Here is a 219,736-nt window from a genome sequence, read left to right as displayed (position 1 = left end):
TAAAGAGTGGGGAACGACCTTTTGATTCTTGATTTTTTGTTTTCATAAGTTCACTTCCTTTCAAAATCGGGTAAAAAAATAGACACCTCATTTTTTGAAGTGTCTACCTATTAAATATTCAAATTTTATTGGAAGTATCTTTATATCTTCACTTTTCAAGGATAAATCGTCGTATCAAAGCTCATTCATAAGTAGTAAATTAGTAGTAAATTGAGTGGTTTTGACCTTGATAAAGTGTGATAAGTCCAGTTTTTATGCGGATAACTAGATTTTTATGCTATTTTTATAATAAGAAAAATTGTTGGAATTAATAGAAAGAATAGAAAGCTTCAGCTAGCTAATGACTGTCATGCTCCTGAGTCTGTTTCATAGTTAAAAAGGATATTTTTACATCTTCATGCTTTTAATTTTCTCTTCATCTGGTGTGACGCGCAGGGTTTTCTGGCCTGTATAGGTGACAAATCCTGGCTTGCCACCAGTTGGTTTATTGAGTTTTCTAGTCTCAATCATATCTACTTGGACCAGATTGGAGAGTCTGGCCTTGGAGAAGTAGGCCGCTAGCTCGGCAGCGTCTGTCCTGACCTCATCGCTAGGCTGAAGATTGCCGATGATGACCACATGACTGCCTGGAATATCCTTGGCGTGAAACCAGAGCTCGTCCTTCTTGGCGATCTTAAACGTCAGCTCGTCATTTTGTAGATTGTTGCGGCCAACTAGGATAATGGTTTGTCCATCTGTTGCCAGATATTTCTCCGGTTTCTGTCTTTTCTGGATTTTCTCTCTCTGGCGTCGGCGGATAAAGCCAGTCTGGATTAGTTCCTCCCGAATTTCCGCAATTTCAGTCAGGCTGGCCTGAGCAAGGGCTGTTTCTACGCTCTCTAGGTAGAGAATCGTAGCCCGAGTCTCTTCAATCAAGCTCGTCAGGTGTTTGACGGCTTCCTTGAGCTTCTGGTAACGTTTGAAATAGCGCTGGGCATTTTGGTTGGGAGTCAGGGCCTTGTCAAGCGAGATGATAATCTTCTCACCTGTATAGTAATTGTCCAATTCCACCTGTTCCTGGTCGTTGGGCACCTGATGGAGAAAGGTGGTCAAGAGTTCCCCTTTTTGGCGGAATTCTTCTGCATTCTCCGTTGCTAGGAGCTCTTCCTCTTGCTTGACCAGTTTTTTTCGGTTCTTTTCCAACTCATTTTCTACTCGGCGGATGAGCTCGCTGGCCTGCTGGTTGACCCGATCGCGCTCCGCCTTATCCTTATAGAAAGTGTCTAAAAGCTCGGATAGCGTGGACATTTGGGTCTTGCTGTCAGAAAATAGCAGAGCAGAGAAGGATTTTTCGGTCAGGCTAGGCTGGGTCGGACTGGAAAAAAATGCACGGAAAGTTTTGAGCTTGTCAGCTGTCAAACGGCCACTGAGCTCAGTAGCCGTATCTCGGCCCAATCCCTGAAAAATTTGCTGCAGGCGTTTGGGCTCTATGTCTTCAGTATGTAAGATTTCAAAGAGCTTTTCATCACCCACAGTGAAAGGATTGAGACTGCCAGTCTGAGGTGGTGCGACATAAGTTGAGCCCGGCAGGATAGTTCGGTAGCTATTTTGCGAAAATCCAACATGTTTGATGGCTTCAATAATCTTACCGCTAGCTTTGTCCAAGAGAATGATATTGCTGTGCTTGCCCATGATTTCGATGACCAAAGTCACTGCCACGCTGTCGCCGATTTCATTCTTATTCGAAACACTGATTTCCAAAATCCGGTCATTCTCTACTTGCTGGATCGATTCAATAACGGCGCCCTGCAAGTATTTGCGCATCACCATGATAAAGGTATTGGGAACAGCTGGATTTTCAAACGTGGTATCTGTCAGCTGGACGCGCCCAAAGACCGAGTGGGCTGATAGGAGTAGCTTGTGGCTTTGGCGGTTGCTGCGAATCTGTAAAACCAGCTCCTGTTCAAAGGGCTGATTAATCTTCTGAATGCGGCCGCCCAGCAATTCGCGACGAAGCTCCTCTGTCATGTGGTGTAAAAAAAATCCGTCGAAAGACATGTTTTTCTCCTTGAAAGTTGCTACAGAAAATTATAACAAAAAACCAAGCTAAAAGCTTCTAAAGTCTCGCCAAAAAGCAATTTAATTTTTGCCTATAACTGCCTCTATAAACCAAATCCGAACATTTTATAAAAATTTTCAAAAAGGTCTTGACATCCTTTCAGGAAAAACTTAAAATATAGGAAATTAGAAAAGTAGTAGATGAATTTGTTTTTAGCGAGCTTGTGGTTGGTGGAAATGAGCAGCAAATCTTTACGAAATTGGGCTAATTGATAGAAATGAATTTGAAACAATAAGAATTCGGTTGGCACACCTTACAGTGCAGCTTGTTTGATGACAAGACAGAGATATGGAGAATACTAGCTATTTTTCCATAATTGAGGTGGCACCGCGATTTACGCCCTCACACAGAATACCTGTGTGAGGATTTTTTGTTGCTTATTATAAAAAACAAGGAGAATTGCCTATGTTTAAACGATGGCGTCCCTAGGGATTAAACAGAAAAATTATAAAATATAGAAATGGAGAAAGAACATGAAAAATAAACGATTAATGACTATCTTAGGCCTTCTGGCCGTTTTGGCAATCGGTGGGATTGTCTATTCCAGCTTGAACAGCAAAGGTAATACCACAAAGACTAGCAGCGACAGTCAGACGGTCAAGGTTGGCGTGCTGCAGTATGTCAGCCATCCTTCGCTGGATTTGATTTACAAGGGGATTCAGGATGGTTTGGCTGAGGAAGGCTATAAGGGAGACAAGATTAAGATTGACTTTATGAATGCTGAGGGCGATCAGAGTAAGGTCTCTACTATGAGCAAACAGCTAGTCTCCAATGACAACGATGTGCTGATTGGTATTGCAACTCCGTCTGCCCAAGGACTGGCTGCAGCTACTAAGGACAAGCCTATTGTCATGGGAGCTATCACAGATCCAGTCGGAGCAAACCTAGTGAAAAATCTGGACAAGCCAGGTGGCAATATCACTGGTGTCTCTGACCGCAATCCAGCCAAGCAACAGCTAGAGCTGATTAAAAAATTGACCCCAGATGTCAAGACTATCGGTGCGCTCTACTCTAGCAGCGAAGACAACTCTAAAACTCAAGTGGAAGAGTTCAAAAAATTAGCTGAAGAGGCAGGCTACAAGGTAGAGGAATACTCTGTTCCTTCAACCAATGAAATTGCTTCAACCATGAATGTCATGACTGGCAAGGTTGATGCTATATGGATTCCAATTGACAATACCATTGCTTCAGCTTTTGCGACAGTTGTGTCCAGCAATAAAGAAGCTAAGAAACCAATTTATCCAAGTGCGACAGCCATGGTAGAAGAAGGAGGCCTTGCCTCTGTTGTTGTAGACCAGTATGACCTAGGTGTTGCGACTGGTAAAATGGCGGCTAAAGTTCTTAAAGGTGCCAAACCTGCTGATACTGCAGTAGATATTTTTGACACAGGTAAATCTGTTATCAATACCAAAAATGCGAAAGAACTTGACATTACTGTGCCAGGAGATGTTCTGAAAGAAGCAGGACAAGTGATTAAATAGAAAAAAAGGGAGTCTGTTGTTTCACAGGCTTCTTTTTCTCGATAGTCTCTTCTTGTAAATTCTTTAACTTAGCTTGCGAAATGTTTAGAAATCTGTTAGAATGAAATATAATTAAATAGCAATCCGCAAGACCAGTAACCTAGGGGAAGTTTAACAGGGAGGGGAGCCAGCGACTGAAAGCTCTCTAGATGAAAGCTAGGCGAATTCACTTGCTCTAGGATTGATAAGTAAGGTCTGGCTTGCCAGATAAAAAACGGATGGTACCGCGTGTCAACGCTCCGCTTATGGAGATTGGCGCGCTTTTTTATTTTGGAGGGAAAATGACGAAAACGATTGAAGAACAACTAAAAAGCCTGCGTGAAGAGACTCTAGCTTCTCTCAAGCAGCTCAAGGCTGAGAATCAAAAGGAACTGCAGGACTTGCGTGTAGCAGTCTTGGGTAAGAAGGGGTCGCTGACTGAAGTCCTGAAAGGGATGAAGGATATTTCAGCTGAAATGCGGCCGATTATCGGTAAGCATGTCAATGAAGCGCGTGATATTCTGACAGCAGCCTTTGAAAAGACTGCTCAAGAGATGGAAGAGCAATTAGTAGCTCTGAAACTGGCTGAGGAATCCTTGGATGTGACCCTGCCAGGCCGTCAAATTCCGGTTGGGAACCGTCATATTCTTAGCCAGACTAGTGAAGAAATTGAAGATATCTTCATCGGGATGGGCTATCAGGTCGTGGACGGCTTTGAAGTGGAGAAGGACTATTACAACTTTGAGCGGATGAATCTGCCTAAGGACCACCCAGCACGGGATATGCAGGACACTTTCTACATTACAGAGGAGATTCTGCTCAGAACCCACACCAGTCCGGTGCAGGCGCGAGCTATGGATGCTCATGACTTTTCTAAAGGGCCACTCAAGATGATCTCACCAGGGCGCGTTTTCCGCCGGGATACCGATGATGCGACTCACTCACACCAGTTCCATCAGATTGAAGGCTTGGTGGTTGGAGAAAATATTTCCATGGCAAACCTGCAAGGAACGCTGCAGCTAATTGTCCAGAAGATGTTCGGTGAAGACCGCAGTATCCGTCTGCGTCCATCTTACTTTCCATTCACTGAACCATCTGTTGAAGTGGATGTTTCCTGCTTTAAGTGTGGCGGCGCCGGCTGTAATGTCTGCAAGAAGACCGGCTGGATTGAGATTATGGGAGCTGGTATGGTGCATCCGCGCGTGTTGGAAATGAGCGGCATTGATGCAGAGAAATACTCTGGATTTGCCTTTGGTCTTGGCCAAGAGCGGGTAGCTATGCTCCGCTACGGTATCAACGACATTCGTGGCTTCTACCAAGGAGATATTCGTTTTTCTCAGCAGTTTAAGTAGAAACCTGTATTCATAGATGCAGCTTTTCTGAGAAAGGAGTGCAGTATGCTAGTCAGAGTCAAGAAAGAAGAAGCGAACATCCTGCGAGAGTTGGAAGTCGCAACCTATCAAGAAACCTTTGGCCCATTTATCAAGGAAGCTGATATGGCTCATTATTTTGACAATGAGCTGTCGCTTGCAACTATCGAAAAGGAACTGGCAGACCCTGAGTCAGAGACTTATTTTGTTGTCAAAGGCGGTGAAATTGCTGGTTTTCTCAAGGTAAACTGGGGACAGGCTCAAACAGAGCAAGAACTGCCACAGGCCTTTGAGGTTCAGCGAATTTACGTTTTGAAAGCCTATCATGGTCAGGGATTAGGCAAGGAAATGTTTGAATTTGCCTTGGAAGAAGCCAAAAAACGAGGTTTTGACTGGGTCTGGCTGGGCGTCTGGGAGAAGAATTTTAGAGCTCAAGATTTTTACTTCAAATACGGCTTTGAAAAATTCAGCCAGCACGACTATATCACTGGTGAGACAGTAGACACAGACTGGCTGCTGCGCAAGAAATTGAAATAAACAAGAAAATTTAAAGAGAGGAAATGATACGACCTAAAAGCTTTAAATTTAGATGATTTGTTTCTGAAATCAGGATTTCATACAAATCTCTAAAATTTGGTCGGTCAAGTTCCTTAGCGATAGAATAGAGAAAGGAATTGAACCCGGGCTAAAAACTCGAAAAAAGATAGATTTGCGATCATTCGTCGAATGTTTAGCAAATCTCCTGTTTTTCAGTCGTTTTTGACGCCCTTGGTATTTTAAATATGCTAATAAGTTATAAGTGGTTAAAAGAGTTAGTAGACATTGATGTGGCGAGCGCTGAGCTGGCTGAGAAAATGTCAACGACAGGAATTGAAGTAGAAGGTGTGACTTCACCAGCTGCTGGCCTGTCAAAAATTGTCGTTGGCGAGGTGGTATCGTGTGAGGATGTTCCTGATACCCACCTGCATGTTTGTCAAGTCAATGTCGGAGAAGAGGAGAACCGTCAGATTGTCTGTGGTGCTCCGAATGTCTGTGAAGGCATCAAGGTCATGGTAGCTTTGCCAGGTGCTCGCATTGCGGACAATTATAAGATTAAAAAAGGAAAAATCCGTGGCTTGGAGTCACTGGGCATGATCTGCTCTCTGGGGGAGCTGGGCATTTCTGATTCTGTTGTGCCAAAGGAATTTGCGGATGGCATTCAAATCCTGCCTGAAGAAGCAGTGCCAGGTGAGGAAGTCTTCTCTTATCTGGACTTGGACGATGAGATTATCGAGCTTTCTATCACACCAAACCGAGCTGATGCTCTGTCTATGCGTGGGGTGGCTCATGAAGTGGCTGCCATATATGACAAGTCAGTACATTTCAAAGATTTTCCGCTAGTGGAAAATGAAAAGCAGGCAGCGGACAGTCTTTCAGTTGCCCTTGAGACCGAGAAAGCCCCTTACTATGCGGCTCGTATCTTGGAAAATGTCACTATTGCCCCAAGTCCTCAGTGGCTGCAAAATCTCCTCATGAACGAAGGAATCCGTCCGATTAACAATGTAGTGGACGTGACCAACTACATCCTGCTCTACTTTGGTCAGCCTATGCATGCCTTTGATCTGGATACGTTTGAGGGCGACCAGATTGTCGTCCGGGAAGCGCGTGCTGGTGAAAAACTGGTGACATTGGATGGCGAAGAGCGAGAGCTGGAAGTGAGCGACCTAGTCATCACTGTGGCAGATAAGCCAGTGGCTTTGGCTGGTGTCATGGGCGGAGCAGCGACGGAAATCTCTGGCCAGTCCACTCGTGTTGTTCTGGAAGCAGCTGTCTTTGATGGTAAATCAATTCGCAAGACCAGCGGTCGCCTTAACCTGCGCTCGGAATCATCTTCCCGCTTTGAAAAAGGGATCAACGTGGCAACTGTTAATGAAGCTTTGGATGCGGCAGCAAGTATGATTGCGGACTTGGCAGGAGCGACTGTTCAGGCTGGGATTGTATCCACTGGCAGCTTGGATACTAGCGATGTAGAAGTGGTGTCCAGTCTTGCGGATGTCAACCGAGTTTTGGGAACAGACTTGCTTTATACAGATATTGTGGATGTCTTTCGCAGACTTGGCTTTGGCTTGTCAGGAAATGCAGAACAGTTCACTGTCAGCGTGCCTCGCCGTCGCTGGGATATTTCAATCGAAGCGGACCTTTATGAAGAAATTGCTCGCATTTATGGCTATGACAAATTGCCAGCTAGCCTGCCAAAAGATGACGGGACTGCTGGTGAATTGACTGCAACGCAGCAACTGCGCCGACAAGTACGGACCTTGGCAGAAGGAGCTGGGCTGACAGAAATCATCACCTATGCTTTGACGACGCCAGAAAAGGCGATTGAGTTCACTCTCAATCCTAGTAACTTGACTGAGCTCATGTGGCCGATGACAGTGGAGCGCTCTGTTCTTCGTCAGAACATGGTTTCTGGCATTTTGGACTCCCTAGCCTACAATGTAGCTCGTAAAAATAAGAATCTAGCCCTCTATGAGATTGGAAAGGTCTTTGAGCAGACTGACAATCCTAAGGAAGAACTGCCAAATGAAATCAATAGCTTTGCCTTTGCTTTGACAGGTCTGGTTAATGAAAAAGACTTCCAGACCAAACCAGTAGCAGTTGATTTCTTCTATGCCAAAGGAGTGGTAGAAGCACTCTTTGATAAGTTGGGCTTGACAGCTGAATACGCGGCTAGCAGCCAGATTAAGAGTTTGCATCCCGGTCGGACTGCTTTAATCTCTATCAATGGCCAGCCTGTCGGCTTTGTCGGCCAAGTCCATCCTGCGACATCCAAGGCTTACGATATTCCTGAAACTTATGTAGCTGAGCTCAACCTGTCTGCTATCGAAGAGCAGCTCCAGCCAGCCCAGCCATTTACGGAAATCACTAAATTCCCAGCTGTCAGCCGTGATGTGGCCCTCTTGCTCAAGGCTGAAATCACTCACCAAGAGGTCCTTGATGCAATCCAAGCAGCTGGTGTGAAGCGCTTGACTGATATTAAGCTCTTTGATATCTTCTCTGGAGACAAGCTGGGTGTCGGACTCAAATCCATGGCCTACAGCCTGACTTTCCAAAATCCAGAAGCTAGCCTGACTGACGAAGAAGTGGCTAAATACATGGAAAAAATCGAAAAATCTCTGACCGAAAAACTCGGCGCAGAGGTGCGTTAATGAACGATTCCCCAGTCATGTGATTGGGGATTTTGATTAATACTCTTCGAAAACCTATTCAAATCTTATTTAATTTGCTTTCTATCTTACTAGGATGCGAGCAATGATGTAGACGAAACGAGAAGAATTCGAAATTGAAAATCAGTAGGAAAAGTAATCATGGAAAATTCAAACCAAATATCCCAATGTCAGACTCTTTGGGCTAGAAATAAATATCTGGTTCTCAGTCACTCCAGTAAGATCTATCTGGAAATCCGCCAATATCTAAAAAGCGACTCGGTAGAAGTAGCACATGTTCAAGACTTGATTGATCAGGCGATAGCCCTGCCTGAAAATCGTGGTCAGGTCAGCAATGCCTTTCAGCATGTTTGGGGCTATTTTAAGAAAAAAGCCAGTACAACTGAAAAAGAAGATTTTATGCATCTTTTGCTTCGTTACCAATCCGGTCAAGCTGAGCAGAAAGACTTGGTAACAGCTGTAAGTAACCTGCTAGTCAAGTATCCCAATCCTTATTTGCAGAAATCCACTTTGTTATTTGGTGATGAGGCATGAAGCTCTGAAATCAAGGAGAAAGAATAAGCTTGTTTGTCTAGTAGCTTTGAGGGGTGTAGATGATAAGAATAATTTGTTAGGCTCATAAATAATATTATTTTGACTGGTTTCGATAAAGGATCCACCTCGAGCAAAACGCGTCTTTAAGGTATGATTGGAGAAATAATGTTTTTTACTTATCAGGGAAATAAATTATATTATAAAGTGATTGGTCAAGGAAAGCCAGTCTTGGCAATTCATGGTTTGGGCTGTTCATCTGAATTGATGGAAGGATGTTTGGAACCTATTTTTGAGAAACATGCTGGCTATAAAAGAATTTATTTAGATTTGCCTGGCATGGGTAGGTCTGATGCCAATCCTGCTTTTGCAAGTGCAGATGCGATTTTAGAGATGCTCCTGAACTTTATAGAAACTGTAATCGGCGGACACAGCTTTCTCTTAGCTGGAGAGTCTTATGGTGGTTATCTTGCTCGAGGAATTTTGGCTAAGAAAAGTTCGGAGATTGATGGTTTGCTGCTTATTTGTCCAGTAGTTGTACCCAATCCGAAAGAAAGAATTTTGCCTAAAGATACTCTGGTAATTAGAGACGTTGGGTTTGATTTAGCAGGCAAAAGCAAAGATTTCGTCGATTTAGCGGTTTTACAGACTAAAGAAACTTATCAACGGTTTGCAAAAGAAATCCTAGCAGGGCTTCAGATGATGAATGCTCCCTTTGTCCAAAAGCTGCAAGAAAACTATTCTTTTTCGTTTGAAGTGGATCAAGGGATACAGGAAAAGGGCTATGACAAGCCCAGCCTTTTTATAGCAGGAAAGCAAGACCAAGTCGTGGGCTTCCAGCAGTTAGCCCAGCTGTCTCACTATTATCCAAGAGCAACTCATGCTGTAATGGATCTTGCTGGCCATAATGCACAGATAGATCAAGAGGCTCTCTTTACGGCCTTGGTCGAAAATTGGCTCAAGCGAATTGAAATTTCTTGATACTACAAGATTTAATATGTTGAACAGATGCAGATGAAACTGGAGTTCATCAAAGAAATCTAATTCAGCCCAAAATTGATTTTAAAAGCATAGAAAAAAGCGGTCACACCGCTTTTTTTGCTCATTATCCCCAGAATTTCTGGGCGATTTCTTGGCCTTGTTTGATTTTGGCCCATTGTTGCTCAATAGTGAGTTCGTTTCCAGAGTCACAAGAGGCGAAGCCACATTGGTGGGAGAGCAGGAGTCGCTCTTTTGGTAAAACGGTTGCTGCTTTCTCGAGGAGGTCTAGGACACGTTTTTCGTCATCCAAGCCTGTCGTCTTACTGGAAAGCAGTCCTAAAACGACTTCCGCATTCTTGTCCTTCAAAGCTGCTAGGGCTGATACATCACCAGCTACATCGCTATCCCACTCTAGGAAGTAGCGATCATAGTGTTGGTCGCGCAGGAATTTTTCCGCGATAGCTTCGTAGGTACCTTCAGCAGCAGAGCGGCTTTCGTAGTTACCACGGCAGTTGTGGGTCCAGACAGTCAGTCCAAGCTCATGAGCGTAGTCTACGACTTCGTTATTAATAGCGACAAACTCGTCTGCCAGGTCAGCCAGACTAGCATTGCCCTCCGCAAAGAAGCTAGCAGGATTGGATTCGTCAAAGAGTTCCCATAGACAGTCGTCAAACTGGATAATCTGTCCGCCAGCAGCCTTATAGTCGTACAAAAATTCCTTATAGGCCTGTATCAAACCTTTTTTCAAATCTTCATTGGTCTCATAAACTTGTCCTGGTCCAGCCAAGCGGTCAAAGACAGCTAACTCAGTATAAGCATGGGCTGGCCCCCAGACAGTCAGCTTAGTATCTTCACCAGCAGCCTCTTCCTTGACTAGCTTATAAATCTCGATAAAGTGATGATTTTTTCCAGAGAGTGGTGCTGTGATGCGGATACCAATATCCTTGCGGGTCTCATATTGCCCGCCGTCGTGGTCCTTAAAGGTATAGCCGTGGTCGGCAATGTAGCGCTCGATTCCCTTAAGTCCCCAGACAAAGTCCAGATGCCACATGGATTTAGAGTATTCTCCATCCGTCAGGATGTCAATTCCCTTAGACTTTTGCTCAGCGATAATCTCCTTGATGTCAGCTGTCTCCGTCTCATGGTAGCCTGGGAAGCTGTCGTAGAAGGGGTATTGAATGTCGTCGCGGTGCTCAATTTCTGTTTTATACTGGCGGAGATTTTCTGGGCGCAGAAGAGACCCAACCAGTTGAAATTTTGATTTTGTCATAAGATTTCACACTTTCATTAGGGATTATGGTCTATTGTATCGAAAATTCCTCGGCAAATAAAATAGTTAATTATACTGGTAGAGTATAGCCGAAAACTATTGCTAGCGTTTAAGGTGTATTTTCCTTTTAATAAAAACTGCTTTTTCTTGACAAATGAAACAGACAAGTGTAGAATATAAGTATAAACTACAAATGTAGAAAAAGGAGAAAGCGATATGACTATTACAAAAAAAGCCTTTATCGGAATTCTATCTCTGACAGCAGCAGTCCTATTAGCTGCCTGCTCAGGCAATACCAACCAAGGAGGGAATACTAGTTCATCACAAAATACACAAGGCCAAACATCACAATCTGCGCAAAATCAGACTTCGCAGTCATCAGCTGCATCTTCCTCTAATCAACCTTCGTCATCATCAAATACAGGGCAGGCTACAAATCTAGATGGGCGCTACCAAGCAACCGACCATGATGGTGACCAGCATGTCCTAGAAATCAATAGTACGACTGGTACTTGGACTGAGACCGAGGTCGATGGCAGTAAGGAAATCAAGCAAGTACAAGTAGATGCCTCTAACCAAAGACTGATAGTTGGTGATGATGCTAAAAGCTATCGCCAAAATGGCAATCAGCTGATTGTGGACGAATTGGATGATGATCCAGACACTATGACCTTTACTAAGCAGTAAAGCGCTTCTCATTCTGCTCAGGACAACAGGAAGAGCAGTAAGGAAATCAAACTAGGAAACTCTGAGAAAGGAGTTTCCTTTTTTATAAGATTTTTATCTTAAATGATGTCAAAAATTTGACTTATGGGGTTCCCTAAGTTGTATAATAGTTACTATAAAGATATCAAAGGAGAAGAAACGATGAAATCAGCAGTTTATACAAAAGCAGGCCAAGTTGGGCTCGCTGACATTGAGCGTCCGCAAATCATTGAGGCAGATGATGCCATTATTCGGATTGTTCGGACCTGTGTCTGTGGCTCTGACCTATGGCGCTACCGCAGTCCAGATATTGAAGCAGGCCATCAAAATAGCGGGCACGAAGCCATTGGAATTGTCGAAGAAATCGGAGATGCAGTAACGACTGTTAAACCTGGTGACTTCGTTATCGCACCTTTCACTCATGGATGCGGGCAATGTGATGCCTGCCGAGCAGGATTTGATGGCACCTGTGATTCTCATATTGGGAATAACTGGTCAAATGGGGTGCAGGCAGAATATATGCGCTTCGAATTTGCTAACTGGGCTCTAATCAAAATTCCGGGCCAGCCCTCTGATTATACAGAAGGTATGCTCAAATCACTCTTGACACTGGCAGATGTCATGCCGACAGGTTACCATGCCGCGCGTGTGGCAGACGTCAAGCCTGGTGATAAGGTGGTCGTGATTGGTGACGGAGCTGTTGGACAATGCGCTGTTATTGCTGCTAAAATGCGTGGTGCTTCCCAAATCGTTCTCATGAGTCGTCACGAAGATCGACAAAAAATGGCCTTAGAGTCAGGTGCGACAGCTGTTGTTGCAGAACGTGGCGAAGAGGGAATTGCCAAGGTTCGTGAGATTCTAGGTGGCGGGGCAGATGCAGCTCTGGAATGTGTCGGAACAGAAGCTGCTGTTGATCAAGCTCTGGGAGTCCTTCACAACGGTGGTCGCTTAGGCTTTGTCGGTGTGCCTCACTATAATAACCGAGCGCTCGGTTCTACCTTTGCTCAAAATATTACAGTGGCAGGCGGTGCGGCCTCTGTCACAACTTACGACAAGCAAATCTTGCTCAAGGCAGTTCTTGATGGTGATATTAATCCGGGCAAGGTCTTTACTAGTGAGTACAGACTGGATGAGATCGATCAAGCTTATAAGGATATGGATGAACGCAAGACCATTAAGTCCATGATTGTCTTTGATTAGGTAAAGAAGAAAACAGCCTTGCTGCGGTCTCTTTAAGATGGCAGTAGGCTGTTTTTGCATGGCTTGGTAGTTCTTTTCATGAAAGGAAATTCATTCTTTATGCTCTTTGCACCAAGTTATCCACTTTGACCATTCGGCAGCCAGGTGGAGCTGGTGTTCTTTGATAAGGCTGTCTGGACAAAGGCTGGGGAATTCAACACAGAATCGGGCTTCTAGGCCTTTTTCTGTGTCGCGAAACTGATGGCGAATACCACCGATATTGCAACCATTCGCTAGACTGGCGGCACCGACAGTTTGGAAGGTATAAGACGCATCACGAGGCTCCTCTATCTCAGCTTCACCACCAAGTTTAAGAAAAAACTGTGTCGGCAGCGGGCTGTTTCCTGCAGTTTCAATGACTTCCAGTTTGCTGTCGTGCGGCTGCAAGGCATAATGGTCTGGACAGGCACCAAGATTGACTCGTTTATGAACATTTGTCTTTTCTAACATCAACTTTTCTAGCATTTTACTGAAAGAAGCAGCAGTCAGTCCACTTGCAAAAATCGTGATGATAGCTCTTTTTCGTGGTTTCTTGGACCATTTGGCCGCCCATTTCATCAAAAATTGACTCCATTTGAGTTTGGTTCCGATTTGCTGGATTAGCTCTTCGTATGTCAGCTTCATTTTTGCTTCCAGTAGGGCTTGGTCTAAAATCTCCGTGTTGTCAGTATTAGGTAGCTGTAGATTAAGTATCTTAGCTGCTTTATGGATTCTCTTCTTCCGCCATTGCTCAATTCTTTCTTGACTGACTTCCTTTTGATTGATCATAATCTTCATTTTTTAATCCTCTTGTTCTTGTCTTCTGCTTATATTTATTATATAGTGGAAGCTGGATGGCATACAAGCATCAATTTTAGAGAGACTGTTGCATTTTGAGGTGAATGACATGTATGAGAAAAAAAGAAGAAAGACAGAAAAGCAGATAGAGGATAGCTTGCTGCAGCTGATGAAAGAGCAGACTTTTGAGACTATCAGTATTCGCCAATTGATTGATTTGGCAGAGGTGAATCGCAGTACCATTTATCGGCATTATCTGGATAAATATGATTTGCTGGAGAAGATAGAAGATCGCTTGCTAGATGATTTGAAGTCCTATTATCAAGAGGCTCTAGAATCTGCCTGCTTGTTCAAGTTAGAAAAGGATTTTAAAGTGGAAGACTATATCCATGAGAAACAAAATCTTTTTTATTTTTTTGAGCCTTACTTGGAAGAGTTGGCCATTCTTTTGGGTCCAAATGGCAGTCCAACTAGTTCGAGGCGCTTGCAGGAAGCTCTGATGGAGATTTTCTCGCAGAGTATTTCCTTGGCTGATCCACATTTAGAGGAGGTTGAGGTGGATTTGCTCCTGAATCATCAAGCCGCGTCCTTTATGGGAACCCTGACTTACTGGCTGGCTCATCCTCGCTATAAGGCTCAGCAAATGAGTGATTTTCATGCTAGGGTGACCTCTGTCGGTCTGGCGGGCTTTGTCAGAGAGCATATGGAGGGGGATTGACAGGATAGTTTTTCCAGCTTGCTTCTTTATGGTATAATAGTCTGGAATATCTCAAAGGAGGACAGCTTTGTTTTTAGCTTTTAAAGAGATTGTCTACAGTCGCGGGCGTTATCGTTTAGTGGTTGCTGTGGTCTTTCTCATTACCTATATGGTTTTCTTTTTATCTAGTCTTTCCGTCGGTTTGGCTAGGCTCAATCGCTTGGCTTTGGACCAATGGCAGGCTGAGTCGATCGTTTTGTCGGAGTACGCCAATAAGAATCTAATAGCTTCGACTCTCAAGGAAGAGGAATATAGCCGCCTGCTTCAAGGGGACTCAATCGCTGCTTTGGGACAAACGTCAGCAGTGGCCAATTATGAAGATGGGACTGATAAACTCAATGCTCAGGTTTTTGGTCTCTCTTGGGATAGTTTTCTGGCGCCTGACATTATTGAGGGACGTCCTGCTGAGACTGCTTATGAAGTTATTGCGGATAAGCGTCTCCAGCAAAAAGGTGTGAAACTAGGCGACCAACTCCAGCTCAATGGCAGTGAGCGCCTCTATCAGGTTGTTGGTTTCACAGAGGATAATAGCTTCTTTACGCAACCTGTAATTTTTATGGCTCTAGATGATTTCAGGGAATTAAAGTACGGCTCTAGTCAGGTTAAGAATATCAGCGCACTTGTGGTCAAGGATGGTCAGAAGATTGAAGAAGCAGGACTTAGTCAGCTCTCTATGAGTGATTTTATAGAAAATATCCCTGGCTATCAGCCTCAGGTACTGACTTTTTCCTTTATGATTGGGGCCATGGTTCTGATTACATTTTTGGTATTGGGAATTTTTATGTACATCATTACCATCCAAAAGACACATCTTTATGGTATTATGCGCGCCCAAGGAATTGCCAGTGGGAAGATTATTGCTTCTATTTTTTGGCAGATTTTCATCCTGTCCACTCTGGGAATCAGCTTGGCAGTCTTGGCTCTTTTGGGAACCCAGCTAGTCTTGCCGGCTTCTATGCCTTTTTACAGTGACTGGCGAGCTTATGCTGGATTGATTGTCCTGATTGTTTTCATGTCACTGGCTGGCGGACTTTTGTCCATTCACCGGGTTCTGAAAATTGACCCTATCACAGCGATCGGAGGTGAGTAAATGTCAATCATAGAACTAAAAGGGGTTACAAAAGAATACGGCCAGGGACATACGCTGGTTCAAGCCCTGAAACCAACTGATTTCCAACTGGAAGCGGGGCAGTTTGTAGCTATTATTGGGCCGTCAGGCTCGGGTAAAACAACCCTTCTGACCTTGCTGGGGCATTTACAAACACCCTCAAAAGGGCAGATTCTCTTGCATGGGAAAGATACTTCCCAGCTCAAGGAAAAGGAACGGGCAGCCCTGCGTTTCAATGATTTCGGCTTCATTTTGCAAGCCTCCAATCTCATTCCCTTTCTGAAAATCGAAGACCAGTTCCAGCTGATTGACCGCTTATCTAAAAAGGAAAGGACGGATCTAGACAGTCTGATTGAGTTGCTGGATCTACAAGGAACACTCAAGCAGTATCCGAAAGAATTGTCCGGCGGAGAACGGCAGCGAGCTGCTATCGCTAGAGCACTTTACAATAGCCCAGATATTATCTTGGCTGATGAGCCGACAGCTAGTCTGGATACAGAGCGGGCCAAGCGCGTTGTCCATCTGCTGAAAGAAGTGACCCAGAAATTTCATAAGAGTGTGGTCATGATTACTCATGATACCCGCTTGCTGGACGAGGTTGACAAGGTCTATGAGATGCAAGACGGAGTGCTGACTCAAGTTCGATAAAGTTTTAGAAGGTTTCGGAAATCAAACAGAGAAAAAACAAGGAGAGGACTATGATTCATTATAAAACAAATCCGCAGCTAGATTTTGCGGCAGTGCTAGACCTCTATGATTCGGTTAGTTGGATCAATTACACCAATCGTCCTCAGCAGTTAGAGCAGGCATTCCATCAGTCCTTGTTTGTGATGGCGGCCTATGACGAAGACAAGTTGGTTGGTTTGATCCGAGCGGTCGGGGATGGGCTTACCATTGTCTTCATTCAGGATTTATTGGTGTATCCACACTACCAGCGTCAGGGGATTGGCCGAAGCCTTCTTCAGGAGACGCTGGAAAGATTTAAGGATGTTTACCAAATCCAGCTGGCAACGGAGCAGTCAGATAAAAATCTAGCTTTTTATCGAGAGCTCGGCTTTCGCCGACAGGAAGATTTCGACTGTACTGGTATGATTTATGCACCTAATAAAAAGTAAAATTCTAGAGGAACTTGTTCGCAAGCTCCTTTCATTATGTTTACAAGAAGAAAAGGAATAGAACTAGACCGATGCAAATATTTCTCGGTCTCTTTTGTTTTTTCTTGACAGTTAAATTGTCAGAATTTATAATAAAAGAAGAAAGGCGATAACGGTGTTATCGAATTGAAAGCATGAAAAAAGAAACAGATGAGTTAAACGAAAAAATCTTGGAAAGCGCGAGGAGTGAGTTCTTAGCTTATGGCTATCAGGATGCTTCACTGCGGAGAATTTGTCGCGCTGCTGGCTTGACGACTGGGGCTCTTTATAAGCGATATGAGAGTAAGGACAGTCTCTTTGCTGCCCTGCTTGAGCCTACTCTGATAGCCTTAGACCAGTATGGACAAGAGCAGAAGCGACGTGACTATGCTTTCCTAGAAGAGGGACACCTGTCTGACATGTGGGCCCATCGCTTGGAAGATCTCCAGTCCCTGATGAGGATTCTCTATGAGCATAAGGATATTATGCAGCTTTTGCTCTTTAAATCTCAGGGCTCTTCGCAAGCGGACTTCAGGATGCGTCTGCCTCATTTGGCAGCAGACGAGACTTATCGCTATTTGGAGCTGGCTTACAAAGAGGGGAAGATCAATCATCTGGTCAAACACGAGTTTCTGCGATCGTGCATGACAGCTTATTACACAGCTGTATTTGAGCCCTTGGCTCAAGACTGGCCCCAAGAGCAGGCGCTGGAATTTTGCCATTCCATCATGAACTTGTTTGACTGGGGAGGTTTGCTAGGTTTTTGATAGAAAGAAGGAAATTCTATGAAGAAAAAATCTGTCCTTGCTTGGATCTGGGACTTTGTTTCCCTTCATAAGATATATTTTGTGCTCAGTCTGATCTTTGCCTTTGCCTCTGTGATTTCAGGATTTCTGCCTTATTTCTTTATTGGTGGAATGATTAATCAGCTCTTGGCTGGCAATAAAAACTGGGATTTTTACCTGCAGCAGTCAGCGTGGGCAGGTCTGGCCTGGATTGGCTACTGGGGATTTCACGGTATTTCCACCATGCTGTCGCATACGGCTACTTTTAAGATTCTAGCGGAAATGCGGCGTCGCCTGACAGAAAAGCTAGCTAGGCTGCCTCTAGGTACAGTGCTTAGTCAGTCATCAGGCAGTTATAAAAACATTATCGTTGAGCGGGTAGATGCGACCGAAACGACCTTGGCTCACCTAATTCCAGAGTTTACTGCTGGGGTTTTTGGTCCGATTATTGTTCTCATTGCTATGCTGGTTATTGATTGGCGGCTGACCTTGCTGTCTCTCCTGACTATTCCCATCGTTGTGCTGGCCTATGTTCGGATGGCTATCAATAGCGAAGCAGACTATCAAAATACTCTGGTCAAGACCAAAAAACTCAATGATACAGCGGTGGAATACATCAATGGGATTGAAGTCATCAAGGTCTTTGGCAAGGAAAAATTTTCATACGATAAGTTTGTGACGGCTGCTAGAGAAGGAGCAGACTGCTTTATTGAGTGGATGCGCAAGTTCAATCTAGAGATGGGTATTGTGACTGCTTTTCTGCCATCAGGCTTGCTCTTTCTGCTGCCGGCTGGCTGTTATTTCTATCTGCAAGGAAGCTTGACTGCCAGCAATTTCATTCTAATGATTATTCTTTCGCTCAGTTTGCTGACTCCTCTGATTTTAGTGGCTAGCTATATGGACGATTTACGGAAAATCGGGACTATTTTTGGCCAAGTCATTGATATTTTGGAAAAGCCTGATTTGAAAAGGCCTCAGGAGCTGAGAGAACTTCCAAAAGGAAGGGATCTGGTCATGACGGATGTCAGCTTTGGCTATACAGATGAAGAGGAAGTACTGCACGACATTTCGCTAGATATTAAGGCTGGCAGCATCAATGCTTTAGTTGGGCCATCAGGCTCAGGTAAGTCTACAATTGCCAAGCTTCTAGCTTCTTTCTGGGATGTCGGTTCTGGTCAGATTACCTATGGTGGCTTGGACATTCGTCAGCTTCCGCTAGACTATTATAGTCGGCAGATTGCTTACGTGACCCAGGACAACTATCTCTTTGATGAGACTATTATGGAAAATATTCGGATGGGAAATCCAGCGGTTTCTGACGAAGAGGTCATCGAAATTGCCCGTCGCTGTGGCTGTTATGACTTTATCATGAACTTAGAAAACGGCTTTGAGACGCAGGTCGGATCTGGCGGCGGGCATCTATCTGGTGGTGAGCGCCAGCGGATTGCCATCGCCCGTGCCATGCTTAAGGATGCGCCGATTCTTATCTTGGATGAAGCGACTGCTTATACAGATCCGGAAAATGAAGCACGGATCCAGTCCAGTCTAGCTCGTCTGATTGAGGGACGGACCTTGATAGTCATTGCCCACAGGCTGTCTACGATTATGAGTGCAGACCAGATAGTCTTGGTCAATGACGGTCGGATTGAAGCTAGAGGCCGGCATGAAGAATTGCTGGCAGCCAGTCCGCTTTATGCTTCTATGTGGCAGGCCCATATTGCAACCAGGGATAGTGGTGAGACGGAAGGAGGGCTGACGCATGCTTAATATACTGAAGAAATTCTTTGATTTCTGTACGCCAGAGGACCGTAGGAAATTTTATCAATCCATTTATCTGGGCGTCATCAAGTCCTTTATCATCGCTCTGCGTATCCCAGCAATCGGCCTAGTCGTTATGGGACTGATTGAGAAGAATCTCTCTATGCAGACTTTCTGGCTGGCTCTGGGCATCATGCTGGTATCCACTGTTCTAAACGTCTGGATTACCCTGAAAATAACCATGCTTCAGACGGAAGCGGGCTATCATACCTGTGCTCAGAAGCGGATTGAAATTGCCGAACACATGCGCTATCTGCCCATGGGTTACTTTAATCAAAATAGCTTGGGCAAGATTACCAGTGTTACGACCAATACGCTGGAAGGGTTGTCTGATGTAGCTACCAGAGTGGTTATGATGACTGTGCAGGGCTTTCTGACGACTGGTCTCATCACCGTTTTAGTCTTTCTCTATGACTGGCGGGTTGGTCTGGTTCTCTTGGTGGGTCTCGTCCTCTTTCTCCTGCCCAATACCCTCATGCGTTGGCAAGTTGGCAAGGTTTCTGATGACAAGTATCAGGCGGATATGAACCTGGTAGCCGTTGTTTTGGAGTACAGCCAAGGAATTGCTGAAGTAAAGAACTACAATCTGGTCAACCGTTCTGCCAAGAATCTGTCCAAGGCTATTGAAGGCAAGAGTCAGCTAGATACCAAAATGACACTTGTGACCTCACCTTACATTGCCCTCCAGGGTATGGTGACCAAGCTGACCGGTCTCTTTATGGGTCTTTTCTCTATCTATTTTTATCTCAATGGCAGTATGGAGCTGCTGGTAACCATTATGATGATTGTCAGTGGTTTTATGATTTATGAAAATCTAGACGGCGTTGGCTCTTTCTCTTCTCTCCTGCGCATTGTTGATCTGTCGGTTGATATGGTCAATCAAGTCTTGGCTATCCAGTCGATGGACATCAGTGGTCAGGATATTGAGCCTAAGAGTAGCCGGATTGAGCTGAGAGATGTTAGCTTCTCTTATGGAAATAAGAAAATTATTGACCGGGTTTCCCTCACCATTCCTGAAAAAACAACAACTGCTCTGGTCGGACCTTCTGGCTCTGGCAAAACAACGCTCTGCAATCTCATTGCCCGCTTCTGGGATGTGGACCAGGGAAGTATCAGTTTGGACGGTCATGATGTCAAGGAGTACAGCTATGACAGCCTGATTCGCAATTTCAGCTTTGTCTTCCAAAGTGTCTATCTCTTTGAGGATACCATTGCCAATAACATTCGTTTTGGCAAGCCGGAGGCCAGTCAGGAAGAAGTAATAGAGGCAGCCAAGAAAGCGTCCTGTCATGACTTTATCCTCTCACTGCCTGATGGCTATGACACCAAGATTGGTGAAGGAGGTGCCAGTCTTTCTGGAGGTGAGCGCCAGCGCATTTCTATCGCTCGGGCTATTATCAAGGATGCGCCTATTATCATTCTGGATGAAGCAACAGCCAATGTTGACCCAGAAAACGAAGAAGCCCTCATGCAGGCTATTCAGGCACTGACTCGCGATAAGACCATTATCATGATTGCCCACCGACTCAAGACGGTTGAGCATGCAGATCAGATTTTGGTGCTGGATCAAGGCCGCATTGTCGAACAAGGCAAACACCAAGACTTACTGGCCAAACAAGGTATCTACAGCAAATTTATCCAAGAAAGAAAAACAGCCGCCAGCTGGCGGATTGAGATGGAGGAGTGATAACTTGAAACAGCAGGCTATTTGGCTTGCTGTTTTTTATCTGATCAAAGAATGGTATAATAATCATAAAGATTAACGAGCAGAAGTAGGAGAAAGATGGAAAGAGCAGAGAAGCGACCTCCTGGCCGGGCCTTTAGTTTGCATGATTTGAGCACTCGGAAGATTTGGCTGGAAAGCAATCATTTGCATGTTCAGTTTGATTATATGATTGATTATAGTCAGGAGGGCGAAAAGTATTATGAAGCTGGCATTTGCTTTGAAAATGTTGAGCTTGATTATTGTCAAATCTACATTTTGGACAGTCAAGAAAATCCGGCATTCACTGGTGTTTACTATCCATTAGAACATTTTCTAAAAGAATATCCGCAATTTATTATTACAATTATTCACGAATATTACAGTGATAAAAAGTGTCTTTGGCAGGGAGAATTATCAATGGGAAATAAGATTTTTCCTTGTCAGCTCCAAATAATGTATGAAGGCTGCATGAACTGTCGTGTTGGAAAAGAAAAAGAATAAAGAGTTTAACTACAGAGAAAGAGGTACGCCATGAACGAAATCAAATGCCCCAACTGCGGGGAGGTTTTTACTGTTAATGAGAGCCAGTACAGTGAGCTTTTGTCGCAGGTTCGGACAGCAGAGTTTGACAAGGAGATTCATGCTCGAATTGAGCAGGAACTAGCTTTGGCGGAGCAAAAATCCCAGAATGCCCAACAAGCTCTGCTATCGCAGAAAGAGCAGGAAATTAGCAATCTTCAAAGTCAGATTGCTCAGTTTGAGACCCAGCAGGAGTTGGCTAAGAAAGAGGCAGAGCAGGCAGCCAGTCTTCAATTGCAGGAGAAGGATAAGGAAGTCCAGCAATTGGAAAGTCAGCTGACAACTCTGCGCTTGGAGCATGAAAATCAACTGCAAAAGACCTTGTCTGCGCTGGAAAAAGAGCGAGACGAGGTTAAGAACCAGCTAGTCTTGCAAGAAAAGGAAGCAGCGCTGGCTCAGACCTCGCTCAAAGAGCGCTATGAGGTAGAGCTGCGGCAGAAAGATGAGACTATAGAGTTCTACAAGGATTTCAAGGCCAAGCAGTCTACTAAGATGATTGGCGAGAGTTTGGAACAGCACTGTGAGTACGAGTTTAACAAGAACCGTATGGGCATGTTCCCGCGAGCGGAGTTTGGCAAGGACAATGATGCCAGAACAGGCAGCAAGGGCGACTACATTTACCGTGAGGTGGATGAAAATGGTGTAGAAATCCTCTCCATCATGTTTGAGATGAAAAATGAAGGCGATGAGACAGCGACCAAGAAGAAAAACGAGCATTTCTTCAAAGAGCTGGATAAGGACCGGCGGGAGAAGGGTTGCGAGTATGCCATTCTGGTGACACTTCTTGAGGCTGACAGCGAGCTCTACAATTCGGGTATTGTCGATGTGTCCTATGCCTATGAGAAGATGTATGTTATCCGCCCTCAGTTCTTCTTGCCCATGATTACCCTCCTGCGTAATGCTGCGCTCAACTCGCTCCAGTACAAGCAGGAACTGGCCTTGGTGAGGGAGCAGAATATTGATATTACGCATTTTGAGGAAGATTTGGATGCCTTTAAAGTTGCTTTTGCCAAGAACTATCAGTCTGCTTCGACCAACTTTGGCAAGGCCATCGAGGAGATTGACAAGGCCATCCGCCGGATGGAAGAAATCAAGAAGTTCCTGACAACCTCTGAAAACCAGCTGCGCTTGGCAAACAACAAACTGGACGATGTCTCTGTCAAAAAATTGACGCGCAAAAATCCTACCATGAAAGCTAAGTTTGAAGCTTTGAAGGGTGACTAGGAGGATCCTATGCAGATACGAAAAGCAACCATGAAAGATGCTGAAGCCTTACTGTCTTTATACGAAGACTTGGGCTATCCAACGACCGCTTCTAAGCTGGCTCGACGTTTAGAAACGATTCTTTCTCAGCCGCATTATGGCTGTCTTTTAGCTGAAAGAAACGGAGAAATTTTAGGTTTCTTAGGTTATGCAAAGCTCTTCTTTTTTGAAGCAGATGGATCTTACTATCGTATTTTAGCTTTGTCAGTTGCAAAAGAAGCAAGACGACAAGGAATTGCTAGTAGGCTAATCGATGAATTGAAAAAACAAGCGGTAAAAGAAGGAGTTAAGGCACTGACTCTAAATAGTGGATTAACTTCTGAACGAAATGCTGCACATCAGTTTTATCAGGCGGTTGGATTTGAAAAAGTGACTGCCGGCTTTGCTCTGCATTTAAAAAGTCAACATGAATAAACATGATAAAATAGTAAGGGAAACGAAGTAATGTCTTCAACAAAAGGGAAAACCTTATATTTTAACGAAAAAAGCATGGATTATGCGACCTTTGGAAAAGGGAAGAAGCCGCTGCTCATCATTCCAGGTCTAGGAGATGGTTTGGCGACTGTTAAGAGAATGGCGCAAATGCTTGCCCTAGCTTATAGGGACTTCGCAACAGCTTACCAGGTCTATGTTTTTAGCAGAATCAATGAGTTGCCAGAAAATTATTCAACACGAGATATGGCGACTGATATAGCTGAAGCAATGGATGTTTTAGGTTTGAAAACGGTAGCTATCCTAGGAATTTCTCAAGGTGGTATGATTGCCCAATGGTTGGCAGCAGATTTCTCAGAAAGAGTTGAAAAATTGATTTTGACAGTTACTACTGCGAAACTGAATAATCTTGGTAGGGAGCGGATTACTCGCTGGCTTGAGTTGAGTCAGACTGGATCCTATAAGGAACTAATGTTGGATATTGCAAGTCACTCTTATACACCTAAATCCTTTGGAAAGTTTAAATACCTTTATCGAATAATGGGAATCTTTGGTCGTATTAAAGATAAACAGCGGATTGCTATTCAGACCATATCTTGCTTAAGACATGATAGTTTAGCAGTTCTGGAAAAGATCAACTGTCCTACGCTAGTCATCGGAGCAGAAGAAGATGACGTTCTAGGTGTAGAAGCTTCGCTCGAATTGCATCACCATATCAAAGATAGCCAGTTCACTATTTTGCCAGACTGTGGCCACGCACTCTATGAACAGCATAAGGATTTCCAAAAGAGAGTTTTACTATTTTTAGAAAGTTAACCAATGAACGGAATTATCAACCTAAGAAAAGAAGCGGGCATGACCTCGCATGATGCGGTATTTAAGCTGCGAAAGATTTTAAAAACCAAGAAAATCGGTCATGGGGGAACCTTGGATCCAGATGTAGTAGGGGTGCTTCCGATTGCTGTGGGCAAGGCGACGCGCTTGGTCGAGTTTATGCAGGAGGAAGGCAAGGTCTACGAGGGGGAGATTACTCTAGGCTGCTCAACGACGACAGAGGATGCTAGCGGAGACATCTTAGAGCGGACGCCAGTGACAGAGCTTTTAGAAGAAGCCCTTATCGATGAAGCGATGGAGTCCATGACTGGTGAGATTCGCCAGATTCCGCCCATGTACTCTGCAGTCAAGGTCAATGGCCGCAAGCTTTATGAGTATGCTAGAGCGGGTCAAGAAGTGGAGCGGCCAGAGCGGCAGGTGACCATCTATAGTTTCGAGCGCACCAGTCCGATTTCCTATGAAGATGAGCAAGCCCGCTTTCGTTTTCGAGTCAAGTGCAGCAAGGGGACCTATGTCCGAACCCTGTCTGTTGATTTGGGAGCTAAGCTTGGCTTTGCCAGTCACATGTCCCAGCTGACACGGACTTCCTCGGCAGGTATGAGCTTAGATGATGCCTTGACTCTGGATGAAATAGCAGAGCGAGTAGCAGTAGATGATTTCTCCTTCCTCCAACCACTCGAATTAGGAATCGGAGATTTAGTGAAGGTTGAGCTTTCTGACGAGCAAGTTGAGGATGTGAGAAATGGCCGTTTTATCAGCTTGGTGTCAGAAGAAGCGGAGCTAGCTGGCTTTTATAAGGAGAAGTTAGTAGCCATTTTGGAAAAGCGGGAAACCGCCTACAAGCCCCGCAAAGTCTTCCTTTAATATCCGCAGTAGAATTGTCAAAAGATTGTTACTCTTTTGTAATATGAAATGTGCGCTTGCATGTTATAATAATTTCATTAAACCTCACAAAAGGACAGCAACTGCACAACTGCTGTCCTTTTGTTTTGCTTTTTTCAGATTTTGACCAACGCCCTGACTAAGGCAGTAAAATCTTTTTGAATATTTTGCAGTTTCGCGCGGAACGGATATTGTAAAAATAGCAAATGCGTAGTAAAATAGAGGAATGATGATAACCAAGAGAATTATAGATGAAAAAGGGATTGATCAGACAGAAGATACAGTCCTTGTTCTAGGCTATTTCGATGGACTGCATAAGGGGCATCAGGCACTCTTTGAGAAAGCGAGAGAGATTGCAACGGAGCAAGGTCTCAAGATTGCAGTGATGACCTTCCCAGAGTCTCCTAAGCTGGCCTTTGTCCGCTACCAGCCTGATCTCATGCTGCATCTGGCTAGTCCTGAGGACCGGATGGCGCAGCTGGAAAGTTTAGGTGTTGACTATCTTTACCTGATTGATTTTACTAGCCATTTTGCGGGCAATACAGCTCGGGACTTTTTTGAGAAGTATGTATCTCGTCTGCGTGCCAAAGCTGTGGTAGCTGGCTTTGACTATCATTTTGGCTCAGACCGCAAAGAGTCACATGAGCTGAGAGATTATTTTAACGGTAAGATTGTTATCGTTCCTTCGGTTAATCTGGATAATCGGAAGATTTCTTCCACACGGATTCGGGAGACGATTGCTGTCGGTGATATGCTGAAAACCCAGGAATTGTTGGGCTATCCTCTGTCCACTCGCGGGATCGTGGTTCATGGCAATGCCAGAGGACGGACGATTGGCTATCCAACAGCCAATCTAGCTCCCTTGGATCGAGTCCGTCTCCCAGGAGATGGCGTCTATGTCGCGGATGTTGAGCACAATGGTCAGCGCTATCGCGGTATGGCTAGTGTTGGGAAAAATGTAACTTTTGACGGTGATGAACTCCGTTTTGAGGTTAATATCTTTGATTTTTCTCAGGATATTTATGGAGATACCATTCGGATTTTCTGGCTGGATAAGATTCGCGAGATGGTTAAGTTTGAAGGTATTGACAGTTTGGTTGCTCAGCTGCAGAGCGATGAACGGATCGCTAGAAGTTGGACTGGTTATCGAAATAGTTGAAAAATTTATATTTTCATGACATTCGGCAGTAATTTTCAAAAAAATATAGTCAAGCCAAATAAAATTTAGTATAATAGAGGTAGTTATTATACAGAATTAGAAGAGAGACGCATGATTACATTATTTTTATCGCCGAGTTGTACTTCTTGCCGTAAGGCGCGTGCTTGGCTGCTAAATCATGAAGTGCCCTTTCAGGAACATAATATCATGACGAGCCCTCTGTCAGCTCCCGAATTGCAACACATTCTTTCTCTGACAGAGAACGGTACAGACGACATTATTTCAACTCGCTCAAAAATTTTTCAGAAATTAGATTTGGATGTGGAGGATTTGTCCATTTCAACCTTGATTCAGTTGATTGAGGAAAATCCCAGTCTTTTGCGACGCCCAATTATTTTAGACGGCAAACGGATGCAAATCGGCTTTAACGAGGATGAAATTCGTGCTTTCCTGCCTCGTAGTTATCGTAAGGAAGAGTTAAGATCCGCAACCATGCGGGCAGATATTCAGTAAAGATGAACAAAAATTATAGTTACCCACTAGATTTATCGTGGAGCACTGAAGAGCTTGCTTCGGTGCTCTCTTTTTTTAATGATGTAGAAGCAGCTTATGAGCAGAAAGTCCAAGCGGAAAAGCTCTTGAAGTCCTATGCGGCTTTCAAGCAAGTTGTTCCTAGCAAGGGCCAAGAGAAGCGAATCGGCCGTGAGTTTGAAAACGTCAGCGGTTATTCGCTTTATCATGCTGTTCAAGAGGCAAAAAGTAAAGGTAAAGGAAGCATTTCTCTTGGAAAATAAATTTCATTTTGCTAAAGAAATCATCTACCAAGCTGGTGCTTTTTTGAGAGAACATCTCTATGATGATTTGGATGTGAGACAAAAGACCAGTGCCACTGACTTGGTCACCCAGATGGACCGAAGGGTTCAGGATGATTTGGTGGCTAAGATTCTAGCCCGCTATCCGCAGGATGCTATTTTAGCGGAGGAAAATGGACTCCGACATAATATTGCTGATGGCAATGTTTGGGTGATAGATCCAATCGACGGGACCACCAACTTTATCACTCAGAAAGCTGATTTTGCTGTTATGATTGCCTATTTTGAAAAGGGCATTGGTCGTTTTGGCTTGATCTATGATGTGACTAGAGACCAGCTCTATCATGGTGGCGGTGACTTTGACGTCTACTGTAACGACTGGAAACTTCCTGCTTTTGAGGACCGGCCTTTTCAAGATTTTCTCATGGCTTCTAATGCCGGTATGCTGCAAGCCAATGATTGGGGCTTGGCAGACTTGGCTCGGGAGTGTTTAGGCGTTCGGGTTTATGGCAGTGCTGGGATTAGTTTTAGCAAGGTACTATCTGGTGGCCTCTTGGCTTATTTTTCCTACAACTGGCCTTGGGATTATGCGGCGGCTTCGATTATGGCGGAGAAGCTAGGCTTTATCGTCCAGACCTTGGATGGCAGTCAGCTAAATTTCCAGACTCGGCAGCCTGTCATGATGGCGCCTAAGTGCAAACTATCGGCTCTGACGCCTTATTTAGAAAAGGGGAAGCAGTAGATGGACTTTCCTAAAGGTTTTAAAGAAAAATATGAGCAGATTTTAGGCGTGGAAGCGGCGGACTTTTTTGCGACTTTTGACGAGGAGCCGATTTCGGCCTTTCGCAGCAATCCTCTGAAAGAAGGCCAGCAGAATTTCTCAGATGCCATTCCTCAGACAGACTGGGGCTTTTATGGCAAGGTGCCTGGCAAGTCTGCTGAGCATGTGACTGGTCTGGTATATTCGCAGGAGCCAGCAGCTCAGATGGTGGCTCAGATAGCAGCACCATCTAAGGGGATGAAGGTCCTAGATTTGGCAGCAGCACCAGGTGGCAAGTCTACCCATCTCTTGTCTTTTTTGGACAATACAGGCCTACTGGTCTCCAACGAAATCAATAGCAAACGCTCAAAAATCTTAGTGGAGAACATTGAGCGCTTTGGTGCTAGAAATGTGCTTGTTACCAATGAATCAGCTGAGCGGTTGGCTCAGGTCTTTGAAGGTTATTTCGATTTGATTGTGCTGGATGCTCCTTGCTCGGGCGAGGGCATGTTTCGTAAGCAGCCGGATGCTACCCAGTATTGGACGCCGGATTATCCAGCTCAATGCGCCCAGCTCCAGCGAGAGATTTTAACAGCCGCTATGAGCATGCTTGCCAAGGACGGTCGTCTGGTTTATTCGACCTGTACTTGGGCTCCTGAAGAAAATGAAGACGTCGTTGCTTGGTTACTGGAAGAATTTCCACTTGAACTGATTGATATTCCTAAGATAAACGGGATGACTGAAGGAATTGGCTTTCCGGAGACAGCTCGGATGTATCCGCATCGCTTCAAAGGTGAAGGTCAGTTTGCAGCTCACTTTCGCTTTACTGGTGAGAATAGCTGCAAGAAGATTAAATCAAGTAAGAATCGTTTGACGAGCGAGCAAAGAAAGCTATGGCAGGACTTTGAGAGCAAGCATCTAAAAACAGTCTTGACTGGTGACCTGCAGACCTTTGGGGACAATCTTTATTTGTTGCCAGCTGGCCTGCCAGACCTGTCCAAGCTCAAAATTGCTCGTAACGGTTTGCATCTAGGAACGTTTAAGAAGAATCGCTTTGAGCCTAGCTTTGCCCTAGGTTTGGCTATGAAGCCCAGTGAGGTTCTGAATCAAGTTGAAATCAATAATCAGGACTTCAAGAAATATGCAGCAGGAGAGACGATTGAACTGGCAGAAGCGCAGCCAAACGGCTGGTACCAACTAGTCCTTGGCGGGAACGGCCTGGGCTTTGCAAAAGTCACTGGAAAAACCCTGAAAAATTATTTTCCAAAAGGCCTGAGATTTAGATAAAATATTAGGAAAAGCTGGTATTATATGATATAGTTGAAGATGTGAATGTATTGAAAAAAGCTTCTTTCTGCTAAGTAAGAAATACTAAAGATACTTCCCATCCTCTTGATTTTATTAAAGGAGAAATCTTTTGAACAAATTGAAAAAATTTGCTTTAGCGCTGACAGCTCTGGGCTTAGGACTCACCTTATCAGCTTGTTCATCATGGATTGACCGTGGTGAATCTATGACAGCAGTAGGGTCAACTGCTTTGCAGCCTTTAGTTGAAGCGGCAGCTGATGACTTTGGCTCTAACAACATCGGTAAAACAGTCAATGTACAAGGGGGGGGATCTGGTACAGGTCTATCTCAAGTGCAGTCAGGAGCTGTTGAAATCGGGAACTCTGATGTTTTCGCTGAAGAGAAGGAAGGGATCAAAGCGTCTGATTTGGTAGATCATAAGGTCGCCGTGGCTGGGATTGCTGTGATTGTCAATAAAGAAGTTGACGTGGATAACCTGACGTCCGAGCAGCTGCAGAAAATTTTCACTGGTGAAATCACCAACTGGAAAGAGCTGGGCGGTAAGGACTTGGAGATTTCAATTATCAATCGTGCGGCTAGCTCTGGTTCCCGAGCAACCTTTGACAGTGTCATTATGGATGGGAAATCAGCTGTGCAGAGTCAGGAGCAGGATTCCAACGGTATGGTCAAAAATATCGTTTCGCAAACTCCTGGTGCGATTTCTTACCTGGCCTTTGCCTATGTTGACGAGTCTGTTAAAACCTTGAAACTCAATAACTACGAACCAACAGCAGAAAATGTTGCTACCAATAACTGGTCGCTCTGGTCTTATGAGCATATGTATACACTGGGCAAGCCGACTGGTCTGGCTGCTGAGTTTTTGGACTATATGCTGTCAGATGATGTTCAAAAAGGCGTTGTTACCAGCATGGGCTATATCTCAATCAACGATATGAAAGTCAGCAAGGACGCTGATGGGAATGTCACAGCAATAGAAGGAGATTCAAAATGAAAAATGAGGAATTAACCAAAAAGTTGTTATCGCCTTCTAAAAATTCTCGCTTGGAGAAGTTTGGTCGCTATCTGACTTTTGCCTGTCTGTCACTGATTGTGGTGATTGTGGCTATGATTCTAATCTTCGTTGCTCAGAAAGGTCTATCTACTTTCTTTGTCAACGGCGTTAATGTTTTTGATTTTCTTTTTGGTGGTGTCTGGAATCCTTCTGGTAAGGAATTCGGTGCCTTGCCAATGATTTTAGGCTCCTTTATCGTTACCATTCTGTCTGCTCTGATAGCAACTCCCTTTGCGATTGGTGCAGCAGTCTTTATGACAGAGGTTTCTCCAAAAGGAGCAAAGATACTGCAACCTGCGATTGAGCTTTTAGTTGGTATTCCGTCTGTTGTTTATGGATTTATCGGTCTGCAAATCGTGGTTCCTTTTGTCCGTACAGTCTCTGGCGGTACTGGTTTTGGGATTTTGTCTGGTATTTTTGTGCTCTTTGTCATGATTTTGCCGACAGTAACCTTTATGACGACAGACAGTCTGCGTGCTGTGCCGCGCCACTACCGTGAAGCAAGTCTGGCTATGGGAGCTACGCGCTGGCAGACCATTTGGCGGGTAACACTCAAGGCTGCTCGCTCAGGTATCTTTACAGCTGTGGTCTTTGGAATGGCGCGTGCCTTTGGTGAAGCTCTAGCTATCCAGATGGTCGTGGGTAACTCTGCGGTGATTCCAACTTCTCTGACAACACCAGCAGCTACACTGACCTCTGTCCTGACTATGGGAATCGGAAATACCGTTATGGGAACAGTGGATAATAACGTTCTCTGGTCTCTGGCTCTGGTGCTCTTGATGATGAGCTTAGCCTTTAACAGTGTGATTAAACTAATTACAAAAGAAAGAGGTAAGAAAAACTATGCACGCTAAGAAATTAGATAAATTGGCGACTGGTGTTCTCTATACAATAGCGAGTATCATTGTTGCCATCCTTGCCTCTCTTATCCTCTATATATTAGTTAGAGGCTTGCCGCATGTTTCCTGGTCTTTCTTGACAGGGAAATCCTCTTCTTACCAAGCTGGCGGTGGTATTGGGATTCAGCTATATAATTCCTTCTTCCTGCTGGTGATTACTCTGATTATCTCTGTGCCTCTTTCTATGGGGGCTGGGGTTTATCTGTCAGAGTATGCTAAGAAAGGCCCAGTGACCAACTTTGTCCGTACCTGTATTGAAATTCTATCTTCACTGCCTTCGGTAGTAGTCGGGCTTTTTGGTTATTTGATTTTTGTTGTACAGTTTGAGTATGGCTTCTCAATCATTTCTGGTGCCTTGGCCTTGACCGTCTTTAATCTGCCTCAGATGACGCGGAACGTCGAAGATAGCCTGCGCCATGTCCATCATACACAACGTGAAGCTGGTTTGGCCTTGGGAATTTCCCGCTGGGAAACGGTCCTGCATGTGGTCATCCCAGAAGCTTTGCCTAGTATTGTGACAGGTATTGTACTAGCTTCTGGTCGTATCTTTGGTGAGGCAGCAGCCTTGATTTATACAGCAGGTCAGTCAGCGCCGGCTCTTGACTGGTCCAACTGGAATATTTTCAGTGTCACCAGTCCTATCTCAATCTTCCGTCAGGCTGAAACCTTGGCCGTCCATATCTGGAAGGTCAACAGTGAGGGAACAATTCCTGATGGAACAGCTGTTTCTGCTGGTTCAGCAGCAGTTCTCCTGATTTTTATTTTGATTTTCAATCTGGGAGCCCGCAAACTGGGCAGCTATCTGCATAAGAAATTAACCTCTGCTTAAAGGAGAAGAAATGACAGAATATAATTGGAATGAAAAACATATCATTACTTTTCCTGAAGAAAAGGTAGCCCTGTCGACCAAGGATTTGCATGTTTACTACGGTAAAAAGGAATCCATCAAGGGCATTGATATGCAGTTTGAAAAAAACAAAATCACTGCTTTGATTGGCCCGTCTGGATCAGGGAAATCAACCTATCTTCGCAGCCTTAACCGCATGAACGATACCATTGATATTGCCAATGTGACTGGAGAGATTCTCTATGAGGGGATTGATGTCAATCGCCCTGAAATCAATGTTTATGAAATGCGCAAGCATATCGGCATGGTTTTCCAACGGCCAAATCCTTTTGCCAAGTCCATCTATCGAAATATCACCTTTGCTCATGAACGGGCTGGTGTCAGAGATAGAAAGGTTTTGGATGAGATTGTGGAGACCTCGCTTAAGCAAGCAGCTCTTTGGGATCAGGTCAAAGATGACTTGCACAAGTCAGCCCTGACCCTCTCTGGGGGTCAGCAGCAGCGGCTCTGTATTGCCCGTGCTATCTCAGTCAAACCAAACATTCTGCTCATGGATGAGCCAGCGTCAGCCTTGGATCCGATTGCGACCATGCAGCTGGAAGAAACCATGTTTGAACTTAAGAATAACTATACCATTATCATTGTGACCCACAATATGCAGCAGGCTGCCCGTGCTAGTGACTACACTGGATTCTTCTATCTGGGCGACTTGATTGAGTACGATAAGACGGCCAATATTTTCCAAAATGCCAAGCTTCAGTCCACTAATGACTATGTTTCAGGTCATTTTGGTTAAGCAGCTGTCCGTATTCATCACGATTCAACAAGCTTAGTCTTTGGTTGAATGTAAAATAAAATGAAGGAAAAACGTATGACAGAACCTATTTTGCAAGTCAAGGACTTGTCGGTTTATTATAATAAAAAGAAAGCCCTTAATAGCGTTTCACTTGATTTCATGCCAAATGAGATTACGGCTTTGATTGGACCGTCAGGCTCAGGTAAGTCAACCTTGCTTAAGGCCATCAACCGAATGGGCGACCTGAATCCGGAAGTAACAACTACAGGAACGGTCATTTATAACAGTCACAATATCTATGGTCCGAGGACAGATACGGTAGAGCTTCGCAAGGAAATCGGCATGGTTTTCCAGCAGCCCAATCCTTTCCCTATGACCATCTATGAAAATGTGGTCTATGGACTTCGGATTAATGGTGTCAAGGACAAGGCAGTTTTGGACGAAGCAGTAGAGCGCTCCCTTATTGGTGCTTCTATCTGGGACGAGGTCAAGGACCGTCTGCATGATTCCGCTATCGGTCTTTCCGGTGGTCAGCAGCAACGGGTTTGTGTGGCTCGCGTGCTAGCTACTAGTCCTAAGATCATTCTCTTGGACGAGCCAACATCAGCCTTGGATCCAATCTCAGCTGGGAAAATCGAGGAAACCCTCTACAGTCTAAAAGACAAATATACCATGCTTTTGGTCACTCGCTCCATGCAGCAGGCGTCTCGGATTTCTGAAAAAACAGGCTTCTTCCTTGGTGGAGACTTGATTGAATTTAATGAAACCAAGAAGATGTTCCTCAATCCAGCCCATAAAGAGACAGAAGATTACATTACTGGTAAATTCGGATAAGAGAAAGGAATTTTATGCTTAGAGTACAATTTGAAGAAGATTTAGAAAAACTTCATAATCAATTCTACGCGATGGGAAACGAAGTCCTATCGCAGATTAACCGGACGGTTCGTGCCTTTGTTACGCATGACCGTGAACTGGCTCGTCAGGTCATTGAAGACGACGCTGAAGTCAATGAATACGAGGTGAAACTGGAGAAAAAATCTCTGGAAATCATCGCCCTGCAGCAACCTGTGTCTCAGGATTTGCGAACCGTTATCACCGTGCTGAAAGCCAGCAGTGATTTGGAACGCATGGGTGACCACGCTGTATCTATCGCCAAAGCTACTGTTCGGATGAAGGGAGAAGTTCGCATTGAGTCCGTAGAAGATGCCATCAGCAAGATGGGGCGCGATGTTAAGAATTTCGTCGAAGAAACACTGAATGTCTACCTCAATGGAAATGTAGACCAAGCCTATGCAGTAGCAGCTCTAGATGAGAAAATCAATCAATACTTTGATGATATTCGCGATCTTGCTACTGAGGAAATCAAACAAAATCCAGAGCTGATTGTGACTGGCCGTGACTACTTCCAAGTTATCTCTTATCTGGAACGAATCGGCGACTATGCCAAGAATATCTGTGAATGGGTTGTTTACTTTGAAACAGGTAAAATTATTGAGTTGTAATCATCAAAAGATACGATTTGTTTCGTGTCTTTTTTGTATATTCATGACTATACTGAAGTATCCTGTTTTTCATTGGAACTTGAGTCCGACTATGTTACACTATAAGAATATAAAAAATGTAATGTATTTTCATAATGAAGAATTTAGGAGAAAATGATGAAGAAAAAAATTTTTACGACACTTGCTCTTATTCTTGTTTTGGTATCAGGCGGCATCTATATATACAACAAAGTAACCAAACCTAACTTAAGTCCCAAAACAGCTAAACTCTATCAGCATGGCTTTCGACTTCTGGAAGAGCAACTAGGAACTTATATAAAAGAGCATTACTCAGGTGTTGAAAAGATTGAGTTTTCCCCAATCTACGTTACTGAGGAAGGGTCAACTTTCTCAAATGTCTATATCCGTCCAACTATTTATGATAAATATGGGAATAAAGCAACATTAGGAACAACAATAGAGAACTACACACCTAATAGCTATGGTTTAGTTACTCATATATTTCTTGATTTTGATGGTTCAGGAAATAATGTTATAGAATTAATGGACTCAGAAGGTAATGACATTGATGTTTCAAATGCAAAACATTTGCCAGACGAAGCAAAGCTCACGAAGGCTAGAAGTACAGATGAAAATATTTCTTTATTGGTTGAAGACAGTCAGTTAAAGGATGTTGTTAAGGATGAAAAAGGTAGCCCAGAAGCTGAAATCATTTACAATGTTAAACTAAGTAAAGAGGAAGGATGATGTGGCGTGAACTAAGCGACAAAGACAACTATTTTCTTAGGTAGTTGAGGATAGAAGTTTGCCAAAAATAATGAAAAATATTTTATATGACAATACTAAGGTATTATGCTATTCTATTAGAAAAGAACTATGAAAACGCGTTATAATGGAGGTATATTAGTGAAAAAGAAGTTTATTTTTGTTTTAACAATTCTATTCATTGTAATGTCAGGCGGAATCTATATATACAACAAACTAACAAACCCTAACCTAAGCCCCAAAACAACCAAGCTCTATCAGAGAGGCTTTCGACTCTTAGAAGAACAATATGGAATCTATTTCAAAGAACACTATAAAGGTATTGAGAAGATTGAATTTTCTCCGATTTATATTACAGGAGATAATGGTGGTTCTATGCTAAATGCCTATGTACGTCCGACAATTTATGATAAATATGGAAATAAAGCAACATTAGGAACAAAAATAAAGAAATACATACCTAATAGCTATGGTTTAGTTACTCATATATTTCTTGATTTTGATGGGTCAGGAAATGATGTTATAGAATTGATGGACTCAGAAGGTAATGAGATTGATGTTTCAAATGCAAAACATTTGCCAGACGAAGCAAAGCTCACGAAGGCTAGAAGTACAGATGAAAATATTTCTTTATTGGTTGAAGACAGTCAGTTAAAGGATGTTGTTAAGGATGAAAAAGGAAGCCCAGAAGCTGAAATCATTTACAATATTAAGCTAAGCAAAGAGGAAGGATGATATCACATTAACTCATTAAGGAATGAAACTTTTATCGATGTAACAGAGTATTTTTAGCGGAAGTGATAAAAAATTTTATATGACAATGGCGAGACACTATGATATACTATTAGAAAAACATGTGAGCATTTTTACGAATCGGTGTAAGGAGGTATATTAGTGAAAAAAAAGATTATTATTGCTTTAACAATTCTGTTCATTATAATTTCAGGAGGCATCTATATGTATAACAAATTGACAAAACCTAACCTTAGCCCCAAAACAGCCAAACTCTATCAGCATGGCTTTCGACTTCTGGAAGAGCAACTAGGAACTTATATAAAAGAGCATTACTCAGGGGTTGAAAAGATTGAGTTTTCCCCAATCTACATTACTGAGGAAGGGTCAACTTTCTCAAATGCCTATGTACGTCCGACGATTTATGATAAATATGGGAATAAAGCAACATTAGGAACAACAATAAAGAACTACACACCTAGTAGCTATGGTTTGGTTACTCATATATTTCTTGATTTTGATGGTTCAGGAAATAATGTTATAGAATTAATGGACTCAGAAGGTAATGACATTGATGTTTCAAATGCAAAACATTTGCCAGACGAAGCAAAGCTCACGAAGGCTAGAAGTACAGATGAAAATATTTCTTTATTGGTTGAAGACAGTCAGTTAAAGGATGTTGTTAAGGATGAAAAAGGAAGCCCAGAAGCTGAAATCATTTACAATGTTAAGCTAAGCAAAGGAGAAGAATGATATGACTTTGTCTGATCAAGAAGTTCGAAGATTACAGTTAGGTCTTAAGGGGAATGTTAAAAAAAGTGAGGGAGCAGTTATAAATGCCGGAACATATGATAACCCTGAGTATTATCAAATCGTTTATCGACAAGATAGTACAACTCAAGCAATGGCAGTTGTACCTGTTGATAGTAAAGATGGAGCAAATCCAAACTACCAAGAAACAACCATAGTTGTTGCTGGTACTCAGATGCCCTTTGAAAATTCAAAAGAATTTGGGAATCAACCATATTTTTGGAAAAAGAATCGGAATATTGTTGATTCATCTGAAAGAGCATTCTTTGCTAGTGGTGCATTTGGCATATTTCCAGGAATGCTGACTCCCCAATCAGATGATATTGATATGTTTTATCAAATTACTGAAGAAAAGATAAAATCTCATAATGGTATCATTTCTAATATGTCTGGGCACAGTCAAGCAGGACCTGGGGTAGCTTATACAGCTTCGAAGTATGGTCTTAAACAGAACCGTACAATCAAAGTGACAAATTTTATGGATTTTGCGGCTAAAAAAGCTGTTGACACAGGTGGTATTTCAAAAGAACAAGTAGCCTATCTTAACAAAAATGCTACTATCTATAGAGATAGTCGAGGCGATGTTGTTTTCTTAGACGGAAATAGTGGTTATGTTCCCTATGGAAAAACAATGAAATTTGAGGTAGTTGAAGGGGAAGATGGACATTCACCAAGAACTCCTAAAATGAAGGGGAATGGATTAGATGTTGAATGGTATTATAAAAAAAATCGATTCGCTACTGGTATGACAGAAAAACAGGTCCGAAAGATTGCTGAATATAAAGCAAAAACGTACAAAGTAAATGTAGCAATCGCAAATTATGGATTAGAGGATGACAAGCAAAATCCTGAGTATTATGTTAGTGAGTATTTAAAGGAATATGGAGACTTTGCTCCTGAGCCTTCTAAACAGGATTTAATCGCCATAAATAGACAACACATTGATGAACTTCATGCTTCTTTAAGAACCAGCTCTGGCAACAAAAAAATTAGTTTAAGAGAGGAACTTGTTCGTACAAGTGCGCAAACAGCTCAGCTTCAGGCTGAAGTATATGAGCAAGAAATTAAAGATAAGATAAAAAGTGCTAAATCTAGTGTTGAAAATCATATCAAAGAACTGAGAGATGCAGCTTATACTCTAGCCCACAATCTTTCTGCTGATGAGATAGAAGGATTACTATCTGAGTTGAGCATATCAACTGCTTGGAATGACGGAACAGAAGCATCTACTCTTGCGTCAGCAAACTCTTATATGACTACAATGACTGGCATTGCTGGAAGTTTAAACAAGGCTGCTGATAAGATTGTGGAGATTGATCAAAAAGGCGCCCAGATTTTCACAAAAAAATAGGAGAGAATGTATGATTGAACCAAATACAGAAGATCGAGTTGAAGCGGAACGTATAAAAAAAGAATATTTAAAGATTCAGGAACGCATAGCTATTCGTGGCTTGATTTCAGCTAAAAGAGCTGTTCTTTTAGCTGAAAGTCAAGCTTTGCAAAGCTGGCTGAATAATCAAGCCGAGACTATGAAATCTTTTGCGTCTTCTCAAGTGCCTGCGGATTTATCTGGGGCTTTCTCTGGTGGGGCGGCAGATTCAGTCAAAGAGGTTTTAGGTGCTGTTCCAAAGCCTGAATTAGCCAGCCCTATCCTATAGGAGGTAGTATGGATATTCAGAAAAAAATTCAGCGCCTTGATGACGAGCATATAGCTTTTCGAAAGAAAGTCAGCGAGTATGAATGGGATTATCAGAATATGAGACGAGAGGCTAAAAATGTTTCAGAGCAAATGAGCGAATGGCTATTATCTTTTTGTCGCAATAGTCCTGATACCGTGCCCTCATATGAATTAAGCCAAATAGAAGAAAATAGAGAAATTTTTGAGAGAAAAATTCATCGTTATGAAGAACGGCTAAACAAAACTTATCACGAAGAAAATCGAATCTATAACAAAAAATTAGAGGAACTTGAGAAAGAAAAGAAGAACTCTTGACCTTTCTTCTATTATCATAAACCAAACGGACAGGTTTTCCTGTCTTTTTGTTTGCATTTATTCTGCAACGAAATCTTCTAAATATGATACAATAATAACAGATTATAAACGGACAAGGGCGGCAGAGTAATCTTGCCATGTTGTTCGCTAGATGAGGAGAAGCTGATGCAAGCAGTTAAACATTTTATTGAAACTTTTGTTCCTGAGCACTATGATCTCTTTTTGGATCTGAATCGTGCCGACAAGTCTTTTTCAGGCAAGGTGACCATTACTGGGGAAGCTAAGACGAGTAAGATTTCCCTACATCAAAAAGATTTGACAGTTGAAGCTGTAGAGGTGGCTGGCCAAGCTCGTCCTTTCACTCTTGATAAGGACGATGAAGCTCTTTATATTGAGCTGGAAGCAACTGGGTCTGTAGTGGTGACCATAAATTATACTGGTAAGATTACGGACAATATGACAGGGATTTACCCATCTTACTACACGGTTGATGGTGTGAAAAAAGAGATCATTTCTACGCAGTTTGAGAGCCATTTTGCTCGTGAAGCTTTTCCGAGTGTGGATGAGCCAGAGGCTAAGGCAACTTTTGATTTGGCTTTGAAATTTGACCAAGCAGAGGGCGAGTTAGCTCTGTCTAATATGCCGGAAATTGATGTTGAAAACCGCAAAGCAACTGGTGTTTGGAAGTTTGAAACGACTCCACGTATGTCTTCCTATCTCTTGGCTTTTGCTGCAGGTGATATGCAAGGAATTACTGCTAAAACCAAGAATGGAACCATGGTTGGAGTTTATGCGACCAAGGCCCACCCAGAGAGCAATCTAGAGTTTGCTTTGGACATTGCGGTTCGCTGTATTGAATTTTACGAAGAATATTATGGAGTCAAGTATCCTATTCCTCAGTCACTTCATGTGGCTCTGCCAGACTTTTCTGCTGGTGCTATGGAAAACTGGGGCTTGGTGACCTATCGGGAAATCTATTTGCTGGTGGATGAAAATTCAACAGCTCTGAGCCGTCAGACAGTTGCCTTGGTTGTTGCACACGAACTAGCCCACCAATGGTTCGGAAATCTAGTTACCATGAAGTGGTGGGATGACCTCTGGCTCAATGAAAGCTTTGCCAATATGATGGAGTATGTCTCAGTTGATGCAATTGAGCCTAGCTGGAAGATTTTTGAAGATTTCCAGACCAGTGGAGCTCCATATGCCCTCAAGCGTGACGCGACAGATGGCGTTCAGTCGGTCCATGTAGAGGTCAAGCACCCTGATGAAATTAATACTCTTTTTGATGGGGCGATTGTCTATGCTAAGGGCAGCCGTCTCATGCACATGCTGCGCCGTTGGCTGGGAGATGATGCTTTCCGTAAGGGGCTAGGTGCCTACTTTGAGAAGCACCAGTATGGAAATACCATCGGTCGTGACCTCTGGGACGCTCTTTCTCAAGCTTCTGGTCGTGATGTAGCTGCCTTTATGGATGCTTGGCTGGAGCAGCCGGGTTATCCAGTTGTTACTGCCAAGGTCGAAAATGATACCTTGATTTTGACGCAGAAGCAGTTCTTCATTGGGGAGCACGAAGACAAAGGTCGCCTCTGGCCAGTACCGCTCAATAGCAATTGGCAAGGACTTCCTGATACTCTGACGACAGAAAGACTGGAAATTCCGAATTATGCAGCCTTGGCAGCGCAAAATGAAGGAGCCCTGCGTCTTAATACAGAAAACACGGCCCACTATATTACAGATTATCAAGGTGAGTTGCTAGAAGCTCTTCTGAATAATCTCAGCTCTTTGGACAATATCAGCAAACTGCAAATCGTGCAGGAGCGCCGACTTCTGGCAGAGTCTGGTAAGATTTCCTATGCGGACCTGCTGCCAGTCATCAGTAAGCTGGTAAACGAAACTTCTTATATGGTAGTTTCAGCTGTTTCCCAAGTTCTGGAAGGATTGAATCGCTTTGTGGATGAAGGCAGTCAGACAGAAGAAGATTACAAAGCCTTGCTGAAAGTTCTAAGTCAAAGTAATTTCGACCGTCTTGGTTTTGAAAAACAGGAAGGTGAAAGCGATGAGGATGAGATGGTTCGTCAGCTAATTGTGGGCAATATGATTAAGGCTGACGACGAGACAGCTAAAGCTCAAGCAAGCCAGATTTTTGATAGTTATCGTGATAATTTGGAAAAACTCCCTGCCGCTATTCGTTTGCAGGTATTGGTCAACCAAATCAAGCATCATGAAAGCAAAGAGCTGACTAAGCTTTATCTGGACCTATATGTCGCTTCAAATGACGGAAGCTTCAAAAATGCGCTTTCTACAGCCCTTTCTTATACGAAGAACAAGGAAACCCTGGATGAACTGTTAGCGACTTGGAAGGATAAATTTACTGTAAAACCGCAGGATTTGTCAGCTTGGTATGCCCGTTTCCTCAGCCGTGATTTTACTCAAGAAGCAGTATGGACTTGGGCGCGTGAGAATTGGGACTGGATCAAGGCAGCGCTAGGTGGCGATATGAGCTTTGATAGCTTTGTCATTAGCCCAGCAGTAATCTTCAAGACAGAAGAGAGATTGGCAGAGTACAAAGCCTTCTTTGAGCCACAGTTGGATGATATGGCGATTAGCCGAAACATCAGCATGGGAATCAAAGAAATTGCTGCGCGTGTTGAATTGGTGAAACGTGAGAAAGAAGCAGTGGAAAAAGCGATTCGAGCTGCGATCTGATAGTTTTAATTAAATTGACAAGAAAGTCTGAGATATTATCTATCTCAGGCTTTTTCTTTATCATTTTGAGTATTTAAACATTGCTTATTTGCTTTTGCTCTGATAAAATAGAACAATATGGACAATAAACAGGTAACTGTTTAAAGGAGAAATGGAGATTATAATGGAAAAGAAAATAGTCTATGGCTTCCGCAAGAGCCGCCTTTCTAAGGGCTTGTGCGGAGCTGTTTTGGGTGCGGCTTTGTTGGTAGCTGCCGGATCAGTTCAAGCAGAGGAAAAGGTATCTTCAGCAGCCGATCAGTCTGCCCTTTCTGAAGCTGCACTTTCACCAACCGAAGCACCCCAGCCAACTGCTGCCCCTGCTCAGTCAGAGCCTGTAAGTCAAGGCAAGCTTCCCTTAGAGGTTTCCCATGCGGAAATGGACCAAGCTATGGCAGAGGCTGAGAAAGCGGGTATCCAGCTAAAGCAGGAGCCTGCTGTTAATTTAGGAACAGCTAGAAATCCAGAAGAAGCTGCTAGTAAACGGGAGACAGCCCAAGCCGATTACGCAACTCAAGTCAAGGAAATACGTGAAACCACAGCAGCTTATCAAGAGCAACTGAAGACTTATGAGAAAGAACTCAGCCAGAAAGAGTCTGCCAATCAAGCCTTGAAAGACCAATATGACAAGGCTCTGGCTTCCTATGCACAAGAGTCCAGTCGTATTCAAGCTGAAAATGCTCAGCTAGAGGCGGAATATGAACAGAAGCGGACGGCTTATCAAGCAGAATTAAACCGTATAGTAAAAATCAATCAAGAGAAAGAAGCCTCCTATCAAGCAGCTTTAGCAGCCTATCAAGAGGAGCGTTCACGAATTTTACAAGAAAATGCTCAAGCGAAAGCAGACTACAAAACTGCTTTGGAGAGCTATGCTACAGAGCTGAAAGCTACTCAGGAGAAGAATGCTCAAGCAAAGCGTCGCTATGATGAAAAGCTTGCTCAGGTCTCAGCTCACAACAAAGCTGCCCAAGCTGAAAATGCAGCCATAACAGAACGAAATCAGGCAGCTGAAAAGGTCTATCAGGAAGCAGTCAAGCAGTATGAAGCTGAAGTATCCAGACTAACTCAGGTTAAGGCAGAAAAAGAAGCTGTTTATCAAGCAGCCTTGGCTGACTATGAGAAAGAATTGGCTCGAGTTCAGAAAGACAATGCCGAGCTAGAGCAGCAGTATCAGTCAGAATTGGCGACTTACCAACAGGAAGTAGAACGCATTCAAACAGCCAATCAAGCAGCCCAACAATCTTATGAGACAGCCTTGGCTAAAATCCAAGAACAGAATAAAGAGATTGAAGCGCAAAATCTAGCTGTTCAGAAGAAAAATGCAGCCTTAAAGGAGCAGTATCAGGCTGATTTAGCTGCTTATCAAGAGCGATTGGCTGAGATTCGACAAAAAAATCAAGCGGCAGAGAAAGACTATAAGAGCAAATTAGTTGCTTATCAAAAGAATCGCTCTGAAATCGAGGCATCCAATGAGGCCAAAGAAAGAGATTATCAAGCGTCTTTGACTGCCTATCAAGCTGAACTTGAGCGTATTCAAGGTGAAAATAAGAAGCAGCAAACTGCCTATGAGTCAGAAAAAGCAGGAGTAACAGCCCGTAATGCAGCCATTGAAGCTGAAAATGCCCAGATTCGTCAGCAAAATCAGGAAAAACAAGAGCTTTATAAAAGGCAATTAGCTCAATATGAGCAGGATGTGGCTCGAATCACCGAGAGCAATCAGAAAAGTCGAGAAGCATATGAGAAAGCCTTACTTACCTATCAGGAGGCGACTGCTCGGATTGAGACAGAAAACAAGAATAAATTAGCTGCTTATCAGGCAGCCTTAGCGACCTACCAAGCAAATCTTGCAAGGATTGAAGCAGAAAATCAAAGACTAAAAGAAGACTATGAGGCAAACCTTGCTTCTATTTCAGCACAGAACGCAGTGATTGAGCAGGAAAATGCAAGCATTAAGGAAAAAAATGCCCGCTTGAAAGCTGACTATGATAAGCTCTTGGAAGTATATAAGAAGGCAAAAGCTGCCTATGATACTGCCAAAACTAAGTATGATGCAGCTCTTGTAACTTTTGAAAGAGAGTTGCAGGAAGCTGAAGCTAAGAAAAATGAAGAAGGCTATCTCAGTAAGGTTGAAAGCCAGCCTTTTGTATTCAAATCTGAGCCCCAGGCTGTCTTGACGCTTGATCCCTCTATTAGAACCTATACCAATGATGAGCTGACTGATGAGGTTCGTTCTTGGGGAATGGATCAATCAGGAATGACTGCCTTGACCAGTGTTTTAAAAGGGAAAGAGCATCAGACTAAAGTCATTTTACAGAAAGATGTGCCTCTGGTAGCTACTTATACCAATATCAAAAATTCCAGTATTCAAGGCAAGAAAATCGCTAAAGTTGTCTACACTTATACTCTGAAAGAATCAACGAAGAGTCAGGATAAGCTTCCAGTTTTCTTAGTTAAGGATCCGACCTTGACTGTCTGGACCTTGGATTTTCGCGGCCATTCTCGAGTCAATGTCCAAGCGGAGTTTTTCGATGAAGCTGGAGAAAGGCTTGATATGACAGGTTCGCTTGTTAGCTTCTCATCTTTAAATACGAATAAAGCTGCGATTGAGTACATCAAGAATTTTAATGGTGAATATATTCCTATCACAGGATCTGCTATTAACATTCACCCAGATACCGGTGTTCATGCCGATATTTCTATTAACCATGAGAAGGAAGGCTCTCGCTTTGAGTATAATAAGTGGGATACGCCAACTAGTCCCTATAACTGGTATGGCGCTATTGTAGGTAAAGCCCAGGGAGATGTCATTTCTTTTGATATCGGTTCGCGAAATCGAGGTTCTGCTTGGTTTGTCTTTAACTCAGATATTAAAGCCAAAGGTGTTCCAATCAAGCCTGTTGCTCCGACAGAAGTTGCTCAACCTCAGGAACCGACTTATGAGGAAGTCAAGGCCTTGCATCCTCTTCCGAGTCAGCCAGTCTATCAAACTTTGCCAGAAGAGCCAGCTCAGCCAGCCTATCAAGAACTTCCTAGCCAGCCGACAGAAACTCAGTCTCTTGCTCTTCCAAGTCGGCCTGAGGAGCCAGTAGCTCTACCGGAAAGAGATTTGGCAATTCTTCCGCAAGAGCCAACTTATCTGCCTGAGCCGCTTCAACCGCAGGCGCCAGCTTATCAGGAGTTGCCAGACGAACCTAGCGCCCCTTCTTTATTGAAAGAGCCGGATACAGTTGAAGAGCCGACCTATGAGAAGGAGCAGCCCTTGCTGAGCCTTCCGCAAGCTCCGGTCGAAAATCCACTGCCACAGGAACCACAACGACCATCTTATTTGAAGGAACCAGAAAAACCTCAAAAAGATCCTGAAGCAAGCGGCGGAGAGGCTCCGAAACCACCAGTTTATGAAGAAGAGATTGCTTTACAGGCAGTACCTCAAGAACCAAGCTATCTGCAGGAACCTCAGCGCCCTCAAGAACCTGTTCTTCAGCCTGAGCCTCAGTCACCTGTCAGAGAAAGTGACCTGCCTTTGATGGAGGAACCCGACAAGCCGAACTATAAAGAGGTTCCTCAAAAGCCGGCTGAACCTAGCTATCAAGCTTTGCCAAGCCGTCCGCAAGCGCCGACTCAAACTTATCACTTTAACCAGCTCTTTATCCAGTTAAAAGTCAGAGAAGAGGTGGAGGATGAGTCCAAGAAGAACATTCATCAACAAGAGGTTAGCTCGGGAAGTTTTGCTGTTCTTAATCTGGTAACAGATGCTTTGCCTGCTTATCGTCTTCCAATTCATTCTTTCGTATTGGAAGATCGTCTGCCGGAAGGTTTTGAATTGGATCTAGAAGTGACTAGAGCGAAAAGTCCTGGTTATGAGGTTTCTTATGACCCGAGCACCAGAGTTTTGACTTTTGTTGCTGCACCAGGTCTGCTTGAACGCTACAATACTGACTTGAATACTGCGACTGAGACGCTAGCTCCAGCAGCAGTCGGCCGACTCTTGTATCCAGGCAGAACCTATACCAATCATTTCAGCTTGCTGATTAATAATCAATATCGGATAGCATCCAATCAGGTTAGTGTTTCAACACCTCCTGCAGAAATCACTGTTCAAACAGCACAGAAATTTGAGCCTCTTTCAAACCAGGATTGGCAGCATCAAAGATCTGCAAGTAAGCAACCAAGCAACATGCAGCTATCTGTCAGCTACCAAACCACTCAAGGGCAATTGCCTAAAACTGGAAGCAATACGAGTGCACTTCTCACTTATCTTGGTTTTGCGGCCTTGCTAGCTTCAGCTGGCTTCCGCCCTTCTAAGAAAGAGTCGTAAAAAGATAAGTAGCTCCTGCATCAAGAGCTTTTGAACATGATAAATTTAGACTGAGACAATTTTGTCCCAGTCTTTTTTACTGAGGATTTTTGGGGCAAATGGTTGATAGATGTATCAAGTGTTTTAGATAGGCAAGTATTTTAAGATTAACGTAAATCGTGTTATAATAGCCATGTCAAAGAATTTTTACATACAATAATCACTAATGTTAAAGAATTTCATCTAGCCAAACAACTAAAAAATAAGTATGATGAGGAGGAAAAGATAATGTTAGGAAAACAATTGAAGTTTATACGGGAGCAAAAAGGCTATAGTCAAGCTCAGATTGCAGAATCACTAGGAACGACTCGGCAGACCATCTCGAACTGGGAAAATAATAAGACGATTCTAGATAGTGCAAGTCTTATTCGTCTAGCCGATTTTTACCAGATTTCATTAGATGAGCTATGTGGTCGAAAAGCTTTATCTATCTCCAAAGATTCGAGCATAAAATCAATGATTTTGACAAATGCCTGTACACTTTGGACTTGCTTTGTTTCATCTCTCGGATAGTTCTATTGATTTTCCTGCTAACTTTTTAGTTATTTAGAATATTAGGAGGAAAACAATGTTTTACTATTTTTATTTATCTCTCGCAATTCTATTTGAAATTGCCGCCACAAGTCTTTTAAAACTATCTCAAGGTTTTTCGAAACTATTTTTCGGTTGCCTTGCTTTGATGTTTTATGGCTTGTGCTTTTTCTTTTTATCTCTATCTTTAAAGGGCATTCAGTTAAATCTAGCTTACGCTATTTGGTCTGGAATAGGTCTAGTAGGGACAACGATATTATCTATTCTGCTTTGGCACGAAAAAGTAACAGCTGTAAGTCTTTTAGGGATAAGTCTAGTTATTGTCGGACTTGTTTTATTGAATTTATCACAAAAGACTCACTAGAGAATGGAGAATTATATGTTTGATAATTATTTTAAAAATAAAAAGGTTGTAATCATTGGTGCAAGTGGTAGTTTGGGAAGAGTCTATACACGAGCTTTTCATCAAGCAGGTGCTAGGTTATATCTCTTAGGAAGAGATATAGAGAAGTTAAAGATATTTGTGCAAGAATTTTCGTCTTTTATTCCAATAAGCTCAGTGGATATAACAAGTGAAGAGTCTCTAAAAAATGTAGTATCAGAGATACAAGAGTGGTCGGAATGTATAGATATTGTTATCAATGCAACTGGTTTTGATGTAAGAAAGTCTTTGTCAGCGCATTCCCTTGAGGACATAGAGCAGACACTGTTAATCAATTTATCTGGCGCCATTCTTATTAGCAAGATTTTTCTGCCCTTATTAGCAAATGAAAAAGGTGCTACAATTGTGCATTCTGGCGGTTTTGCAGATGGGCGGCTCGCTTTCCCTTACTATAGCGTAGATGTGGCTAGTCGTGCAGGGATTTTTTCTTTTATTGAATCAATGAATCGCGAATTAAAGCAGGAGCAGAAAAAGGTGTATTTAACCTATTTTTGTCCCAATGCTGCAGACACACCCTCAGAAAAGCCTTACCATCCTGTTTGGAAGGAAATGGGGATTAAGATTTCAACTACAGATGAAGTTTGCCTAGCTTTGCTAAAAGGTATTAAGTCTCATCAAAGAGTCATCCTGATGGGGCAAGGGGCATCTTTGTTTGCTAAACTCAATCTTCTGTCTTCAAGATTAGCTGATTTTCTTTTATTAGATAAATATAGCCGTATATTGAAAAAGCACTTTTCATAAACCATTTTCCCTATCTTTCAGCCTTTTTTAAGAAAAAATTCAGTCCTGTTTAAGTAAAAATCTATATGATAATGCTATTCAAGTGAAAGGATGTGTATAGGATGACTTGTAAGCTGTATTAGCTTCTTGTTTGATAGAAACAGATTGAAAAATTTACAAAAGAAAGAAGGAATCGTATTAAATGGATATGGAAAAAATGATTGTTGTAGAAAAAAGTACAAAATGGTGGCTGACGGTTGCGACGGGTGGTGCTCTAGCAGTCGGACTTCTAGGTGGCTATGGTCTTGCGACAGCTATTCACGGTACAAACAATCAGCAATCAGCTATTCAACAGACAGCTACTATATCAGGAGCACCAAAGCAGGGGCAGAATGGTCAGAATGCAGGAAATGGAATGCCACCACAGCCAGGTCAGAATGGTCAAAATGGTGGACCAGATAATGGCATGCCACCACAGGATGGTGGTCCAGTACAGAACGGTCAAGACCAAGGAATGCCGCCTCAAGACGGCCAGCAGTCTGACAATGACAAGAGCAAGAATTCTTCTGCTCAGCAAAATGACAACGGGAAGAAAAACAAGAAAAAGTCTTCAACGAACACAAACGAACAATCGGACAAGAACAATAATAAGTCGACAAAAGAAAATAAAACGTCGCAGTCGTAGAAAAAACTTACTGATTTTGACCCAAGTCATGATATAATAAGAATAGCAAATAAAACAAAAACCAAAAGACATAATCTTGGTAAGTTTTATTGGAGGAAAGAAAGATGATTAAAATTCTATTGGTAGAAGATGACCTTGGACTGTCAAACTCAGTTTTTGATTTTTTGGATGATTTTGCAGATGTAATGCAGGTTTTTGATGGCGAAGAAGGTCTATATGAAGCAGAGAGTGGTGTTTATGACCTCATCTTGCTGGATCTCATGCTGCCCGAGAAGGATGGTTTCCAAGTGCTGAAAGATCTCCGGGCAAAAGGAGTCACAACCCCTGTTCTCATCATGACGGCTAAGGAAAGCTTGGATGACAAAGGACATGGCTTTGAGCTTGGGGCTGATGACTATCTGACAAAACCTTTCTATTTGGAAGAACTGAAAATGCGGATCCAAGCGCTCTTGAAACGCGCTGGTAAATTCAACGAAAATACTCTTACTTACGGTGATGTGACTGTCAATTTATCTACAAATTCGACCACGAAGGCGGGTAAAGATGTAGAGTTGCTTGGTAAAGAGTTCGACCTCTTGGTTTATTTCCTGCAAAATCAAAATGTAATCTTGCCTAAGACTCAAATTTTTGATCGTCTGTGGGGCTTTGACAGTGATACCACTGTTTCCGTTGTTGAAGTGTACGTTTCCAAGATTCGTAAAAAACTGAAAGGAACGGCATTTGCGAAAAACCTACATACTCTTCGTAGTGTCGGCTACATTTTAAAAGATGCTGAATAAAATCAAGAAGACCTTTTATGCGGATGATTTCTCTTATTTCATTCGCTATTTTGGGTTGTTTACATTAATCTTCTCAGCCATGACCTTGATTATTATTCAGGTTATGCGCTCCAGCCTTTATACGTCTGTTGATGAAAATCTTAAAAACCTTAGTAATGATCCTAGTTCGGTAGCAGATTTGGCCTATCGGACGACAGGTCAGCAGTCTGATCCAAGCAATAAGGTCAATACTAAAAGTCCTAAAAGCAGTAAAGAGCCAGATGGCGATTCAGATGAAGAGCCTAAGCCTAACAATCTAACGACGCCAAATTTTAGTTCTAATACTTTTGCCCTGCTTTTGGATGATGATTATAAAAATATTTCCACCAGCAAGAGCGATGGTTTTCTGGACTTTAATTCATTAGAGTTTAACAAGTCCTATCTGAATCAAATCAACGAAATTGTGATTGGTAATAGCTTTGGCCAGACAGAAAGCTATCGGGCTTATCTCTTTGATATTGATCCTAAAAATGAGTACCCTGATATCAAGTACGCTGTGGTCATGACTAGTATCAGCCAGCTAGAGCAGACCAGCAGCAAGCATGAGCAGTTGATTGCCATGGTCATGGTCAGCTTTTGGGGAATTTCCCTGATTGCCAGTATTTATCTGGCTCGGATGAGTGTCAAGCCTCTGCTGGAAAGTATCCAGAAGCAGAAGGCTTTCGTGGAAAATGCCAGTCACGAACTACGGACTCCTCTGGCAGTATTGCAGAGCCGCTTAGAGACGCTCTTTCGTAAGCCTGAAGCTACAATCATGCAGAGCAGTGAAAATATTGCTTCTAGCTTGGATGAAGTACGCAATATGCGCTTGCTGACAACCAATCTGCTCAACCTGGCCCGTCGCGATGATGGCATTAAGCCACAATATGGTGAAGTCGAACCAGAATTTTTTGATACGACCTTTGCTAATTACTGCATTATCGCAAGGGAGAATAAAAAAGCCTTTCATTCAGAAAATATGATCAAGCACCCTATTGTGACCGATCAAATTTTTCTCAAACAACTGATGACTATTCTATTTGATAATGCTATCAAGTATACAGATGATGATGGTGTAATCAGTGTCATGGCTACTTCGACAGATCGTTACCTTATTTTCCGAGTGGCGGACAATGGCCCTGGTATCAGCGATGAAGATAAGAAGAAGATTTTTGATCGCTTTTATCGGGTGGACAAGGCTCGGACCCGTCAGAAAGGTGGCTTTGGTCTGGGGCTTTCTCTGGCCAAGCAGATTGTCGATGCTTTCAAGGGCTCTATTTATGTCAAGGACAACAAACCAAAAGGTACGGTCTTTGAAGTTAAACTGCTATTGAAGGAAACGAAAAAGCGTTCTGTTAAATAGCGGGAGAGTGATTTTCATTAACAAATTTTTTTGAAAAACAATTCTTAGCAGGCCTTGAGGCTTGCTTTTTATCTGGTACCTATTTACTTTTTTAAAAATTTAATATAAGTTTTGCCCAAAATAGGGTATAATAATAAACAAGAAAGAATGAGGTGAAATTATGGCATCAAAAATGTTACATACTTGTTTGCGTGTGGAGAATTTGGAAGCGTCTATCGCTTTTTATGCAGAGGCTTTTGGCTTTAAGGAGCTGCGCCGCAAGGATTTTCCAGATTATCAGTTTACTATCGTTTATCTAGCTTTGGAAGGCGATGATTATGAGCTGGAACTGACCTATAACTATGACCATGGTCCTTATGTGATTGGGGACGGCTTTGCTCATGTGGCACTTAGCACGCCAGACTTGGCAGGTCTGCACGCTGAGCACAAGGCCAAAGGTTATGAAGTGACAGATCCAAAGGGTCTTCCTGGTAACCCGCCTAATTATTATTTTGTAAAAGATCCTGATGGCTACAAGGTGGAAGTCATTCGTGAGAAGAGTCTTTAACATCTAGCTGCAGTTAATTTTGCAAGATAAATGATGATTTTTATTCATTTAGGACAGGTGTATGAAAAGACAAAATAACAAGAAACACGGAAAGAAAACACTCATCGTTCTCAGCTTGCTAGGTTTAGCTTTTGTTGCTGCTCTATTTCTGGGTGCTGTAAAGATTTACGCTATTTTCCAAGAAAAGGAACTGCAAGAGAAGGTTAGTGTGCTGATTGCCCAAGAAGAGACCTTCCACGCTGAAAAAACTGAAAAGCAGAGCAAGATGATTGGCAGTCATTACGTAGAGGCCTTTTATCCTCTGCTGGATGGTCAGGTTATGGCAAGTGTCAAGGAGCAGATGGACGCTGATATCCAGACGATTAAGGATAATCAGAAGAAGGGCGATAAGATTGAGGAATTGACCTTCTACTATGCCGAGGAAAAAGAAACGAGCCTGAAGGATGTTAAAGAAGTACTGGTGCATCGCAAGGACTATCATGTCAAAGAGATGAAAATCAGTAAAGGAGAAGAGCGGGAAGTTGCTGACAGCTATCTCGGTGCAGACGGCAGCCCTTTCACTCTGGATAAGCTCTTTCAGGATCCCGATGCAGCTAAGGAAATCTTCATCAACGAAATATCCAGCCAGCTGACCTTTAGACAGGCCGATGAGGCGGTGCAGACGGAAATTCTCAATACCCTCAATGGAACGGAGTTGGGTCAGTGGTCCTTCCGCTATGAATACAGCCATTTTTCTATTAAGCTGAGTAAGGAAGTGCAAGGCTTAACCAGCATTGATGTTCCTTTGTCTAGCTTTTATGACCAGATCAATGCGGACTATCTGACTGGCGATGACTTGGCAGCTTATCAGAGTTTTGAAGCTAAGAAGCATGTGAAGATGGTTGCTCTGACCTTTGATGACGGTCCAGATCCTAAGACAACACCGCAGGCTCTGGATATCCTCAAGAAATATGGTGCCAAGGCGACCTTCTTTATGGTTGGTCAAAACATTGCTGGTAATGAAGCGATCGTCAAGCGCGTGCACAATGAAGGTCATCAGATTGGGATTCATACATGGGACCATCCAGTCTTAACCAAACTACCTCTGGAGTCAGCCCAAAAAGAAATCCTTGATACCCAGACCGCTATTAACAATGTCATAGGCATCAAGCCAACGATTACGCGGCCTCCTTATGGAGCTATTAATGCTACAATCCAAAATTCGGTTGACCAGTCCTTTATCATGTGGAATGTGGACAGCCTAGACTGGAAGACACGCAATACTAAAGCTATTATGCAAGAGATTGCTAAAACCCAGCCAGGTTCAATTATCCTCATGCATGATATTCACCAGACCAGTATTGACGCTCTGCCAAGTGTCCTCGAATATCTGAAGAGTAACGGCTATACTCTGGTAACGGTCGATGAGCTGCTGGAAGGTCAGCTAGAGCCCCATCGTATTTATTACGGCAGAGACTAAGACGGTCTTGGGGTTAGATGTTTGAAATCGCTGTTGGTAAGAAGTAAAAGCAAAAAGCTTTGGAAACATTAGATTTCCAAAGCTTTTTAGCTTAACTCGTTACGTAAAGTTCTTGATTTTTTAATACAATTTCTCGGACTGTGGCGTATTTTTTCAAAGTTTTCAGTTCTTCAGGATGGCTGATGAGGGTGATGACATAGCCTTCCTTGCCCATGCGGCCGGTTCGGCCAGAGCGATGGGTATAGGTTTCTAAATCGCGCGGAAGCTCATAATTGACGACACATTCTAGCGAGTCAATATCAATGCCGCGAGCAACCAAGTCAGTTGCTAGCAGGAGAGTAATCTGGTGTTCTTTGAACTTATCCAGAATCACCTTGCGGAACTTAACATTGACATCGCTGGCTAGAGAAACCGCGTTGGCTTCACGATACTGGAGTTTTTCCTCAGCGCTTCCTAAGTCTGACAGAGCGTTGAAAAAGACTAGTCCGCGGAAATCTTCAACATTGGATAATTTTCGGAGCAAGTCCACCTTATCACGTTTTTCGACTTGCATGTAAAAGTGCTGGATGTTGTCCAAAACTTGGTCGTCAATGCTGATTTCTAGAGTATTTTCAGCAATCTTATCGTGGTCGAACTTAGCAGTGGCGCTCATATATACCACCTGGTGGTCACGAGGCACATAGTGGGTGATTTTATCTACAAAGTGATACTGAGAATCGCTGAGCAGCTGGTCAAATTCGTCCAAAATGATGGTTTCGACATTCATCATTTTGATTTTCTTGAGCTTGATTAATTCGAAAATTCGTCCAGGCGTTCCGATGATAATTTCTGGGCCTTTCTTAAGACGCTCAATCTGTCGCTTCTGGCTGGAGCCGGAGAGCAGAAGCTGGGCTCTCAGACCTAAAGGCTCCGCCCAAGTCTTACAGACCTCAAATATTTGTCCAGCCAACTCGGTGTTAGGAGCTAAAATCAAGAGCTGTTGGGCTTTTTTAGGTGTCAGCCTGAGCAGACTGGGAAAGAGATAGGCCAGAGTTTTACCAGTACCAGTCGGACTGATTCCCAGCACGGTATCGCCTGCAGAAATAGGCTCAAACATCTTCTCTTGAATAGCTGTCAAATTTTCAAAGCCTAGCTGAGCCAGCTGATTTTGCCAGCTCGGGGGAAATTGTTCCTTAATCATCATCAACCTCAAATCTAATGCCAGCGTCCTTGCGCATGGCAAATAAGCTTTCATGAACAGCCGCTGCCGCATCCAACCATTTCTCATAAGCTGCATCCTGTCCGCCCTTGAGCACTCGCGCGAAAGCCTGAGCTTCCTCCAGCATGGTATGGGAAGCACGCTTGATAGGCAGCAGCTCCTCTTGACCGTCCAGATTTTGGAAAATAGCAGAGCTGATAAATTCAATCCCGTCTAAAGTCAGAGTTCCCTGATCTGTGTAAATCTCTGCAGGCAGATTGCTGTTTATATTTTTACCGGCCTGAATCTGAACTTGAAAATCTGCATAGATGAGACAGCCGGCTCCATTTAAATCAATCGTATTAGCTAGCTGCTGGGCGCTGTAGCGAGCGAAGCGCGGATGACTGAAAAGTCTGATAGCGGCATAGACAGGATAGACACCCAAATCCATCAAAGCGCCGCCAGAAAACTTAGCTGAGAAAACATTGGGCTGCTCTCCCGCAAGCAGAGCTTGCATTTTTGAAGAATACTTGGCATAGGTGAAGTTGGCTCCCAAGACGGTCTTGTCCTTGAGAAAATCACTGATTGTATCAAATGCCTGCTCATGATAGTTGCGGGCAGCTTCAAAGAGATAGACTTGATGCTCGTCAGCCAGCTTGACCAATTCCCGCCATTCTTTGGGACGAGAAACCGCAGGCTTTTCGACAATGACATGTTTACGAGCCAGAATGGCTACCTTGGCATGCTTGAAATGCAGGCTGTTGGGACTGGCGATATAAACGATATCAATATCGGACGACAGAAATTCCAACATTTCAGTATAGATGGCTGTATTTTCATAGTTTTGCACAAAGCGCTCAGCAGAAGTTAAAGTCCGAGAGTAGACAGCAGCAAGCTGATAGTCGCCTGTTGAGTGAGCAGCCTTGATGAACTCATGAGAAATAGAACCTGTTCCGATGATTCCAAGTTTGAGCATAAAAACCTCCTTTTTTCTATTTTTAAGCATGTACTTTTTTTATTTTAGCTCTTTCATTATAACATGAATTGCGGTAAAATAGATAAGATAACAAGAGATGGAGCTTATAATGCAAAATAGACCTATTATTATTGGTGTAACTGGTGGTTCCGGAGGCGGAAAGACCAGTGTTTCTCGAGCAATTTTAGCTAATTTTCCAAATGAAAATATTGCCATGATTGAGCATGACTCCTACTATAAGGATCAGACACATCTGACTTTTGAGGAGCGGGTGAAGACCAACTATGACCATCCTTTTGCCTTTGACACGGACCTGATGATTGAGCAGATTAAGGAGCTCTTGGCTGGTCGACCAGTGGATATTCCCACTTACGACTATACGGAGCATACCCGCAGCAAAAAGACCTATCGTCAGGAGCCTCAGGATGTGTTCATCGTTGAGGGGATTTTGGTCTTAGAGGATCAGCGCCTGCGGGATTTGATGGATATTAAGATCTTTGTAGATACAGATGATGACGTTCGGATTATTCGTCGTATTAAGCGGGACATGGAAGAGCGCGGCCGCAGTTTGGATAGCGTTATCGAACAGTATTTGGGTGTCGTTAAGCCTATGTACCATCAGTTTATTGAGCCGACCAAGCGCTATGCGGATGTCATCATTCCAGAGGGAGCTTCTAATAAGGTGGCTATTGACCTGATTACGACCAAGATTGAAAAAATCCTTAAGGAAGCCAGAGAAGGATAGGACAGGTAGCTTTTTAGTTCTGTCATTTGAGGAAATAAAAGTTTGTGAATCTGGTAAATCGCAGTAGCTGCAAGGTTTTTGTAATGTATTCTAGCAAGGGGAAGTGGACGGACTGAAATTTATGATTTTCGGAGTCTGGTCACTCCCTTATTTTTTAGGTGGTTTATGAAACAATTTGTAAAAAGAGAGTTTCACTCTCGTTCAAAATTTTTTGCCTGCCTCTTGACCTTTTGTGCAGGATTTATCGATGCCTATACCTTTATTGAGCGGGGAGGGACCTTGGTGGCAGGTCAGACGGGAAACGTTGTTTTCCTTTCGGTTGAGCTTATCAATCAGGAGACAAGAGGAATTGAAGTGAAATTGGCAACTATGTTGGCCTTTATGCTGGGTATTTTTCTGATGACCGTTTTTCAGCATCATTTTGAGCATTCTTGGCGCAGGCTGTCCAGTGTTTTCCCTTTGATATTGACAACAGTTATCGCTGGATTTTTGCCAGCAAATATCCCCCATCTCTATATCGTGCCGCCACTAGCTTTCTGCATGGGCCTGGTCGCGACCGCTTTTGGCGAGGTGGATGGCATTGTCTACAACAACTCCTTTATGACGGGGAATATCAAGAAAACCATGGTAGCTTTTGGCAACTATGCTCGAAACAAGAAAGGGAAAGATTTGAAAGAAGGCCTTTTCTTTGTAGCCCTATTAGCAAGCTTTGTAGTGGGAGCTATCATCTCTACCTATCTGATTCAATTTTACCTCTTGAAGACCATCTGGTTGGTTTCCCTGATTCTAACAGCCTTTCTCCTTTTCCGAGGCATTCAGTATGTGAGGAGATGAGTATATATATTTTTCTTAGAAATGAAGTGACTTAAGAAGTGATATTGTGAAATTCATAGAAAGTAGTAGAAATATAAGAGAAAATGATGAAAAAAAGCAAAATAGCTACTCTATCAATCGTAGCGCTAACCGTTACTCTGATTATTGGAGGAACGATTCTGACAGCTCAAAACAAAAGTTTATTCACAGATGGAATTTTCGATTTAAGAAGTCCAAGAGAGAAACAACTAGCTTATTTGAAGGAGCATAAAAAAGAAATAGAAGATTTTGTGAAGTCTTTAAATCCTAAAGTGGAGTCTGTTCAAATTGCTTGGGAAGAAACACGTTGGGAAGAAATAGGAAATGGAACACCGCAGGGTGAAGGTAATGTTATTCGAGTTTTTGGTGGTTTTAATCATATCAAAGATTCAAGTTGGAGTGTTTTGGTTTACATAAAAGATGGAAAGAACAATAAAGAAGATTTTATTGAAGGAATTGGAAGTGGGAGTCCGCTTCGTGTAGGAGGAAGAGGATTTGGCGAAGAGTAATTTAAAAAACTTTCATAATTTCTACGCAAATTTAGCGCAGTTTGTAAATTTCATATTTTACGGAATACTTTTCAAAATTATTTTTTAATGCATTCATGATATAATAATAGTAACTTCTCTTTACTTTGGAGGATAAATAATGAAAAAAAATAGATTAGCTATTCTTGCGATAGCAACCACTCTAGTCATAGGAGGGACGATTATGACAGTTCAAAACAAAAGTTTATTCACAGATGAGACTTTCGATTTGAGAAGTCCAAAAGAGAAACAGCTAGCTTATTTAAAAAAGCATGAAGAAGAAATGGCTGAATTTGTTAAATCCAGAAATCCTAAAGTTAAAAGTGTTCAGTTTGACTGGGGTAGTTTGACAATTGAGGATATAGGTAACGGAACTCCTCAAGGTGGGGGGAATATACTAACTTTAAGCGGAAGAATTAATAATATTGAAGATTCTGAATTTACTCTGGGTTTCCCGCTAGAACATAATAGAAACAGTATTCCTGATATTAAGAGAATTTCTGAAATGCAACCGATAAGAGTCTTGAAAGGCAATGTATGGGATATTTATGAGTAATAGTAATTTAAAAACTTTTGATAATTTTTATGGAGATTTAGCGCAGTCGGCTTATACTGGTCGTCCTAATAATTTTCCACCTAAAAATAACTCAACCAAAGTAAAAGTATTTGATTTCTCAAAAGAAGTAATTTATGATGAAGAAATCACCCCTGGAGGTAAGAATCTTCCTTATGATGGCAGGGTCTATTTACAACCTGATTCTGATTTGCACGATGTCAATAAAATTACCACCGTACCAGTACCTGATACGAACGGTATGAGACGTGAGCCACGTATTGTAGACAGCTATCAAAAGGGGTTAATGACTGACGAAAAAGCGGGCTTTAATTCTTATTTTTTAACGGATACGCCGACGTTGGGAAAAGATACCAAGAAAACTTATATGGCTATTCGAGGTAGCGATGGTTTTAACTTAGATAAGATACTTGAGCGGGGCATCAAAGCACTAAATTTGAATGATTGGATAGATAATGACGCTCAGTTTGCGTTTAATCACATCCATATTCCACAAGCTCCTTTGGCAACCGAGGCCATGAAAACTCGTATCCAAGAAATGAGAGAGAAAGCGCCTAATGCAACAATGGATCTTTCAGCACATTCGCTAGGGACCATGGTGACGGTTCAAGGAATAGCTGGATTGAGCAGTAATGATTTAGATAAGATTGGAAGAGTGGTCCTCTTTGATGGTCCGGATACTACCAAAAGCCTTTTAAAAATGGGATTAACTCCCGATCAAATCAAAGCCATAGGTAAAAAAATTGAATATTATGTCAATCCCTTTGACATGGTGAGTATGCTTAATAGAGAATATACAATTGCTCATTTACCTGAGGACGGTGAGCAATATCATGTAAGAGGTGAAGGTGGACCTGTTGGTAAAGTTAATATTGTGGTTCCCTTATACTATACCCAGAGTTTCGATTCTGAGAGTGCCCATGATTTTGGTGTTTTTCAGGGAGACGGTAAAGGTTCTTTTTTGACCGCTTCTGCTGATTATCATCCAGAACTGCTGAGAGCGGGTGAAAAGCTAGCTCGTCTAATTGCTAAAACTCTGGATGCTCTTCGAAAACTGGGAGTTGATGAAGAAACCGCTTCAAATATATTCAATTCTCTAATGAAAGGAGATCTTCCTGATAGGGCTGTTTTGGGGTATGCCTTCTATCATCAATTTGAGACAGAATACAAGGAAATTATTAGGGTTGCTCGCTTGGAATCTATGGCTTGGGATCGTGAAGCTATTACTCGCTATCAGGAACAGTTGGGAAATGGCAATCTTACAGGAGAAGATAGAATTTTGGTTCGTGCTCGTCTCCTTCAGACTGCAGCACAGCTGGCTATCTTTGAAATGGAAGATAAAGTTAAGCATGTCCAAACCTTATTGTCGGATGCCAAAGAATTTGTCCAAAATACAGTAAAGGATACGAGTACAGAGGCGATGGGAATGGTGACCTATCTGAGTGGTACAGAGGTAGCGAGTTTATTGGCTGATTTTAATGTTTCTCGTTTTTGGGATGATACGATTGAAAGCAACACAGAGACATCTGCAAAAGGCTTTATGACAGAGATTGAACAGTTGGGAATGACTTTGGTTAGAGCTAGTGGAGATTTTGCAGCAGTCGATACTCAGCAAGCTGAGGATTTCAATAATCTCTTGGCAGATGTAAAAGGAACATGGAGGGGTAAGAATGGTTCTGATAGTAAATGATGATGCCCTCATAACTAAAGCGGAGTTGGCAAAACAGTTTAAAGAAAAGATGAAAGAGCAGGAGCGGCAAGCTATCAAGGCTTTGATAGCAGCCAAAGAGCAGCTTATTCTTGCTAAAGGAGCGGAGTTAGCAACTCAGCTACAGGCGGCGGCTTTGGATATGAAAAATTATGCTTCTACTAACTATGTTAAAAACATTCAGGGTGGATTTGAAGGTAAGGCAGCGCAAGCTGCTGAAACTCATCTAACTCAGACGATGCAGATGCCTTCTTTGGATAGCCCGATTAAGGGTTAGGAGGTGAGGCAATGCTGAATAAAAAGAAGCTTCAGGAACTGGAAGATGAACATGCTCTAAAAATGCGTGAGTTTGATCGAGCAGAGACAGACTTAGATACATACTACTATAAGTTTGACAGAGAGACGAACAAACTCTTAGATGCGATTTCTTATGCATGTAGAGAGGTTCCTTTGACAGCGGTTCAACCTTATATTTTTCAAATAGAGGATAATCTGGATCAATACCATCAGCAATACAAAAGGCGCATAGACGATGTTCTAGAAGCTCGCTATCAGGAGAACAGACGCTTTCAGAATAAGCTGGATGAAGTGAGTAAATGAATCAAAATACTAAGAAAATTGGAAGAAGTGAGACTTACCCTGCTTCTTTTTCTTTCTCTTATTTTTGCTAATCTCCTCAAAAATAATCCAGCATATTAAAAATTTTCAGAAAATATCGACTTTTTCTTGACAGGTTTATGATACTGTGTTAAAATACTAAACAATAAGAAACCATCTCAAAAAGGAGTTAGTCAAACATGAAGTCAACCCAATCTTCAAACTTTGCTTTGTTGTTGCGTTACTCGGGCTAGTGCAAAAGCATTAGTCCTGTTTGGCTTACCAAGCGGGAGTAAATCAACATCTCGCTTGTTCCTCAAGTGAGATGTTTTTTATTTCACCTATCTTACCTCAAGCTCTGATGAGGAAGAAATGGTTTCTAAAGGAGCGACGGGAGTGGGAATGCATCTTGATTTTTCTGAAATCAATTTGTCTCATACCGTCTCAGTCATTGAACACGACCTAGAAGTTGGGGAAGAGTTTTTCCTAAATGGTCTATGTATCTTAGAAAAGGAGTTGTCTATGACACGCAAAGTTGAGTTTTTTGATACCAGCCTCCGGGATGGCGAGCAGACACCAGGAGTGAATTTCTCTATCAAGGAAAAGGTGGCTATTGCCAAGCAGTTAGAGAAGTGGGGGATTTCAGTCATTGAAGCCGGTTTCCCTGCTGCGAGTCCAGATTCTTTTGCGGCGGTGCAGGAGATTGCTAAAGTCATCACTAAAGCTTCCGTCACTGGTCTGGCGCGTTCGGTTAAATCTGACATTGATGCCTGCTACGAGGCGCTCAAGGATGCCAAGCATCCACAGATTCATGTCTTCATTGCGACCAGTCCTATTCACAGAGAGTTCAAGCTGAAAAAGTCCAAGGAAGAGATTTTAGAAGCTGTGAAAGAGCATGTCTCCTACGCGCGCTCCAAGTTCGATATAGTCGAGTTTTCACCAGAGGATGCAACAAGAACAGAGCTAGATTTCCTTTTTCAGGTGGTACAAACAGCGGTTGATGCAGGTGCGACTTATATCAATATTCCAGATACAGTCGGCTTTACTACTCCGGAAGAGTTTGCAAATATTTTCGACTACCTAGTGGCAAATGTGACTTCTGATCATAAGGTGGTATTTGGTGTTCATTGTCATGATGACCTTGGTATGGCAACAGCCAATACTTTGACGGCTATCAAGCACGGTGCTGGTCGTGTTCAGGGAACTATCAATGGAATCGGTGAGCGGGCTGGAAATGTAGCATTGGAAGAAGTAGCAGTTGCCTTAGAAATTCGTCAGGACTACTATCAGGTTGAGTCGGATGTCGTCCTTAATGAAACTATTAACACTTCTGAGCTGGTATCCCGCTTCTCAGGTATTCCAGTGCCTAAGAACAAGGCAGTCGTTGGTGGCAATGCCTTCTCTCATGAGTCCGGTATCCATCAGGATGGCGTTCTTAAGAATCCACTGACCTATGAAATCATCACACCTGAGCTGGTTGGAGTCAAGAGCAATTCACTACCGCTTGGCAAGCTGTCTGGCCGCCATGCCTTTGTCGAAAAACTCAAAGAATTGGCTCTGGACTTTGCAGAATCTGAAATTAATGATCTCTTTGCTAAGTTTAAGGTCTTGGCTGATAAGAAAAATGAAGTCACAGACGCTGACATTCGGGCTCTGATTGCCGGAACGACTGTCGAAAATCCTGAAGGCTTCCACTTTGATGATCTGCAGTTGACGACCAATGACGACCATACCATCACAGCGGATGTGCAGCTGGTTAATGGTGACGGCGAGACGGTTAGCTGTGTGGCAGAAGGTAAAGGAAGCGTTGAAGCTATCTTTAATGCCATTGACCAATTCTTTAACCAGTCTGTTCAGCTTTTATCTTATAACATCGAGGCGGTGACGGATGGTATTGACTCTCAGGCTCGCGTCTTGGTAGCTGTTGAAAATACGGATACAGATACAATTTTCAACTCCTCTGGTATTGACTTTGATGTTCTTAAGGCCAGCGCCATTGCCTATATCCATGCCAACACCTTTGTGCAAAAGGAAAATGCGGGTGAAATCGGCCACCAGGTATCCTACCGCGATCTGCCTGCAAGTAATTAGAAGGAAGCGACTATGACAAAAGAAATTGTAGCTCTGGCGGGTGACGGTATCGGTCCAGAAATCATGGAAGCTGGTCTCCAAGTACTGGCTGCTGTTGCGGACAAGTTCGGTTTTGCTTATCATATCACGGAGAAAGCTTTTGGGGGTGCTGGTATTGATGCGGAAGGTCATCCTCTCCCTCAGTCAACTCTAGAAGCGGCCAAGGAGGCGGATGCTATTCTCCTAGCAGCTATCGGCAGTCCCCAGTATGATAATGCCCCAGTTCGACCGGAGCAAGGATTGCTTGCTCTGCGGAAGGAGCTTGAACTCTATGCCAATATCCGTCCAGTTAAGATTTTCGATGCTCTTAAGCATTTGTCGCCTTTGAAAGCTGAAAGAATTGCTGGTGTGGATTTCGTGGTCGTGCGTGAGCTGACTGGTGGGATTTACTTTGGCGAGCATATTTTGGAGGACAGATCTGCGCGTGATATCAATGACTACAGCTACGAAGAGGTGGAGCGAATTGTCCGTAAGGCTTTTGACATTGCGCGTGGTCGCAGAAAGCGCGTGACCAGTATTGATAAGCAAAATGTACTAGCAACATCCAAACTCTGGCGCAGAGTAGCAGATGAGGTGGCCAAGGATTATCCAGATGTGACCTTGGAGCACCAGCTGGTGGACAGCGCTGCGATGCTCATGATTACCAATCCTGCTAAGTTTGATGTTGTGGTAACGGAAAATCTCTTTGGGGATATTCTATCTGACGAGTCCAGTGTCCTATCAGGGACGCTGGGAGTTATGCCATCAGCTAGTCATTCGGCTACTGGACCAAGTCTTTATGAGCCTATTCACGGCTCGGCTCCAGATATTGCAGGGCAAGGCATTGCCAACCCTATCAGTATGATCCTTTCTGTAGCCATGATGCTGCGGGATAGTTTTGCAGAGCTTGAAGCTGCAGAGGCGATTGAAGCAGCAGTGGAGAAGACTTTGGCTAAAGGGATTTTAACGCGAGATCTTGGCGGTCAGTCGACAATAGCTCAAACGACGGAGGCCATTATCAATAACTTATGAAATGGATACTAACAGGTATTTGCCTGCTATGGAACCTTGTCGTTTTCCTGCTTTATGGCTGGGATAAGCGAAAGGCTAAGAAAAATCACTACCGCATTCCAGAGAAGACTTTGCTGATGTCAGCATTGGCAGCCGGAGGTTTGGGCGCTTTATTAGGTGGTCGACTCTTTCACCACAAGACCAGAAAATGCTATTTCTGGCTGGCTTGGATTTGCGGAATAATAGTGGAAATCGGAATTTTATATTACATATGGAGAAGCTAGTATGGCTGGAAAATCGATTTTTGATAAGCTGTGGGAAAGGCATCTGATAACAGGCGAAGAAGGCCAGCCCCAGCTTATGTATGTGGATCAGCATTATATTCATGAAGTAACCAGCCCTCAGGCTTTTCAAGGTCTTCGAGATGCAGGACGCAAAGTTAGACGGCCGGATTTGACCTTTGGAACCTTTGATCATAATGTTCCTACGGTCAATATTTATGATATCCGGGATGTGATTTCCAAGGCTCAGATTGATAAACTTTCTGAGAATGTCAAGGATTTTGGCATCGAGCATGCGGCTCATGGATCGGAACTGCAAGGTATTGTCCATATGGTTGGACCGGAAACGGGCAAGACACAGCCAGGCAAATTCATCGTCTGTGGTGACAGTCACACGGCCACTCACGGAGCTTTTGGAGCTATTGCTTTTGGAATCGGTACTTCAGAGGTAGAGCACGTCTTTGCCACGCAGACCATTTGGCAAGTCAAGCCTAAGAAAATGCTGGTCAAATTTACTGGGGTGCCACCTAAAGGTGTCTATTCCAAGGACTTTATCCTCGCTCTGATTGCCCGATATGGTGTGGCCGCTGGTGTTGGTCATGTGGTCGAGTATGCTGGTGATGCGATTGATCATCTGACCATGGAAGAGCGCATGACCATCTGCAATATGTCCATTGAGTTTGGCTCTAAGATGGGCATTATGAACCCCGACCAGAAGACTTATGATTATGTTCAAGGGCGGCCGGGCGCTCCAAAGGACTTTGAGGCGGCGGTAGCCGATTGGAAGACTCTGGTCAGTGATCCTGATGCTGTCTATGATAAGGTCATTGAGATTGATGTCTCCCAGCTTGCACCTATGGTGACTTGGGGAACCAATCCTTCTATGGGAGTAGAGTTCGGTGCGGCTTTCCCAGAAATCCGCGATATGAACGACGAGCGGGCTTACAATTACATGGACCTCTCACCGGGTAAGAAAGCAGAAGATATTGAGCTGGGTTATATCTTTATCGGCTCCTGTACCAATGCCAGACTCAGCGATTTGCAGCTGGCAGCTAAGTTTGTCGCGGGCAAGCATATTGCTCCCAATCTAACAGCTATCGTCGTACCAGGCTCTCGTCCGGTCAAGCGGGCTGCTGAAAAGATGGGACTGGATAAAATTTTCATGGATGCGGGATTTGAGTGGCGCGATCCGGGTTGTTCCATGTGCCTGGGAATGAATCCAGACAAGGTGCCAGATGGAGTTCACTGTGCTTCTACTAGTAATCGGAACTTTGAGGATCGTCAGGGATTTGGTGCTAAAACCCATCTTTGCAGTCCTGCCATGGCAGCAGCGGCAGCTATTGCCGGGCACTTCGTAGATGTCCGCCAACTACCGGAGGTCCAGTAAGGAAGTTTTATGGAAAAATTTACAATCTACACGGGGACAACAGTCCCCCTCATGAACGATAATATCGACACGGACCAAATTTTACCCAAGCAGTTTCTCAAGTTGATTGATAAAAAAGGCTTTGGTAAGTACCTTATGTACGCATGGCGCTATCTAGACAATCAGTACACCGAAGATCCTGATTTCGTCTTTAACAGACCTGAGTATCGCAAGGCGACTATTCTGATTACTGGGGACAATTTCGGAGCGGGTTCCTCTCGCGAGCACGCTGCCTGGGCCTTGTCTGACTATGGCTTCAAGGTAGTCATTGCTGGATCTTTTGGCGATATTCACTACAATAACGAGCTTAACAACGGTATGCTGCCTATCGTCCAGCCGCTCGAAGTACGGCAAGCCTTAGCTAATCTGAAGCCGACGGATGAAGTAACAGTGGATTTGGAGCAGCAGAAGATTTTTTCACCGGTGGGGGAATTCTCCTTTGACATTGATGGAGAATGGAAGCACAAGCTACTCAACGGTTTGGATGACATCGGCATTACGCTACAGTATGAGGATTTGATTGCAGAATATGAAAAAAATCGTCCATCTTATTGGCAGTAACCTCATTTTTGCTATATTGAGAAAATTCTGAAAAAACCTTGTCTCCGATAAAAATATATGGTAAAATAAATCTTAATTTAATAGAAAAGGAAGAAACTTATGACAAAACACATTCAATGGAACGGACAGCTTTCACAAGAAGGTTATGACATCCTGAAAGGCGATGGCGGCTGTATCGTTTGCCCGACCAAGGTGGGTTACATCATCATGACCAGCGATAAGGCTGGCTTGGAGCGTAAGTTCGAAGCTAAGGCTCGTAACCGTAATAAGCCAGGTGTTGTTCTCTGTGGCAGTATGGATGAGCTCCGTGCTTTGGCTCAGCTAAATCCGGAAATTGAAGCTTTTTATCAAAAGCATTGGGATGAAGACATCCTCTTGGGCTGTATCCTTCCATGGAAGCCAGAAGCTTTTGAAAAGCTCAAAGCCTATGGCGACGGTCGGGAAGAGCTGATGACTGATGTTCGTGGCACTAGCTGTTTTGTTATTAAGTTTGGTAAGGCGGGTGAGCAGCTGGCAGCTAAGCTTTGGGAAGAAGGCAAGATGGTCTATGCATCCTCAGCCAACCCATCCGGTAAAGGAAACCGCGGCAAGGTCGAAGGAATTGGCGAACGCATCGAAAACGCAGTTGACTTAGTCATTGAAGCAGATGACTATGTAGCCTCTATCCAGCCAGACAAGACCATTGAAACTCGCTATGAGCAAGGTGTTATGGTCTCCATGGTAGACAAGGATGGAAAACTGATTCCAGAACAAGGTGGGCAACGTTCCATCTCACCAGCACCAGTGGTCATCCGAAAAGGATTGGACATCGACAAAATCATGATGCACCTGTCCGATACCTTTAACTCATGGGATTACCGTCAGGGCGAATATTACTAAGATAAAAAAATAAGCTCAGTGTGTGGGGGGGATATTTCCTCTTTACACTGGGCTTTTTTGTTTATAATTTCTTTTATTTTTCCTATAATTATGCTATGATAGAAAATGATATATTAACAGATTACAAACCTATTTAAGTTATACTCATAAAATAATTTTAAAAGACAGTAATAGGTTATAAAATTGGAGGTGTTTTATTAATGAATAATAAAAACTTTTATTTTGTTGGTACAAAATTTGGAAATGATGATTATCTTGAGTATTTTAATAAAGAAGGGAAGTGGGAACTAGGATGGCATAATGATGAAGAAAATAAACAGTATCAAAAAATGTTAAAATTATTCAATAAAATAAAACAAGGAGATATCTTATTTGCCAAGTCTTCATATACAAAAAAGCATAATCTACCTTTCTTAAAGAAAAGTGAAATGAAAGTCTCTGTTATGAAAATTCGTGGTAGGGGTATTGTAAAAGAGATTCTAAATGATGGGCATACAATAATTGTTGATTGGGAACAAGGCTATTTAGAACGGGAATGGTATTTCTTAACTAGCCAAGAAACAATCTGGTGTCCCTTAGATAATAATTATCGAAAGAAAGAAGCAAATCAGTTAATTGATTTTGCTCTGAGTGATGACATTAAAGAGCAAGATTATAATTATTTCTTAAATCATCTTGATTGGAAAAGGTATAAAGTGGAAAACGATGTAAACAGTGAACAGAAAGGGGACTCGATGAAATATGCTAACGTATTAAAACAATCCAAAAACCTCATCCTCCGTGGTGCGCCTGGTACTGGGAAGACTTATCTTGCTAGACAAATTGCAAGCGAATTGACTGGAGGAAATGAGGAACAAATCGATTTTGTTCAATTCCATCCCTCTTATGACTATACAGATTTTGTAGAGGGTTTGCGGCCGCTTCCAAGTGATGATGGGCAGATTAGCTTCGGCTTACAGGATGGAATTTTTAAGAAATTTTGCGAAAGAGCTAAATTAGCGCAAAAGACAGGCGGTCAAGATAATTTTGAGGAAGCCTGGGAATCTTATTTGGAGTTTATAAATACCACTGAAGAGAAGGAGTATTTAACAAAGACATCTTACTTGTCAGTTAATAGCAGGCAAAATTTATCTGTCAATTATGATAGTGGAGCATCTGGATGGACATTGCCTCGACATTATGTTTATGAATTATATAAAAATAAGAATTATGATAAACAAAGATATTATAAGGGTGGCGGGGAAACGGTTCTAAAAGTCTTGAAAGAAAGGTTTGCATTAAAAACTTATAAAGAAGCAGCTGAAATATCAAGTATTAAAAACTTCGTCTTCATCATCGATGAAATCAATCGTGGTGAGATTTCTAAGATTTTTGGGGAACTTTTTTTCTCCATTGATCCGGGCTATCGTGGTAAGGATGGAGAGGTTTCGACCCAATATGCTAATTTACATGAAACTAATGAGAAGTTTTATATTCCTGAAAATGTCTATATCATCGGAACAATGAATGATATTGACCGCTCGGTAGATACCTTTGATTTTGCCATGCGCCGTCGTTTCCGTTTTGTAGAAATCACGGCTGAAAGTCAGCTGGGAATGCTTGATAAACTTCTTGGAGATGGAGCAGATGAAGCGAAAATACGTCTAAGAAACTTGAATGCTGCTATAGAAAATGTAGAAGAGCTCAATAGTCATTACCATGTTGGACCAAGTTATTTCCTTAAATTGCAGGAAGTAGACTTTGACTATGAATTGCTCTGGTCTGATTATATTAAGCCGCTCCTAGAGGACTACTTGCGAGGTTCTTATGAAGAGGTTGAAACTTTGGAAACTTTGAAAAAGGCATTTGATAAGACAAGTAACGAGCGAACCAATAAGTCAATAACTGGTGACAATGAAAGCGATGGAAATGACGATACGGATAACAGATAATCAGCAACTTATAAAAAAAGAGGATTTTGTTGAAATCTACCCAAAAATTAGTCAAGTACTTTTAGATAGAACTTTAGAAAGTCTTTCTCAAGAGGATGGTATTTTCATTTTTCCAAATGACTTGAAAAATACTTCTGACTTGGACAAGGATCATAAAATTTTTGAAACTGTAAATCAGAACATTAAGACAGGAAATGTGATTGGTTTTCTGGGTTACGGTCAGGAAAGATTAACGATTTCCTCTCGTTTTTCAAATGCTAATAACGACTATTTTTTACATTATCTCTTACAAAAGGTCCTAAATATCAATCTCACTAATTTGGATGTTGGTTTATCTAGCGAAGATAAACTCTATCAACTATTGGTTTACCTCTTTCCAAAATATCTGCAAGTGGCTTTGAGAAAAGGGATTTATAAGGAATACCAGAGGTTTTTCCATAATGATAGCCATGTAAAGGGAGCGATTGATGTAGGAAATCATCTTAAGAAAAATGTTCCATTTATAGGAAATATTCCCTACACTACTAGAGAGTTTGCTTATGATAATCCACTTATGCAGTTGATTCGGCATACGATTGAGTACATTAAGAATCAAAAAAGTTTTAGAGCACTACTCGATAGTAATCGTGAAACTATAGCTGAAATTAATCGTGTAACCCCTTCTTATAAACTAGCTAATCGTGTTAAGATTATCAGACTAAATCAAACTAAACCCGTCCGCCATGCCTATTTTCGAGAATATAGAAAATTACAGGAACTCTGTCTGTTGATTCTAAGTAGAGAAAAGCACGGTTTAGGACTTCAAGAGCAAAAAATACACGGTGTTCTCTTTGATGTTGCTTGGCTTTGGGAAGAGTATGTCCAGACATTATTGCCAGAAGGTTTTATTCATCCACGAAATAAAGAAAAGACGGAAGGGATTTCTGTATTTAGCAGTCATATTCGAAAGGTTTATCCAGACTTCTATCATAAAGATTTAAAAATCGTACTAGATGCTAAATATAAAAAGCTAGAATTTACTGATAAAGGAATCAATCGTGAGGATTTATATCAACTGATTTCCTATGCATACATTTTAGAAGCTAAAACAGCCGGTCTTATTTTTCCAAGCGTGGAGAAGGTTGTTGATAACGACATAGGTACATTAGCAGGTTACGGGGCACTCTTGAAAAAGTGGTCCATTCTTATTCCTCAAGAAGCTGAAAGTTATGACCATTTTGTTCAACAGATACATCAATCGGAAAAAATAAATTTTAGATTTTAAAGCAGGTTGAACCTGCTTTTTTCTTTACCCCAGTCTAAAACTATTTCCAAATCGAATAAAACTCTTGACAGATGTAATGTCTGGTGTTACAATTAATAAAAAACAATTCGATATAGAAACAAATTGGGAGGAAGTATGAAAGACAGTCATTTGATAGCCTATCATATTCGTTTGTTGAATGGGCGGATTTTTCAAAAGTTACTGAGCCAAGATCCAGAAGCTTTTTATCGCAGTGAGCAGGGCAAGATTCTCACCGTTTTATGGAATAGTGAAACGGGCTGCGCGACGGCGACAGATATTGCGCTGGAGACAGGACTAGCCAATAATACGCTGACGACTATGCTGAAAAAGTTGGAAGAACAGGGTTTAGTGACCTTTAGTCAGTGTGGTTTAGACAAGCGAAAAAAATATGTAAAGTTGACAGAGCGGGGTTGGTCTCAGAAAGAAGTGGGCCATCGTGTCAGTCAAAAATTGGATGCTATTTTTTATAAAGGTTTCTCAGAGGAAGAAATTCGCCAGTTTGAAAATTATCAGGAACGTATTTTAGAAAATTTGAAAGAAAAAGAGTATTAGATCATGTCAAAACAAGTTGAAAATGCACAAAATCTTTACATTCACGCCATTCAAGATGGGCATGTTGCCGAGGCTCAAGCTCAGTCTGTAGGGGATACCTACATTCAACACTCGACAGGTGTGCCAGATGGGAAAGAAGGTTTTGCGGCTTTCTTTGCAAATTTCTTTGAGCGCCATCCCGATCGTGAGATGAAAATTGTTCGCACCATTGAGGATGGCAATCTAGTTTTTGTTCATGTCCATCAATATCTCAATGGCGGGGAAGCTCAATGGGTAACGACAGATACTTTCCGTTCTGATGAGAATGGTCGCATCGTGGAGCATTGGGATGTGATTGACTACTACCGCGCTCCAGAAAATGGACAGTTAGACCAGATCTTTGGAGATTTTGAAATCAAGGATTTGGACAAGACAGTAGCAAATAAAAAAACCGTTCGTCGTTTCTTGACAGAAATTTTCCAAAATGGGGAGCTAGAGCAGTGGAGTGATTATGTGGCAGAAGATTTGATTCAGCATAATCATGAGATTGGCCAAGGAAGTCAGGCTTATAAAAACTATGTTGCAGAGCACGGGCTTACTTTTGACTTTGTTTTCCAGCTTTTGGGACAAGGAAACTATGTGGTTAGCTATGGACAGACTCAGATAGATGGGGTGGCTTATGCCCAGTATGACATCTTCCGTTTAGAGAATGGATTGATTGTAGAGCATTGGGACAACAAAGAAGTCATGCCTAAGGTAGAAGACTTGACGAATCGAGGGAAGTTTTAAATTGAGGACAAAGAATGATTGAATATAAAAATGTAGCGCTACGCTATACAGAAAAGGATGTCTTGAGAGATGTCAACTTACAGATTGAGGATGGCGAATTTATGGTTTTAGTGGGTCCTTCTGGGTCCGGTAAGACAACCATGCTCAAGATGATCAACCGCCTTTTAGAGCCAACAGATGGCAATATCTATATGGATGATAAGCGGATCAAGGACTATGATGAGCGTGAGCTACGCCTTTCTACAGGCTATGTCTTACAAGCGATTGCTCTATTTCCAAATCTAACGGTTGCGGAAAATATTGCTCTCATTCCTGAGATGAAAGGATGGAGCAAACCACATATTCAGCAGAAGACAGATGAATTGCTGGAGCTAGTGGGCTTACCTGCTGAAGACTATTCTCAGCGTATGCCGAGTGAGCTGTCTGGCGGTGAGCAGCAACGGGTGGGCATTGTCCGTGCCATTATCGCTCAACCCAAAATCCTGCTGATGGACGAGCCTTTTTCTGCTCTTGATGCTATCTCGCGTAAGCAATTGCAGAGCTTGACCAAGAGTATCCATGACCAGTTTGGGATGACAACAATCTTTGTGACCCATGACACGGATGAGGCTTTAAAGTTGGGGAATCGGATTGCTGTTCTGCAGGACGGGGAGATTCGTCAAGTGGCGACACCTGAGGAAATCTTATCTGCACCTGCGACCAGCTTTGTAGCAGATTTGTTTGGAGGTGTTCAACATGGCTAATTTGTTTTCTACCTTTCAGGAGCGCTTTGGCGAATGGTTGGCAGCCTTAGGGCAACACCTCCAGCTCTCTCTTCTGACCTTACTAGTGGCCATTTTCCTGACCATTCCGCTCGCTATTTATCTCCATAGTCATAAAAAAGCAGCCAATTGGGTACTGCAAATTGCAGGGATTTTTCAAACCATTCCTTCAATGGCCTTGCTGGGACTCTTTATCCCCCTCATGGGGATTGGCACACTTCCGGCACTGACTGCTCTGGTGATTTACGCTATTTTCCCGATTTTAGAAAATACTGTCACTGCTTTGAATGGGATTGATCCTAGTTTAGAAGAAGCTGGAATCGCCTTTGGGATGACCAAGTGGGAGCGACTCAAAAAGTTTGAACTGCCTCTAGCTATGCCCGTCATCGTGTCAGGAGTTCGGACGGCAACGGTAATGGTTATCGGAACAGCAACTCTAGCAGCACTTGTTGGAGCTGGCGGACTAGGTTCTTTTATCCTTCTAGGAATTGACCGTCGCAATGCCAGTCTGATCTTGATTGGAGCAATTTCATCCGCAGTTTTGGCTATTCTTTTCAACAGTCTTCTTAAATGGATGGAAAAGGCTAAGCTTCGGACGGTATTTACAGCTTTTGCAGTCTTAATGCTCGGACTTGGCGCTTCTTATACGCCAAGTTTGCTACCGAAACAGGAGAAGGATCATCTGGTTATTGCTGGGAAATTGGGTCCAGAGCCAGAAATTCTCATGAATATGTATAAACTTCTCATAGAGGAAAATACGGATATGACTGTGACAGTCAAACCTAATTTTGGGAAGACCGACTTCCTTTATCAAGCTCTGAAAAAAGGTGATATTGATATCTATCCTGAGTTTACCGGTACGATTACTGGAACTCTCTTGCAGCCTTCTCCAAAGGTCAGCAATGATGCTGAAGAAGTTTTTGAAGCAGCACGTGATGGAATCAAAAAACAGGACAATCTAGTCTTGCTCAATCACATGGCTTATCAAAATACATATGCCATCGCAGTACCTAAGAGTGTCGCCAAAGAATACAATCTTAAAACCATCTCTGATCTTAAAGCAGTCCAAGATAAGCTCAAAGCGGGTTTTACCCTAGAGTTTAACGATCGTGAAGATGGAAACAAGGGTTTGCAATCTCTATATGGCCTTAATCTTAATGTAGCGACCATGGAGCCAGCACTTCGCTACCAAGCTATCCAGTCGGGTGATATTCAAATCACGGATGCCTATTCGACTGACGCAGAACTTGCGCGTTATGATTTACAAGTTTTAGAAGACGATAAACATCTTTTCCCTCCTTATCAAGGGGCACCTCTCCTGAAGGCTGAATTGCTAGAAAAACACCCTGAGTTGGAAGGTATTCTCAATAAGCTGGCTGGTAAAATTACGGAAAGTCAGATGAGTCAGATGAATTATCAAGTTGGCATCGAAGGCAAAAAAGCGGAAGCTGTTGCGCGTGACTATCTGGTTAAGGAAGGACTTCTAAAAAAATAAGAAGTAAAAAAGTTAGACTTGTAAGGCCTAGCTTTTTTGCTTACTTGAGGATAGACAGACTACGGATTGAAGGAGATGTGTTTATCTTTTAGTCAGGAAATCTTCATCCATTTTTGGTATAATAAAGTATCAATTCATGGAGGTGTTCCGATGGCATCTAGTCAAGAATATTTGGATTTTATTCTGAAGCAGCTGCAGGGTTTTGGTCAAGAAATTAGCTTTCGCAAGATGATGGGAGAGTATTTGCTCTATTATCGGGGTCGCTTATTTGGCGGGATTTATGACAATCGCTTGCTGATCAAGCCGGTCCAACCAGCTATCGATCTTTTTGAAAATCCGGTTTATGAGTCTCCTTATCCAGGTGCAAAGTCAATGCTTCATATAAAAGAAGTAGAAGATGCTGCCTTCCTCTGTAATCTAATTGAAGCTGTCTATCCTGCCTTACCAGCAGCTAAAAAGAAAAAATAGTCTTTCCTTTACAATAGATATTCTAAAAAGTTGCCATTCAAATAGACATTTTTAAAATTTTCCTTTATAATGGACTTAAAGGAGGTTTGGTATGCTTTATATTGCTCTTATTGGAGATTTAATTGAATCCAAACAGCTGAAAAATCGCAAGCAGGCGCAGAAGGACCTGCAGGACATGATGGCGGTGCTAAATCAGGATTATCGGGATTATCTGGTGTCACCTTTCACGGTGACGACTGGAGATGAGTTTCAGGCTTTGCTGCGGCCTAATCCAGAGATTATGCAGCTCCTTGATCAGATTGCCTTGGGCTTTCCTCATCCGATTCGCTTTGGACTTGGTCTGGGGGAGATTGTGACGGATATCAATCGGGAGCAGAGTATTGGTGCGGACGGTCCGGCTTACTGGAGGGCACGCGCGGCCATTGATGTTATTCATGAGAAGAACGACTACGGCAGCAGCCGTATAGCTGTATCCTTGGGAGATGAAGAGCTCAGTCAGGCGGTCAATACGGTGCTGGCAGCTACTTCATTTATCCAGAGTAAGTGGAATAGCAGTCAGAGAGAGGTTCTGGAGCGGATGCTCATGGAATATATCTATGACGAGAATTTTTCTCATGGAGAAATAGCAGAGCTGTTGCAGATTAGTCCCAGTGCGCTTAGTAAGCGACTCAAGTCCTCTGGTTTGAAGATCTATCTGAAAAATCGCCGTTTAGCTATGAGAATGATTCTACAGGCAGTAAAGGAGGCTGAAGAATGACAAATTTTATGGGATTTTCAGAATTTTTCATGCAGAATCCGATTCTTGTATTGACTTTGTTGGCTCATGTGCTAGCTGATTTTCAGCTTCAAAGTCAGAAAATGGCCGACCTCAAAAGCCGGCGGTTAAATTTTTTGATTCTCCACTTGGGAATTGTTCTCTTGCCCTTGTTGCTCTTGGGGATAATTTTCCCTAAGTATCTGCTATATTTCCTCTTGGTCTGGATCAGTCATGCGCTTATTGACTTCTTGAAGTATAGTCTGAATTCATCGATTGTCCGGCATCATGCTCAAAAGTTTGCCTTTATACTGGATCAGGTCTTGCATCTGATTAGCATTTTTGCTCTTTATTTTCTCTTAGGTCAGCAGCAAATTCCAGCTCCTAATTGGCTGTCTGAGCGCTACCTCATGCTGCAGGCTCTCTTTTTCTTCGCACTTACTGGTAAGCCAATTAATATCCTCTTTAAACTCTTCTTCAGTAAGTATCAGGCAGGAGAAGACAGTGGGGAGACTATTGCGGGGGCTGGTGCCACGATTGGGATTTTGGAGCGCTTGATTATGGGACTTTCTCTTATTTTCGGGCAGTTTACTGCCATTGGTCTAGTCTTTACGGCTAAGTCTATTGCCCGCTATAATAAGATTTCAGAAAGCCAGTCCTTTGCTGAATACTACCTGATTGGCTCGCTTTTCAGTATGATTGCAGTCTTGTTGGTTTATGGCTGTCTGTATTGGTAAAAATAAATAAAAAAACAGATCATCATAGTAAGGATGGTCTGTTTTTGTGTTCTTATCTGTAACCCTACTCAATCATGGTATTGACAGCAGTGCCTGTTTGGTAGTCAATCTCTGCATTTGGAGAGACATTGTCCAAGAGGACATGAGACATTCCGTCTTCATCTATATTTTCCTTGCCCCCTAGCTGGATGCTGACAACATTGCCTTCTGCGTCAAGCCCGACATACTGGAGCTCAATCTTGCGAGGAAGAAGCTCATTGTCCGTGTAAATCGGAGTAACCTTGTAATCCAGCCAATAATCTGGATTTTCCTCTAACCAGCGCTCCAAGCGATGTTCATAATAGAGCATGCTATCTGGGTTATTGTCGTCCAGTCCTTGGAAACTACCAGAGTTGAGCCAAGCGGTCATTGGAACGAGGTTTTTCCCTTCGTTATTGAGGCCGCTGAAAGTGAAGCCAATCAGATGAGCGCGATTCATGAGCCAAGCCCGATCATCTCCATTTCCGTAGTAGAATTTGTAATTGTGCCAACCGATGGGATTGTAAGTGACCTTGGTCTCCTTTTTCTTTTTGGCTTTGTGTTGCTCCTGCATTTGAACATGAGCAGCAGTAGCCCGACCGTATTTGTCCTTTTTCCCAAGCTTTAGCTGATACTCCCCATTCAACTCCAGAGTGCCGATAGCTGTTTCATCGCTATGGTTAAGCAGCTGGACCTTGATCTGGTTCTTCTGATTAGCAGCGACATTCTCTGCAGGAAGAGCCTGTGAAAGTAACAACAAAGAGCCGGCTGACAGGACAAGCCAAGTGCCAAACCTAAACTTTTTCATAAAGAACTCCTTTTAAATAATATATCTCCGACATCATTCTACTAAAAAATAGATTGTTTGACAACTAAAACTTTTCAAAAATATTACAAAAATAAATATCTGTTCAATAAGTGCAGGGTTTGACTAGGATGTGTATTTTTTCTATAATTATAACTAGAGAAAACGCTTGTATATATTACCTAAGGAGGTGCTTATGAGTCCATCTTTAGAGAAAATGTCACTAGAGGAGCTGTGGCAGCTTTTTCCGATTTTTCTGAGAGAGCATCAGGATGAGTGGAAAGAATGGTATGATGAGGAACGGCTTCGGCTTTTGATTTTTTTGCCTGCAAATCAGCTGGTTCGGATTAGTCATATTGGCTCTACATCCCTTGAGACCATCTGGGCCAAGCCTATAGTGGATATCTTGCTGGAAATTCCCAAAGAAACAGATATGGCAGTGATGAGAGACTTGTTTCTGAAAAATGGCTATCTGCTTATGTCAGAAAGCCAAGGGCAGATGTCATTCAATAAAGGCTACACACCGAGTGGTTTTGCGGAGCGGGTTTTCCATCTGCATCTGCGCTATGAGGGTGATCATGATGAACTTTACTTTAGAGACTATTTACAGGAGCACCCTGCTGTAGCTAAAGACTATGAAAAGCTCAAGCTATCCTTGTGGAAGCAATATGAGCACAACCGTGATGCCTATACAGAGGCGAAAACGGATTTTATCAAGAACTATACAGAGAAAGCTAAAAAGCTTTATGGCAGAAGATATGAGAGGGAAGACAGATGATTTATATAGCAATGATTGGCCTTATGATTATTCTGGCTTTTCCTTACTTAATTTACCAATCTAAGAAACCATCAGGTTTTGTCGGCTTATGGATGATGAAATTGTGGAATCGTGTTTATATGCCCATGGTTGTTTGGGCGGTCAGTCAGCTGAATCATAAGAAACGATTTCATGCCATTTTGGATGTTGGAGTTGGAAATGGAGCATCCTCGAAATATTTGAAAAAACATTTTCCTAATAGTCGAGTTCTGGGGATTGATATTTCTTCTACTGCCATCAGAGCAGCTGAAAAATTGGCTGAGCCTGGCCTATCTTTTGAGGTGAAAAATGTTGAGAATACAAATCTTCCGGTTGAGAAATTTGATTTGATTACATACAGCATTTTAAACTCATTTTCATTGGTCAAATCTAACTCAAGCGTTCCTAGAACTTAAGCGGATACTTAAGCCAGATGGAATCATCTTACTGGCATGTGAATGGAGTAAATTAGCTTACTACCTACCAGACTTTAGAAAGCAAGAAAAACTGGAATATTATTTGTCTAACTTGGATTTATATCTTATCGATAGTCAAAGAAAGGGTCAATGGATTCTTTATAAGATTGTTAAAAAATAAGGAGGTATCCTATGAAACAATTATTTTTATGTTCATATTTTGCGGGAGTCAAGGACTTGTTCAGACAATATGTATCTGAAAAGCAATTGGGCAAACAAGTACTTTTTATCCCGACGGCTGGAAATGTAGAAGAGTACAGGGGTTATATTGACGAAGCCCTGCAGACCTTTGCAGATTTGGGATTTCAAGTAGAAATTTTAGATATTTCAGCTTGTGACAGAGAGACAGCTCAGGCCAAAATTTTCCAAAGCAAACTCCTCTATGTCTCTGGTGGCAATACTTTTTATCTTCTGCAAGAACTAAAGAAAAAGCAGCTTCTGTCCTTGATAAAAGAGCAGATTGCGGATGGCATGGTTTATGTGGGCGAATCTGCTGGTGCTATCATCACAGCCCAAGACATTGACTATAATAAGATTATGGACGATAAGGCGGTCGCTAAGGAACTGAATGATACAGAGGCACTAAACGAGGTGGATTTTTATGTTCTTCCTCATGTTGGCGAAGAACCTTTTGTCGAAAGTGCCCAGGCCACTCTGGATACATACAGCGACCAGCTGAATCTGCTTCCCCTCAATAATCGCCAAGCTGTGCTTGTGGAGGGTGAAGAAGTGAAGGTTTTGGAGGGAGGATAAGTAAGCAGAATATATGTTCTAGTGGACCTACTTGAGAAACTCTAATAAGAGGAATGAGTGCAATTGCGATAAACTAGATTAAACAAATTAGAATGCGAGTGTTGAACTTTGATTGAAAAAACATATGAAACACCAAGTGGAATAATTCATTATTGGACAAATGATGCTGTTGAATCATCCCAAAGTGCTCTTATCTTTTTACCTGGGCTAACTGCTGACCATAGGTTATTTGAAAAACAAATAGAATATTTTAAAGATACATATAGAGTCTTGGTTTGGGACGCACCTGGACATGCTTCATCTTATCCATTTCGTCTCGATTTTACTTTATTTGATTTAGCAAGTTGGCTGGATGAAATATTTATCAAAGAGAGAATAGAAAATCCAATAGTAATTGGTCAGTCAATGGGAGGATATGTAGGACAGGTTTATGCTCAACTTTTTCCTGAGAAATTAAAAGGTCTTGTTACGATTGATTCACCATCCCTTCAAAGGAAGTATTATACAGCTATGGAATTGTGGCTCTTAAAAAATATGGAGGCAATTTATAGAATCTATCCATGGAAATCTCTTTTGAAATCAGGCCCTAAAAGCGTATCAACAACAGACTATGGAAGAAAACTGATGTATGATATGATGATGATTTATGATGGCGATCAAGAAAGGTATGCTCGTCTTGCGGGATACGGATATAAGATATTTTCAGAAGCAGTAGAGAAGAAGTTTTCTTATGAAGTAAAATGTCCACAATTGGTTATATGTGGAAAAGAAGATCGTGCAGGGGCTTGCATACGATATTTGAAGGCCTATGAAAGAAATACTGGGAAGTCTGTTCAATGGATTGATAAGGCGGGGCATAATTCTAATACCGACCAACCCGATGTTGTAAATAGACTGATTGATGAATTTTTGGATAACAAAATTAAAGAAAAGCTTGGTTGAAAGACCGGCTTTTTGATATAATAGACTCTATGAACACAAAAGAAAAAATTTCAAATTATCAACTTTTACTGGCTCAGTTGGAAGCCTTGTTGGAGGGTGAGACCAATGCTTTGGCCAATCTTTCCAATGCTGGCGCCCTGCTTAATCAAGCCCTGCCTAATTCTGTTTTTACTGGTTTCTATCTTTTTGATGGGAGCGAGCTGATTCTGGGGCCTTTTCAGGGCGGTGTTTCCTGTGTCCATATTGCGCTAGGCAAGGGGGTATGTGGGGAATCTGCTGAGAAAAAAGAGACGATTATCGTAGATGATGTGACCCAGCATGCCAATTATATCTCTTGTGATAGCCGGGCTAAGAGCGAAATTGTGGTGCCCATGGTAAAAGATGGTCGCCTGCTTGGAGTGCTAGATTTGGACTCAGCCTTGACGGGTGATTATGATAAGGTAGATCAGGAATATCTGGAAAAGTTTGTCCAGATTTTGCTTGAAAAAACGATTTGGAATTTTGAAATGTTTGGAGAAAAAGCCTAATGTATCAAGCTTTATATCGGAAATATCGCAGTCAGACCTTTGGTCAGCTGGTGGGTCAGCAAGTAGTAGCCACCACCCTGCGGCAGGCAGTGGAGCAAGGGAAAATTAGTCATGCTTATCTCTTCTCTGGCCCACGTGGAACAGGGAAGACCAGTGTTGCTAAGATTTTTGCTAAGGCTATGAACTGTCCGAATCAAAAGGACGGCGAGCCCTGTAATGACTGCTATATTTGCCAGGCCATTACTGAGGGAAGTCTTGAAGATGTTATCGAAATCGACGCGGCTTCTAATAATGGAGTAGATGAGATTCGTGACATTCGGGACAAGTCAACCTATGCACCCAGTCTAGCCAAGCACAAGGTCTATATCATTGACGAGGTCCACATGCTCTCGACTGGGGCTTTTAACGCCTTGCTCAAGACCTTGGAAGAACCGACAGAAAACGTGATCTTTATCCTAGCGACGACAGAGCTGCATAAGATTCCGGCGACCATTCTTTCCCGCGTCCAGCGTTTTGAGTTTAAGTCTATCAAGACGCAGGACATTATTGGCCATATTGAGTGGATTTTAGATCAGGAAGGCATTGACTTTGAGCAGGAAGGTGTGCAGATTATTGCTCGCCGAGCCGAGGGCGGTATGCGGGATGCCTTGTCTATCCTCGATCAGGCTCTTAGCTTAACTCAGGAAAATCGTTTGACTACAGACATTGCCGAAGAAATCACTGGCTCTATCAGCTTAGGAGCCTTGGATGCCTATGTAGCAGCCTTGATTGCTCATGATGCAGTCACAGCCTTGGATAATCTCAATCTGATTTTTGACAGTGGCAAAAACATGGCTCGTTTTGTGACGGACCTCCTGCAATATCTGCGTGACCTAATCATTGTCAAAACTGGCGGGGAGAACCATCATGCTAGTGAGCTCTTTCTGGAAAACCTCAATACACCGCAGGACACTCTCTTTGCCATGATAGATATGGCGACCAAGAGTTTGGCAGATATCAAGAACAGCCTGCAACCTAAGATTTATACGGAAATGATGACCATTCGACTGGCAGAGACCAGCAGTCTCCCTACAGCGGCAGCCATTCCAGATAATCTAGCCGAAGAGCTCAAGGGATTGAGACAAGAGATTGATAATCTCAAGCAGCAGCTATCTAATGGCAATGGGAAACCTGCAGCGGCTGTCAAAACTTCGGATATTCGGCCGCAGAAGTCTAAGGGCTACCGAGCAGACCGCAATAAGGTCAATGCTATCCTAGAAGAGGCTGTTGAGAATCCTAGTCTGGCTCGCAGCAATCTGACTAAGCTGCAGAATGCTTGGGGTGAGATTATCGAAAGTCTGGCTGGAGCTGATAAGGCCTTGCTGGCAGGCTCGCAGCCAGTGGCCGCCAATGAAAGTCATGCTATCTTAGCTTTTGAGTCTAATTTCAACGCTGAGCAGACTATGAAGCGGGACAATCTCAATACCATGTTTGGCAATATTCTCAGCAATGCGGCGGGATTTTCACCAGAAATTTTGGCTATTTCCTTGGAAGAGTGGACCAAGATTCGGGCGGATTTTTCGGCTCGCAGCCGCAATAGCAAGGCAGAGGTTGAAGAGAAGGAAGAGGAAAGTTTGATTCCAGAGGGATTTGACTTTTTAGCAGAAAAAATTACCATTCAAGAGGATTAAAAAAAGATTTTTCTAGGCTTTCGTGTTATAATAAAACTATGAATAGACGACAATTTATTGTAATGGCTGTTTTTACGGCCTTAGAAACCTATTTTTTCAATGAATCCATCATGGCGGGGCGCTATTTCATGGCTGCTTTCTGGGCAGTTTTGGTGCTGCGCAATCTGCAGATTTCCTATGTCATGGGGCGGATTGTGGATGAAATCGATAAACATTTGGGACCGAAATAATGAAAACAGGACTGAGCTATGAGACTCAGTCCTTTTGAAATGAAATTTTTGATTACCAACTGGTCAACGAGACTTCGCCGCTATTGAGCCATATTTCCTGACCATCTGTCAGCTGGACTAAAAGTTGCCCGCTGTCTGAGATATCCTTGGCCAAACCTTGGTAGTCTACGCCTTTTTGACTAAAGGTCACTTGTCGTCCTAGCACCAAGGAGCGCTGCTTGTAGAGATAGATGAGCTCTTCTGGGTCACTTTCGTAGAAGCATTTCCAAATCTCGGCAATGAGCTCATTGCGACTAATGGCTGGTTTCTCTTCAAAGAGGGAGCCAGCTTTTTCTTTAATCTCAGCTGGAAAGTCTTTAATGAAAAAATTAAAGCCAACACCAATGATAACATCAGTGACGAGCCCTGTCTCAATAGAAGTTGTAGCCTCGGTCAGGATGCCGGAAATTTTCTTGTTTCGATAGTAAATGTCATTGACCCACTTGATATCAACCTCCATAAGGGTTAGATTTTTTACTGCCTTGTAGATAGCTCCTGCGGTCAAGATAGTATAGGAGGGAAGCTGGTCGAAGGGGAGGTTGGGTTTGAGGTGGAGAGACATGTAAAAGCCACCCTGGTTGGGGCAGAAGAAGGCACGACCGAAACGGCCACGGCCAGCAGATTGGGCAGCGGCCAGATAGAGAGTGTTGGCTGGGCGTCCGGCCTCCATGCCAGCCTTGGCATCCATCTGAGTGGACTGGCAGTCAGGATTAAAGGAGACCTGAACAGGTGAGTGCGCTTCAATCCAATCAGGAATCAGTAAGTCACCCGCTGTCAATCGATAGCCTCGGTTCTTGACGGATTCGATTTGGATGCCTTCTTTTTCCAGTTTTTGGATGGCTTTCCAAATGGAAGTTCGTGAAATGCCCAATTCTTGAGCTATTTTTTCACCGTTGACATAGTCGTCAGCCTGGCTGAGGATGTCAAAGATTTTTTCATAGGTTTTCATAGGCGGTCTTTCTAACTTAATGGCTGCTTTCTCTTAGTGTCAGCTTGGTAGAGAGCTTGATCATGTAAGGGATGGGACTTTCATCGGTTTTAATCACCTGATCCAGCATCTGCAGAGCTTGCTTACCCATTTCCTCTGTAAAGACTGTCACAGTGCTGAGAGGTGGATAGACGTATTTGGCAATAGATGTATCATTAAAGGAAATAATTTGGACATCTTGGGGAACAGCTATTCCTGCTTCCTGAAGAGCACGGAGGGCACCGACTGCCAGAGCATCGCTGGCTATGAAGAATGCTTTGGGCATCTGTTCTTTTTGGTGGTCAATCAATTCTTTCATCAGCTGGTAGCCAGACTCTGAGGAGAACTTGCCTATCTTGACATAGGCCGGCTGATAAAAACCTTTGTCACTAAGGTAACGGCAGAAGCAGGACAAACGCGGATCGTCAAGACTTGTCGTTCCGTCTGTAGTTTCTTCGCGTCCAGCAATCATACCGATTTCTCGAATGCCCTGCTGAAGAAAATGGTCGAGAACATGAGTAACAGCATGCTCAAAGTCCGTTGTCACACAGCTGTGGCCTTGGTCGAGCGTATCGCTATCCACGAAAACCAGGGCAGGACTGTATTGCTCTAGCTCCTTGACTTGCTTGCTGCTGAATTTTCCGATGGCAATGATGCCGTCAATCTGTTCTAGCTGGCTCAGAGAGTCGTTGTTGAAAATCCGCACGATATCATAGCCCAGTTCATGGGCTTTCTTTTCGATGCCTAAGCGGATGGAGTAGTAGTAAAGATCATCCAGCTCTTCCATCTCTGTGTACCATTCAACGATGGCAATGCGATGGGTTTTAGGTGAAGTCTTTTTCTGCCTTTTGCTTTTTTTGTAGTTGAGCTGTTCAGCGATATCGAAAATCTTTTTACGCGTCTCATCGCTGACAGACATGGACTTGTCATAGTTCAAAACCCGTGAAACAGTTGCGGGAGAAACACCAGCTGTCTGGGCGATATCTTTGATAGTAGCCATTTGATTTGGTCCTTTTTAATTTACTGTCTACATAAATTATAACTCAAAAATTAGTAAATAACAAAGATATGTTTAGTAAAACTTAACTTTGTTCTCGAAATGAACTGGGTGAAAAGCCAAAATATTTTTTAAAAGCCTTTGAAAAGTAAAGGGGATCTGAGAAACCGACAGAATAGGCGATAAATTGAACAGGCTCACGGGTGCTTTTGAGGAGTTGTTTAGCTCGATGCATTCGGACATATTCCAGATATTCTTTAGGTGAGCTTTGGTGCTCCTCCTTGAAAATGGTTGTTAGATAGCTGCGATGAACGGACAACTTAATTGCCATATCTTGAATGCTGAGGTTAGGATTGGGATATTGAGTGTCAATTATCTGCTTGCAGGCTAGATAGAGTTGCTGGCTTGCAGATAGGGTATTTGCTTGGGGCTTATAGGCAACGCTGCCCAAGTGAAAGATGAGTTCATAAAGTTGGCCCATAATGTGGAGTTGAGCTAGTTGGTTAGATTTGGTCTGCTCGGCGAAGTAAACCAAGTTCTCAACAATTTTCCCAATCCTATCTGTTTTTCGTTCCTGGTTAGCAAGTAGGTAGCAGTCTTCGGCAATCTGAGAGTGATTGAAGTAGTCATAAACCCTACCGCCAGTCATTCCCAGCCAGTAGTAAGACCAAGGTTCTTCTTTGTCAGCCTGATAAAAGGTAAGTTCATTTGGCTTGAGCAGAAAGAGATCTCCAGCTTTTAAATCGACAATTTTTCCTTTGTAATGAAATTGACCTTTCCCTTTGGTAATGTAGTGAAGAACGTAGGTATCTCTAATAGCTGGTCCAAAAGAGTAGCTAGATGTGCACTCTTCATAACCGTAGAAGCTAAGCGAGAGATCAATGGTTCCTGTTTGGTATTCTGAAAAAACAAGCATATTTCGCCTCCTACCTAACATTTTACCATATTTCCCTAACATAATTCTATTTTAGGAAGCGATTTCATAAGGTAAAATATTAGTAAATATGGAGGTTCAGAAATGGCTATCAAAATAGACAAACATCTATTCTACATCAATACAAAAAATTCCAGTCTTATCATTGAGGAAAGGGATGGCTACCTTTTGCTTAAACACTTAGGCAGAAAAATCGAATCCTATCATTTTTCCAATACAGTATTTGAGCGAGATCATGCATTTTCTGGTAATCCGAGATCGAATGAGCGGAGTTTTAGCTTAGATACCCAGCGGCAGGTTTTGGGTCAGCATGGTTTAGGAGACTTTCGGCAACCTTCTCTGCAAGTCCAACATGCTAATAATGAAGTAACAGATTTTAGGTTTATTGAGAGTCAGCTGATTAAGGGTGGTTTGGAAGTTCCAGGACTGCCTAGCCCTCACAGTACAGAAGATGCAGAAACACTGGCCTTTATTTTAGAGGATGCAGTAGCTCACTTACGCCTCACTCTCTATTACACAGCTTTTGAAGATAGCAATACTATTGCAACCTTTACTAAGCTGGAAAATATCGGTAGAGAGACAGCAGTCATACATAAGAACTTGAGCTTAATGGCAGATTTGCCGGCAGGGACCTATGATGTGATTAGTTTACAGGGAGCTTATGCTAGGGAGAAAACAGTTCGTCGTCACAAGTTAGAACAGGGAATTTTCAAAATAGCTTCCAACCGAGGAGCTTCTGGTCACGCGCAGACTCCGAGCCTTATCCTTTGTGATAGTGAAACGACGGAAGAGGCTGGTCAAGTTTGGGCAATTCAGCTCCTTTATAGCGGAAACTTTGAAGCTTGGATTCAGCAAAATCAGTTGAGTGAAGTTCGGCTAGGTATCGGTATCAATGAAGATAACTTTGCTTGGAAACTGGAAGCGGGGCAGACTTTCTATAGTCCTGTTGCTCTGTTGAATTATTCGTCTCAGGGTTTGACTGGTCTTAGTCATGAGAGCCAAGCTTTTGTTCAAGAGCATATCATTCCTAAAGCTTTTGCGAAGAGAGAGCGGCCAATTTTAATCAATAACTGGGAAGCAACTTACTTTGATTTCAAAAAAGAAAAGTTGCTAGAGTTAGCAGATGAGGCACAGAAAGTTGGTATTGAGCTCTTTGTTCTCGATGATGGCTGGTTTGGCAACCGTTTTGATGACAATCGGGCTCTGGGCGACTGGTTTGTCAATGAAGATAAGCTAGGTGGCAGTTTGACAGAGCTCATAGCAGAAGTTCATAGCAGAGGATTGCAATTTGGTTTATGGGTTGAGCCAGAAATGATTTCCGTAGACAGTCAGCTTTATCGAGCACATCCAGACTGGGCTATTCAAGCGCCTGATCGAGATCATACCTACTCTCGCAATCAACTCGTATTGGATTTTGCTAATCCAGATGTGGTAGCCTATATCAAAGAAACACTGGATCAGCTGTTAAGTCAGCACGATATTGACTACATAAAATGGGATATGAATCGTAATATTACCAATCTAGGGAATGGCACTAACTATCTGGAGACCAAAATGCAGTCACATAAGTATATCTTGGGGCTTTATGAAATTGTAAAATATTTGACAGAGAAATATGAGAATATTTTATTTGAGTCCTGCTCAGGTGGTGGTGGACGAAATGATCTTGGTATGATGCGGTATTTCCCTCAAGTCTGGGCTAGTGACAATACCGATGCCATAGCTCGTTTGCCAATCCAATATGGCTCTTCTTATCTTTATCCGACTATTTCAATGGGTGCCCATGTGTCGGCAGTGCCTAATCATCAGATGGGACGAATTACTCCGCTGGCAACCCGTGGTCATGTAGCTATGATGGGAAATCTGGGGTATGAGCTTGATTTGACTAGTCTATCAGATGAAGAGAAAGCTGCGATTGCTGACCAGGTGAAGTTGTATAAAGAATTACGGCCAGTGGTCCAGTTAGGGCGTCAGTATAGGCTAATCAATCCAGATGTTGGCTCCAATGAAGCAGCGGTTCAATTTAACTATGGAAATCAAACGATTGTAACCTATGTCCGAGTCTTATCAGTTGTGGAAACGATGGAAACAACCTTGAAACTAAAAGGCTTAGAGGAAGAAGAGCTTTATGAGCTACAGGGAAATGGCGCAGTTTACTCAGGTGCAGAACTCATGTATGCTGGTATCACTATGAATCTTCCGCAAGGAGATTATCTTAGCAGACAGCTGCATTTTATTAAAAAATAAGGAGGCTAGATCATGAAATGGTATAAAAAGATGAGCTTAGCTGCTATTACAGGACTGTCCCTTTTGGGGCTGTCAGCTTGCAGCAGCCAAGGGGAGTCAACAGATGGTAAGGTAACGATTGAGTATTTCAACCAGAAGGGTGAAATGGTTGATACCCTTCGTGAGATTGCAAAAGACTTTGAAAAAGAAAATCCGAATGTGCATGTGAAAGTGGTGAATGTTCCTAACGCTGGGGAAGTACTCAAAACTCGAGTTCTGGCTGGAGATGTTCCTGATGTTGTCAATATCTATCCCCAATCTATTGAATTGCAAGAATGGGCTAAAGCTGGGTACTTTGAAGATTTATCTAATAAAGATTATCTCAAGCGAGTTAAGAATCATTACGCAGATAAATATGCGATAGATGGAAAGATTTACAATATCCCTTATACTGCTAATGCTTATGGTATCTATTACAACAAGGATAAATTTAAAGAACTGGGATTGAAAGTTCCAGAGACTTGGGAGGAATTTGAAGAATTAGTTGATACGATTATAGCAAAAGGGGAAACACCTTTTGCCATTGCAGGAGCAGATACTTGGACCTTGAATGGTTATCATCAGTTAGCTCTTGCCACTTCTACAGGAGGTGGTAAGGAAGCGAATGATTACCTACGTTTTTCCAAGCCAAATGCCATCAAGTCTTCAGATTCAGTGCTTAAAGATGATTTCAGGTTGTTAGATTTATTCCGCAAAAAAGGTGCCATGCAAACCAACTGGCAGGGAGCAGGCTATACTGATGTTGTCGGTGCCTTCGCTAGAGGCGATGCCCTGATGACTCCAAATGGCTCTTGGGCTATCACAGCAATCAATGCGCAAGATCCTAAGTTTAATGTTGGAACTTTCCCTTTCCCTGGAAAGCAAAAAGGACAAAGCTTGACCATTGGAGCAGGAGACCTAGCTTGGTCAATCTCTTCAAGTAGTAAGCACAAGAAAGAAGCCAATGCTTTTGTTGAATATATGTCACGTCCAGAAGTTATGCAGAAATATTATGATGTGGACGGCTCACCAACAGCTATTGAAGGTGTCAAGGAAGCAGGTTCAGATGCACCGCTAGCCGGTCTTGCTGAACTAGCATTTACAGACCGACACCTCGTTTGGCTAGCCCAAGACTGGACCAGTGAAAGTGATTTTTATACCTTGACTGGGAACTATATTACAACTGGAAACAAAGAGGATATGGCGAAAGCACTAAATGCCTTCTTCAATCCGATGAAAGCAGACGTAGAGTAGGAGTAGATCCACTATGAAAAAATTGATTGAGAAATATTGGGGCTGGCTCTTTGTCCTTGTTCCCCTTGTACTACAGGCTGTATTCTTCTATGTGCCCATGTTTCAGGGTGCCTTCTACAGCCTGACAAACTGGACTGGTTTGACCTATAATTATAAGTTTGTCGGACTCAATAACTTTATGCTCCTCATGAGCGATCCTAAGTTTATGAACGCGATAGGATTTACATTGATCATTACTATTTGTATGGTTGTTGGTGAGATTATGCTGGGGATCTGGATAGCACGAGCTCTCAACTCGAAGATAAAGGGGAAAACTTTCTTCCGAGCTTGGTTTTTCTTCCCTGCTGTCCTATCTGGATTGACTGTGGCTCTTATCTTTAAGCAACTTTTCAACTACGGATTGCCAGCTATAGGGAATACCTTAGGAATTGAATTTCTTAAAACCAGCCTTCTAGGAACGAATGGCGGTGCAATCTTTGCAGCAATCTTCGTCTTGCTTTGGCAAGGGGTAGCCATGCCTATTATCATCTTCTTAGCTGGCCTTCAGTCTATCCCGACTGAGATTACAGAAGCAGCTCGAATTGATGGAGCTAGCAGCAAACAAATTTTTTGGAAGGTGGAACTTCCTTATCTCCTACCAAGCGTTTCCATGGTCTTTATCTTGGCTCTAAAAGGTGGTTTGACAGCATTTGATCAAGTCTTTGCCATGACAGGTGGCGGTCCGAATAATGCGACCACCTCTCTAGGACTTCTGGTATACAACTATGCTTTTAAGAGCAATCAATTTGGTTATGCCAATGCCATTGCTGTTATCTTGTTTCTCTTGATTGCGGTTATTTCTATTATCCAGTTGAGAGTATCTAAGAAATTTGAAATCTAAGAGGAGAAGCCTGATGAAAAATGCAGAAAGAAAAGCTAATTTTAGTAAATATATCTTGCTAACACTGGGATCTATTATCATTTTAATTCCACTCTTAGCAACGATATTCAGTTCCTTTAAGTCTACCAAAGACATTGTTAATAATTTTTTCGGATTTCCGACTCAACCGACTTTGGAAAATTTCCAACGCCTTTTGGCTGATGGTATCGGAGGCTACTATTGGAATTCAATTGTAATCACGGTTCTATCTTTGGCTGTTGTCATGATTTTTATTCCCATGGCTGCTTACTCTATCGCTCGTAATATGTCTAAGAGAAAAGCTTTTGGTATTATGTATACGCTTTTGATTTTAGGGATTTTCGTTCCTTTTCAAGTTATCATGATTCCTATTACAGTTATGATGAGTAAGCTAGGACTAGCCAACACTTGGGGATTAATTATCCTCTATCTGGCTTACGCTGTTCCACAGACTCTCTTTCTCTATGTAGGCTACATTAAGATTTCCATTCCAGACAGTCTGGATGAAGCAGCAGAAATTGACGGTGCTGGAAAGTTTACAACCTATTTCAAGATTATCTTTCCTATGATGAAACCCATGCATGCGACAACCATGATTATCAATGCCCTCTGGTTCTGGAATGATTTCATGCTTCCTCTCTTGGTACTCAATAAAGACTCCAAGATGTGGACTCTGCCACTCTTCCAATATAACTACACAGGTCAATACTTTAATGATTATGGACCGAGCTTTGCTTCTTATGTTGTTGGGATTATCACCATTACTATCGTTTATCTCATCTTCCAGCGCAATATTATTGCTGGAATGAGCAACGGGGCAGTGAAGTAAGCTCAAGATACAAAGACTGTAAAAAGCTCACAGTGCATACAAAGGCAACCACATCCGTAAACTACTGAATTAGTAACGGCTGTGGAAAAATAGGGAATCTGAAAAAGAAGCTTCAGCTTCTTGGAAGATTCGTGTTTTTCGCACAGAGCTAATAAATAGAAAACCTAAAACCGCTAGGAAAGGATATAGAAGACAAGATTTTAGAGGAGAAGACTATGGCTATTCAAAATAAGACCATGCTGATTACTTACTCAGACAGCCTGGGGGAGAATTTAAAAGATTTATATGACAATTTAGAAAAGCATTTTGGCGATGCTGTTGGAGGAGTGCATTTGCTTCCTTTCTTCCCATCAACTGGTGACCGGGGATTCGCCCCAGTAGACTATGAAGAGGTTGATTCAGCTTTTGGTGACTGGGAGGATGTAGAAAAGCTGGGCGAGAAATATTATCTCATGTTTGACTTTATGATCAACCATATCTCACGCCAGTCCAAGTATTATAAGGATTTTCAGGAAAAGAAGGATCAGAGTGAGTATCGTGACCTCTTTCTCAGCTGGGATAAGTTTTGGCCAGAAAATCGTCCGACGCAAGCTGATGTTGATTTGATTTATAAGCGTAAGGTTCGGGCGCCTAAGCAGGAAATCGTCTTTGCAGATGGAAGCACCGAGTATCTGTGGAACACCTTTGGTGAAGAGCAGATTGATCTAGATGTTCGCAGTCAGGTAACTAATGATTTCATCAAGAAAACATTGCGTCAACTGTCAGAGCATGGCTGTGATCTGATTCGTTTAGATGCATTTGCCTATGCAGTCAAAAAGTTAGATACCAATGATTTCTTTGTTGAGCCAGAAATCTGGGATTTATTAGAAAAAGTTCAGCAGCAAGCGGCTGAGTTTGGGACGGATATTTTACCAGAAATTCATGAGCATTATTCTATCCAGTTCAAGATTGCAGAGCATGGCTACTTTGTCTATGATTTTGCGCTACCGATGGTAACTCTTTATTCTCTATACAGTGGCAAAGCAGAGCGTCTAGTCAAGTGGCTTGAAATGAGTCCTATGAAGCAATTCACAACACTGGATACTCACGATGGTATTGGGGTTGTTGATGTTAAGGATATTCTGACTGATAAAGAAATTGACTTTGCAACCAATGAACTATATAAGGTTGGGGCTAATGTTAAGCGAAAGTATTCCTCAGCTGAGTACAATAATCTGGACATTTACCAGATTAACTCGACTTACTACTCAGCCTTGGGCGATGACGACAAGAAGTACTTCATCAGTCGTCTGATTCAGGCTTTTGCTCCAGGGATTCCACAGGTCTATTATGTTGGTTTCTTAGCTGGGAAAAATGACCTTGAACTGTTAGAAAACACTAAGGAAGGCCGCAATATCAACCGTCATTATTACAGTAATGAGGAGATTGCTGAAGAAGTCAAGCGTCCAGTTGTGCAAGCCTTGCTCAAGCTTTTCAGTTACCGTAACCAGTCTGCTGCCTTTGACCTAGATGGCACTATTGAAGTGAATCTATTGGATGAAAATAGCCTCCGGATTGTCCGTAGCAATGCAGATAAATCAGTCAATGCTCAAGTAGTTATCAACCTCAAAGAATTGACATATAGCGCTAGTGAAAATGGCCAAGCTATTACTTTTGAATAGAGATAAGAAAAGAGAAGAAGAATGGTAGAATTAAATCTGAAAAATATTTATAAAAAATATCCCAACAGCGACCACTACTCAGTGGAAGACTTCAATCTAGATATCAAGGACAAGGAATTTATCGTTTTTGTCGGTCCTTCTGGTTGCGGAAAATCAACTACGCTGCGTATGATTGCAGGTTTGGAGGATATTACAGAAGGAACTGCCTCTATTGACGGTACAGTGGTCAATGATGTGGCTCCAAAAGACCGTGACATCGCTATGGTCTTCCAGAACTATGCCCTTTATCCGCATATGACTGTCTACGATAACATGGCCTTTGGTCTCAAGCTGCGCAAGTACAGCAAGGAAGATATTGACAAACGGGTCAACGAAGCAGCAGAAATCCTAGGCTTGAAGGAATTCTTGCAGCGCAAGCCAGCTGATTTGTCTGGTGGTCAGCGTCAGCGGGTAGCTATGGGACGCGCAATCGTTCGGGATGCAAAGGTTTTCCTTATGGATGAGCCTCTGTCTAACTTGGATGCTAAGCTGCGTGTTTCTATGCGGGCAGAGATTGCTAAAATTCACCGCCGTATCGGTGCAACAACTATTTATGTTACCCACGACCAGACTGAAGCTATGACCTTGGCGGATCGTATCGTTATCATGTCAGCGACCAAGAATCCTGCTGGAACTGGAACGATTGGACGAGTGGAGCAGATTGGTACGCCGCAGGAAGTCTATAAACATCCGGCAAATAAGTTTGTGGCCGGCTTCATTGGCAGCCCAGCTATGAACTTCTTTGAAGTGACACTGGAAGATGGCCGTCTTGTCGGACCAAACAGAGACTTCAGTCTCCAAGTCCCAGAGGGCAATCTTAAGAGGTTGCGGGAGAAGGGCTATGAAGGCAATAAGTTGATTTTTGGTATTCGTCCTGAAGATATCAACTTGGAACCAGCTTTTCTGGAAACCTTCCCTGAGTCGGTTCTAACTGCGAAGATTTCTGTTTCTGAGTTGCTTGGAGCGGAGTCTCACCTCTACTGTACGGTTGGTGGCAGTGAGTTTGTTGCCAAAGTTGATGCACGTGATCATATGAATACCGGAAGCAGTATTAAACTTGGCTTCGACCTAAACAAGGCTCATTACTTTGATGCTGAGACGGAAGACAATATTTTCTAATCTATTGCTCCTTATAAAATAATCCAGACAGATTACTGTTTGGATTTTTACAAAAAATCTATCTATAAAATTAGTAAAATTTTACTAAATTTATTGAATTTTTACTCGGAAACAGTTATAATAAAACCAAGAAAACGATTACAATATCGATTATTCATTTTAAAGGAGTTTAGCTTATGTCAAACCTAATTTCAGCGGAGCAAGTCCGCGCAGATTTTGCCAAGGTTTTTGGAGTAGAAGCGGACCACACTTTCTTTTCACCCGGTCGGATCAATCTGATTGGTGAGCATACGGACTATAACGGCGGCCATGTTTTTCCTGCTGCGATTTCTCTAGGAACTTATGGAGCGGCTCGCAAGCGGGACGACCAACTCTTGCGATTCTTCTCAGGGAATTTTGAAGAAAAAGGGATTATTGAAATGTCGCTGGAAAACCTGCACTTTGAGCCTGAGCATAACTGGACCAACTATCCGAAAGGAGTTCTGCATTTTCTGCAGGAGGCAGGCCATACAATTGACCGAGGCATGGATGTCTATGTTTATGGAAATATTCCAAATGGTTCTGGCTTATCATCTTCTGCATCGCTAGAGCTTTTGACGGGTGTCATTGCTGAGAAACTCTTTGATTTGCAGTTGGAACGTTTGGACCTAGTGAAAATCGGTAAATTAACTGAAAATGAGTTTATCGGGGTTAATTCTGGCATTATGGACCAGTTTGCTATCGGAATGGGTGCTGACCAGCGGGCTATTTACTTAGATACCAATACTCTTGAGTATGATTTGGTACCGCTTGATCTCAAGGATAATGTTGTAGTGATTATGAATACCAACAAGCGTCGTGAGTTGGCTGATTCTAAGTACAATGAGCGTCGGGCGGAGTGCGAAAAAGCTGTTGAAGAACTGAACCGTAAACTGTCTATCGCAACCTTGGGCGAGTTGGATGAGTGGTCCTTTGACGAGTATAGCTATCTGATAGAGGACGAAAATCGCCTCAAACGGGCTCGCCATGCTGTTTTAGAAAATCAACGCACTTTGCAAGCGCGGGCAGCTTTGCAGGCAGGTGCTCTTGATAAGTTTGGCCGTCTCATGAATGCTTCCCACGTTTCTTTGGAACATGACTATGAAGTGACTGGTCTAGAGCTGGACACCTTGGTTCACACGGCCTGGGAGCAAGAAGGTGTTCTAGGGGCTCGTATGACTGGAGCAGGCTTCGGTGGCTGTGCCATTGCTTTAGTTGCTAAGGATGCGGTGGAATCTTTCAAAGAAAATGTCGGCCGCAAGTATCAAGAAGTTGTCGGCTATGCCCCTAGCTTTTACATTGCAGAAATAGCTGGCGGAAGCCGAGTGCTGGACTAATTTCACAGAAAAGAAACTTGGGTCTGGGACAAAAGTCCTAGCCTCTCAATTGTCTTTGGATTGTCGAGCAAGACGCAGTGGTTGAGTGGGCTCTATTACGCTGATTTCATCAGCTTTTACAGCCCTAATCAACTGTGCGGAGGTGGGACGACGAAATCGAATTCTAACGAATTACCGATTTCTGTCCCACTCTCTTTACTAGCAAAAGAAAGGAAGAACTATGTCCAAGAAGTTACTGGATGCTTTTGTATCTGCAGTGATTGACAATAGTACTTTTGAAGAAATGGACACCATCTATCTGAGCAATCGTGTCATGGCTTTAGTCGGAGAGGCAGTGGCAGAGCAGAATACAGAGGCTGAGCAGCTAATTGACCTGAAGGATGACTTGGTAGCTATGGCTGTCAAGAATGGGACGATTGGTGACACCTTAGCTGAGCAGGATATACTGGGAGCTGAGCTCATGGACTTGATTACACCAGCCCCTAGCAAGCTCAATCAGGACTTCTGGACGACCTATGCTTCCAATCCTGAGCAAGCTGTAGCTGATTTTTACCAACTTAGTCAAAAAAATGACTATATCAAGGTCAAGGCTATTGCTAAAAACATCGCTTTCAAAGCACCGACCGCTTATGGAGATTTGGAAATCACCATCAATCTCTCTAAGCCAGAAAAGGATCCCAATGAAATTGCGGCAGCTAAAAAGGTTAAGAATAGTAATTATCCAGCCTGCCAGCTCTGCATGGAAAACGAAGGCTACCAAGGTCGCTTGGACCACCCAGCCCGTGCCAACCATCGGATTATTCGATTTGACTTGGTTGGACAGGAGTGGGGCTTCCAGTATTCGCCCTATGCCTACTTTAATGAGCATTGCATCTTTCTGCACAGCCAGCACCTTCCTATGTCCATCAGCCGGCTGACCTTTGAGCGCCTGCTGAACATCGTTGAGACTTTTCCAGGCTATTTCGCAGGTTCTAACGCCGACCTGCCTATTGTCGGCGGCTCTATCCTGACCCACGACCACTATCAGGGCGGACGTCATACCTTCCCTATGCAAATAGCAGAGTTAGATTACAGCTTTACTTTTAGCGGCTTTGAAGAGGTAGAGGCAGGTATTGTTAAATGGCCCATGTCCGTCATTCGTCTGAGGTCTGAGAAGAAGGAACAGTTGATTGAGTTGGCTGACAAGATCTTGCAAGTTTGGCGGACCTATTCTGACCCGAGTGTGCAGGTATTGGCAGAGTCTGAGGGTGAACCGCATCATACCATCACACCGATTGCTCGCAGAAAAGATAAATTTTTTGAACTTGACTTGGTCTTGCGGGACAATCAAACTTCCCCAGAACATCCTGACGGCATGTATCACCCTCATGCAGATGTGCAGCATATTAAGAAAGAAAATATCGGCCTGATTGAGGTTATGGGACTGGCTATTCTGCCGCCTCGGCTCAAGGAAGAACTCAAGCAGGTGGAACTTTTCTTGTTGGGAGAAGACTGTCAGGTTGCTACCTATCATCAGGAGTGGGCCAATCAACTCAAAGACCAGAATCCAGATGTTACCGCTGAGACGGTGGCAGAAGTGGTTCAAGCCTCAGTAGGTCAAATTTTCAGCCGAGTACTGGAAGATGCGGGTGTTTACAAGCGAACAGAGGAAGGGCAGGAGGCTTTCATGCGCTTCGTCCAATCCGTCGGCATCCAGCCCTAGGAAATGTGTTATAATGAATCTAGCGTAACAGGGAAAGGAAGTTTTATGGCAATTTTAGTATTAGGTGGAGCTGGCTATATCGGCTCGCACATGGTAGACCGTCTGGTAGCGGCAGGCAAGGAAGAGGTAGTCGTCGTTGATAATTTGGTGACTGGTCATCGGGCAGCCGTCCATCCGAAAGCAGTCTTTTATGAGGGGGATTTGGCGGATAAGGACTTTATGCGTGGCGTTTTTGCCAAACATCCATCCATTGATGCAGTCATTCACTTCGCTGCCTTTTCGCAGGTAGCTGAATCTATGGTAGATCCGCTCAAGTATTTTGACAATAACACAGCCGGCATGGTTTCTCTCTTGGAAGTCATGCAGGAATGTGGCGTTAAAAATATTGTCTTTTCTTCGACAGCAGCGACTTATGGCATTCCTGAGGAAGTTCCGATTCTGGAAACGACTCCACAAAAGCCGATCAATCCTTATGGTGAGAGCAAACTCATGATGGAGACCATTATGCGCTGGGCAGACCAGGCCTATGGCATCAAGTTTGTAGCCCTGCGTTATTTCAATGTGGCCGGTGCTAAGCCAGACGGGTCTATCGGAGAGGATCACGGACCTGAAACCCATCTCCTGCCCATTGTACTTCAGGTGGCTCAGGGCAAACGTGAGAAGATTGCCGTCTTTGGAGACGATTACGAAACTCCGGACGGCACCAATGTCCGCGACTATGTTCATCCTTTTGACTTGGCTGAGGCCCATATTCTAGCTGTTGAGCATCTGCGTGCTGGACATCCTTCAGATGCCTTTAACCTTGGCTCTTCGACTGGTTTTTCCAACCTGCAGATTGTAGAAGCAGCACGAAAGGTGACCGGACATCCTATTCCTTTGGAAATAGCAGAGCGGCGCCCAGGAGATCCAGATACGCTGATTGCTTCCTCTGAGAAGGCAAGAAAAGTTCTGGGCTGGCAGCCGAAATTTGACAATATCGAAACTATTATCGAAACCGCTTGGAAATGGCATTCCAGTCATCCAAATGGCTATGATGATAGAGAATAAACTGACAAACCAGCTAGAAAAGCTGGTTTTTTAATTCGAATCATAAACCCCTTCTTTACAAATTTTTAAAAGCATTTTATAATAAAAAGAAAATTGATTGACATATTATCTGTAATCTTGTTTAGTTGCTACTAATTCTTAGTATATCTTGAAAAATCATGACAGCTACAGATGCAAGGAGAAATAAGAATGTAGAATAGCGTTTTTTTGCACCACTATCAGATGAGACAGATGTTGACAGTTTGTTGTGTAAGGGCTTTAGAGACTTATGATATAATGAATTCATAAATGTTTGAGAAGTCTCTTAATCTTTTCAAGCAGATTTTCATAAAGAGAATAGGAAAAAAGTATGCGTTCGATTCTTGCCTTATATATCACCCTGATGCCGGTCATTCTGGCTGGAGTTCTGAATATGATCTTTTGCAAGTCTTCACTGCTGCAGGCGGCTTATCGACCAATGGATGCTGGGCTGATTTTAAAAGATGGGAAGAGGCTTTTTGGGGCTAACAAGACTTGGAAAGGTTTCTTTGGGATGATTGTCTGGGGAGCTTTTGCTCAGATTCTCTGGGGCTTGCTCTTAAAGAGTATTCCTACCCTAGAGAAGCTGCACTTGGTCTATGCCTTCTACGAAAATACCGTATTATTTAATCTGGTACTTGGAGCTCTTTTGGGACTGGCTTATGTTTTGTTTGAGCTACCCAATAGCTTTATCAAGCGCCGTTTGGAAATCAGAGAGGGCAAGACGGCGGAGAATGGCTGGAAATGGACTTTTATCTGGATAGACCAGATTGATTCTTTGATTGGCTGTATTATTTTCTTGCTTTTCTATATCCCTCTGTCTTGGCAGCAGATGTTGGGTATTTTAATCCTTGGGGCAGGCACGCATCTAGGAGTCAATCGTCTGCTCTACTGGGCTAAGCTTAGAAAAAATCGTATGTGAGATGGGAGTTTTTGATGAAAGAACTATGGCTGGAAAAAGAGCCTTCGGCCGTCTATGGCGGTAAAATAAATCAGTTAATCAACCTCTGTCAGCTGGGGCATTCGGTTCCTAATGGTTTGATTTTGTCTGCGGACCAAGTAATGGATTGGCTAAGCGCAGCTCTGCCAGAATACTCAAAAGAGGGACTTAAAGAATTAATCGAAATTGGCAAAGAGGAAATTGCGGAGCGTTTGCAGCAGTATCCTTTGTATCCAACCTGGCAGCGAGAGTTAGCAGCATTTTGTCAGGAAAATCAAGCTTATATCGTTCGAAGCAGTGCTCTTTTAGAAGATGGACAGAACATGTCGTTTGCTGGCCAATATGACTCGATTGGCAATTGCCGGACACTGTCAGAAATTGAGCAGGGCATTCGTTCTTGTCTGCTTTCCCTCTTTAATCCAGAAGCTTTGGCCTACTGGCAGCGCCAGGGTCTGGCAGAGCAGGATTTTGCTATGGCAGTGCTAATCCAGGAGCAGATTAAGCCTGACTTTAGCGGTGTCTGCTTTTCCCTAGATGTGGCAACTAATAGGGACCAGACCATGCTATTAGAGTATATGAAAGGATCGGCTGAGAGCTTGGTTAGCGGCCAAGTCAATCCTGAGCAGCTGACTCTTCCTTGGTACAAGCCGACCTGGAGCCAGTTTGAAAAAGTTGAAATGCCTCTGGCAGTCTTGCAGAAGCTGCACGAGCAAGTTTTGCAGATTGTAGCGTATTTTGGTCGGCCGATGGATATTGAGTGGTGTGCTGTCCAAGAGCAAGTCTATCTGCTGCAGGCTCGGCCCATCACGACAGTACCAACTAAAATTGACAGTGGTCGCTGGACGACAGCGAATTTTCGGGACGGTGGCGTGGCGGCTCAGCCTTGTCCAAACCTGATGTGGAGCCTTTACTGCCATTCTTGGCAAGAGGCACTCTCCAGCTTTTTGCTGGCAATTGGCCTAGAGCCTGAAGGTGTGATGCCGCCGCTAATGCGTCTCCATTATGCTCGGCCTTTCTGGAACTTAGGCGTGGTCAAGCAAGGCATGGAGCAGATTCCGGGCTATATTGAGCGAGACTTTGATGATGAGCTGGGAGTCAATAAAGACTACCAAGGCCAAGGTTTCACCAGCAAATTAAGTCCATCCTTGATCTTGAATTTCCTGCGGGTAGCCTTGAAAACGCAAAAAGTAACTAAGACTTTTCTGCATCAGGCGCCAGACAAGCTGCAAGAGTTGCGCCAGCAATTTAACCGCCTGAATCAAGAAATACGAGAACTAGACGATCCAAGCCCACTGCGGCAGGTCGAGAGTCTTTGGCAGTTAGTGCTAAATCAGGTTTATTTAGACAGTGAGGGAACTTATTTCTGGCAGGCCTACATTAATACGGTCCAGCTGTCTATGAAAAAGACCAGTCTGCTCAAATGGCTGACGGTTGATGAATTTTTCCAACTGATTGCTAAGTTGGGAAATGTTTCGCATACCAAGCCTTTAGCTAGGATGCTGGAAGCTGCGGATCTTGTTTTGGCAGATAAAAATCTGACAGACGACTGGCTGAAGCTATCAGTGGAAGAATTGCAGGAATTGGCTGCACAATATCCTGAGCGAGCAGATTTCATCAAGATTAAGAATTTCCAAAAGGATTTTGGCTATCACTCGGCACGGGAGCTGGACTTGCGAGTGGCTAGCTATGAAGAAGATGCTCATCAGGTTATGACAGCAGTCCAGCGGTTGGTTGCTGATTCATCTTACTACCAAGCGGCTAAAGCTTCGCTCAGTCTTGTCTCAGAGTCTGAGCTGGATTTGGCTCATCTATCTCGAGCCAAGCAGAAAAAGATAGAAAAAATCAGCGAAGACCTGCGAAACTTGCTCTGGTGGCGGGAGGAGTTCAAGGATATTTCCACGCGCTATTACCACCTCATTCGTCAGATTAGCCTCAAACTCGGCCGAGCCTATGAAAAGCGAGGCTTTCTAAAAGATTTTCAAGATATTTTTTACATTAAGAAAGAAAGTCTGACTGCCTTTATGGAAGGGGAAAAGACTGCTGACCAGATCCAAGAAGAAGCAGCAGATAATCGGCATTATTGCCAGGCCTATCGGAATTTTGAGCCAGCGGGGGATTTGACTGACAAGGAGATGAGCCTGGAAGAGGTAGCCCATGATAGTCAGGCTCTGCTGACGGGAATGCCAGCCAGCAGCGGTCAGGTGACCGGTCGGGTTCGAGTTCTCTTGGATTTGGCTGATATTGAGATGATTGAACCGGGAGAAATTCTTGTCACTCGCTATACAGATACGGGCTGGAGCTATGTTTTCGGTATTCTAGGCGGTCTTGTAACAGAGTATGGCGGGGTTCTCTGCCATGCCTCCATTGTCGCTCGGGAATGCGGGGTTCCAGCTCTGGTTTGCGCCAAAAATGCAACTCGGCTGCTAGAAACTGGCATGCTGGTTACTTTAGATGGAAGAAGAGGAGAAATAAGAATTCATGAAGAAGAATGAACCTTTGTTTATCGGTGAATACGACAAATCTGTTATCCTGACTTATATGGGCGCTGCTTTTGCACTGTTGGCAGTCTATGCCATTATTCAGTCCCAGCTGCGGCTAGCCATGATGGCCTTTATCGTTAGCGGTATCTGTGACCTTTTTGATGGTGTGGTGGCGAGACGGATGAAGCGGACTGAAAGCCAGAAGCGCTTCGGCATTGAGATTGATTCGCTGTGCGACATGATTAGCTTTGCGGCTCTTCCAGCTGTGCTCCTCATGACTCAGCTGCCCTTGGGTGCAGCCAATATCATCTTAGCTGTCCTCTATGTCTTAGCAGCCGTCACGCGCTTGGCGCATTTTAACCGCTTGGCCAAGCATGATGAAGGATCTGGGGCCTATTTTATCGGATTGCCCGTCACTTACAGCGCCCTCTTTTTCCCTCTGACCTATCTGGTCTGTCAATGGCTGGCACCTGGTTTCTTTGCTTGGGTGTGGCTGGGCTTGTCTCTTTTGTTGACCTTCCTATTTGTCTATAACTGCCGTATCCCCAAGCCAAATAAGCTGGCCTACCTAGTCTTTGCGATTTTAGCTGTTGCAAGTCTGATTGGTCTGGGGGTTCTGCCCCATGGTTAAGGTCTATCAAAGAAAGACTGGCCAAGTGGTGGAACCGACAGAATACAAGGCGGGTTTGTTAGAAAAGCTTTATGGGACTACTTGGGGTCGCTTCTTGTTGCCTATCTTGACCCGACCTAGCCTGTCTTATCTTCTGACTTTGAAAGACTACACTCCTTTTTCTCGCAAGAAAATAGCAGCTTTTGTAGAAAATTATCAGCTGAATCTGGCTGACTATGAAGATGGCCCCTATCCTAACTTTGCTGCTTTCTTCCAGCGGAAAATCAAGCCAGAACTGCGTCCAATCTGTCCTGACAGTCAAGTACTGGCAGTGGCGGATGCTAAGTTAGAGGTTTTTACCATCAGTCAGGACTTACGGCTGACAATTAAGGGGCAGACATACAGACTAGCTGACTTACTGTTGGATGAAGAGTTAGCTCAGCTGTTCACTGGCGGAACAGCGTTTGTCTATCGCTTGGGAGTGGAAGACCTGCACCGCTATTTGGCAGCTGAATCCGGCAGAATTACCCGAAGACGAAAAATCAAAGGCCGCTTGCATACAGTCAGACAGGTAGCCCAGAAGCAGCGCTTGATTTACAAGGAAAATAAAAGAGAATACTGTCTTTTAGATGCCGACCTAGGACCTGTCCTGCAGATGGAAGTAGGGGCTCTCTTGGTCGGAAGAATATACAATCACAATCAGGACCGTTTGGTTAGGGGACAGGAGAAGGGCTGCTTTGGTCTGGGCGGCTCAACCATTCTTGTCCTCTATCCGGCAGACACGATTCGCTTGGATCAGGATATCCTGACTTACTCAGACCTCGGAATAGAAACCCAGATTCAAATGGGTGAAAAGATTGGAGAAAAGCTATGTTTAAACGATTAGCTGTTTATTATAAGGAAATGTTTCCTTTGCTGCCGCGCTTTTTTGTGGCTGCCATCATGTTTTTTGAGATTTATTTTGTCCTCTTGCTCAATGATGGAGTGACCACCTTTCACTTTGACCATCAGGAGTTGATCGGAATTTTTACGATTTTTGTCTTTCTGATGATTCTGCGGATTGCGGATGATTTCAAGGACTATGAGACCGACAGACGGCTCTTTCCTCATCGAGCTCTGCCATCTGGACGAGTGAAAAAGAAGGACTTGGCTATTGCCCTCAGCTTTATCGTAGCTGTATCAGTGTTGCTCAATATCCTCTTTATGAACAATATCGGCTGGTTCCTCTTCCTCTATATCTACGGAACCCTCATGTCCTTCTGGTTTTTTAAGCGAGACAAAATTCAAAATTCTTTGCCTCTAGCTCTAGTGACCCATAACCCAGTCATGATGATTTTGAATCTCTATACGATTTCTTTCGTCTGCTACAAGTACAATCTGCCTCTCTTGTCCCTGCCGACCGTCTTGCTGGCCTTTACCATGTATTTCCCAAGTCTGATCTGGGAAGTCTGCCGCAAGATTCGGGCGCCAAAAGACGAGACCGAGTATGTGACTTATTCTATGCTTTTTGGCTACAAAAAAGCCACTCGTTTCATTGAGGTTGTGACGCTGCTGGATATCTTGACCAATTTTGTCCTCCTCTGGAATATTTCCCATGTCGGAGTGGTAGTCTTGGTGTTGAATGTCATCTGGATGACCGTCCAGTTTGAGCAGTTTATCAAGGATCCGACTCGCTTTAATATCCGGGAGCGGGTGGAGCGTTATACTTATATCACAGAGACGACCATGGTTCTGTCCGTTGCTGTTTATCTCTTGATGGGGGTACTTTGATGAAAAGAATCAAGCAGACAGGGCTTGACCAGGTCGGAGGCAAGGCCTATCATTTGCTGAAAATGCAGGCTGCTGGTTTGCCGATTCCTGACTTTGCTGTGTTTGCTTTTGACTTTTTTCAAAAATCTGCCAGCTCTGCTGACTTGGAGCGGATGGAAGCAGCCTATCGGTCTGGAGAGTTGGACTTGTCCCAACTCAGTCAGCAACTCCAGGATTGGGCTAAAGAGCAGTTTGCGCGGGAAGATCTGACAGCAGCAGAAAGCTGGATTCATCAGGAGTTTTCTCAGAAAGACTGTCGCTTTGCAGTCCGCTCATCTGCTACCATTGAGGATGGGAAGGCCTCATCCTTTGCCGGTCAGTTTGAGAGTCAGCTCAATGTGAATCCAGATGGGCTTAAAGAAGCTATCCAAGCGACCTTGCTCTCTCTTTATCAGGAGTCAGCACTTAGCTATCTATTTGAGCAGGGACTATCTTTGAAGCAGGCACAGATGATTTGCCTTGTTCAGATCATGCAGGAGGGAGACTTGTCTGGGATTTACTTCACAGCTAATCCCAAGGGCATTCTGAACGAGCATATCATTGTTATCGGTCGGGGTTTGGGCAATAAGGTTGTGGAGGATAAGATTCCTACAACGATGGTGACGCTCCATCCCAAGGACCAGCTCTTTTATACAGAGCAGACGGAGAACTCACCAGACGTATCACAGGAACAACTTGCGGAGTTACAGACCTTGGCTGGTCAGGTAAGCCAGCTTTTTAGACCTTATATGGATATGGAGTTCACCTTCGCAAATGGCCAGCTCTATCTCTTGCAGGCACGACCTATTACCACTTTGCCAGAGGGACAGCAGATTATTCTTGATAACAGTAATATTGTCGAGAGCTATCCGGGCGTTTCCAGTCCTCTGACCATTAGCTTTATTCAAGAGGCTTATGCTAGTATTTTTCGAAGTCTGGCCCAGCGCTTAGTTGGTAAGGATGCCCCTGAGTTGGCTGCCTATGAAGCCACCTTTCAAAATATGCTGCAGCCGGTCAATAGCCGAGTCTATTATCAGATTCAGAGCTGGTATCAGCTACTGCAGCTTCTGCCTTTTTCGAAAAAAATCATTCCTATCTGGCAGGATATGCTGGGAGTGCGAGAGACAGAGGTGCCTCAGATGCCGGTACACCTGTCTGCTTTCAAACGCCTGCAAATCATGCTCCGAATCATCCGAGAGTTTTGGACGGCACCCAAGCAAATGCGACAATTGGAAGAACAGTTTGCTCAGATTCAGCTCGAATACGAAACGAGCTTTTCTCCCGACGCAGATGCGGAGACCTTGATTGGATTGGTCAGCAAGCTGAAAGAGGATATTCTGGCTCACTGGGACATTACGCTGGTTAATGACCTCTATGCTTTTGTCTATACTGGACTCCTGAAGAAGTCGCGTCGTGGCGGTGCTGTTCAGGCTGAGATTGCGGGAATCGAGCAAATTGAAAGTATGAGGCCAGCCTTGGCGCTGCAGGCTTTAACAGCTCAGTTAAAAGCAGAAGAAAATGCAGCGATTAGACAGGCTATGGCAAGTGAAAGTCCAGCAGTTTTTCTAAGTCGCCATCATCCTTTGGTCCAAGAAATTACTCATTTTATCCATGAATTTGGTGATCGGGCTCCAGAAGAGTTGAAGTTAGAAACTCCAACTTTTCGAACGCATCCAGAGCGTCTGCTCAAGCTCCTGCTGCAAATGTGCCAGCAAGAGGAGAAGAAGTTGGCACCTCAGAAACTTGAAGAAGAGGTGCAAAAATCAGGCTGGTGGACGAATTTTCTTCGCAAGCGAGCCATGACTGGTGTTAAATATCGGGAAAGCTCCCGCTTAAACCGCACACGGATCTACGGTATGATGCGGCAGATTTTCAGAACATTGGGTCAGCAATTAGCCGAGCGAGAGTTGCTGGCTACGCCTGACGATGTTTTTTACCTGACAAAGGAAGAGCTGTTTGAGTTGACCATAAAGCCCAGAGATGTCAGTGGCTTGATAGCCGAGCGTCGGGAGAAGTTGGAGGCTGATAAGGAACTGCAGACCTTTAGTCGCTATATTTTTGCAGGACAGGTCTTTGAGAAATACCTGAAACCGCAAAACCGTACCAGCAGTCATAATACGGGCAATCAAGCCTTACAAGGGATTGGTTGCTCGCCTGGCTGCGTTAAGGCTCAGGTTTTGGTCGTGGAAGATGTGCAGGAGATTGAGTTTGCTCAGGACCGGATTATCGTGACCAAGATGACCGATCCGGGCTGGGTCTATCTTCTGACCCAAGCCAAGGGTGTCATTGCAGAGCAGGGGTCTTTGCTCTCGCACACGGCCATTATTTCCCGCGAGTTGGGTATTCCTTCCATTGTCAATGTCAGAGGTGTCTGCAGCCAGCTGCAAAACGGTGATTGGATTGAGATGGATGGCCTTACTGGCAAGATTCGACTGATCAAGGAGGAAGACCATGCTGGAAATTAAACCAGTCAAACCTAATACTGTAGAGCTGGACGATTTTCTAGCCCTGCCCAAACAGATTTACCAGCCAGACCACCTCATGCAGTCGAAAGAGGAAGAACTAGCTTTGATTGAAGACAGTCACCCGCTGAGTTCTGACTTAGAAACCTATGCCTTTATTGGCTATGTGGACAGTCGGCCTTGTATTCGAGGGCTTCTGACCTTCTATCCAGATGATGAGGCTGCTTACTTGGGATTTTTCGAGTCGATCAATGATCAACAGATTGCATCTGCTTTTATCGAGCATTTAGCAGGTTTTGCTCGCAGTCTCGGAGCGATTAAGATAATCGGTCCCGTACAAGCAAGTTTTTGGCTGGGCTATCGAATGCAGCTGACTGGAACAGAGGAGCTCCCTTTTACTGGAGAACCTCATAATCCAGACTATTATCCTGAGTTATGGCAGGCTGCTGGTTTTGAGGTCAAGGAGCGCTATCTGTCCAATTTTTATCCCAAGGTCAGCAATCAAACTCATCAGGATAAGCTGGCTCATCGCTTTGAGTCTTTTGAAGAAGCGGGTTTTAACATTTGCTCTCCAAAGAAAAAGGAGTGGGATCAAGCTTCGCTGCAGGTTTTTGAGCTCCTCAATCGCCTCTATCAAGATTTCCCAATTTATAGGTCTATTTCCAGTCAGCAGTTCAGTCAGATTTTTCAAAAATACCAGTATATTCTTGATTTTTCTATGGTTAAGTTGGCCTATAAGGAGGGCAAGCTAGCTGGTTTTCTGATTGCTATGCCAGACTACGGTTCTCTGGTTTATCAAAAACTGACTCCTCTCAATCTGGCCAAGCTTTTTTGGACCAAGCGCTTTCCCAAACGCTATATGATTATGTATCTAGGGGTAGATGAGGAATTCTTGGGATTGGGCTCTGCCTTGGCCTATCCGATTTTTAAAGAAGCGCAGAAGCGTCAGACATCAGCTATTGGAGCCTTGATTCATCAAAAAACCGTCACGCGCCACTATGCGGCAGAACTGCAAGGAGACAAGCATGAGTACGGACTCTTTGAATTGAATTTGAACTCCTGACTTACAAAATAAATCATATTTTAAAAAACAAATTTTCTAACTGAAGATTTGTTTTTTATTTTTTAGTAAAAATGAACACTATTTTCAGGCTGTTCAAAAACATGATGATTTCAGCCTTCAAAGATATATTTTTAAGCAAAAGCATTGAATTTTTGTAGGAAATTCTGTAAAATTTTAAGAGATTATTATATGAAGAAAAGGGAATTATTATGGAAAAAAGAATCACTGGTGATACGCTCCAGCGCTATTCTTTTAGAAAGTTATCAGTAGGATTGGTTTCTGCCACTATCGGAAGCTTCTTTTTGAGTACCGCAATAGGGGGAAATATAAGCATGGTTGAGGCTGCAGAAGTCTCAGCAGGCAAAACCGTTCCAGTCCAGTATCACTACGTAGTAGAGTCTGAACTGACTGAAGCTGAGAAGAATGCTGTTGTTAAGGAGCTTCCAAAGTTTGTGGAAGAAAACTCTGATGCTTATTACCTGGTTTACCGTCCAAAGACCCAGGGGCTTTCGGCAAAAAATCTGCCAAAGACGGGCTACTCAAGTCTGTGGGAAGCAACTTTTGCAGCTGCAGGACTGACTTTAGCAGTCTTAGTAATTGCACGAGGTAGAAATGGCAAGCGATACCTGTCTTCTATTTTGCTGGTGACAGGTCTAGGCTCTATTCTCCTAGCTCCTTCTGTATTTGCAGTGACCAATATTGAATTAGCCGCCTACAATCAAAGGCTAAATTTGACAGTGGGAGATAAGCTGCCTGAGCCTTTAGAGATTGCTGGTTTTGAGTATGTCGGCTATCTGAAAAGCGGTGAACAAGGCAAGGAGAACGCAGCAGGAAGTCATCAGCTTCCTAAGGCACAAAAGGACTTGTCAGCTGTAGAAGTCGATCAGCAGGCAGGTAAATCTGCTAGTCTTTCTGGGAATCTGAGTACTGCCAACAAGCCTGTATCTACTGAAACGGAGAAACTGACAGAGCAAGAAAAAGAGATTATTGCTGCCAAAGAACGTGAATTTGCTCGGCTTTCTCCAGTCACTGAAGTACCAGAACTGGAATTCAAGAGCCAGGAAAGCAGCCAAACTCAAGTTCTGCCTTATCAAACAGAGTACCAATATTCTAATGAGCTCGCAGAGGGGCAATCTCAGGTCATTCGCGCAGGTATCTCTGGTACACGTACTGTTGTCACTCGCAATTATATTGCAGGTAAAGAAATTGTAAAAAGCGAAGTGATTTCAGACCAGGTAACTGCAGAGCCAGTTTCGGAAATTATCTTGGTTGGAACTGCTGCAGTAAAATCTGTGCCAAAAGAAGCGCCAGTTCAAGAAGTCCCAGAGCTTACCAGCTATGGCACTACATCCGATACTGCGCCTATGAATGAAGTTCCCGAATTGACGACCTATGGAACGACGCCCGATACAGCGTCAGTCCAAGAAGTCCCAGAATTGACAACGTATGGCACTGCACCAGATACCGCACCAGTACAAGAAGCTCCAGAACTAACAACCTATGGCACTGCACCCGATACAGCGCCAGTGCAAGAAGTTCCAGAGCTAACAACTTATGGCACTGCGCCAGATACCGCACCTGTGAATGAAGTTCCCGAATTGACAACGTATGGCACTGCACCAGATACAGCGCCAGTACAAGAAGTTCCGGAACTAACAACTTATGGTACCGCACCAGATGAAGCACCCATGCATCAAGCTCCAGAATTAGAGCTGACTGCGACGGATGAAACAAGAAGAGAAAAGATCGATTTTTCCGTCGAAGAACAGTATACTGATGAGATTCCAGAAGGCAGTCGCCAAATTGTCACACCAGGTGTCCAGGGTGAGCGGGCTATTACCACTCGTATCTATACCTCGAATGGCCAAGAGGTTGACCGCCAAGTTTTATCGGATGAAGAAATTCTTGCAGCAGTCACTCAGATTATTAAAGTTGGAACAAGTAAGTCAAGCCTGATTCCGGCTGACGCACCAAAGGTTGAAGAACTACCAGAATACCCGCTAACATACACCGACGAAACGCGCGTAGAGAAAATCAACTATACTATTCGTGAAGAAGAGACTGACGAGCTAGTCCAAGGTACTCGTCAAATTGCAACTCCAGGAGTGCAAGGCGAGCGAACAATCAAGACCCGTATCTACAGCTCCAACGGTCAAGAAATTGACCGTCAAGAGTTGTTCAATGAGGAAACTCTAGCTCCAGTAACGCAAGTTGTTAAAGTTGGTACAGCTAAGCCGCAAATGGTACCGAACGAAGCTCCGAAAGCAGAGGCTTTGCCAGAGTATCCACTGACTTATACAGATGAAACTCGTGTAGAGAAAATCAACTATGCTATTAGTGAAGAAGAGACAGACGAGCTAGTTCAAGGTGCCCGTCAAATAGCGATTCCAGGAGTTGAGGGCGAGCGAACTATCAAGACCCGTATCTACAGTTCCAACGGTCAAGAAATTGACCGCCAAGAGCTGTCTGATGAGGAAACTCTCGCTCCAGTAACGCAAGTTGTCAAAGTTGGTAGGGCTAAGCCGCATATGGTACCGAATGAAGCTCCGAAAGCCGATGCTTTGCCAGAGTACCAGTTGACTTATGCCGATGAAACTCGTGTAGAGAAAATCGCCTTCAATATTGAAGAACAATACACAGATGAGTTGCCACAAGATGCCCGTCAAATAGCGACTCCGGGAGTTCAAGGCGAGCGAACAATCAAGACCCGTGTCTACAGTTCTAACGGTCAAGAAATCGATCGCCAAGAGCTTTCTAACGAGGAAACTCTGGCTCCAGTAACGCAAGTTGTCAAAGTTGGTACGGCTAAGCCGCATATGGTACCGAACGATGCACCAAAAGCAGACGCTTTGCCAGAATACCCGTTGACTTATACGGACGAAACGCGTGTAGAGAAAATCAACTTCACAATTCGTGAAGAAGAAACGGACGAACTTGTTCGAGATGCCCGTCAAATTGCGACTCCAGGAGTGCAAGGTGAGCGAACTATCAAGACTCGTATCTTCAGCTCCAACGGTCAAGAAATTGATCGTCAAGAGATGTCCAATGAAGAAACCTTGGCTCCAATAACGCAAATTATCAAAGTCGGCACGGCTAAGCCACACATGGTACCAAATGATGCACCAAAAGAAGATGCTTTGCCAGAGTATCCATTAACATACACGGACGAAACTAGAGTTGAAAAAATCAACTTCACTATTCGTGAGGAAGAGACAGACGAGCTTGTTCGAGATGCTCGTCAAATTGCAACTCCGGGAGTTCAAGGTGAGCGAACTATCAAGACTCGCGTCTATAGCTCCAATGGTCAAGAAATCGACCGCCAAGAGTTGTCTAATGAAGAAACTCTGGCTCCAGTAACGCAGGTTGTTAAAGTCGGAACGGCTAAGCCAAGCATGGTACCAAACGATGCGCCAAAAGTAGATACTTTGCCAGAGTACCCTCTGACTTATACGGACGAAACTAGAGTTGAAAAAATCAACTTCACAATTCGTGAAGAAGAGACGGACGAGCTTGTCCGAGATGCTCGCCAAATTGCGACTCCGGGTGTCCAAGGCGAGCGTACGATTAAGACTCGAGTCTATAGTTCCAACGGACAAGAAATCGACCGCCAAGAGCTTTCGAACGAAGAAACTCTTGCTCCAGTAACGCAAGTTGTAAAAGTTGGTACTGCTAAGCCAACCATGGTACCGAATGATGCACCAAAAGCAGAGGCTCTTCTAGAATACCCTTTGACTTATACGGATGAGACGCGTGTTGAGAAAATTGCTTTCAACATAGAGGAACAATATACGGATGAATTGCCACAAAATGCTCGTCAAATCGCAACACCGGGTGTTCAGGGCGAGCGGACCATCAAGACCCGCGTCTACAGCTCTAACGGTCAAGAAATTGACCGCCAGGAGTTATCGAATGAGGAGACTATAGTTCCAGTAACACAAGTTGTTAAAGTCGGAACTGCTAAGCCAACCATGGTACCAGGTGATGCGCCAAAAGCAGACGCTTTGCCAGAGTATCCACTGACTTACACGGATGAAACTCGAGTGGAGAAAATAAACTTCACGATTCGTGAAGAAGAAACGGACGAGCTAGTTCGCGATGCCCGTCAAATTGCCACTCCAGGTGTGCAAGGTGAACGAACCATCAAGACCCGTGTTTACAGTTCCAACGGTCAGGAAATTGATCGTCAAGAACTATCTAATGAAGAGACTCTAGCTCCAGTAACGCAAGTTGTCAAAGTCGGCACGGCTAAGCCAAGCATGGTGCCAAGTGAAGCGCCAAAAGCAGACGCCTTGCCAGAGTACCCTCTGACCTACACGGATGAAACGCGAGTTGAGAAGATTAACTTCTCTATTCGTGAAGAAGAAACGGACGAGTTGGTTCGAGATGCCCGTCAAATCGCGACCCCAGGTGTGCAAGGCGAGCGAACTATCAAGACTCGTGTCTATAGCTCAAACGGCCAAGAAATCGACCGTCAAGAGATCTCAAATGAGGAAACTCTAGCACCTGTTACTCAAGTTGTCAAAGTCGGTACGGCTAAACCAACCATGATACCGAGTGATGCTCCAAAAGCAGACGCTTTGCCAGAGTATCCACTGACCTACACGGACGAAACCCGCGTAGAGAAAATCAACTTCACGATTCGTAAAGAAGAGACGGATGAACTTATACGAGATGCCCGTCAAATCGCCACTCCGGGTGTTGAAGGTGAGAGAACTATCAAGACCCGCGTCTACAGCTCTAACGGTCAAGAAATTGACCGCCAAGAACTTTCCAATGAGGAAACTCTCGCTCCAGTAACGCAAATTGTTAAAGTTGGTACAGCTAAGCCAACCATGGTACCGAACGATGCACCGAAAGCAGAGGCTCTTCCAGAATATCCGTTGACTTACACGGATGAAACTCGCGTAGAGAAAATCAACTTTACTATTCGTGAAGAAGAGACGGATGAACTTGTACGAGATGCCCGTCAAATCGCCACTCCGGGTGTTGAAGGTGAACGCACTATTAAGACTCGTATCTACAACTCCAATGGCCAAGAGATTGACCGTCAAGAGATCTCAAACGAAGAAACTCTAGCACCTGTTACTCAAGTTGTCAAAGTCGGTACCGCTAATCCAAATATGGTGCCGAACGAAGCACCAAAAGCAGCAGCCTTAGAAGAGTTCGATTTAATTCCACTGTACAATCTATTAGCGGAAGCAGATCAGATTAAAGCTCAAGCACGTTATTTCAACGATAGTCAGAGTCATCAATCTAGCTATGATACTGCTTTGACAGCAGGTCAAGCGATTCTGAGCCAATCACATGCTAGCCAAGCAGAAGTTAACCAGCTTGTTGAACAAATCAATCAAGCCAAGGCACAGTTAAGTGGCCTTGAGGTTGTCAAAACGGCTCTTCAAAACGAATACGATTTAAATCCAATTATCAAAGCAGCTCCAAAATATAAGAATGCTGATTCAGATAAGCAGACAGCTTATACTGACGAATTGGCCAAGGCAGAAGGAGTTCTGAACAACCAAACTGCTACACAAGTACAGGTCAATCAAGCTTTTGCTAGCCTGATAGCAGCCAAAGAAGCTCTAAATGGAGTGCCTAAAGTCAAGCCGACAGTTTCCATTCTAAGTTTGACAGAAAATCCTGAGGATAAGTCGGTTACAGTCCAATATAGATTGGAAGACCAGACTCAGTCCTTCCGTTCAGCGACTGCAGAATTGTATCAGGGAGATCTGCTTGTCCGCACTCTTCCGATTACCAATTTCGCAGGAAGCCTGAAGATTGGCGACTTAGACTACTACACAGGCTATACTTTGAAAACCAAGCTGACTTATGAACTGGATAATGGCAACTTCACAGACCTTGAAACCAGCAGCCGCAATTTTGAATTGGAATACAAGAAGATTGCCTTCCGAGATATTGATTCGGTCGAGTTTTACAGAAAAGAAAGCGACCAGTTTAAGCGCGTCGTGTCGATGAGCTCTATGCCTACGGATCTGTCTACCTACTTTGTCAAAGTCAAATCAAGTGAATCTAAGGAAATGCTCCTGCCGGTTCACAGCATAGCAGATAGCCATAAGGATGGCAGAGATGTCTATAAGGTAACAGTCTCTCTGACTGAGCTGGTTCAAGAAGGTGAGACAGGATATAAGTCTGGCTATGACTTCTATATCAGTAAGGCAGTTGTTCCTAGTCAGCAAAATGTCTACACTAGCTTTGCTAGTTTGGTGGACGCTATGAAGCAAAATATGGCTGGCAACTATGTTCTGGGAGCAGATTTGGATGCTAGCGAGGTTAGTCTGGCTCCTGCGGATTATGTCTACCTCAAAGGGAACTTCACAGGCAGCTTGACAGGTAACCATAATGGCAAGCAGTATGCGATTTATAATCTAGCCAAGCCTTTATTTGAAAACCTCAAGAGTGGTTCCTCTATTTCCAATCTGGACCTGAAAGAGGTTAATATTGTCGGTACTTACGACTCAGCTGCCCTAGCTCGCAATGCAGAAAATGCTCGAATCACAGATGTTTCAGTCCAAGGTAGAGTAGAAGTAAAAGAGAATGCTTCACAGGTGGCAGGTTTGGTTGTTATTGCTAACAATACCCAAATTACCAATAGCTCCTTTACTGGAACTATCGTGTCCAATGATAAGCAGGGCAAAGAATACAATGTCGGTGGTTTGGTTGCCAATCTTAAGGGAGGAAACTCCTTGATTAGCCAAAGCAGGGCAGATGTGACCATTCTAGCAGGCGCTAGAGCAAATAACCAACGCTTCGGCGGTCTGGTTGGCCGTTTAGAAAACAATGCCCGCATCAGCCGTTCTTATGTAACTGGAAAGATCCAAAACTCTACTAAGAATGGTCAAATCGGTGGTGTGGTTGGCTCCAATTACTTCAATGGTTTAATTGATAATGTCATCAGCAACATCAGCGGTACAAATGTTTACAGTATTTCTGGTGATCAGGGATATGAAAACAACCGTATCACAGAAGCATATGCCGTTGAAGGAAATAAAACACTGGAAAATGACAAGTTTGTCACATCAACACTGACTCTGAACCAGGCAGAAGAGAAGCTGGCTAGCTTAGACATTACGACCACGCTAGAAGACACGAATCTCAACCTTTATTCTGTCAATTATGCTCAGGAAAAGAATGCTCGAGAAGACCGTCTGATAGCTTATGCAAACATGGAAAAACTCCTTCCATTCTACAATAAGGAAACCATCGTTGCTTATGGAAATAAACTTCCAGATAATCACAAGCTCAATACGGAGTACTTGCTGGATGTTGTTCCAATGAATGGCGACCAGATTATCACTGATATCAATAGCAACAAGACCGGAATTAACCGTCTGATGCTGCACTTTGAGGATAATACAGTTGAATACCTGAATCTGACCTATAAGGGAGATTTCAAATATAAGGCAATTGCAGAATACAGTGTAAATGGCCTAGACCTTCTTTATACACCAGAAGCCTTCCTATCAGACTATAGCAGGGTTCTCAATCAAGTGCTACCAGAGTTGAACAAGGTTGTCCTTGACTCACCGGCTATGCGAACTGTTTTAGGCGTTAATGCGGACACTTCTCTGGACGATCTCTATCTGGATACTGCCTTTGACCAAGTCAAGACCAAGCTGTCAGAAGAGCTGCGTAAGGTACTGGCTATGGACAAGTCTATCAATACGGAAGGCAATGTTGTAGCAGACTATATAGCTCAGCAAATTAAAGACAATAAAGAAGCCTTCTTACTTGGTCTGACCTATCTCAACCGTTGGTATAATATCAACTATGACAATATAAATGTCAAGGATTTGTCAGCCTATAAATTTGACTTCTTTGGAAATCATAACGCTTCAACCTTAGATACCATCATTTCACTTGGTAAGTCAGGCATGAACAATCTTAAAGCTAAGAACAACTATATGGCTTATGATGCCTCACTTTCTGAAGCGACTGGTAAACGAGGACTCTTCAACTATCTAGAAGGCTATCGTCAGCTCTTCCTGCCGGACAAGACCAATAATGAATGGCTTAAGACCAATACAAAAGCCTACATCGTTGAGGCTAAGTCGGATGTAGCAGCAGCTAGACAGCTTCAGGATGCTGCTGAGGACAAGAGCAAGTATTCTGTCGGCGTTTATGACAAGATTACTGCTGATAATTGGGAACACAAGGGCATGCTCCTGCCACTCTTGACCATGACTGAGAAGGGTGTCTATGCTATCTCCAATATGTCCACCATCTCCATGGGGACTTATGACCGTTATCGCCTTGATGCCAATGGCAGAGTGCGAACAGATGCCGAGCTAGCGGAATATGTCGAAGACCGAGTGAGAAAAACAGCTGAGTACCAGCGCGATCATTATGACTTCTGGTATAAGATTCTAAGCGATGAAAGCAAGGACAAGCTCTTCCGTTCTGTTCTGGTTTACGATGGATTCTCATTGGTTGACAAGAATGGTCAAAGATATTGGGCTCCAGCTAATGACAAAAAATCACTGGCTATGCAGGAGTTCTTTGGACCAGCCGGCAAGTGGTATCCAAGCAAGGGCTACAATGCCTATGCTACAGGAAGTGTAACCCACTTTGATGCAGCTAAATTGTTAGAAGACTATGGTAACTCTGTCTACACGCATGAAATGACCCATAACTCTGACGGTGGCATTTACTTTGAGGGCAATGGCCGCCGCGAAGGTCTGGGAGCTGAGCTTTATGCTCGCGGTCTCTTGCAGTCCACTCCAAGTGCAGATGAGGCAACTATTACACTCAATACCCTCTTCAAGGTGGACAAGGACTCTAAGACGCGCCTGCACACATATAACTTCAAGGAACGCGTTCAAAATGCAGAAGACCTGCAGCACTATGTCCATGGTATGTTTGACATGATCTACACCCTAGATTACCTAGAAGGTACCTCTATGCTGAAGCAGAGCGATGATGCTAAGCTTCAGTGGTTCAGAAAGATGGAGAATTACTATATTACTGATAAGTATGGTAAGGAAACCCACGCTGGAAACCAGACACGAACCTTCACTGCTGAAGAAATCAAGCAGCTGAAGACCTTTGACTCCCTGATTGAAAATGATGTCATCACTCGTCGGGAGAACAAGGATAGTGGGAAATACGGCCGAAATGGCTACCTCAGTCTCAGTCTCTTCTCACCAATCTACTCAGTCTTGAGCAATCCAAATGGAGCACCGGGTGATGTCATGTTCCGTCGCACAGCTTACGAGTTGCTGGCAGCCAAGGGTTACCATGAAGGATTTATCCCTTATGTTTCTGGTAAGTACTCTAAGGAAGCCTTTGATGAAGGCAAGAAAACGTGGGATGGATGGTCCGGAAGAGATGTTGGTCTGATAACAGACCAGAAAGTCTTGGAAAATGTATTCAAAGGTGAATATGACTCTTGGGTAGCCTTCAAGAAGGCTATGTATAAGGAGCGGATTGATCAGCTGACCAAGATCAAGCCAATCACCATTGAGTACGAACTCAGAAATCCAAACAGTACTAAGAAAGTAACCATTCGCTCTTATGCAGATATGCAAAGGCTGATGGACGAAGCAGTAGCAGAGGATGTACGCAACATTACCAATGCTACCAGCCGTGTTGATGCTAGCTGGGTCAACCTGCTCAAGAAGAAGATATATAATGCTTATCTTCGTGAGACAGATGACTTCAGACAGTCAATCTTTAATAAGTAAGCAATAAGTTGTTTTCCGTATATATTTAAAAATGCCTAGACTTTAAAAAGTCTAGGTATTTTTTTACAATTTATTTCTAAAAAATCAATAATAATCCATCCGAGTTAGATTAAAAAAATAATTTGTAACTTTTTTGTAATGAAAGTAGACAAAGAATAGATAATTGCCACTAAAAAAAGTAGTTCACAAAGAGTCAATTATAATATTTTATGTTATAATTGATATGTATATGTCATATTTGCTTATCATATACAAATACATTCATTTTTAGTTTGGTAATAAATCTTGATTTAGAATCGACTGAAAATGAGGGGGTAGACAAGTGATGGTGTGCCTGCCAGCATTTGTCGAAAATAAAATATAAAAAGAAGGAGGACCGCATTCAAGGTGAAACAAACTTATCATAAAGTGTCTCATGCTCTGATGACTTTGCTGCTTTTGGTATCAACCTTTATTCCCTTGTTAAGCTCAAGTCCTAGGGTTTCTGCTGCAGAGTTAGGTGATGGCGACTATCAACTAACTACAAACGTCACTATTAATACTAATCCTTTAAAGGATACAGGCTACGGTGAAGGTAAATTTTACATTGCACCGACCTATACATTTGCAGATAGCAAAGTATTAAATAATGGTGATACCATGGTTTATCGTGTTCCATCACAGTTCAAAATTGAGCGAACTTTGGAGGAAAACATAAGCGCACCGGATGGCACTGTTGTTGCTAAGTTGGTGACAGATCCTGTTACAAATACAGCAACCATTACTGTCACAAATGCTGAGTATTTTGCGAAAATGCCAGATACCAAGCTTATTCAATCTTCTTTCACAGTGGTTTGGGCTGATAATATGCCTTACGACCAAGAGCAAGAAGTTAACTTTCCAGGTGCTAGAACCTACAGGCTGAAGCGTATCAAGGTTGATGAAGAACCTCAGGGGTATTCCAAGTGGGGTGTTCAGGATTCTAAGGATCCTAACTACGTCAACTGGCGTATCCGTGTCAATCGTGATGTCCAAAATCTTGGTCAGGTTGTCATTGAGGACGCTATTCCAGAAGGTCAAGAGCTGGATGAAGATGCAGGGATTACAGGTTACTACTTTACTGAGTGGGAAGGTGCTTCTGGCACACGTAAATCCTTTAACCCAAGCGATGTCGTTTCAATTACAGACTCCAATCATTTCACAGTTAATGCTGGGGATTTGAGTGGAAGAGGTATTTATGTTATCTACCGGACACGTTTGACAGAGCCAGTTGATAAGGTGACCAAAAAAGCCTTTAACGATGTAACTGTTACGGCTAATGGACAAAAGATGCCAGATTTAGTATCACGTCCATTTGCACCTTTGACAACTCTTGATGGTGTCGGGGAAGGTACCCGTTCGGATGAAGTTATCTTCAAAGTCAAAAAGGAATTGACTGGCCGCAATTTGGCAGATGGTGAATTTACTTTTGATTTGATTAATAAGGATGACAACGACAAAGTTGTTCAAACGGTAACAAACAAAGACGGTGCCGTAACCTTTAAGAAACTTCGTTTCAAAAATGAGGGAACCTTTAACTATGTCATTCGTGAGCGAGCGAGCAATCTGCCGGGTGTGACAAACGATGCAAATTCAGACATCAATGTTACTGTTACTGTAACAGACAATAACGGCGTCAAGACAGCAGCGGTTAATTATGACCGTGAGGCTTTCACCAATACATACAAGTTAGAGCCAGCAAATGCAGCGATTACCGCTAAGAAAGTTCTGGATGGTAAAGCACTTGAAGCTGGTAAGTACACTTTCAAGCTGACTGAGGTTGGCGGAAATAACGTGGAACATCAAGCAACAAATGATGCTAATGGTGATATCAAGTTTCCTGAAATCAACTATGATAAAGAAGGGACTTATACCTACAAGCTGACAGAAGTAGCTGGAAGTGAAGCTGGAGTGACATACGACAGTAAAGAACATACTGTGACTGTCACAGTGACTGAAAACAACGCTAAATTGGAAGCTGCTGTAACAGACAACAATCCAACATTCACCAACAGATATAAAGACTATGGTGTCAGCTATGAGTTTCTCAGCTCTAACCCAGCCTATCCAAACCTGCCAAAAGAAGTAACTGATTTGCTTCCAGCAGATGCTAATCGCTACACTAGTGGTACTAATGTAGACGCTAAGCAGCCTGCTAAAACAAGTGTTACAGTTTCTGAAGGCACATGGACTTTCGAAGGCTATGCAGAGTCAAATGCACAAACTGTTGCGGATAAGGACCTTAAATTTACCGGTAAATGGAATTTCACTCCAGCACCGAAATATAAGGTAACTTATGAATTTGTAAGCGCAGATCCGAATCGCGCCTTACCAGCAGAGGTAACAGAATTGCTGCCGACCGATGCCAATGAATACACAGATGGTACTGCAGTTCAAGCGGTTCAGCCAGCTAAGGATTCTATTGAAGTAACTGGAGGTACTTGGAAATTCCTTAAATATGACGCGGATAGTAAAACTATTGCAGGCTCAGATGTCAAATTTACAGGCACATGGATATTTGAAGCTAGACGTCCACAAGGACCAACACCACCACCATCTTCTTCAGATTCGACACCACCACCGTCATCATCTGGTGATAAACCAGGCGGTTCGAAAAATGAAACCCCAGGTAATTCGACAGATAAAGATGGAAAAGATGTTACTGGATCAGCAACTGGCAAAAAAGTTTTGCCGAAAACTGGCAGTGAAACATCTATCTTTGCGATAGCAGCAGGATTTGCACTGATTCTTTTATCAGCTCTTGTCTATCGTTTCAAAAAAGCTAATTAATATTAGCCAGACAAATCATCTCAGCTAGCTGAGATGATTTTTTCTTGTCTTTGTCACCACCTATTCTCGATAATGTACTAATGTTTAAACTTATAAACTCTAAAGTAAACAGACATTTGAATGGCTATTTTTTACGGTATCTGATATTTGCTAAGCTTGATTTTACAGTCAATGAATACTTTAAAATAAAAGTAAATTCTTGTTTTATAAAGAAGTTTTGTTATAATAAGATAAGAAAAAGTTTCTTTATTTAAAGGGAGATGTTGATGAAAAATAAGAAGTTTAGGGTGATTCCTTTTTTGCCCCTATTTTTGTATCTGCTGGTTTTTCAGTACGGTTATTGGGGAATTGAGCCAGAGCCGGGGGTTGCTTATGGTTATCTTTACCTTTTTCTATTTTTAGTTCCTGTTGTCATTGCTTATTTTGTAATTGCTGTTATGAATTTTGCAACACTGATGGGGGAAATTACTTATTTATTCAAAGGACAGCTGCTAGGGCATCTCTATCGGCTTTATTTTTCTATCTTTTTCTTTTCGATTTTGTTTTGCGGTCTTAATTATTATCAGTTGATAGCTCCATATGGCTCTCAGATGAAAATTAGTGCTGGAGAAGCTTATAATCCCCTAGCACCTTATGCCATTCCTATCTTGCTTTTTCTCTTAGGATTGTTAGGCAATCTCTTCTTTTGGGAGTTGGGAAAGAATGAGGTCCAAGAGGAGAAAGAGCAGCAGTACAGCGATAGTAATTGAGGAGTTTTTATTGCATTTAATCATTAAAAGCCTGCTGAAAAACTATTTGCTCAGGCTTTCTTTGTGCTATAATAAAGAAAAACGATGAGGAGACATTCATGAATCAAACTGTTCAATATTTACAAGAATTAACGGCTATTCCTTCCCCAACAGGCTTTACGGCTGAGGTGGCAGATTATCTGGTGAAAACGCTGGGGAAAATGGGCTATGAGCCTGTCCGGACTAATAAAGGCGGCGTTCATGTTATGGTTAAGGGTGAAAATGATGCCCAGCATCGGGTAGTGACTGCCCATGTGGATACGCTGGGTGCTATTGTTCGGGCTATTAAGTCTGATGGTCGTCTCAAGCTGGATCGGATTGGTGGCTTTCCTTGGAACATGATTGAAGGAGAAAACTGTCTGGTCCATGTGGCCAGCAGTGGTAAGACTATCAGTGGGACTATCTTAGTTCACCAGACTTCCTGCCATGTCTATAAGGATGCTGGGATGGTTGAACGTAGCCAGGACAATATGGAAGTCCGTTTGGATGAAAAGGTGACGAATGAGAAAGAAACACGGGATTTAGGAATCGAAGTCGGCGATTTTATTTCTTTTGATCCTCGTACTACAGTTACCGAGTCAGGCTTTATCAAGTCTCGCTTTCTGGATGACAAGGTCAGCGCAGCTATTTTGCTCAATCTTTTGCGCGTTTATAAAGAGGAAAATATTCAGCTACCAGTGACGACTCATTTTGCTTTCAGTGTTTTTGAGGAAGTCGGTCATGGGGCTAACTCCAGCCTGCCAGAGCAAGCAGTGGAGTATCTGGCTGTTGATATGGGCGCTATGGGTGACGACCAGCAGACAGATGAGTATACGGTTTCCATTTGTGTTAAGGATGCTTCGGGGCCTTATCACTACGGCTTCCGCCAGCATTTGGTAAATTTGGCTAAGGAGCAGGACATTCCTTACAAACTGGACATCTATCCATTTTACGGATCAGACGCCTCTGCAGCTATGAGCGCAGGAGCAGAAGTCAAGCATGCTCTGCTAGGTGCCGGCATCGAATCCAGCCACTCTTATGAACGTACCCATATTGATTCAGTTGTTGCGACAGAGCGTATGGTGGATGCTTATCTAAGAAGTGGCTTGGTTGAGTGGGCAATCAAATTTTAGAAAAAATCATCTGAAACGCTTGCATAAAATTGTAAGTTGTGAGATATTATTATATAGAATTACTTTAGGTTAAAAGGGAGAAAATGAAAGTAGTTTGTGTGGATTCTTGTATCCGTGCTAGGGCATTTGGGATTGACATTGCCCTCCGCAATCGATTTGAGCTTTTTGAAGAAATGAAAGTGCCTTATGAGTTGTGGGTTTCTGAAGCGGATACAGATATATATGCTAATGCCTCTTCTAGGCAGCTTGTGCTGGATAGTTATGAAGCCTTGGGAATTGATAGGACTAAAGTCCGTTTTCTGGGCATAGAATTAGCTGGCAGGAGTCTGCAGGAGTTTGCTGAGGAGGAGCTTGAGCCAGAAGACTGGTTGATGATGGAGCGTCTGGATATTCCAGAAAATGTTCTCTTGAGACGTGGACAAGATTTTCATGTAGGTCGCGTCCTTCATCAGGATCATATGATTGCCCTCGGACAAGAGTTAAATAAAAAGGTGATGAGCTGGCTGGATCAGGATGTGTTAGACTCTTTGATTTTGGTTGGGGAAAGCCAAGAGTCTTATCTGCCTCAAAAGATGAGGGATAAGGCCCTCTTTATTCCAACAACCTATGCGGATCAAGTGGTCCAATATCCAAGAGAGAGAGTCTTTGATCCTAAGGATATTCGCTTGGTGACAGTTAGTCGTTTGTCTGAGGAAAAAAATGTTCTGTTATTGCTGAAAATCATGGCTTTGCTCAAATTTAAAGGGTATGAGCAATTTAGGTTAGATATCTATGGAGATGGTCCAGACATGGCTATGCTGCAAGATGTCCTTGAGCTCAATGATTTGGAAGATATGGTTCATTTTAAGGGCTATCAGTCTCAGGTGGCTTTTCAAGCTTATGATGCCTATATTAGCACCTCCTTATCGGAAGCCTTTGCGACATCGCTTTACGAAGCTCTAGTTAATGGCTTACCTCTGATAGGTTTGGATGTGCGTTATGCCAATCGCGCTTATATTAAGCATGAGGAGAATGGCTGGCTGATACCGCAAAATGACGCTAATCAATATATTGCCCATCTAGAGCAATTTAGCCAATTTGGAGAAAAAGAATGGAGGGGATTTTCGGAAAAATCAAAAGAACTTGCCAATCGCTATAACAGAGAATTACTAGTCAATCTATGGGAAAAAGTTTTTAAAATGTCAAAAATAGGAGATTAAAAGGAGAATAATATGAAAAAGAGTTTAGGGAAAAAAGTAGAACTGGGACTGAAATTAGTCCCAATTCCTCTGTCTTTACTGCTCGCTGGGACAATGGCAGTGACTGTGCGAGCTGAGGAGGTAAGTAGTGAAACAGATGGGAATCAAGTCCAGAATAACCAGTCGACTCCTCCTATCACTCAAGAACTGCCAAATGATGGTACAATCAAAAATACTCCAAATCAGACTGAGGGACCTTCTGGCCTTACCATTTCAGAACAAGGAGAGAATAATGGCGCTGCCCAAGTCTCTCCTGAAATCAAACAGTTAGCCAAAGAGTTTTATGACAATTATACCAAGGGAGAGATAGAGGAATTAACAAAGGGTGCAACCATGACCTCTGTTATGCCAGAGATGCAGTCGGTAGAGCAAATAGAAGAAGCAGCCAAAAAGTATGATTATGCTTATGCTATTCGCAAGATGGACGGTGTCTTTAAGTTCATTGATTTAAAGCAAGTAGAAAATTTAAATCAAGTCAAAGATGAAAATTTTTATGAAGTTCCTTCAAGCAATATATATCCAGAACAATCACTTATTCAAAACAATACAGCCCTCTTCTTTTTGAATAAGTGGGAGGCTATATTCAATCTAAATCCAAGGCCAGAAGAAGTAGCTAAGATACCAAAAGCTATTATTCCGCGATCTGAGTTGGATTTGCAACTTGATGATACGATTCCTCGTCATACGTATTTGCAGAGATCGTTTTCTTATGGCTTTTCAGAGTCAAGCTTTGAAGAAGCTTTTTCAAGACGGTATTTACCAGAATCAGATAAGAGAATCTTATCTAGGCAGGAGATTAGGCAGATATATTCTGAAAATCCGGATATGTTCCGAATTGAGTCAACTGCTAATGAAGACAGTTTTATTGTGCACTTAATAAATCCTTTCTTTCAAAAACTATGGATTAATGGGAAGGAAATAAAACAAGAATATGATGAATATCGAGGAAAGACAGAAATAAATTCTGCTCTAATTGATCCGCGAGAAAACGAATTTCCAGGTCGCTATCTTCGTTATTATGGTTTCGACTATAGCAACATGATGCCAGTCTATGCTGATTTAGGAAAATATAATGGGAGGTGGAGACAGTACGGTCAAGAACATGAGAAGGGAAATATTGTTTATATTGATTGGTTGGGTAATAATCCATCTTTAGTGAAACCTTGGTTTGGTGAAAACAATATTAAAACCTTCCACTATAAACTGTATCTGATGAAACCAGGTGATAAAACTCGTTATTATATTGATAGAGATTACACGATAGAGGTTAGAGGAGTTCCATCCTTGATTGATACACCAGATGGTGGATTCGAAATTGTAAAACCAAGTTTTCCTAATGGTGGTTATACTGTAGGTGGTTATATGGCTGATCAAGGTGAGCTAGATAAACTTTTCAGAACTGTCAAAACGGATGGATTTGTCTTTAAACTTTCAGATGTTAAGAAGGTTGGGGAAGGAGAGACCGAACCGGGCAAGGTTCTTGTCCGTTACCAAGACGAGCAGGGCAATGTCATTGCCAACCCTATTACGGATGAGCAACCGGGTAAGACCAGATATACAGTCAGTCCTAAACCTCTTATTTCCTATAAGAATCAGATCTATACTTATAAATCTCGTCTAGCAAATACTTATGATGAGTCTGGAGAGTATGAGGCAGGAGTGACTAAAGAAATCGTTTATGAGTATAAGCGCAATCAGTTCCAGCTTCCAAGTGATGCTCCAAGCGAAGAACGGCCAGTATTGGAAATGACCCGCTTTATAGATGAAAGCGGTCAAGAGTTATCAGCTCCTGAACAAGGTTTAGTGGCGTCTAAGAGTATTTCCGGCTATGACTTCCAGTCTAGTACTGATGAGGACGGCATTCGCACTCATGTTTATCGCGCCAGTGTGCACGAAGTACCGACAGATGCACCAAGTGAAGAGCGCCCAATCATGGAAATGACTCGCTTTGTAGATGAAAATGGTCAAGAGCTGTCAGATCCTGAACGTGGTTTGGTGGCGTCTAAGAGTATCGCTGGTTATGACTACCAATCCAGCAGTGACGAGGATGGTATTCGCACACATGTCTATCGTACCAGCGTGCATGAAGTACCGAAAGATGCTCCGGTTGAGGACAAGCCTTCTATCGAAATCACTCGCTTTGTGGATGTAGAAGGAAGACCTTTAGCAGCTGAGGAATTTGGTTTGCTAGATGCTAAGACTATTGAGGAGTATGGATTCGTTTCTGTATCAGATGCCAATGGCGTTCGCACTTATGTTTACAAGCCAAAAACGCATACTCAAACACCTTTGGGAACAGAAACTTCTGAGCAGAAGAGTCCTGTAAGGGTTGAAAACTCTGAGACTAGTCCAGTTCTATCTCGAGTGTCCAAACATCAATTACCAAATACTGGAAACACAAATTCATCATTCTTGGGAGCAGCAATTATCAGCCTTTTGGCTTCCTTTGGCTTACTACATTCCAAGAAAGAAAGAAGAAAAAAATAAGGCCAATTTGGTCTTATTTTTCTTTTTCCATATTTTACTGCGACTTATCTAACACTCCAGACACTAACTGATTTTTCCTCCACAGGAAATTCTCCCCAGCCTTGCTCGTCAATAGTTACGATTTGGGAGCTATTGCCTAGATAGTCACTGAATTCTCTGCCTGCCCATTCTGTGCCAACTAGCATGGATTTGCTAGCTGCTTGGTCATTGCTGATAAGGACAGCGATGGGTTGACCATCCTCCTTGCCTTGACGAGTCCAGCCGATACAGTTGGCATCGTCGAAGTAGTCGTTCTGCTCGCCATAGGCAAGATTGAGGCGGATGTCTAGGAGCTTATCTAGCACATCCTGAAAACTTTCTTGGGCAAATTCTCCGCTAATGCCATAGTAGTCTCCGTAAAAGACGCAGGGCAATCCAGCTTCTCTTAGAAGTATGAGAGCATAGGCCGCAGGCTTGAACCATTCTTCGACGGTAGACTCCAAAGCCTGCCCTCTCTGAGTATCGTGGTTGTCCACAAAGGTTACAGCTGATTCAGGATGATTCTTTGCAAGTGTCTGATCAAAAATAGTTCGCAGGTCATAGTCTGCTCCAGATTTGCTGGCATCAAATAAATTATGATGAAGTTTAACATCGACTAGGTCAAAGCGGTAGTCAATATTTTCTAGATAATCATTATTGGCCTTCTCATCGCTATTCCAAAATTCCCCAAAGACATAGAAATCATCGCCGTATTTTTCAGTAATATCACGGATGAAATTCTTCATAAAGAATGAATCAATGTGCTTAACAGCATCTAAGCGAAAGCCATGTACACCAGTGCTTTCAATAAACCAATGAGCCCAGTCGTAGAGATTTTGGATGACTTCGGGGTGCTTGAAATCAATATCCGCATACATGAGATAGTCGTAGTTGCCATTCTCGTTGTCCACTAGCTCATCATCTGCCCAACCTTTATTGTCGCCTTGGATGAGAAAAATGCCTGATCTGTTGTTTTTAGCATCATAGTCAGTGCCTGTGAAGTGGTACCAGTGCCATTCAAAGTCATTGTAGGCTTTTTTGCGGCCTGGGAAGACAAACTTAGTCCAGCCTTTGATCTCGAAAGGTTCTGACAAGACCTTTGTGCGGTCGCTAGGATCAACTTCAACAACGGTAAAGCGCTCTTTATAGTCAGCTGCGGCCTTGTGATTGAGGACCACATCTGCAATCGCTTCGATGCCGTTCTGTCCAAGCGCCTCAATCGCTCGGAGGTATTCTTCTTTAAATCCATACTTTGTGCGTACAGTCCCTTTTTGGTCGAACTCTCCCAAATCAAAGAGGTCATAAACACCATAGCCGACGTCATTAGAGCCTGTTCCTTTGAAGGCTGGCGGCATCCAGACCTTGCGAATTCCTTTCGCTGCTAAGTTTGGTGCGTCTTCCGCCAAGCGATTCCAATGCTGGCCATCATCTGGCAGATACCATTCAAAATACTGCATTAAGGTTTGGTTTTCCATATAAATTTTCCTCTTCATTCTCACTGATTGGCTTTATTGTACCAAAAGAAGCAGAAAGGCGCAATCGTTTGCGTTTTTCACTATCATAAACACTTAGCTCTTTTATAATTTGAAAATCTTTTTAAAATTGAACATGAAACATTTTTAGATGAGACAAAAAGCCGCAAAAAGAGTATACTATTCTATATAGAAATCGGTAAAGGAGCTCTCTTATGATTGAATTTAAAGATGTCACTAAAGTTTATGAAGGAACGGTAGCTCTCAATCAGCTGAATCTGACCTTGCAGAGCGGAGAAATCGTCGGTCTGATTGGTCACAATGGCGCCGGAAAATCTACTACCATTAAGTCATTGGTCAGCGTCATCAATCCAAGCAGTGGACAGATTTTTGTGGATGGGAAAGAATTATCCGCTAATCGCTTGGAAATCAAGAAAAAAATCGGCTATGTAGCAGATTCACCAGATCTATTTTTGCGCCTAACTGCCAACGAGTTCTGGGAACTGGTAGCGACTTCTTACGATATGACAAATGCTGAAGTAGAAGAGCGATTGGGAAATCTGCTCCATCTTTTCGACTTTGGCTCTCATCGGTATGAGGTCATTGATTCATTTTCTCATGGGATGAGACAAAAAGTCTTCGTTATTGCAGCTCTTTTGTCTGATCCAGATATTTGGGTGCTGGATGAGCCGCTGACTGGTCTTGATCCTCAGGCAGCTTTTGACCTCAAGCAGATGATGCGCCAGCATGCAGATAAAGGAAATACAGTTCTCTTTTCAACCCACGTCTTGGAAGTGGCAGAGCAGCTCTGTGATAAGGTGGCCATTCTCAAAAAAGGGAAATTGATTTTCTATGGAACCATTGAAGAACTAAAAGGCCAACATCCAGAACAGTCTCTTGAAACCATTTATCTTGGTCTAGCAGGCCGTAGAGAAGAGGTGAGTCCTGATGCGCATTAAAGCTATAAAAAAACTCGTTGATATCAACATCCTCTACGCTATTCAGCCGTCTCAGCTGCAGCAGTACCGCAAGATGCAAGCTAAGAATCCTGATCGCAAGGTCAATGTATCGCTGAAGGCCATCCGCATGTATCTGATTTTAGGACTGGTCTATCTCTTTCTTTTCGGCTTGATGGGCTCCCTGAACCAACTGGTTGGCAATCCTGGTCTCTTTGCCAATTTGGTTTCCGCTTTTGCTCTCTTTTCTATGTCTCAGGGCTTTCTGGTTTTTTACAATGTCTTTTATGAAAGCAAGGACTTGCAATCTTACCGTCCCTATGCTTTTAGCGAAGCAGAAATCATTGTCGGCAAAAGCATTTCGGTTATTCTGACCTTGCTGATTGCCATTCTGCCTATGTTCAGTTATTTCTTGGTTCTGGCTTTTCAAGGTGGGAATCCTTTCTTGGGCCTGCCCTTGGCTCTGCTTGCTATTCTGATTTTAAGTTCAGTCATCACCTTTCTGATTCTGATTGCCGTCCATTTCATTACCAAGACAGCCTTTTTCAGGAAGTACAAGACCATCCTGTCCAATGTCATTCTGGCTCTTGTTTCCGTCGGCTCCTTTTTCCTCTATTTTATGATTAATCAAATGAACAGCAGAAGCGTTGTAAATCGTACAGAGGTTAAAGCTTTCTTCCCGCCAGTTCAAGCTTTCTATGATTTTATTCTTCATCCTTTTCATACAGCTTCCTTGCTGGGATTTTTGGGATGGGTGGCAGTCGCGGCTCTTCTATTTTTCATCGTAAAGACCAAGGTGATTCCAGAATTTTATGAGGCCGCTCTCATGACGGGCTCTTCAGTAGGAAAGCGGGAGCGCGTGCATGACATCAATATTGCGGAAGCAAAAAATCTCAAAAAGTTTGTCTGGCGCTACAATACCAGGCTCTTGAGCGAGGGTTCTGTCATTATGCAAGCTATCTTTATGTCGGCCTTTCTCCCTTACATTGTCATTTTCAGTATGGGAATGGGGATGATACAAGGCGGCCTGTCTTTGACTCCTTATCTGGAACCGCGTTTCCTCTTGCCAATGATGGCTCTGGCTGTTTTGATTGCAACACTAAACTCAGGCGGCAGCAACCTTACGGCTATTGGGATTTCTTTGGAAAGGGAAAATTTTGATTATCTCAAGGTTCTCCCCTTTGATTTGAAGCAATATATTCATCTGAAGTTTTGGCAACTCTTTGCCGTCCAGTCTATCCTGCCTCTGACCTTGCTTTTGATAACCAGCCTTGTTTCTGGTATGCATCCAGTGACTTTCTTGGGCATGGTGACTGTTTGGGCCTTGATTAGTCTAATGTGGAGTTCTTGGGGTTACTACCGAGACTATAAGCATCTCGTGACCAATTGGTCCAATGTCACAGAATTGATGAGCCGAGATAATAATATGGTGAAAACTCTCCTAGCTATCGCTCTGGTTTTAGGAATGATGATTGTCGTTGCCCTTCTCTTCTTTATATCCAATGTTCTTGCGCCTCTGGTAATTTATACGATAGTAGCTCTAGTTCTAATAGGATTAGCTGTGTTGTCTTACATAGTCCACAAACACTACATGAAGAAGCTGAATGAAGAATTAGCAGTATTTTATTAAACAAGCATCAGAAAGTCGAAAGACTTTCTGATTTTTTCTTTTTGCGTCTATTATTTTGAGGGATATGTTATAATGAAAGGGTATATTTTATGTTTTCTTGAATAAAATTCCAAAAGGAGAAGCAATAATGGGACAAATTAAATCGAGCACCATTTCAGCTGGCTCTTCTATCAGCGACCTCGTTGGAGTTGATACTAGCAATGCACAAAATCAACAAGTCGAATTTTCCTATACAACAGGGATTGCTGGAATGGAAGCTGGCCGTCAGGCCTGCAATCAAATGCTTCAGGCTGTCGGTGACTTCAGCTCTGCTGTTCTGACTCAGGCCAATAAATTTCCAGAAATTGCTGCAAAAATTGAGAAACGCGATATAGAGGAAGCCAAGCGCTGGGAGAGTTGAGATGAAGGCTGATAAAAGCGAAAAAGAACGTCAGGCACTTTATGAAAAAATTCTCAAAGTTGACCAAAAAGAAGACGATTTTATGACGATGAAACGTCAATACGAGATTTCCCTGGCGAATTTTGCGACGGATTTCCAATACTTGACGACCCGAATGGAACATCTACTTTATGAACACCCTCAAAGCTCTGCTGCCCTCAGTCGTGATTTATCAGAAACTCAGTATCTTAACCGACAGGTTAAGAACTATGTGGATGTTCAGATGGATGAACTTGGAAAGCTCAGTCGTCAAACAAGAAAGACTATGGAAGAAGAGCGAGACAAACTGACCAAAGAAAGGAATAGTCTGCCATGGGAGTAAAATATAGTGCAGCAGATTCAGCCCAGCTTATCCAAGCGATGACCAGCAACCTGCAAGTAGCCAATCAAGTGACCGATCGTCTATCTAGTGGCTGCGACCATCTGATTGCCTCTTTGGAGTCGGGTGAGTTGCAGGGAGCGGCTTATACAGCGGGGAAAGGCTTATTTACTGAGGTAATCATCCCTGCCATCAAGAAGTTGCAAGAGTCTATTGATGATATTCAGGGGGAGCTTTCCTCTTATAAAAGTGCCGATGCCGAGGTGGCCAAATACGGCGAGTTAGATTTGGATTTATTGAAAGAACAGCTGAAAATAAAACAGGAGATGCTGGAGAAAACCCAAGCTCAGTTGGCGGAGTATCAGTCTTTAGCTCGCCGGATTAGCGATGGATTTACAGGGAAATTAGCTGACAATTTGTCCAAGACGATTGCACTGACTGAGGTGGAAAACCAGCTAAATATCGGCATTCGGGAAATTCAAGAAAAAATTGACAAACTGGAATGGTTTGTGGATCAGGTGTCCCAGTATTTCACAGATAGTCTGCAGGTTTTGGGTTTAGCTATCCAAGGAGCGACGCAGCTTAGTCAGGTATTGGTAGACAGTGAGGGTAATTACTCTACTGATGGCATAGATATGAGTTGGTCTACTAAGATGAAGGCTCAGAAGATTCAGACTGTTTCAAAGAGTGATTATCGGACACCACAAGAACAGGCTATAGACAAGGCTGTCAAAGATATGAAGTTATCCGGTGCTGCTGAAATCTATTACCGAGGAAAGCTCAAGGAGAAGCTGAAGGGGAAGCCGCGTTCGGAATGGAAGAAAATAATTTCAAACTTTAATAAAGATCTTAAGACAGAAAAAGGGGACAATCTACTGGATGTGTTCGATATGTCCCGAGCTGAGCTTGAGGAAAAGTATGGTGACAAGATTCAGGCCTATGAACATTTTTTAAACACGGGATATACTGATGTATCTATTGCAACTATGAGTCAGGATGCTCTTAAATTGATTATGGCGAGATATGACCAAGTAAAAAGTGATCATCTAGGCTTGAGTCCCACAGAATTAGCTAAGGTTGATCCAGCTTTTAAGAAAAAAATAGATGGTATGAGCCAAGAGGAGATAGAAAAAGAATTTCCTGAGCTCAAAAACGCCATTTCCCAAGCTCATGTGAAACCATTTGGAAGTTTAGGCATGTCAGAGACTGAATGGGCCAATCATCGCTATGTGACAGACCGTTATTTTTTAATGGACAGTCAGAAATTACTTAGCTGGCGCGACCCTAATTATATGGCGAAGTTTAATCATTACATCCTTGAAGAAGGGATCAATCCAATTACACTTGAGCCAGCAACAGCCGAAGAAATCCAAACAGCTGAATGGTATAATCACATCCATCCTATCACTGAAACACTTAGCTGGGGAACTGCCTTGTATTCTGCTTATGTGGGGTATAACCAGTATTACAATAAACCTTATACAACAATCCCCGAAGCTTTTGGCAAAGGGAAAGACTGGATTAAAGGGAAAATTCCAAGTGTGGGGAGTCAGCCGGTGGTTGAGATTAAAACCTACAGTATGGATGATTTAGCGAATCTTAAGCACACAGAGAACTTTACAGAGAAGTCTAAAATCCATATCTTTGAAGGTGATTTAAATAGGAGAGGACAATCAGGAGGTTATCATTATGATATGGTAGAGGGGACTTCTGGAAATGTCATAGAAGGTACTAAAGGCCCCGTTTTAAATGATACTGGGGTTTATGAAGCAAAGGTAGAAGTTGATGGGATTCCTAAAAAAGCAAATGGAGGTTATTCAACCTTTTTCCCAGATAATATGAGCCCACAGGAGGTTGTGGATGCCATTAATGAGGCATATGAAAAAAGGCAGTTTAAAGTAAAAACAAGAAATACTTACGAAGGATTTAGCAAAAACGGAATGAAGATTACGATGTATTTGGACTCTGATGAAAAGATTATTTCAGCTTTTCCTAGCAAAGAATAGTTAAAACATTGAATTATAAGATGAGAAAGAGGAGAAAAATGGTAAAAAGAGAATACGATATATTCAAATATCAAAATAATAGTATTAGTTTAATGATAAGTTTTTTTGATCCCTATTATCAAACCTTATGTGAATTTTTTGATACAGAAGTCCATAATTTTTACACCCATATTCAAAAAGAATTAGAGGCAGTTGTTACTGGTCAAAAAGAAGAATCAGACTTTGGCGGTAATATGCTAAATATTGATATAGGTAAAGAAGAAACAGAAGTATACTATCAAATGGATGATGAAAGTCTTGGGGAACCTTGCTTTATTTCAACTGATGAACTATTTAAATTGGTTTTAGAGTGGAAAGAAATGGAAGAAAAAATGCGCAGAGGGGAAGATATTTTTCCTGTGATTTTAGAAGATTAATCTAGTATAAAGAATTTTAGGGTAGGATGCTTTCCTTGCCCTTTTCGTCTCGTAGATTTGTTGAGAAACACGGCCCTAACTTTAAACAAAAGCATTTTGAATATACCTCTAGGACAGGAAAATATTAGTATGTTAGAAACAGTTTTAAAAGCAATTGATGATTTGTTATCAATAATTGACAGATATAAGATTAAAAACGTTCATCCGCAAGTAGAGGATTTAAAATATTTAAAAAAATCTTTGAATACCAATGACGAGCTGAGTACAAGGGAAAAATTTACTCTTTATCAAGAACTTTTTCCACCACGCGGTGGTTTATCAGATATTCATTATTGGCATAACGACTTTGGAACAAGAAAAACAGTTAATGAAGTCATATCAGATTCAACGAAAACAATTGCTGATTATTTGCTGGAACGGTAACAAAATAAATGATTGACTCAGAAACAATCGATGTTGGATTTCCTATCTCAAGTGAGTGGTTAACAGATTATTCCTATCTAGTCGGTCAATATGTTACATGTAAACTTGATAGGTTAGAAGTGAACTTTTTGTAAAATATATTTTTCCTACTGAAGAATGGGAATTTGTTCTATAAATTTCCGCATGACAAATCAAAAACTTCTAAATAATTTACAATGCTATCATTCATAACTTAATAATAAGTTTTTTGACTGATAATCATAAAAATAACAGTTCTGTACATTTGCAGAACTGTTATTTGTTTTTCTTTATTTTTTCTACATCCAGTGGCATGAAAGTCGCCATAACTCGACCGATAAGTTTAGGTTCTTCCTCATGCGGGATAAACTTATCACTGTATTTTTTATTAAGGGAAATTAGACGGATACCGGATGGATCGTTGAAGACCCTTTTTATAATGGTTTGGCCGTCATAATCTATAGCATAGATAGCGCCGGCAAGCTCGAAATGAGTCTGCTTGATTAGCGCTACGGAATCTCTCGGATACTTGGGCTCTAACGAGTCAGTTCGTACCCAAAGGGCAATATCGTAGTCAATTTCTCTGTCCAGCCAGACTAAATCAGCTTGTTCAGGCTTATGCTGAGAGAGATAGTAATTCTCATAGACCAAGTAGGGGAAGTAGTCGTCCTTTAAGCTGGCTTGTGTTTCTTGCTCAGTCAGGCTAGCTTCCAGTAGCTTTAATCCTTTCTCCTGTCTGTTTTGGTTAAGTTGTTGATAAATACGATTTAAATCAGGAAATTGTTGAGGGATGTCAGCGATTAGTCGGTAACGAGGGTCAATTTCTTCAACCTCTACCTCAAAAAAACTTGCAATTTTTTCTAGATTGGCTGCAATAGGTAGAGATGTTCCTTTGATATAGCCAGTCAGTGTACTAGCAGGAATGCCTGTTTCACGAGATAGCTCGACTTGCTTCTTACCTGTTTCCTTGAGAAGTTCTTTGAGCTTTTTAGAAATGAGAAGACTTGCTTCCTTGTCTTGGGGGCTTGCGGCGCCTCTTCCTCTGGCCATAATATCAACTCCTTTACTTAGTTTTATTATAGCGAATTAAATCGAAAAAGTAAAGGATTAGGCTAAGATAATTGACCTAATCCTTTACTTTTTTAGATATCTTATTAAATTTCGTAGCCCATTAAGATTCCGCCCTCCTCAGCGTAGAAACTGCAGAGACCTGAAGTCGGCACCATTTCGATTTGAGCTTGAGGATACTTTTCTTGTACCAGTTGGCTAAATTGCTGGCAGAACTTTTCGTTATTGCGGTGAGCGATGATGAGTCTGCCACCCTTGTAACCAGCTTTGAGTAGCTCTTCGATTGCAGAAGCAAGAGCTTTTTTCGGACCGCGTGCCTTTTGCAGGAGCTCTAGCGTGCCAGTCTGGCTAGCCTCACCGACCATACGGATATTGAGCAAGCCGACAACGGTTCCCAGAAGTTTGCTAAGCCGGCCGTTTTTGACCAAATTATCTACCTTTGCCAGAACGAAGAGAAGCTTAGTTTTCTCTTGATAGCGATTAATGACTTCAACGACTTCATCAAAGCTGAGATCTTGCTGGATGAGTTCATTGAGTTTAGTCACAAGTAAGTCCACCTCGCCGCCAGCAGAAAGACTATCAATGACATGAATCTGGACATCAGGGTGTTCTTCTAAAAAGATTTTCTTAGCAACCTGTGCACTATTATTGCTGCCAGATAGAGTTCCAGTGATAGTCACCACAAAGATCTTGTCAGCTCCCTCAAAGCTTTTGAGATAGTCATCTGGACTAGGGCAGGCGGACTTTGAAGCAGCAGAAGAAGCATACATCTTCTCCATCATCAGGTCAATATCAAGTTCCTTATTATCTACAAAGATTTCATTTTCCACTTGAATAGTCAAGGGAACACTTTCAAACTGGGTGTCTTTAGCTAAGTTTGCCATTTCACGAAAGTCACAGCCAGAGTCAGCTATAATTTTCCAAGTCATATTTTTCTCCTTTTTTGTCAAGTATGTACAATAAAAAAATTGACAAAAAACCTGTCTTTTTTTAAAATTATAACATGAAGGATGCTTACTAGAAAGCGGAAACTGTCAGCTGAGACAAGAGGGAAGAAATTGTTATGTCGGAAAAGAAAATATCGGAAAAATCACTCGCGAATTTAAAGAAATACAATCAGGAATCCAATCAAATCACGAGAGAGTCTCTGGAAATTTCTCTCATGCAGCTGTTGGAGAAGAAAGAACTCAAAAAAATCACGATTTCAGAGCTGGTTGAGCGAGCTGGAGTTTCCCGCGCTGCCTTTTACCGCAACTACAGCTCTAAGGAGCAGATTCTTGAAGAAATTTTCAAAAACACTGTTCAAGGTATTACGGATAAATTGGAAGAGTTTAACTTTAAAACTGAGATGTATCAGATTTGGCTTTTTCTTTTTAAGGAAGCCAAGAAAGAAGCTCGAGTTATCAGTCTAGCCATTGACTATAATTTTGAAAAGCTGCTGACTCAGGCCGTATTTGACTTTTTGGAAAAGCGCAATCGCAATGCTAAGAAAACGACTAATTCTTACATGAATTCCTTCTGGAGTTCGGCAGTTGTTTCCGTTCTCTCCAAGTGGATTAAGGACGGCATGAAGGTTCCAGCTGAAAAAATAGCTTCTTTAGGCCTGCCTCTTTTCCCACAGAAAAAGAAAATTAAATAAAACAAGTGAGTCACAACGGCTCGCTTGTTTTTAGGTTCTGTAAGAAGCTGGTCAGTTCTTTTTGATTTCTTAATTCGTAGAATTTCTGAGGAAAGGTTTGTTTGAGTTTCTCATATCTTGCCAGTGCTGTCTGACGTCGTCCTTTCCAGAGAACCCAGCTGATAAATTCCCAGTCAAACTTCTCTGGACAGCCTGGAGCCATGCTTTCTCTGGTCTGGTTGCGGTATTTTAGATAGCGTTTGAAAGCTCGATAGAGGCAGTTCCAGCGAGAGAAGTTGAGATAGATGATTTTGTCGGCTTCTGCCATTCTTCGTTCATAAAAACACCAAGAGTAGTTGCCGTCAATAATCCAGTCGGTATTTTTTGACAAAAAATTGTCCATCTGTTCTCGCATCCAATCATGGTCACTATCCTTCCAGCCAGGTTGATACTCTTCGAAAATCAAATTCAAACCACGTCAGCGTCGCCTTGCCGTACGTCAGTACTGCCTACGGCTAGCTGCCTAGTTTGCTCTTTGATTTTTATTGAGTATAAAATAGCAATCTATCCATGTGAAGTTTGGGAATGGAGTAGTGGTTGGACAGTTGTACTGCTAGAGTGGATTTGCCAGAGCCGGAATAACCAATAATTGCTATTTTCATCCTTTTCTCCTTTGTGTGAGAAACAAAAAAAGCTCCTGAGAGCTCCCTTTGTATGCATTATTTAGCAAGTTTAGCTGAAAGGCGTGCTTTATCGCGGCTTGCTTTGTTTTTGTGGATCAAACCTTTTGTTTCTGCTTTATCGATAGCTGAGCTAGCAGCACGGAAAAGTTCTTCAGATGGGTTTGCTTCAAATGCTTTGATTGCAGTACGCATAGCTGATTTTTGAGCTGAGTTTTTTTCGTTATGTTTCACGTTCAATTCAGCGCGTTTGATAGCTGATTTAATGTTTGCCAAGTTGTTTCACCTCCATTGAAAATACTAACTATCTAATTATATATGAAAAGTTAGGATTTGACAAGCTTTTTTATTTTTTTAAGTAAATTTCATCAATTTCATGATTTCCGGCTTTGTGCAGGATAATTTCTGCCCGATTGCGGGTTGGCTCAATGTAGTCTAGCAGGTTGACAAGGTTAATACTTTTCCAGACATTATGGGCGAAAGCTACCACTTCCTCTTCTGATTGCGTGGTGAAGCGGTGGTAGTAGTTTTTGGGGTCGTTTTCAGCCAGCGTCAGCATTTTTTTAAAGCGATCCAGATACCAGTTTTCAATATTTTCGACTTCTGCATCGACATAGATAGAAAAGTCAAAAAAGTCTGTCATATACAGGCGCTCGTTCTGTGGATTCTGGAAAACGTTAATCCCTTCGACAATAACAAAGTCAGCAGCCTTTACCTCTTGCATTTCTTGAGGAACGATATCGTATGTCTCATGCGAGTAGACGGGGATTTGGAAATCCTGACCGTTTTTTATGCTGTCCAGAAAGGAAAGAAGCAGCTCCATATTATAGCTTTCTGGGAAACCCTTGCGGTTTAAAATGCCGTTAGCTTCTAAAATTTGATTAGGAAACAAGAAGCCGTCTGTGGTAACCAGCTCGACTGTCGCATTTGAAAAAGTCCGAGAAAGCAGAATCTGCAGCAAACGGCTGGTGGTGGATTTCCCAACAGCCACACTGCCAGAAACGCCGATGATAAAGGGCTGTTTTCGGCTTTCCTTTTGTAGAAAAATCCCCTTGGAAAAAGCCAAGTCTTCCTTAGAACGTTTATAAATCTGAATGAGATTGGTCAAGGGTAAATAAATGTCCGTCACGTCTTGCAGGCTAATTTTGTCATTGAAACTCTTGATAGAATTAAGCTCGGCCTGGGTCAGAGGCGGAGTTGTTTTGCGGTGCAGGTTTTGCCATGTATGGCGGCTGATTTTTTCAAAATGAAGAAATTCGTTAGTCATAAGTTACTCCTGTATGATGGACTTTAGTATAACATACTTTTAGGAGAAATGAAAACGATTTACAAATCTAGGAAAATTATGATAAAATGGTTGTATGACTAAAATGTATTTTGCAGAAAATCCTGATGCCAAACATGATATTCATGAATTAAATGTAGAACTGTTAGGACAGCGGCTGACTTTTTTGACAGATGCTGGTGTCTTCAGTAAAAAGATGATTGATTATGGCAGTCGGGTTCTTTTGTCTGTCTTAGACTTTGAAGCTGAAGAACGGGTGCTGGATGTTGGCTGTGGCTATGGCCCATTAGGTTTGACCTTAGCCAAAGCGTATGGAGTGGCTGCGACCATGGTAGATATCAACCAGCGGGCCTTGGACTTGGCTCAGAAGAATGCTGAGAGGAATCAGGTATCTGCTCATATCTTCCAGTCAAATGTTTATGAAAAGGTCAGTGGCGTTTTCGACCATATTATCAGTAATCCGCCTATCCGTGCTGGTAAGCAAGTCGTGCACGAAGTCATCAGCGGAAGCTATGAGCATTTGACAGAAGGCGGTGATTTGACCCTTGTGATTCAGAAGAAGCAAGGAGCGCCCAGTGCCAAGTCGAAGATGGAAGCTGTTTTTGGAAACTGTGAGATTGTTAAGAAAGACAAAGGCTACTATATACTAAGGAGCGAAAAATAGGATGCGTGCTGTAGATATTATCCAAAAGAAAAGAGATGGTCTTGAACTGACCAGTCAGGAAATCCAGTGGCTGATTGAGGGCTATGTGGATGGGACTGTGCCAGACTATCAGATGGCAGCCTTTGCGATGGCTGTCTATTTTAAGGGCATGATGACTCGGGAAATTTCGGATTTAACCATGACCATGGTTGGAACTGGAGAGCAGTTTGACTTGTCAGAAATCGCAGGTATAAAAGTAGACAAACATTCCACCGGAGGAGTGGGTGATAAAGTAACTCTGGTCTTGGTACCTTTGGTGGCTAGCTTTGGTGTGCCTGTTGCTAAAATGAGCGGCCGCGGTCTGGGTCATACTGGTGGAACCATTGATAAATTGGAATCCATTAAAGGATTTCAGGTAGAGCGCAGTCAGGAAGACTTTATCAAGCAGGTGCAGGAAATCGGCTTGTCAGTAATCGGTCAGTCTGATCAGTTGGTGCTAGCGGATAAGTTGCTCTATGCTTTGCGAGATGTAACAGCAACTGTTGATACAATTCCGCTGATAGCGAGCTCTGTTATGAGTAAGAAGATTGCGGCTGGTGCCGATAGTATCCTTCTGGATGTAACGGTCGGTGAAGGCGCCTTTATGAAAAATATTGATGACGCTCGTGTACTAGCACGTACTATGGTAGATTTGGGCAAGGCTGTCGGCAGAAAAACAGTAGCTGTTCTGACAGATATGAGTCAGCCTTTGGGAACCAGCATTGGCAATCGTCTGGAAATCATAGAAGCCTTGGAAATCTTGCAGGGCAAGGGCCGTGAAGACATCACAACTTTCATTTGTGAGTTGGCTCAGATTATGCTCGGACTGGCAGACGTTGAGAAAACGGTGGAAGAAGTAAGAGAACAGCTGACCAACGGTGCTGCTTTGAAGAAATTTGAAGCTATGATTGCTGCTCAAGGAGGTGACTTGGAAGACCTCTATCGTCCATCAAGTGCAGCTCATATTATAGAAGTGAAAGCAGAACAGGCAGGCTATATCACTGAACTGCCTGCAATGGAATTCGGACTCTTTGCCATGAGACTTGGAGCAGGACGCGCGGTCAAATCTGACGACTTGGATTATGAAACTGGAATTGTTTTCGAAAAGAAAGTCGGAGACAAGGTCGAAATTGGAGAAGTTTTCGCAAAAATTTATTCAAATGAAAAAATTTCTCAAGAACTAGTTACAGAATTTCAAAAAAATGTTAAAATAGGTGATGAAAGCGTTGCAGTAAGCGAGATTATCGAGGTTATTGCTTAATTCTAGGAGAAGTCAACATGAAATTAAACAAATACATAGACCATACGCTTTTAAAACCAGAAGCGTCAGAAGAGCAGATTCTGAAGTTAATTGAAGAAGCAAAAGTTTATGATTTTGCCAGTATCTGTGTCAATCCAACCTGGATAGAGTTTGCTGCGGAGCAGCTAAAAGGCTCAGATGTCAAGGTTTGTGTGCCAATTGGTTTTCCTTTAGGAGCCAACACTTCCGATGTGAAAGCTTTTGAAACCAAGGACGCCATCCAAAAGGGTGCGGGCGAAGTGGATATGGTCATCAATGTCGGCGCTCTGAAGTCTAAAAATTATGATTTGGTAGAGCGAGACATCCGTGCGGTTGTAGAAGCTGCTAACGGTACCTTGGTCAAGGTGATTCTGGAAACTTGCCTGCTGACAGATGAGGAAAAGGTTAAGGCCTGCCAACTGGCTCAGAAAGCTGGAGCTGATTTTGTTAAGACTTCTACGGGATTTTCAACTGGTGGTGCAACAGTCGAAGATGTTGCCCTTATAAGAAAAACAGTTGGTCCTGATATGGGGGTCAAGGCTTCTGGCGGTGCTCGTTCTTATGAAGATGCGCTGGCCTTTATTGAAGCAGGTGCGACTCGGATCGGAACTTCAGCCGGTGTGGCGATTATGAAGGGAGAAGAAGCTAGTGGCGACTACTGAGTTGATTGACTTGGCTGTCCAAGCAAGCAAAAATGCTTATGTTCCCTATTCTCATTTCCCGATTGGAGCGGTTTTAGTCGCTAAAGACGGACGGGTTTTTACCGGCGTTAATGTTGAAAATGCCAGTTTTGGCTTGACTAACTGCGGAGAGCGGACAGCTATATTTAAGGCAGTTTCAGAAGGAACTTTAGACTTCGAGGAGCTGATTGTTTATGGTGAGACGGAAAAACCTATTTCCCCCTGTGGTGCCTGCCGCCAAGTAATGGCAGAATTTTTTGCTGAGGATCTAAAAGTGACCTTGGTCGCTAAAGATAAATCGACGGTCGTGATGACGGTCAAGGAATTACTTCCATATTCTTTTACAGATTTAACATAAGTCTGTTATTGGTCATCTGACCAAACTCAAACTTGCAACTGTGTTGCACATCTTATTTAGGAGGTTCAGAAATGAACAAAAAACAATGGCTAGGTCTTGGTCTAGTAACTGTCGCAGCATTCGGACTTGCTGCATGTGGAAACCGTGCTTCTCGCTCAGATTCTTCAAACGCGAAAACTGATTTGAAGGCTGCTATCGTAACTGATACTGGCGGTGTTGATGATAAGTCATTTAACCAGTCTGCATGGGAAGGTTTGCAAGCTTGGGGTAAAGAAAACGGTCTTTCTAAAGATAACGGTTTTACTTACTATCAGTCTAATGATGAGTCTCAATATGCGAATAACCTGAACCAAGCTGCTACGGATGGTTATAATTTAGTATATGGTATCGGATTTGCCCTTCGTGATGCGGTTGAATCTGCTGCCCAAGATAACACAGACATCAATTATGTTATTGTCGATGATGTTATCGAAGGAAAAGAGAATGTTGCTTCAGCTATTTTTGCTGACAATGAAGCTGCTTACCTTGCTGGTGTTGCTGCTGCAAAAACTACTAAGACAAAACAAGTTGGTTTCATAGGTGGTATAGAAGGCGCTGTTATCACACGTTTTGAAAAAGGTTTCGAAGCTGGCGTGAAATCAGTTGACCCGTCGATCAAGATTCAAGTAGACTATGCTGGCTCATTTGGTGATGCTGCTAAAGGTAAAACAATTGCTGCTGCTCAATATGCTGCAGGTGCAGACGTGGTTTACCAAGTTGCTGGTGGAACTGGTGCTGGAGTATTTAACGAAGCTAAGTCAATCAACGAAACAAGAAATGAAGATGAAAAAGTTTGGGTACTCGGTGTTGACCGTGATCAAACTGAAGAAGGTAAATACAAGTCTAAAGATGGTAAAGAATCTAACTTTGTTTTGGCATCAAGCTTGAAACAAGTTGGTAAGACTGTCCAAGACATTGCTAACCAAACTGCTAAAGGTAAATTCCCAGGCGGTAAAACTACAACCTTCGGTCTGAAAGACGGTGGAGTTGACTTGACAACTACAAACCTGTCAGAAGATGCGAAAAAAGCCGTTGAAGAAGCGAAAGCAAAAATCCTTGACGGCAGCATCACTGTTCCTGACAAATAAAACAATTTAAGAGCGATCCGACCGTGTAGGGTCGCTTCTTTTTGAAATTGAGACGCCTTTGTGTCAATAGAATTTATTAGCACTGGCTGTGCTAGTAAATTTTATTGAAATAAAATGAAATTCTGGAAAGGAAAGAGCCATGACACATGAAAATGTCATTGAAATGCGAGAAATTACCAAGATTTTTGGTGAATTTGTTGCCAATGATAAAATCAATTTGGAACTCAGAAAAGGTGAAATTCACGCTCTTTTGGGAGAAAATGGTGCCGGCAAGTCAACCTTGATGAATATGCTGGCTGGCCTGCTTGAGCCGACCAGCGGTGAGATTGTAGTGAATGGAAAGTCAGTTAAACTGGACTCTCCATCAAAGGCGGCCTCACTTGGTATCGGGATGGTGCACCAGCACTTTATGCTTGTTGAAGCATTTACTGTCGCTGAAAATATCATCCTTGGAAGTGAAATCACAAAAAATGGTGTGTTGGACTTGAAAGGTGCCACTAAAGAAATTAAGGAACTTTCTGAGAAATACGGCTTGGCAGTTGATCCATCTGCTAAGATTGAAGATATTTCTGTCGGTGCCCAGCAGCGGGTTGAGATTCTGAAAACTCTTTATCGTGGGGCGGACATTCTCATCTTTGACGAGCCGACAGCCGTTCTGACGCCAGCTGAGATCGATGAATTGATGAAAATCATGAAGAATCTGGTCAAAGAAGGAAAGTCTATCATTCTTATCACTCACAAGTTGGATGAGATTCGGGCAGTTTCTGACCGAGTAACGGTTATTCGTCGCGGAAAATCCATTGAAACAGTTGAAATCGCTGGTGCAACTAACCAAGATTTGGCCGAAATGATGGTGGGACGTGCTGTTTCCTTCAAGACTGCGAAAGAGCCTGCTAATCCTCAAGAAACTGTCTTATCAATTAAAGATCTTGTTGTTGAAGAAAACCGTGGTGTTCCGGCTGTTAAGGGCCTTTCTCTTGATGTCCGTGCTGGTGAGATTGTTGGTATTGCTGGGATTGACGGCAATGGTCAAACTGAGCTGATTCAGGCTATTACAGGTCTTAGAAAGGCTAGCTCTGGCGAGATTACAATTAAGAACCAGTCTATTATTGGTAAGCAGCCGCGGCAGATAACTGAAATGAAAGTCAGCCATGTTCCTGAAGACCGTCACCGTGATGGTTTGGTCCTGGCAATGTCCATTTCTGAAAATATTGCTCTGCAGACTTACTATAAAGAACCGCTCAGTAAAAATGGAATCCTGAACTACGGTAACATTTATTCTTACGCACGCAAGTTGATGGATGAATTTGATGTTCGGGCGGCTAGTGAATATGTACCTGCTTCAGCTCTTTCAGGAGGAAACCAACAGAAAGCTATCATTGCTCGGGAAGTGGACCGTGATCCAGACCTTCTGATTGTCAGTCAGCCAACTCGCGGACTTGACGTGGGAGCTATTGAATACATTCATAAACGCTTGATTGAAGCGCGGACTCAAGGCAAGGCTGTCCTCGTTGTTAGCTTTGAGCTAGACGAAATCCTCAATGTTTCTGATAGAATCGCCGTTATCCACGATGGTAAGATTCAGGGAATTGTAACTCCAGAGGAAACTAATAAGCAAGAGCTTGGTATTCTCATGGCCGGTGGTAAGATTCAGAAGGGAGCTTCAAATGTCTAAAAAAACACAACAGATTGCAGTTCCTTTAATCTCAGTTCTTCTAGGGATTTTATTGGGAGCGGTTGTCATGGCCATCTTTGGTTATGATGCTATCTGGGGGTATGAATCCCTCTTTAAAACAGCTTTTGGTTCTTTGAGAAGTTTGGGTGAGATTTCTCGTGCGATGGGACCTCTGATTCTCATTGGTTTGGGCTTTGCTGTAGCTAGCCGTGCTGGATTCTTTAATGTTGGGCTTCCAGGACAGGCTTTGGCCGGCTGGATTATGGCTGGCTGGTTTGCACTTTCCTTCCCAAATTTACCTCGTCCACTGATGTTATTGGCGACTGTAGTCATTGCAGCAGTAGCTGGTGGTATTATCGGATCTATTCCAGGAATTCTGCGTGCTTATCTGGGAACGAGTGAAGTCATCGTAACCATTATGATGAACTATATTGTTCTTTTTGTTGGAAATGCCCTTATTCATAGTTTCCCAGAATCTGTGATGCAGAGTGTTGACTCTAGTAAGCGTGTCAGTGCAAATGCGATTTATCAAACAGAGTGGTTGAGAAGTCTTACATCTAACTCTCGTATGAATATCGGTATCTTCTTTGCCTTGATTGCAGTAGTGGTTATTTGGTATTTGCTTAAGAAAACAACACTTGGTTTTGAAATTCGTGCTGTAGGGCTTAATCCAAATGCATCTGAATATGCAGGGATGTCATCTAAGCGTACTATTATCGTATCTATGATTATTTCAGGTGCTCTTGCAGGACTTGGAGGAGTAGTAGAAGGACTTGGAACTTATCAGAATGTCTTTGTTCAAGGAAGTTCCTTGAGTGTTGGTTTCAATGGTATGGCGGTAAGTCTCTTGGCAGCCAATTCTCCAATTGGAATCCTCTTTGCAGCCTTCCTCTTTGCGGTTCTGAGTGTTGGTGCTCCAGGTATGAACGTGGCTCAGATTCCAACAGAACTTGTAAACATCGTAACAGCTTCTATTATCTTCTTTGTCAGCGCCCACTATCTGATTGAGCGTATGACAGGTATGACTATCTTTGATTTCCTTAAAAATCGTCGCCAAGAAGCTAAAAAAGTGAAGGAGGGAAACTAGGATGAATATTGTAACGGTATTAAGTTTATTAGTATCATCTATGCTGATTTATGCGGCTCCCTTGATTTTCACAAGTATTGGCGGGGCTTACTCTGAACACGCTGGTGTGGTTAATGTCGGCTTGGAAGGAATCATGGTTATGGGGGCTTTTACAGGCGTTCTCTTTAACCTGACTTTCGAGAAGAGTTTTGGTAGTGCGACTCCGTGGCTTTCATTGATTGCTGCTGGTTTGGTCGGAGTTGTCTTCTCTCTTATCCATGCTGTTGCGACCATTACCTTCCGTGCGGACCACGTTGTGAGTGGTACAGTGCTGAACTTGCTGGCGCCAGCCTTGGCAATTTTCCTTGTTAAAGCTATTTATAACAAGGGACAAACAGATAACATTCAGCGTTCATTCGGGAAGTTTAATTTCCCTGTTCTGTCTGATATTCCAGTCTTGGGAGACATTTTCTTCAAGCATACAAGCTTGGTTGGTTACCTTGCTATTGCTTTCTCTTTCCTTGCTTGGTTTATCATGTTTAAGACCAAATTCGGACTGCGTCTTCGCTCAGTCGGAGAGCATCCGCAGGCGGCAGATACCTTGGGAATCAATGTTTATCTCATGCGTTATTGCGGTGTCATGATCTCTGGTCTGCTCGGTGGTATTGGTGGAGCTATTTATGCTCAGTCAATCTCGGTTAACTTTGCTGTGACAACTATCGTAGGTCCAGGATTTATCGCCTTGGCAGCTATGATTTTTGGTAAATGGAGTCCTATCGGAGCTATGCTGGCGAGTCTCTTCTTTGGAGCTTCCCAAAGTTTGGCGGTTATCGGGAACCAGTTGCCATTGCTTTCAAGTGTTCCAACGGTTTATCTACAGATTGCGCCATATGTATTGACGATTGTAGTCCTTGCGGCATTCTTTGGTAAAGCTGTTGCTCCGAAAGCGGATGGTATCAACTATATCAAGTCTAAATAAACCTTTACACCAGTTCTTTGGAGCTGGTGTTTTTGGTGTTTGAAAGAAGCTATAATCATAGGAATAGAAAAAGCCTGCTTCAGGTGAAGCAGGCTTTTTAAGATTAGTTTGTTGCGATTTCATTTAGCAGGTCTTCTGCAGTGGTGGTTGGATTAACGCGTACTCGGTTAAGTGTGAGCAAGCCATTAGATAAGGAAGCTAGTCCGTTATTGGTTGTCAGTCCCATTTTATAACCAAGGCTTTCAGCAATCTGCAAGGTTGCATCACTGTATCGTCCAGATGGATAGGCAACGGTTGTTGTGGTTTGAGACAGTTCTTTGTCCAAGTAAGACTTGGAGTCTTTTAACTCAATTTTTTGTTGGTCTTCTGCAGTCGCTGAGAGGTCAGGATGGTTGACGGTGTGATCTTCAAAAGACATGCCTTTGTCCTTCATTTCCTTTATCTCATCTAGCGTCAGCATATCTTCACGACCCGCTTGAACAAATCCAGTAATGACATTATTGGTTGCTTTCATGTCATATTTCTGGAGAAGTGGAAAGGCATTAGTATAGAAATCCCTTAAACTATCATCGAAGGTCAGCCAGACGACTTTTTTGTTTTCTGGTAGGACATTTTCCGTCAGTACCTTGTATGCTTCTGCTGGTGTTAGTGGATAGTAGCCTGCGTCTTTCAAGGCTTTCAGATGACTTTCAAATGTGGCTGGGTCCACAATCAAACCGGCGTTAGCTGCTTCTGATGGATCCATGATGTGAATAGCATGATACATCAAGATAGGTACTTGAACTGGTTGGTCTTGCTTAACCCATTTGATCTTGTCTTTGCTACTGTCATCCGAAGTCGTCTTTTTTTCCCGAGTCGGTGCTGACGAAGTTTTAGATGAAGTATTGACTTGGTTCGTTGACACGTTATTAGCTTCTTTTTGGTTGTGCGAGTTCTGTAGCTTGGCTAGTAAAGAAAAGCCACCTACAATCAGGACAAGAAAAAGTAATAAACTTGTTAAAGAAAGCAAAATAGCTCTTTTCCTAGCTTTGCGTTGCTGCATGCGATTTCCTCTATGTTTTCCTGTCATAATATCTCCTTTTTTAAAAAAATTACAATTCCTTGCGGAAATTTACATCTATTATAACAAATAAAGAAGTAGTTTTGTAGGCATTTTTATATAATTTTGTTATAATATTTTTTATACAAGAAATTTTCAAGGAGTGCTTCATGTCTATTAAAATAGCTTTACTTGGTTTTGGAACAGTGGCCAGCGGTGTGCCTTTTTTGCTGAAAGAAAACGGAGAAAAAATCGTTCAAGCAGCTCATTCAGAGATAGAGGTTGCTAAAGTCTTGGTAAAAGATGATGCTGAAAAAGAGCATCATTTAGCAGCTGGAAATAACTTTAACTTTGTCACAAATGTTGAAGAAATTCTGAAGGATCCTGAGATTACTATCGTTGTAGAATTGATGGGACGAATCGAGCCAGCGAAAACGTTTATCACTCGTGCACTTGAAGCTGGCAAACATGTGGTAACGGCCAATAAGGACTTGCTGGCTGTTCACGGAGCAGAGTTGCTGGAAATTGCTCAAAAGCAAAATGTAGCTCTCTATTATGAAGCAGCTGTTGCCGGTGGAATTCCAATCCTCCGTACCTTGGTTAATTCATTGGCTTCTGACAAAATCACTCGTATCTTGGGTGTGGTTAATGGGACCTCTAACTTTATGATGACCAAGATGGTGGAAGAGGGTTGGTCTTATGAAGACGCTCTTGCTGAAGCACAACGCCTTGGCTTTGCTGAAAGCGACCCAACCAATGACGTAGATGGCATTGATGCGGCTTACAAGATGGTGATTCTTACCCAGTTCGCCTTTGGTATGAATGTTAAATTTGAAGATGTGGGCCATCAGGGAATTCGAAATATCACACCAGAGGATGTGGCTGTTGCTCAAGATCTGGGCTATGTAGTCAAGCTGGTAGGTTCTATCGAAGAAACAGCATCGGGGATTGCAGCAGAAGTAGCTCCAACTTTTCTGCCAAAAGCGCATCCGCTGGCTAGTGTTAATGGGGTGATGAACGCCGTCTTTGTCGAATCCATCGGTATCGGAGAGTCTATGTACTACGGACCGGGAGCTGGTCAAAAACCAACTGCAACTAGTGTTGTGGCAGATATTGTCCGCATCAGTCGCCGTTTGAATGATGGAACAGTTGGCAAGGCCTTTAATGAATTCAGCCGTGAGCTTGTGCTAGCTAAGCCAGAAGATGTGAAGAGCAGCTATTACTTCTCTATCTTGGCACCTGACTCTAAAGGTCAAGTTCTGCATTTGGCAGAGATTTTCAATGCTGAGGATATTTCCTTTAAGCAGATTCTGCAGGAAGGTACAGATGGTGAGAAGGCTCGCGTGGTGATTATTACCCATGCTGTCAGCAAGACACAGCTGGAAAATGTCACTACTAAGCTCAAAGAAGTTGCTGAGTTTGACTTGCTCAATACCTTCAAAGTATTAGGAGATTAAGATGAAAATTATTGTACCAGCGACCAGTGCCAATATCGGTCCTGGCTTTGACTCCGTTGGGTTAGCCTTGTCAAAATATCTGGAAATTGAAGTCTTGGAAGAAAGTCAGGAGTGGGTGATTGAGCACGACCTCAATCCGAGAATTCCTAAGGATCGGCGTAATTTACTGGTTAAGATTGCCCTGCAGTTAGCTCCAGATATTCAGCCGCGTCGTTTAAAAATGACCAGTGATATTCCATTGGCTCGCGGGCTTGGATCTTCTAGCTCAGTCATTGTGGCTGGGATTGAATTGGCAAACCAGCTAGCTCACCTTAATTTGTCGGATTATCAGAAGCTAAAAATTGCTACAAAGATTGAAGGTCATCCTGACAATGTTGCGCCAGCGATTTATGGTAATTTGGTCGTATCTAGCTCATCTAGAAATCAGGTGTCTGCTGTGGTAGCGGACTTTCCGGACGCAGACTTCATCGCCTATATCCCAGACTATGAGCTTCGGACGGTTGAGAGCCGCCAAGTCTTACCAAATCGGCTTTCTTACAAGGAAGCTGTTGCAGCTAGCTCCATTGCCAATGTTGCGATTGCAGCTCTTTTAAAAGGTGATATGAAAATCGCTGGTCGGGCTATCGAGTCTGATTTGTTCCACGAAAAATACCGTCAACCTTTAATCAAGGAATTTTCAGATATTAAGTTCTTAGCCAGAAAAAATGGCTCTTATGCAACCTATATCTCAGGAGCGGGACCGACTGTTATGGTCTTATCGCCTAAGCACAAGACAGAGAAGATTTATCAGCTTCTGCAAAAACAGAATTTCAAGGGGCAAATCTTCCGGCTTCAGGTGGATACTGAGGGTGTCCGGGTAGAAAGATAAATCATCAAGAGGTTTTCTATGAGCCTCTTTTTTCTTTTCTAGGAACGCGTACACAATAGAAGGAGTTGATATCCCTATCTTTTTATACCTAACTGTGCTATAATGGGTCTAGCTTAAAGGAGGATAATTCACTTTATGGATCATTTAGAATTACAGGCTCTGGCGAGTGAGCTAGGCTTACAGTTTGATGAATTTTCGTCTCTTGTCTTCGGACAGATAGAAGGTTACACGCTCTATATTGAGCCCACAGAGCAAAGAAAGCAATATAGGATTTGTTTTTCTGTTAAGGCTGGTGATGCTTTTACTGCGCCAAATGCCTTTGATGATTTGATTAAAAACTCAGAGGTTCTAACCAGTAGCCAACTGAATCACTACAAGCTAGTACTTTATGCTAAAGCCAAAACCAATCAAGATCTTGCGCAAGCTGTTCAAGAAGCACTTGTCTTTTTCAAGGAAAGAGGCTTTGTAAATGTTTGTGAACAGAGTGGTGAGCCTGGACAGATTGATGTCTATCAATTGGGAGGAAATATCCTGATTTTGTCACGACAAAGCTTTGAAAGTCTGAGTTCAGGTCTTTCGCTGGAAAATCAGACCTATGATAATCAAAAAGAAAGTATCGTTGGTGGTATTGTCGGTGCTTTTGTCGGAAGTGTCATTGGAGGAGCGGTGATCTTGTTGATTGCGCAGATGAACTATGTGGCTGTTGCTGGAGGGTTGGCCATGGGTTACTGTACTATCAAAGGGTATGAGTTGCTGGGCAAAAAGCTATCTAAAGCAGGTATTGCTATTAGTATCGTGTTTATGGTCTTGGTGACTTTCTTAGTCAATCAGTTTGACTATGCTTTGTTACTTGTTCGAGAATATCCAGATGTGAATATATTTGATGCCTTTTCAGTTGTCAACGAATCAATTTTTAATGGAATCATCCCAGATAACTATTGGTTTAATCTAATCTTGCTCTATGTTTTCACTGGAGCTGGAGCTTTCGGCGCCATCAGGAATGCTCTTTCTAGTCAAACACAGCGTTTTGCTACTAGGCAATTATAATCAATAAAAAGCTGACCTTTCTCAGCTTTTTCTTTGTAATCTATCGTAAATGCTATAGATTTTTGATATAATAGAGTGTATTTTGTTTACATAAAAGAGAGAAAATCATGCAAAAACTAGAGAAATTAAAAACTGAATTAGAAGGAATCGACATTCGCTTCAATGAGCCTTTGAGCCAATACACTTATACAAAGGTCGGGGGCGCAGCCGATTTCTTAGTTTTCCCTCGTAATCGTTATGAGCTGGCTCGTATTGTCAATTTTGCTAATCAAGAAGACATTCCTTGGATGGTGCTGGGAAATGCCAGTAATATCATTGTGCGAGATGGCGGTATCCGAGGTTTCGTGATTATGTTTGACAAGCTCAACAATGTAGCAGTAGATGGCTATATGATTGAGGCAGAGGCTGGAGCTAATCTGATTCAGACTACTCATATCGCCCTGCAGAATAGTCTGACTGGCTTTGAGTTTGCCTGTGGTATTCCAGGCAGCGTCGGCGGAGCTGTCTTTATGAACGCTGGGGCTTATGGCGGCGAAATTGCTCATGTTTTGGTATCTTGCAAGGTACTGACTCCTCAGGGGCAAGTCAAAACGCTGGATGTTCGGGATATGAAGTTTGGCTATCGTCACTCACTGGTTCAGGAAACAGGCGACATTGTTATTTCTGCTAAGTTTGCTCTTTCGCCTGGTGTTCACAGAACAATTCGTCAGGAAATGGAGCGCTTAACCCATCTGCGGGAGCTCAAGCAGCCTTTGGAATATCCATCCTGTGGCTCTGTTTTCAAGCGTCCTTTGGGTCACTTTGCTGGTCAGCTCATTAGTGAAGCAGGACTCAAAGGTCATCGGATCGGTGGTGTAGAGGTATCTGAGAAGCATGCCGGCTTTATGATTAACGTCGATAAAGGAACGGCTCAAGATTACGAAAATCTTATCGCTCATGTGATTGAAAGGGTGCGGGAAAATTCAGGTATTACTCTGGAGCGCGAAGTCCGCATCATTGGTGAATCTCTGTAAAACAGATATGATTCCCAGTAGAAGTATGCTGGATAAGGAACTGCAGCTGGCTGCAACTTAGTAAGGGGGTGAAAGCCTATCGACACGGAATTTATAAAGGGCCTTTACAGCCCTCACGAGGTAGCAGCGGTCTGACAGAACCCTTAATCTGTTAATACGAGAAAGAAGGAATTTATGACAATTGAAAAAACCAATCATCGAGTTTAAAAACGTTTCAAAAGTTTTTGAAGATAATAATACTGTCGTTCTGAAAGATATTAATTTCGAGCTGGAAGAAGGAAAGTTCTATACTTTGCTGGGGTCTTCTGGTTCAGGAAAATCAACGATTCTGAACATTATTGCCGGTCTTTTGGACGCGACGGACGGGGATATTTTTCTTGATGGCGTCCGCATCAATGATATTCCAACTAATAAACGAGACGTCCACACGGTTTTTCAGTCCTATGCACTGTTTCCGCATATGAATGTTTTTGAAAATGTGGCCTTTCCGCTGCGTCTGCGCAAGGTTGATAAAAAAGAAATTCAAGAGCGAGTTGCAGAAGTGCTGAAAATGGTTCAGCTGGAAGGTTTTGAGCGCCGTTCTATTCGCAAACTGTCGGGCGGTCAGCGCCAGCGTGTAGCCATCGCGCGGGCAATCATTAATCAGCCGCGGGTTGTTTTGCTGGATGAGCCCCTGTCTGCTCTGGATTTGAAGCTGCGTACAGATATGCAGTATGAGCTGCGGGAATTGCAGCAGCGTCTAGGTATTACCTTTGTATTTGTCACGCACGACCAAGAGGAAGCCCTGGCTATGAGTGACTGGATTTTCGTTATGAATGACGGTGAGATTGTTCAGTCGGGGACGCCTGTCGATATTTATGACGAGCCTATTAATCATTTTGTTGCAACCTTCATTGGCGAGTCCAATATTCTGCCAGGTAAGATGATTGAAGACTATCTGGTTGAGTTTAACGGCAAGCGCTTTGAAGCAGTGGATGGTGGGATGCGCCCAAATGAAGCTGTCGAGGTGGTGATTCGGCCGGAGGATTTGCGGATTACTCTGCCAGAAGAAGGCAAGCTGCAGGTTAAAGTTGATACCCAGCTTTTCCGCGGCGTTCACTATGAGATTATCGCTTATGATGAACTGGGCAATGAATGGATGATTCACTCAACTCGCAAGGCCATTGTCGGAGAAGAAATTGGTCTGCATTTCGAGCCAGAGGATATCCATATCATGCGTCTCAATGAAACTGAAGAAGAGTTCGATGCCCGTATCGAAGAATATGTTGAAGTAGAAGAGCAGGAAGCGGGTCTGATCAATGCTATTGAGGAGGAACGCGATGAAGAAAACAACCTCTAATCTTTTTCTCTTGCCCTACCTGCTCTGGATTTTCCTCTTTGTCTTGGCACCTGTTGTCATGATTATCTGGAAGTCCTTCTTCAACATTGAAGGCCAGTTTACGCTGGAAAATTATCAGGCCTACTTCACATCGCAGAACTGGACCTATCTCAAGATGAGTCTGAATTCGGTTCTTTATGCAGGGATTATTACTGTTGTAACACTGCTGATTTCCTATCCGACTGCATTCTTTTTGACTCAGCTCAAGCACAAGCAGCTCTGGCTGATGCTGATTGTCTTGCCGACCTGGATCAATCTCCTGCTCAAAGCTTATGCTTTCATTGGTATTTTCGGTCAGAATGGCTCAATCAATCAATTTCTGACTTTTATCGGAGTAGGACCGCAGCAGATTCTCTTTACGGACTTTTCATTTATCTTTGTAGCCAGCTACATCGAGCTGCCTTTTATGATTCTGCCCATTTTCAATGTTCTGGATGATTTGGATCCTAATCTTATCAATGCCAGCTATGACTTGGGAGCTAATCGCTGGGAGACTTTCCTTCGTGTCGTTTTCCCTTTGTCCTTGAATGGTGTCAGAAGTGGAGTGCAGTCAGTCTTTATCCCTAGTCTCAGTCTCTTCATGCTGACTCGCTTAATCGGCGGTAATCGAGTAATTACTCTGGGAACTGCTATTGAGCAGCACTTCCTGACTACTCAAAATTGGGGCATGGGCTCTACTATCGGAGTGGTGCTGATTGTTGCCATGCTCTTTACCATGTGGGCAACCAAGGAAAGGAGAGGGCGATGAAAAAAATTGCAAATCTCTATCTGGCCTTTGTCTTTTTGGTGCTCTATATCCCCATCTTTTACCTGATTGCTTATGCCTTTAATGCAGGGGAAGACATGAATCGCTTTACAGGATTCAGTCTCAGTCATTTCCAGAATCTCTTTGAGGATTCACGTCTGATTTTGATTTTGGTTCAGACTTTCTTTCTGGCTTTCCTGTCATCACTGATTGCGACGCTGATTGGAACTTTTGGAGCCATCTATATTTATCAAGCCCGCAAGAAATATCAGGATGCCTTTCTGTCTATCAACAATATCCTCATGGTAGCACCGGATGTCATGATTGGGGCCAGTTTTCTGATTCTCTTTACCACTGCAAAATTCCAGCTGGGCTTTCTCTCTGTGCTGGCTAGCCATGTGGCCTTTTCCATTCCGATTGTGGTGCTGATGATTCTTCCGCGTCTGAAGGAAATGAATGATGATATGATTAAGGCTGCCTATGACTTAGGCGCCAGCCAATTACAAATGCTGAAAGAAATCATGCTGCCTTATCTGACTCCAGCCATCATCGCTGGCTACTTCATGGCCTTTACCTACTCGCTAGATGACTTTGCAGTGACCTTCTTCGTTACAGGCAATGGCTTCTCGACTCTGTCTGTTGAGATATACTCCCGCGCTCGTCAGGGAATTTCTCTGGAAATCAATGCCCTGTCAGCCTTGGTCTTTCTCTTCAGCATTGCTTTGGTAATTGGGTATTACTTTATCACCCGTGAGAAGGAGGAGACTGTATGAGAAAACTCTATTCATTTTTAGCGGGGATTCTGCTGATTATCTTAGTCTTGTGGGGTGTCAGTTACCAGATTGAAAGTCGGACGCAGAGCAAGGAGAGCGATAAGCTGGTCATTTACAACTGGGGTGACTATATCGATCCTGAACTTCTGACTGAGTTTACTAAGGAAACTGGTGTCCAAATCCAGTACGATACCTTTGACTCCAATGAAGCCATGTATACAAAAGTGAAGCAGGGCGGCACAACCTACGACATTGCTATTCCCAGTGAATATATGATTGCCAAGATGATGAAAGAAGGCTTGGTAGAGAAGCTAGATCATAGCCAGATTAAAGGTTTGGAAAATATCGGATCTGACTTTTTAGACCAGCCTTTCGATCCTGGAAATCAATACTCGATTCCTTATTTTTGGGGAACTCTGGGTATTGTCTATAATGAAAAAATGGTTGATAAAGTTCCTGAGCATTGGAATGACCTCTGGCGTCCTGAATACAAAAACTCTATTATGATGATTGATGGAGCTCGTGAAGTCATGGGACTTGGTCTGAACTCAGACGGTCATAGTCTCAACTCCAAAGATGCTAATCAGCTGCAGGAGGCTGTCGACAAGCTCTATACTTTGACACCAAATATCAAGGCCATTGTGGCTGATGAGATGAAAGGTTATATGATTCAGAACAATGCTGCTATCGGTGTGACCTTTTCTGGCGAGGCTCGGCAGATGCTGGAGGCCAATGAAGACTTGCGCTATGTCGTGCCTACAGAAGCCAGCAATCTTTGGTTTGACAATATTGTCATTCCCAAAACGGTCAAAAATAAAAAAGCGGCCTATCAGTTTATTAACTTTATGCTGAGACCGGAAAATGCTTATAAAAATGCTCTTTATGTCGGCTATTCGACACCAAATCTTCCTGCCAAGGCCATGTTGCCTAAGGAAATTCAGGAAGATGAGGCTTTTTATCCGACTGAGGAAACGATGAAACATCTGGAAGTTTATGAGCAGTTGGGCCCTAAATGGTTGGGAACCTACAACGACCTCTATCTTCAAGTCAAGATGTATCGGAAGTGATGTAAAGCAAGGTTGCTTGATGAATACAAGAAAAACGCCTGGCTCAATGAGCTGGGCGTTTTCTGCTTGCTTAGTTTGAAGCTTCTGTCTGAGTATTGGTTGCAGTATCTTGACTCTGGCTAGAAGCGGTAGTGTCGCCTGCTGCTGTATCTGCCGCAGAGCTAGATGCACTAGTTTCAACGGATGCTGCATCGCTGCTGGAAGCAGCAGTATCAGTTGCAGCCGTTGAAGCAGGGCTGCTTGTTTCTTTTTCGATTTCCTTGATGATGGTAGTTGTTGCAGTAGAGCTGCTGGTATCAGTTTTTGATTTTTCATCCTTTTGGCCGGTCAGATTCATGATCGTGATGCTGGCAATGATGATGGACAAGATACTGGCAACCGTTGCAATAGTCTTTTGGAAGGCTGAAAGGCCAGTTTTAATATGCTGTTTAGTAGGTTTTTTAGATGATTTTGTTTTATTTTTATTGCTGCGAGAATAGTTTTCCATGCTCGAAAGAATCTCCTTTTAAAATTTCAATGATTTCTTATCTCTCATTATACGTTTTTTATCTGAAAATGTCTTAAAAAAATCAAATTTTTATCTATGAAAACGCACACAGAAGGTTGCTGTTAAGGAAAGAAGCTGCTCAAATTTGGATTGAGCAGCTTCTTGAGCTAGAATAGTAAAGTAATTACGCCTTCTTATCTTGGAGTGCCGCTTGAGCGACAGCTAGTCTTGCTGCTGGAACCCGATAAGGAGAGCAGGAGACGTAGGTGACGCCAATTTCTTGGAAGAAGGGGATGGAAGCCGGATCGCCACCGACCTCACCGCAGATGCCGATAGGAAGGTCGGGCTTGACTTGACGGCTCTTGCTGATGGCCATCCGCATCAATTCACCAACGCCGTCCTGGTCAACACTTTGGAAAGGATCAAAAGGAAGGATTTCTTTCTCCTTATAATGGCCGATGAATTTTCCAATATCATCCCGTGAGAACCCATAGGTCATCTGGGTCAGGTCGTTAGTACCAAAGCTGAAGAAGTCTGCTTCCTGAGCCAGCTGGTCTGCAACCAGACAGGCACGTGGAAGTTCAATCATGGTGCCAATTTCATAAGGGAAAGGTTCATGACCTTGATGCCTAAAGAGCTTGTTGATATGTTGGGTGAGAAAGGCTTTGACAGAGTCCAGCTCAGCCTTGTCTGCAATCAGCGGAATCATGATTTCCGGCTTGACGGTCAATCCTTCCTGATTCAGCTTTATAGCACTCTTGAAGACGGCTTCGACCTGCATCTTGTAAATCTCTGGTTGCGTGATACCCAGACGGCAGCCGCGGTGGCCTAGCATTGGATTGCTTTCTTGCAGCTGTTCAATGCGGCTAGTCAGTTTTTCTGGCGATTTGTGTAGTTTGTCAGCCAAAGCCTTGATTTCCTGTGAATCTTTAGGTAGAAATTCATGCATTGGTGGATCCAAAAGACGGATAATCATAGGTTTGTCCTGAACTGCTTGGAACATTTGATAGAAGTCTTTTTCTTGGAACTCCAGTAGTTTTTTGAGGGCGGATCTGGTTTCCAATTCATTGTCGGCCAGAATCAGGCGCCGCATTTCCAGAATCCGTTCCTGACCAAAGAACATGTGTTCGGTACGAGCTAGACCAATGCCCTTTGCCCCAAACTTAATAGCTGTTTTTAGATCTTGAACGGTCTCCGCGTTGGCACGGACTTTGAGCTGTGCGACTTCGTCTGCCCATGAAAGCAGTCGTTGGAGTTCTTTGTCATTTTCGACAAGGACGGTCGGAATCTCACCGCTATAAATGCGCCCAGAGCTGCCATCAACTGAAATGATATCACCCTCATTCAAAACAAGACTTCCGCAGGAAACAATTTTGCTTTCCTCGCTGATGGTCAGCTCTCCACAGCCAGCCACACAGCAGGTTCCCATTCCCCGAGCTACGACAGCTGCGTGAGAGGTCATACCGCCCTGACTGGTTACGATGGCTTGGCTGACAACCATGCCCTCAATGTCTTCGGGTGATGTTTCCTGACGGACTAAAATGACCTTTTTGCCCAAGGAGTGGTAGTCTTTGGCGCGCTCAGCTGTAAAGACAATCTCGCCAGTTGCCGCACCAGGACTGGCTGGCAGTCCTTGAGCCAAGAAAGGAGCATCTTGCAGAGCTTTTTCTTCAAATACAGGATGGATGAGCTGGCTAATCGTAGCAGGAGATACGCGTTGGAGAGCTTCTTTTTTGCTGATAATGCCCTCGTCTACCAGATCTAAGGCGATTTTCAAAGATGCTTTGGCGGTCCGTTTACCGTTTCTAGTTTGGAGGATATAGAGTTTACCCTTTTCTATGGTAAATTCGATATCTTGCATGTCCTTGTAGTGATTTTTGAGAATCTTAGCATAGTCTTGGAAGGCTGCATAGGCCTGAGGGAGAGCTGTCTCAAGTGCAGCGATAGGCTCAGGAGTTCGAATGCCGGCTACGACATCCTCTCCTTGTGCATTGAGCAAAAATTCGCCAAATAGCTGATGCTCACCACTGGCTGGGTTTCTAGTAAAGACGACTCCTGTACCACTGGACTGGTCGCTATTGCCAAAGACCATGGCTTGGACATTTACCGCTGTTCCCAAATCATGAGGAATATCATTCAAGTTGCGGTAAACCTTAGCTCTAGGGTTATTCCAAGACTTGAAGACTGCCTTGATAGCAGCGTAGAGCTGTTCTTTCGAACTTTGGGGAAAGGTTTGATGATGCTCGCGGTAAAGCTGCTTATATTGCTCAATTAATGCTTGATGCTCTTCCAGTGTGAAATCCTTGGCCTGTTTGCCAGCATTCTTTTCGAAATAGCCCAAGAGGTCATCGAACTCGTCCTTGGAGATACCATAAACGACATCAGCAAACATTTGCAGCAGACGGCGGTAGCAGTTGTAGGCAAAGTCAGCATTGGTCTGCTCAGCCAGAGTCTGGGTTCTTAAATCGTTCAGACCTAGATTGAGAATAGTGTCCATCATGCCCGGCATGGAAAACTTGGCTCCGCTTCGAACAGACACTAAGAGCAAGGCAGAGTCGTTGCCGCTGAAATATTTACCTGTTTTCTCTTCTAAATCAGTAACCGCTTTCAAAATATCTTCTTTTAAAGAAGATTCAAAGAAATAAGGGTTTTCTAAATATTCGATACAGCTTTCTGTGGTAATAGTAAAACCTGGAGGGACAGGCAGTCCCAAATTGGTCATTTCAGCTAGGTTGGCTCCTTTTCCGCCAAGCAGAGCTTTGTCATCTGCACATCCTTCCTCGAAGGAGTAAATCCATTTCACCATATTTACCTCCAAAATTATGAAATATGTGTCATATTGTAGGACAACTACATTGTAATATACATCACATATATTTGTCAACCGAAAAAAGTATCCTGTTTTATTGACAATTTTTCTTTTTTTGTTATAATGTGTTACAAAATGATGATTATTTCAACGTTTGAAATTGAAATATGAGCAATAATTCCTAAATTTTAAGCGAAATCAGGCTAATCATCTATTATAAAGAACGAAGGAGTCAGACCTATTTGAAATTAAGTGAACGGCAAAAGAAAATTGTAGAAATTGTTAAAGAACACCAGCCACTCAGCGGCGAGAAAATTTCAGAATTACTCGATATTTCTCGAGCGACTCTGCGTTCGGATCTGTCTTTTCTGACCTTGGTTGGGATTTTGAAGGCTACGCCTAAAGTTGGTTACACATACTCGGGCTCGGATTTAGAGACGCTTTTCTTTTTCGATACCTTTCGAAAGGAAGTGGCAGAGATTATGACTTCGCCTGTTTTGGTATCTCATGATTCTTTTATTCAAGATGCCATTATCACCTTATTTATGTATGATGTGGATGTTCTCTATGTCATTGATGAGCATAAGCTGCTCTTGGGGATTTTGTCGCGTAAGGACTTGCTGCGGGCTTCGCTCAATACTAACATTGACAGCACTCCTGTAGCGGTCTGCATGACCCGAATGCCCCATATTAAAACTTGCTACAAGAATATGAATATTTTGGAAGCGGCGGCAGTTTTGCAGGATTTTGCGATTGATTCGCTGCCGGTAGTGGATAAGGATAATGAGCGTAAAATTTTAGGAACTGTGACCAAGTCAGCTCTGTTGGATTACATTATTCAAGAGGCCAGAAGCGCTGAGGTTAATAGATAAGAGGAATAAACATGAAGAAAGAAATTATTGTTTACAGCATTTCGGATTCTTTGGGGGGGACTTCGCAGAAGCTGTTGTCTGCGGTGACAGCCCAGTACCCAGATATTATTTTTAATAACAGCTATCGTTTTCCATTTATCAACAAAGAAGAAGAATTGCTGGATATTCTGCGTGATGCCATCAAGGATGATGCCCTTGTGATTAGTACTCTGGTCGATGGCAAGCTAGCAGCTGTAGCTAGAGAGTTCAGTCAGGCCAATGGCCTTGCTTATCTGGATTTGATGCATCCATTTTTTGAGATTATCAGAGAAAAGACGGGCACCAGTCCTATAGAAGTTCCGGGTACTCTGCACCGGCTGGACACTGAGTATTTTAATAAAATCTCCGCTATTGAGTTTGCAGTTAAATACGACGATGGCAAGGCACCACAAGGTTTTTTAGATTCAGACTTGGTCCTCTTGGGGGTCTCCCGTACATCTAAAACACCACTCAGTATTTATCTGGCTAATAAAGGCTACAAGGTTTCTAACCTGCCTTTGATTCCAGAAGTCCCTCTGCCTCAGGTCTTGGATAAGGTTGATCCGGAGCGGATTATCGGCCTCTTATGTGAGCCAGAAAAACTGTCTAAGATACGCAGTAATCGCTTGAATTCTCTGGGATTGACCCAGTCAACCAGCTATACAGATCTGGAAAAGATATATGAAGAACTAGACTACTCAAAAGAAGTCTTTAAAAAGTATCGGGCTCATGTCATCAATATCACGGATAAATCAATCGAGGAAACGGCTTTCTTGATTGAAGACCATTTAAAGAAATTGAGATAAGAGAGAAGATTGAGAAAGCGGTTATAGAGTGAGGGCTGAAGATGGAGCAATATAAGCGGATTTTATTAAAAGAATTTGACAGTCGCCAGAAAGTCATTACAGAGCTGACCAATCTAGAGGCAATTTTGAACCTGCCCAAAGGAACGGAGCTGTATATCAGTGACATTCACGGGGAGTTTGCTGCTTTTGACTATATTTTGAGAAGCTGTGCAGGTATCCTCAATGAGAAGATCAAGGACTGTTTTGGGGACAGCTTGACAGAATCTCATAAGGATCGGCTGTCAGCGCTGGTTTCCTATCCTGAGCTTGTGCTGGGGGAAGAAACTAAAGGAAAAGACTGGTATCAAGAAACCATTCCCCAGCTCTTGAATTTGCTGGCTTTTGCAGGTGCAAAATACAGTCGTTCCAAGGTCAGAAAGGCCTTGCCGCCACAATATGCCTATATTATCGAGGAGTTGCTCTATAGTGACACGGCTCTAGCTGATAAAAAGTCCTATTTTGAGAATATCCTGACTTATGTGATTGAATTGCGGGAAGCTGTGCCTTTTATCCTAGGCTTGTCTCGAAGTATTCGGCAGTTGTTGATCGACCATCTGCATGTGGTTGGAGATATTTTTGACCGAGGAGCTGGTAGTGCTCAGGTCATGGATGAACTGCTGCATTTTCACTCGCTCGATATTCAGTGGGGCAATCACGACATTATCTGGATGGGAGCCTTTTTTGGCTCTAAAGCCTGCTTGCTCAATGTGCTGCGCATCGCAGCTCGCTATGGCTATCTCTGGGATATCGAGAAAGATTATGGTTTAAACCTGCGCTCCTTGACTCTTTTTGCGGACAAGACTTACCAGTCTAATCCTAAGTTTAGACCCATTCTTGGAGGCAGAGAGCAGGAGTTTTCAGATGAGGAAATTCTGCAGCTGGAAAAGGTTCACCAAGCCTTAGCGATTATCCAGTTCAAGCTGGAAAATCAACTCATCAAACGACGGCCTGAATTCCAGATGCAGGACCATGTTATGCTGGACAAGATTGATTATTGGGAAGAAAGTGTTACGATTGACGATACCAAGCATGCCCTAGTCAACACCTGCTTCCAAACTATCAATCCAGAAAATCCGTCAGCATTGACACCAGAAGAAAATCAAGCTGTAGACAGTATGCTGGCCTCGTTCCAAAGTTCTCTAAAGATGGCAGAACATATGAGTCTTCTGATGAACAAGGGCTCTATGTATAAGATTTACAACCAGCACTTGCTTTTTCACGGCTGCATTCCTCTGGAGCCGTCAGGAGAATTCCAGCCTTTCATTCTCAATCAAGCCCATTATGCAGGCAAGGAATTGCTGGATTTCTTTGAGTATCATATTCGACAGGCGGCCAAGGATAAGGAAGTGGGCGATGATTTGTCGACTGATTTGATTTGGTATTGCTGGAAAGGTAAGTTGTCTCCTCTGTTTGGCAAAGAAAAGATGACTACCTTGGAGCGCTATTTCATTGAAGATAAGGAAACCCACAAGGAAGTGGAAAATTCTTATTTTTCTTATCGTAATTCTGAGAAAGTCTGCCAGCTGATTTTGGAAGAATTTGGTCTCTTTTCTCAAGAGTCTAGGATGGTCAACGGTCATACTCCGGTTAAGACAGGCAAGGGAGAGTCGCCTATCCGTGGGGGCGGTCTGCTCTTTGTCATTGATGGTGGTCTCTGCAAGGCCTATCAGAAGAAGACTGGAACGGCTGGCTATTCACTGCTCAATAATTCCTATGGCTTCCAGCTGGTGACCCATCAGCCTTTCCAAAACGCTCAAAAAGTTGTAGAATCGCCTTTTGCTCAGACCTCCCTGAAAAAGGTGATTGAAAATGTAGAGGAACGAACCCTTATCAAATCTACTACCATCGGTCAGAGCTCGTTCGCTCAACAACAAGAACTCTTTGGCTTACTGCATGAGTTTTATGACCGGTGATGTTTAGCCCTAAGTTCTACAGAATTTAGGGTCTTTTCTTTCTTGTTCCAGTTTCTCTTTCGTGTTACAATAGGAGTATTGAAATTTTGAGGAAAGAACATGATTTATTTAGATAATTCAGCGACAACCAAGCCTTATCCTGAGGCTTTGGTCGCTTACACAGAGGTCGCTTCTAAAATCTGGGGAAATCCATCCAGTCTGCACAGTTTAGGCAGTCAGGCAACCCGTCTCTTAGAAGCCTCACGCAGGCAAATAGCAGAGCTTTTAGGCAAGTCTTCGTCGGAGATTTTTTTTACGTCAGGAGGGACAGAAGGGGACAACTGGGTGGTTAAAGGAGTTGCTTTTGAAAAAGTTCCCTTTGGCAAACACATCATCGTATCCAACATTGAGCATCCCGCGGTTAAAGAATCAGCCCTCTGGTTGCAGAGTCAAGGTTTTGAAATAGATTTTGCCCCAGTTGATAAAGCGGGTTTTGTTGATGTAGACAAGCTAGCGGAGATGATTCGACCAGACACTACTCTGGTTTCAGTCATGGCTGTTAATAATGAAATCGGCAGTATTCAGCCCATTCAGAAAATATCAGACCTGCTAGCAGACAAGCCGACTATTTCCTTTCATGTGGACGCTGTACAGGCTGTTACGAAGATTCCGACAGCTGCTTATCTGACGGAGCGTGTGGATTTTGCGACGTTTTCCAGTCATAAATTTCACGGTGTCCGGGGCGTAGGATTTGTCTATATCAAGTCTGGCAAGAAAATCAGTCCTCTCTTGACTGGTGGCGGCCAGGAGTCGGACAAACGCTCCACAACGGAAAATCTAGCTGGCATTGCAGCGACAGCCAAGGCTCTGCGTTTGTCCATGGAAAAGCAAGAAGCATTTGCCCAGCGGACGGCTCAGATGAAGCAAATTCTCTTTGAAGAGCTGCAGAAGTATCCAGATGTGATGATTTTCTCAGGCCTGGAAAATTTTGCGCCTCATATACTAACCTTTGGTATCAAGGGAGTGCGGGGTGAAGTCGTCGTCCATGCATTTGAAGACTACGAGATTTATATCTCGACTACCAGCGCTTGCTCTTCTAAGGCTGGAAAGCCAGCAGGAACCCTAATCGCTATGGGCGTTGAGAAATCTCTCGCTCAAACTGCTGTCCGTATCAGTTTGGATCTTGACAACGATATGAGTCAGATGGAGCAGTTTTTAACAACTTTTAAAATTATTTACGAAAAAACCAGAAAAGTAAGGTAAACAATGCAATATTCAGAAATTATGGTGCGCTACGGCGAGCTCTCAACCAAGGGGAAGAACCGCATGCGCTTTATCAACAAACTTAAACGCAATATCCAGGCTGTCTTGTCAGTCTATCCGCAGGTCCATATCAAGGCTGACCGTGACCGGACCCATGTTTATCTGCACGGTACAGACTATCAGCCAGTCGCTGAGTCACTCAAGCAGATCTTCGGGATTCAGAATTTCTCGCCGTCCTACAAAATTGAAAAATCTGTGCCAGCCCTAATCGAAGCTGTCCAATCTATCATGAAGGAAGTCTATCAAGAGGGCATGACCTTTAAGATTACCAGCAAGCGCAGTGACCACAGCTTTGAATTGGATAGCCGCGAGCTTAACCAGACACTTGGTGATGCTGTTTTTGAGGCCATTCCTAATGTTCAGGTCAAGATGAAAGCGCCGGATATTGAGCTACGTGTCGAGATCCGTGAAGAAGCGGCCTATATCTCTTACGAGACAATTCGTGGTGCTGGAGGTCTGCCAGTCGGGACTTCAGGCAAGGGAATGCTCATGCTGTCTGGTGGGATTGACTCACCGGTGGCTGGTTATCTAGCTCTCAAGCGCGGTGTAGATATCGAGGCGGTTCACTTTGCCAGTCCGCCTTATACCAGTCCAGGTTCGTTGAAAAAGGCTCAAGATTTGACTCGCAAACTGACCAAGTTTGGTGGCAATATTCAGTTTATCGAAGTCCCTTTTACAGAGATTCAGGAGGAAATCAAGGCTAAAGCTCCAGAAGCCTACCTGATGACACTGACTCGTCGCTTTATGATGCGCATTACAGACCGGATTCGGGAGGAGCGGGGCGCTCAAGTCATTATCAATGGAGAAAGTCTTGGTCAGGTGGCAAGTCAAACCATCGAAAGTATGCAGGCTATCAACGCAGTGACCAATACACCGGTTATCCGTCCTGTCGTGACGATGGACAAGCTGGAAATCATTGAGATTGCAGAGAAAATTGATACTTTCCAAATCTCTATCCAGCCATTTGAAGACTGCTGTACTATTTTTGCTCCAGACCGACCTAAAACTAATCCGAAAATCAAGAATGCTGAGAAGTACGAAACTTACCTAGATGTTGAAGGTTTGGTAGAACGTGCTGTAGCAGGAATTATGATTACAGAAATCAGACCAGAAGCTGAGATCGACGAAGTGGATGAGTTGATTGAAGGGCTCTTGTAAAAGTGAGAGAAGGTGACGTTTATGCTTGCTGTTTTTCTCTTAATTCCTTTTCTGCTGATTCGTTTTCCTTTATTAGGTCATTTCGGCAAAAACGCTTTGTCACGCGCAGCTTATTTTGCACCAGTACAAGGAAAGGAAAAGATAGCTTATATGATTTATCAATTGAGCAATCTAGCCTTGTTCATAACTCCTGTTTTGCTTGAAATCAAGTTTGATTTTTCTGTTTTCTTCTATGCTGGAGTGGCTATCTACCTGCTTGGTTTGGCTTTGTGTGCTATCAGTATGAGGGATTTCGCTAGACCAGATGCAAACGGCATGAATACAGAGGGCCTTTATCGCTATTCCCGTAATCCCATGTATATAGCTTACTTTCTTTGTTTTTTGGGAATAGCTTTTTTGACCAAATCAATGATTTTCTTTCTGATTTTAGTGACTTTTCAGACTGCGGCCCACTGGATTATTCTCTCTGAGGAGCGCTGGTGTCTTGAAAAATTCGGAAAGTCATATCAAGCCTATCAAGATAAGGTACGGCGTTATATTTAGAATTTTTTGGACTAATAATTATTTAATAAAACTGTTAGCAGATAACAGAGGTTGTCTTTGTTCATTAGTAGATAAAATTTAAAGATAATCCTTGAAAATCCGTTTTCATGAGATGAAAAAGCTTGCTAAAGAGCGGTAGAAGTGCTATACTTATAGAGTTGACTATGCACATTCCTGTGCAACCGCACGATCATCGTTGCTCACTCTGTGAGATAGAAGTGGTTCGTCCCACGATGCTAGGCGAGTCTTCACAAAATCCGGGGAAACCCTAAAAATCATAGGAGGTGCATAATGAGCACATACGCAATCATTAAAACTGGCGGAAAACAAGTTAAAGTTGAAGTTGGTCAAGCAATCTACGTTGAAAAGTTGAACGCTGAAGCTGGTCAAGACGTTACTTTTGACGAAGTTGTTCTTGTTGGTGGTGAAAACACTGTTGTAGGAACTCCGCTTGTTGCTGGAGCTACTGTTGTCGGAACTGTTGAAAAACAAGGCAAGCAAAAGAAAGTTGTTACTTACAAGTACAAACCTAAAAAAGGCAGCCATCGTAAACAAGGTCACCGTCAACCATATACAAAAGTTGTCATCAACGCTATCAACGCTTAATTTTAAGGAGATTAAATGATACAAGCAGTCTTTGAAAGAGCCGAAGATGGCGAACTGAGGCGTGCAGAAATCACAGGTCACGCCGCGAGTGGTGAATACGGCTTTGATGTCGTATGTGCGTCCGTTTCGACGCTCGCCATTAATTTTGTCAATTCAGTTGAGAAATTCGCAGGCTACGAACCAAACTTAGAATTAAACGAAATAGAAGGCGGTTATCTGAAGGTTGAAATTCCTCAGGATATACCGTCGCACCAAAGAGAAATGACTCAGCTTTTCTTTGAATCATTTTTCCTAGGAATGGCAAACTTATCGGAGGACTCTTCTGAGTTCGTCCAAACCAGAGTTATCACAGAAAACTAACACGGAGGAAAAACATTATGTTAAAAATGAATCTTGCTAACTTGCAACTATTCGCCCACAAAAAAGGTGGAGGTTCCACATCTAACGGACGTGATTCACAAGCGAAACGTCTGGGAGCTAAAGCAGCTGACGGTCAAACTGTAACAGGTGGCTCTATCCTGTACCGTCAACGCGGCACTCACATCCATGCAGGTGTCAACGTTGGACGCGGTGGAGACGATACTTTGTTTGCAAAGGTTGAAGGCGTAGTACGCTTTGAACGCAAAGGACGCGATAAGAAACAAGTTTCTGTTTACCCAATCGCTAAATAAATAATAAGAAATCCCCATGCTCAATATCCGAGCATGGGGATTTCTTATTAGAGACGGCACGATAAAGCATTTGTTTAATGATTCATGATGATGCTCATCAATTTTAGCATACAAACTCTGATAATATTCTAAAATTTTAATTTTTAGACTAATAAATATCTGAAATCGCTTGCGGCTCCTATTTTTTTATGTTATTCTATATAAAATAGATGCAATCATGTTTCTAAATCTAAAAAGATAAGGAGAAATTATGGAAAAAGAATCATTTAAACTTCCAGGCTTTTCATTGTACAAATTGAAAGTTGGATTAGCATCAGCAACTCTTCTATTTGCCATTTCACAAGCTTCGCATGTTTTTGCAGACCAGGTTGGCACACCACCTTCAAGCAGTATAGCAAAAACTGAAGCAGTAAGCTCTCCGATTGAAGCTGCTGGTGCTGAAATTGCTGCTGATACGACGAAACCTGTTGTTGAAGAATCTACAGCGAAACCAGGAGATTTGATTGATGTCTCAAAAAATGTATCGCCTGTTGATGTCAAAGAAAGTCAAGAAGGCAATCAAACAGTCCGTGTAGAAACGTCGACTGTTGATGTTACAAAGACAGAAGTGGCTCCGGCAAAGGTTGATAAGGCGCCAGAGCCAATAACTAGACGTACTGAAAATACTTTATCTGGCACAGATGAAAATGGAAATCCCTATACGCAGTATGAGCGAGTAGATAAGACTACAACTATTACCTACACCTCAACGCCACCAACTGTGACAAAAGCTGGTTCAGCTGATATTGTATTTGTTGTTGACCGTTCAGGATCCATGGGCAGCACAATTGATATTGTTCGTGCAAATATTAATGAATTTGTACGAAATATTACTAAAGAGGGTATTACAGCACGTTTTGGTCTGGCAACATTTAGCGATGAAGTCTACGGCCGTAATTCTGGCAGCAAAGATGAAGATACGGTTCTAACACGGTTTGGTTCATCTTATTTTACAACTGATCCGGCTGAGCTCGAAAAGGCATTGGCTGCGATTCGTATAGCGAGTGGAGGAGATACTCCAGAAACACCAACTCCTGCCCTGAACCAGATTATTTCGACCTATGATTGGTCTAAGTCATCTAAAAATAAGAAATTCGTCGTTTTATTGACAGATGCTGAAATGAAAGAAGATCCTTCAATTCCAACGGTTGCTGATACACTTGCGGCTCTAAAAGCTGCTGGTATAGAAAGAACTGTAGCGACGGTAAAAGCGATTGAGGGAATTTACAAAAATTTTGCAACAGAAGGCAGAGTGCTTGATATCGAAAATAACTTGGCTGATGCTCTGACAAAGGGAACCACTTCATGGATTGTTGAAAGTGTCAATGAAGCTCGTTACTATAAGATCATAAAAGATAGTTATCAATTCTATCTTGAGCGTCGTACTACAATGCCTACATCTACCGTCTACCATGTTCAGGCACCAACACTTTTGGCTAAATCAGAACAGTCTCTTCCTAAAACAGGAAGTAGCGAAAAGGCAGTCTATAGTGTTGTGGGGCTTGGTTTGCTTCTGGCTGGATTGGGGCTAGATATTAGTGTAAGAAAATCAAAAGAACAATAACCATCTGCTTATAAAAAATGAATTTTCTATTTGAGTGATTTTGAATAAAATAAATACCAGAAACGAAGACATACGTCCTCATTTCTGGTATTTTTCGTTATGGTGTAACTTCTTCATCTTTTATATTAACAACGCCATACCAATTTGCATAATAGGTCTTTCCGTTGTAGTTGACAATAGATTGCCTATAAAGTTCACCGTACTCACCAAAGTAATAATAGTACTTGCCGATCTTATAAAGTCCGTTTTTATAAGGTGTTCCATCTTCTCTAAAGTAATAAGTGTATTCAGAGTAACTAACAAATCTGTTTTTAACCATTTCTCCGTAAGAATCAAAGAAGTATTGCTTGCCGTCTACACTGTAAAGATTGATGACCCTTCGTCCTTTTTCGTCAAAATAATAGACCTTACCTGTTGGGCTAGTATAGAAAGAGTTTTTTAGATTCGTCGGAATTTGTTCTCCTGGATCATCCCGAACTTCGTATATAGATCTAATAGGATCAAGTGCATAGTATTTACCCTTGTAAAGAACGATTCTATTTCTAATCCTTTCACCAGTTTCTTCATCAATAACGCTAGGAAGGTCACGCTTAGGAGCTTCCGGAACTTTGATAGGTCCTGGATCATCAAAGATGGTAGGATCGTCCTCAATGTCTGGTACACTAGGATCGTAAATACCAGATTCACGTCTAGAAGCCCAGTCAGGGATTGACTTGTTCTCCGCTCGAACTATTCCGGTGGAAATCAAAGCAGCGGCCAAAGTCGCAGCAGAAGCCAGGGAAAGCCCCAGCCAGTACCGGCGGTTGAACATTGCTTTGGTGTTCTTTTCTTGTCTCATAGCAAATCCTTTCTATGCAACTGTTAGCACAAGATAAAAGAATCTTGTTTTTAACAGTTAGGTTATGTTATTTCTATAAAATTATACCTCTGTAACATTTCTATAATATTGTAATACTATTTCATTTTTATAGAGATTGTATTACTAATTGGTGATAAAAACAAACAATCATTAGATAATATGTAAACGTTTACAAACATCGTTTTTTGTGCTATTATTATAGGGATGAAAGGAGAATGCCTATGATGAAAAGGTATAAATTGCTATTGGCGCTTGCCTTATCATTACTAGTTTTTTGGCCAATGGGAGCCATAAAGGCAGATACGGTTAATCAGCCGCCAGAATCTGCTAACCAGTCTGAACAAGCAAGTGCTGCAGTTGTAACAAACTCTTCTGATAGTAGTGCAGGGGCTAGGGGCACGCCAAGTCAGGATAGTCAGAATGCTGCAAAAGACTTGCCAGTCTCTGATGCTTCGGCAGTTGCAGCTACTGAAACGGCTGCTTCAACCCAAGAAGCCAATACTGGTAATTTGGTAGAAGATTCTGCCAAACCAGCGACCGCTCAGTCTGCAGAAGTTTCCTCAGATGCCAATCAGGCGCAAGGTCAAGCGGCGACTGATGCGCCACCAGCTTCTAAGAGAGTACAGGAGCTTGTGGCAGATATGACGCTTCGTCAGAAGATTACCCAGATGCTGATGCCAGACTTCAGAAAATGGCAGCAAGAGGGCCAAGCTGCCCAGTCCGATATGACGGAGCTTAATAAAGAGGTTGCAGAAGCGGTTGATAAATACGATTTTGGCGGAGTTATTCTTTTTGCTGAGAATGTGAAAGGAACTGCTCAAACCTTGGCCTTGACGCAGGCCCTGCAGCAAGCAGCTATCAGTAACCAAGCTAATAATGGCAAGTTGCCGCTCTTGCTCGCTATTGACCAAGAAGGTGGTATTGTCTATCGTTTGGGCAGCGGGACTGCTCTTCCAGGCAATATGGCAGTTGGCGCGACGCGAGATCCAGAGTTAGCCAATCAAGCAGGTCAAATTATCGGACGGGAGCTGTCGGCTCTAGGTTTGAATGTCAACTTTGCCCCAGTTTTTGACACAAATAACAATCCGCAGAATCCCGTTATTGGTTTGCGTTCCTTCTCTTCAGATCCTAAGGTGGTTGCCCGTTTGGGAACGGCTATGATGGAGGGGATTCAGAAATACAATGTCGCAGTAGCGGCTAAGCATTTCCCTGGGCATGGCGATACGGCGGTGGATTCTCACACTGGCCTGCCTCTGGTGGATAAGTCCTATGCGGAGCTAGAAGCGCTGGAGCTGCTGCCTTTCAAGGCTGCCATTGACAAAAACGCTGATATGCTGATGACTGCCCATATCCAATATCCTCAGATCGAAAAAGACACGGTTATATCTAAACAAACTGGGGAAACCATCTATATCCCTGCTACCTTATCTGATGACATTATTACCGGTATTGTTCGTAAGAAATTTGGCTACAAGGGAGTGGTGGTATCTGATGCTATGGGCATGGATGCGATTGCCAAAAACTTTGGAGAATCCGAAGCGGCTATCATGGCAATCAAATCAGGTGTAGATGTGGTGCTGATGCCAACTGTCTTACGCAGCAAGAGTGATTTAGCTAAAATCGATAAGATTATCAATGATATTGAGCTGGCGGTTCAGAGAGGGGATATTCCAGTCAGCAGATTGGATGAGTCTGTGACCCGCATCTTGAACCTAAAAGAAAAACGAGGTATTTTAGACTTTGACCCATCTGAACGTACCCAAGCTAAGGCTGAAGCAACTGTTGGCTCAGAGTTAAACAGAGATACTGAACGAAAAATCGCTGCTAGTGCAGTGACCGTAGTAAAAAACGATAATACTGTTCTGCCCTTTAAGGTTAAATCTGGCGACAGAATTTTGATGCTAGCGGCTTATGACGATGAAGTACCTGGACTAGAGTTGGGTGTCAAGCGTCTGATAGCGGACGGAGTGATTCCAGCAGGTGTCACATACGAAGCGCTGAACTACAGCAAAACAACCAAGTTAGAAGATTTGAAAGGAAAGATTGACCAAGCGACACACCTTGTCTTAATCTCTGAAATTGGACGTCAATCTCAACTAGCCAGCGATTTCTGGCTGACAAGAGTTCCGACAGAAGTCGTGGACTATGCAAACGCAACTGGAAAACAAGCAGCTATCATGAGCATTTCTAAACCTTATGATGTAGCGAATTATCCTAATGCCAAGGCTATTGTAGCAGTTTATGGAAACAAGGGCATGGATCCAACAGAGTCTCTGAAGCCTGACAACGCCTTCGGTCCTAATATCCCAGCAGGTGTGGAAGTCATTTTCAATGGTCAAAATCATGTTGGGAAGTTACCGGTAAATGTGCCGCTCATCAAGGATGGTATCATGTCTGAGACAGAGGTTGCCTATCCTATCGGGCATGGTCTCTTTTATACCGATCCAGTTAAGGATATCAAACTCAATATCCCTTCATCTGCTCAGCTAGATCAGCCTTTTACAGCTACTGTTACCCTGAGTGGACTAAATGGTCTAGAGAAAAATGATTATCGTCTTGCTCTTAAGGTGGATAGTCAGCACTTCAGCATCCTGCCAAGTTCAGGCTATACCATCTCTGGCGATACTGTTCTGATTTCTAAAAAAGTCAATGATACTAATCCGGTTGAGATTAACTTGAAAGGCTTAATGGAAGGTCAGTTCAGCCCGGTGCTTTCTCTGACCTTGATTGACAGTCAAGACAGAGAATTCAGCATGGGAGAAGGTTATTACAAGGTGCTTGTTCAGATTGCTGCAGCTGGGCAGAACACGATTCCAGGCCAACAAACTCCTCCTCAGTTGAGTTTGAGTTCTGTTGAACCAGTAAGTTCTCGTCGGCAACTAAGTCAGCAGGCTGCACAGTTTAATCAGCTTCCAAAAACAGGAGACAGCAGCAGTTTGTTCTTAGTCTTGCTGGGTGCCTTGTTCTTGTTTGGGGCTGTCTATCTGTATGACTTGTCCTCTCGCAGACTATAAGCAATAAAAGAACGAGCGAGCAGTGTTGAAGAGCTCACAGTTTTACTTATTCTTGATAAAATAACAAAAAGGAAGAATCCAAAGTAACTTTGCAGTGAAAGCGGATTCTTCTTTTTTGCTTGGAAATTTGTAGAAATGCAGTAAAAGAAAGCTTTGTGAGCTTGCTAAAAATCCCCGCCCTTAAATATTTTACTCGACTGTCATCGGTTTACTATTTACTTTTTATACGCTTTTTGGTATAATAGTTCATGTTATAAAATGTAACATCAAAGGAGGTTCTATCCATGAAAGCATCAAAGTGGTTGATTGCGACTGGAGTCGCACTGAGTGCCGGGCTATTGCTAACGGCTTGTAGCCAGTCTTCATCTAGCACAAATAATTATACTTACGTTTATAGTTCAGACCCTGACAGCTTGAACTATCTTGCTACAAACCGTGCAACGACAGGTGATGTCATTTCCAACCTGGTTGATGGACTTTTTGAAAATGACAAGTACGGGAACCTGGTTCCCTCTATCGCGAAGTCATGGACAGTTTCTAAGGACGGCTTGACCTATACTTATAAGCTGCGCGATGATGCTAAATGGTACACATCCGATGGTGAAGAATATGCAGAAGTAAAAGCCCAGGACTTTGTAACTGGCTTGAAATATGCAGCGGATGAAAATTCTGAAGCTATTTATCTCGTTCAGGACTCTGTGAAGGGCTTGGATGCTTATATCAAGGGTGAAGATAAGAATTTTGACAATGTTGGTGTCAAGGCCATTGACGACCATACCCTGCAATATACTCTGACCCGCCCTGAGCCTTACTGGAACTCTAAAACAACCAGCACAATTCTCTTCCCAGTCAATGAAGAGTTTCTGAAAGCAGAAGGAAGCAACTTTGGCTCTGTCAAGCCATCTAGCATCCTCTATAATGGTCCTTACTTGCTCAAGTCTCTGACTTCCAAGTCTGTGATGGAATTTGTCAAGAACCAAAACTACTATGACAAAGACAATGTCACTCTGGATAGCATCAAGCTGACCTACTATGATGGAAATGATCAGGAAGCGCTGATTCGTAACTTCAGCGATGGCGTTTACAGCACAGCTCGTCTCTATCCGAATAGCTCAGGCTTTGCTTCAGTCAAGAAGAAATACGCGGACAATATCGTATACAGCCCGCAAGATTCTACTTCTTATTACTATAATTTCAACTACAATCGTCAGTCTTACAATCATACTTCTAAAACAACAGACGCTCAAAAATCTGCGACTAACGAAGCAATCATGAACAAGGACTTCCGTCAGGCTATTAACTTTGCCTTTGACCGTACATCTTATGGTGCGCAAGGAAATGGTGAGGACGGAGCGACTAAGGTCTTGAGAAATACCTTGGTACCACCTAGCTTTGTCCAAATTGGCGACAAGGATTTTGGAACTGTTGTTGGAGAAAAATTAGTCAACTATGGCAGCCAATGGCAAGGAATTGACCTCTCTGACGCTCAAGATCCTTACTACAATCCTGAAAAAGCCAAGGCGAAATTTGCAGAAGCGAAGCAAGCCTTGCAGGCTAAGGGAGTTGAATTCCCAATTCACTTAGATATGCCTGTGGATCAGTCTAGCACGATTGGAGTTCAATGGGCTAGCTCAACCAAGCAGTCTATCGAATCAGCTCTTGGAGCAGAAAATGTCGTCATTGACCTGCAAAAGATGAGCACAGACGATCTTAATAATATCACCTATTTTGCTAACTCTGCTGCTCAGAAAGACTATGATATGTCTACTGGTGGCTGGACTGGGGACTACCAAGACCCATCTACTTACCTTGATACTCTCAATATCAAGAACGGTGGAAGCTTGCAAAACTTTGGTTTTGAGCCAGGTCAGGATAATGATAAAATTAAAGAGCTAGGCTTGGATACATATACTAAGATGCTGGAAGAAGCTAATGCTGAAACCAACGATGTGCAGTTGCGTTACGAAAAGTATGCAGAAGCGGAAGCTTGGTTGCTAGATAGTGGCTTGATTATCCCGACTGTTTCACAAGGAGCAACACCGTCTGTTACTAAATCAGTACCATTTACAAAGGCCTACTCACCAGTTGGTGTCAAAGGTTCAGCTTACAACTTCAAGCTGACCCAGCTTCAGAAAGATGTAGTAACGACTAAAGAATACGAAGCGGCTAAGAAAAAATGGAAAGAAGAAGCTACTGCGGCAAATAAAAAAGCCCAGGAAGAACTTGCTGAGCACGTTGAAAAATAAAGAAATTAACTTAGCGACATTGGGGCTGGAAAAATCCAGCTCCTTTTTGAATGGCTTGACTAAGGTTTTTGTAGTAAAATAGAAAGAAATACTGCAAGGAAGTGAAAGAGTTGAAAGTAAGAATTTATAGTGCATTGCCTGAAAAAGAAAAGCAGGAATTATTTGAATTAGTTCAAGAGTGTAATAAGGTGGACGGAGGCTATAGACTGCCCTATCTGGATAATAATTATAATGCAGATCCTGAAATGCCAACATTCTTCTTGGCTGAGATCGATGGCCAGACCATCGGTTTTTTATCAGTCTACGCAGATGAACCTGGCCAAGCTGAGGTTTCTCTCTATGTTCTGCCGTCGTATCGCCGTCAGGGTGTGGCTAATCAGCTTCTGGCTGGTTTTGCAAAAGTAGCTGATAAGCATGATTTGACCGAGATTGAGTATGTAGCAGAGCTAGCTTTTTTGAACGATCAACCTGACTTTGCCCGGAGATTCGATTACCGAAAGGATGAAGCTGAAATCTGGCTGGCGCAGCCTGCTCAAACTTTTCCTCTGGAAGAAAGAGAAGGGATAGAGGTCATGCAGGGGAGTTTGGACTTGGCTGAAGAGATTGCAGCCTTTCAGTCACAAGTCTTTGAGACACCACTAGATGTTGCTTTGAAATACGCCAGAGAAGCCGTTAGCAGTGGCTCCAGTCTGCTTTACATCTTGAAGAAAGATGGTAGAGTTGTGGCTTCTGTGTCGGTTGATACGGATTTTGGTACCAATTATTTCTTTGGCTTGGCGGTTGATCAAGACTTTCAGGGGCAGGGGCTAGGAAGCTATCTCTTGCTTGCAAGTATGCAGGATTTGAACGAGCGCAATGGACAGGAGTTTCAGATTGTCGTAGAAAAGCAGAATACCCGAGCTTTGAAACTTTATAAAAAACTAGGCTTCAAAGAGATGACAGAGGTTGTCTATCTAAAAGAAAAATAGCAAATTTGTTTCAGATTACTCATTAACTTAAAAGGAGAAACCGGCTTCTTACAGCTGGTTTCTTTTGTTCTGCCTTGGTTTATGGTATAATGAGACGATATGTAAAGAAGGAAAATGTTATGAATATTCAACAATTGCGTTATGTGGTCGCCATTGCTAACAGTGGGACCTTTCGAGAAGCTGCGGAAAAAATGTATGTCAGCCAGCCTAGTCTGTCTATCTCTGTCCGTGATTTGGAAAAAGAGCTAGGTTTTAAGATTTTTCGTCGGACCAGCAGTGGTACTTTTCTGACTCGCCGAGGAATGGAGTTTTATGAAAAAGCTCAAGACTTGGTCAAGGGCTTTGATGTCTTCCAAAATCAATATGCCAATCCTGAGGAGGAGAGGGACGAATTTTCTATTGCCAGCCAGCACTATGATTTTCTGCCGCCTCTGATTACACAATTTTCTCAGACCTATCCTGAGTATAAGAACTTCCGAATTTTTGAGTCAACAACTGTACAGATTCTGGATGAAGTAGCGCAGGGCCATAGTGAAATCGGCATTATCTACCTCAACAATCAAAATACCAAGGGCATTATGCAGCGGGTGGAAAAGCTAGGTTTGGAAGTAATTGAGCTGATTCCTTTTCAGACCCACATTTATCTGCGGGAGGATCATCCTCTGACACAAAAGGAAGAGCTGGTCATGGAAGATTTGGCAGCTTTGCCGACTGTTCGCTTCACTCAGGAAAAGGACGAGTATCTCTATTATTCAGAGAACTTTGTTGATACCAGTGCCAGTTCCCAAATGTTTAATGTGACTGACCGAGCGACTTTGAATGGAATTTTGGAGCGTACCGATGCTTATGCGACTGGATCTGGCTTTTTAGATAGCAACAGTGTGAATGGTATTACTGTCATCAAGCTTCGCGACAATTTGGACAACCACATGGTCTATGTCAAGCGTGAAGATGTGGAGTTGACTCAGGTCGGAGAAGACTTCGTATCAGTTATGAAAGAGTATTTTGCACAGAAAAAATAAAGTATGAAAAGAAAAATTATTATTCCTTTTGCAGTCTTGGTTCTTATTGCTGTGGACCAGCTGGTTAAGTTATATATTGTCAGTGATTTTAAGCTGGGGCAGGTCAAGAGTTTCATTCCGCATCTGGTGAGTCTGACCTATCTCCAGAATACCGGCGCAGCCTTCTCAATGCTGGAAAATCAGCAATGGCTCTTTACTTTGGTGACATTTTTGGTCATCGGCGGAGCTGTTTACTACCTCATCAAGCACCTCAATGCCTCAAAGTGGATGCTGACCGGGCTGACCTTGGTGATTGCTGGCGGTTTGGGGAACTTTATTGACCGGATTCGGCAAGGTTTTGTCGTGGACATGTTTCAGTTAGATTTTATCAATTTTGCTATTTTCAATGTGGCAGATATGTATCTGACCTTTGGTGTAGCTATTTTACTGTTGATGATTTTGAAGGAAGAAAAAGATGGAAGTAAGAATTGAGGCTTCAGTAGCTGGTCAGCGATTGGACAAGGCGGTGGCAGAGCTGACAGACCTATCGCGGAGTTTGGCTAATGAGCAGATTAAGGACGGCCGGATTTTGGTCAATGGACAAGCCCAAAAAGCTAAATACTCTGTCAAAGAAGGTGATGTCATCACCTATGAATTGCCTGAACCAGAAGTAGTCGAATATGTGGCAGAGGATATTCCGCTAGAAATCGTCTATCAAGATGAGGATGTGGCAGTCGTCAATAAACCGCAGGGAATGGTCGTCCATCCTTCGGCAGGCCATACTAGCGGCACACTAGTCAATGCCCTCATGTACCACATCAAAGACTTGTCCGGCATCAACGGTGTCCTAAGGCCGGGGATTGTCCATCGGATTGATAAGGACACTTCAGGGCTTCTCATGGTTGCAAAAAATGACCAAGCCCATGTGGCTCTGGCTGATGAGCTTAAGGATAAGAAATCCCTACGCAAGTATTGGGCTATTGTTCATGGAAATCTGCCTAACGACCGTGGAGTGATTGAGGCTCCGATTGGCCGCAGTGAAAAAGACCGCAAGAAGCAAGCTGTGACGGCAAAAGGCAAGCCGGCTCTGACGCGTTTCCAAGTCTTGGAACGTTTTGGTGACTATAGCTTAGTCGAGCTTCAGCTAGAAACAGGTCGGACTCATCAAATCCGCGTTCACATGGCCTACATTGGACATCCTGTGGCTGGTGATGAGGTCTATGGGCCGCGTAAGACCTTAAAAGGACATGGCCAATTTCTGCACGCGCGAACGCTGGGCTTCACCCATCCTCGAACTGGTGAAGTGCTGGGATTTACAGCTGAAGCGCCAGCCATTTTCCAAGAAACCTTGGCAAAACTGCGACAAGAATAGGTAGCTTTGTTCATTGTTAAAATACAAATTTTCCTTTGACCGCTTCAATCGCGGTCGTTTTTATTTTCTGTAAATCGTGGTATAATAAGACAATCTAGCAGTGAAGGAAAAGGAAATGAAAGCAAAGCGAATCGTATTTAAGGTGGGGACTTCGTCATTGACTAACGCAGATGGCAGTCTGTCACGCGCCAAGGTAAAGGAAATCACTCGGCAGTTGGCTCTCTTGCATGAGGCAGGACATGAGTTGATCTTGGTCTCATCAGGAGCTATTGCGGCAGGTTTTTCTTCTCTAGGCTTTAAAAAGCGACCGACCAAGGTGGCGGATAAACAGGCTTCAGCTGCGGTTGGACAGGGTTTGCTTTTGGAGGAATATACAACCAATCTTCTTTTGAAGCAAATTATTTCTGCTCAGATTCTTTTGACCCAGGATGATTTTGCAGATAAGCGGCGTTACAAAAATGCCCATCAGGCCTTGTCTGTCTTGCTGAATCGCGGCGCTATTCCTATCATCAATGAAAATGACTCGGTGGCCATCGAGGAGCTCAAGGTCGGGGATAATGATACACTGAGTGCTCAGGTGGCAGCCATGGTTCAGGCGGACCTCTTGGTGCTTTTGACAGATGTAGATGGACTCTACACGGCCAATCCCTCTACCAATCCAGATGCACGTCGACTTGAAAAGATTTTGAAGATTAGCTCTGAGCTGATTGATATGGCAGGCGGTGCAGGAACGAGCAATGGGACTGGCGGTATGCTGACAAAGATTAAAGCTGCAACTCTGGCGACCATGTCTGGTGTTCCGGTCTATATCTGTTCCTCGCTCAAGACTGATGCTCTGCTGGAAGCTGCGGAGGAAACCAAGGATGGCAGCCTCTTTTTGGCTCAGCAAAAAGGTCTAAAAACGCAGAAGCAATGGCTGGCTTTTTATGCTAAAAGTCAAGGGGAAATCTATGTAGACCAAGGAGCAGCTGACGCTCTCAGAAACAATGGGAAAAGTTTGTTGGTATCTGGTCTTGTCTCAGTATCGGGGAGTTTTGTCTATCAAGATACGGTGACAGTTTACGAGGAAGGCAGCGGAGCTATTCTTGGTAAAGGACGCGTGCGTTTTGGCAAGTCTGCTCTTAAAGATATGCTCAAGTCCAATAAACCTAAAGGTGTTGTCATTCATCGGGATGACTGGATTTCTCTGACACCGGAGTTGGATGATTTATTTGCAGAATTTTAGAAGACAAAGAATGGAGAAGCGATGACCTCAACACAAGCAATTTTTGAAAAGGTTCAGAAAGTCAAGAAGACGATTAATACGGCCACAACGGCTGAGAAAAATCATGCTTTGGAAGAAATGGCAAAGCAGCTCTGGCTTTCTCGTGCTAACATTTTAGCAGCCAATGAATCGGATATGACCGCAGCTAAAGGTAAGATTTCAGATGTGATGCTGGATCGCCTCTATCTGGATGAGGAGCGGATTGCTGCCATGGCAGATGGCATTCGCCAGCTGATTGACTTGGAGGATCCTGTAGGGCAAGTCTTGGAAAGGACCGAGCTTGAGAACGGCCTTGTCATCAGTAAGAAGCGGGTGGCCATGGGCGTGATTGGGATTATCTACGAAAGCCGGCCTAATGTCACCTCTGACGCTGCTGCTCTAGCTCTAAAAAGTGGTAGCGCAGTCGTTCTCAGAAGTGGTAAGGATGCTTATCAGACAGCGCTTGCTATTGTCACAGCTTTGAAAGAAGGTTTAGCTCAGACAAAGATTTCACCGGATTGTATCCAGTTGGTTTCTGATACCAGCCGAGCTTCAGCTCAAGCTATGATGAAGGCCAAGGGTTATCTGGATTTACTCATTCCTCGCGGAGGTGCTGGACTAATTCAGGCGGTCGTGGAAAATGCGACTGTGCCGGTTATTGAGACAGGTACTGGAATTGTCCATATCTATGTAGATAAGGATGCTGATCAAGATAAGGCTTTGGCGATTATTGAGAATGCCAAGACCAGTCGCCCCTCTGTCTGCAATGCCATGGAGGTACTGCTGGTTCACGAAGAGATTGCAGCTGCATTTTTACCACGTGTGCAGAAGATGCTGGTGACAGAACGAGATGCCGCGCAAGAAAAAGCTGTTGAATTGCGTTTGGATGAGAAAGCGGCTCAGTATATCTCAGGCTCGCAAGCTAGACCGGAAGATTTTGATACCGAATTTTTGGACTATATTTTAGCAGTCAAGTTGGTTTCTTCGCTGGAAGAAGCGGTGGAGCATATTGAAGCTCACAGCACCCATCATTCGGATGCCATTGTGACGGAGAATGAGGCAGCGGCAGCTTACTTCACAGAGCAGGTGGATAGCGCAGCAGTTTATGTCAATGCTTCAACCCGCTTTACAGATGGTGGTCAATTTGGCCTTGGCTGCGAAATGGGGATTTCCACTCAGAAACTGCATGCCAGAGGTCCTATGGGACTGAAAGAGTTGACCAGCTATAAATACGTCATCCAAGGGACTGGTCAAGTGAGGAAGTAAAGATGAAAATTGGATTTATCGGTCTGGGAAATATGGGCGGCAGTCTCGCTCGTCTAGTTGCCCAAGATGAAAGATTTAGAAGCGAATTATTATTAGCCAACCGAAGTATAAACAAGGCTGAAAAGATTGCTGCGGAAGTTGGTGGACAACCGGTCAGTAATGCAGAAGTTTTTGCTCAGGCAGAAGTAATTTTTCTGGGTATCAAACCAGCTCAATTTGCTGACTTGCTGGCAGAACATCTGGAAATTCTAGAAAAACGGGATTCTCTTCTGCTGGTTTCGATGGCTGCAGGTCTGAGCTTAGAGCTATTAGAAAAATTGACATCTAGCCAGCATCGTTGGATTCGAATCATGCCTAATACACCAGTAGCCGTTGGCAAGGGTGTTATTAGCTATGCCTTATCTCAGCAGGTGAATCAAGCGGACGAAGACTTGTTGCGTGAGCTTCTGTCTTCGGCTGGCCTTTTGATCAAACTAGAGGAAAAGCAGTTGGATGCAGCGACTGCTCTTGCTGGCTGTGGACCAGCTTTCGTCTATCTCTTTATAGAGGCCTTAGCGGACGCTGGTGTCCGAGCAGGACTCAGTCGCGACATATCGCTTGAACTGGCTAATCAGACTCTTTTAGGCGCTGCCAAGCTAAGTAAGGTCAGCGGGCAACATCCGGCCCAGCTCAAAGACCAGGTCTGCAGTCCGGCCGGTTCGACCATCGCCGGGGTAGCTAGTCTGGAAGAAAATGCCTTTCGAGGAACAGTCATGGATGCCGTTCAAGCTGCCTACGAAAGGACGCAGGAGTTGGGGAATAATTGATTTAGATCTTCAATTTTTTTAGATTATAGAAAGGGTGTGACATGCGAGGACAATTTTTGTCTTTACAGGATCACTCTTTTTTTCTTTGTTTGATAATCAAATAAGTCCTCTCTTTAAAACTATGGTATAATAAGTACTATGCAAACCAAACCGACTTCTGCTTATGTGCACATTCCTTTTTGTACTCAGATTTGTTATTACTGCGATTTTTCCAAGGTTTTTATCAAAAATCAGCCAGTAGATAGTTATCTGGAGCATTTGATTGAGGAGTATGATTCTTACGATATCAAAAAGCTCCGTACACTCTATATCGGTGGCGGAACTCCGACCGCTCTATCGGCGCGTCAGTTGGCTTTTTTGTTGGAAAAACTGACGGACAAGCTGGACTTGTCTTATCTAGAAGAGTTGACCATCGAAGCCAATCCCGGGGACTTGGACCAGGAAAAGATTGCTGTTCTTAAAGACTCGCCTGTCAATCGAGTTTCGCTGGGTGTACAGACTTTCAATGATCGCATGCTCAAGCAGATTGGCCGAAGTCACTTAGAAAAGGATATCTATGAGAATATTGCCAATCTCAAAAAAGCGGGTTTTGATAATATCTCGATTGATCTAATTTATGCCCTGCCCAAGCAGACCATGGAAGATGTGAAAACCAATGTTGCCAAGGCCATTGCTTTGGACATTCCTCACATGAGTTTGTATAGCTTGATTTTGGAAAATCATACGGTCTTCATGAATCGGATGCGGCGAGGGAAGCTTCCTCTGCCTAAGGAAGATTTGGAAGCGGAGATGTTTGACTACATTATAGCTGAGCTGGAAAAGGCCGGCTTCGAGCATTATGAGATTTCAAACTTTTCCAAGCCAGGCTTTGAGAGCCGCCACAATCTCATGTACTGGGACAATGCGGAATATTATGGTATTGGAGCAGGAGCGTCTGGCTATGTCAATGGTATCCGCTATAAAAACCATGGACCGATTCGTCATTATCTGCAGGCAGTGGAAGCGGGCAATGCCCGTGTGCAGGAAGAAGCGCTGACATTGAATGAAAAGATGGAAGAAGAGATGTTTTTAGGCTTGCGTAAGAAGTCAGGTGTTTCAAAAAAACGCTTCGAGGAAAAATTTGGTATATCCTTTGAAGAACAGTATGGAGCTATTGTGGCTGAACTGACTGAGCAGGGTTTGCTAGTGCCTGACAGAAACATTGTGCGTATGACCAAACAAGGCCTCTTTTTGGGCGATACGGTTGCTGAGAAATTTATATTGGAGTAAATCATGGGCTTAACTTATCAAATGAAAATGAAAATTCCTTTTGATATGGCAGATATGAATGGCCATATCAAGCTGCCGGATGTCATCCTGCTGTCCTTGCAGGTATCGGGGATGCAGTCGATTGAGCTTGGCGTCAGTGACAAGGATATGCTGGAGCAGTATAACCTAGTCTGGATTATCACGGACTATGATATTGATGTGACACGGCTGCCTCGCTTTGCAGAGGAGATTACCATTGAGACAGAAGCTTTGACCTACAATCGGCTCTTTTGCTACCGTCGCTTCACGATTTTTGATGAAGCAGGTGAGGCCATTATCCAGATGATGGCAACTTTTGTTCTTATGGATCGGGATAGCCGCAAGGTTCACGCAGTTGATCCGGAGATTGTAGCGCCATATCAATCTGAGTTTTCCAAGAAATTACTGCGCGGTCCTAAGTATCCAGACTTGGAAAATCCTGTCAGCAAGGACTACCATGTGCGCTTTTACGACTTGGATATGAACGGACATGTCAATAATAGCAAGTATCTGGACTGGATCTTTGAGGTCATGGGTGCAGACTTCCTCACCCAGCATATTCCTAAGAAAGTCCATCTTAAGTATGTCAAGGAGGTCCGTCCGGGCGGTATGATTGCTTCTAGCTATGACCTAGAAGGTCTGCAGAGCAATCATCAGATTTCCAGTGACGGGGAAGTCAATGCCCAGGCTTTAGTAACCTGGCAAGAGTTTAAACAAGAGAATTAGGAAGAGCAGAAATGACTTATAAAGGATATTTGATTGATTTAGACGGGACGATTTATAAGGGAAAGAGTCGGATTCCGGCTGGTGAAGCTTTTGTACATGAGCTGCAGAAGCGCAAGATTCCCTACCTTTTCGTGACTAATAATACCACACGCACGCCAGAAGCAGTGCAAACCATGCTGGCTGAAAATTTCAATATTGAGACGCCGCTTGAGACAATTTACACAGCGACTTTAGCTACCATTGACTATATGCAGGAGAAAAATCTAGGCAAGAAAGCTTACGTTATTGGTGATGTCGGGCTTAAACATGCCATTGAAGAAGCTGGATATATAGAGGACACAGAAAATCCTGACTATGTGGTAGTGGGGCTGGACTGGGAAGTGGACTATGAGAAGCTGACAATAGCGACTCTGGCTATTCAAAAGGGTGCTCACTTTATCGGGACCAATCCAGATCTCAACATTCCGACTGAGCGAGGTTTGCAGCCGGGAGCTGGCGCAATCAACGCCCTCTTGGAAGCAGCCACTCGGGTTGAACCGACCTTTATCGGCAAGCCCAATGCCATCATCATGGAAAAAGCCATAGAGCATCTAGGGTTGGCGCGTGAAGAAGTGGTCATGGTGGGTGATAACTATCTGACAGATATTCGAGCGGGAATCGACAATGGGATTCCGACCCTTCTGGTTACGACAGGCTTTACCCTGCCAGAAGAGGTGCCCAATCTGCCTATCCAACCGACGCATGTCTTGTCCAGTCTAGCGGAGTGGGACTTCGATGTGTGATAAGTTGAGATTTTTAGCCAGCGTCTTGTGCTTGTTGGCAGCAGCAATCTTGCTAACCATTTATCTGGCTTGGCTCTTATACCCGATAGAGATTTCTTATTTCAATTTGCCGGATAAGGTTTATTTGAAAGCAGAGACCATCCAGTATAATTTTAATATTTTGATGAATTACCTGACCAATCCTTTTAGTCAAAAGCTAGCGATGCCAGATTTTCGCTCGTCAGCAGCAGGATTGCATCATTTTCAGGCGGTCAAGTATCTTTTTCACTTGGCGCAAGCTATTTTTCTAGTTGCTCTGCCTGCTTTGATTTTCTTTATCAAAAAAGTGGTTAAAAAGGGATTTTTGAGTCTTTACAGACGGGCTTTTCTGGTGATTAGTCTCTTGCCGCTTGTCTTAGGTGTACTGGCCTTTCTGATTGGCTTTAATAGTTTTTTTACACTCTTTCATCAAGTTCTCTTTGCCGGAGACAATACCTGGATGTTTGACCCGGCAAAGGATCCAGTCATTTGGATTCTGCCAGAAGAATTTTTCATGCACGCCTTTATTCTCTTTGCTTTGCTTTATGAGGGAATCTTTTTGACCTTGTATTTCCTAAGCCGAAAGGGTAAGGAGAAAATTTAATATAGGAGATTTTATGTATTATATACCCGAACCTTTAAATCCTAAAAAAGATCTAGGACGATTTTCAGCGACTTGCTTTACTTATTTATGGGTCATGATTGCTGCTGTCTTCATTTACGTATTTGTTGCCTTTTTTGTCATCATGCCAGGACAAGGTATGGACATTCAAAAGACGCAAGACATTGTTACCAAATTCATGGAAAAGGACGGCGGAGCCTATATTCTAGCCTCCTGTCTTGGTGTTCTTACTTTCACGGTGTCTAGGGGTAAGCAGCTCTTTAAATACGACCTTCGTCGCAAGGGGCGGAAAATGACTCCTAAAGTTTTCTTTTATATGATTTGCTTCCTTTTGTTCGCCCAATTGTTTACAGCTGTTGTCAATCAGCTCATGGAGGCTATCATTCAGCTCTTCAATCTGGATCTTTCTGGCATGGAATCAGGGAGCGGCGGTTCTGAGACACTGACTATGCTGATTTATTCATCTTTGATGGCTCCTGTTACGGAGGAAATCATTTTTAGAGGTGCTGGATTGCGAGCATTAGAGAAGCATGGAAAGGTTTTTGCCATTCTTTTGACTGCGATTTTGTTTGGCCTTTTTCACGAAAATCTTTATCAGTTTTATTTTGCTAGTTTGATTGGTTTAGGCTTTGGTTATATCGCTTTTGAGTATTCGATTATCTGGTCTATCATTTTTCATGCTCTCAATAACTTTGTCATAGCAGAAGGTATAGCTTTTCTTTCAAAAAAGGCTCCAGAGTCTATTGTTAACATCGTTTTTTACGGCCTATTAATCGCTGGCAGCACGGTATTTCTTTTGCTTTTAATTTTGAAATGGCCAAAATTCAAGGAATATATTGACGCCAATCGTTCGCTCCCAGGGACCTACCGACAGGCTTTTAAGTCAGTCTGGTTCTGGGTTCTGGTTGTGTTTACTTTTCTTGGTACTTTTCTGCCTGTCATGGCAGCCTATCTTGTATCATTGATTAATAATAGCTAATTGCCTTTTATTTGGCAGTTATGCAACATTTGTAAGGAGTTGGATATAGTCCAGCTCTTTTTTGTTCGGTAAAAAGATAGAAATTGAAAGTTTTTGATAGAAAATGCTTGACATTGAAAATTAAAGAGGTATAATAATAATCGTAAACGATTTCAAAGGAGGTGCTTTATGCTGAAGTCGGAAAGAAAGCAGGTTATTCTAGAGACAGTCATAAGAGAAAAATTTGTTTCCTTAGACTATCTAGTACATGCTTTAAACACTTCAGAATCAACTATTAGAAGAGATTTGGATGAGTTGGAGAGCGAGCATAAACTGCGACGAGTTCATGGTGGAGCCGAGAGCCTTCATTTTCTACAAGAAGAGGAGAGTAATCAGGAAAAATCTATCAAAAGCATTCAAGAAAAGACAGCTATTGCCAAGATGGCAGCAAGCTTGATTCAAGAACATGATGTGATTTTTATTGATGCGGGGACAACCAATGAGCTTTTAGTTAACGAGTTGCATGATCCTAGAGTGACTGTTGTCACCAACTCCATTCACCATGCGACCAAGTTGGTAGAGCGCAATATCCCGACAGTCATTATCGGCGGAAAGGTCAAGCGCTCAACGGATGCCAGCATTGGCGGTGTTGCCCTAAATCAAATCGGTCAGTTGAATTTCGATAAAGCCTTTATTGGAATGAATGGCATTGACGAAGGCTTCTTTACCACTCCAGACATGGAGGAAGGAGCTGTCAAAAGAGCGATTTTAGAGAACGCTAAGAAGACTTATGTCTTGGCTGATCTTTCTAAACTAGGACAGACGTCCTTTGTCAAGGTCGCTCCTCTTGCCAAAGCATGCATTATTACTATTCAAAATGAATCGGAAGTGATTCAAGCGCTGAAAGAAAAAACGGAGGTGATTGAGGTATGATTTATACTGTCACACTAAACCCTTCCATCGACTATATTGTCCGTCTGGACAAGGTCCTTATAGGAAGCGTCAATCGGATGGACAGTGACGACAAATTCGCTGGCGGGAAGGGAATCAACGTTAGCCGAGTTCTCAAACGTCTAGGTATTGAGAATACAGCGACTGGCTTTATCGGTGGTTTTACTGGCAAGTTCATCACAGATACTCTAGAAGAGGAAGGGATTTCCAGCCATTTTGTAGAAGTTGAGCAGGATACTCGTATCAATGTCAAGATTAAAGCAGATGCTGAGACAGAAATTAACGGACCTGGTCCAGAAATTTCCAGTCAGAAACTAGAAGAACTTGAGAAGTTCCTTTCTTCTCTGACTTCAGGAGATACAGTAGTCTTCGCAGGCAGCAGTCCTAAAAATTTAGGAAATGTTGTTTACAAGGATCTAATTGGCTTAACCAGAAAGACGGGAGCACAAGTGGTCTGTGACTTTGAAGGCCAGACGCTGCTGGATTCATTGGCGTTTGAGCCGCTTTTGGTCAAACCTAACAACCACGAATTAGGTGATATTTTCGGAGTCAAGCTCGAAAGCTTGGATCAGATCGAGAGTTATGCCCGTCAAATCTTAGACAAGGGTGCCCAGCATGTGATTATTTCCATGGCTGGTGACGGTGCTTTGCTGGTAACTCAAGAGGGTGCTTACTTCGCTAAACCTATCAAGGGCAACGTGAAAAATTCTGTTGGTGCTGGCGACTCTATGGTGGCTGGATTTACCGGAGAGTTTGTCCGCTCTGGCGATGTTATTCAAGCCTTCAAATGGGGAGTGGCCTGCGGAACGGCAACCACCTTCTCAGATGATTTGGCGACAGCTGGTTACATAAAAGAAATCTATGAAAAAGTAGAGGTAGAAAAAATATGAAAATTCAAGACTTACTAAGAAAAGATGTGATGTTGCTGGACTTGCAGGCAACAGAGAAAAAAGCTGTAATCGAAGAAATGATTCAGAGCCTAGTGGATCGTGGCTATGTAACAGACTTCGAGACTTTCAAAGAAGGGATTTTGGCTCGTGAAGCCTTGACTTCTACAGGCTTGGGTGACGGGATTGCTATGCCTCACAGCAAAAATACTGCAGTGAAAGAAGCGACTGTCCTTTTTGCCAAGTCAAATAAAGGCGTAGATTATGAAAGTTTGGATGGCCAACCAACTGATCTTTTCTTCATGATTGCAGCTCCAGAAGGTGCTAACGATACTCACTTGGCTGCCTTGGCTGAATTGTCCCAATACCTGATGAAAGATGGTTTTGCGGATAAATTGCGCCAAGTGACTTCGCCTGATCAGGTGATTGAGATCTTTGACCATGCTTCGGAAAAAGCAGAAGAACCTGCTGTCGTTGAACCTTCCAATGAGGGGGGAGACTTCTTAGTGGCTGTAACAGCTTGTACGACAGGAATTGCGCATACCTACATGGCTCAAGAGGCTTTGCAGAAGGTCGCTGCTGAAATGGGTGTCGGCATCAAGGTTGAAACTAATGGTGCTAGTGGTGTTGGAAATAAGCTGACAGCAGAAGATATCAAAAATGCTAAAGCTGTTATCATCGCAGCTGACAAGGCCGTAGAGATGAATCGCTTTGACGGCAAGCCGTTGATCAATCGTCCAGTTGCAGACGGTATTCGTAAGACAGAAGAACTGATTAATCTAGCTCTTTCAGGAAATGCTGAGATTTACAAGGCTGCTAACGGCGGCGCTACGGCAGAATCAAGCAATGAAAAACTTAGCCTAGGCGGCGCTTTTTACAAGCACTTGATGAGCGGGGTTTCTCAAATGTTGCCATTCGTTATTGGTGGCGGGATTATGATTGCCATTGCATTCTTGCTGGATCAGATCTTGGGTGTACCAAAAGATCAGCTTTCTAATCTGGGAAGTTATCATGAGATTGCAGCGCAGTTTAAAGCAATTGGTGGTGCAGCATTTGGCTTTATGTTGCCGGTATTAGCTGGTTATATCGCTTACTCAATCGCTGAAAAGCCAGGTCTGGTTTCTGGTTTCGTAGCTGGTGCCATTGCAAGTAGCGGTGCATCATTTGGCGGTGTTGCCTATGCTGAAGGCGGTCAGAAGACTCTTGAATTAACTGGTGTATCATCTGGTTTCTTAGGAGCTTTGGTAGGCGGCTTCTTAGCTGGTGGTATCATCCTTCTCCTTCGTAAGCTTCTTGCAGGTCTGCCTCGCTCACTTGAAGGTATCCGTTCAATCTTGCTCTTGCCTCTTCTGGGTGTTCTTGTGACTGGATTTGTGATGTTGGCGGTCAATATTCCAATGTCAGCAATCAATACAGCCCTGAACGATTTCTTGGCAAGTCTGAGCGGAAGCTCGGCTGTCCTTCTTGGTCTCTTAGTCGGTGGTATGATGGCTGTCGATATGGGTGGGCCGGTTAATAAGGCTGCTTACGTATTCGGTACTAGTACACTTGCAAGCACTGTTTCAACTGGTGGTTCGCCTGTTATGGCAGCAGTTATGGCAGCTGGTATGGTTCCGCCTTTGGCAGTATTTATTGCAACTCTTTTGTTCAAACATAAATTCACTGAAGAAGAACGTGATTCAGGTTTGACAAACATTGTCATGGGTCTGTCTTTCATTACAGAAGGAGCAATTCCTTTTGGAGCTGCTGACCCAGCTCGTGCTATTCCAAGCTTTATCGTAGGTTCAGCTCTTACAGGTGCTCTTGTAGGATTGTCTGGTATCAAGCTCATGGCTCCTCACGGAGGAATCTTCGTTATCGGTTTGACAAACAATCCAATCCTTTACTTGGTATATGTATTGATTGGTGCAGTAGTCAGCGGTATTATCTTTGGTTACCTGCGTAAACCACTTAAAAAATAGTATTTAAAAGAGAGTGGGACAGAAATCGGTAATTCGTTAGAATTCGATTTCGTCGTCCCACCTCCGCACAGTTGAGTAGGGCTGTAAAAGCTGATGAAATCAGCGTAGTAGAGCCCACTCAACCACTGCGTCTTGCTCGACAATCCAAAGACAATTGAGAGGCTAGGACTTTTATCCCAGCCTCTTTTTTGTGTTTTCTGGCCTGCAAATTTTAGCATGGAAACTTCGCTCGATATATGGTATAATGGGCCTATCGCATATTTTTAGGAGAATAAAAATGAACATACAGCGCGAAAAAGAATTTGTTAGTCAGTACCATTTTGACGCCCGAAATTTTGAGTGGGAAAAAGAAAATGGAACACCTGAAACCAAGGTTGATGTGAATTTCCAATTGGTCAAAAGAGATGTCGAAGCCCACACAACTTCGTTGATTGTGATTTTGACCTTTATGATTGTTTTTGAAAATTTTGTTATCAGCGGAACTATTTCGCAAGCCAACCACATTCACGGTCGTCTTATTGAGGAACCGAGTGAATTTGACCACGATGAAGTAGAAGAGCTGGCTCGGCCTTGCCTGACCATGCTCAACCGCTTGACTTATGAAGTGACAGAAATTGCTCTGGATTTGCCAGGCATTAATTTGGAGTTTTAATCATGAAGTTAGCGGTTATCACAGATTCATCGGCCTATCTGCCAGCTTCGCTGCTAGAGAACGAAAATCTTTTCGTCTTGGACATTCCGGTCGTGATTGACGGTGAGTCTTATGTCGAAGGCAGAAACTTAACAGCCAGTGAATTTTATGAAAAAATGGCTCAGTCAGATGAACTACCCAAGACCAGTCAGCCTAGCATTGCGGACCTAGAAGAGATTCTCACCATTCTAGACGGCAAAGACTATACTCATGTTCTGGGACTCTTTCTATCTCGCGGAATTTCTGGTTTTTATCAAAACATTCAGTATCTGAAAGATGAATTTCACGGTTTGCAAATTGCCTTTCCGGATTCTAAGATTACCAGTGCACCGCTCGGTATTATGGTTCAATCTGCTCTAGAGTGGGCAGAAGAAGGACTAGATTTTGAAACAATTTTAGCTAATGTTCAAAAGCAGATTGATGGCACCAGCGCCTTTATCATGGTGGACGACTTGGACCACTTGGTCAAAGGAGGACGCCTGTCTAACGGTGCAGCTATTCTGGGAAATCTGCTCAGTATCAAGCCTATTCTGTATTTTAACAATCATGGTGTGATAGAAGTTTTTGAAAAGATTCGGACGGAGAAGAAGGCTACCAAGCGTATACTGGAACTTGTCCAAGAAAGAACAGCAGGCGGTGCTTATCAGATTATGGTTATCCATGGCAATGCTCCAGAAAAAGCAGCTGAGCTTCAGCAAAATCTGCTAGACAGCGGTATTGCTAGTGAAGTCCCTATCGTAACCTTTGGCAGTGTCATTGGAACGCATCTAGGCAAGGGGAGTGTTGCACTTGCTTATATTCCTGTGATTTGATTGTCTGAATGTCTGAGTTTGTCTCTGTAAGGAGGAGAAACATGAGTATCAAAGTTATTATTGCTGGTTTTAAAGGAAAAATGGGCCAAGCAGCCTACAAAATGGTGACAGAAGATCCTGAATTAGAATTAGTTGGTTTGCTGGATCCTTTTACGGATGAAAAAGAAGTGGCTGCTGTTCCCGTCTTCAATGCCAAGGAAGAATTGGCTGGGCTAGAAGCCCATGTCTGGGTTGATTTTACAACCCCAAAAGTAGCTTATGACAATACTCACTTCGCTCTAGACCAGGGATTTTGCCCAGTTGTCGGAACTACAGGTTTTACTCCAGAGCAGTTGGATGAGTTAATTGCATTGTCTAAGGAAAAGCAGTTGGGCGGACTGATTGCGCCGAACTTTGCCTTGGGAGCTGTTTTGTTGATGCAGTTTGCGGCTCAGGCAGCCAAGTATTTCCCAAATGTAGAAATCATCGAGCTGCATCATGACCAGAAAAAGGATGCTCCGAGTGGGACTGCTATCAAGACAGCCGAGCTCATCAGCCAAGTCAGACCGAGCAAGCAGCAGGGAGCTGCTGATGAGGAAGAGTCTATAGCTGGCGCCCGTGGAGCTGATTTCGATGGCATGCGTATCCATTCAGTTCGCTTGCCTGGTCTAGTTGCGCATCAGGAAGTAATCTTTGGCAGTCAGGGAGAGGGATTGACCCTGCGGCATGATTCCTATGACCGTGCTTCCTTTATGACAGGAGTTAATCTTGCCATTAAAGAAGTTGTCAAACGCTCAGAATTAGTCTATGGATTGGAACATTTACTATGAGATTAGAAACTCTGCCTTCTGAATTTCAGGAGGCTTTGCCAGTATTAGAGAAGATAAAAGCGGCTGGCTTTGAAGCTTATTTTGTTGGGGGCTCTGTTCGAGATGCCCTTTTACAGCGACCTATTCACGATGTGGATATCGCTAGCTCCAGCTATCCTGAGGAAACCAAGCGTATCTTTGACCGTACAGTTGATGTGGGGATTGAGCATGGAACCGTCTTGGTCTTGGAAAATAACCACGAATACGAAGTGACGACTTTCCGGACCGAGGATGTCTATGTGGACTACCGCAGGCCTAGTAAGGTTTCTTTTGTGCGTTCTTTGGAGGAAGACCTCAAGCGACGCGATTTTACCATCAATGCCCTAGCTTTGGATGAAAACGGTCAAGTCATCGATCTTTTCCAAGGCTTGGATGACTTGGAAAATCAGATTTTGCAGGCAGTTGGGACGGCTGCAGAGCGTTTTAATGAAGATGCTCTCCGTATCATGCGGGGCTTTCGTTTTCAGGCTGCCTTGGATTTTGACATAGAGCAAGATACTTTTGTGGCTATGAAGGATTGCGCTCCCTTGATGGAAAAAATTTCAGTTGAACGAATTTTTATCGAGTTTGACAAGCTACTGCTGGCTCCATTTTGGCGCAAGGGTTTAGAAGCACTCTTGACAAGCGGTGCCATAGAATTTTTGCCAGATTTGAAGGGGAGCAGAGCTAAGTTAGAACGGCTCTTTGACTTGGCTTCAGATTTTCGCTTTTCAGCATCTGAACAGGCTTGGGCAGCCCTTTTACTGGCTTTAGATGTGCAAAATGTCAAAGGTTTTCTGAAAAAATGGAAGACTTCTCGTGAATTTGCCAAGAAAGTAGAAGACTTGGTTGAGATTGCGGCCATCCGCTCAGAACGAGACTTGACCAAGCGCGACTGCTATGACTATGATATTAACTTATTGCTACAAGCAGAAGAACTCCGAAAGGCGCAAGGTTTGGCAGTTGATTTCTCTGCGATTCAGAATCTTGATGCTAGTCTAACTATTCATAACAAGCAGGAAATGGTTGTTAATGGTGGTATGCTGATGCGGGAGTTCGGCTTTGAGCCTGGACCAAAACTGGGTCAAATTCTGAAAGAGTTGGAATACGCTATTGTAGATGGCTACTTACCTAATGACTTAGAGGTCATTTACGCCTATATCAAGGAGAAAAAATGAGCGATTTTATCGTTGACAAGCTAACCAAATCAGTAGGAGATAAGACTGTTTTTCGGGATATTTCCTTTATCATTCATGACCTAGACCGGATTGGTCTGATTGGTGTCAATGGAACAGGAAAGACAACGCTGCTGGATGTGTTGTCGGGCAAGTCGGGCTTTGACGGAGATGTCAGCCCTTTTTCTGCTAAGATAGGCTATAAGATTGCTTATTTGACTCAGGAGCCTGATTTTGATGAGGAGCAGACGGTGCTTGATACTGTTTTGTCCAGTGATTTACGGGAAATGCAGTTGATTCGAGAATATGAGCTGCTCCTGACGGCTTATGATGAAAGCCAACAGTCAAGACTAGAAGCGGTTATGGCCGAGATGGACTCGCTCCATGCTTGGGAAATCGAAAGTCAGGTCAAGACGGTTCTGTCCAAGCTTGGTCTGACTAATCTGTCACTTAAGGTTGGTCAGTTATCAGGAGGTCTTCGTCGCCGAGTTCAGCTGGCTCAGGTTCTCTTAGGTGATGCCGATTTGCTCTTGCTGGACGAGCCGACCAACCACCTAGATATTGATACCATTGAATGGCTGACGCATTTCTTGAAAAATTCAAAGAAGACCGTGCTTTTCATCACCCATGATCGCTATTTCTTGGATAATATTTCGACACGGATTTTTGAGCTGGATGGCGGTCGCTTGATTGAATACCAGGGAAATTATCAAGACTATGTCCGTCTCAAGGCAGAGCAGAATGAGCGGGATGTGGCCTTGCTTCATAAGAAGCAGCAGTTATACAAGCAGGAGCTTTCCTGGATGCGACGGCAGCCTCAGGCTCGGGCAACCAAGCAACAGGCTCGTATCAATCGTTTCCATGACCTCAAGAAAGATTTGGCAGGCCAGACGACTGACAGCAATCTGGAAATGAACTTTGAAACCAGCCGTATCGGTAAGAAGGTTATCGAGTTTCAAAATGTAGACTTTGCTTATGACCAAAAGCTTATTCTCTCTCAATTTAGTCTTTTAATCCAGAACAAGGACCGAATTGGGATTGTCGGAGATAACGGTGTTGGTAAGTCGACCTTGCTCAATCTGATTGCCGGTAAACTTCAGCCTCAGGCTGGCCAGCTTATTATCGGAGAGACAGTCCGAGTGGCCTATTTCTCTCAGCAGATTGAGGGCTTGGATGAGTCTAAGCGAGTTATTAATTACCTGCAAGAAGTGGCTGAGGAGGTCAAGGTAGGCAGTGGAACGACTTCCATTGCAGAACTCTTAGAGCAGTTTCTTTTTCCTCGTTCTACTCATGGGACTTTAATCGAAAAGCTTTCTGGTGGAGAGAAAAAGCGACTTTATCTGCTCAAGCTTCTCTTGGAAAAGCCGAATGTCTTGCTTCTTGATGAGCCGACCAATGATTTGGATATTGCGACTCTGACAGTCTTGGAGAATTTTCTGCAAGGCTTTGCCGGGCCAGTCATTACAGTCAGCCACGACCGCTATTTCCTAGACAAGGTAGCCAGCAAGATTTTGGCTTTTGAGGATGGGGTGATCAGAGAATTTTTCGGAAATTACACGGATTACTTAGATGAAAAAGCCTTTCTAGCAGAAAGCTCTGCTATTTCCCAAAAGGCGGAAAAGGAAAAATCGGCCAAGGTGCGCGAGGAGAAAAAGCGTATGAGCTACTTTGAAAAGCAGGAGTGGGAGTCCATTGAGGCTGATATCGAGGCGCTGGAGGAGCGGATTTCTGAGATTGAAGCGGCCATGCAAGAGAATGGATCTGACTTTGCTCGCCTGTCTCAACTCCAGCAAGAACTGGATGAGCAGAACGAGAAACTGCTGGAAAAATACGAGCGCTATGAATACCTGAGTGGGTTAAACGAATGAAAGAAGTAGTGTTTAGTCAGAGCTGGTTGAAGATATTCATCTTAGCTATATCGGCGAGCGCTCTTGCTGTCTTTATGACTACAGTTCTTGTATTACCATCTAAAAACGGATACCTATTATTCGATTCCAATATTTCTGTGATTGAAAAAATGTTTTTAGTGATAGGTACAATTGTTTTTGATTTTCTCTCTATTTTGGTATGGATTTGTTTGTTTAGGGATAAACGTTTTCTTCGTCTAACGGAACAGGGCTTTTACTTTAAACCCCTTCTTTTTAGAGAAGTTTCGTTTTATAGTTGGGAAGAAATCCAGAGAATAGACTATAGAATTGAACGTATTCGACATTATGCAAAATATCAATTATTCAATAAGAGTCATATTTTGACGATTTGTTTTCATTCAGTGGATCCTGCAGTTTTGAAGAGAAGTAGGCTTGCTTCTAGAAAGAGCAAAAGATATAAGTTTGGTATTCCTGAACCGTTAGAAATTACTCTTATGTTATTGAAAAAAGAGAAACCAAAATATATTTATGAAACGATGATGGATTACCATAATCAATGGCGAGCAAATCAGAAGGATATTTAAAGTGAAGATATAGTCCGAACAGTTTCATAAACTGTAAATCTAAAACCTTTAGAGATGGAACGGAGGCATCTATGAAACTAAGATTAGAAAATACCGACTCGAAGAAGACACAGGAACTGGGAAATTTGATCAGGGCCTACAATCAATCTAAGAGGGAGCCCTCCAAAAGCGAACCTCTTAACATCTATGTGGAAGACGAACAAGGAAATCTGATGGCTGGTATGGCGGCTGAAACTTTTGGTAATTGGCTGGAGATTGAGTATTTGTATGTGAGCGAAGATTTACGAGGGCAAGGCATAGGCTCAAAAATACTGTGCAAGGCTGAACAAGAAGCCAGAGAAAGGAAATGCAAATGTTCATTTGTGGATACTTATCAGTTTCAAGCCCCAGATTTTTATAAAAAGCACGGCTATACAGAAGTGTTCGCGTTGAAAGAATACCCCTATACTGGTGAAAGATACTATTATACAAAAGAGTTGTGATTTTACTTTGGGAATAAAGATGAATTCGATTTTCACTTTTCTTTATGCAAACCTTTTCCTTACTGAAAAAATCTGATATAATGATGATAAATAAAACACAGAGGAGAACATCATGTCGAAAAAAATAATCGGAATTGACCTTGGTGGAACATCTATTAAGTTTGCTATTTTAACCTCAGAGGGCGAAATTCAGGAAAAATGGTCCATTAAAACCAATGTTTTGGACGAAGGTAGCCACATCGTAGAGGATATGATTGAGTCAATCCTGCATCGTTTGGACTTGCTTCAGCTTTCAGCAGAGGATTTTATCGGAATTGGTATGGGATCGCCAGGAGTTGTTGACCGAGAAAAGGGCACTGTTATTGGTGCATACAACCTCAATTGGAAGACGCTACAGCCGGTCAAGGATAAGATTGAAAAAGCGACTGGGATTCCTTTCTATATCGACAATGACGCTAACGTTGCTGCTTTGGGTGAACGCTGGATGGGGGCTGGAGAAAACCAGCCTGATGTAGTCTTCATGACACTAGGTACAGGTGTTGGCGGAGGAATTGTTGCCGAAGGCAAGCTCTTGCATGGACTTGCTGGAGCAGCAGGAGAGTTGGGCCACATCACTGTTGACTTTGATCAGCCAATTCTGTGTACCTGTGGCAAGAAAGGCTGCCTAGAGACTGTTGCATCTGCGACTGGTATTGTCAATCTGACTCGTCGCTATGCTGATGAGTATGCTGGTGATGCAGAGCTGAAAAAACTGATTGACAATGGTGAAGATGTTAATGCAAAGGTTGTCTTCGACTTGGCGAAAGAGGGCGATGAGCTGGCTCTGATTGTCTATCGCAATTTTGCTCGCTATCTAGGAATTGCCTGTGCCAATATAGGCTCTATTCTCAATCCATCTACAATTGTTATTGGTGGTGGCGTGTCAGCTGCAGGTGATTTCTTACTTGATGGCGTTCGCAAGGTTTATGAAGAGAATAGCTTCCCGCAGGTTCGTACTTCAACCAAGTTGGCCTTGGCTACTCTTGGAAATGATGCTGGCGTTATCGGGGCAGCTTCATTGGTATTACAATAATTCTACAAGTATGCTTCATTTGTTCTCCTGCAGAAAGGCCTGTAGGAGAATTTTTGTGGAAAATTTGCTATACTAGAAAAAGCTCACTGAACGAAGGAGAAATCATGACGTTAGCAGATACGATTTTCAAAGAGAATATTAAAAAAATTATGGAGCAGGGTGTTTTTTCTGAAAATGCCCGTCCGCGCTACAAGAATGGAAATGTGGCCAATTCCAAATATATCACTGGTTCTTTTGCGGAATACGATTTGAGCAAGGGCGAGTTTCCAATCACAACTCTACGCCCTATCGCTATCAAGTCTGCCATCAAGGAAGTCCTTTGGATCTATCAAGACCAGTCTAATAGTCTGGAATTGCTCAACGACAAGTATAATGTTCACTACTGGAATGACTGGGAAGTTGGCGATACAGGTACTATCGGGCAGCGCTACGGAGCTGTTGTCAAGAAGCACAATATTATCCATAAAATTCTCCAACAGCTGGAAGCCAATCCTTGGAACCGTCGAAATATCATCTCTCTCTGGGATTATGAAGCTTTTGAAGAAACAGATGGCTTGCTTCCATGCGCTTTTCAAACCATGTTTGACGTTCGGCGTGTAGATGGAGACATTTATCTGGATGCGACTCTGACTCAGCGCTCAAATGATATGTTGGTTGCTCACCATATCAATGCTATGCAGTATGTGGCTCTGCAGATGATGATTGCCAAGCATTTCGGCTGGAAGGTCGGCAAGTTCTTTTACTTTATCAATAACTTGCACATCTATGACAATCAGTTCGAGCAGGCGGAGGAGCTATTGCGTCGGGAACCTAGCGACTGTCAACCTCGACTCGTGTTAAATGTGCCGGATGGAACCAATTTCTTTGATATCAAAGCAGAAGATTTTGAGTTGCTGGACTATAATCCTGTTAAACCTCAGCTGAAGTTTGATTTGGCTATTTAACGATTTTGATAAGTGTATGCGAAAACTGCCAACCTCTGCAAAAGTTCTGCTTGAATCATACTTTAAACATGCCTTTTTACAGCAAATTTGATAGAATAGAGTTACTAATACAAAGGATAAAAGGATGACAAAGAAGATTATTGCCATTTGGGCTCAGGCAGAGGATGGTCTGATTGGAAAAGACAAGGTCATGCCCTGGCATCTACCGGCAGAATTGCAGCATTTTAAGTCAACGACGACTGGACATGCTATTTTGATGGGGCGAGTGACCTTTGATGGTTTGCAGCGTCGCGTTTTGCCAAATCGGATTAGTCTGATTTTGAGCAGGGACAAGAACTATCAAGTTGACAATGAAAATGTCTTGCTGTTCAGCAATGTGGAAGATGTCTTGGATTGGTACCACAAGCAAGATAGAAACTTGTATATTATTGGCGGAGCGCAGATTATCAGGGCTTTTGAGCCGTTTTTGGAAGAATTGATTCAGACTCAGATTGCTGCTAAGTTGGAAGGAGATACCTATTTCCCTGAGACATTTGACTGGGCTCCTTATCAGGAAGTTAGCAGTGAATTTCATGCCAAAGATGAAAAGAATCCTTATGATTTCACTATAAAAAGATACCAAAGGAAGGACTCGTAAGAATGGAACGTAGTATTTTTGGTTTTTTTACGGCCTTTTTATGTGTCATTTGTCTTATTTGTGCCGTTCAAACCTTTCGGAAAAAGCGGTTTGGACTGGCAGCTTTATTTTTGCTGAATGCTTTTACAAACTTGGTAAATTCCATTCATGCTTTTTATATGACACTGTTTTAACATGTACGAAAGAAAATAAATAGATTTAGAATTTTAGAATTGGAGTAAACAATGCCTACAAGTCGTAATGATGATATGATGGTTTTTTGTTCTTTCTGTGGGAAGAACCAAGATGAGGTGCAGAAGATTATCGCTGGAAACAATGCCTTTATCTGTAATGAATGTGTGGAGTTGGCACAGGAGATTATCCGTGAAGAGCTGGCCGAGGAAGTGCTGGCAGATCTGTCTGAGGTGCCAAAACCTCAGGAGCTGCTGAATATCTTGAACCACTATGTTATCGGGCAAGACCGAGCTAAGCGTGCCTTGGCAGTAGCGGTCTATAATCACTACAAGCGTATTAACTACCACGACAGCCGCGAAGAAGAAGATGTGGAACTTCAAAAGTCAAATATTTTGATGATTGGTCCGACCGGGTCAGGTAAGACCTTTCTGGCGCAGACTCTTGCTCGCAGCCTTAATGTGCCTTTCGCCATTGCGGACGCAACAGCTTTGACTGAAGCTGGTTATGTCGGAGAAGATGTTGAAAATATCCTGCTCAAGCTTTTACAGGCGGCTGACTTTAATATTGAGCGTGCGGAACGTGGCATTATCTATGTCGATGAGATTGACAAGATTGCTAAGAAAGGTGAGAACGTCTCAATTACTCGTGATGTTTCAGGTGAAGGGGTTCAACAAGCCCTTTTGAAGATTATTGAAGGAACTGTAGCTAGTGTTCCGCCGCAAGGTGGACGCAAGCATCCGCAGCAGGAAATGATTCAGGTTGATACCAAGAATATTCTCTTCATTGTTGGCGGTGCTTTTGACGGTATTGAAGAAATTGTAAAACAGCGCTTGGGTGAGAAAATCATTGGTTTCGGTCAGAACAACCGAGCAATCGACGAAGATAGTTCCTATATGCAGGAAATTATCTCAGAAGACGTCCAAAAGTTCGGGATTATCCCAGAGTTGATTGGTCGTTTGCCTGTTTTTGCTGCTCTGGAGCAACTAACAGTTGATGATTTGGTTCGGATTTTGAAAGAGCCTAGAAACGCCCTTATTAAGCAGTATCAGGCACTTCTGTCTTATGATGATGTTAAGCTTGAATTTGACGAAGATGCTCTGCAGGAGATTGCAAATAAAGCGATTGAACGTAAAACAGGTGCACGCGGTCTTCGATCAATCATCGAAGAAACTATGATGGATGTCATGTTTGAAGTTCCAAGTCAGGAAAATGTCAAACTTGTCCGTATTACCAAAGAAGCAGTAGATGGAACAGATAAGCCTATTCTAGAAACTGCCTAACGAGGTGCTTATGGAAATCAATACCCACAACGCAGAGATTTTGCTGAGTGCAGCTAATAAATCGCACTACCCTCAAGATGATATTCCAGAGATTGCCTTAGCTGGCCGATCAAACGTCGGAAAGTCCAGCTTCATCAATACACTGCTTAATCGTAAGAATTTAGCGCGAACTTCAGGAAAACCTGGAAAAACTCAGCTGCTAAACTTTTTCAACATTGATGACAAGTTGCGTTTTGTTGATGTGCCAGGTTATGGCTATGCCCGTGTTTCCAAAAAAGAGCGTGAAAAATGGGGCCGGATGATTGAGGAGTATCTGACCAGTCGTGAAAATCTCAGAGCGGTTGTAAGCCTTGTCGATCTTCGGCATGATCCGAGCGCAGATGATGTGCAGATGTATGAATTTCTGAAATATTATGACATTCCAGTTATCCTAGTAGCAACCAAAGCTGATAAAATCCCTCGCGGAAAATGGAATAAACACGAGTCAGCTATTAAGAAAAAACTGGACTTTGACAGAAATGATGATTTCATTCTTTTTTCCTCAGTCACCAAGGATGGCTTAGATGCTGCTTGGGACGCTATTTTGTCAAAAATTCAATAATACGAATTAAATCCAACTCAAAAAACGAGTTGGATTTTTTGAAATAAAACGAAAAATGTCATATACTTGTAAATTATCAATAGTGTTTTTTTAATCTTTAGTATGTTACAATGGTATCATTAACATCTTATTCAGGAGAAGTGCTGTGAAAAAGAGAATTTCAAAAAAAGGTAAGAGAATCCTTTCAGCTTTATTCATCATGACAACGACGATTGCTGTTGGTTTTGTCTTGGCCAAGCATATTAATCCTGCTAGTGCCAATAATAGCGACCAGCAGCCCATGAATCAAACAGACTACTTCATCTCACAAATCGGTGAGCCGGCGCGTCAGTTGGGACAGGACAATGATCTTTATGCTTCTGTTATGATTGCTCAGGCTATTTTAGAAAGTGGATCAGGGCAGTCTGGTCTGTCTGGTGAACCTCATTATAACCTTTTCGGTATCAAAGGTCACTATGATGGCCAGTCTGCTAATATGGAGACTTGGGAAGATGATGGAGAGGGAAATGCCTACACCATCAACGACAGTTTCCGTTCATATCCTAGCTATGTAGAGTCTTTGCAAGACTATGTTGCGGTTCTCAAACAGGGGCATTTTGCAGGCGCATGGAAGAGTAATGCACCAAACTATCAGGATGCAACAGCTGCCCTGACTGGTGTCTATGCGACAGATACCAGCTATAATGCTAAATTGAATTATATTATTGAAAAATACGATTTGACTCGCTTTGATTCACCACTCTATGAGTCTGGTGCTGGCTATATCGTTTACAATCCTTATCGTCAGCAATATACTACTCAAGACATCTTGGATGTCGATACAGCCTGGGCGAATAGATTTTAATGAAGACAACAAAAAAGAGGGAGACCTCTTTTTTATGTCGCCTTGCTGATCTCTCTAGTCTCGAATTTTCGTATTCGCTAGTGTTGATCCTGCTTACTTAAGAAGATTTTTAGGAGTATTTCATGGGAAAATTTAAAGATTTACTTGAAAACCAAGAAATTATTATTTTAGATGGAGCCTTAGGTACAGAGTTGGAAAGTCTGGGTTATGATGTATCTGGTAAGCTTTGGTCCGCTCAATACCTATTAGACCAGCCTCAGATTATTCAAGATGTGCATGAAAGCTATGTGAGAGCTGGCAGTGACATCATCACTACGTCCAGTTATCAGGCCAGCATTCCAGCATTTATAGAGGCAGGACTAACTCCCGAAAAGGCTTATGATCTTTTGAAAGAGACAGTCTTCTTAGCACAAAAGGCAATCCAAAATGTCTGGCAAGCATTATCTCCAGAAGTGCAAAAGCAGCGATCCTATCCTCTAGTTGCAGGCTCGGTAGGGCCTTATGCTGCCTATTTAGCTGATGGTTCGGAGTATACGGGGGACTACCAGCTGAGCGAAGAGGAATTCCAAGAGTTTCACCGTCCGCGTATCCAAGCTTTATTAGAAGCTGGGAGTGACTTGCTGGCTCTTGAAACGATTCCAAATGGAGCAGAAGCGGTAGCAATCCTCCGACTTTTAGCTGAGGAATTTCCGCAGGCTGAGGCTTATTTGTCCTTTGTCGCCCAGTCGGAGAATGCCATATCAGATGGCACTAAGATTGAGGAATTAGGAAACTTGGCTCAAGAAAGTCCACAAGTCTTGGCAGTTGGTTTTAACTGTACAGCCCCGCATTTAATTACTCCTTTATTAGATGGGCTTGGACAAGTGTGCAACAAACCTTTTCTGACCTATCCAAACTCTGGCGAAACTTATAACGGCTTGACCAAGACTTGGCATGACGATCCAGAGCAGGAGCGGAGCTTGCTGGAAAATAGTAAACTTTGGAAAAATCAAGGAGTGCGTCTTTTTGGTGGTTGCTGTCGAACACGGCCAGAAGATATTACTCGGTTAGCAAAAGGATTTAAGGGTTGAAAATAGATTTTCAATCCTTTTTTAGAAAATTTAAAAAGGTTCTCGAAAACGCTATCAAAAGCAAGAACTTTGTGATATACTATACATAGTTTAAATTAATAGGAGAATCTTTTATGCCTGAATCGACATTTATCCCTAAAATTGAAGCAGCTTGCCGCAAAAAAGAAGCTTTGTTTGATACAAGCAAGGCCAAGTACGCTGTTCGTTCCATCTTTGCTGGAGCTTTCCTAACCTTTAGTACTGGTGCTGGAGCTATTGCGGCAGATTTGACGAATAAGATTGTTCCAGGAACTGGGCGTTTTCTCTTTCCTTTCATCTTTGCTTGGGGATTGGCTTACATTGTCTTTCTAAATGCAGAGTTGGTGACTTCCAATATGATGTTTCTAACTGCTGGTACCTTTTTGAAGAAGATTGACTGGAAAAAAGCCTTGATGATTTTGCTTTATTGTACCTTTTTCAATCTGATTGGCGCTTTGATTGCCGGCTGGCTCTTTGCTAACTCGGCTGCTTATGCAGGGCTTAGCAAAGATAGTTTCATTTCTGGTGTTGTGCAGATGAAGCTTGCCCGATCTAATGAGCTGATTCTGCTTGAGGGAGTGTTAGCCAATATCTTTGTTAATATCGCTATTCTTTCCTTCGTTTTGGTCAAAGATAGTACAGCTAAGCTCTTCTTAGTTATATCAGCCATTTATATGTTTGTATTCCTAACTAACGAACACTTGGCAGCCAACTTTGCTTCCTTCGCTATCGTGAAATTCAGCTCAGCAGCAGCGGAAGTGCAAAATTTTGGTATTGGAAATATCCTACGACACTGGGGCGTAACCTTTATCGGTAACCTCATCGGTGGTGGTCTACTCATAGGTTTGCCGTACGCTTGGTTTAATAAAAAGGAAGAACATTACGTAGATTAAAATGCAGCCTTGGGGCTGTATTTTTTTGAAAAAATATTTGGATTTTACACTTTAAAGGTCTAATTTAAACCAAGTGTAAATTCCTTTCAGTTCTTTAGTACGATCTTTGACTAACTTTCTAGTCTCTTTTTTAATGTTCATTGCCTATCAATCTCTAATATCTAAGCAAAACAGTTGACAGAATTATCGAAGTTTGTTAAATTAATTTGGTATATTATGTAATCAAAAGGAGATGTTATGAATAAGATTACTATTCAGTCACCAGATGGAAGAAAAGTCAAAACCTTGTCACCATCCTACTCTATTACAACGTTACTATTTAGTTTTTTTGTCCCGCTTTTTCGAAAGGACTGGAAATACTTTGGTATTATTTTAGGTTCTTTCTGCGCTTTGCTTGTTATTGCTGTGCTTTTCATTCCAGAAGATTTGTTAAAGCCAACTGGAACAGCCTTTAATTTCTTTTGGACTTTTTTCTATAATCGTTTTTGGATAAAAGATCGTGTTTTCAAAGATGGATGGCTGCCTGCAGATGAAGAAAGCAGAAGTCTACTTAAAAAGACTTTTCCTAATATGCCATAAAACTACTGGAATAAATTTTTTCTATGATAAACAAAGTTACATACACAAGAGGGAGGACTGAGATATGAAAGGAGATAAAGAATTGAGTTTAGGAGGAGCTGGGGGAAGTGGGAAAAGGATTAAGTTTTCGCCGCTAAAAGCTAGAATTTTGATGATGATTAGTCCAGTAATGAGTGCTATCTTCTTTGGTTTTTTTTCGTGCGGTTTTATTTATTATACATTGGAGTTAGGTATTTCATTTTGGCTAGATTTGATTCGTGAAAATTTTATGTTGATCATTTTCTTTATTTGGATCCATATGAGTTTAGTCGAGTCTATCTATAGAATGATAAAAAATAATCTTCTGTTAAACTGCAATATTCAGGAATTGAGAGATTGTTACCCTGAGCTTGAGGAGGACTGGCAAAATCTTAATGATGCGGACTACTTTGACGAAGATTTGCAAGTTTTGGTTTATGGCAATCATCTCATTTGTTACAGGACATTTGATATTGCCTACCTACCAGAATGTTCTAAGATAGATGCATTTATGAAGGTGTATGTTTTTCGTGTTTCCAGTGGTCATGAGTTGAGACGAGTTCATTTTTCTGCATGGTATCTTGATGGTAGTAAATCTGAAATCCGTACAAATGAGTTTCGAAGGTTTGTTGGAATGAATCAGAATGCTCATAAAGACGCCTTATTTGATTATTTAAGAGAGAACTTTGATTATATTGAACTCGAAACTTTCGACTAAGGGAAAGAAGTAGATATTAGTCAAGTAAGAAATTTGCAGAAAATAATGACTAAATTTAAAAAAGATTGTATAAAAAGCTTGCAATCTTTTTTTTCTTTTGCTATAATTATCAATGGTTTGAAAAAAAACTGCCTAAGACAGTAGGGGAGCTCGACTCATAAAGATCCTACCGAGGACAAAACGTATCATGTAAAAAGAAGCGTATTGTACTTTCGTGTCTAGGTTTGGGCGCGTTTTTCTTTTGGAAAATTCCCCAAGCAAAATAATTACGGAGGTGAAACACTAAATGAGTGAAGCTATTATTGCTAAAAAAGCGGAACTGGTTGACGCAGTTGCTGAAAAAATGAAAGCTGCTGCATCTATCGTCGTTGTCGACGCTCGTGGTTTGACTGTTGAGCAAGATACCGTTCTTCGTCGTGAGCTTCGTGGAAGCGAAGTTGAGTACAAAGTTATCAAAAACTCAATCTTGCGTCGTGCAGCTGAAAAAGCTGGACTTGAAGACCTGGCATCTGTTTTTGTTGGACCATCTGCAGTAGCATTTTCTAACGAAGATGTTGTTGCTCCAGCGAAAATCTTGAACGACTTTGCTAAGAACGCTGATGCACTTGAAATCAAAGGTGGTGCAATTGAAGGCGCTGTCGCATCAAAAGAAGAGATTCTTGCACTTGCAACTCTTCCAAACCGCGAAGGACTTCTTTCCATGCTCCTTTCTGTACTTCAAGCGCCAGTTCGCAACGTTGCACTTGCTGTCAAAGCAGTTGCAGACAACAAAGAAGACGCAGCTTAATCTTAAGCTACGCAGCGTAGCCTAGCTACGAAAAAATATTATAAATTTAAAAATTATTTGGAGGAAATAACAATGGCATTGAACATTGAAAACATTATTGCTGAAATTAAAGAAGCTTCAATCCTTGAATTGAACGACCTTGTAAAAGCTATCGAAGAAGAATTTGGTGTAACTGCAGCTGCTCCTGTAGCTGTAGCTGCTGCTGGTGCTGGTGAAGCTGCCGCTGCTAAAGATTCATTTGACGTTGAATTGACTGCAGCTGGTGACAAGAAAGTCGGCGTTATCAAAGTTGTACGTGAAATCACTGGTCTTGGCCTTAAAGAAGCTAAAGAACTTGTTGATGGTGCACCAAACGTTATCAAAGAAGGCGTTGCTGCAGCAGAAGCTGAAGAACTTAAAGCTAAATTGGAAGAAGCTGGTGCTTCTGTTACTCTTAAATAATAGAGTTTCCAATCATAGAAATCAACCAAGTCGAAAGACTTGGTTTTTTTGTATTCAAAAATCATTTTTATGTTAAAACGCTAACAAAAAATAGGATTCTATGATATAATTTAGACAGATTATTGCGATTTAGGAGATATTATGAATAAGATAAAAATTATATGAGATTGTTGATTAGGGAATTTTTGTTAGGGGGATCCAGATGAATGAATGCAATAGCTTACTGTTGCTCATTCTCTGGTTAAAGGATTTGTTATTCTTTTTAGAATAATTTGAAAGGGATTTTAATGAAAAAGTTTTTTGGGGAGAAGCAAACTCGGTTTGCTTTTAGGAAATTAGCTGTCGGGCTTGTTTCGGCTGCTATTTCTAGTTTATTTTTTGTGTCTATCGTTGGGGTTGACTCTGTTCAAGCGCAGGAAAAGTTCAATGTTCACTATAAATATGTAACAGATACTGAAATGACTCCGCAAGAAAAGGAGTTGATTGTAAGTGGATTTCCTAAAAGGCCTGAAGGCAACGAGGAGACTTACTATCTTGTCTATAGGCTAAACTCAAATGCTGGAGCAAAAACCTTACCGAATACAGGCGATGATAACAATTCCAATACTATGATGACGGCTGGTCTGTTAACGACGATAGGATTGGTTGTTTTTGTTGTGTCAAAAGGAAAGGTTAAAAGCAAGTTCCTATTGACTGTGTTGGTGGGTGCTGGTGTCGGAGGAGGTTTGATACTATCCGTCGATGCGTTGGAAAATGGGATCTTGCTGCAGTATAATGCCGAATATCAAGTGTCAGCTGGGGAAAGTCTGCCGTCACCAAGTGAAATCTCAGGCTATACCTATGTCGGCTACATTAAAGATGAATCGATTAAGAAATTATTAGACAATAAGATTCTTGATAATCAGCAGAATGCTAATCTAGATAAAGAAGCTTTAAACCAAAATAAGAAGCTAGATTATTCTGTTTCTTTTGATAAGAATGGACTGAAAAATCAAACTCTTGGCGTCAATACAATTGAGCCTCAAGATGAAGTCTTGTCTGGCCGAGTAGCTAAGCCGGAACTATTATACAAAGAAGAGGCCGTTGAAACTGAGATAGCCTTTGGAGAACAAATACAGGAAAATCCGGATTTAGCCGAAGGTACTGTAAGAGTAAAACAAGAAGGCAAACCAGGACGTAAAATCGAAGTCGTTCGAATTTTTACGGTAGATAATGCGGAAGTTTCTAGGGAAGTTCTTTCGACAAAAATAGAGGAAGCGACTCCTAAAATAGTGGAAAAAGGGACTAAAAAGCTTGAAGCGCCTAGCGAAAAACCAACAGCTTCTAACTTAGTGGCACCCGAGCAAGTCGCTCCCTTACCAGAGTACATAGGCGTCCAATCCGGTGCAATCGTTGAGCCCGAGCAGGTGGCTTCTTTGCCTGAGTATTCAAATACACTATCTGGAGCCATTGTTGAGCCTGAACAAATTGAACCAGAGATTGGAGGTGTCCAATCAGGTGCGATAGTAGAACCCGTGCAAGTGACTTCATTGCCGGAGTACACAGGCGTCCAATCTGGGGCCATAGTAGAACCTGAACAAACGACTTCATTGCCAGAGTATACGGGAACTCAATCAGGTGCAGTAGTAACACCCGAACAAGCGTCTTCCTTACCTGAATACACAGGAACACAAGCAGGAGCCATAGTTGAGCCTGAGCAGGTAGAGCCTCCGCAAGAGTATACTGGAAACATCGAACCAGCAGCGCCAGAAGAGGAAAATCCTGCTGAAAAAGCTGAGGAGCCGAAAGAGCAGAAGCAAGAACCTGAAAAGCATATTGAATTGAGAAATGTATCTGAACTGGAATTGTATAGTCTATCTGACGGAAAATACAAACAACACGTTTCTTTGGATACAATTCCGAGCAATAAAGACAATTATTTCGTGAAGGTCAAATCTTCTAAGTTTAAAGATGTCTTCTTGCCGATTTCTTCAATAGTTGATAGCACAAAAGATGGTCAGCCAGTTTATAAAATTACTGCAAGTGCGGAAAAATTAAAACAGGACATTGACAATAAGTACGAGGACAATTTTACTTTTTATCTAGCTAAAAAGGCAGAGAGAGAAGTCACAAACTTCACTTCCTTTAGTAACTTGGTTCAAGCTATAAATAACGATCTCAATGGAATCTATTATTTAGGTGCTAGCCTGAATGCCAATGAGGTCGAATTAGAAAATGGCGCTAGCAGTTATATAAAGGGCAGATTTACTGGTAAGCTCTTTGGCAGCAAAGACGGAAAAAATTATGCTATTTATAATTTGAAGAAGCCTTTATTTGATACGTTGAGCGGAGCTACTGTAGAAAATCTGGCTCTTAAAGATGTAAATATCTCAGGGAAAACTGATATTGGCGCCCTTGCAAATGAAGCCAATAATGCAACAAGGATTAATAATGTCCATGTAGACGGTGTTCTGGCTGGCGAACGTGGCATTGGTGGCTTAGTGTGGAAGGCTGATAATTCTAAGATTACCAACAGCAGTTTCAAAGGAAGAATTGTCAACTCCTATGAAACGAGGTCTCCATACAATATCGGAGGCCTAGTAGGTCAACTGACTGGCATCAATGCAGTAGTTGATAAGTCAAAAGCTACAATTACCATCTCATCAAATGCGGATAGCACAAACCAAACTGTCGGCGGCCTTGCAGGTCTTGTCGAGAAAGATGCGCTTATCAGCAATAGTTACGCTGAGGGCCAGATTAATAATGTGAAGCGCTTTGGAAGTGTTGCTGGTGTGGCTGGCTACTTGTGGGATAGAGATTCTAGCGAAGAGAGACACGCTGGAAGATTGCATAATGTTCTCAGTGATGTCAATGTTATGAACGGGAATGCCATTAGTGGCTATCACTATCGAGGAATGCGAATAACTGACTCATATAGCAACAAGGAAAACAGAGTCTACAAAGTGACTCTTGAAAAGGATGAGGTTGTCACCAAGGAATCCCTCGAAGAGAGAGGAACATTGATTGATGCTGCTCAAATCGCAAGTAAGAAATCTGAAATCAACTCTCTTGCTGTACCGAAAGTTGAAAGCTTACTGACTAGCAGAAATATAGAAAGTGATTTTTCTAAGGTTAAAGACTATCTAGCCAGTCGAGCTTTAGCATATAAGAATATTGAAAAATTACTGCCGTTTTATAATAAGGAAACCATTGTCAAATACGGTAATCTGGTAAAAGAAGATAGCGCTTTGTTCGAAAAAGAAGTCTTATCTGCAGTCATGATGAAGGATAATGAAGTGATTACAGATATTGCTTTGCATAAGGAGGCGGCTAATAAGCTCTTGCTGCACTATAAGGATCATTCATCTGAAACACTAGATATTACTTACCAATCTGACTTTAGTAAGTTAGCGGAATACCGTGTGGGCGATACAGGTCTCATCTATACGCCTAATCAATTCTTGCATAGTCATGGTTCGATCATCAATGAAGTTTTGCCTGATTTGAGAGTGGTCGATTATCAGTCAGAAGCTATCAGAAACACCCTAGGTATTTCTTCAGGAGTTTCATTAACAGAATTATACTTAGAAGACCAGTTTGCCAAAACCAAGGAAAATCTAGCAAATACACTGGAAAAACTGTTGTCTGCCGATGCAGTCATTGCCAGCGAAAATCAAACGATTAATGGTTACGTCGTTGATAAAATCAAACGCAACAAGGAAGCCTTGCTTCTAGGTTTAACTTATTTAGAACGCTGGTACAACTTTAACTATGGTGATGTGAATATCAAAGACATAGTCATGTATCACATGGATTTCTTTGGTAAGGGCAACGTATCACCGCTAGACACGATCATTGAATTAGGTAAATCAGGCTATAACAATCTTCTGGCCAAGAACAACGTAGATGCCTATAGCATCAGCCTTGCAAATAATAATGCAACAAAAGATTTGTTTAGCACGCTTGCCAATTACCGAGAAGTATTTTTACCAAATAAAACAAATAATCAATGGTTCAAAGAGCAAACCAAGGCTTATATCGTTGAAGAAAAATCAGCTATTGATGAGGTGAGGGTCAAACAAGAGCAGGCTGGTAGCAAATACTCTATCGGGGTCTATGATCGAATTACCAGCGACACTTGGAAATACCGAAATATGATCCTACCTTTGCTGACAATGCCTGAAAGATCAGTCTTTGTCATATCGACTATATCCAGTCTTGGATTTGGCGCCTATGACAGATATAGAAATAATGAGCTCAGAGCAGGAGCAGAACTCAATAAGTTTGTTGAGGATAATGCCCAGGAAACTGCAAAACGCCAACGCGACCATTATGACTATTGGTATAGAATATTAGACGAGCATGGCCGTGAAAAGCTCTATCGAAATATCTTGGTCTATGATGCCTATAAGTTCGGTGATGATACTACTGTTGGCAAAGCTACAGCGGAGGCGCAATTCGATAGTTCTAATCCAGCTATGAAATACTTCTTTGGACCGGTTGGAAACAAGGTCGTACACAACAAGCATGGAGCTTACGCTACTGGAGACGGGGTTTACTACATGGGCTATCGTATGCTGGACAAGGACGGAGCCATTACCTATACCCATGAAATGACGCATGATTCTGATAATGAGATCTATTTAGGCGGATATGGAAGAAGAAGCGGACTTGGTCCAGAATTCTTTGCCAAGGGCTTGTTGCAAGCACCGGATCATCCAGATGATGCGACAATCACGGTCAACTCAATTCTCAAATATGACAAGAATGATGCAACTGAAAAATCTCGTTTGCAGGTCCTGGATCCAACTGAACGTTTCCAAAATGCGGATGATCTGAAAAATTATGTTCACAACATGTTTGATGTCATTTATATGTTGGAGTACCTAGAAGGGATGTCAATCGTTAACCGTCTATCTGATGTACAGAAAGTGAGTGCTCTGAGGAAGATTGAGAATAAATATGTCCGAGATGCTGATGGAAATGATGTTTACGCAACCAATGTGATAAAAAATATTACAATGGCGGATGCGCAAAAATTAAATTCATTCGACAGTCTCATTGAAAATGATATTCTTTCAGCGCGTGAGTACAAAAATGGTGACGTTGAAAGAAATGGCTACCATACGATTAAACTCTTCTCTCCGATTTATTCGGCATTAAGCAGTGAAAAAGGAACACCAGGAGATCTTATGGGACGGCGTATGGCTTATGAGCTTCTGGCAGCCAAGGGCTTCAAAGATGGTATGGTCCCTTATATCTCTAATCAGTATGAAGATGATGCTAAGCAAAACGGGAAAACAATCAGTATCTACGGTAAGACCAGAGGTCTGGTAACAGACGACTTGGTTTTACGCAAGGTCTTCAATGGTCAGTTTAATAATTGGACCGAGTTTAAGAAGGCTATGTATGAAGAACGTAAAAACAAGTTCGACAGCTTGAATAAGGTCACATTTGATGATACGAGACAACCATGGACAAGTTATGCTACCAAGACCATTAGTACCGTGGGAGAGTTGCAGGCATTGATGGATGAAGCCGTTCTCAAAGATGCCAATGATAATTGGTATTCTTGGAGCGGCTATAAACCAGAACATGACAGTGCTGTCCATAAGCTTAAAAAAGCAGTCTTCAAAGCTTACCTTGATCAGACTAAAGATTTCAGAACATCAATCTTTGAAAACCAGAAGTGATGGATTTGAGCCGGTCAACCAGTCTGCAAAGTTACAAGTCTGAAATGTTAGGGCAGAGCTTGAATTACTCTTAAATTCAGACCTTCTTGCAGATAAGAAATTACAAACCTAGTGAAAACTAGGTTTGTTTTTTTACATAAGTCAAGCAATTAAAACAGTTGCTGGTCTGCTTTCAGGCAGTTTGTTGCTTACAGTCAGTTATGAGGCTGATACTAGACAGGAAAAAAGTCCCCAATAACCTTTACCCGCTTTCATATTTTTGTTATAATATCTATAGTAAGGCGTGCGTTTGCGCGCTCTTTTCTGTGTTTTAAAAGCACTTGGGTGCTTTATAGTGAGTTATTTTTGAATAGATGGTGAAGGAGGAGTTATGTTATACATTTGGTCTTATTTGAAGAGATATCCTAAGTGGTTGGTCTTGGACTTTGTTGCGGCAATCTTTTTTGTAATCGTCAATCTAGGTCTGCCAACGGTGCTGGCTCGGATGATTGATGAGGGTATCAATCCTAAGCAGACAGACCGGCTCTTTTTCTGGGCTTGGGTGATGTTTGGTGTCATTGTCTTAGGAGTGCTGGGGCGAATCGTTCTGGCTTATGCTGCTGGGAAGCTGACGACGACCATGGTGCAGGACATGCGCAATGATCTCTATGCTAAGCTGCAAGAGTATTCTCATCATGAGTATGAGCAAATCGGTGTATCCTCTTTAGTCACACGCTTGACTTCGGATGCTTTTGTTCTTATGCAGTTTGCGGAGCAAACCCTGAAAATGGGCGTCATTACTCCCATGATGATGCTGTCCAGTATTCTCATGATTTTTCTGACTAGTCCGTCTTTGGCCTGGATTGTAGCTGTTTCAGTGCCTTTCTTGGCAGTCGTGGTCATTTATGTAGCGGTTAAAACCAAGCCCCTGTCTGAAAAGCAGCAGAAGACTCTTGATAAGATTAATCAGTACGTGAGGGAAAATCTGACTGGTCTACGCGTTATTCGAGCTTTTGCAAGAGAAGAATTTCAAGAGAAGCGTTTTTCTGATGAAAATGAGGTCTATGCGCAAAACTCCAATAAGCTCTTTAAGCTGACTGGTCTGACTGAGCCGCTCTTTGTGCAGATTATTATTGCCATGATTGTGGCCATTGTCTGGTTTGCCCTAGACCCCTTGCGGGACGGCAGTCTTGAAATCGGAAATCTCGTTGCCTTTATCGAATACAGCTTTCACGCGCTGCTGTCCTTCCTCTTCTTGGCTAATCTCTTTACTATGTATCCAAGGACGGCGGTATCGAGCCAGCGGCTCAAGGAAGTCATGGACATGCCCATTTCAATCAATCCTAATGAAAATGGTGTAACCGAGACAGATACGCAGGGTTATCTGGAGTTCGACAATGTAACCTTCGCTTATCCAGGTGAGACAGAGAGTCCTGTACTGCATAATATTTCCTTCAAGGCTAAACCGGGTGAGACTATTGCCTTTATCGGTTCAACTGGTTCTGGTAAGTCTACACTGGTACAGTTGATTCCGCGCTTTTACGATGTAACACTAGGTAAGATTTTAGTGGACGGTGTGGACGTCCGTGAGTACAATCTGAAAGCTTTGCGTCAGAAGATTGGCTTTATTCCGCAGAAGGCTCTGCTATTTACCGGAACCATCGCGGAAAACCTACGCTACGGAAAGGAAGAAGCCAGCCAAGAAGAGCTGAGTCAGGCAGCTGAGGTGGCTCAAGCAAAGGACTTCATCGAGAGTCGAGAAGAGCGTTTTGAGACTCATCTGGCCGAGGGAGGCAGCAATCTATCCGGAGGGCAGAAGCAACGGCTCTCTATCGCTCGCGCGGTGGTCAAAAAGCCGGATATTTATATCTTTGATGACTCTTTTTCTGCTCTGGACTATAAGACAGATGCGGTGCTTCGTCGTCGCCTCAAGGAAGTGACAGGTCAGGCAACTGTGTTGATTGTAGCCCAGCGGGTGGGAACTATCATGGACGCTGACCAAATTATCGTTCTGGACCAGGGTGAAATCGTTGGACGCGGGAAGCATGAAGAGCTGATGGAAACCAATGATATCTATCGTGAAATTGCGGATTCGCAGCTGAAAAATCAAGCTTTGACAGAGGAATAGAAAGGAGACTGATATGAAAAACACATCTAGTTTTGCTCGTTTGTGGAGCTACCTAAAAGTTTATAAGTTTGCAGTCGCCTTTGCGATCTTCCTCAAAATCCTCAGCGTCGTTATGAGTGTCGTCGAGCCCTTTGTCTTAGGTCTAGCCATTACTGAACTGACAAATAATTTGCTGGATATGGCTAAAGGTGTGGCTGGTGCCCAGATTAATGTGTCCTATGTTGGCTGGGTCATGGTCTTGTATTTTGTGCGGGCGATTTTTTATGAAATCGGTTCTTACTATTCTAATTACTTTATGACCAATGCAGTACAGGCTACCATTCGTGACTTGCGCGATGAGCTCAGCCATAAGATTAATCGCATCCCCGTTTCTTACTTTGATAAGCACCAATTTGGTGACTTGCTGGGGCGTTTTACCAGCGATGTCGAAGCTGTTTCCAATGCCTTGCAGCAGTCCTTTCTGCAGGTTATCAACGCAGTCTTTACTCTAATCTTGGTCATCGTCATGGTATTAGTACTCAATCTGCAGTTGGGTATCATTGTGGTAATTTCGATTCCGATTACCTATCTCAGTGCTCGCTTTATCGTGAAGAAATCCCAGCCGTACTTTAAACAGCAGGCAGATGTATTGGGAGCTATGAATGGCTTTGTTCAGGAGAATTTGACTGGTTTTAATATCTTGAAGCTTTATGTCAGAGAAGAAAGCTCCCAGGAGGATTTTCGTCAAATTACGCAAAACTTGCAGAAAGTAGGTTTTAAAGCCAGCTTTATCTCGGGTTTGATGATGCCTGTTTTGAATGTTATTTCAGATCTGACCTACCTCTTGCTGGCTCTGCTGGGCGGTCTTCAGGTTATCGCTGGGCGCTTGACAGTCGGAAATATGCAAGCCTTTGTTCAGTATGTCTGGCAAATTAATCAGCCCATTCAAAACCTGACTCAGTTAGCAGGTCAGCTGCAGAGTGCCAAGTCTTCTTTGGACCGGATTTTCCAAGTGCTGGACGAAGCAGATGAAGTCAATGATAAGTCAGAAAAGCTGGATCAAGATCTGACAGGTCAGGTTAGCTTCAAGGATGTGGACTTCCAGTATGTAGCAGACAAACCACTCATTCGGAATTTCAATCTGGAAGTCAAACCAGGAGAAATGGTGGCTATTGTCGGTCCGACTGGTGCTGGTAAAACCACGCTGATTAACCTGCTCATGCGTTTCTACGACGTGACCAAAGGTGCGATTACTGTGGATGGTCATGACATACGCCATTTGTCTCGTCAGGACTACCGAAAACAGTTCGGTATGGTGCTGCAGGATGCCTGGCTTTATGAGGGGACTATCAAGGAAAATCTTCGCTTTGGCAATCTGCAAGCCACTGATGAAGAAATTGTAGAAGTGGCCAAGGCAGCTAATGTGGACCACTTTATCCGAACCCTACCAGGCGGCTACAATATGGAAATGAATCAAGAATCCAGCAATATCTCGCTGGGGCAGAAGCAGTTGCTTACGATTGCGAGGGCTCTTTTGGCCAATCCTAAGATTTTGATTTTGGATGAAGCGACCTCATCTGTCGATACACGGCTGGAGCTCTTGATTCAAAAGGCCATGAAGACACTTATGCAGGGACGGACCAGTTTTGTCATCGCACACCGGCTGTCGACCATTCAGGAAGCGGATAAGATTTTGGTGCTCAAGGATGGTCAGATTATCGAGCAAGGCAATCATGAGAGTCTCTTGGCAGATAAAGGGTTCTATTATGACCTCTACCAGAGTCAATTTTCTAAAAAAGCGGAAGAAGTTTAAAAGGTTTGCTAAATCATTTGATAACTGCTAGAATATAAGCAAAGTGAGGTAGCAATGTCTTTAACTAGTCAAATTATTACAGCAGAATTTCCCGATTTGGATAAGGTTGAGGCCTTAAACCGCGAGGCTTTTCCTGTAGAGGAAAGGGTGGCTATCAGCGAATTTCTCCGTTATACAAACGATAAGCGGTCTCATTTCTTTGCCTTCTACAATGAGGAAGAATTTGTTGGTTTTGCATTTGCAGTTTATAACGAAAAAATGTTCTATGTCAGCTTCTTTGCGATTATGCCGCACCTTCGCAGCCATGGCTATGGGGGAGAGATTATTCATAAACTGACAGAGTTTTATCAAAAAACCATGGTTCTAGAGGTAGAACGTGTCGATGAAGAATGTGACAATCTAGAGCAACGTCAAGCACGTATGGACTTCTATAAGCGTAACGGCTTTCGAACGACCAATGCCTTTCTGGAATATGAAGGATTAAGCTTTGAAATCTTGTATTTGGGACATCATTTTGATGAGGAGGCTTATCGAGATATTTTCCATATGCTGCAAGAGAAGAACTTCTTTGAATTCGAAATTAAGTACAGAAGATTTAGCGATGTATAAAGAGTGCTAAATGATTTATAGCCATTTTTAAAAGGTTGAGATAAGATGTCTCAACCTTTTTACTATGAAAAATCTCTTTTATTTTGTTTTGGATCAGGAAGTACAATATTGTATTTCTCACGCATTAAGCAATAATAGACAATGTCTGCTTAAAGTAAGTAAACCATCAAAAAAGATAGAGAGAGGTTGCTAAAATATACGATTTAAAACAAATTTATTTATATTACTTTAAAATGAGCCTTAAATCTGTGGATAAATGAGGATTTTGCCCAAAATTCTGGATAGATAATTCGATTTAAATCAGATATAGCCTTTTGATTTGAATTAATATTCTGAAAAATTCAAAAGTCTTGCGTATCGGGCTATTTCCGTATATACTGATAAAGCATGAAAAAAATTAAAGGAGATTCCCGTGATTAAAAAAGGTGGCTTAACAGGCTTGCTCTTATTTGGAATATTTTTCGGTGCTGGGAATTTGATTTTCCCGCCTTCACTTGGAACATTATCTGGCCAGCATTTTTGGCCGGCTATTGCAGGATTTGTCCTGTCTGGGGTTGGACTTGCAGTTTTGACTTTGATTATTGGAACACTCAATCCTAAGGGCTATATCCACGAGATTTCTCAGAAGCTTGCGCCTTGGTTTGCTATTGTCTATCTTGTAGCCTTGTATCTGTCAATCGGGCCCTTCTTTGCTATCCCGCGGACAGCGACAGTAGCTTATGAAGTTGGTATCGCTCCTATGCTGTCTAAAAATATGACGGGTATCGGATTGATTGTTTTCACAACCCTTTACTTTGCGGCGGCTTATCTGATTTCTTTGAATCCATCTAAGATTTTGGATCGGATTGGACGGATTCTGACGCCTGTCTTTGCAGTTTTGATTATTATCTTAGTTATTCTAGGAGCTTTGAAATACGGAACAACGACACCTCAGCAGGCTTCGCAAGCTTATTCTGCGTCAGCTTTTGGGCAAGGGTTCTTGGAAGGTTATAATACTTTGGATGCCTTGGCTTCCGTGGCCTTCAGCGTAATCGCAGTAACAACTCTTAACCAGCTAGGTTTCAAGAATAAAAAGGAATATGTTTCAACCATCTGGGTTGTTGGTTTGATGGTAGCCTTGGGCTTTAGCGCCATGTATATTGGTTTGGCTTTTCTGGGCAATCATTTTCCAGTTCCAGCTGAGATTATTGCCAAAGGCAATCCAGGTGTTTATGTCCTATCGCAGGCGACACAGGCTATCTTTGGACCTACAGCACAGATTTTCCTTGCAGCTATGGTTACTGTGACTTGCTTTACGACAACAGCAGGACTTATTGTATCGACTGGGGAATTCTTCCATAAAACTTTCCCTAAGCTATCTTATAAAGTTTACGCAACTGTCTTTACTTTGATTGGGTTTGCGATTGCTAATCTTGGCCTCAATGCCATTATTCAATATTCTGTTCCAGTCTTGCAAATTCTCTATCCAATTACCATTGTTATCGTGCTGATTGTCATTGTCAATAAATTCTTGCCACTGTCCAAAGTTGGTATGCAATTGACGGTAGCAGCGGTGACTCTGATTTCCTTTGCGGGTATTCTTGGGCAGCAGTTCCATATTACAAAGGTAAGTGATATGGTAAATGCCCTTCCTTTTGCTCAGGCTTCTTTGCCTTGGTTAGTGCCGGCTCTAGTTGGAATCCTACTTTCTCTCTTTTTACCAAACAAGCAGAAGAGTGAGCGTTTTGAGATGGAAAGCTAATAGATGACATCCGCCACAATGTGGTGGATGTTTTTGCTAAATCCAGAAATCTCAAGCAATATAACATCAAATTCAAGTTTTTTCAAATCTTTCTCTCTATTTTTAGGGGGATTTTTATTTTATACTAGAGTCAGAAATTGATAGAGAGGTTTTTGAAATGGCAACAAGTTTTTTGTTCTTTATTTCTGTTTTTCTTGCGGGAATTCTATCTTTTTTCTCGCCCTGTATTTTACCGCTTATGCCAGTCTATGTAGGAATTTTGCTGGATTCGGATCAGCCGAAAACAGTTCGGTTTATGGGAAAAGATATTTCCTTGTATGGTCTAGTTAAGACGCTCTGCTTTATAGCTGGCTTATCAACTGTATTTTTGGTTTTAGGCTACGGAGCTGGTGCACTTGGGCAAGTCCTCTATGCCCCTTGGTTTCGCTACGTTTTGGGCGGGATTGTCATTCTACTGGGAATCCACCAGATGGGACTTATCAATATCCAACAACTGCAAAAGCAAAAGAGCATTCAACTTAAAAAGAATAGTAAAAGAAGTGACTTTCTTAATGCTTTTCTCTTGGGGATTACCTTTAGCTTTGGTTGGACACCTTGTGTAGGACCTGTTCTGAGCTCTGTTTTAGCAATTGCGGCTTCTGGAGGTAATGGTGCTTTGCAAGGTGGTTTGCTCATGCTAGTCTATACTTTGGGCTTATCGCTTCCTTTTTTAGCAATGGCTTTGGCTTCCGGTTGGGTATTACAACGCTTTTCTAAACTAAAACCTTATATGGGAGTTCTCAAAAAGATTGGTGGTGCTCTCATTATACTTATGGGAATTTTGCTGATGCTTGGGAATCTAAACGCTTTAGCATCATTATTTGGATAAATATTATATAATTAAAGGAGACTTATCATGAAAAAAATTGCTTCACTTACAATCGCTGCACTTAGTATCTTTGTCCTAGCTGCCTGTTCTAGTCAAAAGTCAGACAGTAATATGAAAAAGACTGATGACAGTAGCATGATGAAGAAAGACGATATGAAAAAAGACGACATGAAGAAGGAGGATATGAAAGACTCCAGCATGTCTGATGATAAAATGAAAAAGGATGATATGAAGGACTCTTCTATGATGTCCGACAGCAAGTCTGATATGAAAGATGATATGAAAAAGGATGATATGAAGTCAAGCGATTCAAGCATAAAGGATGACATGAAAGATTCATCCGAAATGTCATCTGATAAATAAAAACTAAATGTAAAGAAGAGAAGTCGTCAGTTTTGTCGGCTTTCTCCTTATTTTGAGAGGAAAGAAAACGATGAAAAAATTATCCATTTTAACTGTTAGTCTGCTTTGTGCAGGCTTACTGGGAGCTTGCTCAAATCAGAAAATGAACTCGGAAGTTTCTAAAAGTGATAAAAGTAATATGGAAACAAAAGTTGATTCTGAGCAATCTACCAAGATGGCCAAGGACTTTAGTCTGCAAGGAGTAGACGGCAAGACCTACAAGTTGTCTGATTTCAAAGGCAAGAAAGTCTACCTTAAGTTTTGGGCTTCCTGGTGCTCTATCTGTCTATCCACACTTGGAGATACTAATGATTTGGCTAAGGAGCAGTCAGGAAAAGATTATGTTGTCCTGTCGGTGGTGTCTCCGACTTTTAATGGAGAAAAGTCTGCTGATGATTTCAAGGAATGGTACAAGTCTTTGGATTACAAAGACTTCCCAGTTCTCATGGATACCAAGGGTGAATTGCTGAAAGAATACGGGATTCGCTCTTATCCATCTGCTCTTTTCGTAGGCAGTGACGGTTCTCTTGCCAAGACGCATATTGGCTACATGAGCAAGGAAGATATTGAGAAAACATTGAAAGAAATCAAGTAGAAAGGAGCAATGAACATGGAAGGCAAATGGAAAATTTTTCTGGTTATGCTTGGTTTGCTTGTCTGCTTTGGACTGGTCTATGTGATTGCGGGAAATGGTAAGCAATCTTCTCCTGAGCAAATCAAGAAAGCCTCTATGAGCAAGACAGAAGCAGTAGCCAAACAAAAGCAAGAAGATGTCAAGGAAGAGGATAAGCGGGAAATTTATCTGGCTGGCGGCTGTTTCTGGGGAGTAGAAGAGTACTTTTCTCGCGTGCCAGGTGTACTTGATGCAGTATCAGGCTATGCAAATGGTAAAGGCGACACGACCAAGTATGAATTGGTCTCTCAAACTGGTCATGCTGAGACTGTTCACATTACTTACAACGCCAAGAAAATTTCGCTAAAAGAAATTCTGCTTCACTATTTCCGCATTATTGATCCAACTTCTAAAAACAAGCAGGGAAATGATCAGGGTACCCAGTATCGGACAGGTGTCTACTATACGGATGAAGCTGATCTTGATACTATTAACCAGGTCTTTGATGAGGTTGCTAAGAAATATGATAAACCTTTAGCTGTTGAAAAAGAAGCTCTGAAAAACTTTATCAAAGCAGAGGATTATCATCAGGATTACCTGAAGAAGAATCCTAATGGATATTGCCATATCGACGTCAATCAAGCTGCTTACCCAGTTATCGAAGCTAGTCGCTATCCTAAACCTAGCGATGAAGAGATTAAGTCTAAGCTCTCGCCAGAAGAATACGCAGTTACACAAAAGAATGACACAGAGCGGGCTTTTTCTAACCGCTATTGGGATAAGTTCGATGCTGGTATCTATGTGGATGTGGTGACAGGCGAGCCTCTCTTTTCATCAAAGGATAAGTTTGACTCTGGCTGCGGTTGGCCAAGTTTCACCCGTCCTATCAGTCCAGATGTAGCGACTTACAAGGAAGACAAGAGTTTCAACATGACTCGGACGGAAGTTCGCAGTCGGGTTGGAAATTCCCATCTGGGCCATGTTTTCACTGACGGCCCTAAGGACAAGGGCGGCTTGCGCTATTGCATCAATAGTCTGTCAATTAAGTTCATTCCAAAAGCTGAGATGGAGGAGAAGGGCTACGGTTATCTTTTGGATTATGTTTAAGAGCATTTTAATTGAAAATTTGCTATAATAAATCCAGTATAAATAAGGAGTTGAATCTTGTGTATTCAATTATGATTGTAGAGGATGAGTACCTGGTAAGACAGGGGATTGCGTCCTTGGTAGACTATGAACAGTTTGGTATGCAAGTCATTGCCCAGGCTGAAAATGGAAGAGAAGCTTGGCAGAAATTTCAGGAAAATCCTGCTGACATTCTGCTAACTGATATCAATATGCCACAGATGAACGGTCTCGAACTGGCCAAGCTAGTCAGAGACCAGGCTCCTAAGTGCCATATCGTTTTTCTGACGGGATATGATGATTTTGACTATGCTCGGACGGCCATTAAGCTAGGTGCAGATGACTATCTTCTCAAGCCATTTTCCAAGGATGATGTTGAGGAAATGTTGGCTAAGGTGCAGACTAAGCTTGATAAAGAGCGTAAAAAAGCCCAGATTCAAAACTTGGTTGATCAGGGACAGCGCTCTGAGTTGGAAGAGGCTATTCATGCGCGTCTAGCTGATTCAGAGTTAAGCCTGAAAAGTTTGGCTTTCCAATTGGGTTTTAGTCCGTCTTATCTCAGCGTTTTAATCAAAAAAGAACTAGGCTTGCCCTTTCAAGATTATCTGATCCAAGAGCGGATGAAAAAAGCAAAACTCTTACTCCTGACTACAGATTTGAAGATTTATGAAATAGCAGAGCAGGTAGGTTTTGAAGATATGAACTATTTTTCTCAGCGCTTCAAGCAGGTGGTTGGGCTGACACCTCGGCAGTTTAAAAAAGGAGAGGAGAAATGAAACGATATCCGCTTCTTATCCAATTGATTGTCTATATTTTTCTGCTGGTCCTTTTACTCTTGGGGTTTGTTGGAAGCCTCTACTATCAGACTAGCTCGGGGACTATTCGGCAGCTGACAGAGCGGACGACGCGTAATAGTATGGAGCAAAGCGGGCAGTTCATTGCTTCTTATTTGCAAAAATTAAAACAAACCACCTCCACACTGAGCAAGGAAGAAACGATTCGGAAGTTTGCTCAGAATCAAGAAAGCAGCGAAACGTCAGTACAGGCTTTGATGAAAACCATTATTGAGACAGATCCGGATTTGGTGTCAGCAGTATTGGTTACCAAGGACGGGCGCGTGGTCTCAACAGATTCTCAAATTAGCATGCAGACATCTTCTGATATGATGAATGAAAAATGGTATCAGGAAGCTGTTCATACCAAAGCCATGCCTGTCTTGACCCCTGCTCGCAAGGAATCTCTGTCATCAGAGAAGGAGAAGTGGGTTGTTTCTGTCACTCAGGAAGTGGTGGATGAAGCAGGGCAGAATCTCGGTGTTTTGCGTCTGGATATTGGCTATAAGAGTCTCAAAGCCTATCTGGATCGGCTTCAGCTAGGGAAGAGAGGCTTTAGTTTTATTGTCAATAGCCAGCATGAATTTGTCTATCATCCTAAGAAGAGTGTTTATTCCTCCAGTCAGGAAATGAAAGCTATGCAGCCCTATATCTCAGTCAAGGATGGTTACGTAGACCAGAAACAGGCTTTTGTTTACCAGATTGATATCGAGGACAGCGACTGGACTTTAATTGGCGTCGCCTCATTAGAACAATTGCAGATGCTTCAGTCACAGATGCTTTATTCTTTTGTGGGAATGGGCATTTTAGCACTCCTGATGTGCTTGACTGGTATTTGGTTTGTTCTGCGTTTGTGGATTAAGCCTCTGCAGAATCTGCAGACTGTCATTCTGAAGATTGGCTCGGGCTACTCAAACCTTCGGGCAGAAGCAAAGGGTTCTCCAGAGTTGGTTGACTTGGCTCAGCAATTCAATAAAATGCTGGACCAAATTGAACAACTAATGGAAGCTGTCAAGACTGAAGAACAAAATGTCCGCCGCTATGAG

General features: G+C 42.8%; 196 protein-coding genes, 2 pseudogenes and 3 other annotated features (1 of these 201 running past the window's edge). Of the genes and pseudogenes, 179 read left to right on the top strand and 19 right to left on the bottom strand.

Annotation, left to right across the window (positions count from 1 at the left end):
* Positions 1-387: 387 nt before the first annotated feature.
* The gene (gene fbpA, locus K1I80_RS04490) at positions 388-2,037 is read right to left on the bottom strand and encodes an Rqc2 family fibronectin-binding protein FbpA (protein ID WP_223312749.1); all 1,650 of its coding nucleotides are present in this window, start codon (positions 2,035-2,037) and stop codon (positions 388-390) included.
* 171 nt (positions 2,038-2,208) lie between these two features.
* Positions 2,209-2,445: a binding site (T-box leader), on the top strand.
* A gap of 126 nt (positions 2,446-2,571) precedes the next feature.
* Here fbpA and trpX point away from each other — a divergent pair.
* The 6 genes from trpX (at position 2,572) to K1I80_RS04460 (ending at position 9,685) form a co-directional block, all read left to right on the top strand.
* Complete coding sequence (gene trpX, locus K1I80_RS04485; protein WP_223312750.1) at positions 2,572-3,579, top strand: tryptophan ABC transporter substrate-binding protein; 1,008 nt, start codon at positions 2,572-2,574, stop codon at positions 3,577-3,579.
* Between the two features lie 320 nt (positions 3,580-3,899).
* Entirely contained in the window at positions 3,900-4,949 is a 1,050-nt protein-coding gene (gene pheS, locus K1I80_RS04480; protein WP_002900605.1) for a phenylalanine--tRNA ligase subunit alpha, read from the top strand.
* Between the two features lie 45 nt (positions 4,950-4,994).
* A complete protein-coding gene (locus K1I80_RS04475) occupies positions 4,995-5,504 on the top strand; it encodes a GNAT family N-acetyltransferase (protein WP_002930094.1) in 510 nt (169 codons plus the stop codon).
* 245 nt (positions 5,505-5,749) lie between these two features.
* Complete coding sequence (gene pheT / locus K1I80_RS04470) at positions 5,750-8,155, top strand: phenylalanine--tRNA ligase subunit beta (protein ID WP_223312751.1); 2,406 nt, start codon at positions 5,750-5,752, stop codon at positions 8,153-8,155.
* 159 nt (positions 8,156-8,314) lie between these two features.
* Positions 8,315-8,707, top strand: coding sequence for a YbgA family protein (locus K1I80_RS04465; RefSeq protein ID WP_223312752.1), 393 nt, complete (start codon positions 8,315-8,317; stop codon positions 8,705-8,707).
* Between the two features lie 150 nt (positions 8,708-8,857).
* Positions 8,858-9,685, top strand: coding sequence for an alpha/beta fold hydrolase (locus tag K1I80_RS04460; RefSeq protein ID WP_223312753.1), 828 nt, complete (start codon positions 8,858-8,860; stop codon positions 9,683-9,685).
* Between the two features lie 124 nt (positions 9,686-9,809).
* Here K1I80_RS04460 and K1I80_RS04455 read toward each other — a convergent pair whose 3' ends face one another.
* Complete coding sequence (locus K1I80_RS04455) at positions 9,810-10,955, bottom strand: cobalamin-independent methionine synthase II family protein (protein WP_223312754.1); 1,146 nt, start codon at positions 10,953-10,955, stop codon at positions 9,810-9,812.
* A 216-nt stretch (positions 10,956-11,171) separates the two neighbouring features.
* Between K1I80_RS04455 and K1I80_RS04450 the strand changes: the two genes are divergently transcribed.
* Both K1I80_RS04450 and K1I80_RS04445 read left to right on the top strand, forming a co-directional pair.
* Positions 11,172-11,642, top strand: a complete 471-nt coding sequence (locus tag K1I80_RS04450; RefSeq protein WP_223312755.1) for an SP_0198 family lipoprotein — start codon at positions 11,172-11,174, stop codon at positions 11,640-11,642.
* Positions 11,643-11,822: 180 nt separating this feature from the next.
* On the top strand, positions 11,823-12,860 hold the full coding sequence (locus K1I80_RS04445; protein ID WP_223312756.1) for a zinc-binding dehydrogenase: 1,038 nt from the start codon (positions 11,823-11,825) through the stop codon (positions 12,858-12,860).
* A 90-nt stretch (positions 12,861-12,950) separates the two neighbouring features.
* On the opposite strand, the gene K1I80_RS04440 is transcribed toward K1I80_RS04445, so the two are convergent.
* Positions 12,951-13,676 (bottom strand): hypothetical protein, encoded by a 726-nt coding sequence (locus tag K1I80_RS04440; RefSeq protein ID WP_223312757.1) that lies wholly within the window; start codon positions 13,674-13,676, stop codon positions 12,951-12,953.
* A 109-nt stretch (positions 13,677-13,785) separates the two neighbouring features.
* On the opposite strand from K1I80_RS04440, the gene K1I80_RS04435 reads away from it, so the two are divergent.
* The 39 genes from K1I80_RS04435 (at position 13,786) to K1I80_RS04245 (ending at position 52,049) form a co-directional block, all read left to right on the top strand.
* Positions 13,786-14,394 (top strand): TetR/AcrR family transcriptional regulator, encoded by a 609-nt coding sequence (locus K1I80_RS04435; RefSeq protein WP_223312758.1) that lies wholly within the window; start codon positions 13,786-13,788, stop codon positions 14,392-14,394.
* Between the two features lie 67 nt (positions 14,395-14,461).
* Entirely contained in the window at positions 14,462-15,523 is a 1,062-nt protein-coding gene (locus tag K1I80_RS04430; protein ID WP_223312759.1) for an ABC transporter permease, read from the top strand.
* Positions 15,524-16,189, top strand: a complete 666-nt coding sequence (locus K1I80_RS04425) for an ABC transporter ATP-binding protein (RefSeq protein WP_223312760.1) — start codon at positions 15,524-15,526, stop codon at positions 16,187-16,189.
* Between the two features lie 50 nt (positions 16,190-16,239).
* Positions 16,240-16,656, top strand: a complete 417-nt coding sequence (locus tag K1I80_RS04420; RefSeq protein WP_223312761.1) for a GNAT family N-acetyltransferase — start codon at positions 16,240-16,242, stop codon at positions 16,654-16,656.
* A 173-nt stretch (positions 16,657-16,829) separates the two neighbouring features.
* A complete protein-coding gene (locus K1I80_RS04415; protein ID WP_223312762.1) occupies positions 16,830-17,441 on the top strand; it encodes a TetR/AcrR family transcriptional regulator in 612 nt (203 codons plus the stop codon).
* A gap of 18 nt (positions 17,442-17,459) precedes the next feature.
* Positions 17,460-19,226, top strand: coding sequence for an ABC transporter ATP-binding protein (locus K1I80_RS04410; protein WP_223312763.1), 1,767 nt, complete (start codon positions 17,460-17,462; stop codon positions 19,224-19,226).
* Positions 19,219-20,964, top strand: a complete 1,746-nt coding sequence (locus K1I80_RS04405) for an ABC transporter ATP-binding protein (protein WP_223312764.1) — start codon at positions 19,219-19,221, stop codon at positions 20,962-20,964. The genes K1I80_RS04410 and K1I80_RS04405 overlap by 8 nt, the downstream gene beginning before the upstream one ends.
* Before the next feature lie 96 nt (positions 20,965-21,060).
* Entirely contained in the window at positions 21,061-21,483 is a 423-nt protein-coding gene (locus tag K1I80_RS04400) for a hypothetical protein (RefSeq protein ID WP_223312765.1), read from the top strand.
* Between the two features lie 30 nt (positions 21,484-21,513).
* Positions 21,514-22,785, top strand: a complete 1,272-nt coding sequence (locus K1I80_RS04395; RefSeq protein ID WP_223312766.1) for a DUF2130 domain-containing protein — start codon at positions 21,514-21,516, stop codon at positions 22,783-22,785.
* 9 nt (positions 22,786-22,794) lie between these two features.
* Positions 22,795-23,238 carry a GNAT family N-acetyltransferase gene (locus K1I80_RS04390; RefSeq protein ID WP_011836809.1) on the top strand — a complete coding sequence of 148 codons (444 nt, stop codon included), beginning with the start codon at positions 22,795-22,797 and terminating at the stop codon, positions 23,236-23,238.
* 30 nt (positions 23,239-23,268) lie between these two features.
* Positions 23,269-24,072 carry an alpha/beta fold hydrolase gene (locus tag K1I80_RS04385; RefSeq protein WP_223312767.1) on the top strand — a complete coding sequence of 268 codons (804 nt, stop codon included), beginning with the start codon at positions 23,269-23,271 and terminating at the stop codon, positions 24,070-24,072.
* A gap of 3 nt (positions 24,073-24,075) precedes the next feature.
* Positions 24,076-24,954: a tRNA pseudouridine(55) synthase TruB gene (truB, locus tag K1I80_RS04380; RefSeq protein ID WP_223312768.1), complete on the top strand. Its 879-nt coding sequence runs from the start codon at positions 24,076-24,078 to the stop codon at positions 24,952-24,954.
* Positions 24,955-25,201: 247 nt separating this feature from the next.
* On the top strand, positions 25,202-26,131 hold the full coding sequence (locus K1I80_RS04375; RefSeq protein ID WP_317627759.1) for a bifunctional riboflavin kinase/FAD synthetase: 930 nt from the start codon (positions 25,202-25,204) through the stop codon (positions 26,129-26,131).
* Positions 26,132-26,242: 111 nt separating this feature from the next.
* Positions 26,243-26,644, top strand: a complete 402-nt coding sequence (locus K1I80_RS04370; RefSeq protein WP_002906786.1) for a Spx/MgsR family RNA polymerase-binding regulatory protein — start codon at positions 26,243-26,245, stop codon at positions 26,642-26,644.
* A gap of 2 nt (positions 26,645-26,646) precedes the next feature.
* A complete protein-coding gene (locus K1I80_RS04365) occupies positions 26,647-26,925 on the top strand; it encodes a UPF0223 family protein (protein ID WP_002912219.1) in 279 nt (92 codons plus the stop codon).
* Complete coding sequence (locus K1I80_RS04360; protein WP_223312770.1) at positions 26,915-27,685, top strand: inositol monophosphatase family protein; 771 nt, start codon at positions 26,915-26,917, stop codon at positions 27,683-27,685. The genes K1I80_RS04365 and K1I80_RS04360 overlap by 11 nt, the downstream gene beginning before the upstream one ends.
* Complete coding sequence (locus tag K1I80_RS04355; protein WP_223312771.1) at positions 27,686-28,990, top strand: RsmF rRNA methyltransferase first C-terminal domain-containing protein; 1,305 nt, start codon at positions 27,686-27,688, stop codon at positions 28,988-28,990.
* 130 nt (positions 28,991-29,120) lie between these two features.
* Complete coding sequence (locus tag K1I80_RS04350) at positions 29,121-30,002, top strand: phosphate ABC transporter substrate-binding protein PstS family protein (protein WP_002897767.1); 882 nt, start codon at positions 29,121-29,123, stop codon at positions 30,000-30,002.
* Positions 29,999-30,916, top strand: a complete 918-nt coding sequence (gene pstC, locus K1I80_RS04345) for a phosphate ABC transporter permease subunit PstC (protein ID WP_223312772.1) — start codon at positions 29,999-30,001, stop codon at positions 30,914-30,916. The genes K1I80_RS04350 and pstC overlap by 4 nt, the downstream gene beginning before the upstream one ends.
* Positions 30,906-31,790 carry a phosphate ABC transporter permease PstA gene (pstA, locus tag K1I80_RS04340; RefSeq protein WP_002895770.1) on the top strand — a complete coding sequence of 295 codons (885 nt, stop codon included), beginning with the start codon at positions 30,906-30,908 and terminating at the stop codon, positions 31,788-31,790. The genes pstC and pstA overlap by 11 nt, the downstream gene beginning before the upstream one ends.
* Before the next feature lie 10 nt (positions 31,791-31,800).
* Positions 31,801-32,604 carry a phosphate ABC transporter ATP-binding protein PstB gene (pstB, locus tag K1I80_RS04335; protein ID WP_002895769.1) on the top strand — a complete coding sequence of 268 codons (804 nt, stop codon included), beginning with the start codon at positions 31,801-31,803 and terminating at the stop codon, positions 32,602-32,604.
* Between the two features lie 75 nt (positions 32,605-32,679).
* On the top strand, positions 32,680-33,438 hold the full coding sequence (gene pstB, locus K1I80_RS04330; RefSeq protein ID WP_009660526.1) for a phosphate ABC transporter ATP-binding protein PstB: 759 nt from the start codon (positions 32,680-32,682) through the stop codon (positions 33,436-33,438).
* Positions 33,439-33,452: 14 nt separating this feature from the next.
* Positions 33,453-34,106, top strand: a complete 654-nt coding sequence (phoU, locus tag K1I80_RS04325; protein WP_002897761.1) for a phosphate signaling complex protein PhoU — start codon at positions 33,453-33,455, stop codon at positions 34,104-34,106.
* 156 nt (positions 34,107-34,262) lie between these two features.
* Positions 34,263-34,853 carry a hypothetical protein gene (locus K1I80_RS04320; protein ID WP_223312773.1) on the top strand — a complete coding sequence of 197 codons (591 nt, stop codon included), beginning with the start codon at positions 34,263-34,265 and terminating at the stop codon, positions 34,851-34,853.
* A 129-nt stretch (positions 34,854-34,982) separates the two neighbouring features.
* Positions 34,983-35,606, top strand: coding sequence for a hypothetical protein (locus K1I80_RS04315; RefSeq protein WP_223312774.1), 624 nt, complete (start codon positions 34,983-34,985; stop codon positions 35,604-35,606).
* A 159-nt stretch (positions 35,607-35,765) separates the two neighbouring features.
* A complete protein-coding gene (locus tag K1I80_RS04310) occupies positions 35,766-36,356 on the top strand; it encodes a hypothetical protein (protein ID WP_223312775.1) in 591 nt (196 codons plus the stop codon).
* Between the two features lies 1 nt (position 36,357).
* Positions 36,358-37,764 carry a hypothetical protein gene (locus K1I80_RS04305; protein WP_223312776.1) on the top strand — a complete coding sequence of 469 codons (1,407 nt, stop codon included), beginning with the start codon at positions 36,358-36,360 and terminating at the stop codon, positions 37,762-37,764.
* A 10-nt stretch (positions 37,765-37,774) separates the two neighbouring features.
* Positions 37,775-38,071, top strand: coding sequence for a hypothetical protein (locus K1I80_RS04300; protein ID WP_223312777.1), 297 nt, complete (start codon positions 37,775-37,777; stop codon positions 38,069-38,071).
* A gap of 8 nt (positions 38,072-38,079) precedes the next feature.
* Positions 38,080-38,406 (top strand): hypothetical protein, encoded by a 327-nt coding sequence (locus K1I80_RS04295; RefSeq protein ID WP_223312778.1) that lies wholly within the window; start codon positions 38,080-38,082, stop codon positions 38,404-38,406.
* A gap of 165 nt (positions 38,407-38,571) precedes the next feature.
* A complete protein-coding gene (locus K1I80_RS04290) occupies positions 38,572-41,112 on the top strand; it encodes a M1 family metallopeptidase (protein WP_223312779.1) in 2,541 nt (846 codons plus the stop codon).
* Between the two features lie 151 nt (positions 41,113-41,263).
* Positions 41,264-45,466 carry an LPXTG cell wall anchor domain-containing protein gene (locus tag K1I80_RS04285; protein ID WP_223311287.1) on the top strand — a complete coding sequence of 1,401 codons (4,203 nt, stop codon included), beginning with the start codon at positions 41,264-41,266 and terminating at the stop codon, positions 45,464-45,466.
* A 267-nt stretch (positions 45,467-45,733) separates the two neighbouring features.
* A complete protein-coding gene (locus K1I80_RS04280; protein ID WP_002904309.1) occupies positions 45,734-46,018 on the top strand; it encodes a helix-turn-helix domain-containing protein in 285 nt (94 codons plus the stop codon).
* Positions 46,019-46,073: 55 nt separating this feature from the next.
* Complete coding sequence (locus tag K1I80_RS04275) at positions 46,074-46,400, top strand: DMT family transporter (protein ID WP_002904310.1); 327 nt, start codon at positions 46,074-46,076, stop codon at positions 46,398-46,400.
* Between the two features lie 3 nt (positions 46,401-46,403).
* Complete coding sequence (locus K1I80_RS04270) at positions 46,404-47,219, top strand: SDR family NAD(P)-dependent oxidoreductase (RefSeq protein WP_125356930.1); 816 nt, start codon at positions 46,404-46,406, stop codon at positions 47,217-47,219.
* A 181-nt stretch (positions 47,220-47,400) separates the two neighbouring features.
* Positions 47,401-47,883: a hypothetical protein gene (locus K1I80_RS04265; RefSeq protein ID WP_125356929.1), complete on the top strand. Its 483-nt coding sequence runs from the start codon at positions 47,401-47,403 to the stop codon at positions 47,881-47,883.
* Between the two features lie 104 nt (positions 47,884-47,987).
* Positions 47,988-48,662: a response regulator transcription factor gene (locus K1I80_RS04260; protein WP_125445156.1), complete on the top strand. Its 675-nt coding sequence runs from the start codon at positions 47,988-47,990 to the stop codon at positions 48,660-48,662.
* Entirely contained in the window at positions 48,652-50,043 is a 1,392-nt protein-coding gene (locus K1I80_RS04255) for a sensor histidine kinase (RefSeq protein WP_223311288.1), read from the top strand. Before K1I80_RS04260 ends, K1I80_RS04255 begins: the two co-directional genes overlap by 11 nt.
* Positions 50,044-50,203: 160 nt before the next feature.
* On the top strand, positions 50,204-50,590 hold the full coding sequence (gloA, locus tag K1I80_RS04250; RefSeq protein WP_223312780.1) for a lactoylglutathione lyase: 387 nt from the start codon (positions 50,204-50,206) through the stop codon (positions 50,588-50,590).
* A gap of 61 nt (positions 50,591-50,651) precedes the next feature.
* The gene (locus K1I80_RS04245; protein WP_223312781.1) at positions 50,652-52,049 is read left to right on the top strand and encodes a polysaccharide deacetylase family protein; all 1,398 of its coding nucleotides are present in this window, start codon (positions 50,652-50,654) and stop codon (positions 52,047-52,049) included.
* 91 nt (positions 52,050-52,140) lie between these two features.
* Here the strand turns inward: K1I80_RS04245 and K1I80_RS04240 are convergent, their stop codons facing one another.
* Together K1I80_RS04240 and K1I80_RS04235 are read right to left on the bottom strand one after the other, a co-directional pair.
* Positions 52,141-53,232, bottom strand: a complete 1,092-nt coding sequence (locus K1I80_RS04240) for a DEAD/DEAH box helicase (protein WP_223312782.1) — start codon at positions 53,230-53,232, stop codon at positions 52,141-52,143.
* Positions 53,222-54,232: a Gfo/Idh/MocA family protein gene (locus tag K1I80_RS04235; RefSeq protein WP_223312783.1), complete on the bottom strand. Its 1,011-nt coding sequence runs from the start codon at positions 54,230-54,232 to the stop codon at positions 53,222-53,224. The genes K1I80_RS04240 and K1I80_RS04235 overlap by 11 nt, the downstream gene beginning before the upstream one ends.
* 79 nt (positions 54,233-54,311) lie before the next feature.
* Between K1I80_RS04235 and udk the strand changes: the two genes are divergently transcribed.
* From udk to K1I80_RS04125, 22 genes are all read left to right on the top strand, one after another.
* The gene (gene udk, locus K1I80_RS04230) at positions 54,312-54,947 is read left to right on the top strand and encodes a uridine kinase (protein WP_032909529.1); all 636 of its coding nucleotides are present in this window, start codon (positions 54,312-54,314) and stop codon (positions 54,945-54,947) included.
* 165 nt (positions 54,948-55,112) lie between these two features.
* Entirely contained in the window at positions 55,113-55,781 is a 669-nt protein-coding gene (locus K1I80_RS04225) for a YoaK family protein (RefSeq protein WP_223312784.1), read from the top strand.
* Between the two features lie 86 nt (positions 55,782-55,867).
* Positions 55,868-56,308, top strand: coding sequence for a hypothetical protein (locus K1I80_RS04220; RefSeq protein ID WP_223313120.1), 441 nt, complete (start codon positions 55,868-55,870; stop codon positions 56,306-56,308).
* A gap of 139 nt (positions 56,309-56,447) precedes the next feature.
* Positions 56,448-56,882, top strand: a complete 435-nt coding sequence (locus tag K1I80_RS04215) for a hypothetical protein (protein WP_002909948.1) — start codon at positions 56,448-56,450, stop codon at positions 56,880-56,882.
* Positions 56,875-58,590 carry a cutinase family protein gene (locus K1I80_RS04210; RefSeq protein ID WP_032905769.1) on the top strand — a complete coding sequence of 572 codons (1,716 nt, stop codon included), beginning with the start codon at positions 56,875-56,877 and terminating at the stop codon, positions 58,588-58,590. Before K1I80_RS04215 ends, K1I80_RS04210 begins: the two co-directional genes overlap by 8 nt.
* Entirely contained in the window at positions 58,571-58,885 is a 315-nt protein-coding gene (locus tag K1I80_RS04205; RefSeq protein ID WP_009660286.1) for a hypothetical protein, read from the top strand. Before K1I80_RS04210 ends, K1I80_RS04205 begins: the two co-directional genes overlap by 20 nt.
* 11 nt (positions 58,886-58,896) lie before the next feature.
* Complete coding sequence (locus tag K1I80_RS04200) at positions 58,897-59,208, top strand: hypothetical protein (RefSeq protein WP_009660319.1); 312 nt, start codon at positions 58,897-58,899, stop codon at positions 59,206-59,208.
* A 519-nt stretch (positions 59,209-59,727) separates the two neighbouring features.
* Entirely contained in the window at positions 59,728-61,296 is a 1,569-nt protein-coding gene (locus tag K1I80_RS04195; RefSeq protein ID WP_032905798.1) for a 2-isopropylmalate synthase, read from the top strand.
* A 12-nt stretch (positions 61,297-61,308) separates the two neighbouring features.
* On the top strand, positions 61,309-62,346 hold the full coding sequence (leuB, locus tag K1I80_RS04190; protein ID WP_223312785.1) for a 3-isopropylmalate dehydrogenase: 1,038 nt from the start codon (positions 61,309-61,311) through the stop codon (positions 62,344-62,346).
* Positions 62,343-62,609 (top strand): DUF1294 domain-containing protein, encoded by a 267-nt coding sequence (locus K1I80_RS04185; protein WP_223312786.1) that lies wholly within the window; start codon positions 62,343-62,345, stop codon positions 62,607-62,609. The genes leuB and K1I80_RS04185 overlap by 4 nt, the downstream gene beginning before the upstream one ends.
* Before the next feature lies 1 nt (position 62,610).
* Positions 62,611-63,993, top strand: a complete 1,383-nt coding sequence (gene leuC, locus K1I80_RS04180; RefSeq protein WP_223312787.1) for a 3-isopropylmalate dehydratase large subunit — start codon at positions 62,611-62,613, stop codon at positions 63,991-63,993.
* A 9-nt stretch (positions 63,994-64,002) separates the two neighbouring features.
* On the top strand, positions 64,003-64,593 hold the full coding sequence (gene leuD, locus K1I80_RS04175; protein ID WP_125401552.1) for a 3-isopropylmalate dehydratase small subunit: 591 nt from the start codon (positions 64,003-64,005) through the stop codon (positions 64,591-64,593).
* Between the two features lie 99 nt (positions 64,594-64,692).
* Positions 64,693-65,472 (top strand): L-threonylcarbamoyladenylate synthase, encoded by a 780-nt coding sequence (locus tag K1I80_RS04170; protein ID WP_037618002.1) that lies wholly within the window; start codon positions 64,693-64,695, stop codon positions 65,470-65,472.
* A gap of 200 nt (positions 65,473-65,672) precedes the next feature.
* The gene (locus K1I80_RS04165) at positions 65,673-67,403 is read left to right on the top strand and encodes an McrB family protein (RefSeq protein ID WP_223312788.1); all 1,731 of its coding nucleotides are present in this window, start codon (positions 65,673-65,675) and stop codon (positions 67,401-67,403) included.
* Positions 67,366-68,667 carry an McrC family protein gene (locus K1I80_RS04160; RefSeq protein WP_223312789.1) on the top strand — a complete coding sequence of 434 codons (1,302 nt, stop codon included), beginning with the start codon at positions 67,366-67,368 and terminating at the stop codon, positions 68,665-68,667. The genes K1I80_RS04165 and K1I80_RS04160 overlap by 38 nt, the downstream gene beginning before the upstream one ends.
* A gap of 135 nt (positions 68,668-68,802) precedes the next feature.
* Positions 68,803-69,240: a MarR family winged helix-turn-helix transcriptional regulator gene (locus tag K1I80_RS04155; RefSeq protein ID WP_223312790.1), complete on the top strand. Its 438-nt coding sequence runs from the start codon at positions 68,803-68,805 to the stop codon at positions 69,238-69,240.
* Between the two features lie 3 nt (positions 69,241-69,243).
* Positions 69,244-70,008, top strand: a complete 765-nt coding sequence (locus K1I80_RS04150; RefSeq protein WP_002915412.1) for a nuclear transport factor 2 family protein — start codon at positions 69,244-69,246, stop codon at positions 70,006-70,008.
* A 14-nt stretch (positions 70,009-70,022) separates the two neighbouring features.
* Positions 70,023-70,751: an ATP-binding cassette domain-containing protein gene (locus tag K1I80_RS04145; protein ID WP_223311305.1), complete on the top strand. Its 729-nt coding sequence runs from the start codon at positions 70,023-70,025 to the stop codon at positions 70,749-70,751.
* Complete coding sequence (locus tag K1I80_RS04140) at positions 70,744-72,264, top strand: ABC transporter permease/substrate-binding protein (protein WP_223311306.1); 1,521 nt, start codon at positions 70,744-70,746, stop codon at positions 72,262-72,264. Before K1I80_RS04145 ends, K1I80_RS04140 begins: the two co-directional genes overlap by 8 nt.
* 150 nt (positions 72,265-72,414) lie before the next feature.
* Entirely contained in the window at positions 72,415-72,732 is a 318-nt protein-coding gene (locus K1I80_RS04135) for a TfoX/Sxy family protein (RefSeq protein ID WP_223311307.1), read from the top strand.
* Positions 72,733-72,823: 91 nt separating this feature from the next.
* Entirely contained in the window at positions 72,824-73,489 is a 666-nt protein-coding gene (locus K1I80_RS04130; protein ID WP_223312791.1) for a SatD family protein, read from the top strand.
* Positions 73,486-74,223 carry a DUF3307 domain-containing protein gene (locus tag K1I80_RS04125; protein ID WP_223312792.1) on the top strand — a complete coding sequence of 246 codons (738 nt, stop codon included), beginning with the start codon at positions 73,486-73,488 and terminating at the stop codon, positions 74,221-74,223. Before K1I80_RS04130 ends, K1I80_RS04125 begins: the two co-directional genes overlap by 4 nt.
* Before the next feature lie 64 nt (positions 74,224-74,287).
* On the opposite strand, the gene K1I80_RS04120 is transcribed toward K1I80_RS04125, so the two are convergent.
* The gene (locus K1I80_RS04120) at positions 74,288-75,049 is read right to left on the bottom strand and encodes a DNA/RNA non-specific endonuclease (RefSeq protein WP_223312793.1); all 762 of its coding nucleotides are present in this window, start codon (positions 75,047-75,049) and stop codon (positions 74,288-74,290) included.
* Between the two features lie 193 nt (positions 75,050-75,242).
* Between K1I80_RS04120 and K1I80_RS04115 the strand changes: the two genes are divergently transcribed.
* The 7 genes and pseudogenes from K1I80_RS04115 to K1I80_RS04085 all read left to right on the top strand — a co-directional run bounded on the left by K1I80_RS04115 (position 75,243) and on the right by K1I80_RS04085 (position 80,440).
* Positions 75,243-75,824 (top strand): GrpB family protein, encoded by a 582-nt coding sequence (locus K1I80_RS04115; RefSeq protein WP_223312794.1) that lies wholly within the window; start codon positions 75,243-75,245, stop codon positions 75,822-75,824.
* Positions 75,821-76,439: pseudogene (locus K1I80_RS04110) on the top strand (class I SAM-dependent methyltransferase). Before K1I80_RS04115 ends, K1I80_RS04110 begins: the two are co-directional and overlap by 4 nt.
* 11 nt (positions 76,440-76,450) lie before the next feature.
* Complete coding sequence (locus K1I80_RS04105; protein ID WP_223311311.1) at positions 76,451-77,071, top strand: Type 1 glutamine amidotransferase-like domain-containing protein; 621 nt, start codon at positions 76,451-76,453, stop codon at positions 77,069-77,071.
* Positions 77,072-77,179: 108 nt separating this feature from the next.
* The gene (locus tag K1I80_RS04100; RefSeq protein WP_223311312.1) at positions 77,180-78,013 is read left to right on the top strand and encodes an alpha/beta fold hydrolase; all 834 of its coding nucleotides are present in this window, start codon (positions 77,180-77,182) and stop codon (positions 78,011-78,013) included.
* Positions 78,014-78,042: 29 nt separating this feature from the next.
* Positions 78,043-78,540: a GAF domain-containing protein gene (locus tag K1I80_RS04095; RefSeq protein WP_223311313.1), complete on the top strand. Its 498-nt coding sequence runs from the start codon at positions 78,043-78,045 to the stop codon at positions 78,538-78,540.
* On the top strand, positions 78,540-80,210 hold the full coding sequence (gene dnaX, locus K1I80_RS04090; RefSeq protein ID WP_223311314.1) for a DNA polymerase III subunit gamma/tau: 1,671 nt from the start codon (positions 78,540-78,542) through the stop codon (positions 80,208-80,210). The genes K1I80_RS04095 and dnaX overlap by 1 nt, the downstream gene beginning before the upstream one ends.
* 38 nt (positions 80,211-80,248) lie before the next feature.
* The gene (locus tag K1I80_RS04085; RefSeq protein ID WP_002895701.1) at positions 80,249-80,440 is read left to right on the top strand and encodes a DUF3272 domain-containing protein; all 192 of its coding nucleotides are present in this window, start codon (positions 80,249-80,251) and stop codon (positions 80,438-80,440) included.
* A 52-nt stretch (positions 80,441-80,492) separates the two neighbouring features.
* Here the strand turns inward: K1I80_RS04085 and birA are convergent, their stop codons facing one another.
* From birA to K1I80_RS04070, 3 genes are all read right to left on the bottom strand, one after another.
* Positions 80,493-81,428, bottom strand: a complete 936-nt coding sequence (gene birA, locus K1I80_RS04080) for a bifunctional biotin--[acetyl-CoA-carboxylase] ligase/biotin operon repressor BirA (protein WP_223312795.1) — start codon at positions 81,426-81,428, stop codon at positions 80,493-80,495.
* 16 nt (positions 81,429-81,444) lie between these two features.
* Positions 81,445-82,446, bottom strand: a complete 1,002-nt coding sequence (locus tag K1I80_RS04075) for a LacI family DNA-binding transcriptional regulator (RefSeq protein WP_223312796.1) — start codon at positions 82,444-82,446, stop codon at positions 81,445-81,447.
* A gap of 82 nt (positions 82,447-82,528) precedes the next feature.
* Positions 82,529-83,359: an AraC family transcriptional regulator gene (locus K1I80_RS04070; RefSeq protein ID WP_223312797.1), complete on the bottom strand. Its 831-nt coding sequence runs from the start codon at positions 83,357-83,359 to the stop codon at positions 82,529-82,531.
* Positions 83,360-83,461: 102 nt separating this feature from the next.
* Here K1I80_RS04070 and K1I80_RS04065 point away from each other — a divergent pair, with 102 nt between their 5' ends.
* The 22 genes from K1I80_RS04065 (at position 83,462) to K1I80_RS03960 (ending at position 123,038) form a co-directional block, all read left to right on the top strand.
* Entirely contained in the window at positions 83,462-85,624 is a 2,163-nt protein-coding gene (locus K1I80_RS04065) for an alpha-galactosidase (RefSeq protein WP_223312798.1), read from the top strand.
* Positions 85,625-85,636: 12 nt separating this feature from the next.
* On the top strand, positions 85,637-86,896 hold the full coding sequence (locus K1I80_RS04060) for an extracellular solute-binding protein (protein ID WP_002904350.1): 1,260 nt from the start codon (positions 85,637-85,639) through the stop codon (positions 86,894-86,896).
* 13 nt (positions 86,897-86,909) lie between these two features.
* Positions 86,910-87,776, top strand: a complete 867-nt coding sequence (locus K1I80_RS04055) for a carbohydrate ABC transporter permease (protein ID WP_223311319.1) — start codon at positions 86,910-86,912, stop codon at positions 87,774-87,776.
* Positions 87,777-87,789: 13 nt separating this feature from the next.
* Positions 87,790-88,623: a carbohydrate ABC transporter permease gene (locus tag K1I80_RS04050; protein ID WP_002912289.1), complete on the top strand. Its 834-nt coding sequence runs from the start codon at positions 87,790-87,792 to the stop codon at positions 88,621-88,623.
* A 215-nt stretch (positions 88,624-88,838) separates the two neighbouring features.
* Positions 88,839-90,284, top strand: coding sequence for a sucrose phosphorylase (gene gtfA / locus K1I80_RS04045; protein ID WP_223312799.1), 1,446 nt, complete (start codon positions 88,839-88,841; stop codon positions 90,282-90,284).
* Between the two features lie 21 nt (positions 90,285-90,305).
* On the top strand, positions 90,306-91,442 hold the full coding sequence (locus K1I80_RS04040) for an ABC transporter ATP-binding protein (RefSeq protein WP_223312800.1): 1,137 nt from the start codon (positions 90,306-90,308) through the stop codon (positions 91,440-91,442).
* 176 nt (positions 91,443-91,618) lie between these two features.
* A complete protein-coding gene (locus K1I80_RS04035) occupies positions 91,619-92,797 on the top strand; it encodes a galactokinase (protein WP_223312801.1) in 1,179 nt (392 codons plus the stop codon).
* A gap of 220 nt (positions 92,798-93,017) precedes the next feature.
* Complete coding sequence (gene galT / locus K1I80_RS04030) at positions 93,018-94,499, top strand: UDP-glucose--hexose-1-phosphate uridylyltransferase (protein ID WP_223312802.1); 1,482 nt, start codon at positions 93,018-93,020, stop codon at positions 94,497-94,499.
* Between the two features lie 45 nt (positions 94,500-94,544).
* Positions 94,545-95,546: a UDP-glucose 4-epimerase GalE gene (gene galE, locus K1I80_RS04025; RefSeq protein WP_223312803.1), complete on the top strand. Its 1,002-nt coding sequence runs from the start codon at positions 94,545-94,547 to the stop codon at positions 95,544-95,546.
* 349 nt (positions 95,547-95,895) lie between these two features.
* Entirely contained in the window at positions 95,896-96,486 is a 591-nt protein-coding gene (locus tag K1I80_RS04020) for a CDP-archaeol synthase (RefSeq protein ID WP_223312804.1), read from the top strand.
* Between the two features lie 14 nt (positions 96,487-96,500).
* A complete protein-coding gene (locus tag K1I80_RS04015; protein WP_223312805.1) occupies positions 96,501-98,996 on the top strand; it encodes a PEP/pyruvate-binding domain-containing protein in 2,496 nt (831 codons plus the stop codon).
* Positions 98,983-99,615, top strand: coding sequence for a CDP-alcohol phosphatidyltransferase family protein (locus K1I80_RS04010; RefSeq protein ID WP_223312806.1), 633 nt, complete (start codon positions 98,983-98,985; stop codon positions 99,613-99,615). The genes K1I80_RS04015 and K1I80_RS04010 overlap by 14 nt, the downstream gene beginning before the upstream one ends.
* Complete coding sequence (locus K1I80_RS04005; RefSeq protein WP_223312807.1) at positions 99,608-100,480, top strand: phosphatidylserine decarboxylase; 873 nt, start codon at positions 99,608-99,610, stop codon at positions 100,478-100,480. The genes K1I80_RS04010 and K1I80_RS04005 overlap by 8 nt, the downstream gene beginning before the upstream one ends.
* Positions 100,465-101,364 (top strand): UbiA family prenyltransferase, encoded by a 900-nt coding sequence (locus K1I80_RS04000; protein WP_002930243.1) that lies wholly within the window; start codon positions 100,465-100,467, stop codon positions 101,362-101,364. The genes K1I80_RS04005 and K1I80_RS04000 overlap by 16 nt, the downstream gene beginning before the upstream one ends.
* Entirely contained in the window at positions 101,364-103,847 is a 2,484-nt protein-coding gene (locus K1I80_RS03995; RefSeq protein ID WP_223312808.1) for a phosphoenolpyruvate synthase, read from the top strand. The genes K1I80_RS04000 and K1I80_RS03995 overlap by 1 nt, the downstream gene beginning before the upstream one ends.
* Positions 103,834-104,907: a hypothetical protein gene (locus K1I80_RS03990; RefSeq protein ID WP_223312809.1), complete on the top strand. Its 1,074-nt coding sequence runs from the start codon at positions 103,834-103,836 to the stop codon at positions 104,905-104,907. Before K1I80_RS03995 ends, K1I80_RS03990 begins: the two co-directional genes overlap by 14 nt.
* A gap of 209 nt (positions 104,908-105,116) precedes the next feature.
* Positions 105,117-114,605: a ZmpA/ZmpB/ZmpC family metallo-endopeptidase gene (locus tag K1I80_RS03985; RefSeq protein ID WP_223312810.1), complete on the top strand. Its 9,489-nt coding sequence runs from the start codon at positions 105,117-105,119 to the stop codon at positions 114,603-114,605.
* A 387-nt stretch (positions 114,606-114,992) separates the two neighbouring features.
* Positions 114,993-117,413 (top strand): SHIRT domain-containing protein, encoded by a 2,421-nt coding sequence (locus K1I80_RS03980; RefSeq protein ID WP_223312811.1) that lies wholly within the window; start codon positions 114,993-114,995, stop codon positions 117,411-117,413.
* Positions 117,414-117,673: 260 nt separating this feature from the next.
* Positions 117,674-118,162, top strand: a complete 489-nt coding sequence (locus tag K1I80_RS03975; RefSeq protein WP_223312812.1) for an ABC transporter permease — start codon at positions 117,674-117,676, stop codon at positions 118,160-118,162.
* 98 nt (positions 118,163-118,260) lie between these two features.
* Positions 118,261-119,313, top strand: a complete 1,053-nt coding sequence (locus tag K1I80_RS03970) for a M42 family metallopeptidase (protein ID WP_223312813.1) — start codon at positions 118,261-118,263, stop codon at positions 119,311-119,313.
* Positions 119,314-119,396: 83 nt separating this feature from the next.
* The gene (locus K1I80_RS03965; protein WP_223312814.1) at positions 119,397-120,512 is read left to right on the top strand and encodes a glycosyltransferase; all 1,116 of its coding nucleotides are present in this window, start codon (positions 119,397-119,399) and stop codon (positions 120,510-120,512) included.
* 12 nt (positions 120,513-120,524) lie between these two features.
* On the top strand, positions 120,525-123,038 hold the full coding sequence (locus tag K1I80_RS03960; protein ID WP_223312815.1) for a MucBP domain-containing protein: 2,514 nt from the start codon (positions 120,525-120,527) through the stop codon (positions 123,036-123,038).
* Between the two features lie 44 nt (positions 123,039-123,082).
* On the opposite strand, the gene K1I80_RS03955 is transcribed toward K1I80_RS03960, so the two are convergent.
* The gene (locus tag K1I80_RS03955; protein WP_223312816.1) at positions 123,083-124,549 is read right to left on the bottom strand and encodes an alpha-amylase; all 1,467 of its coding nucleotides are present in this window, start codon (positions 124,547-124,549) and stop codon (positions 123,083-123,085) included.
* Between the two features lie 194 nt (positions 124,550-124,743).
* Here K1I80_RS03955 and K1I80_RS03950 point away from each other — a divergent pair, with 194 nt between their 5' ends.
* From K1I80_RS03950 to K1I80_RS03920, 7 genes are all read left to right on the top strand, one after another.
* Positions 124,744-125,487: an ABC transporter ATP-binding protein gene (locus K1I80_RS03950; RefSeq protein WP_060976712.1), complete on the top strand. Its 744-nt coding sequence runs from the start codon at positions 124,744-124,746 to the stop codon at positions 125,485-125,487.
* Complete coding sequence (locus K1I80_RS03945; RefSeq protein ID WP_223312817.1) at positions 125,477-127,114, top strand: hypothetical protein; 1,638 nt, start codon at positions 125,477-125,479, stop codon at positions 127,112-127,114. Before K1I80_RS03950 ends, K1I80_RS03945 begins: the two co-directional genes overlap by 11 nt.
* Before the next feature lie 127 nt (positions 127,115-127,241).
* A complete protein-coding gene (locus K1I80_RS03940) occupies positions 127,242-127,514 on the top strand; it encodes a TIGR04197 family type VII secretion effector (RefSeq protein ID WP_223312818.1) in 273 nt (90 codons plus the stop codon).
* A gap of 1 nt (position 127,515) precedes the next feature.
* Positions 127,516-127,875: a cingulin gene (locus K1I80_RS03935; protein WP_223312819.1), complete on the top strand. Its 360-nt coding sequence runs from the start codon at positions 127,516-127,518 to the stop codon at positions 127,873-127,875.
* Complete coding sequence (locus K1I80_RS03930; protein WP_223312820.1) at positions 127,866-129,878, top strand: EndoU domain-containing protein; 2,013 nt, start codon at positions 127,866-127,868, stop codon at positions 129,876-129,878. The genes K1I80_RS03935 and K1I80_RS03930 overlap by 10 nt, the downstream gene beginning before the upstream one ends.
* Positions 129,879-129,916: 38 nt before the next feature.
* Entirely contained in the window at positions 129,917-130,294 is a 378-nt protein-coding gene (locus tag K1I80_RS03925) for a hypothetical protein (RefSeq protein ID WP_223312821.1), read from the top strand.
* A gap of 129 nt (positions 130,295-130,423) precedes the next feature.
* Positions 130,424-130,717 (top strand): hypothetical protein, encoded by a 294-nt coding sequence (locus K1I80_RS03920; RefSeq protein WP_002932350.1) that lies wholly within the window; start codon positions 130,424-130,426, stop codon positions 130,715-130,717.
* A 294-nt stretch (positions 130,718-131,011) separates the two neighbouring features.
* Here K1I80_RS03920 and K1I80_RS03915 read toward each other — a convergent pair whose 3' ends face one another.
* The gene (locus K1I80_RS03915) at positions 131,012-131,785 is read right to left on the bottom strand and encodes an XRE family transcriptional regulator (protein ID WP_223312822.1); all 774 of its coding nucleotides are present in this window, start codon (positions 131,783-131,785) and stop codon (positions 131,012-131,014) included.
* Between the two features lie 104 nt (positions 131,786-131,889).
* Positions 131,890-132,732 carry a DegV family protein gene (locus tag K1I80_RS03910; RefSeq protein WP_223312823.1) on the bottom strand — a complete coding sequence of 281 codons (843 nt, stop codon included), beginning with the start codon at positions 132,730-132,732 and terminating at the stop codon, positions 131,890-131,892.
* A 134-nt stretch (positions 132,733-132,866) separates the two neighbouring features.
* On the opposite strand from K1I80_RS03910, the gene K1I80_RS03905 reads away from it, so the two are divergent.
* Complete coding sequence (locus K1I80_RS03905) at positions 132,867-133,442, top strand: TetR/AcrR family transcriptional regulator (RefSeq protein WP_002895666.1); 576 nt, start codon at positions 132,867-132,869, stop codon at positions 133,440-133,442.
* Positions 133,443-133,452: 10 nt separating this feature from the next.
* Here the strand turns inward: K1I80_RS03905 and K1I80_RS03900 are convergent.
* From K1I80_RS03900 to coaA, 3 genes and pseudogenes are all read right to left on the bottom strand, one after another.
* A pseudogene (locus K1I80_RS03900) lies at positions 133,453-134,083 on the bottom strand (DNA topology modulation protein).
* A gap of 57 nt (positions 134,084-134,140) precedes the next feature.
* Positions 134,141-134,377 (bottom strand): 30S ribosomal protein S20, encoded by a 237-nt coding sequence (gene rpsT, locus K1I80_RS03890; protein WP_002895661.1) that lies wholly within the window; start codon positions 134,375-134,377, stop codon positions 134,141-134,143.
* Positions 134,378-134,447: 70 nt separating this feature from the next.
* Positions 134,448-135,368: a type I pantothenate kinase gene (gene coaA / locus K1I80_RS03885; RefSeq protein WP_002906691.1), complete on the bottom strand. Its 921-nt coding sequence runs from the start codon at positions 135,366-135,368 to the stop codon at positions 134,448-134,450.
* Positions 135,369-135,462: 94 nt separating this feature from the next.
* Here coaA and K1I80_RS03880 point away from each other — a divergent pair, with 94 nt between their 5' ends.
* The 8 genes from K1I80_RS03880 (at position 135,463) to K1I80_RS03845 (ending at position 143,232) form a co-directional block, all read left to right on the top strand.
* A complete protein-coding gene (locus tag K1I80_RS03880) occupies positions 135,463-136,050 on the top strand; it encodes a class I SAM-dependent methyltransferase (RefSeq protein ID WP_223312824.1) in 588 nt (195 codons plus the stop codon).
* Between the two features lies 1 nt (position 136,051).
* The gene (locus tag K1I80_RS03875) at positions 136,052-137,329 is read left to right on the top strand and encodes a pyrimidine-nucleoside phosphorylase (RefSeq protein ID WP_223312825.1); all 1,278 of its coding nucleotides are present in this window, start codon (positions 136,052-136,054) and stop codon (positions 137,327-137,329) included.
* Between the two features lie 17 nt (positions 137,330-137,346).
* On the top strand, positions 137,347-138,009 hold the full coding sequence (deoC, locus tag K1I80_RS03870; protein ID WP_223312826.1) for a deoxyribose-phosphate aldolase: 663 nt from the start codon (positions 137,347-137,349) through the stop codon (positions 138,007-138,009).
* Positions 137,996-138,385, top strand: a complete 390-nt coding sequence (locus tag K1I80_RS03865; RefSeq protein ID WP_223312827.1) for a cytidine deaminase — start codon at positions 137,996-137,998, stop codon at positions 138,383-138,385. The genes deoC and K1I80_RS03865 overlap by 14 nt, the downstream gene beginning before the upstream one ends.
* 71 nt (positions 138,386-138,456) lie before the next feature.
* A complete protein-coding gene (locus K1I80_RS03860; protein WP_002897688.1) occupies positions 138,457-139,512 on the top strand; it encodes a BMP family lipoprotein in 1,056 nt (351 codons plus the stop codon).
* Positions 139,513-139,651: 139 nt separating this feature from the next.
* Entirely contained in the window at positions 139,652-141,187 is a 1,536-nt protein-coding gene (locus K1I80_RS03855; protein ID WP_223312828.1) for an ABC transporter ATP-binding protein, read from the top strand.
* A complete protein-coding gene (locus K1I80_RS03850; protein ID WP_223312829.1) occupies positions 141,180-142,274 on the top strand; it encodes an ABC transporter permease in 1,095 nt (364 codons plus the stop codon). Before K1I80_RS03855 ends, K1I80_RS03850 begins: the two co-directional genes overlap by 8 nt.
* 1 nt (position 142,275) lies before the next feature.
* The gene (locus K1I80_RS03845; RefSeq protein ID WP_223312830.1) at positions 142,276-143,232 is read left to right on the top strand and encodes an ABC transporter permease; all 957 of its coding nucleotides are present in this window, start codon (positions 142,276-142,278) and stop codon (positions 143,230-143,232) included.
* A 103-nt stretch (positions 143,233-143,335) separates the two neighbouring features.
* Here K1I80_RS03845 and K1I80_RS03840 read toward each other — a convergent pair whose 3' ends face one another.
* Positions 143,336-144,301, bottom strand: coding sequence for a polysaccharide deacetylase family protein (locus K1I80_RS03840; RefSeq protein WP_223311345.1), 966 nt, complete (start codon positions 144,299-144,301; stop codon positions 143,336-143,338).
* Between the two features lie 140 nt (positions 144,302-144,441).
* Here K1I80_RS03840 and K1I80_RS03835 point away from each other — a divergent pair, with 140 nt between their 5' ends.
* From K1I80_RS03835 to K1I80_RS03800, 8 genes are all read left to right on the top strand, one after another.
* Positions 144,442-145,728, top strand: coding sequence for a homoserine dehydrogenase (locus tag K1I80_RS03835; RefSeq protein ID WP_223311346.1), 1,287 nt, complete (start codon positions 144,442-144,444; stop codon positions 145,726-145,728).
* 1 nt (position 145,729) lies between these two features.
* Positions 145,730-146,596 (top strand): homoserine kinase, encoded by an 867-nt coding sequence (gene thrB / locus K1I80_RS03830; RefSeq protein WP_223312831.1) that lies wholly within the window; start codon positions 145,730-145,732, stop codon positions 146,594-146,596.
* Between the two features lie 135 nt (positions 146,597-146,731).
* Entirely contained in the window at positions 146,732-147,643 is a 912-nt protein-coding gene (locus K1I80_RS03825) for a hypothetical protein (RefSeq protein WP_223312832.1), read from the top strand.
* A gap of 107 nt (positions 147,644-147,750) precedes the next feature.
* Entirely contained in the window at positions 147,751-148,656 is a 906-nt protein-coding gene (gene murB, locus K1I80_RS03820; protein WP_002895636.1) for a UDP-N-acetylmuramate dehydrogenase, read from the top strand.
* 181 nt (positions 148,657-148,837) lie between these two features.
* Complete coding sequence (locus K1I80_RS03815; RefSeq protein ID WP_002906676.1) at positions 148,838-149,995, top strand: ABC transporter ATP-binding protein; 1,158 nt, start codon at positions 148,838-148,840, stop codon at positions 149,993-149,995.
* Entirely contained in the window at positions 149,976-150,782 is an 807-nt protein-coding gene (locus K1I80_RS03810) for an ABC transporter permease (protein WP_223312833.1), read from the top strand. Before K1I80_RS03815 ends, K1I80_RS03810 begins: the two co-directional genes overlap by 20 nt.
* Positions 150,779-151,552 carry an ABC transporter permease gene (locus K1I80_RS03805; RefSeq protein ID WP_002900472.1) on the top strand — a complete coding sequence of 258 codons (774 nt, stop codon included), beginning with the start codon at positions 150,779-150,781 and terminating at the stop codon, positions 151,550-151,552. Before K1I80_RS03810 ends, K1I80_RS03805 begins: the two co-directional genes overlap by 4 nt.
* Positions 151,549-152,619, top strand: coding sequence for an ABC transporter substrate-binding protein (locus K1I80_RS03800; RefSeq protein WP_223312834.1), 1,071 nt, complete (start codon positions 151,549-151,551; stop codon positions 152,617-152,619). Before K1I80_RS03805 ends, K1I80_RS03800 begins: the two co-directional genes overlap by 4 nt.
* Positions 152,620-152,689: 70 nt before the next feature.
* On the opposite strand, the gene K1I80_RS03795 is transcribed toward K1I80_RS03800, so the two are convergent.
* On the bottom strand, positions 152,690-153,106 hold the full coding sequence (locus K1I80_RS03795; protein WP_125435481.1) for a DUF6556 family protein: 417 nt from the start codon (positions 153,104-153,106) through the stop codon (positions 152,690-152,692).
* A gap of 184 nt (positions 153,107-153,290) precedes the next feature.
* Complete coding sequence (ppdK, locus tag K1I80_RS03790; protein ID WP_223312835.1) at positions 153,291-155,912, bottom strand: pyruvate, phosphate dikinase; 2,622 nt, start codon at positions 155,910-155,912, stop codon at positions 153,291-153,293.
* Positions 155,913-156,157: 245 nt separating this feature from the next.
* On the opposite strand from ppdK, the gene K1I80_RS03785 reads away from it, so the two are divergent.
* The 10 genes from K1I80_RS03785 to K1I80_RS03740 all read left to right on the top strand — a co-directional run bounded on the left by K1I80_RS03785 (position 156,158) and on the right by K1I80_RS03740 (position 165,446).
* Positions 156,158-156,787 carry a CBS domain-containing protein gene (locus tag K1I80_RS03785; RefSeq protein WP_223311355.1) on the top strand — a complete coding sequence of 210 codons (630 nt, stop codon included), beginning with the start codon at positions 156,158-156,160 and terminating at the stop codon, positions 156,785-156,787.
* Between the two features lie 5 nt (positions 156,788-156,792).
* Entirely contained in the window at positions 156,793-157,611 is an 819-nt protein-coding gene (locus K1I80_RS03780; protein ID WP_004187109.1) for a pyruvate, water dikinase regulatory protein, read from the top strand.
* A 41-nt stretch (positions 157,612-157,652) separates the two neighbouring features.
* On the top strand, positions 157,653-159,563 hold the full coding sequence (locus tag K1I80_RS03775) for a fructose-1,6-bisphosphatase (protein WP_223312836.1): 1,911 nt from the start codon (positions 157,653-157,655) through the stop codon (positions 159,561-159,563).
* Between the two features lie 99 nt (positions 159,564-159,662).
* Positions 159,663-160,805, top strand: coding sequence for a cysteine desulfurase family protein (locus K1I80_RS03770; protein ID WP_223312837.1), 1,143 nt, complete (start codon positions 159,663-159,665; stop codon positions 160,803-160,805).
* Between the two features lie 3 nt (positions 160,806-160,808).
* Positions 160,809-162,023 carry a tRNA uracil 4-sulfurtransferase ThiI gene (gene thiI / locus K1I80_RS03765; protein ID WP_223312838.1) on the top strand — a complete coding sequence of 405 codons (1,215 nt, stop codon included), beginning with the start codon at positions 160,809-160,811 and terminating at the stop codon, positions 162,021-162,023.
* Positions 162,024-162,044: 21 nt separating this feature from the next.
* Positions 162,045-162,566: a methyltransferase family protein gene (locus tag K1I80_RS03760; RefSeq protein ID WP_125435469.1), complete on the top strand. Its 522-nt coding sequence runs from the start codon at positions 162,045-162,047 to the stop codon at positions 162,564-162,566.
* A gap of 170 nt (positions 162,567-162,736) precedes the next feature.
* Positions 162,737-162,824, top strand: a sequence feature (ribosomal protein L21 leader region).
* A 33-nt stretch (positions 162,825-162,857) separates the two neighbouring features.
* Complete coding sequence (gene rplU, locus K1I80_RS03755; protein ID WP_002895621.1) at positions 162,858-163,172, top strand: 50S ribosomal protein L21; 315 nt, start codon at positions 162,858-162,860, stop codon at positions 163,170-163,172.
* 15 nt (positions 163,173-163,187) lie between these two features.
* Positions 163,188-163,532 carry a ribosomal-processing cysteine protease Prp gene (locus K1I80_RS03750; protein ID WP_002900460.1) on the top strand — a complete coding sequence of 115 codons (345 nt, stop codon included), beginning with the start codon at positions 163,188-163,190 and terminating at the stop codon, positions 163,530-163,532.
* 17 nt (positions 163,533-163,549) lie between these two features.
* The gene (gene rpmA, locus K1I80_RS03745) at positions 163,550-163,843 is read left to right on the top strand and encodes a 50S ribosomal protein L27 (RefSeq protein ID WP_002895619.1); all 294 of its coding nucleotides are present in this window, start codon (positions 163,550-163,552) and stop codon (positions 163,841-163,843) included.
* 250 nt (positions 163,844-164,093) lie between these two features.
* A complete protein-coding gene (locus K1I80_RS03740; RefSeq protein WP_223312839.1) occupies positions 164,094-165,446 on the top strand; it encodes a vWA domain-containing protein in 1,353 nt (450 codons plus the stop codon).
* 97 nt (positions 165,447-165,543) lie between these two features.
* On the opposite strand, the gene K1I80_RS03735 is transcribed toward K1I80_RS03740, so the two are convergent.
* Entirely contained in the window at positions 165,544-166,284 is a 741-nt protein-coding gene (locus K1I80_RS03735) for a hypothetical protein (RefSeq protein WP_223312840.1), read from the bottom strand.
* 236 nt (positions 166,285-166,520) lie between these two features.
* Here K1I80_RS03735 and K1I80_RS03730 point away from each other — a divergent pair, with 236 nt between their 5' ends.
* The 47 genes from K1I80_RS03730 to K1I80_RS03500 all read left to right on the top strand — a co-directional run.
* Positions 166,521-169,319 (top strand): glycoside hydrolase family 3 N-terminal domain-containing protein, encoded by a 2,799-nt coding sequence (locus tag K1I80_RS03730; RefSeq protein ID WP_223324257.1) that lies wholly within the window; start codon positions 166,521-166,523, stop codon positions 169,317-169,319.
* Positions 169,320-169,603: 284 nt separating this feature from the next.
* Positions 169,604-171,565, top strand: a complete 1,962-nt coding sequence (locus K1I80_RS03725) for a peptide ABC transporter substrate-binding protein (RefSeq protein WP_223324258.1) — start codon at positions 169,604-169,606, stop codon at positions 171,563-171,565.
* 110 nt (positions 171,566-171,675) lie between these two features.
* Entirely contained in the window at positions 171,676-172,533 is an 858-nt protein-coding gene (locus tag K1I80_RS03720) for a GNAT family N-acetyltransferase (protein ID WP_223324259.1), read from the top strand.
* A gap of 119 nt (positions 172,534-172,652) precedes the next feature.
* Positions 172,653-173,555, top strand: a complete 903-nt coding sequence (locus tag K1I80_RS03715) for a LysR family transcriptional regulator (protein ID WP_009660400.1) — start codon at positions 172,653-172,655, stop codon at positions 173,553-173,555.
* 3 nt (positions 173,556-173,558) lie between these two features.
* Complete coding sequence (lspA, locus tag K1I80_RS03710) at positions 173,559-174,026, top strand: signal peptidase II (protein WP_223312843.1); 468 nt, start codon at positions 173,559-173,561, stop codon at positions 174,024-174,026.
* Positions 174,010-174,906, top strand: a complete 897-nt coding sequence (locus K1I80_RS03705; protein ID WP_223312844.1) for an RluA family pseudouridine synthase — start codon at positions 174,010-174,012, stop codon at positions 174,904-174,906. Before lspA ends, K1I80_RS03705 begins: the two co-directional genes overlap by 17 nt.
* A 115-nt stretch (positions 174,907-175,021) precedes the next feature.
* Complete coding sequence (gene proB / locus K1I80_RS03700) at positions 175,022-176,131, top strand: glutamate 5-kinase (protein WP_223312845.1); 1,110 nt, start codon at positions 175,022-175,024, stop codon at positions 176,129-176,131.
* Positions 176,132-176,152: 21 nt separating this feature from the next.
* On the top strand, positions 176,153-177,415 hold the full coding sequence (locus tag K1I80_RS03695; protein WP_223312846.1) for a glutamate-5-semialdehyde dehydrogenase: 1,263 nt from the start codon (positions 176,153-176,155) through the stop codon (positions 177,413-177,415).
* Positions 177,416-177,417: 2 nt separating this feature from the next.
* Complete coding sequence (gene proC / locus K1I80_RS03690) at positions 177,418-178,221, top strand: pyrroline-5-carboxylate reductase (RefSeq protein ID WP_223312847.1); 804 nt, start codon at positions 177,418-177,420, stop codon at positions 178,219-178,221.
* A 138-nt stretch (positions 178,222-178,359) separates the two neighbouring features.
* On the top strand, positions 178,360-179,490 hold the full coding sequence (hemW, locus tag K1I80_RS03685) for a radical SAM family heme chaperone HemW (protein ID WP_223312848.1): 1,131 nt from the start codon (positions 178,360-178,362) through the stop codon (positions 179,488-179,490).
* Between the two features lie 3 nt (positions 179,491-179,493).
* Complete coding sequence (locus K1I80_RS03680) at positions 179,494-180,234, top strand: acyl-[acyl-carrier-protein] thioesterase (RefSeq protein ID WP_223312849.1); 741 nt, start codon at positions 179,494-179,496, stop codon at positions 180,232-180,234.
* An 11-nt stretch (positions 180,235-180,245) separates the two neighbouring features.
* Positions 180,246-181,016 carry a TIGR01457 family HAD-type hydrolase gene (locus K1I80_RS03675; RefSeq protein WP_223312850.1) on the top strand — a complete coding sequence of 257 codons (771 nt, stop codon included), beginning with the start codon at positions 180,246-180,248 and terminating at the stop codon, positions 181,014-181,016.
* On the top strand, positions 181,009-181,638 hold the full coding sequence (locus K1I80_RS03670; RefSeq protein WP_223312851.1) for a TIGR01906 family membrane protein: 630 nt from the start codon (positions 181,009-181,011) through the stop codon (positions 181,636-181,638). The genes K1I80_RS03675 and K1I80_RS03670 overlap by 8 nt, the downstream gene beginning before the upstream one ends.
* Before the next feature lie 13 nt (positions 181,639-181,651).
* On the top strand, positions 181,652-182,635 hold the full coding sequence (locus K1I80_RS03665; RefSeq protein ID WP_002902852.1) for a CPBP family intramembrane glutamic endopeptidase: 984 nt from the start codon (positions 181,652-181,654) through the stop codon (positions 182,633-182,635).
* A 168-nt stretch (positions 182,636-182,803) separates the two neighbouring features.
* On the top strand, positions 182,804-183,547 hold the full coding sequence (locus K1I80_RS03660; RefSeq protein WP_223312852.1) for a DeoR/GlpR family DNA-binding transcription regulator: 744 nt from the start codon (positions 182,804-182,806) through the stop codon (positions 183,545-183,547).
* Entirely contained in the window at positions 183,544-184,455 is a 912-nt protein-coding gene (gene pfkB / locus K1I80_RS03655; RefSeq protein WP_223312853.1) for a 1-phosphofructokinase, read from the top strand. The genes K1I80_RS03660 and pfkB overlap by 4 nt, the downstream gene beginning before the upstream one ends.
* Positions 184,452-186,413 carry a PTS fructose transporter subunit IIABC gene (locus tag K1I80_RS03650; RefSeq protein WP_223312854.1) on the top strand — a complete coding sequence of 654 codons (1,962 nt, stop codon included), beginning with the start codon at positions 184,452-184,454 and terminating at the stop codon, positions 186,411-186,413. Before pfkB ends, K1I80_RS03650 begins: the two co-directional genes overlap by 4 nt.
* A gap of 277 nt (positions 186,414-186,690) precedes the next feature.
* Entirely contained in the window at positions 186,691-187,065 is a 375-nt protein-coding gene (locus K1I80_RS03645; protein WP_002915309.1) for a DUF1149 family protein, read from the top strand.
* Between the two features lie 2 nt (positions 187,066-187,067).
* Positions 187,068-187,916 (top strand): DegV family protein, encoded by an 849-nt coding sequence (locus tag K1I80_RS03640; protein WP_111675871.1) that lies wholly within the window; start codon positions 187,068-187,070, stop codon positions 187,914-187,916.
* Between the two features lie 41 nt (positions 187,917-187,957).
* Positions 187,958-188,725, top strand: a complete 768-nt coding sequence (gene dapB / locus K1I80_RS03635; protein ID WP_223312855.1) for a 4-hydroxy-tetrahydrodipicolinate reductase — start codon at positions 187,958-187,960, stop codon at positions 188,723-188,725.
* Positions 188,722-189,921, top strand: a complete 1,200-nt coding sequence (locus K1I80_RS03630; protein WP_223312856.1) for a CCA tRNA nucleotidyltransferase — start codon at positions 188,722-188,724, stop codon at positions 189,919-189,921. The genes dapB and K1I80_RS03630 overlap by 4 nt, the downstream gene beginning before the upstream one ends.
* Positions 189,918-191,786 carry an ABC-F family ATP-binding cassette domain-containing protein gene (locus K1I80_RS03625; RefSeq protein WP_223312857.1) on the top strand — a complete coding sequence of 623 codons (1,869 nt, stop codon included), beginning with the start codon at positions 189,918-189,920 and terminating at the stop codon, positions 191,784-191,786. Before K1I80_RS03630 ends, K1I80_RS03625 begins: the two co-directional genes overlap by 4 nt.
* The gene (locus K1I80_RS03620) at positions 191,783-192,370 is read left to right on the top strand and encodes a hypothetical protein (RefSeq protein WP_223311382.1); all 588 of its coding nucleotides are present in this window, start codon (positions 191,783-191,785) and stop codon (positions 192,368-192,370) included. The genes K1I80_RS03625 and K1I80_RS03620 overlap by 4 nt, the downstream gene beginning before the upstream one ends.
* 71 nt (positions 192,371-192,441) lie before the next feature.
* The gene (locus tag K1I80_RS03615; RefSeq protein WP_223311383.1) at positions 192,442-192,852 is read left to right on the top strand and encodes a GNAT family N-acetyltransferase; all 411 of its coding nucleotides are present in this window, start codon (positions 192,442-192,444) and stop codon (positions 192,850-192,852) included.
* A gap of 112 nt (positions 192,853-192,964) precedes the next feature.
* A complete protein-coding gene (locus K1I80_RS03610; RefSeq protein ID WP_002909823.1) occupies positions 192,965-193,924 on the top strand; it encodes an ROK family glucokinase in 960 nt (319 codons plus the stop codon).
* Positions 193,925-194,028: 104 nt separating this feature from the next.
* Positions 194,029-194,868 carry a thymidylate synthase gene (locus K1I80_RS03605; RefSeq protein ID WP_223311384.1) on the top strand — a complete coding sequence of 280 codons (840 nt, stop codon included), beginning with the start codon at positions 194,029-194,031 and terminating at the stop codon, positions 194,866-194,868.
* Between the two features lie 124 nt (positions 194,869-194,992).
* Positions 194,993-195,505 carry a dihydrofolate reductase gene (locus tag K1I80_RS03600; RefSeq protein WP_223311385.1) on the top strand — a complete coding sequence of 171 codons (513 nt, stop codon included), beginning with the start codon at positions 194,993-194,995 and terminating at the stop codon, positions 195,503-195,505.
* A 224-nt stretch (positions 195,506-195,729) separates the two neighbouring features.
* A complete protein-coding gene (clpX, locus tag K1I80_RS03595) occupies positions 195,730-196,959 on the top strand; it encodes an ATP-dependent Clp protease ATP-binding subunit ClpX (RefSeq protein ID WP_002895582.1) in 1,230 nt (409 codons plus the stop codon).
* Between the two features lie 10 nt (positions 196,960-196,969).
* Positions 196,970-197,560: a ribosome biogenesis GTP-binding protein YihA/YsxC gene (yihA, locus tag K1I80_RS03590; protein WP_223312858.1), complete on the top strand. Its 591-nt coding sequence runs from the start codon at positions 196,970-196,972 to the stop codon at positions 197,558-197,560.
* A 145-nt stretch (positions 197,561-197,705) separates the two neighbouring features.
* Positions 197,706-198,404: a glucosaminidase domain-containing protein gene (locus K1I80_RS03585; RefSeq protein WP_223312859.1), complete on the top strand. Its 699-nt coding sequence runs from the start codon at positions 197,706-197,708 to the stop codon at positions 198,402-198,404.
* Positions 198,405-198,526: 122 nt separating this feature from the next.
* Positions 198,527-199,474: a homocysteine S-methyltransferase gene (gene mmuM / locus K1I80_RS03580; protein WP_223312860.1), complete on the top strand. Its 948-nt coding sequence runs from the start codon at positions 198,527-198,529 to the stop codon at positions 199,472-199,474.
* Between the two features lie 113 nt (positions 199,475-199,587).
* Complete coding sequence (locus K1I80_RS03575; RefSeq protein ID WP_125356896.1) at positions 199,588-200,385, top strand: formate/nitrite transporter family protein; 798 nt, start codon at positions 199,588-199,590, stop codon at positions 200,383-200,385.
* Positions 200,386-200,622: 237 nt separating this feature from the next.
* On the top strand, positions 200,623-200,964 hold the full coding sequence (locus K1I80_RS03570; protein WP_002906630.1) for a hypothetical protein: 342 nt from the start codon (positions 200,623-200,625) through the stop codon (positions 200,962-200,964).
* A 64-nt stretch (positions 200,965-201,028) separates the two neighbouring features.
* Positions 201,029-201,700, top strand: a complete 672-nt coding sequence (locus K1I80_RS03565; protein ID WP_223312861.1) for a hypothetical protein — start codon at positions 201,029-201,031, stop codon at positions 201,698-201,700.
* Between the two features lie 113 nt (positions 201,701-201,813).
* Positions 201,814-201,949, top strand: a sequence feature (ribosomal protein L10 leader region).
* Between the two features lie 37 nt (positions 201,950-201,986).
* Entirely contained in the window at positions 201,987-202,487 is a 501-nt protein-coding gene (gene rplJ / locus K1I80_RS03560; RefSeq protein ID WP_002897628.1) for a 50S ribosomal protein L10, read from the top strand.
* A gap of 72 nt (positions 202,488-202,559) precedes the next feature.
* Positions 202,560-202,928, top strand: a complete 369-nt coding sequence (gene rplL, locus K1I80_RS03555; RefSeq protein ID WP_002895571.1) for a 50S ribosomal protein L7/L12 — start codon at positions 202,560-202,562, stop codon at positions 202,926-202,928.
* Between the two features lie 287 nt (positions 202,929-203,215).
* Entirely contained in the window at positions 203,216-208,600 is a 5,385-nt protein-coding gene (locus K1I80_RS03550) for a ZmpA/ZmpB/ZmpC family metallo-endopeptidase (protein WP_223339000.1), read from the top strand.
* A 370-nt stretch (positions 208,601-208,970) separates the two neighbouring features.
* Complete coding sequence (locus K1I80_RS03545) at positions 208,971-210,707, top strand: ABC transporter ATP-binding protein (RefSeq protein ID WP_223338999.1); 1,737 nt, start codon at positions 208,971-208,973, stop codon at positions 210,705-210,707.
* A gap of 13 nt (positions 210,708-210,720) precedes the next feature.
* On the top strand, positions 210,721-212,499 hold the full coding sequence (locus K1I80_RS03540) for an ABC transporter ATP-binding protein (protein ID WP_223338997.1): 1,779 nt from the start codon (positions 210,721-210,723) through the stop codon (positions 212,497-212,499).
* 54 nt (positions 212,500-212,553) lie between these two features.
* Complete coding sequence (locus K1I80_RS03535) at positions 212,554-213,108, top strand: GNAT family N-acetyltransferase (protein WP_223338995.1); 555 nt, start codon at positions 212,554-212,556, stop codon at positions 213,106-213,108.
* 412 nt (positions 213,109-213,520) lie between these two features.
* Positions 213,521-214,849, top strand: a complete 1,329-nt coding sequence (gene brnQ / locus K1I80_RS03530) for a branched-chain amino acid transport system II carrier protein (protein ID WP_223312866.1) — start codon at positions 213,521-213,523, stop codon at positions 214,847-214,849.
* A 157-nt stretch (positions 214,850-215,006) separates the two neighbouring features.
* The gene (ccdA2, locus tag K1I80_RS03525) at positions 215,007-215,717 is read left to right on the top strand and encodes a thiol-disulfide oxidoreductase-associated membrane protein CcdA2 (protein WP_061410716.1); all 711 of its coding nucleotides are present in this window, start codon (positions 215,007-215,009) and stop codon (positions 215,715-215,717) included.
* Between the two features lie 27 nt (positions 215,718-215,744).
* Positions 215,745-216,080, top strand: coding sequence for a hypothetical protein (locus tag K1I80_RS03520; protein ID WP_223312867.1), 336 nt, complete (start codon positions 215,745-215,747; stop codon positions 216,078-216,080).
* Between the two features lie 70 nt (positions 216,081-216,150).
* Entirely contained in the window at positions 216,151-216,714 is a 564-nt protein-coding gene (locus tag K1I80_RS03515) for a redoxin family protein (RefSeq protein ID WP_223312868.1), read from the top strand.
* 15 nt (positions 216,715-216,729) lie between these two features.
* Positions 216,730-217,839 (top strand): peptide-methionine (R)-S-oxide reductase MsrB, encoded by a 1,110-nt coding sequence (gene msrB / locus K1I80_RS03510; RefSeq protein WP_223312869.1) that lies wholly within the window; start codon positions 216,730-216,732, stop codon positions 217,837-217,839.
* A gap of 59 nt (positions 217,840-217,898) precedes the next feature.
* Complete coding sequence (locus tag K1I80_RS03505) at positions 217,899-218,633, top strand: response regulator transcription factor (protein ID WP_002909786.1); 735 nt, start codon at positions 217,899-217,901, stop codon at positions 218,631-218,633.
* Positions 218,630-219,736: the 5' portion of a cache domain-containing sensor histidine kinase gene (locus K1I80_RS03500; protein WP_223312870.1), read on the top strand. It continues 597 nt past the right edge of the window; the window shows 1,107 of its 1,704 coding nt (coding positions 1-1,107); it begins with the start codon at positions 218,630-218,632; its stop codon lies beyond the right edge, outside the window. Before K1I80_RS03505 ends, K1I80_RS03500 begins: the two co-directional genes overlap by 4 nt.

The sequence above is a fragment of the Streptococcus sanguinis genome, assembly GCF_019929225.1.
Classification (GTDB): Bacteria; Bacillota; Bacilli; order Lactobacillales; family Streptococcaceae; genus Streptococcus; species Streptococcus sanguinis_J.
The sequence above is the reverse complement of the archived record's forward strand: the minus strand, read 5'-3'. Positions and strand labels throughout refer to the sequence as shown.

Coding starts and splice junctions, on each gene's coding strand:
- fbpA (WP_223312749.1), bottom strand. CDS start 2,037: ATGTCTTTCGACGGATTTTTTTTACACCACATGACAGAGGAGCTTCGT.
- trpX (WP_223312750.1), top strand. CDS start 2,572: ATGAAAAATAAACGATTAATGACTATCTTAGGCCTTCTGGCCGTTTTG.
- pheS (WP_002900605.1), top strand. CDS start 3,900: ATGACGAAAACGATTGAAGAACAACTAAAAAGCCTGCGTGAAGAGACT.
- K1I80_RS04475 (WP_002930094.1), top strand. CDS start 4,995: ATGCTAGTCAGAGTCAAGAAAGAAGAAGCGAACATCCTGCGAGAGTTG.
- pheT (WP_223312751.1), top strand. CDS start 5,750: ATGCTAATAAGTTATAAGTGGTTAAAAGAGTTAGTAGACATTGATGTG.
- K1I80_RS04465 (WP_223312752.1), top strand. CDS start 8,315: ATGGAAAATTCAAACCAAATATCCCAATGTCAGACTCTTTGGGCTAGA.
- K1I80_RS04460 (WP_223312753.1), top strand. CDS start 8,858: ATGATTGGAGAAATAATGTTTTTTACTTATCAGGGAAATAAATTATAT.
- K1I80_RS04455 (WP_223312754.1), bottom strand. CDS start 10,955: ATGACAAAATCAAAATTTCAACTGGTTGGGTCTCTTCTGCGCCCAGAA.
- K1I80_RS04450 (WP_223312755.1), top strand. CDS start 11,172: ATGACTATTACAAAAAAAGCCTTTATCGGAATTCTATCTCTGACAGCA.
- K1I80_RS04445 (WP_223312756.1), top strand. CDS start 11,823: ATGAAATCAGCAGTTTATACAAAAGCAGGCCAAGTTGGGCTCGCTGAC.
- K1I80_RS04440 (WP_223312757.1), bottom strand. CDS start 13,676: ATGAAGATTATGATCAATCAAAAGGAAGTCAGTCAAGAAAGAATTGAG.
- K1I80_RS04435 (WP_223312758.1), top strand. CDS start 13,786: ATGTATGAGAAAAAAAGAAGAAAGACAGAAAAGCAGATAGAGGATAGC.
- K1I80_RS04425 (WP_223312760.1), top strand. CDS start 15,524: ATGTCAATCATAGAACTAAAAGGGGTTACAAAAGAATACGGCCAGGGA.
- K1I80_RS04420 (WP_223312761.1), top strand. CDS start 16,240: ATGATTCATTATAAAACAAATCCGCAGCTAGATTTTGCGGCAGTGCTA.
- K1I80_RS04415 (WP_223312762.1), top strand. CDS start 16,830: ATGAAAAAAGAAACAGATGAGTTAAACGAAAAAATCTTGGAAAGCGCG.
- K1I80_RS04410 (WP_223312763.1), top strand. CDS start 17,460: ATGAAGAAAAAATCTGTCCTTGCTTGGATCTGGGACTTTGTTTCCCTT.
- K1I80_RS04405 (WP_223312764.1), top strand. CDS start 19,219: ATGCTTAATATACTGAAGAAATTCTTTGATTTCTGTACGCCAGAGGAC.
- K1I80_RS04400 (WP_223312765.1), top strand. CDS start 21,061: ATGGAAAGAGCAGAGAAGCGACCTCCTGGCCGGGCCTTTAGTTTGCAT.
- K1I80_RS04395 (WP_223312766.1), top strand. CDS start 21,514: ATGAACGAAATCAAATGCCCCAACTGCGGGGAGGTTTTTACTGTTAAT.
- K1I80_RS04390 (WP_011836809.1), top strand. CDS start 22,795: ATGCAGATACGAAAAGCAACCATGAAAGATGCTGAAGCCTTACTGTCT.
- K1I80_RS04385 (WP_223312767.1), top strand. CDS start 23,269: ATGTCTTCAACAAAAGGGAAAACCTTATATTTTAACGAAAAAAGCATG.
- truB (WP_223312768.1), top strand. CDS start 24,076: ATGAACGGAATTATCAACCTAAGAAAAGAAGCGGGCATGACCTCGCAT.
- K1I80_RS04375 (WP_317627759.1), top strand. CDS start 25,202: ATGATAACCAAGAGAATTATAGATGAAAAAGGGATTGATCAGACAGAA.
- K1I80_RS04370 (WP_002906786.1), top strand. CDS start 26,243: ATGATTACATTATTTTTATCGCCGAGTTGTACTTCTTGCCGTAAGGCG.
- K1I80_RS04365 (WP_002912219.1), top strand. CDS start 26,647: ATGAACAAAAATTATAGTTACCCACTAGATTTATCGTGGAGCACTGAA.
- K1I80_RS04355 (WP_223312771.1), top strand. CDS start 27,686: ATGGACTTTCCTAAAGGTTTTAAAGAAAAATATGAGCAGATTTTAGGC.
- pstC (WP_223312772.1), top strand. CDS start 29,999: ATGAAAAATGAGGAATTAACCAAAAAGTTGTTATCGCCTTCTAAAAAT.
- pstA (WP_002895770.1), top strand. CDS start 30,906: ATGCACGCTAAGAAATTAGATAAATTGGCGACTGGTGTTCTCTATACA.
- pstB (WP_002895769.1), top strand. CDS start 31,801: ATGACAGAATATAATTGGAATGAAAAACATATCATTACTTTTCCTGAA.
- pstB (WP_009660526.1), top strand. CDS start 32,680: ATGACAGAACCTATTTTGCAAGTCAAGGACTTGTCGGTTTATTATAAT.
- phoU (WP_002897761.1), top strand. CDS start 33,453: ATGCTTAGAGTACAATTTGAAGAAGATTTAGAAAAACTTCATAATCAA.
- K1I80_RS04320 (WP_223312773.1), top strand. CDS start 34,263: ATGAAGAAAAAAATTTTTACGACACTTGCTCTTATTCTTGTTTTGGTA.
- K1I80_RS04315 (WP_223312774.1), top strand. CDS start 34,983: ATGAAAACGCGTTATAATGGAGGTATATTAGTGAAAAAGAAGTTTATT.
- K1I80_RS04305 (WP_223312776.1), top strand. CDS start 36,358: ATGACTTTGTCTGATCAAGAAGTTCGAAGATTACAGTTAGGTCTTAAG.
- K1I80_RS04300 (WP_223312777.1), top strand. CDS start 37,775: ATGATTGAACCAAATACAGAAGATCGAGTTGAAGCGGAACGTATAAAA.
- K1I80_RS04295 (WP_223312778.1), top strand. CDS start 38,080: ATGGATATTCAGAAAAAAATTCAGCGCCTTGATGACGAGCATATAGCT.
- K1I80_RS04290 (WP_223312779.1), top strand. CDS start 38,572: ATGCAAGCAGTTAAACATTTTATTGAAACTTTTGTTCCTGAGCACTAT.
- K1I80_RS04285 (WP_223311287.1), top strand. CDS start 41,264: ATGGAGATTATAATGGAAAAGAAAATAGTCTATGGCTTCCGCAAGAGC.
- K1I80_RS04280 (WP_002904309.1), top strand. CDS start 45,734: ATGTTAGGAAAACAATTGAAGTTTATACGGGAGCAAAAAGGCTATAGT.
- K1I80_RS04275 (WP_002904310.1), top strand. CDS start 46,074: ATGTTTTACTATTTTTATTTATCTCTCGCAATTCTATTTGAAATTGCC.
- K1I80_RS04270 (WP_125356930.1), top strand. CDS start 46,404: ATGGAGAATTATATGTTTGATAATTATTTTAAAAATAAAAAGGTTGTA.
- K1I80_RS04265 (WP_125356929.1), top strand. CDS start 47,401: ATGGATATGGAAAAAATGATTGTTGTAGAAAAAAGTACAAAATGGTGG.
- K1I80_RS04260 (WP_125445156.1), top strand. CDS start 47,988: ATGATTAAAATTCTATTGGTAGAAGATGACCTTGGACTGTCAAACTCA.
- K1I80_RS04255 (WP_223311288.1), top strand. CDS start 48,652: ATGCTGAATAAAATCAAGAAGACCTTTTATGCGGATGATTTCTCTTAT.
- gloA (WP_223312780.1), top strand. CDS start 50,204: ATGGCATCAAAAATGTTACATACTTGTTTGCGTGTGGAGAATTTGGAA.
- K1I80_RS04245 (WP_223312781.1), top strand. CDS start 50,652: ATGAAAAGACAAAATAACAAGAAACACGGAAAGAAAACACTCATCGTT.
- K1I80_RS04240 (WP_223312782.1), bottom strand. CDS start 53,232: ATGATGATTAAGGAACAATTTCCCCCGAGCTGGCAAAATCAGCTGGCT.
- K1I80_RS04235 (WP_223312783.1), bottom strand. CDS start 54,232: ATGCTTAAAAATAGAAAAAAGGAGGTTTTTATGCTCAAACTTGGAATC.
- udk (WP_032909529.1), top strand. CDS start 54,312: ATGCAAAATAGACCTATTATTATTGGTGTAACTGGTGGTTCCGGAGGC.
- K1I80_RS04225 (WP_223312784.1), top strand. CDS start 55,113: ATGAAACAATTTGTAAAAAGAGAGTTTCACTCTCGTTCAAAATTTTTT.
- K1I80_RS04220 (WP_223313120.1), top strand. CDS start 55,868: ATGAAAAAAAGCAAAATAGCTACTCTATCAATCGTAGCGCTAACCGTT.
- K1I80_RS04215 (WP_002909948.1), top strand. CDS start 56,448: ATGAAAAAAAATAGATTAGCTATTCTTGCGATAGCAACCACTCTAGTC.
- K1I80_RS04210 (WP_032905769.1), top strand. CDS start 56,875: ATGAGTAATAGTAATTTAAAAACTTTTGATAATTTTTATGGAGATTTA.
- K1I80_RS04205 (WP_009660286.1), top strand. CDS start 58,571: ATGGTTCTGATAGTAAATGATGATGCCCTCATAACTAAAGCGGAGTTG.
- K1I80_RS04200 (WP_009660319.1), top strand. CDS start 58,897: ATGCTGAATAAAAAGAAGCTTCAGGAACTGGAAGATGAACATGCTCTA.
- K1I80_RS04195 (WP_032905798.1), top strand. CDS start 59,728: ATGACACGCAAAGTTGAGTTTTTTGATACCAGCCTCCGGGATGGCGAG.
- leuB (WP_223312785.1), top strand. CDS start 61,309: ATGACAAAAGAAATTGTAGCTCTGGCGGGTGACGGTATCGGTCCAGAA.
- K1I80_RS04185 (WP_223312786.1), top strand. CDS start 62,343: ATGAAATGGATACTAACAGGTATTTGCCTGCTATGGAACCTTGTCGTT.
- leuC (WP_223312787.1), top strand. CDS start 62,611: ATGGCTGGAAAATCGATTTTTGATAAGCTGTGGGAAAGGCATCTGATA.
- leuD (WP_125401552.1), top strand. CDS start 64,003: ATGGAAAAATTTACAATCTACACGGGGACAACAGTCCCCCTCATGAAC.
- K1I80_RS04170 (WP_037618002.1), top strand. CDS start 64,693: ATGACAAAACACATTCAATGGAACGGACAGCTTTCACAAGAAGGTTAT.
- K1I80_RS04165 (WP_223312788.1), top strand. CDS start 65,673: ATGAATAATAAAAACTTTTATTTTGTTGGTACAAAATTTGGAAATGAT.
- K1I80_RS04160 (WP_223312789.1), top strand. CDS start 67,366: ATGAAAGCGATGGAAATGACGATACGGATAACAGATAATCAGCAACTT.
- K1I80_RS04155 (WP_223312790.1), top strand. CDS start 68,803: ATGAAAGACAGTCATTTGATAGCCTATCATATTCGTTTGTTGAATGGG.
- K1I80_RS04150 (WP_002915412.1), top strand. CDS start 69,244: ATGTCAAAACAAGTTGAAAATGCACAAAATCTTTACATTCACGCCATT.
- K1I80_RS04145 (WP_223311305.1), top strand. CDS start 70,023: ATGATTGAATATAAAAATGTAGCGCTACGCTATACAGAAAAGGATGTC.
- K1I80_RS04140 (WP_223311306.1), top strand. CDS start 70,744: ATGGCTAATTTGTTTTCTACCTTTCAGGAGCGCTTTGGCGAATGGTTG.
- K1I80_RS04135 (WP_223311307.1), top strand. CDS start 72,415: ATGGCATCTAGTCAAGAATATTTGGATTTTATTCTGAAGCAGCTGCAG.
- K1I80_RS04130 (WP_223312791.1), top strand. CDS start 72,824: ATGCTTTATATTGCTCTTATTGGAGATTTAATTGAATCCAAACAGCTG.
- K1I80_RS04125 (WP_223312792.1), top strand. CDS start 73,486: ATGACAAATTTTATGGGATTTTCAGAATTTTTCATGCAGAATCCGATT.
- K1I80_RS04120 (WP_223312793.1), bottom strand. CDS start 75,049: ATGAAAAAGTTTAGGTTTGGCACTTGGCTTGTCCTGTCAGCCGGCTCT.
- K1I80_RS04115 (WP_223312794.1), top strand. CDS start 75,243: ATGAGTCCATCTTTAGAGAAAATGTCACTAGAGGAGCTGTGGCAGCTT.
- K1I80_RS04105 (WP_223311311.1), top strand. CDS start 76,451: ATGAAACAATTATTTTTATGTTCATATTTTGCGGGAGTCAAGGACTTG.
- K1I80_RS04095 (WP_223311313.1), top strand. CDS start 78,043: ATGAACACAAAAGAAAAAATTTCAAATTATCAACTTTTACTGGCTCAG.
- dnaX (WP_223311314.1), top strand. CDS start 78,540: ATGTATCAAGCTTTATATCGGAAATATCGCAGTCAGACCTTTGGTCAG.
- K1I80_RS04085 (WP_002895701.1), top strand. CDS start 80,249: ATGAATAGACGACAATTTATTGTAATGGCTGTTTTTACGGCCTTAGAA.
- birA (WP_223312795.1), bottom strand. CDS start 81,428: ATGAAAACCTATGAAAAAATCTTTGACATCCTCAGCCAGGCTGACGAC.
- K1I80_RS04075 (WP_223312796.1), bottom strand. CDS start 82,446: ATGGCTACTATCAAAGATATCGCCCAGACAGCTGGTGTTTCTCCCGCA.
- K1I80_RS04070 (WP_223312797.1), bottom strand. CDS start 83,359: ATGCTTGTTTTTTCAGAATACCAAACAGGAACCATTGATCTCTCGCTT.
- K1I80_RS04065 (WP_223312798.1), top strand. CDS start 83,462: ATGGCTATCAAAATAGACAAACATCTATTCTACATCAATACAAAAAAT.
- K1I80_RS04060 (WP_002904350.1), top strand. CDS start 85,637: ATGAAATGGTATAAAAAGATGAGCTTAGCTGCTATTACAGGACTGTCC.
- K1I80_RS04055 (WP_223311319.1), top strand. CDS start 86,910: ATGAAAAAATTGATTGAGAAATATTGGGGCTGGCTCTTTGTCCTTGTT.
- K1I80_RS04050 (WP_002912289.1), top strand. CDS start 87,790: ATGAAAAATGCAGAAAGAAAAGCTAATTTTAGTAAATATATCTTGCTA.
- gtfA (WP_223312799.1), top strand. CDS start 88,839: ATGGCTATTCAAAATAAGACCATGCTGATTACTTACTCAGACAGCCTG.
- K1I80_RS04040 (WP_223312800.1), top strand. CDS start 90,306: ATGGTAGAATTAAATCTGAAAAATATTTATAAAAAATATCCCAACAGC.
- K1I80_RS04035 (WP_223312801.1), top strand. CDS start 91,619: ATGTCAAACCTAATTTCAGCGGAGCAAGTCCGCGCAGATTTTGCCAAG.
- galT (WP_223312802.1), top strand. CDS start 93,018: ATGTCCAAGAAGTTACTGGATGCTTTTGTATCTGCAGTGATTGACAAT.
- galE (WP_223312803.1), top strand. CDS start 94,545: ATGGCAATTTTAGTATTAGGTGGAGCTGGCTATATCGGCTCGCACATG.
- K1I80_RS04020 (WP_223312804.1), top strand. CDS start 95,896: ATGCGTTCGATTCTTGCCTTATATATCACCCTGATGCCGGTCATTCTG.
- K1I80_RS04015 (WP_223312805.1), top strand. CDS start 96,501: ATGAAAGAACTATGGCTGGAAAAAGAGCCTTCGGCCGTCTATGGCGGT.
- K1I80_RS04010 (WP_223312806.1), top strand. CDS start 98,983: ATGAAGAAGAATGAACCTTTGTTTATCGGTGAATACGACAAATCTGTT.
- K1I80_RS04005 (WP_223312807.1), top strand. CDS start 99,608: ATGGTTAAGGTCTATCAAAGAAAGACTGGCCAAGTGGTGGAACCGACA.
- K1I80_RS04000 (WP_002930243.1), top strand. CDS start 100,465: ATGTTTAAACGATTAGCTGTTTATTATAAGGAAATGTTTCCTTTGCTG.
- K1I80_RS03995 (WP_223312808.1), top strand. CDS start 101,364: ATGAAAAGAATCAAGCAGACAGGGCTTGACCAGGTCGGAGGCAAGGCC.
- K1I80_RS03990 (WP_223312809.1), top strand. CDS start 103,834: ATGCTGGAAATTAAACCAGTCAAACCTAATACTGTAGAGCTGGACGAT.
- K1I80_RS03985 (WP_223312810.1), top strand. CDS start 105,117: ATGGAAAAAAGAATCACTGGTGATACGCTCCAGCGCTATTCTTTTAGA.
- K1I80_RS03975 (WP_223312812.1), top strand. CDS start 117,674: ATGTTGATGAAAAATAAGAAGTTTAGGGTGATTCCTTTTTTGCCCCTA.
- K1I80_RS03970 (WP_223312813.1), top strand. CDS start 118,261: ATGAATCAAACTGTTCAATATTTACAAGAATTAACGGCTATTCCTTCC.
- K1I80_RS03965 (WP_223312814.1), top strand. CDS start 119,397: ATGAAAGTAGTTTGTGTGGATTCTTGTATCCGTGCTAGGGCATTTGGG.
- K1I80_RS03960 (WP_223312815.1), top strand. CDS start 120,525: ATGAAAAAGAGTTTAGGGAAAAAAGTAGAACTGGGACTGAAATTAGTC.
- K1I80_RS03955 (WP_223312816.1), bottom strand. CDS start 124,549: ATGAAGAGGAAAATTTATATGGAAAACCAAACCTTAATGCAGTATTTT.
- K1I80_RS03950 (WP_060976712.1), top strand. CDS start 124,744: ATGATTGAATTTAAAGATGTCACTAAAGTTTATGAAGGAACGGTAGCT.
- K1I80_RS03945 (WP_223312817.1), top strand. CDS start 125,477: ATGCGCATTAAAGCTATAAAAAAACTCGTTGATATCAACATCCTCTAC.
- K1I80_RS03940 (WP_223312818.1), top strand. CDS start 127,242: ATGGGACAAATTAAATCGAGCACCATTTCAGCTGGCTCTTCTATCAGC.
- K1I80_RS03935 (WP_223312819.1), top strand. CDS start 127,516: ATGAAGGCTGATAAAAGCGAAAAAGAACGTCAGGCACTTTATGAAAAA.
- K1I80_RS03930 (WP_223312820.1), top strand. CDS start 127,866: ATGGGAGTAAAATATAGTGCAGCAGATTCAGCCCAGCTTATCCAAGCG.
- K1I80_RS03925 (WP_223312821.1), top strand. CDS start 129,917: ATGGTAAAAAGAGAATACGATATATTCAAATATCAAAATAATAGTATT.
- K1I80_RS03920 (WP_002932350.1), top strand. CDS start 130,424: ATGTTAGAAACAGTTTTAAAAGCAATTGATGATTTGTTATCAATAATT.
- K1I80_RS03915 (WP_223312822.1), bottom strand. CDS start 131,785: ATGGCCAGAGGAAGAGGCGCCGCAAGCCCCCAAGACAAGGAAGCAAGT.
- K1I80_RS03910 (WP_223312823.1), bottom strand. CDS start 132,732: ATGACTTGGAAAATTATAGCTGACTCTGGCTGTGACTTTCGTGAAATG.
- K1I80_RS03905 (WP_002895666.1), top strand. CDS start 132,867: ATGTCGGAAAAGAAAATATCGGAAAAATCACTCGCGAATTTAAAGAAA.
- coaA (WP_002906691.1), bottom strand. CDS start 135,368: ATGACTAACGAATTTCTTCATTTTGAAAAAATCAGCCGCCATACATGG.
- K1I80_RS03880 (WP_223312824.1), top strand. CDS start 135,463: ATGACTAAAATGTATTTTGCAGAAAATCCTGATGCCAAACATGATATT.
- K1I80_RS03875 (WP_223312825.1), top strand. CDS start 136,052: ATGCGTGCTGTAGATATTATCCAAAAGAAAAGAGATGGTCTTGAACTG.
- deoC (WP_223312826.1), top strand. CDS start 137,347: ATGAAATTAAACAAATACATAGACCATACGCTTTTAAAACCAGAAGCG.
- K1I80_RS03860 (WP_002897688.1), top strand. CDS start 138,457: ATGAACAAAAAACAATGGCTAGGTCTTGGTCTAGTAACTGTCGCAGCA.
- K1I80_RS03855 (WP_223312828.1), top strand. CDS start 139,652: ATGACACATGAAAATGTCATTGAAATGCGAGAAATTACCAAGATTTTT.
- K1I80_RS03850 (WP_223312829.1), top strand. CDS start 141,180: ATGTCTAAAAAAACACAACAGATTGCAGTTCCTTTAATCTCAGTTCTT.
- K1I80_RS03845 (WP_223312830.1), top strand. CDS start 142,276: ATGAATATTGTAACGGTATTAAGTTTATTAGTATCATCTATGCTGATT.
- K1I80_RS03840 (WP_223311345.1), bottom strand. CDS start 144,301: ATGACAGGAAAACATAGAGGAAATCGCATGCAGCAACGCAAAGCTAGG.
- K1I80_RS03835 (WP_223311346.1), top strand. CDS start 144,442: ATGTCTATTAAAATAGCTTTACTTGGTTTTGGAACAGTGGCCAGCGGT.
- thrB (WP_223312831.1), top strand. CDS start 145,730: ATGAAAATTATTGTACCAGCGACCAGTGCCAATATCGGTCCTGGCTTT.
- K1I80_RS03825 (WP_223312832.1), top strand. CDS start 146,732: ATGGATCATTTAGAATTACAGGCTCTGGCGAGTGAGCTAGGCTTACAG.
- murB (WP_002895636.1), top strand. CDS start 147,751: ATGCAAAAACTAGAGAAATTAAAAACTGAATTAGAAGGAATCGACATT.
- K1I80_RS03810 (WP_223312833.1), top strand. CDS start 149,976: ATGAAGAAAACAACCTCTAATCTTTTTCTCTTGCCCTACCTGCTCTGG.
- K1I80_RS03805 (WP_002900472.1), top strand. CDS start 150,779: ATGAAAAAAATTGCAAATCTCTATCTGGCCTTTGTCTTTTTGGTGCTC.
- K1I80_RS03800 (WP_223312834.1), top strand. CDS start 151,549: ATGAGAAAACTCTATTCATTTTTAGCGGGGATTCTGCTGATTATCTTA.
- K1I80_RS03795 (WP_125435481.1), bottom strand. CDS start 153,106: ATGGAAAACTATTCTCGCAGCAATAAAAATAAAACAAAATCATCTAAA.
- ppdK (WP_223312835.1), bottom strand. CDS start 155,912: ATGGTGAAATGGATTTACTCCTTCGAGGAAGGATGTGCAGATGACAAA.
- K1I80_RS03775 (WP_223312836.1), top strand. CDS start 157,653: ATGGAGCAATATAAGCGGATTTTATTAAAAGAATTTGACAGTCGCCAG.
- K1I80_RS03770 (WP_223312837.1), top strand. CDS start 159,663: ATGATTTATTTAGATAATTCAGCGACAACCAAGCCTTATCCTGAGGCT.
- thiI (WP_223312838.1), top strand. CDS start 160,809: ATGCAATATTCAGAAATTATGGTGCGCTACGGCGAGCTCTCAACCAAG.
- K1I80_RS03760 (WP_125435469.1), top strand. CDS start 162,045: ATGCTTGCTGTTTTTCTCTTAATTCCTTTTCTGCTGATTCGTTTTCCT.
- rplU (WP_002895621.1), top strand. CDS start 162,858: ATGAGCACATACGCAATCATTAAAACTGGCGGAAAACAAGTTAAAGTT.
- K1I80_RS03750 (WP_002900460.1), top strand. CDS start 163,188: ATGATACAAGCAGTCTTTGAAAGAGCCGAAGATGGCGAACTGAGGCGT.
- rpmA (WP_002895619.1), top strand. CDS start 163,550: ATGTTAAAAATGAATCTTGCTAACTTGCAACTATTCGCCCACAAAAAA.
- K1I80_RS03740 (WP_223312839.1), top strand. CDS start 164,094: ATGGAAAAAGAATCATTTAAACTTCCAGGCTTTTCATTGTACAAATTG.
- K1I80_RS03735 (WP_223312840.1), bottom strand. CDS start 166,284: ATGAGACAAGAAAAGAACACCAAAGCAATGTTCAACCGCCGGTACTGG.
- K1I80_RS03730 (WP_223324257.1), top strand. CDS start 166,521: ATGCCTATGATGAAAAGGTATAAATTGCTATTGGCGCTTGCCTTATCA.
- K1I80_RS03725 (WP_223324258.1), top strand. CDS start 169,604: ATGAAAGCATCAAAGTGGTTGATTGCGACTGGAGTCGCACTGAGTGCC.
- K1I80_RS03715 (WP_009660400.1), top strand. CDS start 172,653: ATGAATATTCAACAATTGCGTTATGTGGTCGCCATTGCTAACAGTGGG.
- lspA (WP_223312843.1), top strand. CDS start 173,559: ATGAAAAGAAAAATTATTATTCCTTTTGCAGTCTTGGTTCTTATTGCT.
- K1I80_RS03705 (WP_223312844.1), top strand. CDS start 174,010: ATGGAAGTAAGAATTGAGGCTTCAGTAGCTGGTCAGCGATTGGACAAG.
- proB (WP_223312845.1), top strand. CDS start 175,022: ATGAAAGCAAAGCGAATCGTATTTAAGGTGGGGACTTCGTCATTGACT.
- K1I80_RS03695 (WP_223312846.1), top strand. CDS start 176,153: ATGACCTCAACACAAGCAATTTTTGAAAAGGTTCAGAAAGTCAAGAAG.
- proC (WP_223312847.1), top strand. CDS start 177,418: ATGAAAATTGGATTTATCGGTCTGGGAAATATGGGCGGCAGTCTCGCT.
- hemW (WP_223312848.1), top strand. CDS start 178,360: ATGCAAACCAAACCGACTTCTGCTTATGTGCACATTCCTTTTTGTACT.
- K1I80_RS03680 (WP_223312849.1), top strand. CDS start 179,494: ATGGGCTTAACTTATCAAATGAAAATGAAAATTCCTTTTGATATGGCA.
- K1I80_RS03675 (WP_223312850.1), top strand. CDS start 180,246: ATGACTTATAAAGGATATTTGATTGATTTAGACGGGACGATTTATAAG.
- K1I80_RS03670 (WP_223312851.1), top strand. CDS start 181,009: ATGTGTGATAAGTTGAGATTTTTAGCCAGCGTCTTGTGCTTGTTGGCA.
- K1I80_RS03665 (WP_002902852.1), top strand. CDS start 181,652: ATGTATTATATACCCGAACCTTTAAATCCTAAAAAAGATCTAGGACGA.
- K1I80_RS03660 (WP_223312852.1), top strand. CDS start 182,804: ATGCTGAAGTCGGAAAGAAAGCAGGTTATTCTAGAGACAGTCATAAGA.
- pfkB (WP_223312853.1), top strand. CDS start 183,544: ATGATTTATACTGTCACACTAAACCCTTCCATCGACTATATTGTCCGT.
- K1I80_RS03650 (WP_223312854.1), top strand. CDS start 184,452: ATGAAAATTCAAGACTTACTAAGAAAAGATGTGATGTTGCTGGACTTG.
- K1I80_RS03645 (WP_002915309.1), top strand. CDS start 186,691: ATGAACATACAGCGCGAAAAAGAATTTGTTAGTCAGTACCATTTTGAC.
- K1I80_RS03640 (WP_111675871.1), top strand. CDS start 187,068: ATGAAGTTAGCGGTTATCACAGATTCATCGGCCTATCTGCCAGCTTCG.
- dapB (WP_223312855.1), top strand. CDS start 187,958: ATGAGTATCAAAGTTATTATTGCTGGTTTTAAAGGAAAAATGGGCCAA.
- K1I80_RS03630 (WP_223312856.1), top strand. CDS start 188,722: ATGAGATTAGAAACTCTGCCTTCTGAATTTCAGGAGGCTTTGCCAGTA.
- K1I80_RS03625 (WP_223312857.1), top strand. CDS start 189,918: ATGAGCGATTTTATCGTTGACAAGCTAACCAAATCAGTAGGAGATAAG.
- K1I80_RS03620 (WP_223311382.1), top strand. CDS start 191,783: ATGAAAGAAGTAGTGTTTAGTCAGAGCTGGTTGAAGATATTCATCTTA.
- K1I80_RS03615 (WP_223311383.1), top strand. CDS start 192,442: ATGAAACTAAGATTAGAAAATACCGACTCGAAGAAGACACAGGAACTG.
- K1I80_RS03610 (WP_002909823.1), top strand. CDS start 192,965: ATGTCGAAAAAAATAATCGGAATTGACCTTGGTGGAACATCTATTAAG.
- K1I80_RS03605 (WP_223311384.1), top strand. CDS start 194,029: ATGACGTTAGCAGATACGATTTTCAAAGAGAATATTAAAAAAATTATG.
- K1I80_RS03600 (WP_223311385.1), top strand. CDS start 194,993: ATGACAAAGAAGATTATTGCCATTTGGGCTCAGGCAGAGGATGGTCTG.
- clpX (WP_002895582.1), top strand. CDS start 195,730: ATGCCTACAAGTCGTAATGATGATATGATGGTTTTTTGTTCTTTCTGT.
- yihA (WP_223312858.1), top strand. CDS start 196,970: ATGGAAATCAATACCCACAACGCAGAGATTTTGCTGAGTGCAGCTAAT.
- mmuM (WP_223312860.1), top strand. CDS start 198,527: ATGGGAAAATTTAAAGATTTACTTGAAAACCAAGAAATTATTATTTTA.
- K1I80_RS03575 (WP_125356896.1), top strand. CDS start 199,588: ATGCCTGAATCGACATTTATCCCTAAAATTGAAGCAGCTTGCCGCAAA.
- K1I80_RS03570 (WP_002906630.1), top strand. CDS start 200,623: ATGAATAAGATTACTATTCAGTCACCAGATGGAAGAAAAGTCAAAACC.
- K1I80_RS03565 (WP_223312861.1), top strand. CDS start 201,029: ATGAAAGGAGATAAAGAATTGAGTTTAGGAGGAGCTGGGGGAAGTGGG.
- rplJ (WP_002897628.1), top strand. CDS start 201,987: ATGAGTGAAGCTATTATTGCTAAAAAAGCGGAACTGGTTGACGCAGTT.
- rplL (WP_002895571.1), top strand. CDS start 202,560: ATGGCATTGAACATTGAAAACATTATTGCTGAAATTAAAGAAGCTTCA.
- K1I80_RS03550 (WP_223339000.1), top strand. CDS start 203,216: ATGAAAAAGTTTTTTGGGGAGAAGCAAACTCGGTTTGCTTTTAGGAAA.
- K1I80_RS03545 (WP_223338999.1), top strand. CDS start 208,971: ATGTTATACATTTGGTCTTATTTGAAGAGATATCCTAAGTGGTTGGTC.
- K1I80_RS03540 (WP_223338997.1), top strand. CDS start 210,721: ATGAAAAACACATCTAGTTTTGCTCGTTTGTGGAGCTACCTAAAAGTT.
- K1I80_RS03535 (WP_223338995.1), top strand. CDS start 212,554: ATGTCTTTAACTAGTCAAATTATTACAGCAGAATTTCCCGATTTGGAT.
- ccdA2 (WP_061410716.1), top strand. CDS start 215,007: ATGGCAACAAGTTTTTTGTTCTTTATTTCTGTTTTTCTTGCGGGAATT.
- K1I80_RS03520 (WP_223312867.1), top strand. CDS start 215,745: ATGAAAAAAATTGCTTCACTTACAATCGCTGCACTTAGTATCTTTGTC.
- K1I80_RS03515 (WP_223312868.1), top strand. CDS start 216,151: ATGAAAAAATTATCCATTTTAACTGTTAGTCTGCTTTGTGCAGGCTTA.
- msrB (WP_223312869.1), top strand. CDS start 216,730: ATGGAAGGCAAATGGAAAATTTTTCTGGTTATGCTTGGTTTGCTTGTC.